202 protein-coding genes, 3 tRNA genes, 1 other RNA gene and 4 pseudogenes (2 of these 210 only partly in view) are annotated in these 230,686 nt (G+C 72.3%); 76 read left to right on the top strand and 134 right to left on the bottom strand.

What is annotated here, in order from left to right; genetic code table 11:
- From GA0074694_RS13135 to GA0074694_RS13125, 3 genes are all read right to left on the bottom strand, one after another.
- On the bottom strand, positions 1–284 hold the 5' portion of the coding sequence (locus GA0074694_RS13135) for a hypothetical protein (protein WP_091457688.1). It extends 184 nt beyond the left edge of the window; only the first 284 of its 468 coding nucleotides appear in the window; it begins with the start codon at positions 282–284; the stop codon falls past the left edge of the window.
- Between the two features lie 96 nt (positions 285–380).
- Positions 381–2,333, bottom strand: coding sequence for a vWA domain-containing protein (locus GA0074694_RS13130; protein WP_091457684.1), 1,953 nt, complete (start codon positions 2,331–2,333; stop codon positions 381–383).
- Between the two features lie 8 nt (positions 2,334–2,341).
- On the bottom strand, positions 2,342–3,919 hold the full coding sequence (locus GA0074694_RS13125) for a magnesium chelatase ATPase subunit I (RefSeq protein ID WP_091457681.1): 1,578 nt from the start codon (positions 3,917–3,919) through the stop codon (positions 2,342–2,344).
- 107 nt (positions 3,920–4,026) lie between these two features.
- On the opposite strand from GA0074694_RS13125, the gene GA0074694_RS13120 reads away from it, so the two are divergent.
- Positions 4,027–4,566: a GNAT family N-acetyltransferase gene (locus tag GA0074694_RS13120; protein WP_091457678.1), complete on the top strand. Its 540-nt coding sequence runs from the start codon at positions 4,027–4,029 to the stop codon at positions 4,564–4,566.
- Positions 4,567–4,620: 54 nt separating this feature from the next.
- Here the strand turns inward: GA0074694_RS13120 and GA0074694_RS13115 are convergent, their stop codons facing one another.
- Complete coding sequence (locus GA0074694_RS13115) at positions 4,621–4,845, bottom strand: winged helix-turn-helix domain-containing protein (RefSeq protein ID WP_091457675.1); 225 nt, start codon at positions 4,843–4,845, stop codon at positions 4,621–4,623.
- Between the two features lie 488 nt (positions 4,846–5,333).
- Between GA0074694_RS13115 and GA0074694_RS13105 the strand changes: the two genes are divergently transcribed.
- Positions 5,334–6,518 (top strand): helix-turn-helix domain-containing protein, encoded by a 1,185-nt coding sequence (locus GA0074694_RS13105; RefSeq protein ID WP_245714668.1) that lies wholly within the window; start codon positions 5,334–5,336, stop codon positions 6,516–6,518.
- A 1-nt stretch (position 6,519) separates the two neighbouring features.
- Positions 6,520–6,717 (top strand): hypothetical protein, encoded by a 198-nt coding sequence (locus GA0074694_RS13100; RefSeq protein WP_091457672.1) that lies wholly within the window; start codon positions 6,520–6,522, stop codon positions 6,715–6,717.
- 85 nt (positions 6,718–6,802) lie between these two features.
- On the opposite strand, the gene GA0074694_RS13095 is transcribed toward GA0074694_RS13100, so the two are convergent.
- The 15 genes from GA0074694_RS13095 to GA0074694_RS13025 form a co-directional block, all read right to left on the bottom strand.
- On the bottom strand, positions 6,803–7,771 hold the full coding sequence (locus GA0074694_RS13095; RefSeq protein WP_091457668.1) for an aldo/keto reductase: 969 nt from the start codon (positions 7,769–7,771) through the stop codon (positions 6,803–6,805).
- Positions 7,772–7,900: 129 nt separating this feature from the next.
- A complete protein-coding gene (locus tag GA0074694_RS13090) occupies positions 7,901–9,559 on the bottom strand; it encodes a CBM96 family carbohydrate-binding protein (RefSeq protein WP_091457664.1) in 1,659 nt (552 codons plus the stop codon).
- A gap of 70 nt (positions 9,560–9,629) precedes the next feature.
- Positions 9,630–12,125, bottom strand: a complete 2,496-nt coding sequence (locus GA0074694_RS33635; protein ID WP_091457661.1) for an endo-1,3-alpha-glucanase family glycosylhydrolase — start codon at positions 12,123–12,125, stop codon at positions 9,630–9,632.
- A complete protein-coding gene (locus GA0074694_RS13080; protein ID WP_091457657.1) occupies positions 12,122–13,573 on the bottom strand; it encodes an alkaline phosphatase family protein in 1,452 nt (483 codons plus the stop codon). The genes GA0074694_RS33635 and GA0074694_RS13080 overlap by 4 nt, the downstream gene beginning before the upstream one ends.
- The gene (locus tag GA0074694_RS13075; RefSeq protein ID WP_141714077.1) at positions 13,570–15,183 is read right to left on the bottom strand and encodes a glycosyltransferase family 39 protein; all 1,614 of its coding nucleotides are present in this window, start codon (positions 15,181–15,183) and stop codon (positions 13,570–13,572) included. Before GA0074694_RS13075 ends, GA0074694_RS13080 begins: the two co-directional genes overlap by 4 nt.
- Positions 15,180–17,642: a glycosyltransferase gene (locus GA0074694_RS13070; RefSeq protein ID WP_141714076.1), complete on the bottom strand. Its 2,463-nt coding sequence runs from the start codon at positions 17,640–17,642 to the stop codon at positions 15,180–15,182. Before GA0074694_RS13070 ends, GA0074694_RS13075 begins: the two co-directional genes overlap by 4 nt.
- 482 nt (positions 17,643–18,124) lie before the next feature.
- Positions 18,125–19,483, bottom strand: coding sequence for a glycoside hydrolase family 71/99 protein (locus GA0074694_RS13065; protein ID WP_141714074.1), 1,359 nt, complete (start codon positions 19,481–19,483; stop codon positions 18,125–18,127).
- Positions 19,484–19,538: 55 nt separating this feature from the next.
- Positions 19,539–20,432: a sulfotransferase domain-containing protein gene (locus GA0074694_RS13060; protein WP_091457642.1), complete on the bottom strand. Its 894-nt coding sequence runs from the start codon at positions 20,430–20,432 to the stop codon at positions 19,539–19,541.
- A complete protein-coding gene (locus GA0074694_RS13055; protein WP_091457639.1) occupies positions 20,429–22,018 on the bottom strand; it encodes a lipopolysaccharide biosynthesis protein in 1,590 nt (529 codons plus the stop codon). Before GA0074694_RS13055 ends, GA0074694_RS13060 begins: the two co-directional genes overlap by 4 nt.
- Entirely contained in the window at positions 22,011–22,949 is a 939-nt protein-coding gene (locus GA0074694_RS13050; RefSeq protein WP_245714667.1) for a glycosyltransferase family 2 protein, read from the bottom strand. Before GA0074694_RS13050 ends, GA0074694_RS13055 begins: the two co-directional genes overlap by 8 nt.
- A complete protein-coding gene (locus GA0074694_RS13045) occupies positions 22,942–24,783 on the bottom strand; it encodes a hypothetical protein (RefSeq protein WP_091457632.1) in 1,842 nt (613 codons plus the stop codon). Before GA0074694_RS13045 ends, GA0074694_RS13050 begins: the two co-directional genes overlap by 8 nt.
- A 228-nt stretch (positions 24,784–25,011) precedes the next feature.
- Positions 25,012–27,123: a delta-60 repeat domain-containing protein gene (locus GA0074694_RS13040; RefSeq protein WP_245714666.1), complete on the bottom strand. Its 2,112-nt coding sequence runs from the start codon at positions 27,121–27,123 to the stop codon at positions 25,012–25,014.
- Positions 27,105–28,049, bottom strand: coding sequence for a glycosyltransferase (locus GA0074694_RS13035; RefSeq protein WP_091457629.1), 945 nt, complete (start codon positions 28,047–28,049; stop codon positions 27,105–27,107). Before GA0074694_RS13035 ends, GA0074694_RS13040 begins: the two co-directional genes overlap by 19 nt.
- A gap of 385 nt (positions 28,050–28,434) precedes the next feature.
- Positions 28,435–29,679: a hypothetical protein gene (locus tag GA0074694_RS13030; protein WP_091457625.1), complete on the bottom strand. Its 1,245-nt coding sequence runs from the start codon at positions 29,677–29,679 to the stop codon at positions 28,435–28,437.
- A gap of 147 nt (positions 29,680–29,826) precedes the next feature.
- Positions 29,827–31,257, bottom strand: a complete 1,431-nt coding sequence (locus GA0074694_RS13025) for a glycoside hydrolase family 16 protein (RefSeq protein ID WP_176737889.1) — start codon at positions 31,255–31,257, stop codon at positions 29,827–29,829.
- Positions 31,258–32,051: 794 nt separating this feature from the next.
- Here GA0074694_RS13025 and GA0074694_RS13015 point away from each other — a divergent pair.
- Positions 32,052–32,831 (top strand): nucleotidyltransferase domain-containing protein, encoded by a 780-nt coding sequence (locus tag GA0074694_RS13015; RefSeq protein ID WP_091457614.1) that lies wholly within the window; start codon positions 32,052–32,054, stop codon positions 32,829–32,831.
- Positions 32,832–32,861: 30 nt separating this feature from the next.
- On the opposite strand, the gene GA0074694_RS32840 is transcribed toward GA0074694_RS13015, so the two are convergent.
- From GA0074694_RS32840 to GA0074694_RS13000, 4 genes are all read right to left on the bottom strand, one after another.
- Positions 32,862–33,353: a CinA family protein gene (locus GA0074694_RS32840; protein ID WP_245714665.1), complete on the bottom strand. Its 492-nt coding sequence runs from the start codon at positions 33,351–33,353 to the stop codon at positions 32,862–32,864.
- A 41-nt stretch (positions 33,354–33,394) separates the two neighbouring features.
- Positions 33,395–34,102 carry a hypothetical protein gene (locus GA0074694_RS32835; RefSeq protein ID WP_245714664.1) on the bottom strand — a complete coding sequence of 236 codons (708 nt, stop codon included), beginning with the start codon at positions 34,100–34,102 and terminating at the stop codon, positions 33,395–33,397.
- 436 nt (positions 34,103–34,538) lie between these two features.
- Positions 34,539–34,611, bottom strand: a tRNA-Ala gene (locus tag GA0074694_RS13005).
- An 86-nt stretch (positions 34,612–34,697) separates the two neighbouring features.
- Complete coding sequence (locus tag GA0074694_RS13000) at positions 34,698–35,288, bottom strand: YqgE/AlgH family protein (RefSeq protein ID WP_091457611.1); 591 nt, start codon at positions 35,286–35,288, stop codon at positions 34,698–34,700.
- A gap of 201 nt (positions 35,289–35,489) precedes the next feature.
- Between GA0074694_RS13000 and GA0074694_RS12995 the strand changes: the two genes are divergently transcribed.
- A complete protein-coding gene (locus GA0074694_RS12995; protein ID WP_091457606.1) occupies positions 35,490–36,293 on the top strand; it encodes an S-methyl-5'-thioadenosine phosphorylase in 804 nt (267 codons plus the stop codon).
- Between the two features lie 122 nt (positions 36,294–36,415).
- On the opposite strand, the gene GA0074694_RS12990 is transcribed toward GA0074694_RS12995, so the two are convergent.
- From GA0074694_RS12990 to pruA, 8 genes are all read right to left on the bottom strand, one after another.
- The gene (locus GA0074694_RS12990) at positions 36,416–37,360 is read right to left on the bottom strand and encodes a hypothetical protein (protein ID WP_091457602.1); all 945 of its coding nucleotides are present in this window, start codon (positions 37,358–37,360) and stop codon (positions 36,416–36,418) included.
- A 141-nt stretch (positions 37,361–37,501) separates the two neighbouring features.
- Positions 37,502–37,877: a transfer-messenger RNA gene (gene ssrA, locus GA0074694_RS12985) on the bottom strand.
- Positions 37,878–37,983: 106 nt separating this feature from the next.
- Positions 37,984–38,463 carry an SsrA-binding protein SmpB gene (gene smpB / locus GA0074694_RS12980; RefSeq protein ID WP_091457597.1) on the bottom strand — a complete coding sequence of 160 codons (480 nt, stop codon included), beginning with the start codon at positions 38,461–38,463 and terminating at the stop codon, positions 37,984–37,986.
- A 132-nt stretch (positions 38,464–38,595) separates the two neighbouring features.
- The gene (gene ftsX / locus GA0074694_RS12975) at positions 38,596–39,471 is read right to left on the bottom strand and encodes a permease-like cell division protein FtsX (protein ID WP_091457594.1); all 876 of its coding nucleotides are present in this window, start codon (positions 39,469–39,471) and stop codon (positions 38,596–38,598) included.
- 109 nt (positions 39,472–39,580) lie between these two features.
- Positions 39,581–40,261 (bottom strand): cell division ATP-binding protein FtsE, encoded by a 681-nt coding sequence (gene ftsE, locus GA0074694_RS12970; protein WP_091457590.1) that lies wholly within the window; start codon positions 40,259–40,261, stop codon positions 39,581–39,583.
- Between the two features lie 119 nt (positions 40,262–40,380).
- Positions 40,381–41,502 (bottom strand): peptide chain release factor 2, encoded by a 1,122-nt coding sequence (gene prfB / locus GA0074694_RS12965; RefSeq protein WP_091457587.1) that lies wholly within the window; start codon positions 41,500–41,502, stop codon positions 40,381–40,383.
- Positions 41,503–41,689: 187 nt separating this feature from the next.
- Complete coding sequence (locus tag GA0074694_RS12960) at positions 41,690–42,208, bottom strand: PadR family transcriptional regulator (RefSeq protein WP_091457583.1); 519 nt, start codon at positions 42,206–42,208, stop codon at positions 41,690–41,692.
- A 319-nt stretch (positions 42,209–42,527) separates the two neighbouring features.
- Positions 42,528–44,156 (bottom strand): L-glutamate gamma-semialdehyde dehydrogenase, encoded by a 1,629-nt coding sequence (gene pruA / locus GA0074694_RS12955; RefSeq protein ID WP_091457573.1) that lies wholly within the window; start codon positions 44,154–44,156, stop codon positions 42,528–42,530.
- A gap of 400 nt (positions 44,157–44,556) precedes the next feature.
- Between pruA and GA0074694_RS12950 the strand changes: the two genes are divergently transcribed.
- Positions 44,557–45,567, top strand: a complete 1,011-nt coding sequence (locus tag GA0074694_RS12950; RefSeq protein ID WP_091457570.1) for a hypothetical protein — start codon at positions 44,557–44,559, stop codon at positions 45,565–45,567.
- A 9-nt stretch (positions 45,568–45,576) separates the two neighbouring features.
- Here GA0074694_RS12950 and GA0074694_RS12945 read toward each other — a convergent pair whose 3' ends face one another.
- Positions 45,577–46,086 (bottom strand): DUF6912 family protein, encoded by a 510-nt coding sequence (locus tag GA0074694_RS12945; protein ID WP_091457566.1) that lies wholly within the window; start codon positions 46,084–46,086, stop codon positions 45,577–45,579.
- 177 nt (positions 46,087–46,263) lie between these two features.
- Between GA0074694_RS12945 and GA0074694_RS12940 the strand changes: the two genes are divergently transcribed.
- The gene (locus tag GA0074694_RS12940) at positions 46,264–46,494 is read left to right on the top strand and encodes a helix-turn-helix domain-containing protein (protein WP_091457563.1); all 231 of its coding nucleotides are present in this window, start codon (positions 46,264–46,266) and stop codon (positions 46,492–46,494) included.
- A gap of 100 nt (positions 46,495–46,594) precedes the next feature.
- The gene (locus tag GA0074694_RS12935) at positions 46,595–47,191 is read left to right on the top strand and encodes an Rv3235 family protein (RefSeq protein WP_091457558.1); all 597 of its coding nucleotides are present in this window, start codon (positions 46,595–46,597) and stop codon (positions 47,189–47,191) included.
- 153 nt (positions 47,192–47,344) lie between these two features.
- On the opposite strand, the gene secA is transcribed toward GA0074694_RS12935, so the two are convergent.
- Positions 47,345–50,260 carry a preprotein translocase subunit SecA gene (gene secA, locus GA0074694_RS12930; RefSeq protein ID WP_091457555.1) on the bottom strand — a complete coding sequence of 972 codons (2,916 nt, stop codon included), beginning with the start codon at positions 50,258–50,260 and terminating at the stop codon, positions 47,345–47,347.
- A 171-nt stretch (positions 50,261–50,431) separates the two neighbouring features.
- Between secA and GA0074694_RS12925 the strand changes: the two genes are divergently transcribed.
- Positions 50,432–51,598 (top strand): GNAT family N-acetyltransferase, encoded by a 1,167-nt coding sequence (locus GA0074694_RS12925; RefSeq protein ID WP_091457552.1) that lies wholly within the window; start codon positions 50,432–50,434, stop codon positions 51,596–51,598.
- Between the two features lie 19 nt (positions 51,599–51,617).
- Positions 51,618–52,745, top strand: coding sequence for a GNAT family N-acetyltransferase (locus GA0074694_RS12920; protein ID WP_091457549.1), 1,128 nt, complete (start codon positions 51,618–51,620; stop codon positions 52,743–52,745).
- Between the two features lie 136 nt (positions 52,746–52,881).
- Here GA0074694_RS12920 and hpf read toward each other — a convergent pair whose 3' ends face one another.
- The 5 genes from hpf to mtrA all read right to left on the bottom strand — a co-directional run bounded on the left by hpf (position 52,882) and on the right by mtrA (position 58,747).
- Positions 52,882–53,508, bottom strand: a complete 627-nt coding sequence (hpf, locus tag GA0074694_RS12915) for a ribosome hibernation-promoting factor, HPF/YfiA family (protein WP_091457546.1) — start codon at positions 53,506–53,508, stop codon at positions 52,882–52,884.
- 242 nt (positions 53,509–53,750) lie between these two features.
- On the bottom strand, positions 53,751–54,455 hold the full coding sequence (locus GA0074694_RS12910) for a ComF family protein (protein ID WP_091457543.1): 705 nt from the start codon (positions 54,453–54,455) through the stop codon (positions 53,751–53,753).
- A gap of 5 nt (positions 54,456–54,460) precedes the next feature.
- The gene (locus tag GA0074694_RS12905; protein ID WP_091457540.1) at positions 54,461–56,293 is read right to left on the bottom strand and encodes an LpqB family beta-propeller domain-containing protein; all 1,833 of its coding nucleotides are present in this window, start codon (positions 56,291–56,293) and stop codon (positions 54,461–54,463) included.
- Positions 56,290–57,966, bottom strand: a complete 1,677-nt coding sequence (gene mtrB, locus GA0074694_RS12900) for an MtrAB system histidine kinase MtrB (RefSeq protein ID WP_091459090.1) — start codon at positions 57,964–57,966, stop codon at positions 56,290–56,292. Before mtrB ends, GA0074694_RS12905 begins: the two co-directional genes overlap by 4 nt.
- Before the next feature lie 91 nt (positions 57,967–58,057).
- Positions 58,058–58,747, bottom strand: a complete 690-nt coding sequence (gene mtrA, locus GA0074694_RS12895; protein ID WP_091457537.1) for an MtrAB system response regulator MtrA — start codon at positions 58,745–58,747, stop codon at positions 58,058–58,060.
- Between the two features lie 159 nt (positions 58,748–58,906).
- On the opposite strand from mtrA, the gene GA0074694_RS31605 reads away from it, so the two are divergent.
- On the top strand, positions 58,907–59,062 hold the full coding sequence (locus GA0074694_RS31605) for a hypothetical protein (protein WP_176737888.1): 156 nt from the start codon (positions 58,907–58,909) through the stop codon (positions 59,060–59,062).
- Positions 59,063–59,144: 82 nt separating this feature from the next.
- Here the strand turns inward: GA0074694_RS31605 and ahcY are convergent, their stop codons facing one another.
- The 8 genes from ahcY to nfi all read right to left on the bottom strand — a co-directional run bounded on the left by ahcY (position 59,145) and on the right by nfi (position 67,991).
- A complete protein-coding gene (gene ahcY, locus GA0074694_RS12890) occupies positions 59,145–60,641 on the bottom strand; it encodes an adenosylhomocysteinase (RefSeq protein ID WP_091457534.1) in 1,497 nt (498 codons plus the stop codon).
- Between the two features lie 299 nt (positions 60,642–60,940).
- Positions 60,941–62,104 carry a mannose-6-phosphate isomerase, class I gene (manA, locus tag GA0074694_RS12885; protein WP_091457531.1) on the bottom strand — a complete coding sequence of 388 codons (1,164 nt, stop codon included), beginning with the start codon at positions 62,102–62,104 and terminating at the stop codon, positions 60,941–60,943.
- A gap of 2 nt (positions 62,105–62,106) precedes the next feature.
- Complete coding sequence (locus GA0074694_RS12880) at positions 62,107–63,096, bottom strand: cation diffusion facilitator family transporter (protein ID WP_091457526.1); 990 nt, start codon at positions 63,094–63,096, stop codon at positions 62,107–62,109.
- Between the two features lie 61 nt (positions 63,097–63,157).
- Positions 63,158–64,351, bottom strand: a complete 1,194-nt coding sequence (locus GA0074694_RS12875) for an SIS domain-containing protein (RefSeq protein ID WP_091457523.1) — start codon at positions 64,349–64,351, stop codon at positions 63,158–63,160.
- Positions 64,348–64,527 (bottom strand): Trm112 family protein, encoded by a 180-nt coding sequence (locus tag GA0074694_RS12870; RefSeq protein ID WP_088980537.1) that lies wholly within the window; start codon positions 64,525–64,527, stop codon positions 64,348–64,350. Before GA0074694_RS12870 ends, GA0074694_RS12875 begins: the two co-directional genes overlap by 4 nt.
- A gap of 62 nt (positions 64,528–64,589) precedes the next feature.
- On the bottom strand, positions 64,590–65,975 hold the full coding sequence (locus GA0074694_RS12865; RefSeq protein ID WP_091457519.1) for a phosphomannomutase/phosphoglucomutase: 1,386 nt from the start codon (positions 65,973–65,975) through the stop codon (positions 64,590–64,592).
- Positions 65,976–66,036: 61 nt separating this feature from the next.
- Positions 66,037–67,206, bottom strand: coding sequence for a hypothetical protein (locus GA0074694_RS12860; RefSeq protein ID WP_141714071.1), 1,170 nt, complete (start codon positions 67,204–67,206; stop codon positions 66,037–66,039).
- A gap of 140 nt (positions 67,207–67,346) precedes the next feature.
- Positions 67,347–67,991 (bottom strand): deoxyribonuclease V, encoded by a 645-nt coding sequence (nfi, locus tag GA0074694_RS12855; RefSeq protein ID WP_245714663.1) that lies wholly within the window; start codon positions 67,989–67,991, stop codon positions 67,347–67,349.
- A gap of 108 nt (positions 67,992–68,099) precedes the next feature.
- On the opposite strand from nfi, the gene GA0074694_RS12850 reads away from it, so the two are divergent.
- Complete coding sequence (locus tag GA0074694_RS12850) at positions 68,100–68,723, top strand: HD domain-containing protein (protein ID WP_091459086.1); 624 nt, start codon at positions 68,100–68,102, stop codon at positions 68,721–68,723.
- 60 nt (positions 68,724–68,783) lie between these two features.
- Here GA0074694_RS12850 and GA0074694_RS12845 read toward each other — a convergent pair whose 3' ends face one another.
- The 4 genes from GA0074694_RS12845 to GA0074694_RS12830 are packed head-to-tail and all read right to left on the bottom strand — an operon-like array spanning position 68,784 to position 74,419.
- Positions 68,784–69,221, bottom strand: coding sequence for a hypothetical protein (locus GA0074694_RS12845; protein ID WP_091457515.1), 438 nt, complete (start codon positions 69,219–69,221; stop codon positions 68,784–68,786).
- Positions 69,218–73,636, bottom strand: coding sequence for a toxin glutamine deamidase domain-containing protein (locus tag GA0074694_RS12840; protein ID WP_091457512.1), 4,419 nt, complete (start codon positions 73,634–73,636; stop codon positions 69,218–69,220). The genes GA0074694_RS12845 and GA0074694_RS12840 overlap by 4 nt, the downstream gene beginning before the upstream one ends.
- 17 nt (positions 73,637–73,653) lie before the next feature.
- Entirely contained in the window at positions 73,654–74,001 is a 348-nt protein-coding gene (locus GA0074694_RS12835; protein ID WP_091457508.1) for a hypothetical protein, read from the bottom strand.
- Complete coding sequence (locus GA0074694_RS12830) at positions 73,994–74,419, bottom strand: YbaB/EbfC family nucleoid-associated protein (protein WP_091457505.1); 426 nt, start codon at positions 74,417–74,419, stop codon at positions 73,994–73,996. Before GA0074694_RS12830 ends, GA0074694_RS12835 begins: the two co-directional genes overlap by 8 nt.
- Before the next feature lie 77 nt (positions 74,420–74,496).
- On the opposite strand from GA0074694_RS12830, the gene GA0074694_RS12825 reads away from it, so the two are divergent.
- Positions 74,497–75,729: an SUKH-3 domain-containing protein gene (locus GA0074694_RS12825; RefSeq protein WP_091457501.1), complete on the top strand. Its 1,233-nt coding sequence runs from the start codon at positions 74,497–74,499 to the stop codon at positions 75,727–75,729.
- A gap of 108 nt (positions 75,730–75,837) precedes the next feature.
- Here GA0074694_RS12825 and GA0074694_RS12820 read toward each other — a convergent pair whose 3' ends face one another.
- Complete coding sequence (locus tag GA0074694_RS12820; RefSeq protein WP_091459083.1) at positions 75,838–77,277, bottom strand: aldehyde dehydrogenase family protein; 1,440 nt, start codon at positions 77,275–77,277, stop codon at positions 75,838–75,840.
- Between the two features lie 259 nt (positions 77,278–77,536).
- Here GA0074694_RS12820 and GA0074694_RS12815 point away from each other — a divergent pair, with 259 nt between their 5' ends.
- From GA0074694_RS12815 to GA0074694_RS12785, 7 genes are all read left to right on the top strand, one after another.
- A complete protein-coding gene (locus GA0074694_RS12815; protein WP_091457497.1) occupies positions 77,537–79,111 on the top strand; it encodes a S8 family peptidase in 1,575 nt (524 codons plus the stop codon).
- Positions 79,112–79,217: 106 nt separating this feature from the next.
- Positions 79,218–80,102 (top strand): IS982 family transposase, encoded by an 885-nt coding sequence (locus GA0074694_RS12810; protein WP_091457494.1) that lies wholly within the window; start codon positions 79,218–79,220, stop codon positions 80,100–80,102.
- Positions 80,103–80,219: 117 nt separating this feature from the next.
- Positions 80,220–80,429, top strand: coding sequence for an IS66 family transposase (locus GA0074694_RS12805; RefSeq protein WP_176737887.1), 210 nt, complete (start codon positions 80,220–80,222; stop codon positions 80,427–80,429).
- 155 nt (positions 80,430–80,584) lie between these two features.
- Positions 80,585–82,093, top strand: a complete 1,509-nt coding sequence (locus GA0074694_RS12800) for a beta-ketoacyl [acyl carrier protein] synthase domain-containing protein (RefSeq protein ID WP_218105678.1) — start codon at positions 80,585–80,587, stop codon at positions 82,091–82,093.
- Between the two features lie 728 nt (positions 82,094–82,821).
- On the top strand, positions 82,822–83,604 hold the full coding sequence (locus GA0074694_RS12795; RefSeq protein ID WP_091459082.1) for a DUF4352 domain-containing protein: 783 nt from the start codon (positions 82,822–82,824) through the stop codon (positions 83,602–83,604).
- An 86-nt stretch (positions 83,605–83,690) separates the two neighbouring features.
- Positions 83,691–83,897, top strand: a complete 207-nt coding sequence (locus GA0074694_RS12790; protein WP_091459080.1) for a type II toxin-antitoxin system VapB family antitoxin — start codon at positions 83,691–83,693, stop codon at positions 83,895–83,897.
- A complete protein-coding gene (locus tag GA0074694_RS12785; RefSeq protein ID WP_091457487.1) occupies positions 83,894–84,313 on the top strand; it encodes a PIN domain nuclease in 420 nt (139 codons plus the stop codon). The genes GA0074694_RS12790 and GA0074694_RS12785 overlap by 4 nt, the downstream gene beginning before the upstream one ends.
- On the opposite strand, the gene GA0074694_RS12780 is transcribed toward GA0074694_RS12785, so the two are convergent.
- Positions 84,264–85,058 carry a hypothetical protein gene (locus GA0074694_RS12780; RefSeq protein WP_091457484.1) on the bottom strand — a complete coding sequence of 265 codons (795 nt, stop codon included), beginning with the start codon at positions 85,056–85,058 and terminating at the stop codon, positions 84,264–84,266. The two genes, GA0074694_RS12785 and GA0074694_RS12780, sit on opposite strands and share 50 nt — an antisense overlap.
- A 183-nt stretch (positions 85,059–85,241) precedes the next feature.
- Here GA0074694_RS12780 and GA0074694_RS12775 point away from each other — a divergent pair, with 183 nt between their 5' ends.
- The 3 genes from GA0074694_RS12775 to GA0074694_RS12765 are packed head-to-tail and all read left to right on the top strand — an operon-like array spanning position 85,242 to position 88,523.
- Positions 85,242–86,543, top strand: a complete 1,302-nt coding sequence (locus GA0074694_RS12775; protein ID WP_091459078.1) for a sigma-54-dependent transcriptional regulator family protein — start codon at positions 85,242–85,244, stop codon at positions 86,541–86,543.
- Between the two features lie 43 nt (positions 86,544–86,586).
- Entirely contained in the window at positions 86,587–88,092 is a 1,506-nt protein-coding gene (gene adh, locus GA0074694_RS12770; RefSeq protein WP_091457481.1) for an aldehyde dehydrogenase, read from the top strand.
- Entirely contained in the window at positions 88,092–88,523 is a 432-nt protein-coding gene (locus tag GA0074694_RS12765; RefSeq protein WP_091457477.1) for a DUF779 domain-containing protein, read from the top strand. The genes adh and GA0074694_RS12765 overlap by 1 nt, the downstream gene beginning before the upstream one ends.
- A 103-nt stretch (positions 88,524–88,626) precedes the next feature.
- Here the strand turns inward: GA0074694_RS12765 and GA0074694_RS12760 are convergent, their stop codons facing one another.
- The 6 genes from GA0074694_RS12760 to GA0074694_RS12735 form a co-directional block, all read right to left on the bottom strand.
- On the bottom strand, positions 88,627–89,304 hold the full coding sequence (locus GA0074694_RS12760) for a G5 domain-containing protein (protein WP_091457474.1): 678 nt from the start codon (positions 89,302–89,304) through the stop codon (positions 88,627–88,629).
- Between the two features lie 148 nt (positions 89,305–89,452).
- Positions 89,453–90,253: an ABC transporter permease gene (locus GA0074694_RS12755; RefSeq protein WP_091457470.1), complete on the bottom strand. Its 801-nt coding sequence runs from the start codon at positions 90,251–90,253 to the stop codon at positions 89,453–89,455.
- A gap of 55 nt (positions 90,254–90,308) precedes the next feature.
- Complete coding sequence (locus GA0074694_RS12750) at positions 90,309–91,223, bottom strand: ABC transporter permease (protein ID WP_176737886.1); 915 nt, start codon at positions 91,221–91,223, stop codon at positions 90,309–90,311.
- A 40-nt stretch (positions 91,224–91,263) separates the two neighbouring features.
- Positions 91,264–92,418 carry an ABC transporter ATP-binding protein gene (locus GA0074694_RS12745; RefSeq protein ID WP_425413594.1) on the bottom strand — a complete coding sequence of 385 codons (1,155 nt, stop codon included), beginning with the start codon at positions 92,416–92,418 and terminating at the stop codon, positions 91,264–91,266.
- Complete coding sequence (locus tag GA0074694_RS12740; protein WP_091457464.1) at positions 92,415–93,599, bottom strand: polyamine ABC transporter substrate-binding protein; 1,185 nt, start codon at positions 93,597–93,599, stop codon at positions 92,415–92,417. The genes GA0074694_RS12745 and GA0074694_RS12740 overlap by 4 nt, the downstream gene beginning before the upstream one ends.
- 247 nt (positions 93,600–93,846) lie before the next feature.
- Positions 93,847–94,218, bottom strand: a complete 372-nt coding sequence (locus GA0074694_RS12735) for a DUF3499 domain-containing protein (protein ID WP_091457460.1) — start codon at positions 94,216–94,218, stop codon at positions 93,847–93,849.
- Positions 94,219–94,415: 197 nt separating this feature from the next.
- On the opposite strand from GA0074694_RS12735, the gene GA0074694_RS12730 reads away from it, so the two are divergent.
- Positions 94,416–94,865 (top strand): metallopeptidase family protein, encoded by a 450-nt coding sequence (locus tag GA0074694_RS12730; protein WP_091457457.1) that lies wholly within the window; start codon positions 94,416–94,418, stop codon positions 94,863–94,865.
- A gap of 65 nt (positions 94,866–94,930) precedes the next feature.
- Here the strand turns inward: GA0074694_RS12730 and GA0074694_RS12725 are convergent, their stop codons facing one another.
- The 3 genes from GA0074694_RS12725 to GA0074694_RS12715 form a co-directional block, all read right to left on the bottom strand.
- Entirely contained in the window at positions 94,931–95,188 is a 258-nt protein-coding gene (locus GA0074694_RS12725) for a WhiB family transcriptional regulator (RefSeq protein ID WP_088980572.1), read from the bottom strand.
- A gap of 715 nt (positions 95,189–95,903) precedes the next feature.
- Positions 95,904–98,462: a bifunctional FO biosynthesis protein CofGH gene (locus GA0074694_RS12720; RefSeq protein ID WP_425413593.1), complete on the bottom strand. Its 2,559-nt coding sequence runs from the start codon at positions 98,460–98,462 to the stop codon at positions 95,904–95,906.
- A gap of 169 nt (positions 98,463–98,631) precedes the next feature.
- Positions 98,632–99,765, bottom strand: coding sequence for a hypothetical protein (locus GA0074694_RS12715; protein WP_245714662.1), 1,134 nt, complete (start codon positions 99,763–99,765; stop codon positions 98,632–98,634).
- 101 nt (positions 99,766–99,866) lie between these two features.
- On the opposite strand from GA0074694_RS12715, the gene cofD reads away from it, so the two are divergent.
- Entirely contained in the window at positions 99,867–100,823 is a 957-nt protein-coding gene (gene cofD / locus GA0074694_RS12710) for a 2-phospho-L-lactate transferase (protein ID WP_091459067.1), read from the top strand.
- Positions 100,820–101,908, top strand: coding sequence for a coenzyme F420-0:L-glutamate ligase (locus tag GA0074694_RS12705; RefSeq protein ID WP_091457454.1), 1,089 nt, complete (start codon positions 100,820–100,822; stop codon positions 101,906–101,908). Before cofD ends, GA0074694_RS12705 begins: the two co-directional genes overlap by 4 nt.
- Before the next feature lie 77 nt (positions 101,909–101,985).
- Here the strand turns inward: GA0074694_RS12705 and GA0074694_RS12700 are convergent, their stop codons facing one another.
- Together GA0074694_RS12700 and GA0074694_RS12695 are read right to left on the bottom strand one after the other, a co-directional pair.
- Positions 101,986–102,975 carry an ArsR/SmtB family transcription factor gene (locus GA0074694_RS12700; protein ID WP_091459070.1) on the bottom strand — a complete coding sequence of 330 codons (990 nt, stop codon included), beginning with the start codon at positions 102,973–102,975 and terminating at the stop codon, positions 101,986–101,988.
- 200 nt (positions 102,976–103,175) lie between these two features.
- Positions 103,176–104,219 (bottom strand): hypothetical protein, encoded by a 1,044-nt coding sequence (locus GA0074694_RS12695; RefSeq protein ID WP_091457451.1) that lies wholly within the window; start codon positions 104,217–104,219, stop codon positions 103,176–103,178.
- Between the two features lie 39 nt (positions 104,220–104,258).
- Here GA0074694_RS12695 and GA0074694_RS12690 point away from each other — a divergent pair, with 39 nt between their 5' ends.
- Positions 104,259–104,885, top strand: a complete 627-nt coding sequence (locus GA0074694_RS12690; RefSeq protein ID WP_091457447.1) for an NUDIX hydrolase — start codon at positions 104,259–104,261, stop codon at positions 104,883–104,885.
- On the opposite strand, the gene GA0074694_RS12685 is transcribed toward GA0074694_RS12690, so the two are convergent.
- Complete coding sequence (locus tag GA0074694_RS12685; protein WP_091459065.1) at positions 104,854–105,945, bottom strand: mannose-1-phosphate guanylyltransferase; 1,092 nt, start codon at positions 105,943–105,945, stop codon at positions 104,854–104,856. The two genes, GA0074694_RS12690 and GA0074694_RS12685, sit on opposite strands and share 32 nt — an antisense overlap.
- 79 nt (positions 105,946–106,024) lie before the next feature.
- Entirely contained in the window at positions 106,025–107,170 is a 1,146-nt protein-coding gene (locus tag GA0074694_RS12680) for a glycosyltransferase family 4 protein (RefSeq protein ID WP_091457443.1), read from the bottom strand.
- A gap of 163 nt (positions 107,171–107,333) precedes the next feature.
- On the opposite strand from GA0074694_RS12680, the gene GA0074694_RS12675 reads away from it, so the two are divergent.
- Positions 107,334–108,014 (top strand): TIGR03089 family protein, encoded by a 681-nt coding sequence (locus GA0074694_RS12675; protein ID WP_091457440.1) that lies wholly within the window; start codon positions 107,334–107,336, stop codon positions 108,012–108,014.
- A 14-nt stretch (positions 108,015–108,028) separates the two neighbouring features.
- On the opposite strand, the gene GA0074694_RS12670 is transcribed toward GA0074694_RS12675, so the two are convergent.
- Both GA0074694_RS12670 and GA0074694_RS12665 read right to left on the bottom strand, forming a co-directional pair.
- Complete coding sequence (locus GA0074694_RS12670) at positions 108,029–108,280, bottom strand: hypothetical protein (protein ID WP_091457437.1); 252 nt, start codon at positions 108,278–108,280, stop codon at positions 108,029–108,031.
- 2 nt (positions 108,281–108,282) lie between these two features.
- Positions 108,283–108,618: a DivIVA domain-containing protein gene (locus GA0074694_RS12665; RefSeq protein ID WP_091459063.1), complete on the bottom strand. Its 336-nt coding sequence runs from the start codon at positions 108,616–108,618 to the stop codon at positions 108,283–108,285.
- 329 nt (positions 108,619–108,947) lie between these two features.
- Between GA0074694_RS12665 and GA0074694_RS12660 the strand changes: the two genes are divergently transcribed.
- Positions 108,948–109,853 carry a helix-turn-helix domain-containing protein gene (locus GA0074694_RS12660; protein WP_091457434.1) on the top strand — a complete coding sequence of 302 codons (906 nt, stop codon included), beginning with the start codon at positions 108,948–108,950 and terminating at the stop codon, positions 109,851–109,853.
- On the top strand, positions 109,846–110,043 hold the full coding sequence (locus GA0074694_RS12655) for a DUF397 domain-containing protein (protein WP_091457430.1): 198 nt from the start codon (positions 109,846–109,848) through the stop codon (positions 110,041–110,043). Before GA0074694_RS12660 ends, GA0074694_RS12655 begins: the two co-directional genes overlap by 8 nt.
- Positions 110,044–110,110: 67 nt before the next feature.
- On the opposite strand, the gene GA0074694_RS12650 is transcribed toward GA0074694_RS12655, so the two are convergent.
- Both GA0074694_RS12650 and GA0074694_RS12645 read right to left on the bottom strand, forming a co-directional pair.
- A complete protein-coding gene (locus GA0074694_RS12650; protein ID WP_091457425.1) occupies positions 110,111–112,099 on the bottom strand; it encodes an acetoacetate--CoA ligase in 1,989 nt (662 codons plus the stop codon).
- Between the two features lie 229 nt (positions 112,100–112,328).
- On the bottom strand, positions 112,329–112,847 hold the full coding sequence (locus GA0074694_RS12645) for an acyl-CoA thioesterase (RefSeq protein WP_091457422.1): 519 nt from the start codon (positions 112,845–112,847) through the stop codon (positions 112,329–112,331).
- A 23-nt stretch (positions 112,848–112,870) separates the two neighbouring features.
- Here GA0074694_RS12645 and GA0074694_RS12640 point away from each other — a divergent pair, with 23 nt between their 5' ends.
- Both GA0074694_RS12640 and GA0074694_RS12635 read left to right on the top strand, forming a co-directional pair.
- Positions 112,871–113,518, top strand: coding sequence for a hypothetical protein (locus GA0074694_RS12640; protein WP_091457418.1), 648 nt, complete (start codon positions 112,871–112,873; stop codon positions 113,516–113,518).
- Positions 113,519–113,697: 179 nt separating this feature from the next.
- Positions 113,698–113,946: a hypothetical protein gene (locus GA0074694_RS12635; RefSeq protein ID WP_141714070.1), complete on the top strand. Its 249-nt coding sequence runs from the start codon at positions 113,698–113,700 to the stop codon at positions 113,944–113,946.
- 95 nt (positions 113,947–114,041) lie between these two features.
- Here the strand turns inward: GA0074694_RS12635 and GA0074694_RS12630 are convergent, their stop codons facing one another.
- Positions 114,042–115,205 (bottom strand): acyl-CoA dehydrogenase family protein, encoded by a 1,164-nt coding sequence (locus GA0074694_RS12630; RefSeq protein ID WP_091457411.1) that lies wholly within the window; start codon positions 115,203–115,205, stop codon positions 114,042–114,044.
- A 243-nt stretch (positions 115,206–115,448) separates the two neighbouring features.
- Here GA0074694_RS12630 and GA0074694_RS12625 point away from each other — a divergent pair, with 243 nt between their 5' ends.
- Positions 115,449–116,876 carry a UDP-glucose dehydrogenase family protein gene (locus GA0074694_RS12625; protein WP_091457408.1) on the top strand — a complete coding sequence of 476 codons (1,428 nt, stop codon included), beginning with the start codon at positions 115,449–115,451 and terminating at the stop codon, positions 116,874–116,876.
- Between the two features lie 195 nt (positions 116,877–117,071).
- The gene (locus GA0074694_RS12620; RefSeq protein ID WP_091459060.1) at positions 117,072–122,006 is read left to right on the top strand and encodes an SCO7613 C-terminal domain-containing membrane protein; all 4,935 of its coding nucleotides are present in this window, start codon (positions 117,072–117,074) and stop codon (positions 122,004–122,006) included.
- A 145-nt stretch (positions 122,007–122,151) separates the two neighbouring features.
- Here GA0074694_RS12620 and purE read toward each other — a convergent pair whose 3' ends face one another.
- The 3 genes from purE to GA0074694_RS12605 all read right to left on the bottom strand — a co-directional run bounded on the left by purE (position 122,152) and on the right by GA0074694_RS12605 (position 126,081).
- On the bottom strand, positions 122,152–122,643 hold the full coding sequence (purE, locus tag GA0074694_RS12615) for a 5-(carboxyamino)imidazole ribonucleotide mutase (RefSeq protein ID WP_091459057.1): 492 nt from the start codon (positions 122,641–122,643) through the stop codon (positions 122,152–122,154).
- A gap of 53 nt (positions 122,644–122,696) precedes the next feature.
- Entirely contained in the window at positions 122,697–123,857 is a 1,161-nt protein-coding gene (locus tag GA0074694_RS12610; RefSeq protein WP_091457405.1) for a 5-(carboxyamino)imidazole ribonucleotide synthase, read from the bottom strand.
- Positions 123,858–124,029: 172 nt separating this feature from the next.
- Entirely contained in the window at positions 124,030–126,081 is a 2,052-nt protein-coding gene (locus tag GA0074694_RS12605; protein ID WP_091457401.1) for a thioredoxin domain-containing protein, read from the bottom strand.
- A gap of 323 nt (positions 126,082–126,404) precedes the next feature.
- Between GA0074694_RS12605 and GA0074694_RS12600 the strand changes: the two genes are divergently transcribed.
- Positions 126,405–127,436: a phosphatidylinositol-specific phospholipase C domain-containing protein gene (locus tag GA0074694_RS12600; RefSeq protein ID WP_091457398.1), complete on the top strand. Its 1,032-nt coding sequence runs from the start codon at positions 126,405–126,407 to the stop codon at positions 127,434–127,436.
- An 84-nt stretch (positions 127,437–127,520) separates the two neighbouring features.
- On the opposite strand, the gene GA0074694_RS12595 is transcribed toward GA0074694_RS12600, so the two are convergent.
- From GA0074694_RS12595 to mca, 3 genes are all read right to left on the bottom strand, one after another.
- Positions 127,521–130,052: a putative bifunctional diguanylate cyclase/phosphodiesterase gene (locus tag GA0074694_RS12595; protein ID WP_091457394.1), complete on the bottom strand. Its 2,532-nt coding sequence runs from the start codon at positions 130,050–130,052 to the stop codon at positions 127,521–127,523.
- A 229-nt stretch (positions 130,053–130,281) separates the two neighbouring features.
- Entirely contained in the window at positions 130,282–130,524 is a 243-nt protein-coding gene (locus tag GA0074694_RS12590; RefSeq protein WP_091457391.1) for a hypothetical protein, read from the bottom strand.
- A gap of 48 nt (positions 130,525–130,572) precedes the next feature.
- Positions 130,573–131,454, bottom strand: a complete 882-nt coding sequence (mca, locus tag GA0074694_RS12585; protein ID WP_091457387.1) for a mycothiol conjugate amidase Mca — start codon at positions 131,452–131,454, stop codon at positions 130,573–130,575.
- 205 nt (positions 131,455–131,659) lie between these two features.
- Here mca and GA0074694_RS12580 point away from each other — a divergent pair, with 205 nt between their 5' ends.
- Both GA0074694_RS12580 and greA read left to right on the top strand, forming a co-directional pair.
- A complete protein-coding gene (locus GA0074694_RS12580) occupies positions 131,660–132,094 on the top strand; it encodes a DUF4307 domain-containing protein (RefSeq protein WP_091457383.1) in 435 nt (144 codons plus the stop codon).
- Between the two features lie 130 nt (positions 132,095–132,224).
- Entirely contained in the window at positions 132,225–132,725 is a 501-nt protein-coding gene (gene greA / locus GA0074694_RS12575; protein WP_091457378.1) for a transcription elongation factor GreA, read from the top strand.
- 111 nt (positions 132,726–132,836) lie between these two features.
- On the opposite strand, the gene ilvA is transcribed toward greA, so the two are convergent.
- The 3 genes from ilvA to GA0074694_RS12560 all read right to left on the bottom strand — a co-directional run bounded on the left by ilvA (position 132,837) and on the right by GA0074694_RS12560 (position 136,710).
- The gene (gene ilvA / locus GA0074694_RS12570) at positions 132,837–134,057 is read right to left on the bottom strand and encodes a threonine ammonia-lyase (RefSeq protein WP_091457374.1); all 1,221 of its coding nucleotides are present in this window, start codon (positions 134,055–134,057) and stop codon (positions 132,837–132,839) included.
- A gap of 84 nt (positions 134,058–134,141) precedes the next feature.
- Positions 134,142–135,551 (bottom strand): amidase, encoded by a 1,410-nt coding sequence (locus GA0074694_RS12565; protein WP_091457371.1) that lies wholly within the window; start codon positions 135,549–135,551, stop codon positions 134,142–134,144.
- A 16-nt stretch (positions 135,552–135,567) separates the two neighbouring features.
- The gene (locus GA0074694_RS12560) at positions 135,568–136,710 is read right to left on the bottom strand and encodes a cystathionine gamma-synthase (RefSeq protein ID WP_091457367.1); all 1,143 of its coding nucleotides are present in this window, start codon (positions 136,708–136,710) and stop codon (positions 135,568–135,570) included.
- 91 nt (positions 136,711–136,801) lie between these two features.
- Here GA0074694_RS12560 and GA0074694_RS12555 point away from each other — a divergent pair, with 91 nt between their 5' ends.
- Positions 136,802–137,233 (top strand): HIT family protein, encoded by a 432-nt coding sequence (locus GA0074694_RS12555; protein WP_091457364.1) that lies wholly within the window; start codon positions 136,802–136,804, stop codon positions 137,231–137,233.
- Here GA0074694_RS12555 and GA0074694_RS12550 read toward each other — a convergent pair.
- Positions 137,182–137,757, bottom strand: coding sequence for a GNAT family N-acetyltransferase (locus GA0074694_RS12550; RefSeq protein ID WP_091457360.1), 576 nt, complete (start codon positions 137,755–137,757; stop codon positions 137,182–137,184). The two genes, GA0074694_RS12555 and GA0074694_RS12550, sit on opposite strands and share 52 nt — an antisense overlap.
- 370 nt (positions 137,758–138,127) lie before the next feature.
- On the opposite strand from GA0074694_RS12550, the gene GA0074694_RS12545 reads away from it, so the two are divergent.
- From GA0074694_RS12545 to GA0074694_RS34170, 4 genes and pseudogenes are all read left to right on the top strand, one after another.
- Positions 138,128–139,585 (top strand): transposase, encoded by a 1,458-nt coding sequence (locus GA0074694_RS12545; protein ID WP_091457356.1) that lies wholly within the window; start codon positions 138,128–138,130, stop codon positions 139,583–139,585.
- A gap of 123 nt (positions 139,586–139,708) precedes the next feature.
- Positions 139,709–140,368, top strand: a complete 660-nt coding sequence (gene msrA / locus GA0074694_RS12540) for a peptide-methionine (S)-S-oxide reductase MsrA (RefSeq protein ID WP_091457353.1) — start codon at positions 139,709–139,711, stop codon at positions 140,366–140,368.
- Positions 140,369–140,466: 98 nt separating this feature from the next.
- The gene (locus GA0074694_RS12535; RefSeq protein WP_091457350.1) at positions 140,467–140,751 is read left to right on the top strand and encodes a type II toxin-antitoxin system Phd/YefM family antitoxin; all 285 of its coding nucleotides are present in this window, start codon (positions 140,467–140,469) and stop codon (positions 140,749–140,751) included.
- Positions 140,748–141,014 (top strand): annotated as a pseudogene (locus GA0074694_RS34170) (type II toxin-antitoxin system RelE family toxin); the annotation flags it as partial. The gene GA0074694_RS12535 and the pseudogene GA0074694_RS34170, both read left to right, overlap by 4 nt.
- On the opposite strand, the gene GA0074694_RS31600 reads toward GA0074694_RS34170, so the two are convergent.
- Positions 140,986–141,111 (bottom strand) — tRNA-OTHER (locus GA0074694_RS31600). The pseudogene GA0074694_RS34170 and the gene GA0074694_RS31600 overlap by 29 nt on opposite strands.
- Here GA0074694_RS31600 and GA0074694_RS34165 point away from each other — a divergent pair.
- The 6 genes and pseudogenes from GA0074694_RS34165 to GA0074694_RS12505 form a co-directional block, all read left to right on the top strand.
- Positions 141,078–141,158 (top strand): annotated as a pseudogene (locus GA0074694_RS34165) (peptide-methionine (S)-S-oxide reductase MsrA); the annotation flags it as partial. The gene GA0074694_RS31600 and the pseudogene GA0074694_RS34165 sit on opposite strands and share 34 nt — an antisense overlap.
- Before the next feature lie 292 nt (positions 141,159–141,450).
- Positions 141,451–143,235, top strand: a complete 1,785-nt coding sequence (locus GA0074694_RS12525) for an N-acetylglutaminylglutamine amidotransferase (protein ID WP_091457344.1) — start codon at positions 141,451–141,453, stop codon at positions 143,233–143,235.
- Between the two features lie 2 nt (positions 143,236–143,237).
- Positions 143,238–145,121 (top strand): N-acetylglutaminylglutamine synthetase, encoded by a 1,884-nt coding sequence (ngg, locus tag GA0074694_RS12520; protein WP_091457341.1) that lies wholly within the window; start codon positions 143,238–143,240, stop codon positions 145,119–145,121.
- Positions 145,118–146,350, top strand: a complete 1,233-nt coding sequence (locus GA0074694_RS12515) for an osmoprotectant NAGGN system M42 family peptidase (protein WP_091457339.1) — start codon at positions 145,118–145,120, stop codon at positions 146,348–146,350. The genes ngg and GA0074694_RS12515 overlap by 4 nt, the downstream gene beginning before the upstream one ends.
- 316 nt (positions 146,351–146,666) lie before the next feature.
- Positions 146,667–147,599, top strand: coding sequence for a ribonuclease Z (locus GA0074694_RS12510; protein ID WP_091459055.1), 933 nt, complete (start codon positions 146,667–146,669; stop codon positions 147,597–147,599).
- Complete coding sequence (locus tag GA0074694_RS12505; protein ID WP_091457335.1) at positions 147,596–148,114, top strand: GNAT family N-acetyltransferase; 519 nt, start codon at positions 147,596–147,598, stop codon at positions 148,112–148,114. Before GA0074694_RS12510 ends, GA0074694_RS12505 begins: the two co-directional genes overlap by 4 nt.
- 303 nt (positions 148,115–148,417) lie before the next feature.
- On the opposite strand, the pseudogene GA0074694_RS34160 reads toward GA0074694_RS12505, so the two are convergent.
- The 5 genes and pseudogenes from GA0074694_RS34160 to GA0074694_RS12475 form a co-directional block, all read right to left on the bottom strand.
- A pseudogene (locus tag GA0074694_RS34160) lies at positions 148,418–148,558 on the bottom strand (hypothetical protein); the annotation flags it as partial.
- A 416-nt stretch (positions 148,559–148,974) separates the two neighbouring features.
- Entirely contained in the window at positions 148,975–149,382 is a 408-nt protein-coding gene (locus GA0074694_RS12490) for a hypothetical protein (RefSeq protein WP_141714068.1), read from the bottom strand.
- A gap of 113 nt (positions 149,383–149,495) precedes the next feature.
- Positions 149,496–150,293: a hypothetical protein gene (locus tag GA0074694_RS12485; RefSeq protein ID WP_141714066.1), complete on the bottom strand. Its 798-nt coding sequence runs from the start codon at positions 150,291–150,293 to the stop codon at positions 149,496–149,498.
- 328 nt (positions 150,294–150,621) lie between these two features.
- Complete coding sequence (locus GA0074694_RS12480; protein ID WP_245714661.1) at positions 150,622–150,924, bottom strand: hypothetical protein; 303 nt, start codon at positions 150,922–150,924, stop codon at positions 150,622–150,624.
- Entirely contained in the window at positions 150,912–151,343 is a 432-nt protein-coding gene (locus GA0074694_RS12475) for a helix-turn-helix domain-containing protein (protein ID WP_091457322.1), read from the bottom strand. The genes GA0074694_RS12480 and GA0074694_RS12475 overlap by 13 nt, the downstream gene beginning before the upstream one ends.
- A 96-nt stretch (positions 151,344–151,439) precedes the next feature.
- Between GA0074694_RS12475 and GA0074694_RS12470 the strand changes: the two genes are divergently transcribed.
- Positions 151,440–152,786: an IS4 family transposase gene (locus GA0074694_RS12470; RefSeq protein WP_281189918.1), complete on the top strand. Its 1,347-nt coding sequence runs from the start codon at positions 151,440–151,442 to the stop codon at positions 152,784–152,786.
- A gap of 145 nt (positions 152,787–152,931) precedes the next feature.
- On the opposite strand, the gene GA0074694_RS30900 is transcribed toward GA0074694_RS12470, so the two are convergent.
- Positions 152,932–153,501: a hypothetical protein gene (locus GA0074694_RS30900; RefSeq protein ID WP_141714064.1), complete on the bottom strand. Its 570-nt coding sequence runs from the start codon at positions 153,499–153,501 to the stop codon at positions 152,932–152,934.
- A gap of 235 nt (positions 153,502–153,736) precedes the next feature.
- Positions 153,737–154,096 (bottom strand): hypothetical protein, encoded by a 360-nt coding sequence (locus GA0074694_RS12460; RefSeq protein WP_245714659.1) that lies wholly within the window; start codon positions 154,094–154,096, stop codon positions 153,737–153,739.
- A 570-nt stretch (positions 154,097–154,666) separates the two neighbouring features.
- Between GA0074694_RS12460 and GA0074694_RS12455 the strand changes: the two genes are divergently transcribed.
- From GA0074694_RS12455 to GA0074694_RS12440, 4 genes are all read left to right on the top strand, one after another.
- Positions 154,667–155,581, top strand: a complete 915-nt coding sequence (locus GA0074694_RS12455) for a hypothetical protein (protein WP_091457312.1) — start codon at positions 154,667–154,669, stop codon at positions 155,579–155,581.
- Between the two features lie 5 nt (positions 155,582–155,586).
- Positions 155,587–155,931: a PPC domain-containing DNA-binding protein gene (locus tag GA0074694_RS12450; RefSeq protein ID WP_091457309.1), complete on the top strand. Its 345-nt coding sequence runs from the start codon at positions 155,587–155,589 to the stop codon at positions 155,929–155,931.
- Positions 155,932–156,212: 281 nt separating this feature from the next.
- Complete coding sequence (locus GA0074694_RS12445; RefSeq protein ID WP_091459049.1) at positions 156,213–156,497, top strand: type II toxin-antitoxin system Phd/YefM family antitoxin; 285 nt, start codon at positions 156,213–156,215, stop codon at positions 156,495–156,497.
- Positions 156,497–156,808 (top strand): type II toxin-antitoxin system RelE family toxin, encoded by a 312-nt coding sequence (locus GA0074694_RS12440; protein WP_091457306.1) that lies wholly within the window; start codon positions 156,497–156,499, stop codon positions 156,806–156,808. The genes GA0074694_RS12445 and GA0074694_RS12440 overlap by 1 nt, the downstream gene beginning before the upstream one ends.
- 38 nt (positions 156,809–156,846) lie before the next feature.
- Here the strand turns inward: GA0074694_RS12440 and GA0074694_RS12435 are convergent, their stop codons facing one another.
- The 3 genes from GA0074694_RS12435 to GA0074694_RS12425 all read right to left on the bottom strand — a co-directional run bounded on the left by GA0074694_RS12435 (position 156,847) and on the right by GA0074694_RS12425 (position 159,104).
- Entirely contained in the window at positions 156,847–157,206 is a 360-nt protein-coding gene (locus GA0074694_RS12435) for a type II toxin-antitoxin system VapC family toxin (RefSeq protein ID WP_091457302.1), read from the bottom strand.
- Between the two features lie 96 nt (positions 157,207–157,302).
- Complete coding sequence (locus tag GA0074694_RS12430; protein ID WP_091457298.1) at positions 157,303–158,673, bottom strand: cystathionine beta-synthase; 1,371 nt, start codon at positions 158,671–158,673, stop codon at positions 157,303–157,305.
- 74 nt (positions 158,674–158,747) lie between these two features.
- Positions 158,748–159,104: a YkvA family protein gene (locus tag GA0074694_RS12425; protein WP_091457295.1), complete on the bottom strand. Its 357-nt coding sequence runs from the start codon at positions 159,102–159,104 to the stop codon at positions 158,748–158,750.
- 192 nt (positions 159,105–159,296) lie between these two features.
- On the opposite strand from GA0074694_RS12425, the gene GA0074694_RS12420 reads away from it, so the two are divergent.
- The 3 genes from GA0074694_RS12420 to GA0074694_RS12410 all read left to right on the top strand — a co-directional run bounded on the left by GA0074694_RS12420 (position 159,297) and on the right by GA0074694_RS12410 (position 162,611).
- Positions 159,297–160,466 carry an SGNH/GDSL hydrolase family protein gene (locus GA0074694_RS12420; RefSeq protein WP_091457292.1) on the top strand — a complete coding sequence of 390 codons (1,170 nt, stop codon included), beginning with the start codon at positions 159,297–159,299 and terminating at the stop codon, positions 160,464–160,466.
- Entirely contained in the window at positions 160,463–161,266 is an 804-nt protein-coding gene (locus GA0074694_RS12415) for an SGNH/GDSL hydrolase family protein (RefSeq protein ID WP_091457289.1), read from the top strand. The genes GA0074694_RS12420 and GA0074694_RS12415 overlap by 4 nt, the downstream gene beginning before the upstream one ends.
- A gap of 82 nt (positions 161,267–161,348) precedes the next feature.
- A complete protein-coding gene (locus GA0074694_RS12410; protein WP_091457285.1) occupies positions 161,349–162,611 on the top strand; it encodes an acetyl-CoA C-acetyltransferase in 1,263 nt (420 codons plus the stop codon).
- 49 nt (positions 162,612–162,660) lie between these two features.
- On the opposite strand, the gene GA0074694_RS12405 is transcribed toward GA0074694_RS12410, so the two are convergent.
- From GA0074694_RS12405 to GA0074694_RS12395, 3 genes are all read right to left on the bottom strand, one after another.
- Positions 162,661–162,996, bottom strand: a complete 336-nt coding sequence (locus GA0074694_RS12405) for a hypothetical protein (protein ID WP_245714657.1) — start codon at positions 162,994–162,996, stop codon at positions 162,661–162,663.
- Positions 162,997–163,258: 262 nt separating this feature from the next.
- Positions 163,259–164,089: a Bax inhibitor-1/YccA family protein gene (locus tag GA0074694_RS12400; RefSeq protein WP_091457282.1), complete on the bottom strand. Its 831-nt coding sequence runs from the start codon at positions 164,087–164,089 to the stop codon at positions 163,259–163,261.
- Between the two features lie 105 nt (positions 164,090–164,194).
- Positions 164,195–164,278, bottom strand: a tRNA-Leu gene (locus GA0074694_RS12395).
- Between the two features lie 104 nt (positions 164,279–164,382).
- Here GA0074694_RS12395 and GA0074694_RS12390 point away from each other — a divergent pair.
- Complete coding sequence (locus GA0074694_RS12390; RefSeq protein ID WP_245714656.1) at positions 164,383–166,179, top strand: hypothetical protein; 1,797 nt, start codon at positions 164,383–164,385, stop codon at positions 166,177–166,179.
- A gap of 85 nt (positions 166,180–166,264) precedes the next feature.
- Here GA0074694_RS12390 and GA0074694_RS12385 read toward each other — a convergent pair whose 3' ends face one another.
- The 14 genes from GA0074694_RS12385 to eccB form a co-directional block, all read right to left on the bottom strand.
- A complete protein-coding gene (locus GA0074694_RS12385; RefSeq protein ID WP_091457278.1) occupies positions 166,265–167,596 on the bottom strand; it encodes an NAD(P)/FAD-dependent oxidoreductase in 1,332 nt (443 codons plus the stop codon).
- A gap of 103 nt (positions 167,597–167,699) precedes the next feature.
- On the bottom strand, positions 167,700–168,260 hold the full coding sequence (locus GA0074694_RS12380) for a hypothetical protein (protein WP_091457275.1): 561 nt from the start codon (positions 168,258–168,260) through the stop codon (positions 167,700–167,702).
- Positions 168,261–168,265: 5 nt separating this feature from the next.
- Positions 168,266–169,645 (bottom strand): DUF58 domain-containing protein, encoded by a 1,380-nt coding sequence (locus tag GA0074694_RS12375; protein ID WP_091457271.1) that lies wholly within the window; start codon positions 169,643–169,645, stop codon positions 168,266–168,268.
- Positions 169,642–170,649, bottom strand: coding sequence for an AAA family ATPase (locus GA0074694_RS12370; protein WP_091457268.1), 1,008 nt, complete (start codon positions 170,647–170,649; stop codon positions 169,642–169,644). The genes GA0074694_RS12375 and GA0074694_RS12370 overlap by 4 nt, the downstream gene beginning before the upstream one ends.
- A 1-nt stretch (position 170,650) precedes the next feature.
- Positions 170,651–171,268: a hypothetical protein gene (locus GA0074694_RS12365; protein ID WP_425413616.1), complete on the bottom strand. Its 618-nt coding sequence runs from the start codon at positions 171,266–171,268 to the stop codon at positions 170,651–170,653.
- Positions 171,269–171,270: 2 nt separating this feature from the next.
- The gene (locus tag GA0074694_RS12360) at positions 171,271–172,008 is read right to left on the bottom strand and encodes a DUF4129 domain-containing protein (protein ID WP_091459041.1); all 738 of its coding nucleotides are present in this window, start codon (positions 172,006–172,008) and stop codon (positions 171,271–171,273) included.
- 20 nt (positions 172,009–172,028) lie between these two features.
- Complete coding sequence (locus GA0074694_RS12355; RefSeq protein WP_342670922.1) at positions 172,029–172,769, bottom strand: uracil-DNA glycosylase; 741 nt, start codon at positions 172,767–172,769, stop codon at positions 172,029–172,031.
- The gene (locus tag GA0074694_RS12350) at positions 172,762–173,448 is read right to left on the bottom strand and encodes a dienelactone hydrolase family protein (RefSeq protein WP_091457264.1); all 687 of its coding nucleotides are present in this window, start codon (positions 173,446–173,448) and stop codon (positions 172,762–172,764) included. Before GA0074694_RS12350 ends, GA0074694_RS12355 begins: the two co-directional genes overlap by 8 nt.
- A gap of 140 nt (positions 173,449–173,588) precedes the next feature.
- On the bottom strand, positions 173,589–173,846 hold the full coding sequence (locus GA0074694_RS31595) for an LppU/SCO3897 family protein (protein ID WP_091457261.1): 258 nt from the start codon (positions 173,844–173,846) through the stop codon (positions 173,589–173,591).
- Positions 173,847–173,947: 101 nt separating this feature from the next.
- Positions 173,948–174,982 carry an HAAS signaling domain-containing protein gene (locus tag GA0074694_RS12340; RefSeq protein ID WP_091457257.1) on the bottom strand — a complete coding sequence of 345 codons (1,035 nt, stop codon included), beginning with the start codon at positions 174,980–174,982 and terminating at the stop codon, positions 173,948–173,950.
- A complete protein-coding gene (locus tag GA0074694_RS12335) occupies positions 174,979–175,311 on the bottom strand; it encodes a PadR family transcriptional regulator (RefSeq protein WP_091457254.1) in 333 nt (110 codons plus the stop codon). Before GA0074694_RS12335 ends, GA0074694_RS12340 begins: the two co-directional genes overlap by 4 nt.
- A 191-nt stretch (positions 175,312–175,502) precedes the next feature.
- Complete coding sequence (locus GA0074694_RS12330) at positions 175,503–176,735, bottom strand: WXG100 family type VII secretion target (protein WP_091457250.1); 1,233 nt, start codon at positions 176,733–176,735, stop codon at positions 175,503–175,505.
- Positions 176,728–177,096, bottom strand: a complete 369-nt coding sequence (locus GA0074694_RS12325; protein ID WP_091457247.1) for a hypothetical protein — start codon at positions 177,094–177,096, stop codon at positions 176,728–176,730. Before GA0074694_RS12325 ends, GA0074694_RS12330 begins: the two co-directional genes overlap by 8 nt.
- A 94-nt stretch (positions 177,097–177,190) precedes the next feature.
- Entirely contained in the window at positions 177,191–178,771 is a 1,581-nt protein-coding gene (gene eccB / locus GA0074694_RS12320; protein WP_091457244.1) for a type VII secretion protein EccB, read from the bottom strand.
- Between the two features lie 159 nt (positions 178,772–178,930).
- On the opposite strand from eccB, the gene GA0074694_RS12315 reads away from it, so the two are divergent.
- A complete protein-coding gene (locus GA0074694_RS12315; protein WP_091457241.1) occupies positions 178,931–180,091 on the top strand; it encodes a type VII secretion protein EccE in 1,161 nt (386 codons plus the stop codon).
- Here the strand turns inward: GA0074694_RS12315 and eccD are convergent.
- Complete coding sequence (gene eccD, locus GA0074694_RS12310) at positions 180,081–181,469, bottom strand: type VII secretion integral membrane protein EccD (RefSeq protein ID WP_245714743.1); 1,389 nt, start codon at positions 181,467–181,469, stop codon at positions 180,081–180,083. The two genes, GA0074694_RS12315 and eccD, sit on opposite strands and share 11 nt — an antisense overlap.
- A gap of 172 nt (positions 181,470–181,641) precedes the next feature.
- Here eccD and eccCa point away from each other — a divergent pair, with 172 nt between their 5' ends.
- Positions 181,642–185,598 (top strand): type VII secretion protein EccCa, encoded by a 3,957-nt coding sequence (gene eccCa / locus GA0074694_RS12305; protein ID WP_091457237.1) that lies wholly within the window; start codon positions 181,642–181,644, stop codon positions 185,596–185,598.
- 217 nt (positions 185,599–185,815) lie between these two features.
- Here eccCa and GA0074694_RS12300 read toward each other — a convergent pair whose 3' ends face one another.
- Genes GA0074694_RS12300 through GA0074694_RS12290 form a run of 3 tightly spaced genes read right to left on the bottom strand, consistent with a single transcriptional unit; the run spans position 185,816 to position 187,303 of the window.
- Complete coding sequence (locus GA0074694_RS12300; RefSeq protein WP_091457233.1) at positions 185,816–186,244, bottom strand: YbaB/EbfC family nucleoid-associated protein; 429 nt, start codon at positions 186,242–186,244, stop codon at positions 185,816–185,818.
- A gap of 32 nt (positions 186,245–186,276) precedes the next feature.
- Positions 186,277–186,948 (bottom strand): WXG100 family type VII secretion target, encoded by a 672-nt coding sequence (locus GA0074694_RS12295; protein ID WP_091457229.1) that lies wholly within the window; start codon positions 186,946–186,948, stop codon positions 186,277–186,279.
- Positions 186,949–186,997: 49 nt separating this feature from the next.
- Positions 186,998–187,303 carry a hypothetical protein gene (locus tag GA0074694_RS12290; protein WP_091457225.1) on the bottom strand — a complete coding sequence of 102 codons (306 nt, stop codon included), beginning with the start codon at positions 187,301–187,303 and terminating at the stop codon, positions 186,998–187,000.
- Between the two features lie 318 nt (positions 187,304–187,621).
- Between GA0074694_RS12290 and GA0074694_RS12285 the strand changes: the two genes are divergently transcribed.
- From GA0074694_RS12285 to GA0074694_RS12265, 5 genes are all read left to right on the top strand, one after another.
- Complete coding sequence (locus GA0074694_RS12285; protein ID WP_091457222.1) at positions 187,622–187,930, top strand: WXG100 family type VII secretion target; 309 nt, start codon at positions 187,622–187,624, stop codon at positions 187,928–187,930.
- 25 nt (positions 187,931–187,955) lie between these two features.
- Positions 187,956–188,234, top strand: coding sequence for a WXG100 family type VII secretion target (locus GA0074694_RS12280; protein WP_091457218.1), 279 nt, complete (start codon positions 187,956–187,958; stop codon positions 188,232–188,234).
- Positions 188,235–188,314: 80 nt separating this feature from the next.
- Entirely contained in the window at positions 188,315–189,739 is a 1,425-nt protein-coding gene (locus tag GA0074694_RS12275) for a S8 family serine peptidase (RefSeq protein WP_218105676.1), read from the top strand.
- Between the two features lie 48 nt (positions 189,740–189,787).
- Positions 189,788–190,348, top strand: coding sequence for a hypothetical protein (locus GA0074694_RS12270; RefSeq protein ID WP_091457214.1), 561 nt, complete (start codon positions 189,788–189,790; stop codon positions 190,346–190,348).
- A gap of 16 nt (positions 190,349–190,364) precedes the next feature.
- Positions 190,365–191,666, top strand: a complete 1,302-nt coding sequence (locus GA0074694_RS12265) for a WXG100 family type VII secretion target (RefSeq protein WP_141714063.1) — start codon at positions 190,365–190,367, stop codon at positions 191,664–191,666.
- Positions 191,667–191,789: 123 nt separating this feature from the next.
- Here GA0074694_RS12265 and mycP (GA0074694_RS12260) read toward each other — a convergent pair whose 3' ends face one another.
- The gene (gene mycP / locus GA0074694_RS12260) at positions 191,790–193,055 is read right to left on the bottom strand and encodes a type VII secretion-associated serine protease mycosin (protein ID WP_176737882.1); all 1,266 of its coding nucleotides are present in this window, start codon (positions 193,053–193,055) and stop codon (positions 191,790–191,792) included.
- A 134-nt stretch (positions 193,056–193,189) separates the two neighbouring features.
- Between mycP (GA0074694_RS12260) and mycP (GA0074694_RS12255) the strand changes: the two genes are divergently transcribed.
- Positions 193,190–194,344 (top strand): type VII secretion-associated serine protease mycosin, encoded by a 1,155-nt coding sequence (mycP, locus tag GA0074694_RS12255; protein WP_091457201.1) that lies wholly within the window; start codon positions 193,190–193,192, stop codon positions 194,342–194,344.
- Between the two features lie 174 nt (positions 194,345–194,518).
- On the opposite strand, the gene GA0074694_RS12250 is transcribed toward mycP (GA0074694_RS12255), so the two are convergent.
- From GA0074694_RS12250 to eno, 6 genes are all read right to left on the bottom strand, one after another.
- A complete protein-coding gene (locus GA0074694_RS12250; protein ID WP_091457199.1) occupies positions 194,519–195,457 on the bottom strand; it encodes a Ppx/GppA phosphatase family protein in 939 nt (312 codons plus the stop codon).
- A gap of 22 nt (positions 195,458–195,479) precedes the next feature.
- A complete protein-coding gene (locus GA0074694_RS12245; protein WP_176737881.1) occupies positions 195,480–196,868 on the bottom strand; it encodes a hypothetical protein in 1,389 nt (462 codons plus the stop codon).
- A gap of 112 nt (positions 196,869–196,980) precedes the next feature.
- Positions 196,981–197,493 carry an amino-acid N-acetyltransferase gene (locus GA0074694_RS12240; protein ID WP_091457192.1) on the bottom strand — a complete coding sequence of 171 codons (513 nt, stop codon included), beginning with the start codon at positions 197,491–197,493 and terminating at the stop codon, positions 196,981–196,983.
- The gene (locus tag GA0074694_RS12235; RefSeq protein WP_091459036.1) at positions 197,490–198,047 is read right to left on the bottom strand and encodes a DUF501 domain-containing protein; all 558 of its coding nucleotides are present in this window, start codon (positions 198,045–198,047) and stop codon (positions 197,490–197,492) included. The genes GA0074694_RS12240 and GA0074694_RS12235 overlap by 4 nt, the downstream gene beginning before the upstream one ends.
- Positions 198,048–198,207: 160 nt before the next feature.
- On the bottom strand, positions 198,208–198,846 hold the full coding sequence (locus GA0074694_RS12230; RefSeq protein WP_091457188.1) for an FtsB family cell division protein: 639 nt from the start codon (positions 198,844–198,846) through the stop codon (positions 198,208–198,210).
- Positions 198,847–198,881: 35 nt separating this feature from the next.
- Positions 198,882–200,165, bottom strand: a complete 1,284-nt coding sequence (eno, locus tag GA0074694_RS12225; RefSeq protein WP_091457185.1) for a phosphopyruvate hydratase — start codon at positions 200,163–200,165, stop codon at positions 198,882–198,884.
- A 218-nt stretch (positions 200,166–200,383) separates the two neighbouring features.
- Here eno and GA0074694_RS12220 point away from each other — a divergent pair, with 218 nt between their 5' ends.
- Positions 200,384–201,076, top strand: a complete 693-nt coding sequence (locus GA0074694_RS12220) for a hypothetical protein (RefSeq protein ID WP_091457181.1) — start codon at positions 200,384–200,386, stop codon at positions 201,074–201,076.
- Between the two features lie 39 nt (positions 201,077–201,115).
- On the opposite strand, the gene GA0074694_RS12215 is transcribed toward GA0074694_RS12220, so the two are convergent.
- The 4 genes from GA0074694_RS12215 to mfd all read right to left on the bottom strand — a co-directional run bounded on the left by GA0074694_RS12215 (position 201,116) and on the right by mfd (position 208,268).
- Entirely contained in the window at positions 201,116–202,729 is a 1,614-nt protein-coding gene (locus tag GA0074694_RS12215; protein ID WP_091457177.1) for a DUF885 domain-containing protein, read from the bottom strand.
- Positions 202,730–202,805: 76 nt separating this feature from the next.
- Positions 202,806–203,783 (bottom strand): nucleoside triphosphate pyrophosphohydrolase, encoded by a 978-nt coding sequence (locus GA0074694_RS12210; protein ID WP_091457173.1) that lies wholly within the window; start codon positions 203,781–203,783, stop codon positions 202,806–202,808.
- Positions 203,784–203,859: 76 nt separating this feature from the next.
- The gene (locus GA0074694_RS12205; RefSeq protein ID WP_091459034.1) at positions 203,860–204,585 is read right to left on the bottom strand and encodes a hypothetical protein; all 726 of its coding nucleotides are present in this window, start codon (positions 204,583–204,585) and stop codon (positions 203,860–203,862) included.
- A gap of 5 nt (positions 204,586–204,590) precedes the next feature.
- Positions 204,591–208,268 carry a transcription-repair coupling factor gene (mfd, locus tag GA0074694_RS12200; RefSeq protein ID WP_091457170.1) on the bottom strand — a complete coding sequence of 1,226 codons (3,678 nt, stop codon included), beginning with the start codon at positions 208,266–208,268 and terminating at the stop codon, positions 204,591–204,593.
- 479 nt (positions 208,269–208,747) lie between these two features.
- On the opposite strand from mfd, the gene GA0074694_RS31590 reads away from it, so the two are divergent.
- Positions 208,748–209,356 carry a hypothetical protein gene (locus GA0074694_RS31590; protein ID WP_176737880.1) on the top strand — a complete coding sequence of 203 codons (609 nt, stop codon included), beginning with the start codon at positions 208,748–208,750 and terminating at the stop codon, positions 209,354–209,356.
- Between the two features lie 127 nt (positions 209,357–209,483).
- Here GA0074694_RS31590 and GA0074694_RS30885 read toward each other — a convergent pair whose 3' ends face one another.
- The gene (locus GA0074694_RS30885) at positions 209,484–209,795 is read right to left on the bottom strand and encodes a hypothetical protein (RefSeq protein WP_141714062.1); all 312 of its coding nucleotides are present in this window, start codon (positions 209,793–209,795) and stop codon (positions 209,484–209,486) included.
- A gap of 208 nt (positions 209,796–210,003) precedes the next feature.
- Here GA0074694_RS30885 and GA0074694_RS12190 point away from each other — a divergent pair, with 208 nt between their 5' ends.
- Entirely contained in the window at positions 210,004–210,231 is a 228-nt protein-coding gene (locus tag GA0074694_RS12190; RefSeq protein WP_091457163.1) for a winged helix-turn-helix domain-containing protein, read from the top strand.
- Between the two features lie 128 nt (positions 210,232–210,359).
- Here GA0074694_RS12190 and GA0074694_RS12185 read toward each other — a convergent pair whose 3' ends face one another.
- A complete protein-coding gene (locus GA0074694_RS12185) occupies positions 210,360–211,400 on the bottom strand; it encodes a S66 family peptidase (protein ID WP_091457159.1) in 1,041 nt (346 codons plus the stop codon).
- Between the two features lie 173 nt (positions 211,401–211,573).
- Here GA0074694_RS12185 and ppc point away from each other — a divergent pair, with 173 nt between their 5' ends.
- Positions 211,574–214,360 (top strand): phosphoenolpyruvate carboxylase, encoded by a 2,787-nt coding sequence (gene ppc, locus GA0074694_RS12180; RefSeq protein WP_091457156.1) that lies wholly within the window; start codon positions 211,574–211,576, stop codon positions 214,358–214,360.
- A 111-nt stretch (positions 214,361–214,471) separates the two neighbouring features.
- Here ppc and GA0074694_RS12175 read toward each other — a convergent pair.
- Positions 214,472–214,678, bottom strand: a pseudogene (locus tag GA0074694_RS12175) (hypothetical protein); the annotation flags it as partial.
- Positions 214,679–214,750: 72 nt separating this feature from the next.
- Between GA0074694_RS12175 and GA0074694_RS12170 the strand changes: the two are divergent.
- Positions 214,751–215,938, top strand: a complete 1,188-nt coding sequence (locus GA0074694_RS12170) for a DNA recombination protein RmuC (protein WP_091457153.1) — start codon at positions 214,751–214,753, stop codon at positions 215,936–215,938.
- A 148-nt stretch (positions 215,939–216,086) separates the two neighbouring features.
- Positions 216,087–219,386 (top strand): S8 family serine peptidase, encoded by a 3,300-nt coding sequence (locus GA0074694_RS12165; RefSeq protein ID WP_091457149.1) that lies wholly within the window; start codon positions 216,087–216,089, stop codon positions 219,384–219,386.
- 87 nt (positions 219,387–219,473) lie between these two features.
- Here GA0074694_RS12165 and GA0074694_RS12160 read toward each other — a convergent pair whose 3' ends face one another.
- Together GA0074694_RS12160 and GA0074694_RS12155 are read right to left on the bottom strand one after the other, a co-directional pair.
- Complete coding sequence (locus GA0074694_RS12160; protein ID WP_091457146.1) at positions 219,474–219,926, bottom strand: hypothetical protein; 453 nt, start codon at positions 219,924–219,926, stop codon at positions 219,474–219,476.
- 55 nt (positions 219,927–219,981) lie between these two features.
- On the bottom strand, positions 219,982–220,974 hold the full coding sequence (locus tag GA0074694_RS12155; protein ID WP_091457142.1) for a 4-hydroxy-3-methylbut-2-enyl diphosphate reductase: 993 nt from the start codon (positions 220,972–220,974) through the stop codon (positions 219,982–219,984).
- 121 nt (positions 220,975–221,095) lie between these two features.
- On the opposite strand from GA0074694_RS12155, the gene xseA reads away from it, so the two are divergent.
- The gene (gene xseA / locus GA0074694_RS12150; RefSeq protein ID WP_091457139.1) at positions 221,096–222,346 is read left to right on the top strand and encodes an exodeoxyribonuclease VII large subunit; all 1,251 of its coding nucleotides are present in this window, start codon (positions 221,096–221,098) and stop codon (positions 222,344–222,346) included.
- A 25-nt stretch (positions 222,347–222,371) separates the two neighbouring features.
- A complete protein-coding gene (locus tag GA0074694_RS12145) occupies positions 222,372–222,584 on the top strand; it encodes an exodeoxyribonuclease VII small subunit (protein WP_091457137.1) in 213 nt (70 codons plus the stop codon).
- Positions 222,585–222,629: 45 nt separating this feature from the next.
- Here the strand turns inward: GA0074694_RS12145 and GA0074694_RS12140 are convergent, their stop codons facing one another.
- Together GA0074694_RS12140 and GA0074694_RS12135 are read right to left on the bottom strand one after the other, a co-directional pair.
- Positions 222,630–223,451 carry a hypothetical protein gene (locus GA0074694_RS12140; protein WP_091457134.1) on the bottom strand — a complete coding sequence of 274 codons (822 nt, stop codon included), beginning with the start codon at positions 223,449–223,451 and terminating at the stop codon, positions 222,630–222,632.
- A 104-nt stretch (positions 223,452–223,555) separates the two neighbouring features.
- A complete protein-coding gene (locus GA0074694_RS12135) occupies positions 223,556–224,197 on the bottom strand; it encodes a DUF4245 domain-containing protein (protein ID WP_091457127.1) in 642 nt (213 codons plus the stop codon).
- Between the two features lie 184 nt (positions 224,198–224,381).
- On the opposite strand from GA0074694_RS12135, the gene glpX reads away from it, so the two are divergent.
- Together glpX and GA0074694_RS12125 are read left to right on the top strand one after the other, a co-directional pair.
- Positions 224,382–225,413 carry a class II fructose-bisphosphatase gene (gene glpX / locus GA0074694_RS12130; protein WP_091457123.1) on the top strand — a complete coding sequence of 344 codons (1,032 nt, stop codon included), beginning with the start codon at positions 224,382–224,384 and terminating at the stop codon, positions 225,411–225,413.
- Positions 225,410–226,378 (top strand): DMT family transporter, encoded by a 969-nt coding sequence (locus tag GA0074694_RS12125; RefSeq protein ID WP_425413592.1) that lies wholly within the window; start codon positions 225,410–225,412, stop codon positions 226,376–226,378. Before glpX ends, GA0074694_RS12125 begins: the two co-directional genes overlap by 4 nt.
- A 41-nt stretch (positions 226,379–226,419) precedes the next feature.
- Here GA0074694_RS12125 and GA0074694_RS12120 read toward each other — a convergent pair whose 3' ends face one another.
- On the bottom strand, positions 226,420–227,364 hold the full coding sequence (locus GA0074694_RS12120; RefSeq protein WP_091457119.1) for an NAD-dependent epimerase/dehydratase family protein: 945 nt from the start codon (positions 227,362–227,364) through the stop codon (positions 226,420–226,422).
- Between the two features lie 141 nt (positions 227,365–227,505).
- On the opposite strand from GA0074694_RS12120, the gene GA0074694_RS12115 reads away from it, so the two are divergent.
- On the top strand, positions 227,506–228,192 hold the full coding sequence (locus tag GA0074694_RS12115; RefSeq protein ID WP_091457116.1) for a TetR/AcrR family transcriptional regulator: 687 nt from the start codon (positions 227,506–227,508) through the stop codon (positions 228,190–228,192).
- A gap of 28 nt (positions 228,193–228,220) precedes the next feature.
- On the opposite strand, the gene GA0074694_RS12110 is transcribed toward GA0074694_RS12115, so the two are convergent.
- From GA0074694_RS12110 to GA0074694_RS12100, 3 genes are all read right to left on the bottom strand, one after another.
- Complete coding sequence (locus GA0074694_RS12110) at positions 228,221–229,189, bottom strand: NAD(P)/FAD-dependent oxidoreductase (RefSeq protein ID WP_091457113.1); 969 nt, start codon at positions 229,187–229,189, stop codon at positions 228,221–228,223.
- Positions 229,190–229,287: 98 nt separating this feature from the next.
- A complete protein-coding gene (locus GA0074694_RS12105; protein ID WP_091457110.1) occupies positions 229,288–229,929 on the bottom strand; it encodes a rhomboid family intramembrane serine protease in 642 nt (213 codons plus the stop codon).
- A gap of 133 nt (positions 229,930–230,062) precedes the next feature.
- On the bottom strand, positions 230,063–230,686 hold the 3' portion of the coding sequence (locus GA0074694_RS12100; RefSeq protein WP_091457106.1) for an aggregation-promoting factor C-terminal-like domain-containing protein. 72 nt of this gene lie beyond the right edge of the window; 624 of the gene's 696 nt are visible here — the last part of the coding sequence; its start codon lies off the right edge, out of view; the stop codon is at positions 230,063–230,065.

Here is a 230,686-nt window from a genome sequence, read left to right as displayed (position 1 = left end):
CGCCGGCTGGTCTCCCGGAACAGGGTGGTCAGCCCGGCCAGGCCGCCGTGCCGGACGACCATCGCGTCGAGCTGCGGGCGGTGGATGTCCTCCAGGTCGTAGTAGGCGTACGTCGAGCCGGCGAGCACCGCCTCGGTCGCCCCGCTCAGCAGCTCGTCGTTGACGGCCAGGTGGGCCACGATCTGCTCGGCGCTCAGTCCGCCGTCCCCGGGCGGCCCGAATCCGCCTGTCTCGACCTCGGCGAGCAGGGCGTCGTACGCCCGGCGCAGCTCCGCGGTCTCCATCCGCCCAGCGTAGGCGTCGACGACGCGGCGGCACGGCGATTCGCCGGTCCGCGGCGGCCGGGGACGGTCAGCGCCGGTGGACCGGCCCCGGACAGGTCAGCGGCGGCCCCGGCGGGCGCGCAGGTAGTCGGAGACCACGTACTCACCGAGGTCGTCGGTGTCCGGGGTGAACAGCCGCCCCTTCGATCGGCGGGCCACCGCGTCCATGAACCGGCGCAGCCCCGGGTCCTCGCCGAGCATGAAGATGTTCAACGTCGCCCCGTACCGGGTCAGCCGGTCCACCTCCCGGATGGTGGCGTCGACGGTCTCGCGCAGCGGCGGCCAGTGGAAGACCGGCTCGCCGTCGTCCGGGTCCAGGTGGGCGGTCGGTTCGCCGTCGGTGACCACCAGCACCACCGGTTCCGCCCCCGGGTGCCGGCGCAGGTGGCGTCCGGCCAGCCGCAGCGCGTGCTGGAGGTTGGTGCCCTGGACCATGTCCGGTTCGACCGCCGCCAGCTCCTGTCGACTCAACGGCAGCGCCGCCCGCCCGAAGCCGACGATCTGGAGGGCGTCCTGGGGAAACCGGGTGGCGACCAGGTGGGACAGGGCCAGCGCGGTCTGCTTCATCGGCCCCCAGCGTCCCTCGGAGACCATCGAGAAGGAGAGGTCGACGCAGAGCGCCACGGCCGCCGAGGCCCGCCGCTCGGTCTCCATCACCTCGAAGTCCTCGACCGCGAGCCGCACCGGCACCGTCGGCCCGGCCCGGTGGACCGCCCGGGTGAGGGTCCGCACCACGTCCAGCGGCTGCTCGTCGCCGTACTGCCAGGGTCGCGACGCCCCGCTGACCTCGCCGGCCGCCCCGGCGGACCGCAGGTCGTGCTGGCCGCGCGGCCCGGCGGTCAGGTCGGCGAAGACCCGGCGCAGCGCGGTGCCGGCGAGCCGGCGCAGCGCCTTCGGGCTGAACGTCAGGCCGTCCGGGGTCCGGCTCACCCAACCCTGCCGGCGCAGTTCCCGCTCCAGCTCCCGCAGCCGGCGTACGTCGTCGGCGGCGTCCCGCCCGAGCGTACGGGCGACCGCCTCCACGTCGACGTCGTCCAGGGTCGCCCCCGGATGCTCCTGGCCGAGCTGGTCGAGCAGGTCGTCCAGCTCGCCGATCTCGCCGAGCGCGGACGCCGCCTCGCCGTAACCTAACGGCTGGTCGCCCCGGACCCGCTCGCCCCGCGACCAGCCCAGGTCCGGCCGCAGCGCCCGCAGGTTGGCGTCGAGCGCGGCCAGCTCACCGGAGAGCCGGTCGCCGAGGGACTGCCGCATCAACCCGGCCAGCTCCTCGCGCTGCCGGTCCGACAGCGACCGCAGCAGCCGTTCCCCCGCCGCCGACCGCCGGGCCAGCACGTCGACCAGCTCGTCGACGTCGCGCGGCTGTTCCGGGAAGAAGTCGCCGTGCTGGCGCATGAACTCGGCGAACGCGTCGGTGGTGTCCTCCGCGCGGGCGTGCCGCGCCAGCAGGTCGTTGAGATCACGCATCATCTCGGCGAGCTGCTGCTGCACCCGCGGGTCGGCGGCGGCCCGCGCGGCGTCCCGCAGCCCGGCGAAGCGCTGCTCCAGCACCTCGCCGCGCAGCCCGTCGAGGATCCGCTGGTACGTCTGCCGCGCCTCGTCGCTGGCCCAGTCGTACGCCGCCAGCTCCTCCACCGCGCGGGCCGTGGAGCGGGGCAGGTTGTCCAGCATCGCCTCGGCGAACCGGGCGTCGTCGCCGTCCCGCCCGCGCAACTCGTCCCGCTCGGCGGCGAGCGCCTGGTCGAGCAGGGCCCGGGCCCGGGTCACCGCTCCGTCCAGGTCACCCCGGCGCAGCGCCTCGCGGCGCAGCCGGCGCGCCCGGGCGGCCAGATCGTCCAGGCCGCGCCGCTCCTGCGGGCCCCGGCGCAGCAGGTTCCGCAGCGCCTCGCGCAGGCTCCCGCCGGCCAGCACCTCCGCGCCGACCTGGTCGACCGCCGCCCGTACGTCGTACGGGGGCGCGAGCGGGTCCGGCCCGCCCCGCCACTGCCCGTACCGGAACCGGTTGCCAGCCATGTCCGGGCTCAGCCCTGGCCGCCGTAGCGGGTCCGACCGTCGTCGGTGACGTCCTTGCCGAGCCGACGGGTCAGGTGCAGCCCCTCCAGCACGAACTCGACCCCGGCGGCGGCCTCGTCCGGGGTTGGCGCGTCGCCCAGGCCGAGCCGGTCCAGCACCTTGGCCAGCCCCGGAATGGTGCCCACCTGGGCCAGCAGTTCCGTCGCCCCCACCAGCTCACCGGTCTCGATGACCGCGTCGTCGGCGACCAGCGCGGTGAAGCCGGACAGGTCGATCCCGGCCAGCCGGGCGCGGAACGTCTCGGCGGTGGCGGTCCGCAGCAGGTGGGCGAGGATCTCCGCCTCCCGGCCGTCCTCGCCGCTCTCGAACTCCACCTTGCCCCGCAGCGTGCTCACCACCGACGCCGCGTCCCCGACACGCGCCACCGGCTGAGTCGGTAGAGCTGCTGGCCGGGGTGGCTGAGGTGGAAGGAGGGGTCCCCTGTTACCGCTTTTTGATGAGGAGGGGGCCCCTGCAGGCACCTCAGACGGGCCGGGGGCGGAGCCAGGGGCGGAGGCGGAGGCGGAGGCGGAGGCGGAGGCGGAGGCGGCGAGCAGGCCGGCGCGGCGCAGGGCGACAGCGGCCACCGTCTCGGCGGCGGCGATGGCGAACCGGGCGGAGACCCCGGATCGCTGGTCGACCGAGGGCGACTCGCGCACCACCCGGGCGAACCGGGCCAGCACCTCCAGCACGTGCTCCGGCACCTCGGCGACGAGCTGCGCCTCCTGCCGGATCAGCGCCAGCTCCAGATCCAGGTCCAGCGGGTAGTGGGTACGGATCTCCGCGCCGAAGCGGTCCTTCAGCGGGGTGATGATCCGGCCGCGGTTGGTGTAGTCCTCCGGGTTGGCGCTGGCCACCAGGAGCAGGTCCAGCGGCAGCCGGAGCTGGTAGCCGCGGACCTGGATGTCCCGCTCCTCCAGCACGTTGAGCAGCGCCACCTGGATCCGTTCGGCCAGGTCGGGCAGCTCGTTGACGGCGAAGATCCCCCGGTTCGTCCGGGGCACCAATCCGAAATGGATGGTCTCCGGGTCACCGAGCGACCGGCCCTCGGCGATCCGGATCGGGTCGACGTCGCCGATCAGGTCGCCGACGCTGGTGTCCGGGGTGGCGAGCTTCTCGCCGTACCGCATCGAGCGGTGCAGCCAGCCGATCGGCAGGTCGTCGCCGGCCTCGGCGACCGCCGTCCGGGACGCCGGGGTGAGCGGGTGCATCGGGTGCTCGTTGAGCACCGAACCGGGGATCACCGGCGTCCACTCGTCGAGCAGCCCGGCGAGGCTCCGGATCAGCCGGGTCTTGCCCTGGCCCCGCTCACCGAGCAGCACCAGGTCGTGTCCGGCGAGCAGCGCCCGCTCGACCTCGGGCAGTACGGTGTCGTCGTAGCCGACGATGCCGGGGAAGCGGTCGCCGCCCGTCCGCATCCGGGCGAGGAGGTTGTCGCGAAGTTCCTGCTTGACCGTACGGTGCTGGTGTCCGGCCGCGCGCAGCTCGCCGAGCGTGCCGGGCAGATCGGCCGGGGGAACCGGAGGTACCTGGGAAGGCGCAGTCACCCGACCAAAGCTAGCTCACGCTGGGGAACGTTCCGTCGCACGAGCCGTACGTCGAAAATCCGTCCCACAACGTTCACCACATCGACCGCCACCCAGGGAGTGCAAGCATGAACGATCCGGTCGTCACTCGGTACGCCATGCTCGCCGACCTGGCGCAGATCGTCGACCTGCACACCCGGGCTCGGCTCGCGTACTACCAGGCAGGCGGGCTGGCTGCCGACGCCGTCCAGACTCCGACGGTACGGGAGGACCAGCGCACCGGTTGGACCGAGGCGATCGAGTCACCCCACAAACGCGTGCTCTGTGCCACGGTCGGGCACGAGATCGTCGGCGTGGCCGCGATGGGACCGCCGCTCGAATCCGCCCCGGACACCAGCCGGGCCGGTCAGCTCTACCAGATCCACGTCGTTCCCGGCAGGTGGGGAAACGGCATCGGCGGCGTCCTGCACGGCACCTTCCTCGACTACCTGGCGGACGCCGGGCTGTCTCTTGGCCTCATCGAGGTCTGGGAACGCAACACCCGCGCGCTGGCCTTCTACCAGCGGTACGGATGGCGACCGGACGGAGGGTCCCGGCCGGGACCGGACCACTCCCGGTACCTCTTCCTCCGCCTCGCCCTGACGGGGGACCACCGAACGGTTCAATGATCTTCGAGGCATCCATCGTCAGCCGGTGCGTTCTCGGCCCACCACCGATTCCGCCTAGTCGGACGATCGATCTACCACGTAGACGCCCTTGCCCTGGCGGCCGTCGATCAGCTTCTCGGCTTTCAGCAGCAGCATGGCCGCCCGGATCACGGTGTTGCTGACGTCGTAGTGCGCGCAGAGCGCGGAGAAGGAGGGCAACTTGTCGCCCGGCTTCAGTCGACCGGAGCTGATCTGGTCGCGGATGTCCCTGGCGACCTGGAGGTAAGCGGCTTCTGACATTCGTGGTGCTCCCAGCTTGGCGGCTGGTCCAAGCAGATCACAGGTAGCGACCGACTTACAACGCCATGCGTCATGAGCTGTTGACTATGCGCACATTGCGTCTTAAGTTGCTCGTGGGGTCGCTCAGCTTGGCGGCCGGAGGCCCCACCGCCGTGGATGCCTGGCCAGGCGTTCCGCTGGACGGGCATCCACGGCGTCCAAGAACGGACCGGCAGGAGAACGCATGGCCTTCCGCACCAAATCAGACCGGTTCAGCAGGCAACGGGAGAGGTGGAAATTACCGGCTGAATGCCGACACGCAACGAGAGGACGCCTGATCGCCTCGGTCGGAGGGCATCGGCCGGTCTGGTCGTGGTGGAGGTGGCGGCGGATCGGCCGGTGCGGGGCCCCGCTGCCCTGCCGTGCCCAGCAGCGGCTGACGGTCAACCGTGGCCATTGGCCGGAGTCGTCGACCCAGTTCACGACCGGTTCCGCGCGGTGGTGGTGTCGTGCGCGGGGGTGAGATGCCGGTCGGGCGTCGGGTGGCGCAGTGGCGGGCTCGACGGCGGATGACGCAACAGGTGCTCGCCGACCGGCTCGGAAAGTCCAAGAGCTGGGTGGACAAGGTGGAGCGGGGCGTGCGCGCCCTGGACCGGGTATCGGTGATCGAGGACGTCGCCGAGGTGCTGCGCGTCGACCCGGCGGTGCTGATCGGCCGTACCGCCGCACCCCCGGCCGTCACCGCCGCCGTCGACGGGATCGACGCGGTGCGGGCCGCACTCGCCCGTCACGACCTTTCTCCCGGCCCGCCCGCCCTCCGGCCGATACCAGCACCCGCCGAGCTGGACCGCCGGGTCGGGCACGCCTGGTTGACCTACCAGCACGCCGACTATCCGTACCTGCTGCGGCTGCTGCCCGACCTGCTCGGCGACGCCCGGCGCACCGGCCACGACGAGGCCGGGGTGCTGGTGCAGGTGTACCGGCTCACCGCGTCCGTGCTGGTGAAGGTCGGCGAACCCGACCTGGCCTGGCTCGCGGCGGACCGGGCGATGACCGCCGCCGGGGGCGACCCGCTGCGGGCCGCCGTCGCCGCGATTCCCCTGGGCCAGGCGTTACGGGCCCTCGGCCGGGGTCGCCTCGCCCACGCCGCGACGGTCACCGCCGCCCGGTGGATCGCACCACCGGCCCCGCAGAAGGCACCGGCGGATCGCCTGTCGGTCCTCGGGACGCTGCTGCTCGAAGCCGCCCTGGCCGCCGCGACCTGCGGTGACGCACATCGCGTCCGGACGCTGACCGACCGGGCGGCCGACCTCGCCGAGCAGGTCGGCGACGGTCACGACCACCACCGGACGACGTTCGGCCCGACCACCGTCGCCCTGGCCCGGGTCGCGGTGGCTGTCGACCTCGGCGACGTCGCGGAGGCGGTCGCCCGGCACGAGGAGGTCACCCGCCGGGGCGGATGGGCACGGCTGCCCGCCGGGCACCGGGCCGCGCACCTGATCGATGCCGCGCGGGCGTACCTCCTGCTCGGTGACCTTGACCGGGCCGGACGCCTGCTGGTCGAGGCGGACGGTATCGCGCCGGCCGAGACCCGCGCCCGGCGTGCCGCCCGTACGGTGATCGCCGGGGTCGTGCGCGGCGGACCCGCCGGTGCCGGCGTCACGCGCCTGGCCTCGGCGCTCGGAATCGGTTGAGATGATCGCGCCGTTCCGGTCTCTCGCCCAGATCCGCAACCGGCTCAGCCTGACCGCCCGCTGGATCCTCCGCGACCACCAGCCCGCTGCCGACGGCCGCTGTCCGGTGTGCCGGGTGCCGGACTGCCCGGCGGTGGCCGCCGCCCGCGACTACCTGCACGCCGTGGCCGGAGCCGACGACGACACCCGCAGTGGCTGACGGATCAGCTGGGTTCCGCCTCTGGTGTGGTTGCAGGGGTCCCTTGCTTATCAAAAAGCGGTAGTAAGGGGCCCTTGCAGGCACCTCAGCGGATGGTACGGGCCCTCAGGAGGCGGGGCAGCGCGGCCAGGCCGGTGATCGGCTGGAAGTTGCGGGCGGCGGTGAGCAGGGCGTCGTACTCGCCGTCGGTGAGGTCGATCTCGGCCGCGGCGGCGTTGCGTTCCATCTGCTCGACGCTGGACGCGCCGGGGATGGCCACCACGTTCGGGTGGTGCAGCAGGTAGGCGAGGGCGATCTGGCTGGGCGTGGCGTCGTGCGCGTCGGCCACCTCGCGCAGCGTGTCGACGAGCGCGGCCCCGCGTTCCAGGTTCTCCGGCAGGAAGTACGGGTTCGCCCTGCGGACCGCCCCGGTCGGCGGGTTCGCCGCGTCGTACCGCCCGGAGAGGAAGCCCTGGGCGAGCGGGCTGTACGCCATCACGATCCGGCCGGTCCGTTCGGCGTACGGCAGCAGGTCGTCCTCCGGGCCCCGGTCGACGAGGCTGTAGCGGACCTGGTTGCTCAGCACCCGCCGGCCGAGGGCGATCTCGGCGAACTGCCACCGGCGGAGGCTGTAGTTGCTCACGCCCACCTCGCCGACCAGGCCGACGTCCTGCAACGCGCGCATGCCGCGCATGGTGGTGTGGTCGCCGACCACCGGGTTCGCCTGGTGCACCTGGTAGAGGTCGATGTGGTGGACGCCGAGCCGGGCGGCCGAGGCGACCGCCCGCTGCTGCACGACCGGAGCGATCGGGAACGCCGGGAACACCTTGGTGGCCACCACGGCCGTCGACCGGTCGTTGCCGAGCGCCGCGCCGAGGATCCGTTCGCTGCGGCCGAATCCGTAGAGCTCGGCGGTGTCGAAGAGGGTGACCCCGAGGTCGAGCGCCCGCCGGACGATCTGCGCGGCCCGCTGCTCGTACTCCGGGCCGTAGCCCCACTCCCGGGAGCCGAACTGCCAGGTACCGAGACCAATCTTGGAAATGGGCTTGGGCGTGTCGACCGGCACGTAGCGCATGATCCCGACGCTACCCGGCGGCCGACGGCCACGGCCGGCTTCGGAGCGGGTCAGGGAGAGGTCGCGGGTGCCGGGGTGGGTCGCCGGAGGGGATCCTCCGCCGGGCGAGGGTCCCCTCCGGCGTACGGGTCACTGGTAGACGGTGCCGGTGCCGAGGTCGCGGATCCCACCGGAGAGGTTGCCGGTGAAGTCGTTGCCCGGCCCGACCACGGTGGCCAGGCAGCGGCTCGTGGTGATGTTCAGGCCGAAGCGCTGGGTCTTGGTCGCCTGGTGGTCGGTGGCCACGTTGCCGGCGACGATGTTCTCGGCGCAGGCGACCTCGGTGGGAGTGGTGATCCGGATGCCGTCCCGGCCGGACGTGACGGCGGAGCTGTTGGTGACGCGGTTGTTCAGGATCTGGTTGGCCTCTCCCCCGTCGACGTTGACGCCGTCCAGGCCGGCCTCGTCGATGACGTTCCCGGTCAGCACGTTCCGGTCGGAGGTCTTGTTCGGCTGGTCGGCGTCCGCCGAGGATCGGTTGATCTGGATGCCGTGCCCGGCGACGTGGTGGATCTGGCAGCCGCTGATCGTGTTGCGGCTGGCCGCGAGCAGTTCGATGCCGTCGCTGGCCGCGCCGGTGATGATGCAGTCCCGCACGGTGTTCCCGGTGGAACTCCAGCCCTGGTTCTTGCCGTCGAAGACGATGCCACGGCCCCGGGCGGCGCTCACCCGGACCCGCTCCACCAGCACGTCGACACCGTCGTCGAAGTCGAGAGCGTCGCTGGTGGACCGGGCCGGGCCGCCCGCCGCGACGGTGAGGTCCCGGACGACCATCCCGACCGCCCCCTTGGTGTTGAACGGTTCGGTGTCGGCGCTGGCGCTGCTGTAGTTGCGGATGAGGGTCAGGTCCATGCCGGCCCCGGCGAAGACGATGTTGTCGATCTGGACGAGCTTGAGGAACTCCGCGCCGAAGTCGAAGGTGCCAGCGCCGAACTGGACGGTCCCGCCGCCCCGGCCGTCGAGTTCGGTGACCGCGCTCTCCACCACCGCCTTCAGCCGGCCGGTGTAGGTGTGCCCGGTGACCTGGGAGACCGCCTGGTAGGTCACCGACCCGATCCGGCTGACCAGGTACGGCGACGGGTGGGGTGGAGCCGGCACGAGCAGTTCCGGCTTGGCCGTCCCCTCCCGGCTGGTGATCCGGACGGCGGTGTCGTTGCCCGTGGTCAACGCGAACGTGACCGGGCCGTCGCCGCTGACCAGCGCCGAGACGTCCACCGACACCCAGGTGCCGGCCTCGACCGGCCCGCTGCTGCCGACCACCGTGCCGACGGGCGGCGCGTCGTGGTACGTCAGGGTCGTCTCCTGCCAGGGTTCGTCGCCGACCGCGCGGACCTCCACGCCGGTGCTGCTGGCGGTCTCGACGTGGAAGCGGAGCAGCGCGGATGGTTCGGGGTCGACGCCGCGCACGTCGAAGCGGAGGTACGCCACCGCGACGGGCAGGCCGTCCACCTTCAGGTAGCCACCGGTGCCGTGGTTGGCCGCCGGGTCCATGCTGTCCACCCAGGCGTCGGCCACCGGGGTGACCGTCGCCTGCCCGACCGGCGCGTCGCCGGTCGCCGGACCGTGGCCCCGGGCCGGGGCGGCCACCCCAGCCGGGGCGTCGGCGGTCGGGGCCGGGGCGGTCACCGGAGGCAGTGCGTGGGGTGTCGCGGCGGCTGCCGGGGTGACGGGCCCGAAGGCCGCCACGATGACCGACCCGAGCACCGCCACCGTCGGCCGGACCAGCCGGCCACGTGTCGTCCGCATCATGTTCTGTTTTCTCCTCACCGGCCCCGGCGGCCCCGTCGCGGGTGTCGGCGTCGACACCCGGGACGGGGCCTCAGAGGTCCACTGGATCCACCTGCGGGGCGGCGCCCCGCTGGGTCGGTGGGGTGACCGCGGGCCGGGTCCGGCGTCGGCGGTACACCAGCCAGAGGGGCGGTACGGCCGCCACGGCGACGGTGGAGAGCAGCGCCGCCCAGGCGGGCAGCCCCCACGGTTTCTCGTCGGAGGTGGCGTGGCTCTCCAACAGCACGTCGTGGTCGACGGTCCGGCCGAGCAGGTCGGCGAGGACGTCCAGGTACGTCTCGCCGTGCCGTTCACTCGGCTCGATGTGGGTGTTCTCGCTGAACTCGTTCCAGCTGATCACCCCGAGGGCGTCCGGCGCGGAGTGGCGGGCGGCGGCGAACGAGGCGCGCAGCGTGTCGCCGTCGCGCCGGTCCACGTCCCGCCGGCCGCCGATCATCCGCGCGTCGAAGCCGGGTGCGACCGGGGCGATCCAGAGTCCACCGGTGTGCTTGACCGCCTCCGACATGGCGGCCAGCTTCCGGTCGGTCTTCTCCTTGACCGGATCGGCGGAGGACCAGTAGTACGCGTGACCGTCCAGCACGCCACGGGTGTCGGCCACCGCGTCGACGTTCTTGGCGTTGCCGAGCACGAGCAGACGGCGACGGGCCTGCCCGACGGTGTCGTCGATCTGCTCGGCGGTGAACTTCTCGCTGCCCGTCCAGACCACCACCGGCCGGTCGAAGATGTCGAACACCGGCTCGGTGGCGTACCGGTCGGCGAAGTGCCCCAGGTCCGCGCGGACCGTCGCCAACGGCAACGGGTCACGGGCGAAGTCGAGCCCCTGGTAGACGATGCCGAGCTTGAAGTCCTCCCGCCGGGCGATGTCGACCAGTGCGGCGAGCCGGGCGTCGAGCTGCGGGGTGCGCTTCCAGGAGACCAGGAACCCGTCGATGCCGGCGGCCTTGGCCATCCGGACGTGCCGGCGCAGGATCTCGGTGTCGTCGCTGGAGTACCGCCCGAGCAGCGGGTAGTCGGTCTTGGCCCGGTTCCACGAGCTCGGGTTAAACCAGATGTAGTAGTAGGCGAGCACGGGCACCGGGGCGGACTCCCCGGCGGAGGCCCGGCCCGCCGCGGCGGCGACCTCCTGCGCCGGGACCGGGGCCCAGGGTGGCGCGCCGACCGGCGCGTCGGCGGGAGCCGTCCACGGAGCCTTCTGCGGCGGGGCGGCGGCCAGCCGGTCGGTGACCGGCGGCGGGGCGGCGGCGGCCGACCGGTCAGCGACCGGCAGCGGGACCAGCAGCGCCACCAGCCCCACGACCGCGACGGCCGCACCGCGACGGCCGCCGCTCCGGCCGGCCGGGCGTTCCGGCATCCCGGCGGCCGCGCCGTTCGCCTCCGAGGAGCGGGTCGCGGGTGCCGTCGGGACGGGGACCGGCTGCTCGGGCACGCCCGCTCCGGAGTCCGCCGGAGCCACCGGGTCCGCCGGGTCCGTCGGAGCCGCGCGGCGCCGGGGAACGGGTAGCTGGAGCCAGGACGGCCGAGACGGCCAGGACGGGCGGGGCAGCCGGACGAGCGCCCGGCACAGGTGCGGGCGGCCGACCAGGACCAGGCCGAGCGCCACGGCCAGCACGCCGAGGACCACCAGGCTCAGGTCGAGCGGGCTGATCACGCTGAGCACCACCTGCTGGTCGCGGCTGATGCTGACCGGACGTCCGAAGGAGACGCCACCACCGGCGACCTTCACCTCGTACGTGCCCCGGGGCAGGTCGGGGACGAGGACGGTGCCGTCGCCGGCGAACCCGAGCCGTTCGACCCGGCCGTCCGCCCGGGTCAGCTCCACGCCGTCCCCGGCCCGCCGGCTGAAGACCATGTCCGCCGCGCTGAAGGTGACCTTGAAGAACAGCAGCTCGATGACCCACGCCTGCTGGGTCCACGGCACGAACCGCTGCGCGGCCCGGTTCACCACCGAGGTGCCGTCCACGATCACGCTGTCCACCGCGTAGTAGAGCTGCTTCGACGCCAGCCCGCGCGGGCCCTGCTGGGTACGGCTCTCGGCGACCCAGCGGGGCCGGGTCAGGTCCGCCCCGCTCAGCTCGTGGATCTCCCCCGTGCTGCTGCGCAGCCGCATCGTGGTGATCCGCTGGGCCGGGACCGGGGTGCCCAGCCGCTCGACGAAACTCCACGAGACCCGCCGGATGGTCCGCAGCCCGACCTCGACGACCCGGTGCACCCCGGCGTCCGGACTGCCCCGGAAGCGGTCGAAGACCACCCGCCGGTCGGAGCTGACGGCCGCCGGGGCGACCGCGATCCGGTCGGCGAGACCGAGGAAGTTCCGCACCCGGACGGAGATCCGCCCGTGGACGTCGGAGCGCACGGTGCTGCCGTCGACGGTGACCTGGACGCCGGCCAGCGGCGGTACGGTCTGCATGCGTAGCACGCCCGGCCGGCGGGAGGCGGGACCGTCGGCCACGGCGGCGACCGGGGTGAGTCCCAGCACACCCGCCGCCACGGCCAGCGGCAGGAGCAGGCGACGGAGCGGCCCGGTCACCGCGACCTCCGTCCCCGCAGCGCCGCCGTGGCGACCAGCGCCCCAACCAGGGCCACCGCGACGGCGTACGAGGTGTAGACCGGTTCCGGCCGGGGTCGTTGGACCGCTGGCGGGTTCCGTTCGGCGTCGAGCAGCACCGCCGGGCGGGGTGGCGACTCGAAGTCGAACGCGCCGAGGAAGTTCGCCGCCTTCCGGTCCCGGTCGGCCAGGGGTCGCAGTCCCCAGTTGGCCTGGATGAACTTGAGCACCGAGGCGAAGTCGAGGGTGGTGGAGTCGACGTACCCGCGCCGGGCGTACGGACTGACCAGCAGGGCGGGCACCCGGAAGCCGTAGCCGTACCTGTCGACCTGCGGCGGGGTGACGTGGTCGTACCAGCCGCCCCAGTCGTCGTAGGACCAGAAGAACGCCGAGGAGTCCCAGGCCGGGGAGCGCATGAGCTGGGTCAGCAGGGAGCGGACCAGGGTCTGCCCGGCCCGGATGTTGCCCGGCGGGTGTTCGCTGTTGCCGGCCGGGGCGACGAACGCCACCGCCGGCAGGTCGCCCTTCGCCGCGTCCTCGTAGTACTCGTCCAGGTCGACGATCTTGCTGGACAGCTTCGGGTCGTCGATGTAGCGGGCGTACGCCAGCAGCGGCACCCAGATCACCTGCGCGCCCCGGTCGATCTCCTCCTCGGCGGTACGGGTCCGGAAGGTGATCGTCGGGTCGTAGTTCTGCACGTAGAACTTCCAGGAGATGCCGGCCGCCTCCAGCCGGTCGAAGATGGTGGGGATGTTCCCCCAGCCGCTCGCCGGGATGGTCTCCGCGTCGCCGTACGCGCCCGGCCCGCCGGTGACCCGGAACATGTGGTTGCGGATGCTGCCCGAGTTCGACGAGCTGAAGAAGCGGTCGAAGATGACGTACTCGTCGGCGACGTTCCAGTAGTAGGGCATCTCCCGGTCGTCGTAGTAGGCCATCGCCATGGTGCCGTCCTTGCCCTGCTTGCTCACCCCCTCGACGAAGCCGTCCATCTTCCCGCCGTTGTACTGGGTGCGGAACGCCTCGGCCGAGTGGTCCAGGTCGATCGCACCCCGGTCACCGATGTGGAACGGCTTGACACAGGGTTCGGGCTGACCGCGCTTCACCGGCATGCAGACGCCCTCCGGGATGCCGTCCACCCCGGGCCGGGTGCCGAAGTAGTTGTCGAAGGTGTGGTTCTCCTGCATCAGGTAGACGAAGTGCCGGATCGGGGTGGTGGTCGCCGGCTGACCGTCCGGGGCGGCGGCGACCGGGGCGGTCACGGCGGGCGCACCGGCCGGGGCGAGGGCCGTCGGGGCGAGGGCGGTTGGCACGGCGGCCACGGCCGGTGCGGCGGCGATCGGCGCGGCGGCGGCGAGCAGGAGGGCGAGCGTCGCGCCGAGCGGACGGCGGAGGGAGCAGCGGCGTACCCGGCTCCGGGCGAAGTCGATCATGGGCGCACCTCGTAGATGATGATCACGGGGACCGGGGTCCGGTCGGGGCCGTCGACGTACTCGGTGTGCACGACCCGGCCGTGGTACCGGCGGACCAGGGTCAGCAGCCGATCCGAGAAGTACGTCGAGCGCCGGGCGGAGAACGAGTCCCAGACGACGTAGTGCAGGTCGTTGGCGCGCAACGAGGCGTCCGGGTTGTGCAGCGGCGTGTAGGACGGGTTGCGGTGCAACGGGTTCGGGCTCACCGACAGCCCGTAGCTCTGCCGGCTGCCGTAGTAGCGCACGATGTTCGCCATCGACGGCCCGACGGTCAGGATCACCGAGCCCTCCGGGGTGTTGGCCGCCAGCCAGCGGCCGGCCTCCCGGCCTCCGGGCACCCCGCCGGAACCGGCGAGGAAGGTGGTCCGGCCGGCGTGGTTGACCGCGTTCCAGCAGGGCCAGAGAAGGCTCGCCGCGACCACCGCCACGGCGGCCAGCCGCACCGCCGGGACCAGCCGGGCCGACCGCACCCGCCGGATCAGCCGGGTCGGCACCGGCAGGGTCAGCAGCGCCCGGGCGGCCAGCAGCACCAGCGGCCCCGCGACCGGCAGCAGGTACTGGAAGCCCTTGACCGGCCAGAGCTGGAAGAACACCACGGGCACCCCGATCCAGCAGAGCAGCAGGGTCTCCCGCCAGGACCGGCGCCGGCGGGCCCACCAGAGGCCGCCGAGCGCCGCCACCAGCACCAGCGCCCCCATCGCCGCCGGGACGTTGTCCAGGTAGAAGTCCATCGGGTGGTTCGGCCGACGGAAGAGCTGCCACACCAGGTAGTTGCGGCCGGTGCTGCTGCGTCCGGCGAGGGCCTGGGAGAGCGGGTGCACCGCGAAGATCGCGGCGAGCACCGGCAGCGCGGCCAGCGTGGCCCGCACCGGCCGGCGCACCATCGGGGTGAGCGCGAGGAAGGCGTACACGCCACCGGCGAGGACGACGCTGGTCTCCTTGGTGAGCATGGTCAGGCCGAGCATCGCGGCGGTGGCCAGGTACCAGGCCAGCCGCTGCGCCTGCACGAACCGGACCAGGCAGTAGAGGGTCAGCGTCGCGAAGAGGACCATCGGTCCGTCCAGGAGGACCTGCCGGGTCACCACCACGTGGTACGGCATGACCGCCAGCAGGAGCGCGGCGACCAGCCCCACCCGCCGGCCGTAGAGGCGTGCGCCGAGTGGGTAGACCGCGAGCACGGTGGCGACGCCGAGGACGACCACCACCGCCCGGCCGACGACGTCCACCTCCCCGGCGCGGAAGAACGGCGACAGCAGCGCCTGGAAGAGCATCGGGTGGGCGCGGAAGACCGGGAAGAGGTCGGCGTACCGGGGGTTGCCGGCCAGGGAGGCGGCCTGCCCGGCGTACACGGCCTCGTCGCTGTTGAAGCCGAGCGCGTCGAGCTGCCAGGCCCGGACGACGGCGGCGAGCGCGGCGATCGCGGTGAGGACGCCGAGCGCGGCCCAGCGCCGCCGGGTGGCGGCCGGTCGCCCCGGTGCCGCCGCCGCGCCGTCGGATTCGGCCGACGGTGCCGGCAGCGTTCCGAGCCGCTGTCCGGGTGGGGTCGTCGGAGAGGTGCCGGTCGTGCTCACCCGGCGCCCCCGGTAGCGACCAGGTGGGCGTCCCACCGGGGCCACACCGGCGACGGTACGCCGCCACGGCGGGACGCCTCGCCCCGCTCCTCGCGGAGCAGGCGGGGGATCTCGTCGGCCCATCCGAAGCAGTCCGAGGAGACGACCCGGCCCCGCACCGTGGAGAGGAAACCGGCGAGGATCTCCCGTTCCCGGTGCCGGAGCTGGGTGTAGCCCTGACCGTCGATGGTGATGGCGGGGGCGAGGTAGCGGAACGGCGGGAAGCCGTACGCGTCGTCGGTGTTGTCGATCATCCGTTCCAGGGTTTCCGTCGGGTCGAGATCGCTGATCCCGGGCGCGCCCCGCTCGATGACGAAGAGTTCCTCCACCCGGGTGCTGGTGCCCATCCGGCACGGCACCAGGCGGTCCACGCTGTACTTGGGCGGCGGGACGAGCAGCTGGGTGAGCGCGTTGATGCCCATGATCGGCAGGTTGAAGCGGGCCAGGGCCAGCGCCAGCGACCGGCCGCCCCGGGAGTGCAGGCGGCTCTGGATCTGGAGCCGCCGCCACTCCCGGGGGGTGAGGTCCTGGGCCTGCACCGCGCGCAGCGTGTGCGCGCTGATGGTCAGCGGCTTGGGGAAGCAGAGCGCGACGCCGTCCGGCCGGACGATGGTCATGTCGTCGGAGAGGAAGAGCCCGCCGTGGTCGCGCAGCAGGCGCAGCACGGTGGCGGTCTTGCCGGTGTCGGTGAGCGCGGAGAGCATGACCCCGACGCCGTCGAGGGTGACGCAGGCGGAGTGCAGCAGCATGTGCCCCCGGGACACCATCACGAAGCGGAGCAACGCCTCGATGATGTTGGTGTAGACCACGTGCGGGGAGCGGGCCAGCAGCGGGCCGACCTGGATGTCGATCGCCTGCCCGAGCTGGATGCGGAAGTTCGCCCCGAGCCGGCCGAGCTGCTCCTCGTAGCGCAGCACCGACTGGCTGGCGTACTGGGTCATCGCCGCGCGCCGCTGCGGACCGCGTCCGCCCACGTCGGCGACCCGGACGGCGATGTCCACGTCGGCCCCGGGCACCCACTGCGCGCGGAAGAACTCCAGCTCGGGGAGGCGGATCTGGGAGCCGATGGTGACCACACCGGCGACGTCGTAGCGGTACTTGAGGTACTGGTAGCGACGACGCGACGGCGTGGGCAGCGTCTCCGTGCCGCCGACGGCGACCAGCATCCGCACCGGGTCGCGACGGCCCCGGTCGTCGGCGGTGTAGATGACCCGGTCGTTGACCAGGAACCGGAGCAGGAAGAGCGCGCCCAGGGTGACCGCGTTGGCGGCCAGCACCCCGACCCCGGCCCAGACCAGTGCCTGGAGCACCGGCAGGCGCAGCAGCAGCAGGGCGTTGTTGAGCAGGAAGAAGCGGGTGGCGCGGGCGGGCAGCCCGGCCCGGCGGTTGCGCCGGTAGATGAGGTTGTCGACCAGGAGGAAGTTCCACGAGGTGGAGACCTGGGTGGCGACCGCCGCGCCGAACAGGTGGTGCAACTGGGCGGGTTCGTAGCAGAACCAGAGCACGGCGGTGTTCACCACCATGCCGGAGAGGCCGACCAGCCCGAAGGCGACCAGGCGGCCGAGTTCGTGCAGGCGTTCCCGCAGGGTGCGGGGGCGGGTGCGGATCTGGCCGACCAGCCGCTGCCCCCGGAGCCGGGACAGGTGGCGCAGGAAGGTCAGCCCCTCCCGCAGTGAGGCCTTGGAGCGCCCGGCGTGCCGGGTCGCCATCTCGTACGCGACCTCGGCGACCCGCGCGCCCGGGTGGCGGACCAGCAACTCCAGCAGGACCTTGAAGCCGGTCGGGTTCATCCGGTCCAGCCGGATCGCGTCACGGCGTACGGCGAACAGGCCGCTCATCGGATCGCTGACCGTGGCCAGTCGACGCGGGAACAAGCTCTTGACCAGCCGGGTCGCCCAGGACGAGGTGGTCTCCCGCACTGGGCCGTCCAGTCCCTCCCGGGAGCCGTTGCCGGCGTACCGGGTGCCGATCACCACGTCCACGTCGTGGCGCATGGCGATGGCGGCGAGCATCGCCGCGGTCTCCGGCGGGTGCTGGAGGTCGGCGTCCATGACCAGGATCCAGTCACCCCTGGCGTGTCCGGCTCCGAGCAGGACCGCCCCGCTGAGGCCACCGGTCCGCGCGTGCGCGGGTCGGTGCAGCAGGCGCACCGGCAGCGGGGCGTCGAGCGCGGCGCGCGCGAGCACGGCGGGGGTGTCGTCGTCGCTGTCGTCGACCACCAGGATCTCCGCACCGAGCGGGGCGACCAGCGGGATGAGCCGGGCGATCAGCAGGGGTACGTTCTCCGCCTCGTTCCGGGTGGGCACCACGACGCTCAGCCGGGGTGGCCGGTCGTCGGCCGGCCCCCCGAGGTCCTGCGGCACCGCCGCGGGACTGTCCGGCGCCTGCCTGGTGGCCGAATCGAGTACGGCTCTGGTCATGCCCACCCCTCACGGTCGAACCGAACGCTGATCGAGCCATTCGTCCGACCGGCGGGCAGCACGTGAGGAATTCTCTTTCGAGGAAATCGTCACCGCCGACGCGACTGCGCCAGATCCGCCGGTTGATGGCTCGGGCAGCGGAAGCGTACGAGCGGTGAATGGGGCTCGTCCATTATGGGAACAGTCGACAACGCGACAGGCGGGCAGGCGTTTTCCGTCGCGACGCGTTCACGTTTTTGTGGTCGTTTCTCCAGCTCAAGCGCCACGAAGATCAGATTGTCGCGACTGGTTGAACAATTAACCACAGCGGCGCAACGACGTCGACGGCAGAAATTCCAAATCCGAATCATATTCGGGCGCATGACGGGCCTCACGGGTGGCCGTGGCGTGCTTGGGTAATCCATCGAGGGCCACCCGGAAACGCCCGGAGTCACCGGTCGCGGCGGCCGGACGACGACTCGGCGGACGCATTCCGCAGCACATCAACGCCCCGGCGCAGCGGAGGGCGGCGCACCGGGGGGCGGCACGTCCCGCAGGTCCGCGACGGGTTCGGAGAGCCCGTCGCCGCTCCAGTCGCACCAGGTCCCCGACGGCACCGGGTTGCGGCAGCCGGAGGACGCCTCGATCGAGGTGCCCTCGCCCCACTCGTTCCACGTGGTGATCAACTGCCAGCGCGCGCCGGAGGCGTTCATCCGGGTCAGGCCGGACCGCCAGCGGTCCCGGTTGCGGGCGAGGAAGGGCGCCTGCCCGTACGCCAGGCCCGCCTTCCAGAAGCCGGGCGAGACGGTGTACGAGCCCTCGCCGGGGGCGGCACTGAAGTCGCTCTCCGCGCGGTCCGGACCGTACTGGTGCCACCCGTCGACGCGCGGGGTGCCGGCACAGGTCCGGAAGCCGGGGAAGACCTTGAGGTTGACGTGGACGGTCTCGCCGTAGCGGCGGGCGAGCAGGTCACGGGCGGCGTTCCAGCGGTCCACCGTGGCGCAGCCCAGCTCGGTGGTCAGGTCGTTGGCGTTGTAGACGAAGACCACCATCCCCTTGCCGGGCAGGACGGCCAGCGGGGAGCGCGCCCCGCCGTAGGTGGCCCGCAGGTAGTGCAGGTCCTCGGTGATCCGTTCGACGTCCGGCTGGGAGGTGCTCTCCGGTTCGTAGTAGGGGGCCCAGGAGAAGCCGGTGTTGCGGGCCCCGGCCATCATCGCCGGCCAGTGCCGGTCGGTGGTGCTGCCCCGGCCGAACCAGGAGGCGACGCCCAGGGTGATCCAACCCTCGCGCATCTCGGCGACCTGGGACCGGACGGTCGCCTCGTCCACCTGGTAGAGGCCACGGGTGGGCCGGTAGTTGGTGAACGGGTCCAGCCCCTGCTGCCGCCACGCCTCGGGGAACCACGGGTAGTAGAAGGCGGCCCGGACGACCGGTGCGGCGCGGACGACCAGCCGCACCTCCACCTGACGGGCCACCGACGCGCCCACGCCCTCGACGGTGAGGACGAAGGTGCCGGGACGCGTGGAGATCGAGGTGTGCAGGGCCAGACGGGCGGACTCACCGGCCGCGACGGTGGCCGGGGTGAACACGGCGCCGACCCCGGCGGGCAGGTCGGTGACCCGGAGGGTGATCGGCTGCGATCCGCCCGAGACGACGGTGGTGCCGATGGTGAAACGGGCCGGGTATCCCGCGGTCACCGTCACCGACGCGGGCGCGGCGGTGAGCGCGAAGTCGTCCACCGCGACCCCCGGGGGCGCGGACCGGCCGACCACGGCCGGTGCCGAGCGCGCCGACGAGGGCGCGACGACGGGAACCACCATGGTCAGCAGGACGGTGACCACCACAACCAAACGACGAGCCATTCGCCCAACTTAGAGGGCTTATGTCCGTTTTATCGGCAGTGACACGCCCGCCTACTCACGGACGCGACCAGTCGAAGCCCATGCCCAGCCGCTCGGCCAGCGCGTCGTTGTACGGGGCGAAGTACGTGCTCAGCTCCGCCCGGACCGCCGGGTCCATCGCGCTGCTGCGCCGGTCGTTGAACACCTCGAACCGGGCGAGCTGGTGCGGCGGCAGGCCGAGGAAGTCCAGCACCCGGGCGTACGTGGCGGCCGGCTCCCGGTAGAGCGTCTCGCTGGGCAGGACGAGCATCTGCTCCCGGTCGAAGCGGTCCAGCCAGGGTTCGAGGTGTTCCAGGTAACGGCCCCGGGCCCGGTAGGTGTACCAGTCGTACGCCTCGCTGACGTACGTCGGCTCCGCGACCAGCCGCACCCGCTCGCCGGCGGTCCGCTCCTCCTCCCGCGCCAGCGCCTCGGCGAACTCCAGTGGCTCCTTCCCCTCGGTACGCCGCTCCTTCCAGTGCGAGTACGCCCGCTCCACCGGATCGCGGAGCAGGAAGATCAGCCGTACCTCGGGGAGCAGGTCGGCGACCCGCTGCGGGGCGAGCGGGTGGAACATGTACAGCGGCGCGGCCTCCCCCACCCGGGTCGGCCCACCGTGCTTGCGTTCCAGCGCGCGGCGCTGCCGCTGGGTCGGGAAGTGCGAGCGGTACCACGCCTCGCCCCGGCCCCAGTTCTCCTCGAAGTAGTGCGAGGTCTTGGTGTTCCACGCGGGGAAGAGCCGGGGCACCAGGGGGTGCTCCAGCAGGTACCGCCAGAGCGAGGTGGTCCCGCCCCGCTTCGTTCCGGCGATCAGGAAGTCCGGCAGCGGACGCTGGTCGCTGGTCCACTCGCCGTAGCGCACCAGTGAGCCGCGTACCCGCGTCCGCACCCCCGTGGGCAGCACGCTCTTGGCCCGGTCCCGGATCGTCATCGCATCCCTCTCGTTCCGCCGGAGCCGGCCACCGCCGCCCGGTCGGGTGAACCCTCGTCCTGCCGGTGCCGGGGCGTCGGCCGCAGGGTCGCCGCCGCGGCCCGGACCACCCGGCGGACCCGGCGGTCGAGCAGCAGCAGGGCGCAGCCGACCACCAGCAGCGCCACGGTCAGGGCCAGTCCCGCGACGCCCCGGCCGGCCACCGTCGCACCGAGGGTGGCGAGCACCAGCGTGCCCGCGCCGGCCAGCGCCCCGGCCTTCAGCAGCGCACCGGTGAGCAGCGGCTGGCCGATCGCGATCCGGGCGGCGCGGGCCGCGAGCAGGTTCTCCACCACGATGCCGACCGTCCAGGCGACCGCCGCCCCCAGCACGCCGTGCCGGGGCACCAGGACCACGGCGAGACCGACGTTGAGCACCAGGCCGGTCGAGGCGGCCATCAGGTGCCTGCCGCTGTTGCCGCTCATCAGGAGCATGGTCTGCACGATCCCGACCCCGGAGTTGACCATCATCGCTCCGGCCAGCACGGTCATCGCGGTCGCGCCCGCACCGAACTCCGGCCCGAACAGGCTCAGGAAGCCCGGGGCGAAGAAGCCGAGGATGAGGTACGCCGGCCAGGAGAGCACCATGATCATCATGGTGGTCCGGCGGTAGACCTCGGCGGCCTCGGCCGTCCGGTCCTGCCCCAGCAGCCGGGACAGCTGCGGCGCGACCGCCACTCGCAGTCCCTGCATGACCAGCAGTCCGGCGAGCACGTACCGGCCGACCCCGCCGAGCACACCGGCGTCCGCCTGCCCGGCCAGCGCCGTGGTGAGCAGCACGCTGAGCCAGAGACTGCTCGCGTCGATGGTCGCCGACGCGGCGCGGGGCAGCGCGAAGCCCCAGAACGTCCGCCAGTCGGCCCGCTCCGGCCGCAGCACGGCACCCGAGGTCAGCCCGAGCGGACCGAGCAGCATCGCCGCGCAGGCCAGCACCGCCAGGGCGGCCGGGAACAGCCATCCGCCGAAGGCCAGCACCACCCCGGCACCGCCGACCACCGCCGCCGCCACGAGCACCGGCCGGGCCAACGGCACCAGCACGTACTGGACGGCCACCACGGCGGTCACCGGACGCACCGCGCGCACCGCCGCGACCAGGACGGTCATCGCCACGGTCAACGGCAGGGTGGCGAACGCCAGCCGCAGCAGCGCCGGCCCGTCGCCACCGGGGCGGTCGAACAGGACCGGGGCGAGCGGTCCGGCCAGGGCCACCCCGGCCACGGCCACCACGGTCGACCCGAGCAGGGTGGGCACCAGCGCCACCGGGAGCAGCCGGGCGGCGTCCCCCCGGGGGCCCAGCCGTCGTCGGGGCAGCGACCAGACCAGGGCGGTGTCCGCGCCCGCGCAGCAGAGCACGCCGACGATCGTGACGACGCCGATCGCGGTGAAGATCGCCCCGGAATTGGTGGGGCCGAACCCCCGCACGATCACCAGGGTCAGCACGAAGCCGAGCAGCCCGTTGACGGCCGCGCCGGCCAGCCCGACCGCCCCGTTACGGGTGCCGCGCCGGACCTCTCCCCCGGCGGCGGCCCGGTCGGGTCGGTCAGACACCCCGCCCCCGCCGCTGCGCCAGGCTCAGCACCCGCTCCCCGGAGACCAGGCCCAGCGCCACCGGCAGGGTCACCAGGACCCGCTTCTCGGTCGGGTTGAGCCGGACCACCCGGACCAGCTCCCGCAGCGCCTCGCCCCGGCGGTGCCCGGAGGCCAGCGCGAAGGCGATCTGGCCGTGGATGCGGGCCAGGCCGGTCCGGCTACGGGCCAGCTCGGGGTGCTTGGCGAGCAGGTAACGGGACGCCTCGACGATGACCGCCCAGCGCCCGAAGAAGAACGACCCGCCGTGCCAGTCGACCACCACCAGCACCTCGGGGGCGATCACCACCGGCCCGTGCGCGGCGACCCGGAGCAGCCACTCGTAGTCCTCGCCGTACCCGCCGGGGATCTCCTCGTCCACCGGGCCGATCGCGTCCCAGGTCGACCGCCGGACCAGCATCGTGCTGGAGTGCACCTCCATCACCCGGTCGGCGAGGAAGTCGTCCAGGACCACCTCGTCCCGGTCGAGACGGCGTTCCTTGGCGATGCCGGGGCCCTGCAACCGGATGCCGCAGCTCGCCGCCGCCGCGTCCGGCCGCCGCCGTAACAGCTCCACCTGCCGGCTCAGCCGGGCGGGGAGCCAGAGGTCGTCGTCGTCGCAGAACGCGATCAGCTCGCCGGTGGCCACGTCCGCGCCGGTGTTCCGCCCGCCGGGCAGCCCCTGCCGGTGGGTGTTGTTCACGTAGCTCAGCGTCCGCCCGTGCTCCGGCAGCCGGACGTCCAGCGGCCGGATGTCGCAGTGGTCGTAGACCACCACGCACTCGATCTCGCCCGGGTAGTCCTGGTCCAGCACCGCCTGGACGGCCCGCTCCAGCAGGCCGGGACGGTCCCGGGTGGCGATCACCGCGGTCACCCGCGGGTACGTCTGGTCGGTCGGTGCCCGGTCAGTCACGTCCATCCCTCGTCAACACGAAGCCGACCGGGTTCACCCCGGCGGCACGGAGCCGCTCGACCACCCGGCCCAGATGGGCCGTGCGGGTCCGGTCCCGGGCGGTCACCAGCACCGCGAGGCCGGCGCGGGCGATCCGCACGCCACGGTCGTCGCGGGTGGCGGCCGGGGCGTCGAGCAGCACCAGCCCCTTGTCGTCGCCGGAGTCGAGATCACGGATGAGCCGGACGACACCGGTGCCGATGCGGACCGTCCGGTCGTCGGTGGCGCCCGGCCCGGTCGGCGTGCCCGGCGTGGCCGGGGTGGCCGCAGCGGTCGCGGCGGTCGCCGCCACCGGGGCCGGCTTCGGTGCCTCGTTCGCCGTGCCGGAGCGGTACACACCGCCGTTCTTGGCGTCCGGTCCCGGGCTGGGCCGGGGCTTGCGCACCGGCGTGATCAGCACCGTGTCGTCGGAGCTGCCCCCCGCCGGGACGCCACCCGCCGGCCGGGACGAACGCACCGGTGTGATCTGCACGGTGTCGTCGGGACCGCTCGTCGCGCCGGAACCGCCGGCCGGGCCGGACGAACGCACCGCCGAGATCTGCACCGTGTCGTCCATCGACCGGGACGGGCTGATGCCCTCGGCGACACGCGGTTTCGGGATGACCTCGACGGCCGCCTTCGCCACCGCCGCGGCCGGAGGCTTGGTGAGCTGGGGACGGGTGGCCGCGACCGCCGGCGGGACGCGCCGCTGGGCGGCGAGCAGGACCGGCCGGATCTGCTCCAGGCTCTCCGGGGAGCTGCCCAGCCGCACCTCGTGCCCGGCCTCGGCCAGGGCGGCGGCCAGCCCCGCGCTCACCTGGGCCCGGCCCTCGTCCTCGTCGCTGGAGAGCACCACCAGCGGGACCGGGGCCGGCCGCTCGACCCACCGGTTCAGCGCCAGGGCGAGGTACCGCATGTCGGACGTGGCGGCGTCGCCCTTGCCCCGGTGCACCGTGCCGAGCAGCGGCGCACCGATTATCTCGGAAGCCTCGTTGGCCGAGCGCACCCGACGGTCGACCGCCTCCCGGACGAAGGCCAGCAGCGTGCCGAGCAGCGCCCCGCCGAGCAGCCCGGCGAGGACGTAGATCGGGGCCGAGTCCCGGTTCGAGGGGACCGGCGCACGGGCGGCGCTGGTGACCGAGCCGGGGCTCAGGTCCGCCGATGCGATCTTGGAACGCTGCTCGGCGAGCTGCGCCAACTGGTCGTTGAGGGCCCGGATCTGGTCGAGCAGCGCGCTGGTCCGGGGGGAGGCGTTGGTGGACCCCTCCGCCGGCAGGGCCCGCTGGGTGGTGGTCCGCTGCGTGGTCACCAGCGCGATCGTGTCGTCGTACGACTTGAGCACGGCGGCGCGCTGGTCCTCGTACATCCCCTTGCGGTGGCTGAGGTACGTCTCGGCCGCCCCGTTCGCCCCCGCGACCGCCTCCCGCTCGCTCTCCCCCGCATAGCTGAACCGCAGGAGCTGACCGCCGACCGGCGTCTCCACCTTCAGCGCGTTGGCCACGCCCTCGACGTCCCGACCGGTGATCTGGGCCACCCGGTCGATGACGTCGTTGCTGGTCGCGATGCCGGTCTCGGCGGTCATGTTGACCGCCCGGTCGGCGCCCCCGGCGGGCAGCGAGAACGGGTCGGTCACCACCGGCCGGACCACGACCACGGTCGTCGCGGTGTAGACGGCCGGAATGAAGACGAGGTAGGCGACGATCAGGAGCAGCAGCAGTCCCATCGCGGCGAGCACGGTGCGCCAGCGGCGCAGGGGGATCCGCGCGAGATCTGCCAGCCCGACAGGGCGTGGTCTGGCGACGTCGGTCGCGTCCATCAAACAGGTCCTCTGGGGTGCGGCGGGGGCGTACGGAGCCGGTGGTCGACCCGCACTCGCGGAGGGTCGTTCCTCCATTGTCGTCGATGGTCCGGCCCGGGTCCGCCCCCCGGTCATCCGGAACTCGGTCGGATCTCCTACCGACGCCCGGACGGCCACCGCCGTGAGGGGTGGCCGGCCGGGTGCGTCGGTCGTCCCGCCGGTGCGCCAGCGGCGCACCGGACATGGTCAGGACGTGGCGTAGAACAGCGTCGGGCTGTCCCAGTCCGTGTCACGCGTGCCCGTGGCGAGCTGGACCGCGGCGGCCCCGTCCACGGCCGTCCCGTCGAAGGGCACCGCCCACAGGTTGCCGGGGCCGAGCAGGGAGTAGGTGCCGTAGACGATCCGGCCCCCCGCCCAGGTCATCCCCCGCACCGAACCCCAGCTGACGCCCTGGCTCGGGACGGTGAACTCGGAGGCGCCGATGGTGTAGCCGTCCGGCTCCAGGTAGCGGTAGTACAGCGTGTTCTGCCCGGCCTTGGTGTAGTACATCCGCCCGTCCAGATAGAACGCCCCGCTCATGGTGGCCGTGTTGTACCAGTCGTTGTAGCCGCTGCCGAGCCAGGACGCGCCCACCGTGCCACCGGTGAACGTCGAGATGTGCAGGGAGCTGGTGGTCTGCAGGCCACCGTCGACCTTCGACCAGTAGAGCTTGTTGTGCACGGCGAACGCCGCGCCCGCACCGGTCAGGTTCGGCTGGCTGACCACGCTCGGCGTGCCGAGGGTCGCCGCCCCGTCGAAGGGCACCCGGGTCAGCTGGCCGTCCCGACCGCCGATGTAGAGGTAGCCGGGGACGGTCTGCGGCGCGTTGACCGCCGGGACGACGCGACCGCCGGCCAGCGGGAAGAGGGCCATCCGGCCGTGGTACTCGCCGCCGGTGCCGTCGTTGTCGAAGCCGGCGTGGATACCGGTGCTGCCCCGCCACAGCTCCCAGACGATCGGACCCCAGTTGGTGGTGCCCGCCGGTGCGCCGGTGCGCTGCGGGTTCCAGGCCAGCGGCATGCCGTTGATCGGGTCGAGCGCGCCGTAGCCGTACCGGTCGATCGCACCCGGGCCGGCCGAGTCGTTGCCGTTGGTGTTGTTCAGCCAGCGGAAGTGCCCGGCGACGTAGACCACGTTGTCCGCCACCTCGACCGAGGTCACCGAGTCGTGGCCGGTGTGGTTCACCCAGGTGCCGTCGATCGCGCTGCCCCGGGTGTCGGTCTCGAACCGGGCGATCGTGTCGCAGTACGCCCCGCTCGCCCGGCCGCCGTCCGCGACGATCACGAAGTAGCTGCCGCCGTCGGCGAAGTCGACGTCCCGGGCGTAGAACGGGAAGCTCGCGCTGGAGCAGGGGTGCACGTAGCGCTGGGTGCTCCAGTCGGCGACCGCCGGGGTGCCGTCCAGCTCGACCATCACCACCTGGTTCCGGGACTGCCCGTTCACCACGGTGAAGTTGCCGACCGCGACCAGCGTGCCGTTGTCCGGCGACACGTCCAGCCCCCAGACCAGCTCGGTGCTGGTGCGGGCCACCGACGCGTCGATCTGGAAGGTCGGGTCGATCGCGCCGGTCGTGGCGTTGAGCCGGGCCAGCAGCGAGTGGGAGGTGCCGTTGACCCAGTGGAAGGCACCGGCGATGTACAGGTGGTTGCCCCGGACGATGGTGCGCCGTACCTGGCCACCGTCACTGCGGCCGACCCAGGAGCCCACCGTGGCGCCGGTGGCCGGGTCCAGGGCGACCAGGTTCTTCCGGGACACCCCGTTGACGGTCTTGAAGTTCCCGCCGGCGATCAGCTTGCCGTCCGGGTTGACCGCGAGCGCGTGCACCGCGCCGTCCAGCACCGGCGCGAACGAGGTCTTCAGCGCACCGGTCGCCCGGTCGTACGCGAAGAGGTAGTTGCGCGCCGTCCAGGTCGCCGCACCGGGGCTCTTGACCGAGGTGAAGCTGCCGCCCGCGTAGATCGTGTCGCCGATCTCGGCGAACGCCTTGACGTCGCCGTTCTGCGCGTGCGGGGTGGTGTCGGACGGGTTCGCCGAGGTGAGCGTGCTGACCACCGGCGTGAGGCCGGTGGCCGCGCCGGGGGTCGCCACCAGGAGCGTGGCGACCAGGGCCGGCGCGGAGAGCGCGGCGAGCCAGCGGACCGCGACCGAACTGCGGCCCGGTCGGGTTGACGTACTGAGTGACACTGGGCGGCCCCCAAGGATGAAGTGATACAGGCGTAGCTTGCTGCGCCGGTGACCGGCGCGCATCACCCGACTGGTCCGTACGTGCCGTAACTCGGCCGTCGCGGACCGTTCGGGCATCAGGTCGGGTTCGTCCATCGAAACGGCTCCACCTCCTTCCGGGCGGAGACCGTCCACCGGGTGGCCAGGAGGAGGTCCGCCTCGCTGACCTGGTCCGCCTCGCGGGCCAGGACGAGCTCCCGGCGGTCCAGTTCCCGGGCCATCTCGACCTGGTGGTCGTCGACGTGTTCGCCGTAGCGTCGGCGGCGGGGCACGTAGATGGCGCGCTGGCCGGCCCGAAGCGCGGTCAGCGCGGAACCGACCCCGGCGTGGGTGACCACCACGTCCGCCTCCCGCATCGCCTGCTGCATCTCGGCGAAGGGCACCTGCGGGCGGGCGTCGGCGGGCATCCGGGGAATCCGCGTCGACCCGACCTGCCACAGCACCTCGGCCGACGCGGGAATGATCCGCGTCAGCCGCTCCAGCAGCCGGGGAAACCCGAACTTCTGGGTGCCGAGGGTGACGACGACCCGGGAGACCTGCCGACTGGCGGCCGACTCCCGGGCGACGTAGGCGTCGAAGATGGAGCCGCCGTAGCGCCAGCAACCGTCGGCCCACGAGGGGTACTGGGTGTACAGACCGGTCCCCGGCATCCGGGCGACCATCCGGCCGGTGAGCGACGGGCCCGTCGTACGGGTTGCGCTCTCGATGTAGTGGCAGGCCACTCTGGACCGGACCGCCGGGAGGAAGAACGAGGCCGCGACGCTGGCACCAGTGCTGACCACCTGGCTGAACCGGCCACCGCGCAGCACCCGCCGGGCCGCCACCAGGTCGCGTACCGCGCCGACCAGGTCCCGGCTGGTGGCCTGGGGAACGTGGATGACCTCCGCACCGTCGAGCAACGACCGGCTCTGCGGGGAGTCGAAGGTCACCCAGACGCAGTCGTCCTGCACGCCGAGCCGGGGTACGAGGTCGTGCAGCTCGGCGAGGTGGCCACCGGTGGAGGCGACGAGGAGCGTGGTCACGGACACCCACCCCGGCCGGTCACCGCCGGCCCGACCGGCAGCACCGGTACGGGCACCGCGCGGACGGTACGGAGGGGGGTCAGCGCCACGGGCGTCCTTCCTGGACGGTACGGACGGTCGGTCGGCCCGGTAGGACGTGGAGCGACGACCCGGCCACCGGACGCACCCACCCGGCGTCCGGCTGGCGGATCCGCGTATCGTGCCCGGCCGGCGGCCGGCATGCCCCGGTCCCGTCCGCGCCCCGGATGTCCCGACGATTCGGGCACCACGTCTCGGCACGGCGGACCACGACCAAGCGGTGACACAGTAGAGGAATACTCGGAATCCCGGTAGGGACGGGCAGCCGATTGCTCCCATTGTGGAGGTTCGGTCGGCCGGTACGGCCCTATCCCAGTCGCACGGCCAGCAACTCCAGAAGGGACGGATGCAGCTTCGGACTCCAGCCCCCACCGCCTGCGGCGAGTTCGGCCGTCCGCAGCCAGAGCTCGATGAGGTAAGCGTCACCCACCAGTCGGCGGCGGTCGGCGTCCAGCCCGAGAGCCGCGCCCTGCCGGTCGAGCAGGGCCCGCATCTGCTCGGCCGCCTCCGCGGCGGGTCGTCCGCCCAGCGACAACGCGGTCTGGAAGCCCTGGTGGGCGAGATCGAAGCCGACCGGCCGGTCGGTGCCGCCGTTCTCCCAGTCCCAGGCGATCAGGCGGCTCCGGTGGGTGCCGAGATTCCACGGCACCCAGTCGCCGTGCCAGTCGCCGAACTCCAGGGCCACCTCGCCGTCCCGGGCCGCCAGCGCGGCCACGGCGTCCCGGACCGGGCCACCCGCGACCTCCGCCCGGGCGGCCAGGTCGGTCAGGAACGGTGAGCCGCGCAGCGGACGAGCCGGGCGGGGCGGACCACCGCGCCGCGCCACCGCCAGCATCGCGGCGATCCGGGGCTCCTCCGGCCGACGCAGGCCACGCACGCCGGCGGGCATCGGTTCGACCACGGTCACCGCGAGGTCGCCCCAGCCCACCTCGCCCAGCAGCCGGGGCGCGTCGGGCAGGTCACCGCCGTCACGGGGCAGGCCGCGCAGGGCCGCCGCCTCGGCCCGGACCATCGCCCGGGTCGCGTCGTTCCAGCCGATCTTCGCGTACCCCCGGGGGCGGCCCCGGTCGTCGAAGATCTGGAGGGTCGGCTTGTGGTGCGGATCGGGCGGCCGGATGCCGATGGCGGCGTGCAACCGGCCACCGAGCACCGAGGCCAGGTGATCGACCAGGAGCGCCTCGGCCGGGTCCACCATGGACGGCACGGAGACCGTCAGCACCGGCATGCCCGCCGCGCCGGTGGCCCCCACCCCGGCGAGCAGACCGACCGCCAGCCGGTTGAGCCGCACCCGGGGCGGCCGGAGGGCGTTGTACGCCCAGGTCGAGGCCGCCCCGACCCGCCGCGAGGCGAGCGGCAGGAGGAACCGGGCCCGCTCCACCGACGGCACCACCGCGTACCGCACGGTCACCGCACCGGCCGCGTCCTTCCGGGTGGCGACGGGCTGCTCCCGCGAGACCGACAACCGCAGCCGGGGATCCGGGAAGACCGCCCGGGTCACCCAGCCGATGCCGTCCTGCCGCTCCCGGGGGTCGCCGTCCCGCCGCTCCGCCATGACCGTGTTGCCCCCTGTCCGCGCCCGCACCCGGACGCCCCGCGCGAACACGATAGGTGACGCCCCGCCCGGCCCGCACCGCGCGCCCCCGCCGGGTCGGGTGGTGGCAGGGGGCTGGGGTCGGGTGGAAGCAGGGGGAGGGTGTGGCTAGCGCTGCCAGACGCGGATGTAGTCGACCCGGAAGTCGGCCGGGAACACCGTGCCCCCGTCCGGGTCGCCGAGCCAGCCACCGACCTGGAAGTTCAGCCGCAGGTTGTACGGCTTGTGGAACACCTCGTCGAACCAGGGCGTGGTGGCGCGGTTGCGCTCGTACACCTTGCGTCCGTCGATGTACCAGCGGATCGCGTCCGGCTCCCACTCGGTGGTGTACGTGTGGAACCCGTCTCCGGGGTACCCGCCGTCCGGGAACGTCCACCGCTGGTCCTGCTTGACCGGGGTGTAGTCGTAGAAGATGGCCTGGGTGGCAGCCCGGTAGTACTGGTTGCCGCCGGGCAGCTCGACGACGTCGATCTCGCCCCGGCCGCCGTCCTCGGGGCGCAGCCAGAACGCCGGCCAGAGCCCCCGCGAGTCGTACGGGCCGTTCGGCGACTCGGCCCGCATCTCGAACCGGCCGTACGTCCACGAGTGACGGCCGATGGTGTCCAGGTAGCTCTGGGTGTACTGCCGGGTCTGCGAGCCGCACTGTGCGGTCTGGCGCAACGCCCGCAGGGTCAGCACGCCGCCGGAGACGAAGGTGTTCTCCGGGCTGTCGACGTTGCAGCCCTTGTCGACGTCCCGTGCCTCACCGGTCCGCAGGTTCCACTTGGCGCGGTTCACCACGTCGCCGTTGAACTCGTCGTTCCAGACCATCCGCCAGCCGGGCACCTGGCCGGGCGGGGCCGGCGTCGGGCTCTTCGGAGGGCGGCTCACACTGACCGACGGGCTGGGCTTCACCGTCGTCGGGGCCGGGGTCGGCTCGGCCGTCGTCCGGCTCGGGGACGGCTTCGGCGCGGTCGTCGTCCGGGACGGGGACGGGGCGGGTCGTCCTCCGTCGCGGTAGGTCAGCACGAGCTGGGGACGCAGCTCGGTACGGGAGTTGTCCTGGGACGCCCAGTAGATCCGGGTGTGGTGGATCTGCTGGGTCAGCGCGAACGTGTAGGAGCCGTTACCGGTGACCGCCTCGCTGACGTCCCACTCGTTGTGCCCCTTGCCGACCTCGCTGACGCCGTCCAGCGCGGGCCCCAGGGACGGCCGCTCGGTCCAGCCACCGGCGAAGTCCGCCGGGCCGGCCGCGAAGTGGGCGAAGACCTGGGCGGTGAAGGGCTGCCAGGCGTGCACCCGCAGGGTGGCACGGATGTCCCGGGCCCCGGCGGGCAACGCGGTCACGTCGAACTCCAGCAGCGCGTCCCGCCGGCCGTTCGGGTTGCGGTCGCAGAGCCGCGGGCAGCTGGCCAGCGTCGTCTTGACGCTGTTGTCCCCGTCCTGGGCCACCTGGGTCGCGGTGGTGTCCGCGACCGGACCCATCGTGACCGAGGTGTCGTCGTCGGCGAAGAGCGGCAGCACGGAAACGGCCAACATCACCGTCGTACCCGCTGCCACCAGCGCGATCGCTGAACCTCGTCGTAGCATCAAGCTCCCCCGGGGCAGGTCGAACTCCGGTCTGGTGAACACAAACGGTAACGACAGCCTGACCGGGCGGTCGGAACTTCACGAGCACCGAACCGCAACTTAAGCGTCCGCTAAGGACGACGCCATCCCTTGACGGTACGGGATCTCCGCCCCGGGCGCGCCGGACCGGTACGTGAGGTCACAACCCGCAGGTCACGCCCCTCCCGCTCCGCACCGGGTCACCCCGGCGCTGGCTGATCTGGCGAACGCCCGGAACGGGAAGTTCCGCCTGCTCGCTGAGTGGAGACCGCGGTCGAGCTGGACCGGTGCGCGGTTCTACCTGTGACGACGCCGTTGCTGGTGGAGGCGACGAAGGCCAGGTCGGCCGGAAGGTCACCGGTCGCGTGGGGCGCGTCGGTCCAGGAAACGCGAGGCGGCACGTCGAGGGCCCGCACCAGTTCCCACCGGCCCACGACCCGGTCGGCACCGAAGGCGTCGGCGAAGCGGTCGTACCGTGCGGAGAACCGCGTGCGCGGTGCCTCCGGCGGTACCCGACGGAACCTCGTCCTGCCGCCGCCCATGCCGGCTCCCTTCGTCGCGGATCCACGCATCGCCGGGACTGGGAAGCATTCCACATATCGATGCAATTGATGGCGATCGCGACCCTGGTGAACGTCAGTGACCGGCACGCCGCTGGCCCGGATACGCTGCCCGGGAGCCGCCCTGTCGCGACTCCTGGTCTCGGCACGGCGACCCTGACCGGTGCGCGCTGCTAGGTTCTCCCGGTGGAGACGGTGGAGACGGTGGTCGCCCGTTACCTGGCCGCGGTGGACACGGCCCTGCCCGGCTTCGTCGAGATGCTGTACCTGACCGGTTCGGTCGCGCTCGGGGCGTACCAGCCCGGCCACAGTGACATCGACACGCTGATCGTCACGTCGCGCCGCCCGACCGACGAGGACCGCAGCGCCCTGGCCGCGGTGCACGCCGGCATGCCGCCGAAACCGCACCTCGACGGCGTGTACCTCGATCGGGAGACCTTCTTCCAGCAGCCCGCCGACCGGCGGGTCGCGCCGTTCGTCGTCGAGGGACGGTTCCGGGCCGACCAGCCCTGCGGGGAACTCCACCCCGTGCTGTGGCTGCTGCTCAACAGGTACGGGAAGGCGGTCCGGGGCCCGGAGGTGTCCACCCTGGGGCTGACCGTCGACCGCGCCGCCGTACGCCGCTTCAACCTGGACAACCTGGAGACCTACTGGTGGCCGCTGGCCGCGAGTCTCCGTGCGGCGGTCGCCGACGCGCCGGAAGATACGCAGGTGGGTGCCGAGGGCGTGGCCTGGTGTGCGCTCGGGCCGGCACGCCTGCACTTCACGCTGGCCCACGGCGACATCGTCTCGAAGGCCGGTGCCGCCGCCTACCTGGCCGAGGTCCTTCCCGCGTACGGACCATTGGCGGACCGCGCGCTCCGCTGGCGGCGGGGTGAGCCGGTCGCGTTCACCGTGGCCGACGCCCGGGAGGCGGCCGACTCCGTCGACGCCGTCGTGGCGGATGCCCTCCGCCGCTGGGGCTGACGACACCGGCCGGAGATGCCGGTCAGTGCGTCAACGGTCGCCCACCGGTCGGGCGTCGCGCACCGCGTCGATGACGGCGTTCAGCGCCATCTCGCTGGCCCACCGGCGGATCTCCTCCCGACTTCCGTCGGGCCCCCGGAACGGCAGGCAGCGGACCTGCCCGTGGCAGCAGATCCCGACGAAGAGCGTCCCGACCGGGTGACCGTCCTGCATGGCGGGCCCCGCCACGCCGGTGGTCGCCACCCCGACGCTCGACCCGAATCTCTCACTGGCCCGGAGTGCCATCTCGCTGGCCGCCCGGCTGCTTACCGGGCCGTCGGTCCGCAGGACGTCGGCGCTCACCCCGAGAACGTCGCGCTTCGCCTCCGTCGCGTATGTGATCACCCCGCCGAGGTAGTACGCCGACGCTCCGGGCACCGACGTGACACGCTCGCCGACCATGCCGCCGGTGAGCGACTCGGCGGTCGCCAGGGTCAGGCCGTGCCGTTTGAACAGGTTCGCAACGATCTCTTCTGGGAGCAATGTCCTGCCTATCGTCAGTCCCGCCCATCGAAGGCGTGGGCTCAGGGGTCGAAGATCCTTCGGCCGTTGTTCTGGATGAGCCTGATCAGATCCGGGGTGCTCTGGTACGGATACTGCCGGGTGGGCGGCAGGTCGGAGCCGGCCGCGTTCGCCGCGCCCTCGAGCATGAACGGCAGCCTGACGTCCGGACGCCGGAAGTAGACGGCGGGTTTCCCGAAGGCCAGCGCCATCCCCGCTTCCACGAAGACGCTCGAGACGAAGGCCTCGGGCAGGATCAGCACGAAGGTGCGGCTGCTCCGCAGCGCCTCCATGTCGTTGCGCAGTCCGACGTCGACCGCCTCCAGGTCCTGGAGGGTCTCCCTGGTCCGGCCCGAGTAGTAACACCTCAGTTGGCACCGACGCTCGATGACCGCAACGATCTTGAGAACCTCCTTCCGGTGTTCCTCGTAGCCACCGTCGGCCCCGAACGCCGTCATCGGGGACGAGACGAAGATGTCGTATCTGAGTCTCGGCGGACTGGCTACCGGCACCGGGTGGACCTTGGCCGGCGCCTGGTACGCGGGATTGATCAGCCCTGGCCGCGCGATCGCCAGGCCGAACAGGATGAAGACGATGAGGATGAGCACCACCAGGACCCAGATCAGTGCCCGGTCGGCGTCGACGACGGAGGTGACCAGGACGAGGGCGATGCCCTCCATGACCAGCAACGCGACGGTCAGGAAACCGAGCACCGTCTTGACACTCTTCACGACCGGCTCTTTGGGTGCGATTTCGGTCCACCTCCCCAGTCCCGCGAAGACCGGGCAACGTCGGTCCCGCCCTCCGCGTCCGCGCGAGGTGTCCGGTCCGCGTTCCCGGCACGGACCGCCCCCTTCGCGCGGACGGCGGCACGGCCAGTATCCAGCCGGTGGCGGGGAAAGTCACCGGTACGAGAACGGTCGAACATCCGACATTCGACAAACCCTGTCGACACAGTTGCGCCAATGGGTGGAATGCGGGAAGACCGATCCCCGGCAAACATCTGGCCCGGTTCGTGCAATTCATGACGCCGAATGCCGATCGGACCCGGGTCGGCACGGGACACCACGGTCGACGGCGCAGGGATCCGGCGGAGCAGCGACTGCCCCGGACGCGACGAACGCCCTGGTTCGGGATCAGGTCCCGCGCCAGGGCGTTTCACAAGGGTGGAGCCGAGGGGACTCGAACCCCTGACCCCCACACTGCCAGTGTGGTGCGCTACCAGCTGCGCCACGGCCCCTTGCCAGTGTCCCCGGTCGCCCGGGCACGGACGAAACTATACACACACCGGCGGCCATGGTCATCTCCCGGGGGTACCCCCGGCGGTCAGTTGAGTGACACGTCCGGCGGGAAGTGGGCGACCGCCGCCATCATCCCGCCCTGCCGGCGCAGCACCATCGGCCACAGGTCGTCGGGACGGTCGACGAAGGCGTCGCCGGGCAGGGCGTCCAGGACGAACCAGGAGCCCTCCTCGATCTCCTGCTCCAACTGCCCGGCGCCCCATCCCGAGTAGCCGGCGAAGACCCGGATGCCGGAGACGCTCTCCCGCATCCGGTCCGGGTCCACGGAAAGGTCGATCGTGCCCACCGCGCCGAGAACCTGGTGGAAGCCCTTGAGCCGGCGTACCGGGTGACGCATCCGGGCCAGGCAGATGGCCGAGTCGGGCTGCACCGGGCCGCCCTCGAAGAGCACCGCCGGGTCCCGGGCCAGCGCGCTCCAGTCGCCGAGGACGTCGGCGACGGGCACCTCGGTGGCCCGGTTGAGCACCACACCCAGCGCCCCGCCGGGCTCGTGCGCGACCAGCAGCACGACCGTACGGTCGAAGTTGGGATCCTTCAGAGCCGGGGTCGCGACCAGCAACTGCCCGGTCATCGACGCCATCGAACGACCGCCGATCGCCTGTCCCTCTCCCTGCATGTCGCCTATCCCCTAACCGCGTGCCGCGACGCGGTCACGCCACGCCGGAACCCCCTGCCGGGACGTCGCCGAACGCACCGGGTCGACCCGGTGCACCGGGAGCGTCCGTGTCCTCAACGCCATGCCTGGCACCATAGCCTGCACCTTGCACGGTGGCTAAGGTCTGACCGGCCGGTAGTGGAACGAGTTTGGGGAGAATCGATGGATCCTAGGGCGGAGATTGCGGTCATCGGCGGCTCGGGCCTCTACGCCCTCCTGGACAACGCCGTGGAACACCGGGTGGAGACACCGTACGGGCCCCCGTCGGACGCGATCACCGTCGCCGAGGTGGCCGGTCGGCGGGTGGCCTTCCTGCCCCGGCACGGCCGCGACCACCGGCACCCGCCGCACCTGATCCCCTACCGGGCCAACCTGTGGGCGTTGCGGTCCCTCGGGGTACGCCGGGTGCTGGCGCCCTGCGCGGTCGGCGGACTGCGGCCGGAACTGGGCCCGGGTTCCTTCGTCGTGCCGGACCAGCTGATCGACCGGACCAGCGGCCGGGCGCAGACCTACTACGACCGGGGTGCGGTGCACGTCTCCTTCGCCGACCCGTACTGCCCCGCCGGTCGGCGTACGCTGCTCGACGCGGCGGCCGGACGGGGGGTGTCGGCGGTGGACGGCGGCACGGTGGTGGTGGTCGAGGGGCCACGCTTCTCCACCCGCGCCGAGTCCCGCTGGTTCACCGCGATCGGTGGCTCGGTGGTCAACATGACCGGGCACCCGGAGGCCGTCCTCGCCCGTGAGCTGGCGCTCTGCTACACCTCCATCGCCCTGGTCACGGACCTGGACGCCGGAGTGGAGGGCGGGCACTCGGTGACGCAGGAGGAGGTGTTCCGGGTCTTCGGCGAGAACACCGACCGGCTGCGGGACATCCTGCTGGACGCGGTCGCCGCCCTTCCGGCCGAGCGGGAGTGCACCTGCGCCTCCGCGCTGGACGGCATCAAGCTCCCCTTCCCGCTGCCCTGAGCTCGGGTCGCCCCGAGGGGGTCGTCGGCGGACGCCCCCTCGGCGGGTCGATCCCGACCGTCGTGCCCGGACGACGCCACCGGCTTCCCGGTCGCCGTCCACGACCTGCCGGGGCAGGCGCGTCACCCGCCGAGCATGGACACCGGCGATCCGGTCACCACGTCCAGCACCGTACGGGCGCCGAGCGGCGCCTTGAGCGTCGCGCTGACCGGCTCCAGCTTCAACTGGTCCGTGCACACGCCGGTGCCCCGGACCACCCCGGCGCCGACCACCACCACGTCGTCGAACTCGGCCACCAGCGGCTGGACCCCGGTGTCACAGGCACCCACCCCGACCCGCCAGGTCAGTTCGGCGCCCTCGATCGAGACGACGTTCTGGGCGGCGGCCACCTCGGGAGCCGGCTGCCAGGACGGGCCGGCATCCGGCACGGCGGAGACCGCGCTGGGCGCCACGGCCACCTGGGCGACCGGCACGGCGAGTTCCTCGACGGTGAACAGCCAGGCGGGCACGGTGGCCTCGCCCCGGCTGGTCCGCAACTCCACGGTGCCGAGCTTGAGGCCGGTGACGGTCAGCGGCGTGCAGGCCGCCGTCACCGGGGTGGTCGCGACCGGTCCGTCCGGGCCCGGCTCCACCGTCGGCCCGGGGACCTTCGGCCGACCCTCGCACGGCGGCGGGTCTCCCAGGTCCAACTGCCGGTACGCCTCGGCGGCACTGACCAGCGGCACGTCGAGCGTGCCGTCCGGGAAGCGCACGACGCCGCCGCCCACACGGGTCGGCGGGATGGCGACCTGCTCCCGGTACCAGCCGGCCTGGAAGGCCAGCTTGGTCTCGTCGGAGAACTTCGGATCCCCGGTGAGGACGGTAGGGGCCTCCAGGGGAACGTAGCCGGTCTTCCAGGCCGGGCCGGGCTGCCACGCCTCGGCGACCTCGGCGGCCCGCCGGTGAAACGACCCCCACCGCTCGCTCGGATCACCCACCGTGGTGGTCCGGTTCCCGTTCTCCGCGCAGGCGGCGGTCAGGGCCAGCAGGATCGGCAGGCCCAGCAGCAGAGTCACTCGTCGACGCATGCCGGTTCGACGTGGGCCGGGGCGTCCCCGGTTCCCGCCGACCGCGACGTGCCCTGGCCCGGATCCCGCCGCCGCGACGTGCCCTGGTTCCCCCGGGAACGACGATGCGCCCCGGTCCGTTGGTGGGACCGGGGCGCATGGTGGTGGAGGTGCCGGGAATCGAACCCGGGTCCTTCGCCGCCTTGTCAGGGCTTCTCCGAGCGCAGCTCGCTGTGCCTCTACTCGGCCCCACCGATCACGCGAGCGAGTCGGTGTGACGGGCCCAGTCGCTGATTGATCTCGCCGCACGGACCCCGCGACCGGGTCCGGTTGGCCAGCCTCCTAGCTGATGCCGGCTAACTGGGTCGAAGGCGCTCCCAGGCCGACAGACTTGCTACTCGCCTCAGGCGGCGAGAGCGAAGTCAGCGCGATTGTTCTTGGCGCTTATTGTTTTCCGACGACCGATTCACGAGACGACGTCGGCTTCCTCGGCTCGCTTCCCCTGACGCCACGCACGAAGTCGAAACCTGTCACCCCCTCGAGTGGCTGCCCCTGTCGGCAGCTCCACCAAGCCTAACGCCTCGCGCAACGGGTTTCATCCCGAGCCCCGCCCGCACGTCGCTAGACGGACATATGGGACGAAATCACTCGGCCATCCCCTTGCCCCGCCGGCCCAGCGCCCGGTTGATCTCGCGATCGGCGTCCCGCTTGGCCAGGTCCTGGCGCTTGTCGTACGCCTTCTTGCCCTTGGCGAGCCCGATCTCGACCTTGGCCCAGCCGTCGGAGAAGTAGACCTGCAACGGCACCATGGTCAACCCGCCCTCCCGGCTCTTGCCGATCAGCCGGTCGATCTCCAGGCGCTTCAGCAGCAGCTTCCGGGTCCGCCGGGGTTCGTGGTTGGTCCACGTGCCCTGGACGTACTCCGGGATGTGCATGCCGTGCAGGAACAGCTCGCCGTCGCGCTCCTGGGCGAACGCGTCCACCAGGGAGGCCCGACCCGCGCGCAGCGACTTCACCTCCGTGCCGGTCAGCGCCATGCCCGCCTCGTACGTGTCGAGGATGCTGTAGTCGTGCCGCGCCCGGCGGTTGGAGGCGACGACCTTCCGCCCCTTCTCCCGTGGCATCGGCCCACACCCCTTCCGTGATCGACTCGGCGGACAGCCCGCCCATGCTACCTGAACGGAAAGAGCCCCCCGGCACCATTTGTTCCCGGTGCCGGGGGGCTCTCCTCACCCGGAGACGACCCGTAGGAGTGACTAGCCCCGCAGGTAGAAGCGGAGCGTGACCCAGGCGGTGATCGCGCTGACGAAGCCACCCACGCCCGCCATCAGCGGGAACATGATCAGGATGTCGCCCCAGCTGATCGGGGAGAGCAGACCCTGGAGGGACTGCAACGACCCGTCGAAGAGGAACTGTTTCGCGCCGATCAGGGCGAGCAGGCCGAGCAGTGAACCGATCAGACCGGCGACCACGGCCTCCAGCACGAACGGTGCCTGGATGAACCAGTTGGAGGCGCCGACCAGCTTCATGACCGCGACCTCACGCCGCTTGCTGTACGCGGCGACCTGGATGGTGTTGGCCACCAGGAGGAGGGCCGCGATGGCCATCACGGCGGCCGCGGCGAGCGCGATGTTCTGGATCGCGGTCAGGATGTTGAAGATCTTGTCGAGCAGCGCGCTCTGGTCGACGATCTCGTCCACCGCCGCGTCGTCCTTGTACTGCTCGTAGATCGACCGGTACTCCTGCGGGTTGGTCAGCTTGAGCCGGAACGACTCGGGCAGCACGTCCGCCTGGACGGCTCCGACCAGGTCCGGAGCGTCCCGGAACATCTGTTGGAAGCGCTGGTACGCCTCGTCCTTGTTGACGTAGACGACCTCCTCGACCAGCGGGTCGCCGTCCAACTTGGCGCGGAGCGCGTCCCGTTGCTCGGCCGGCACGTCGGTCTTGAGGAAGATCGACACCTCGATGTTCTCGTAGTAGAGCTCCTTCATGTCGGAGACCTGGCGGTACATCAGACCGCTGGCACCGAGCATGGTCAGGGACACCGCCATCGTGATGATCATGGCGATCGTCATGGTCACGTTGCGCCACAGTCCGACCAGCACCTCGGACAGGACGTATTTAACGCGCATCGGGTATTCCTCCGGGTCTCCGGCAAGTGTTCGTCGTCAGATCGGGCCGCAGGGCCCCGTTCGGGGAGCGGCGAGCCGCGGGCCCGCCTGGGGGCGGCGGGCCGTCGGCTCAGCCGTAGACGCCGCGGGCCTGGTCCCGCACGATGCGCCCGCTCTCGATCTCGACGACCCGGCGGCGCATCTGGTTGACGATGTTGGAGTCGTGCGTGACCATCACGACCGTTGTGCCGGTGCGGTTGATCCGGTCCAGCAGGCGCATGATCTCGATGGAGGTGTCCGGGTCGAGGTTTCCGGTCGGCTCGTCCGCCAGCAGGATCAACGGCCGGTTCACGAACGCCCGGGCCACCGCGACCCGCTGCTGCTCACCACCGGAGAGCTCGTGCGGGTACCGGTGCTCCTTGCCGCCGAGGCCGACCAGCTCCAGCACCTCGGGCACCACCCGGCGGGCGACCGCCTTGGTCTTGCCGATCACCTCGAGGGCGAACGCGACGTTCTCGTACGCGGTGCGGTTGGGCAGCAGCCGGAAGTCCTGGAACACGCAGCCGATGGAGCGCCGGAACTGCGGACGCTTCCAGGAGCGCATCGACGTGACGTCCTTGCTGTTCACGATGACCCGCCCCTTGTTCGGGGTGACCTCGTGCAGCAGGAGCTTGATGATGGTGGACTTGCCGGAGCCGGAAGGGCCGATGAAGAAGACGAACTCGCCCTTCTCGATCGAGACCGACACGTTGTCGAGCGACGGGCGGGACGCCTTCGGGTACGTCTTCGTCACTTGCTCAAGCTGAATCACGGAGAGGGAGTCTACGCCGTGTGACCGGCGGGGCGTCCCCCACGCCCCGCCGATGCGTGTGAAGTCATCGATTTAGTAGGTTACGCGACAAACGATCAACGCGCTCCGCCCCGGTTCGATCACGCTCGGTCATCGGCGAGCTGTCGCTGCTTCCGCCAGCGGATCCCCGCCTCGATGAAGGCGTCCAGTTCGCCGTCGAAGACCGAGGTCGGGTTGCCCGTCTCGTGCTCGGTACGCAGATCCTTCACCATCTGATAGGGGTGCAGGACGTACGACCGCATCTGGTCGCCCCACGAGCCGGCGGCGTCGGTCTTGAGCCCCTCCAGCCGGGCCTGCTCCTCCTGGCGCTTGCGCTCCAGCAGCCGGGCCTGGAGCACCCGCATCGCGGACGCCTTGTTCTGGAGCTGGGACTTCTCGTTCTGGCAGGTGACCACGATCCCGGTCGGGATGTGGGTGATCCGCACCGCCGAGTCGGTCGTGTTGACGCTCTGCCCACCCGGCCCGGACGACCGGTAGACGTCGATCCGCATCTCGTTCTCGGGGATGTCGATGTGGTCGGTCTGCTCGGTGACCGGCAGCACCTCCACACCGGCGAAGCTGGTCTGCCGCCGGCCCTGGTTGTCGAAGGGGCTGATCCGGACCAACCGGTGTGTGCCGGACTCCACGCTGAGGGTCCCGTACGCGTACGGGACCTTCACCGCGAAGGTGGCCGACTTCAGCCCGGCCTCCTCGGCGTACGAGGTCTCGTAGACTTCGGTCGGGTAGCCGTGCCGCTCCGCCCAGCGCAGGTACATCCGCAGAAGCATCTCGGCGAAGTCGGCCGCGTCCACGCCGCCGGCTCCCGCCCGGATCGCCACCAGCGCCTCCCGGGAGTCGTACTCCCCGGAGAGCAGGGTGCGCACCTCCATCTCCTGGATGGCCTTGCCGAGCCCGGCGATCTCGCTCTCCACCTCGGTGAGCACCCCGGAGTCCGATTCGGCCTCGGCCAGCTCCAGCAGGACACGGGCGTCGTCGAGCCGGGACCGGAGGCTGCCCAGCTTGCTGATCTCGCCGTTGACGTACGACAGCTGCGAGGTCACCTGCTGGGCTCGGGCCTGGTCGTCCCACAGGTCCGGCGCGGAGGCCTCCTGCTCGAGCCGGGCCTTGTCCTCACGCAGCCGGTCGAGGTTGAGCACGGCCTCGATGTTGCGCAGGGTGGCGTCGAGTTCCTTGAGCTGTTCGGCGTAATCGGCAGCGGTCACGACAGCCAAGCGTACCGGCGGGAGCGGCCGGCGGCCGGCGAGCCCCGCGGTCGGAGTGGATTGCACCCGGCGAGGGGGCACGGCGGGCGTCGCCGGCCCCCGGTCCTCCGGTCCTGGTGGTGTCGTACGGGTGGGCGGGCTGGTACGGCTCCACGGTCCGCAGGCGGACCCGGCGGCGGATCGGCGCTCAGCCGGGGACCGGAGCGTTCTTCAGCCAGGTCAGCGCGGCCTTGTGGTAGGCGACCGCGAACTCCAGGGCGCTCGCGTCGAAGGCGGCACCATCCTTCTTGGCGTTGCGCACCTGCTCACGGACGTGCGCCAGGGCTTCGGTGTGGTACTCGTTCGCCGAGGTGTAGAGGTTGCGCAACTGGGTGGCCGAGTGCAGCTCGCCGAAGGCGATCCGCAGCGCGACCGGGTTGCGGATGGTGTCCTTGCCCGGCCCTTCCGCCAGCCAGCGGGAGAACGTCCGCTTACCGGACGGGGTGATCGCGTACGGCTGACTGGACCGTGGACCGGGCTTGCCCATCCGCACGAGTCCGCGCTCGGCCAGTACCGGCAACTCTCGGTAGACCTGACTGCGGGTCATCGACCAGTAGGGCGCCAGCCGGCGCTCGGCGGCGGCCATCAGTTGACCGCCTGTCATGGGACCCTCGTGGAGCAGCCCGAGCAGGGCCGCCGCTGTGGGGTTGATTCCGGAATCCGCCATGCCCATTACGCTGCCACTTTGCTGCCCCGGCGTCTAGGATTTGGCGCAATCAGCACGGCCTGTCACTTCCTATGTGCACTGTCGGAGAGCGACAGTCCATAGAGGATGATCGATGCGTTCGGGCGCCTGGAGGATGCCTACGTATATGATCATCTGGTTACGCAGGGTACAGGAAACGCCCGATCCCCTGTCCGCTTTGGCCCAGATTCCACCCGGGCGGGTCATCAGTGGTGCACGCCGAGGGCCCCACCCCACCGGAGGACGGCGGAATGGGGCCCGTCGGGACGACACCAGCCGGACGCGCTGCGCCCGGACAGCCTCAGCCCATGTGCGGGTAGGTGTGGTCCGTCGGTGGGACGAAGGTCTCCTTGATGGTGCGCGGCGACATCCACCGGACCAGGTTGTGCCAGGAGCCGGCCTTGTCGTTGGTGCCGCTGGCCCGCGCGCCCCCGAACGGCTGCTGCCCGACCACCGCACCGGTCGGCTTGTCGTTGACGTAGAAGTTGCCGGCCGCGTACCGCATCCGCTCCGCGACCGCCTCCACCACCCGGCGGTCGGTCGCGAAGATCGACCCGGTCAGCGCGTACGGGGCCACCGACTCCGCCTGGGCGACCACGTCCTCGAAGCGGGCGTCGTCGAAGACGTGCACACCGAGGATCGGGCCGAAGTACTCAGTGGTGAACGTCTCGTGCGTGCCGTCGGTGCACTCGAACAGGGTCGGCCGGACGAACCAGCCCACCGAGTCGTCGGCGGTGCCGCCGGCCAGCACCCGGCAACTGTCGTCAGAGGAGATCAGCCCCAGCGCGGCGGTGTGCCGGTCGAACGCCTTCGAGTCGATCACCGCGCCACCGAAGTTCGACAAGTCGGTCACGTCGCCGTAGGTCAGCGAGTCGGCGGTGGCGGCCAGTCGGTCCCGCAGGCCGCCCTCCCAGATGGAACGCGGCACGTACGCCCGCGACGCCGCCGAGCACTTCTGTCCCTGGTATTCGTAGGCGCCCCGGATCAGCGCGGTGTGCAGCGCGTCCACGTCGGCGCTGGTGTGCGCCACCACGAAGTCCTTGCCGCCGGTCTCCCCGACCAGCCGGGGGTAGCCCCGGTACCGGGCGATGTTCTCCCCGACGGTCCGCCAGAGGTGCTGGAACACCTTGGTCGACCCGGTGAAGTGGATGCCGGCCAGGTCGGGGTCGGCGAGGACCACCTCGGAGACCTCCTCGCCCCGGCCGGTGACCATGTTGATCACACCGGGCGGCAGGCCGGCCGCCTCGAACAGGCGCATGGTGAAGTGCGCCGCGAACTGCTGGGTCGGCGCGGGCTTCCAGACCACTGTGTTGCCGAGCAGCGCCGGGGCCGAGGGCAGGTTGCCGGCGATCGCGGTGAAGTTGAACGGGGTGATCGCGTAGACGAAGCCCTCCAGCGGACGGTGGTCGAACCGGTTCCACACCCCGGGCGACGACATCGGCTGCTCCTCCAGCAGCTTCCGCGCGAAGTGCACGTTGAACCGGAGGAAGTCGACGAACTCGCAGGCCGAGTCGATCTCCGCCTGGACCACCGTCTTCGACTGGCCGAGCATGGTGGCGGCGTTCAGGGTGTCCCGCCAGGGGCCGGCGAGCAGCTCCGCCGCCCGCAGGAAGATCGCCGCTCGCTCCTCGAACGGCAGCGCCCGCCACATCGGAGCCGCGTCCAGGGCGGCCTTGACCGCCGCCCGCGCGTCGGCCCGGTCGGCGTGCGCGGTGACCCCCAGCACGTCCGCGTGCCGGTGCGGCTGCACCACGTCGATCCGCTCGCCGCCGGCCATCCGCTGCTCACCGGCGACGGTCATGGTCAGGTCCAGCCGGTCGGCGGCCAGCTCGGCGAGGCGCCGCTGGAGCCGCTCCCGGTCGGCACTGCCCGGCTCGTAGGCGCGTACCGGCTCGTTGCGTGGCTCGGGTACGGAGAACACGGCGTCCATCACAGCTCCTGGCGATCTCGACAGCGGTGGCGAAACCGGACCCGCGGCCACCGACCGACGGCCGGTCACCGGGCACGACGCCTCACCGGCTCGCGGCGACGGGTCCGCCGCGATTCTCCCACGCCCGACCCCACCCACCTAGCCAGCCACGTCCCGCCGTACACCCGTCGTACCCGCGCGAGCCGCGCCCCGGGTCGGGTGGATGCAGGGGACCCCTCCTCGACAAAAAGCGGTAACAGGGGGCCCCTGCATCCACCCGGTCACACCCGGGCCGGCCCGTCGGGCGGGCGCGTACCCTGGTGAGCCGGTGACCCGCTCGCCACCTTCCCGTGCCCGTCGGAGGCCCTGCCCGTGCCCGTCGATGGGAGGGAGCTGGCGCGTTCGCGTCGAAGGGAAGACGATGACCCAGCAGTCCGGCAGCTCGACGGCCGCGGACCCGGACCACCCGGTCGACGGCCCGTCGACCGGGGAGACCACCGCCCCGGCGGGCAGGCCGGGGCCCGCCCCGGCGGCCGTCGTCCTCGCGCTGCTCGCGCTCGGCTGGCTGGCCGCGATGCTCTGGTCGACCCGGGCCGCGATCAGCTCCGCACAGGCCGGCGTCACGGCGGTCAGCCTCTCCGCGTACGCGCTGCCCGGGGTGATCTCGGCGGCCCTGGTCGCCGGAGGCGGGGTCGCGCTGGCGGTCACCAACCTGCTCGCCCGCCGGGGCGTCGACCGGGCCACCCTCCGCTTCGTCACCGCCACCGGGGTGGGCCTGCTCGTCGGGCTGCTCACCGCCGTGGCGATCAACCTTGTCTACGCCGACAACGCCACCACGAACGTGATCGCCGGCACCACCGCCGCGGCGGCCGTGGTCGGCGGCGCGCTGGCCGGTGCCCGCACCGCCCGGGTGGTCGGGGCGGTGGTCGCCGCCGCCCTCGCCGTCCTGGTCTTCGTGGTGGCGTTCAGCCAGGTCCGCGACCCGCTCTTCGAGCTGTACGGCGGTGGCGGCACCCAGGAGGCGATGGTCGGCGCGGCCCGGTGGGTCTCCCGCACCGAGTCCCTGCTCGCCGGGCTGGTGGCCGGGGTGGTCGCCTTCGGCTACCTCCGTCTGGCCCGCCGCCGGACGCTGCGGCGGCACCCGGACGCACCGGCCGAACGGTGGCCCGCGTACCTGGTGGCCGGGGCCGGCTCGGGTCTGCTGCTGCTGCTCACCGAGGTGGTCATCCGGGTCGGCGGACGCTCCCTGCTCGACCTGGCGGCCGCGCTCAGCGAGGCGGACGCGGTGGCCCAGACCACCCTGGGCACCTCCCGGCTGGACAACGCCATCTGGGTGCTCTTCGTCGGCGCACTCACCGCGATGATCGCCTTTGGCCGCACGCTCGGCCCGGCCCCCGTCGACGACGAGGACGACGCCGCCCTGGTGGACTGACCGGCGCGCTCAGGAGGCGGTACGGAGCAGCAGGTCCAGCTCGGAGGGGTCGTACCACTCCAGCTCGTGGTCCTCCACTCCGTCGACGGTGAACTGGGCGTCCTCGTCCCCGGCGAGCGCCCGGTCGACGACCTCCGCGGCGGCGGTGACGTCCGTGACCGCCTCCTCCCCGTCGACGTGCAGGGCGGCCACCGCCCGCACTCCGACCGGCCGGGCCAGGTCGACGATGCTGGAGCCGAGCTCGCCGTCCGGCCGGCCCAGCGCGGCGGCCGGCACGTCGGCCGAGACCACCACGCGACGCCGGGGCGCGGACGGGTCGTCGTGCAGCAGCCGGAGCGCGTCCTGGGCGGCCCGGGTGAAGGCGACGTACTCCAGCTCCTCCTCGTCGCCCTCGGCGTACCACTCGCGCAGGCCGGGGGTCACCGCGTGCACCGCGCCGGCCGGGAGGCCCGCGTCGCGCAGCCGGGTCAGCATCGGTACGGTCGCCGGTACGTACACCCGGACAAGGTTCTCGGTCACCCTGGTCTCCCCGCTCGAGGCCGGCCGGTGTCCGGCCGGGACGCCGGCCGTGCCGGACGCCGTGACCGTAGTACACCCGCGGCGGCCGGCGGAAAGGCAGCCCCGCGCCGCGCCGGTGCGCCTCCGGCCCGACCGGTGGCAAACTGAGGCAAACGCCGGCAACGCGAGAGGTCCGACATGGAACCGAGGTTCCTGCTGCTGTCCGACGTGGCGGCCGAACTCAACGTCACCGACTCGCAGGTCTACCACATGGTCCGCAGCGGAGAACTGCCCGCCATCAAGATCGGCGGCCGGGGGCAGTGGCGGGTGGAACGCGTCCGGTTGGAGGAGTACATCCAGCGCAAGTACGCCGAGACCGCGGAGTGGGTGCGGGCCAACCCGCTCAGCGAACGCGAGGCCACCGAGTAACGGACGGGTCACCCGCAGACATTGACCGGGGCTGTTCCATGCCCGAAGATGAAGGCTGTCGGAGGCAAACGTAGGCAAACGAAGGAATCAGGGGGATCTGATGGTCGACTCCCGCCGTCCGGTGCCACCACGTCCCCCGGTCCGGTTGCGGCCCGCGCCACCCCTCGAACCGCCGTTCGCCGACGATCGGCTCGCCGACCTCTGGCCGCGTCCGACCGCTGCCCAGCTCGCCCTCGACCTGGTCGACGCCAGCCGCCCGGGCGGGGGTCGGCCCGCCGGGCGGCCCGCACACCGACCCACCGCGCCGCACCCGCCCCGGCCGGCCGCGCCCGCTGCCGCGCCGCCCGCCACCGCCACCCCGGAGGCCACCCGCGCCGCGCACCGCTTCCTGTCCACCTGCCTGGAGGTCGTCAACGGTTACCGGCCGCCGGGCCAGATCCGCCCCCTCACCGACCCGCTGCGCACGGCCGACGTGCTGGAGCAGCTCGCCCTGGCCACCTCCCGGCTCGGGCCGGTCCGGCGACGGGCCACCCGCCCGATGGTGCGCCTGCGCCGGCTCCGGGTGTGCCAGCCACAGCCGGCCGCGATCGAGGCCGCCGCCGTGCTCGCCGCCCCGAACGGGCGGAGCTGGGCGATGGCGCTCCGCCTGGAACGCCGGGGGCCGGGCTGGATCTGCGCCGTTCTCCAGGTCCTCTGACACCCCGCTCCGCCGGCCGGGCCGCCGGCGGCGAGCCGATACCGGAAGCACAGCCCTGCTCCCCCGGTCCGCTGGCCGCGGGCCGACGCCCGGGAAGACGCCGCGAGGGGCGCCCACCGCGTGCGGTGGACGCCCCTCGGGTCGTGGTCGCGGTCAGTTACCGCCGTTGGGTGCGCCGTGGCAGCGCTTGTACTTCCGGCCGGAGCCGCACGGGCAGGGCGCGTTCCGGGACGGGCCGTTGCCGCCCTCGGCCTGACCGGTGGGTGCCCGCCGGGCGCTCGGGGTCGGGGCAGGGCCGCGCAGACCGGCCGCCGGCCGGGACGGCGCGGGACGCTGCGGCGCGGACCCACCGACACCGAGCGCCGGGGCGGACTGCCGGGGCGGCTCGGCGGGCTGCTCGTCCGGCCGTTCCACGGCCACCGCACCCGCGCCGGCCTCCCCGTCGATGGTCGGTGCGGAGTACTGGAGCCCCTGCTGCTGCGGGGCGCGGTTGAGACCCTTGGCCCGGATCTCGACCGGCTTCTCCAGCAGCTGGACCTGCTCGGGCTCCGGCGTAGGCTCCTCGACCTGGACCTCCAGGTTGTACAGGAAGCCGACCGTTTCCTCCTTGATGCCGTCCATCATGCTGGCGAACATGTCGAAGCCCTCGCGCTGGTACTCCACCACCGGGTCGCGCTGGGCGTAGGCCCGGAGGCTGATGCCCTCCTGGAGGTAGTCCATCTCGTAGAGGTGCTCACGCCACTTGCGGTCGATCACCTGGAGCAGGACCATCCGCTCCAGCTGGCGTACCGCCTCCTCGCCGAGGGTCTCCTCGCGACGGTCGTACGCGGCCTGCGCGTCCTCCTTGAGCCGGCCGAGCAGGAAGTCCTGGTCGACGCTGGCCCGCGAGCCGCCGACCTCCTCCTCCAGCTCCTCGATGGTCACGCCGACCGGGTAGAGCTGCTTGAGGCTGGCCCAGAGCTGTTCGAGGTCCCAGTCCTCGGCGTACCCGTCGCTGGTGGCCCCCACGACGTACGCCCCGATGACGTCGTCGATCATGTTGCGGACCTGGTCGGAGAGGTCTTCCCCGTTGAGCACCCGCAGCCGCTCGGCGTAGATCACCTGCCGCTGCTTGTTCATGACCTCGTCGTACTTGAGGACGTTCTTGCGGATCTCGGCGTTCTGGCCCTCGATCTGGGCCTGGGCGCTCTTGATCTGGCGGGTGACCATCTTCGACTCGATGGGCACGTCCTCCGGGATGTTGAAGCGCTCCATCACCGCCTCGACCGCGCCGGCCCGGAACCGCTTCATCAGCTCGTCCTGGAGAGAGAGGTAGAAGCGCGACTCGCCCGGGTCGCCCTGCCGGCCGGAGCGGCCGCGCAGCTGGTCGTCGATCCGGCGGGACTCGTGGCGCTCGGTGCCCAGCACGTAGAGGCCACCGGCGGCGGCGACCTCCTCGGCCTCCGCCTCACAGGCCTGCTTCCACTTGGGCAGGACCTCCTCCAGCGCCTTGGCGTACTCGTCCGGTTCCTCGGCCGGGTCGAGGCCGCGCTGACGCAGCTCGGAGGCGGCGAGGAACTCGGGGTTGCCGCCGAGCAGGATGTCCGTGCCACGACCGGCCATGTTGGTGGCGACGGTGACCGCACCCTTGCGACCGGCCTGGGCGACGATCTCCGCCTCGCGGGCGTGGAACTTCGCGTTCAGGACCGCGTGCGGGATGCCCCGCCGCCGCAGCAGCGTGGAGAGGATCTCCGAGTTCTCCACCGACACCGTGCCGACCAGCACCGGCTGACCGGCCTCGTGCCGCTCGGCGATGTCCTCCACCACCGCGTTGAACTTGGCCTTCTCCGTCTTGTAGATGACGTCGGCCCGGTCCAGCCGGACCATCGGCCGGTGCGTCGGGATGCTCACGACGCCGACCTTGTAGACCTTGTTGAACTCGCCGGCCTCGGTCTGCGCCGTACCGGTCATGCCGGAGAGCTTGGTGTAGAGGCGGAAGTAGTTCTGGAGGGTGATGGTGGCCAGGGTCTGGTTCTCCTGCTTGATCTCCACCCCCTCCTTGGCCTCGATCGCCTGGTGCATGCCCTCGTTGTAGCGGCGGCCGTGCAGGATACGGCCGGTGAACTCGTCGACGATCAGGACCTCGCCGTCGCTGACGATGTAGTCCTTGTCGCGCTTGTAGAGCTCCTTGGCCTTGATCGCGTTGTTCAGGTAGCCCACCAGCGGGGTGTTCACCGACTCGTAGAGGTTGTCGATGCCGAGCCGGTCCTCGACCTTGGCGACCCCGCGCTCGGTGACCGCGATGGTGCGCTTGGCGTGGTCGACCTCGTAGTCACCCTCGCCGTCCTTGCCGGCCTGGAGACGGGCCACCACCGTGGCGAACTCCTGGTACCACCGGGCCGAGTGTTCGGCCGGGCCGGAGATGATCAGCGGGGTCCGGGCCTCGTCGATCAGGATCGAGTCGACCTCGTCGACCACGGCGAAGTTGTGCCCGCGCTGGACCAGGTCGTCCCGGGACCAGGCCATGTTGTCGCGCAGGTAGTCGAAGCCGAACTCGTTGTTGGTGCCGTAGGTGATGTCGCACTCGTACGCCGCCCGGTGCTCGACGGCCGGCCGGTTCGGCAGGACCACACCGACGGTGAGGCCGAGGAACTCGTGCACCCGCCCCATCCACTCGGCGTCACGCTGGGCGAGGTAGTCGTTGACCGTGACCACGTGCACGCCCTTGCCGGAGAGCGCGTTGAGATAGACCGGCATGACCGAGGTCAGGGTCTTGCCCTCACCGGTCTTCATCTCGGCGATGTTGCCGAAGTGCAGCGCCGCGCCACCCATCACCTGGACGTCGTACGGCCGCTGGCCGAGCACCCGCGCCGCCGCCTCCCGGCACACCGCGAACGCCTCGGGCAGCAGGTCGTCGAGGGACTCCCCGTCGGCGATCCGTTCCTTGAAGTGTTCGGTCATGCCGCGCAGCTCGTCATCGGTGAGGTTGACGTACTCGTCCTCGATCGAGTTGACGGCGGCGGCGATGGCCTTCAACCGGCGCACCATACGGCCCTCGCCAGCGCGAAGGACCTTTTCCAGAATCGACACGGATCAACGCTCCCCTAGACAGTCTCGAACCATCGTAGGCGTTCCGTCGGCCCAATGGTCACTGGTGGCGTACGTGAGGTCCACGGAAACCGACACAAGACACGCGTCCCCGGCCGTGTGCACGGCGATATCCGGTTACGCCCAGCGCGAACGGTCGGGCACGATTGCTCGGTGGAGCCTGTGGAGATCATCGAGGACGGCCTGCTGTTGCGCCCGTGGCGCCCCACCGACGCCGGTGACGTGCACCGGGCCTGCCAGGACCCGGACATCCAGCGCTGGACCACGGTACCCCGGCCGTACCTGCCGGAGCACGCCCTGAACTTCGTGAGCGACCTCGCTCCGAAGGGCTGGGCCGACGGCACCTCGGCGGCCTTCGCCGCCTGCGACGCCGGCAGCGGCGAGCTGCTCGGTTCCTGCGGGCTGGTCAGCATCAACCACGCCCTGCGCTCGGGCGAGATCGGGTACTGGACCGCCCCGTGGGCCCGGGGGCGCAACCTCGCCGCGCGGGCGACCCGGGCGGTGGCCCGGTGGGCGTTCGACCGGCTGGAGCTGCGCCGGATCATCTGGCAGGCCGGGCTGGGCAACCACGCCTCCCGGCTGGCGGCGCTGCGCGCCGGCTTCCACGTCGACGGCCGGCTCCGGCTGGCCGCGCCACCGCCGGAGGGCCCCACGGACGGCTGGATCGGCTCGCTGCTGCCCGGCGAGGTGCCCGAGCCGGGCGCGGTCGGCCCGGCCGGACCGGGCACCCTGGTGGCCCGCCGTGCGGCGGTCTTCGGTCGTCCGCACCCCGAACTGTTCGCCACCGCCGGCCCGGTCGAGCTACGGCTACGCGCGATGGACGAGCGGGACCTGGACGCCGTCGTGGCCACCTGCCGGGATCCGGAGACCGTGCGCTGGACCAGCGTGCCCGACCCGTACCAGCGCTCGGACGCCGAGGCGTACCTCGCCTACCACCGGTCGACCTGGGCGGACGGGCGGGCCGCCTGCTTCGCCGTCGTCGACCCCGACGACGCGTACGTGGCCAACGTCGACCTGCGCATCTCACCGGTGGACCCGGCCCTGGGCGACGTCGGCTTCCTGACCGCACCGCACGCACGCGGTCGGGGCTACCTGCCGGCCGCGCTGGCCGCGGTGTCCACCTGGGGGTTCACCACCCTCGGCCTGGCCCGGATCGAGTGGCGGGCCAACGTCGGCAACACCGCCTCGCGGCGGGCCGCCGAGAAGGCCGGCTTCCGGATGGAGGGCGTCTCCCGGGGGGCCATCGTGTTCCGCGACACGCGCGTCGACGCCTGGGTGGGCGCGCTGCTCGCCGGGGACCAGGCCGGACAGTCGATCTGACACCGGAACGGGGGACGAGATGCAAGCACAGGTGATCGAGGGCGACGGGGTGCGGCTGCGGCCCTACCGGGACACCGACGTCGCCGACATAACCGCCGGCTGCGACGACCCGCTCACCCAGCGCTTCCTGCCTGCGCTGCCCAGCCCGTACACCGAGGCGACCGCCCGCTGGTGGGTCGACGAGGCCGCTCCGGCGGTCTGGGCCGACGGCGGGATGGCGTACGCCGTCGCCGATCCGGACTCCGACCGGCTCCTCGGCGCGGTGGGCATCGACCGGCTGGTGCCCATGCGCCGGCAGGCGGAGATCGGCTACTGGACGGCACCGTGGGCCCGGGGTCGGGGCGTGGCCACCGCCGCCGTCCGGGCGCTGACCGGGCACGCGTTCGCCACCGGCCTCGTCCGGCTGGAACTGTTCACCCACGGGGAGAACGCGGCCAGCCAGCGGGTCGCGCTGGCCGCCGGCTACCGGCACGAGGGGGTACGCCGGGCCGCCAGCCCACAGCGCGGCGGCGGGCGCTGCGACTCGATCGCCTGGGTACGTCTCGCCGACGACCCGCCCGGACCGGCGCCCCGGCTCCTGCCGGACCTCCCGCCCGACGGGCTCACCGACGGCGTGGTCGCCCTACGCCCGACCGGCCCGGACGACGTGGACCTGATGTACCGGTTGCACACCCGCCCCGAGGTGGTCGCCAACCGGGTTCCACCGGAGACCCCCACCCGGCCCGAGGTCGAGCGGCGGTGCCGGATGGCGGCGAGCAACTGGCTGGTCGGCACCGTGGCGGATCTGGTCGTGGTCGACGTGGCCACCGGCGAGGCGGGGGGCGGCCTCGCCCTGCGGTACGACGAACCGCTGATCCGTCAGGCCATGCTCGGCGCGAGCATGCTGCCCGAATGGCGCGGGCGTGGCCTGCTCACCCGAGGCGTGCGCCTGATGGTCGACTGGGCGTTCGACACGGCGGGTGTGGCCCGGCTGTGGGCCGGCTGCCGGCCGGAGAACGTGGCGCCGCAGCGGGTACTGGAGGAGGCCGGTTTCCGCCGGGAGGGGATCCAGCGTGGGCGCCTACCGGGCCCGGACGGCACCCGCGTCGACTCGGTGCTCTACGCCCTTCTTCCCACCGACCGTCCGGACCCGCCCGGCCGCCCCTGATCCGCACCTCCACCCTCCCGCTGCCGCTTCCGGGGGCTGGCCGCGGATCGGAGGCCGTCGCCGCCGACCCCCGGAGTCGGCGCGCGGAGGGGGTGGGGCGGGGGGCCGCGGTACGAGCGACCCCCCGCCGGGGGACTCAGAGGTCGAGGGAGATGAGCCCGTAGTCGTAGGCGTGCCGGCGGTAGACCACGCACGGCCGGCCGGACTCCTTGTTCTGGAACAGATAGAAGTCGTGACCGACGAGTTCCATCTCGAACAGGGCGTCGTCGACGGTCATCGGCTGGGCGGGGTGCACCTTCTCCCGCGCGATGTGCCAGGGCTGGTCGTCGGGCTCCTCGTCCCGCTCGGCGACCGCGGTGGCGGTGGTGGACGCGTTGGTGGAGAGCGTGGGCTCACCGAGGTCCGCGACCGGCAGGCCGGCGGTGGCGGCGGCGACGGAGATCGGCGCGTGCCGTCCCCGGTGGACGCGGCGGCGGTCGGCCGCCCGGCGGAGCCGGGTGTCCAACTTGGCGATGGCGGCGTCCAGCGCGCTGTAGAAGTCGTTGGTGCAGGCCTCCGCCCGCACCACCGGCCCGCGCGACACGCAGGTGATCTCGACGCGCTGGCAGTGGTCCGCCTGACGCGGGTTGCGCTCGTGGAACAACTCGACGTCGACCCGGATGAGCTTGTGGTCGTAACGCTCGATCTTGGCAAGCTTCTCTGCTACGTGTACCCGGTAATGGTCCGGCACTTCGACGTTACGGCCCTTGACCACGATGTCCACGTGACCTCCCTTGATCGGATGGTCTTCGATCCTGATCCGGTCGACCCTGGGAGCATCCCTGCGGCGTCGACCGGTTGCTACGGCTACGCCTCCTTCCACGCCGGGAGCGGTGGATGGAACCCCTCCTACCCCCGACACCGAAACGCTAACTCCTCCTCGCCAACCAGTCACCCCCGGTTGTCATGGCAGACCAGAGAATTTCACAGCTCGGTCACCAAGGGGTGAAACGGAACCACGGAGAGTCACCTTGGCCGTCGTCTCCGGGTCGCGGCGAGCACCGCCGCCACGGCGGGTGGCAGCCCGGCCGCCCCGAGCACCCCACCGACCGCCGCCAGGGTGGCCCCGGTGGTGAGGATGTCGTCGAGCACCACCACGGAGCCGCCCGGCTCGGCCGGACCGGCCGGGGGCCACGCCCGCAGCCGGAACGCCGCGGCTGCGGCCGCCGCCCGGCCAGCGCTGTCCAGCCCCACCGAGTCCGGTCGGGGCAGGGCCCGCACCGGCCGCCGCACCCGTACCGGCCAGCCCGCCGCACGCAGCCGGGCGGCGGCGTGCCGGGCCAGCCGTCCGAGATGGTCGCCGTAGCGCGCCCGCGCCGCCTCGGCCGTGTCCGGCACCGGCACCAGCAGCACCGGCCGGACCTCGCCGACCGCCGCCGCCACCACCTCGGCCAGTAACCCGCCCAGCGGCCGGGCCAGGCCGTGCCGGCCCCGTTCCTTGTACGCCAGCAGCACCTCCCGCAGCACACCGTCGTACGCGCCGAGGGCGACGCAGGGCGGAAGGCCGGCGGGGGCGGGGTCGGGGCGTACCGGAACGGGTCGCAACGCGCCCAGCGTGGCCACGCAGTCGGCGCAGACGCCGTGCCGCAGCGGGACCCGCCGGGCCCGGCAGCCGGCGCACTCCACCGGCAGCACCAGGTCGGCGAGATCCGCCCAGAGGCCGCCCGGCATGCGGATCAGTAGAGGAAGAACGGGGCGGTCGGACTGCCCGGTGTGGCCTCGGCACCCGCCGGCCCGATCCCCTGGACCTGCTCCCGCAGGACCTGGGCGAGCGGCGGCCCGGCCCAGGTGACCCGGTTCGCCTCGTACATCACCGGGCTGCGGGCGAACGGGACGACCGGATTGTCCGGGTAGCTCGCCAGGTGGGTGACCTTCGCACCGAGGTCGGTCCGGAGCGCGACCTCGGCCCCGGCCCCGTCCACGCTCACCTCGTAGACCGCCGGCTGGCCCTGCGCGCCGGCCAGGACCAGCCGGGACTCCCCGGCCCAGTCCACCGCGGTGAGCGCGGTCAGCGAGGTGGGCACCTGACGGGTCGGCCCGACGGTGACCCCACCGCCGTCCACGCTCACCGCCGCCACGTACAGCCGGCCACCGACGACCAGCGCGATCCGGTGCCCGTCCAGTGCGGCGGCGACCGCGGTGACCGGACCGGGAACGATCAGCGGCACCGGGGTGAGATGGGCGGCGCTGTCGAAGCGGTGGAGCCGGCCGTCGGCCACCACCAGCCCGTGTGCGCCCCGGGTGTCCGGGGTCTTCAGCCAGACCGGCCGACCGATCGAGCCGTACGTCGCGGCGCTGCGGGCGGTGACCCGTACCGGGGCCGCCCCGCTGCCCACCGCGAGCCGCTGACGCCGGCCGTCGGCCACCACGAGCGCGGCGAGGATCCGGTCCCCGGCCCGGCTGAGTCCGGCGGAGACGACGTCGCGGTTGTCCGCTTGGGCGACCGGGTCGGTGCCGCTGATCTCGCCGAGGAACGCCAGCGGGCGCACCACCCCCTCGTACACGCAGAACCGTTGCGGGTCCTGCCGGACCGGGTACACGGGGTTGGCGAGCCGGTGCTGGGCGGCGCTTGCGACCTTCCGGCGGGTCTGGTTGCGGACCTTCAGCTCCAGCGGGCCGTCGAGGTCCGGCAGCGACCAGGCGAGCTGGGTGACGAGCCGGTCGAACTTGGCCCCGTCCTCGCCCGACATGGCGATGTCGATCTCCCACCGACCGTCGGTCTCGGTGGCGTTGTTGATCAGTTGGGCGCCGTCGGGCAGCCGGGTGACGGTCGGGGCGAGCCACTCCGACGGGCCGTCGGTGAGCCAGCCGACCACCTCGGTGACCCGGCGCTCCTTCGGCACCGCGAGGGGGAGGTACCGCTGGTCCGGGACGAGCCGGGTCTGGTTGGAGTTCCAGAAGTAGATCGTCGAGGGCCGGTAAAACATCTGGAGCGCCTGGTCGCTGAGGAGCAGCGTGCTCGGCGGGTCCACGACGTAGTAGCCGGCGTCGTCGTCGTCCGACCCGGCCGGCGCGGCGGCCCGCAGGTTGAACTGGTACTCCGTCTCGGTGGCCACCGGGGGCGCGAGGGTGCCGTTGGCCCGCAGCAGCCCCACCTGCTGCACGGTCACCCGGACCGAGAAGGTGGCCTCCTCGCCGGTGGTGCCCTGCGGGTTCACCGTGGTCACCGGGTCGTCGAGCAGGCGGACCACGTTCACCGCAAAGTCGCTGCCCTGCTTCTCCTGGAGCCGGTCCCGGTCCTCCGGGGCGATGAACTGCAACACCCGGTCGTACGCCCGGTTCGCCTCGCCGGCCGGGGCGGCGAGGAAGTTACGGATGAACGCGGCCGAGTCGCTGCCGCTGGCACCGCGCGGCGGCGGCTCGCTGGGGCGGCCGTCGACCGAGCCGGCCTCCCCGACCGGCCCCGGGCCGTCCACCCGCACCTCGGAGAACTGCGGTATCCCGCAGCCCCCCAGCCCGGCGGCCAGCAGCACCCCGGCAAGCAGCGCCGCCACCAGCCGCCGGTTCACGGCCCGACCTCGGCCCGCTCGCCGTCGGTCGCCGGGCCGATCGCCAGGGCCCCGCCGGGCCCGGGACCGATGGCCAGCAGTTCCCCGTCGCGAGGGCCACCGAAGGGCAGCGTGGCGTCGGCGGGCACCAGCCGCAGCGGCGAGGTGGTCAGCCGGTCCCCGGCGCGGGCCGGCAGGGTGAGCCGGAACTGCGCGCCCTGCCCCGGCGCGCCCCACGCCTCCAGCCAGCCGCCGTGCAGCCGGGCGTCCTCCAGGCTGATGGAGAGGCCGAGCCCGGTGCCCCCGGTCTGCCGGGCACGGGACGGGTCGGCGCGCCAGAACCGGTTGAACACCAGCTTCTCCTCCCCCGGTTTCAGCCCCACCCCGTGGTCGCGGACGGTCACCGCCACGGCGGTCTCGTCCGCGCCCAGCGTGATCCGGACCGGCCGCCCCTCGCCGTGCTCGACGGCGTTGCCGACCAGGTTGCGCAGCACCCGCTCCACCCGGCGCGGATCCACCTCCGCGATCACGGGGGAGGCCGGGACGTCCAGTTCCAGCGGCACTCCGACCCGCTCGGCGAGGCTGCCGAGCCGGTCGGCCACCCGCTGCACCACCGGCACCAGGTCGGTCGGCTCGGAGTCGAGCATGGCGAACCCGGCGTCGAAGCGGCTGATCTCCAGCAGGTCGGTGAGGAGTTCCTCGAAACGGTCCAGTTCGGCCTGGAGCAACTCGGCGCTACGGGCCACCGCCGGGTCGAAGTCGTCCCGCTCCGCGAAGATCAGGTCGGCCGCCATCCGTACCGTGGTCAACGGGGTCCGCAGCTCGTGCGAGACGTCGGAGGTGAACCGGCGCTGGATCCGGGACATCTCCTCCAGCCGCAGGATCTGCCGCTGGAGGTTGGTCGCCATCTGGTTGAACGAGGCGGCGAGCAGGGCGAGGTCGTCCTCGCCGTTGACGGTCATCCGCTGGTCGAGCAGGCCGGCGGAGAGGCGCTGGGCGGTCCGGGCCGCCGCCCGGACCGGGCTGACCACCAGCCGGGTCACCAGGGCGGCCAGCAGCCCGAGCAGGAGGACCAACGCCACCCCGGTGGCCACCACGGTGGCCCGCGCGTCGCCGGCCGTCTGGGCCTGCCGGGTCAGCGGTACGAAGTAGTACAGCTCGACCTGGCCGAACCGGGTCGGCACGGGCGAGCCGTACACCAGGTAGGTGGTTCGTTCCCCGGCCACCTGCCCGGTCCGGATCTGGTGGGCGACCTGACCGTCCGCGACCGCGGCCCGCAGCTCCGCGCTGACCAGGGGCCAGACGTCCACGTCGGGCGAGGTGCGCGACTTCAGCACGCCGGAGTACCGGTCAGCGGTGATGGCGACCACCACCCCGCCGGTCTGCGCCGGGTCGCCCCCGCCGGCCAGGTAGTTGACCGTGCCGTCCAGGGTCTCCTGGAGCTTCGCCTCCTGCGGCTGGCTGAACACCCGGAACTGCTTCTCGGAGTACTCCCGCCCGCTGGTGAGCCGCAACAGCACGTCGGTCTGCGCGTTCTCCAGCAGGATGCCGGTGATCTTGTCGGCGATCAGGTAAGCGAATCCGCCGACCAGCAGGCTGGACGTGACGAGCGTGATGGTCACCACACGCACCTGGAGGGAGCGGCGCCAGGTCTGCCGCACTCCGGCGGTGCCCCGGGCGGACCACCCGACCAGGGCGTGCCAGAAGGCCCACACGGCGGAGAACCAGTGTGGACGGGAAGCGGGATCGACGGAGGTCGGGGAGTCACGCACAGTGGTCCCCAGGTTATCCCGTCCCCGCCCTGTAGCCCACGCCCCGCACGGTCAGGATGATCTCCGGCCGCTCCGGGTCCGGCTCGATCTTGGCGCGGAGGCGCTGCACGTGCACGTTCACCAGCCGGGTGTCGGCGGCGTGCCGGTACCCCCAGACCTGCTCCAGCAGGACCTCCCGGGTGAACACCTGGCGCGGCTTGCGGGCCAGCGCGACCAGCAGGTCGAACTCCAGCGGCGTGAGCTTGACCTCCTCGCCGTTGCGGGTGACCGTGTGCGCCGGCACGTCGATGGTGATCTGGTTGGTCGGCGGGCCGATGGTCAGCATCTCCGGTGCGGCGTCCTCACCCCGACGAAGCCGGGCCCGCATCCGGGCCACCAGCTCCTTGGGCTTGAACGGCTTGACCACGTAGTCGTCCGCCCCGGACTCCAGCCCGAGCACGACGTCGACGGTGTCGCTCTTGGCGGTCAGCATGACGATCGGCACGCCCGACTCGCCCCGGATCGCGCGGGCGACGTCGATGCCGCTCATGCCGGGCAGCATCAGGTCGAGCAGGACGATGTCGGGCCGGTTCTCCCGGAAGGCGGCCAAGGCTCGCTCCCCGTCGGCGACGAAGGAAGGTTGGAATCCGTCGTTGCGCAGCACGATGCCGAGCATCTCGGCAAGCGCAGGGTCGTCGTCGACCACCAGTACCCGTGCTCTCATGGGACTAATATTTCATCCCCGTTCGTCATCGTGGGATTGGTGTCACCAGCGCGATAGCCGCGCCGGCAAGCTTGCCACAGAGGACAGGCGACAAGCAGGGCCGGCGACCCCTACCGGGGCGCTGGCGAATCCACCACCGGTGGGACAGGAGGGACCGGCATGCGTGTCCTCGGCCCGTGGCTGGCCGTGCTGGCCCTCGTCCTGCTGCTCAGCGCGCTGCGGTTGCGCGCGCTCGCGGCAGCGGTCTCGGTGGGCTGGCTGGTGTGGTGCGTCTGGACCTGGATCCGGGCGGCGGCGCGGCGCGGCGGCCGCTGAGCCGACGGCCCGACGTCCGGCACCGTCGGCGGATGTGCCGGACCGGGCCGGCTGCGCCCAGCCGGCCCGGTCGCGTCGGTGCTCAGTAGCGGTAGTGCTCCGGCTTGAACGGGCCCTCCGGCGACACGCCGAGGTACGCGGCCTGCTCCTTGGTGAGGGTGCTCAGCTTCGCGCCGAGCGCGTCCAGGTGCAGCCGGGCGACCTTCTCGTCGAGGTGCTTCGGCAGGACGTAGACGCCGATCGGGTACTCGTCGGTCTTGGTGTAGAGCTCGATCTGCGCGATGGTCTGGTTGGCGAACGAGTTCGACATCACGAAGCTCGGGTGCCCGGTGGCGTTGCCCAGGTTGAGCAGTCGACCCTCGGAGAGCACGATGATGGCGTGGCCGTCGTCGAACCGCCAGACGTCGACCTGCGGCTTGATGTTCTCCCGGGTGACGTCCGACCGCTTGGCCAGGCCGGCCATGTCGATCTCGTTGTCGAAGTGGCCGATGTTGCCGACGATGGCCTGGTGCTTCATGCGGGCCATGTGCTCGTTGGTGATCACGTCGAAGCAGCCGGTGGCGGTGATGAAGATGTCGGCCTGCTCCACCACGTCCTCGAGGGTGGCGACCTGGTAGCCGTCCATCGCCGCCTGGAGGGCGCAGATCGGGTCGACCTCGGTCACCACGACCCGGGCACCCTGGCCGCGCAGCGACTCGGCGCAGCCCTTGCCCACGTCGCCGTAGCCGAGCACGACCGCCATCTTGCCGCCGATCAGCACATCGGTGGCCCGGTTGATGCCGTCGATGAGCGAGTGCCGGCAGCCGTACTTGTTGTCGAACTTGCTCTTGGTCACCGAGTCGTTGACGTTGATGGCCGGGAAGAGGAGCTTGCCGTCCCGGTGCATCTCGTAGAGGCGGTGAACGCCGGTGGTGGTCTCCTCGGTCACGCCCTTGATGCCGGCGGCGATCCGGGTCCAGCGCTGGTTGTCGGAGGCGAGCGAGCGGTGCAGCACGCCCAGGATGACCGCGAACTCCTCGGACTCGGCGGACTCCACCGGCGGCACCACACCGGCCTTCTCGAACTCGACACCCTTGTGCACGAGCAGGGTGGCGTCACCGCCGTCGTCGAGGATCATGTTCGGCCCCTGGCCGTCCGGCCAGGCCAGCACCTGCTCGGTACACCACCAGTACTCCTCCAGGGTCTCGCCCTTCCAGGCGTACACCGGGACGCCGGCCGGGCTCTCCGGGGTGCCCTCGGGGCCGACCACGATGGCCGCCGCGGCGTGGTCCTGGGTGGAGAAGATGTTGCACGACGCCCAGCGCACCTCCGCGCCCAGCGCGACCAGGGTCTCGATCAGCACCGCCGTCTGGATGGTCATGTGCAGCGAGCCGGTGATCCGGGCCCCGCGCAGCGGCTGGGCCTCGGCGAACTCGCGACGGATCGCCATCAGGCCGGGCATCTCGTGCTCGGCGAGGCGGATCTCCTTGCGCCCGAACTCGGCGAGCGACAGATCCGCCACCTTGAAGTCGCCCTCGGCAAGGGTGCGCGGCCGGGCCTCGGACGGCGCACTGCTGGACGCCGGGAGGGTGCTGGTCATGAGAGCTCCTGTCGGAACGAGATTCTTGGGCGGCTATCCACCTTACGCGAGACAGCGCGCGGGGCGGTCGAGCACAGACGGAGAATCCGTCCAGCATCGGCCGCCCCGCGCATCCCCCCGGTTTGGTTCCCCGCCCGTTTCTCGGACCTGCGTCGCGATAACGGTGCGTACTCACAGGTTCACACTGCGGGTCCGACACGTCAAGCATTTCTGGAATATCCGGCATGCGTGTTGCGCGGTATTCGACCGTTTTCGCCAGACGTCCTCCCGGACCCGGTTCCGATGCGCGGCAGACGACGTCAGCGCAGGCCCACGGCGGCGACGAAGGCCTCGCCGGGCCCTCCGACGATCAGCGGGCCGGCCTCAGCGGTGCCGATCGCCGCTTCGCCGCACCGCAGCGTCACCCCACCCGCGTCGTCGCCGACGGTGACCGTACCGGCCACGCAGAGGACCACCCGGGGGCCGGGCACCGGCAGCCGTACCTCCGCCGACCCCGCCGTACCGGCGACCCGGTAGAGCACGAAGTCGTCGACCGGTACCGGCCAGGTCACCACACCCGGTACGACCGACCGGGCGGCCACCACCGGATCGTCGAGGACGTCGAACCGGAGGATCCGCAGCAACTCCACCGGATCGACGTGCTTGGGGGTGAGCCCGCAGCGCAGCACGTTGTCACTGGCCGCCATCAGTTCCACGCCCGCGCCCCGCAGGTAGGCGTGAAGGTTGCCGGCCGGCATCCAGATCGCCTCGCCGGGCGCCAGCCGCACGCGGTGCAGCAGCAACGCCACCAGCACGCCCGGATCGTCCGGGTACCGGGCGGCCAGCTCGCGGACCAGCGCCGCGTCCGGACCGGTCACCGGTGCCGCCACCACCGAGCCGACCAGCCCGGCCCGCTGAGCCGCCGGCCAGCCGAGCAGCAGACGGACCGCCTCCCGCAGTCCCGACTCGCCGTCGGCCAGGGCCTTCACCACCGGCGCCAGCGCGGGCACGCCGAAGCTGGCCAGCGCCGCGGCCGAGACGGCGGGATCGCGGAACCCGCAGAGCGCGTCGAACGGTGTGAGCGCCACCAGCAGTTCCGGCTTGTGGTACGGGTCGACGTAGTTGCGCGGCCCGTCGGCGCGGGCGCAGTCGGCGGCGTACCCGGCCCTGGCCTGCTCGGCGTCCGGGTGGACCTGGAGGCTCAGCGGCGCCTCGGCGGCCAGCACCTTGAGCAGGAAGGGCAGCCGGGGGCCGAACCGGTCCAGCACCTGCGCGCCGAGCCAGTGGCCGGGATCGGCGGCGAGCAGGTCGAGCAAACTCACCCGCCCGCCGTCCCGGTCCACCGTCGCCGGTGCGCCCGGATGGGCGCCCAGCCACAGTTCCGCCTCCGGTCCGTCGCTGGGCACCGGACGCCCCTGGAGCTCGGCGATCGCCGACCGGGAACCCCATGCGTAGTCCCGGACCGGCCCGTACAGCTGCTCCACGGTCAGTGCCCGGGCTGGCCGTCGTCCGTCCCCGCCGCAGCGGTTCCGGCGGTCCGCGCCGCAGCCGCCTGCGCCTTGGCAACGGAGTAGATGTCCGGTTCGAGGTAGATCACCCGGGCCACGGGCAGGGCCGCACGGATCCGGGCCTCCACCGCGTTGATCCCCTCGGCCAGCCGGTCCGCCGACTCGTAGGCCGGCACGCCGATCTTCGCGGCCACCAGCAGCTCCTCCGGGCCGAGGTAGAGGGTCTTCATGTGGATGATCCGCTCCACCTCCGGCCCGTCGGCGATCGCCTGCTCGATCCGGGCCACGTCGTCGGCCTCGGCACCCTCACCGAGCAGCAGGCTCTTGGTCTCGATCGCCAGGATGACCGCGATGGCCACCAGCAGGACGCCGATCGCCGCGGTGCCGGCGGCGTCCCACAGCCCGTTGCCGGTGATCAGGGTCATGCTGACCCCGATGAGCGCGAGGACCAGGCCGACCAGCGCGCCGAGGTCCTCCAGGAGCACCACCGGCAGCTCCGGGGCCTTGGCCCGCCGGACGAACTGCACCCAGGTGGCCTTGCCCCGGACGTGGTTGGACTCGACGATCGCGGTGCGGAAGGAGAACGTCTCCATGATGATCGCCGCCACCAGCACGGTCACCGGCACCCAGTGCCAGCTGTCGATCGGGTGCGGGTCGTGCCACTTGTGGTACGCCTCGTAGAGGGCGAAGAGGCCACCGACGCTGAACAGCACGATCGAGACGATGAACGCGTAGACGTAGCGCTCCCGGCCGTACCCGAAGGGGTGCTGCGGGGTGGCCTGCCGCTTGGCCCGGCGACCGCCGAGCAGCAGCAGCCCCTGGTTGCCGGAGTCGGCGACCGAGTGGATCGACTCGGCGAGCATCGACGACGAGCCGGTGAGCAGGAACGCGATGAACTTGGTGACGGCGATGCCGACGTTGGCCAGCAGCGCGGCCACGATCGCCTTGGTGCCGCCGCCGGCGCTCACGCCGCCGCTCCGTCCGGTGTGTGGTGCGGCACGGAAGTGCCGAGCCGGGGGGTCGACTCGTTCACGGGTTTGCGAGCTCCTTCATTTCTGAGACGGCGGGAACCGCCATCGGGTCCAGACCGTGTGCCAGCGCGAGGTAGATGGAGGCGAAGTCCGGTACGGCGACCAGGGAGGCCAGCCGCTCCAACGCGGAGCCACCCTCGGCGGTCACCACGTCGCAGCGCACGCCGCGCCGCTCGGCGAGGGTCTGCACCGCGTCCGCCCGACGCTCCTCGACCGCGAGCGGCTCGTCGGAGTCGTCGTCGGCGTTGAGCCCGCCGTCACGCAGCAGCACCACCCGGAGCCGGGTGCCGTCGGGGGTGTCGTCCGGGTCGGCGAAGATGTCCCGCGCCGACTCGACCAACCCACCGAAGACCCCGTCGAGCAGACCCACCCGGCCCCGGCCCGCCTCGCCGAGCGCCCCGGCCACCACGGGGTAGCGGGCGTTCGCCGAGAGCGTGTCACCGAAGCGGCGGGCCGCGACGGTGGCCAGCGGCGACGAACCCCAGACGATCGGGATCGAGCCGGCCAGCCCGAGCGCCAGCGACTTCGCCGGGTTGACGAAGGACTCGGCGGTCGGGCGGCACCGGTCGGCGTCGGCGTCGAGCCGGGCAGCCGTCTCGGCCAGGTCGGCCTCGTTCACCTTCACCAGGCCGAGCGTACGGGCGGCGAGCAGAACCGGCACGGTGAGCGCCCAGAGGCTGGCCCGGGCCGGGGCCCGGCGCGGCACCGGGATGAACGGGGCCCGGGCGCGCTCGGCCACCGACTGGAGCCGGGAGTCCGGTGCGCCGACCGCGACCAGCCGGGCGCCCCGGCGGTGGGCGGCCTCCGCCGCGCCGAGCGCCTCGGGGCTACGACCCGAGGCGCTGACCGCGATCACCACGTCCGCCGCGCCGACCCAGCCGGGCACCCCGGCGCTGCGGTGCGGGATCACCGGTACCGGGCAGCGCGGCCCGGCCACCGTGGCCAGCACGTCACCGGTACGCCCGGCGGTGCCGATGCCCGCGATCACCACCGCCCGCGGTCGTCCCTCGTCGGCGAGGACCTGGAGGTTCGCCTCGGCGGCCAGCGCGGCCGTCTCGCGGACCTGGGCCCCGGCGGAGGCGATGTGCCGCAGCATGCCGCCCGGGTCCTTCTCGGCGAGCGCGTCTGGATTGTCGAGCAGGGACTCGTCGGCCTCGCGGTGGCCGCTGACTCCGGCCGTGCCCTCGATCACGACTGCCGCCCCGGGCGTGCCTCGTCCAGCAGCAGCACGGGCACGTCGTCCCGCACCTCGAAGATCCGGTGGCACTCGGTGCAGGTCAGCGTCTGCGCCTGCGGGTCGTAGTCGAGTGGGGCGTGGTGCGTGTCCGGACAGGCGAGGATCTCCAACAACTGCGGATCCAGGGCCACGGCGCGGCTCCTTCCACGTATGTGGTCTCACCGGTCGGTCCCGCCGACCGGCGCACGCGATCTTATCGGCGAACCCGTTCGAGCACCTCGTCACGGAGTGCGGCCATCCGGTCCCGGGTGGGTGCCTCGACGTTGAGCCGCAGCAGCGGCTCGGTGTTCGAGGCGCGCAGGTTGAACCAGGCCCCGTCGGGGAAGCGCAGGGTCAACCCGTCCATCGTGTCGACCTCCGCCTCCGGGTACGCGGCCCGCACCTGGGCGACCTTCCCGGCCTGGTCGGCGACGGTCGAGTTGATCTCACCGGAGGCGACGTAGCGCTCGTACCCGGCGGCCAGCTCGGAGAGGGGACGGTCCTGCTCACCGAGGGCGGCCAGCAGGTGCATGGCGGCGAGCATGCCGGTGTCGGCGAACCAGAAGTCCCGGAAGTAGTAGTGGGCGGAGTGCTCGCCGCCGAAGACCGCGTTGGTGCGGGCCATCTCCGCCTTGATGAAGGAGTGGCCGACCCGGGCCACCACCGGGTTGCCGCCGTGCTCCCGGATGATCTCGGGCACCGCGCGGGAGGTGATCAGGCCGTGGATGACCGTCGCGCCGGGGTGCTTGGCCAGCTCGCGCGCGGCCACCAGCGCGGTGATCGCGGACGGGGAGACCGGCTCGCCCCGCTCGTCCACCGCGAAGCAGCGGTCGGCGTCCCCGTCGAAGGCCAGCCCGACGTCGGCTCCGTGCGCGACGACCGCGCGCTGGAGGTCGACCAGGTTCGCCGGGTCCAGCGGGTTCGCCTCGTGGTGGGGGAAGGTGCCGTCCAGCTCGAAGTAGAGCGGGACGATCTCCAGCGGCAGGGCCGGGAGGACGGCGTCGCCGAGCACGCTCGGCACGGTGTGCCCGCCCATCCCGTTGCCGGCGTCGACCACCACCTTGAGCGGCCGGATCCCGGCGAGGTCGACCAGGCCGCGCAGGTGGGCGGCGTACTCCGGACGCAGGTCGCGCTGCCGCGCCGGCGGGGTCGGCTCCCCCGTCGGGGCGGCCTCGCCCTTCTCAAGCAGGGCCTGGGCGCGGTCGCGGATCTCGGCCAGCCCGCTGTCCTGCCCGATCGGCCGCGCACCGGCCCGGCACATCTTGATGCCGTTGTACCGGGCCGGATTGTGACTGGCGGTGAACATCGCGCCGGGCAGGCCGAGCGCGCCGGAGGCGTAGTAGAGCATGTCGGTGGAGGCGAGGCCGATCTCCACCACCGAGCGACCCTCGGCGCGTACGCCGGCGCCGAAGGCAGCGGCCAGACCGGGCGAGGTGGCCCGCATGTCGTGCCCCACGACCACCTGGTCCCCGGGTTCGCCGGTGGTGTTCAACAGGTGGGTGAAGGCGGCACCGAGGGCTTCGGCGGCCCGTTCGTCCCACTGGTCCGGCACCGTCCCTCGGACGTCGTACGCCTTCACGATCTGGGACAGGTCAGACACCGGATTCGCTCCCTCGCCCGTGGGTCCTCAACGCCACTGAGCGTATCGGAGGGTACGGCGGCTACTCGGGTAGGCGAGGCATGATGGCCGTCGAGTCCCCACCGCCGGTGTGCTCCGGAGGCGGGGGCGTACCGGGCTGCCCGGATCTCGGCGACGGATACACCGCGCCGCCCGACCCGTACGCCGGTGGCGGAGGTGACGCCGGATACACCGTGCCCGACGCCGGCTGACCGGCGCCCCGGGGTGACCCCGGGTAGACCGTGCCCCGGCCCGGCTGTCCGCCCGGCGGGAGCTGTCCGCCCGGCGGGAGCTGTCCGCCCGGCGGGAGCTGTCCGCCCGGCGGGACGGGATGACCGGCGTAACCGGCCATACCGCCGGGGGCCGGATGGCCGCCGGAGCGGTAGGTGGTGCCGCCCGGGTTGCCCGGCAGCGGCGGCACCGGCGCGGGCGACGCCGGGTCCTCGTCCCGCCGGTCCGCGCGGGAGCGGCGGAAGAGCAGGACGATCAGACCGAGCCCGACCGCCACGAGAGCCACGCCGAAGACCATCACCAGGGAGAGCCCGCCACCGGACCCGCTCCCGTCGGCAGCCTGCCCACCGCCCCCGCCCGCCGCGGCGAGCGTCGAATCCACCACCGGATCCTCGGTCGGCGGCCCGGTCTCCACCGGACTCGGCGTCGGGCTCGGGGTCGGGGTCGGGGTCGGTCTCTTCGTCGGAGTGGGGCTCGGGGTGGCCTTCCGGCCCGCCCGGACCAGGGACGTGTCGGCGTTCCGGCCGATCGTCTGGCCGGCCGCGGTGGTCGCCTCTCCCGCCACGGTGAGCTTTCCGGCGGGCGCGCCGGGCAGGAAGGTCACCCGGTACCGCACCGTGATGCTCTTGCCCTTGCAGAGGGTCGGGTTGGCCGGGGACGTCCGGGCGGTGCTCAGCACGCCGCCCCCGGAAACCGGGACCGGCCACCACTGGCCACCGGCGGACACCTGCACCTCGACCTGCTCGGCCCGGACCCCCTCCAGCCGCAGGCGCAGCCCGGTACGCAGCAGGACGCAGCCCCCGCTTCGCTTGCGCACCTCGACCGACACGGATTCGGCCGATCCGCCAGCGGTGAAGCTGCTCGGGAGACGCACCCGGACCGAGTCGTCGTCGGCCAGTGCGGGTGGCGCACCGAGGACCACCGCGCCGCCCGCCAGCGCGCAGACCACCGCCAGGCGCGCCGCTCTCCGACGTACCGTCATGATCACCTCGCCGTTCCTCCCCGGTTGGGGTCCGGCCGTCAGGCTACTCCTGGAGGGCTGACCGACCTGCGGCATCGATCGCCCGTGATGCTCCAACCCACCTCCCCGGCCCGGCTCCGTCCACCTCGGCTACGGCATCGTCAGGTGCGACCGGCCAGCGCCGCCCGGCAGAGCCGGTCCGCCGTGCGGGTGGTCTCCGGTAGGCGGTAGCCCGGCGCGAACGCAAGCACCAGGGCGCAGGCGTTCTCCAGGCCCATCCGGTGACCGACGGAGACGAAGACGGGCTTCACCCCGTCCTGGGTACGCAGCACCCGGCCCACCACCTCCGTACCGTCCACCAGCGGCGACCAGGAACCCCGCCGCTCGCCGGGTGGATCCCAGGTGCCCACCAGCGGGGTCTTCCCCACCCCGATCGCCGGCAGGCCGGTGAGCACCCCGAGATGACAGGCGAGCCCGAACCGCCGTGGGTGCGCCAACCCGTGCCCGTCACAGACCAGCAGGTCCGGCGGGCTCGCGAGCCGGTCCAACGCGTCCAGCAGCGCCGGCAACTCCCGGAAGGCGAACAGGCCGGGCACGTAGTCGAACGCCGGGCGGCCGGTCACCACCGCCGAGTCGACGACCCGCAGCGTCCGCGAGTCCAGCACGGTGACGGCCGCCGAGAGCCGGTCACCGTCCTCGGCGTAGGCGACGTCCAGGCCGGCCACCGTCGTGGGCGCGGTGGGACCCGGCCCGACCAGGTCGACCAACGGCCGCAACCGGTCCTGTACGCGCAGCGCCTCCGCCACCGTCGCCGGCCATTCGACAGCCCCGTGTTGTTGGCCGCGGTCCGGTTCGGTGGATCGGCCGACATGCTGGGTACCGGTGGCAGAGCGTCCAGGGATAGCCTCACTCCGATGGAGGCAGGCTTCACCGGATCCCGCGTCTCGATTCCCACTGATAGGCAGATCCGCGCCCTGCATGAGCAGTTCGCGCCGACTCGCGACGCCTTCGATCTCGTCTACTCCCACTGCGAGATTGTGTGCGAGCTGGCCGAGCGCCTGCTTGCCGGACGGGAGCACGATCTCGACATCGAGCTTGTCCGTGCGGGAAGCCTGCTCCACGACATCGGCGTGTATCGCCTGTACAGCCCCTGCGGCGCACTTGACCAGGAGAACTACGTCCGTCACGGACTGTTGGGGTACGAGTTGCTCCGAGGTCTCGGATATCCGGAGGCTCTGTGTCGCTTCTGCTCACGCCACACGGGGATGGGGCTGTGCCGCGACGACGTGCTCCGGCAGGGGCTTCCGTTACCGGCCGGCGACTACATGGCCGAGACCGGCGAGGAACACATAGTCATGTACGCGGACAAGTTCCACAGCAAGACGACGCCGCCGACGTTCGTTTCCGCTGCTTCCTACGTGTCCAGCGTCCGGCGGTTCGGCGAAGACAAGGCGGCCCGCTTCGCGTCTATGATGGGGCAGTTCGGCGAACCGGATCTCGCACCGCTGGCAAGCGTCCACGGACACAAGGTCGTGTAGCGATCGTCTACCACCGGTACACCCACGACGGCCGGGGTGAGTCCGGCGGACGCCGTAGCCCTACTCCTGCCCGATGGACGGGTCGGCGCCTGGATCGCCCTGTTGCTGGAGCTGCTCCTCAAACATGACGAACGTCTGCCGGCGGACGCCGTTAACGATCGCACGTTCTCGTGGCGTCAGGTATCGGCGCTCTCGTCGCTCCACATCTGTGATCGCCTTGACCGTCTCGTAGAGGGCGAATATCGGCCCCTCACCGTCCAGGTAGCGAGCTCGATAGCGCTCGACCTCCTGCACGAAGTCGGCAGCGGAAAGCGTCGACACCTCTCCACCCACGGCGAAGAGAATCTCCTCGATAAGATCGTCGGCGGACTCCCAACCGCCCGTATCGATCGAGACTCGCCAAGCCATCAATCCACCACCCGGCGCCTCTACCAGTTTTACTGGCGATGTGTAGTAGCGGAAGTACGAGGGCAGTCGGAGCCCTGGGACGCCATTCATGTCGCCTCCTCTCGGTAGGTCGACAATAGCGCCCCCCAGAACAGCTCCTGCTCGCGACGGAGCACTCCATCGAAGATCGCCTGCTCCATGAGCCGAAGAGGACGTCCCTCCTGCTTGGCTAGGGCCTTCAGGTCCCGCCGCACCTCGTACAGTGCATGCTCCCAAACGGCCACCTCATCCAGCGCAGCGAGGTGGAGACGAAACTCGGCGATGTGCCCGTTCGACATCTTTAGGAGCAATTGAACATCACGGTATCCGCTCCTTTGGGGACGCTCGAATCGATCATCGATGGATACGATTCGCACGTCTGATTCGTGACGTAGCCGGTCGAGCACTGAATAGAGTCGCCCCAGGGATCGAAACTCGATCTTCGCAGCCGCCAGGTCCCGTAACTGCGACACATCTCCATGGTACTTATCCACCTTGTCTTCAGCGCGACGCCGGTTTTTTGGAGCAGCACGCCAACCCGGCTTTCCGATCTGCTGGTTCCCGTCCCGGGCCAGCCGTTCTGCCAGTCCCGCCAGTTCGGCCTGGGCTTCCGCCGCCGCAACGTAGAGACCGTCGAGGTACTGTCGCCGATAAGCACTGTCTCCACGTCGGCGCTGATCAAAACCGGGCTGGTCGACATCATCGACCTGCGTCTCGACCGACGAACTGATCCGACGTTGTTCGTTGGTCAAGGGTGTCGCCTCTGGTTCCGGTGTCCCAGCCGATACAACTGCATCGGGACCGCGAGAAGATATGTCAGCCATGACCGACACCAGAACGTCGATGGCCTGCTGGTGGCTGGCGAGGTGGTGCATGGTCAGCGGACGGGCGGTGAGCGAAGCCATCAGCTCCGGCGTCGCGAGGACCATGCTGACGAGATCCGGCCGCTGCGCCAGTTGCCGGACCAGCGTCTCTGCCAACAGCGGCTCGCCCTTGGGCGGGGTCCGCCACGCCTCCTGGAGCATCTGCTGCACACGGGGTTCGGCTAACAGGCTCGTCAGGTCGTTGGTGGCCCTCTCGTCCAGGTGCGGGAAGAGTCTCCCCAGCGCGGCCCGGTCCGCAGCGACGGCCACTTCCGCAGGGCTGACGCCAGCCGAGAACACCGCATCGAGATCCCTGGCCGACGCGATGACCGTGGACGCGGGAGTGCCAGCGGCGATGCGGTCGTCACGCGCGCCGTCACGCGCCGCGCGCAGCACGTCGGGCTCCGGTTCTGGTTGCGGTGGGTCGGCGTTCGTGCCCGGCGAGCCCGGCTGCTGCCCGGGAGCTGCCGTGAACTGCGTCCGCGCCAGATGCGGTCCGGATCGTCCTGCCGTCGCCTGGTCGTTCCGAACGGACAGTGGCCGCTGCTCGCTGAAGTCGCCCACCTCGCAACCCGGCAGCGGCAGTGGCCTGCCATCGGGGCCGACCACGAGCGCATCCAGACCCGCGACGTTCCCCGGATGCGCCACACCACGGTGAAAGTACGGCGGACGGTCCGACACGGTGCCGATCTGCGGGTCGAGGTACAGCACCGTGCCGTTCTGGTTCAGGGCCACCCATGCGTGCGCCCCGCCGCCCTCCCAGGTGTTCACGAGGAAGGCGAAGCTGCCGTGGCCGCCGGTGAGCAGTTGCCGGTGCAGGTCGGCGTACCCCTGCATCACCTGCTGGCGAGCGGCGGCCGGTGCCAGGCCCTCGGTCGACGGGGTCACCCGCTGATAGACGCCGCCGGTGACCCGCTCCACCCGTCCGGGTCCACCCCACTCGCCGTCGATCGGCCGGTTGACGTCACCCTCGAAGTAGCCGTCGAAGGTACGCGGCGCGGAGACGCGGGGTCGGCCGTGCACCCACGTCTCGTACGTGGACAGGGTGCAGTCGAGGCAGTTGATCGCCCGGGTCGCGTCGGCGCTCGGTCCGCCGTCGTTGACCAGCGAGAACCATCTGCCCTTGCGGGGGTCGGCCGTCCGGGTCACGCTTCCGTCTGGCTCGCGCGGCATCTGCCGTTCCAGGTCGGTCTGGTGCAGCGCCAGCGGCGGGCGCAGCCCGCCACGTTCCCCGTACGGCCGGGTCTGGTCGCTCGGGGGTGGAACGTCGTCGCCGGTCAGCGCCGACCGGTTGCCGGTCTCGACCCCACCGACCGCCAACTCCGCCACGTCGTCGTTGATCCGCCGGAAGTGCTCCTCGGTCTCGACGAACGTGACGTCCGGCAGGACCGCGCCCTCCCGCACCTCCTCGGCGAGATCCACCTGCTGGTGGCCGAGGCGTTCCTCCTCACGCCCGCGCGTGATGAACCGGTCGGACAGGGCACGTTTCCCAGCCCGGTGCAGCTCAAAGGCCTGCCTGATGAACCAGCGCGCCTTCTCGTAGTGCGCCTCCGCCTCACTGCGAAGTTCCCGGACGAGGGTGTCCCGTCGCTGGTCCTCGAACCAGGCGCGTTGGGCCTCGTAGTAGCCGCGGTAGCGACGCCGTTCGAACGCCTCCCGATCCGCTGCCCAGGTCCTCTCGTACCACTCGCGGCTTCTGAACGGAGGCTCTGCCGGCTGCTCGGGCTCGGGTTCCGGATCGGGAGCCGGCGGGGGCGGCGATGGCGAATGGCGTGTCTTCGGAGCCAGTGCCTCCAACAGGGACAGATCGAGCACCGGCGGATCCTGCTTGGGCTGCTTGCCGGAATCGGCGTTGGCCGGGGTGGTCGCCCTGAAGCCGGTGGTCTCCGTCGGCGTCGCTGTCGACCGCCCCGGGCCCGATACCGGTGTCGTGGCCGTGTTGGTCACGGTGGCGACCGGCGGAGCGGCGCCGGAGGCCGCCACCGGGACGGACGGGACCGCCGGTGTGGGGGCCGGTGCGACGGCCGTTGGCGCGCCGATATGCACGCTGGTCGAGCCCGCGTTCGCCGGAGTCGGTGGTGGTGTGCCGGTGACGGTCGGCGTGGCCGCTGACGCCGTCCCGACCGAGCTTGCCGTGGCCGCCAGGTCCGGCGCGGGCGTAGTGACCGGGGACGCGGCCAGCACCGGATCCGCCGGGACGGACGACAGACTCGGCGACACGGCAACTGGGACGGGTGCCAGGGGCGGGCTGACGGTCGACGGCGGATTGGGGGCGATGGTTGCCGGCTCGGCCCCGACCGGCGGAACGCTCTCCGGTCGACGGACGGCCTGCCCGTCCGCCCCGACGGAACCGCTCGCCTCGGGGAACCCACCTACGTCGGCAGAGCCGCCCACCTCGATCAGGCCACTGGTGTCCCTCGGCGTGGGCGGAACCGGAGCCGGCGCGGCGTCCGTCCCGGGGGTTCTGGGTGCCGGTGCGTCCGTACTGGTGTCGCCGACGTCGGACGGCGTCCGTTGGGTAGGGATCGGCGATGGACCCGAGTCGGCAGCCGGGACGCCCGGTGTGGGTGGCGCGGTGTCGACCACGGGAACGGGTGTACCGCTCATTGCGGCCAACCGGGCGTCGAGTCGTGCCTGGAGCGCCGCGTCACTCTGGCTGACCACAGAGCCGGTGACACCGGACGCCGCAGCGCGGGCCGCGTCCTCCAAGCCGACGAATCCGCCACCGGTGGCCAGGCTGGCCGCCTGGTCGGCGACCATCTCGCCGCCGATTTCACGGCCCAGGTGCTCGGCGAACTGTCCACCCCGGCTACCCGCGTGCTTGCCCAATCCGGCGAGCGGGGCAGCGGCACCGCCGGCCAGGCCGCCGAGGGCGGAGGTGCCGAGGTCGGCCAGGTCCACGCCGTCCCGCCGGCCGGTCGAGTTCTGGTAGCCCTGGACGGCGAGGTTGACGCCACCCTCCTGGGCGGCCTCGAACAGGCCGCTCCGTATCGCGTTCCGCCCCAGCCCGCGCAGGCCATCCTTGGTGACCTGCTTCGCGGCCCGCTCGGTCGCCTCCTGCATACCCTTCTTGAGGGTCTTCCGGGCAAGCTGCGCGAGCAGCTTCTTGAAAATCTGCTGGACCACGAAACGGGTCGCGGTGATCGCGGCGGCTGCGGCCGGCGAGGCGGCACCGGCGGTGAGGACGACCGCTACGGTCATAGCGAGCAGTTCGACCACCAGGATGCCCAGCTCGATCCAGACCTCGAGCTTCGCGCCCTCGATGTCGCAGCCGCACTCCTCGACGAGGCGACCGAGGTCCGTGCTGACCGCGAGCAGCAACGGCAGGGGTGCCTCGTCGCCCTCGGCCACCTTCCGCCAGGCGGCGTCGAAGGCCTTCGCAACCGCTCCCACCGCCCCGTACCCGCTGAGCACCTCCCCCGCAGCGGTGATGGCGTCGTCGCGCGGACCGGCCAACGCGGCGGCCACGGCGTACCACTCGTCGGCGAGATCCCAGACCGCCCGCTCGTTCCCCTCCGGCCACTCGACGCCGACCACCCAGTCAAGTGCCTCGTAGACCCAGTCCGGCAGCTGCCAGGGACAGAAGTCGAGAGGGTGCGGGATCGGACTCGGCAGTACGGTCACACGGCGCTCCTGACCGATCAGGGAACATCGGGCCGAGGCTGGCTACGTACCCGGTTGAGGCGGCCGGCGTTGCCGGCATCGGTCTCGACGTTGGCGTCGACCGAGCGGACCACGTCGGCACCGAGCCCCTCGACGTGCCGGCCGACTCCCTCCCAGGCGCGCAGCAGAGTCGCCTCCAACCCCCGGTAGGTCTTCTCGAACGCGCCGCCGATGTCGTCCCGCCCCCAGGGACGCTGGGCGCTCGCCGCCGCGATCTCCGCGCCGAGGCCGTCGCGTTTCGCCCTGACCGCCCGGCCGGCGAGCGAGAGGTCCATGCCGCCGCGCCGGGCACGTGCCGGGTCGAGCCAGAGCTGCCCGTCAGTCACGCCGGCCGCCGTCGTGGCCCATGAGCGCGTCGGCTCGACGGAGCAGAGAGCCGAAGTCGCCCGAGTGGAGGAAGTCCAGCGATCCGGAGTTGGCAGGCAGATAGCCAGCGACCAGTTCCTGCATAGCGGCCGTCGCGGCGGCGGTGGCCTTCTGGACCGTAGAGGTGATCTTGCGGCTCAGCGCCTGGGCGTCGCGGGCCTGGTAGACCGACGGATGCAGTTCCACGGAGATCAGCTGCCCTCGGGCACCGACGGTGGCGGTCACCTGACCGTCGTCGGAGCGCTCCGTGATGCGCAGATCCGCCAACCGGCCCTGCAGTTCGTCCAATCCGGACCGCAACTGCTGGTACTGGCCGTGCACCTCGTCGAACCGCGCTCGCAACGCACGGTTGGCGTCCCGGTCCGTGCTTCCCGCCAATGCCGCCTCCCGTCACCTTGGGTAGGCCAGACCATACCGGTCCGTCACCGATCCGTGGGGTCGGGTAACTTCACCCCGTGATCGACCGTCAACAGGCCGAACAACTCGCCACCGTCTGGGCGCGTCGGGAGTCGCAACGCCTCGGGCACGAATGCACCCCGTTGGTCGAGGAGTTCGACCTCGGATACGTGATCTGGTATTCGGTGCCTCGTGACCTGCGGGCAATGCCGGGTGACCTACCGACCACCGTGATCGATCGGGAGACCGGAGAGGTCTCGCACTGGCCGCGAGTTCCGGCGGACGTCGTCGCGCAGACCTACCGGCAGCGTCGACCCGCCCAGCCGGTGCCCCGCACCGTCGACCCCACCGCCCAACTGCTGCGCGAACTGCACCGGTTACCCACCCCCGGGACCATGGCGCACCTCACCGTTGGCGGCCGGACCTATACCGCTCAGGGAGCGAAGGGCGACCTCACCCTGAACCACCATCCGCTGGTTCAGGGCTACCTGGACAATCTCCGCACCGGAGAGCTGGTGCGCGGTGGCGACCGGCACGCCGAGCTGGTCGTCATCTCCGACGCCCTGCACGACGTGGACCACCAGCGTGCCCTCCAGGGGGAGCGACCTCTGGACTTCCAGGAGTACCTGGCGCTGTTGAACAGCGCCCGTCTGGAGGTCTTCCGGATTCGCGAACCCGGCGACCCGGAGGGCGGACCGGCGGACGAGGTTTGTGACTCGTGCGCGACCGCTCTGTCCCGGATGCGGCTGCTCCCCTGGTACGACACCGTCTGGATCCAGGAGTGGCGTCCCGATCCCCAGCCCGCTCCCGACCCCTACCGCTTCTCACCTGAGGTCACGCACGCACTCGTCGCCGCAGGTTGGGGAAGGGACGACCTGATCGCGGAAGTCGTCCCCATCGCGATCGAGGAGACCGTCGAGATCGGCACGGCAGCCCACCGCCACCAGGCATTCCCTGCCGCCGAGGCGGCACTGGCCGACTTCCTCTCGCTGTTCTCCAAGCGCAGGGGTCCCGGCGAGCAGGTGTGGATCAGTCGTTTCACCATGAGTCCCCTGCGCGGCGCGCACAGCGCCGCCACGCTGGCGGACTTCGGGGCGGTGCTGGGCATGCGGCTCTTCCCGATCGGGGCGGAACGCCCGACGGAGAGCATCTTCGCCGTGGACGAACTCGGTCGGGTTTTCGCGCTCGACCAGGCCGGCGAGTGGTTCCTCGGCGCGGACATCGACGCCGCCCTGACCACCCTCCTCCTCGGCCGTGCCCCCGCCCGGGTGCGCGACGACGGCACCTGGTGAGCGCCCTGAGGTGGTAGCAGGGGACCCTTCCTACACAAAAAGCGGTAACAAGGGGCCCCTGCTACCACCCAACCCTGCTACCACCCAACCCCCTGCTGTCACCCCGCCTTACAGCTGCACTCCGGTGAGCACCAGCACCCTCGGCTCGGTGTAGTCGTCCATGGCGCTGCGGACGCCCTCGCGTCCCACCCCGCTGCCCTTCACCCCGCCGTACGGCATCTGGTCGGCCCGGTACGCGGGCACGTCGCCGACGATCACCCCACCGACCTCCAGCGTCCGGTGGGCGGCGAAGGCGACGTCGAGGCGATGGGTGAAGACGCCGGCCTGGAGCCCGTACACGGAGTCGTTGACGGCGGCGAACGCGGCCCGGTCGTGTTCGACCCGGGTGACCACCAGCACCGGCCCGAACACCTCCTCGGTGTTCACCCGGGCGTCCGCCGGCACCCCGGTCAGCACGGTGGGCGGGTAGGTGGTGCCGTCCCGCCGGCCGCCGACCTCGATGGTGGCCCCGGCTACGGCCGCCTCGTCCACCCACGCCTCGACCCGGGCCGCCGCGTCGGCCGAGATCAGCGGGCCGACGTCGGTGTGGTCGTCGGTGGGATCCCCCGTCCGTAGTTCCTGGACGGCGGCGACCAGTCGGGGCAGGAACGCGTCGTAGAGCCATTCGTGCACGTAGACCCGCTGCACGGCGATGCAGGACTGTCCGGCCTGGTAGTTGGCGAAGGTGGCGATCCGGTGCGCGGCGAGGGTGAGGTCCTCGTCGGTGTTCCAGTCCTCGCAGATCACCGCCGCGGCGTTGCCGCCGAGTTCCAGCGTGACGTGCTTCTCGGGGGCGGCGCGGCGGATCGCCGTACCGACCGGCCCGGAGCCGGTGAACGACACCACCGGCAGCCGGGGGTCGGCGACCAGGGCGGCGGCGCGCTCGTTGGGGAGCGGCAGCACCGAGAACATCCCCTCGGGCAGGTCGGTCTCGGCGAGGATCTCGCCGAGCAGCAGCGCGGACAGCGGCGTGGCGGGAGCCGGTTTGACGACGATCGGCGCGCCGACGGCGACCGCCGGGGCGACCTTGTGGGCGACCAGGTTGAGCGGGAAGTTGAACGGCGTGATTCCCAGCACGGGACCCCGGGGCACCCGCCGGACCAGCGCGATCCGTCCGGTGGCGGTCGGGTCGGTGTCGAGGCGTTGCATCTCCCCGCTGAGGCGCCGCGCCTCCTCGGCCGCCCAGCGGAAGGTGGAGATTGCCCGGGTGACCTCGGCGCGGGCCCACTTGACCGGCTTGCCGTTCTCGGCGGTGATCAGCCGGGCGATCTCCTCGGCCCGTTCGGCGAGCCGGCGGGAGACATGGTCGAGGGCCGCCGCGCGCACGTGCGCGGGCAGGGCCGCGGCCTCCGCGGCCACCCCGGCGGCTGCCGCGACGGCGGCTTCGACCTGCTCCGGCGTGGCGTACGTGGTACGCCCCACCGGGTGCCCGTCGTACGGGTGGTGCACGGTCAGTTCGCCCTCGCCGTGGACGGGACGACCGGCGACGAGGAAGGCACGGGGCTCCACGCCGCGAGCGTAGAGCACGACGGACGGCCGGGGCGGCGACCGCCACGACACAGCCACTCGGTATCGACATGTTGACCATGCGTCACGGCTGGTCTGATCTACCCCGAATTGCGACAGCAAACCGCCGCCACCTGGTCACAAATAGATCAACAACTTGCTCTGCATCACTGTCGATGCCATACGATCCCGGTCACTCGATCAGTCCTGATCGATCTGCGTGTCATCGGCACGCTGTCGAGCGGAAGGAACACCCCGAGGGATGACAGATTCCCCTGCCACAGGACGCTACTGGCGTCTCGCCGTGGCCGCAGCCGCCGTCACCGCCGCCGTGGCGTCCGGCACCCCGGCGTCCGCAGCTCCCGCCGAGGGGCAGATCCTGCTCGCTGGTGGCGCCACCGCCGTCGAGAACTCGTACATCGTGGTGTTCAAGGACACCACGGTCGGCAGGTCCGAGGTCGACACCCGGGCCCGCGGCCTGGCCAGCAAGCACGGCGGTGCCGTCGGCCGGACGTACTCCCACGCGCTGCGCGGCTTCGAGGCCCGGATGTCGGAGACGGCGGCCAAGCGGCTCGCCGCCGACCCGTCGGTCAGCTACGTCCAGCAGAACCACACGGTACGGATCTCCGCCACGCAGACCCCCACCCCCTCCTGGGGGCTGGACCGGGTCGACCAGCGCGCCCTACCGCTCAACAACTCGTTCACGTACGCGAACAACGGCGCTGGCGTGAAGGCGTACATCATCGACACCGGCATCCGGTTCTCGCACAGCGACTTCGGCGGTCGGGCGATCTCCGGCTTCGACTCGGTCGACGGCGGCACCGCCGACGACTGCAACGGCCACGGCACGCACGTCGCCGGAACCGTCGGCGGCACCGCGTACGGCATGGCCAAGGGCGTCACCCTGGTCGGCGTCCGGGTGCTCGACTGCCAGGGCAGCGGCACCAACGCCGGGGTCATCGCCGGCGTCGACTGGGTGACCGGGAACCACGCCGCCGGGGAGAAGGCGGTCGCCAACATGAGCCTCGGCGGTGGCTTCGACCAGGCCACCAACGACGCGGTCGCCCGGTCGATCGCCGACGGCGTCACCTACGGCCTCGCTGCCGGCAACGACTACGGCGCGAACGCCTGCAACAGCTCGCCGGCCAGCACCCCCGCCGGCATCACCGTGGGCGCGACCCAGTCCAACGACGCCCGGGCCAGCTACTCCAACATCGGCACCTGCCTGGACATCTTCGCCCCGGGCAGCTCGATCACGTCGGCGTGGCACACCAGCAACACGGCCACCAACAGCATCAGCGGCACCTCGATGGCGACCCCGCACGTGGTCGGCGCCGCCGCGCTCGTGCTCGCCGCGAACCCGACCTTCACCCCTCAGCAGGTCCGCGACAAGCTGGTCAACGACGCGACCAGCAACGTGGTGACCAGCCCGGGCACCGGCTCGCCGAACAAGCTGCTCTACGTCGGCAACGGCGGCACCACCACGCCGCCCACCGGCTGCTCGCGGACCAACGGCACCGACGTGACCATCCGCGACAACGCCACCGTGTCCAGCACCGTCACGGTCACGGGTTGCACCGGCAACGCCTCGTCGGCCAGCACGGTCGCGATCAGCATCGTGCACACCTGGATCGGCGACCTGGTCGTCAGCCTGGTCGCGCCGGACGGCAGCGTGTACACCCTGCACAACCGCACCGGCAGCTCCACCGACAACATCAACCAGACCTACACGGTGAACCTCTCCTCGGAGATCCGTAACGGCACCTGGACGCTGCGGGTACAGGACGCGGCCAGCGGGGACGTCGGCTACCTGAACAGCTGGACCCTGAACCTCTAGATGATTGATGCCTTGAAGATCGGCGGGTGTGTCACTGCCGGGTAGACGTGGTGAGGGTGTCCAAGATCGGCGTTGCTTACCCGACGTCGAGCTACTGGAGCTGTTCGTGGACGCTGATCTGGACACCCTCGTGACCGCACTCTACGTGGAGATCGACGATCTCCTCGAACGACCCTCCGGCCGGGGGCGACGCCCGCTACTCACCCCGGCCGCGCTGGTCTGCCTGGCCGTGATGCAGGTGCTGTTGCGGTTTCCGTCCGAGCGGCACTGGCTGCGGTATGCGCGTAAGCACCTGCGCGGCATGTTCCCCTACCTGCCCGGTCAAGACGGCTACAACAAGCGCATGCGCAAGGCCGGGCCGCTGCTCGCGCGGGTGATGCGTCAGCTGGCCACCCGAACGCCGTCCTGGCACGACCACCTACGGCTGATCGACTCCACCCCGCTGCCCTGCGGCACGTCGAGGGAGACCGTCAAGCGCTCCGACCTGGCCGGCGACGCCGGCTACGGCTACTGCGCCTCCCACTCCCGCTTCTTCTGGGGATTCCGGCTCTACCTGGTCTGCACCCCCGAAGGGACGCCCGTCATCTGGGGACTGGCCCACCCCAAACTCGGCGAACGCGAGGTCATGACCGCCCTGCTGGAAGCCGACCACCACCTCGTCACAGCCGGGCAGGTCCTGCTCGGCGACAAGGGCTTCGCCGGCAGGGACTTCGAGGGGTTCATCACCGAGCAACTCGGCGCCCACTTCGTCCGACCCGACCGCAAGGGCGAGCCCACCCGCTTCGGCAAGCTCGCCCGCGTCCGGCAGTGGGTCGAAGCGGTGTTCGACACCCTGAAGGGCCAACTCGACCTGGAAGCCCACGGCGGGCGGAGCCTGGCCGAGGTATTCGTCCGGGTCGCGCAACGCCTCCTGGCCCTGACCGCCGCCATCTGGCACAACTGGACCATCGAAGCGCCCGTGAAGCGGTCCCTCATCGCCTACGACCACTGAATCTTCAAGGCATCAATCATCTAGTCACCACCGCACACCCGTCGGGTGGTAGGAAGGGCGGACACCGGTGACGTCGATGGAGGCGCGGCAGGGGTTCGACCTGCCCACGATCTACGCGTGCCGTTCGACAACTCCCTCGCCGAACGGGACATCCGCATGGTCAAAGTCCGACGAAGAACCAGCGGCGGGCTACGTACCTGGACCGGAGCCCAGACGTTCTGCGCCATCCGCAGCTACCTGTCCACCGCCCGCAAACAGGGAATCAACGCTCTCGAAGCCCTCACTCGACTCCACAACGGACACGCCTGGACCCCCGGAATCCGCTGAACAGTAACTGCCTCGCCGCTGTGCGTATTCGATCCGACCATGCCCAATCCGACCGAGGTCGAGGTGTCACTTTGAGAGAACCTGTTGCCTTCACAACCCCCGCTGCCGGCAGCCTGGTTGGGTCCGGTCCGGCGACGAGGCAGGGTCGCGAGCCGGTGCGATACGAGCCCATCGCAATCATCGGTATTGGCTGCCGTTATCCCGGCGGCATCGATGATCCACGCAGCTTCTGGGAGGTGATCGCCGCGGGCACCGATGCCATCGGGGAGATTCCTCCGGACCGGTGGCGCGCGGACGCTCACTTCGATTCGGATCCCGCGACGCCGGGCCGGATGTTCGTCCGGCAGGGTGGCTTCCTACGATCGCCGGTCGACCGGTTCGACGCCGGCTTCTTCGGAATGGCACCACGTGAGGCTGCGGCGCTCGACCCGCAGCAGCGTTTACTCCTCGAAGTCACCTGGGAGGCGTTCGAGGACGCGGGACTGCCGCCAAGCTCGACGGCGGGTGCCAACGTGGGCGCGTACATCGGTGGATTCACGTTCGATGCCGCGACGCTGCAACTCGCGGACGCGAACCGGCACTTGGTCAGCACTGCTACGCCGACCGGGGTGAGCATGACCATCCTTGCGGCACGGCTGTCGTACACCTTCGACTGGCGCGGGCCCAGCCTGACCGTCGACACCGCCTGTTCCTCGTCGCTGGTAGCGCTCCACCATGCCTGCACCGCATTGGCCAGAGGCGAATGCGACCTCGCGGTGGCCGGCGGGGTGAATGTGATGGTCAACCCCGTGACCACGATCCTGATGTCCAAGGGACAGTTCCTGTCCCCGGACGGCCGCTGCAAGTCGTTCGACCATCGGGCGAACGGATACGGCCGGGCCGAGGGCGCGGGGGTCGTCGTGCTCAAACCCCTCGCCGCCGCCGAACGCGACGGCGATCGCGTCTACGCGGTCGTCCGCGGATCCGCAGTGAACCAGGACGGGCGTACCCCGGGGATCACTGTGCCGAGCGCTGAGGCGCAGCGCTCGGTGATCCGGCAGACCTGCAGGGCGGGCGGGGTCGATCCCCGCTCGATCGGCTACTTCGAGGCGCACGGCACCGGGACCGCGGTGGGGGATCCCATCGAGGCCACCGCGATCGGCGAGGTGCTCGATCTGGAGGGCTGGCGACATCCTCTGGCCGTACAGCTCGTCCAACGCGCACTGCACGATGATCGGCAGGACCTGCGACAGCCCCGTCCCGGCGTCGGCCAGGTTAACCCGCACCGGACTGCCCTCCCGGGTCAGGACGATCGACCAGAGCGGGCCGGACTCGATCTCGTCGATCCGCCAGCCCGGAACGATCAGTTGGAGATGCTCGTTGACCCGGGCGAGCAGCTCGCCGCTGCGGCGTGCCTGGTCGTCGGCAAGGAGTCCGGCGACGCCCTGCCCCTGCTCGCCGATCGCACCGGGGGTACCGAGCGGCAGCCGGTGCTGCCGCTCCGGCCGCTGCCGGTAGGAACTGAGGTAGCGGACCGGCCCGAGGGTGAGTTCGGGCGCCGGAATCGTGGCGAACTCTCGAACATCCCCGGCGGTAGGGAGCCAGCCTTTAGCGGCATCGGCACCAAGCCCTGGAAGGTCATCGGGCGTACGACGGGCTTCTGTCCGGCCACACTGAACCGGTAGTTGAAGCGGTTGAGACCCGAAGTAGCACCGGCCCAGGCGAGCGACAGGTCAAGGTCTTTGTTGCGGAGGGTCAGGTCCCGGACGAAGGCGGTCCGCAGGTCGTCCAGGTTCTGGATCGTCGCTTCGAGGCTGAATCCCTTTCGCCCGTCCACCTCGACACCGATCCCGAACCTGCCGTGCGGGCTCTGCTCGAAGATCAGATCGGCGAACCCGTCCACCGGCTGCGGATCGAGGCTGTCCAGGTCGAGCGGAGCCGTACTCGTCGTGTCGAGGCCGGTGGCGATCACCAGGGGGGCGCGGGTCAGGACGCTCTTGCCGGAGTTGTTCTTGCCGAGCACCACGGTCACCGGGGCCAGCTCGATCTCCTGCCGACCCCAGAAGCAGCGGTAGTTCTCGAGCACGATCGTGCGCAGCGGTATTCGTGAAGTCGTATCACATCAGCAACTCTCTTGTGGATGCTGATGCCCTGGCATTCGGCCTGCCCTGTCGAGATTCCGACACGGGCGGCAGGACAAGGACTCGTCGCGGGACAGGTCACAACCCGTGAAGTGTGGATCTTCGTGGCCTGTCATGCACCAGCTCACCCCTTCGTCCATGGCACGCCACATTCGGTCAGTGGCAGGGTGGATTGTCCGACCGATCAGGCTGATGGCGACGTGCGAGCGCTCTGGCAGGGTCGTTCCGGCGCTCGTTGTGGGATGAGCGCACATACCACTGTGGAGATCAGCATGAGCGTTCCGGGCTACCCCGACCAGCAGCCGCCGCACCAGGGTGGGCTGCCGCCCTCGCCGGGGTACGCGTTGGACCAGCAGCCGCCGGCACCCCCGGCGTACCCTGCTCCCCCCGGACAGCCCGCGATGGCTCAGCCGTTCCCGGGGGCCCCGATGCCCCCGCCCAAGAAGAAGTGGCTGCTCCCGACCCTGATCGGCGGGGCGGTGACGCTGGTGCTCTGCTGCGGCGGCTCGATGGTCATCGCCCTGTCCAGCGACGCCGACACCACCACCGGGGCGACGACCGCCTCCGCCCCGCCGCCCGCCACAGACGCGAAGCCGTCCTCGGCCGCCCCGGCCACGGCCAAGCCGAAGCCGACCGAGGACGGCCCGAAGACGTACAAGGTCGGCCAGCCGGTGCGCGGCGGTGACTTCCAGTTCACGGTCCACGGGGTGAAGTGCGGTATCGGCTCGGTCGGCGACTCGTTCCTGAACACCAAGGCGCAGGGCACGTTCTGCCGGGCCGACATCTCGGTGAAGAACATGACGAAGAAGGCACAGCTGTTCCACGCCGACGGGACGATCACCGCCCAGGACGGCGGCGGACGCGAGTACAGCGCCGACGGCGAGGCCGGCATCTACGGCAACAAGAGTGGCGCGGGCTTCCTCGAAGAGATCAACCCCGGCAATTCGATCCGGGCGTTCGTCTTCTTCGACGTGCCCAAGGGCACGAAGCTGACCAGCATCACTCTCGACTCCGGGCTCTTCACTCTCGCCGAGGACGCCGTTGTCACGCTCTGACCCGCCAGGCCGGAAGCCGCACCGTGATATCAAGATCCCTACCGATTGATATCATAGTGCGGTTCATCGGCTACGGAGGAGGCACCGTGTCGCGCACGATCGTCGACATCGATGATGAACTACTCGCCGAGGCGGCACGAATCCTCGGCACCAACGGCAAGAAGGCGACCGTCAACGCCGCCCTTCAAGACGTGGTGAATCGACGCAAGCGTCGGGAGTTTGCCGACTGGCTGAAGGAAGGTGGACTTCCCGATCTCACCGACCCGGCCCACGCCGAGCCGGACGCGGCGTGACCCGGACTCGTTACCTGCTGGATAAGTCCGCTCTGGCCCGCTGGCCCAAACCCACCGTGGCCCCGGTCCTGGACGAGCTTTCCGACCAGGGGTTGCTCGCGGTCTGCGGGGCGGTCGAGATCGAGGTTATTCACAGCGCCCGTACCCCGTCCGACGCCAAACGTGCCCGCTGGCTGCTGCGCGGCTTCGATTGGCTCACCATGCCCGACGAGGTCTGGGATCGGGCAATCGACATCCAGGTTCAAGCGCTCCGCAGAGGAAACCATCGCGCGCTTTCCCTGGCCGACCTCGTGATCGCCGCGACCGCCGAACGCCACGGGGCCACGGTGCTGCACTACGACGGCGACTACGACCTGATCGCCGCTATCACCAGCCAGCCCACGCGATGGGTCGTGGCCCCCGAAACCGCAGAGTAACCTGCGTCGTCATGCTGTGACCCGGTCCAGCCAGGGGTCGGCCAGCCAGACCGACTGGCTGGCCGGGGCGGTCAACGGCAACTGCACGCCGTCCAGCAGCGCCGGTTCGGCCCGCCGGGCCGCCACCCAGCAGCAGCCGCGCCGCCGGGCGGGGACGGGTCGGATCGGCCAGCTCCTGGAGCAGCCGGAGCTGACCGTAGCGGACCAGCGGCGCGGCCTCGGTGAGCAGCACCGGGCCGTCGGCGGCGGCCACCGCCGCCGACACCGCCGGTACGACGTGGTGCTGCACCAGCTCGGTCAGGCTGCGGAAGTCGGCGTCGGTCGGAGAGCCGTTGTCGGCGGCGACGATCGCCTCCCACGGGATGCCGAGCGCGCGTAGTTCGGCCAGGAGGGTCGCGGTGCCGAGGCGTTCCAGCGCCGAGCGGGCGCGGGCGGTCAGCTCGGCGGCGGCGAGCGGGGACGACCGGTTCAACCCGACCGCCGGTCGGCCTGCGGCAGCCAGGGTCGGCGCGGACTGCGGGACCTGCTGGAAGATGGCCCGCCAGGCGTCGGTCATGTCGTCAACCGTGTCGAACCGTCGGGCGGCGTCCCGGGCCAGCGCGCGGGCGAAGAACTCCACCATGCGGTCCGCCACCGCAGGGTCGAACGCCGCCGGGTCGAGGGTCACCTCGTCGCTGACCGCCGCCGGGTTGGCATTCTCCCCCCACTTCGGCAGGGTGCCGGTGGCCATCTCGTAGAGCGTCACCGCCGCCTCGGGTTGATCTGCCTCCAGCGCGGCGAATCCTCACGCATCCGGTCGCTCCCCTGCTCCCCGCGTCCTCACGCCGGCGGACTACCGGGGCGACCGGACGCTGGGCACGGACCTTGTCCGGGAACGCCCTTGGCGACCGGCGATGAGCTGGGTCACGATGGGCGGGAGGAGGTCGCCGTGGCTGACCCGTGGCTCGCCCTGGAATTCGGTGCCGATCCGGACGAACGGATCGCACAGGTCGGTGCCGCCCACGAGGCGTTCCTGACTGGTGGCACCAGCCAGCAGCAGGTACGCGACGTGGTGCACCGGTCGTGGCGGCGCTCGGCGTACGCGCTGCTCGACCCGGAGAGCACCCCGCCGGTCGAACTGACCGGCTGCGACCTGGAGAGTTACCGGGCGGCTCATCCGCTGGCCCGGGTGCTGCCGCTCTTCCGGGACCTGCTCGGCGGCATCGCCACCGATGGGGCCCACCTGATGGCGGTCTGCGACGCGTACGGACGGCTGCTCTGGGTGGAGGGGCATCCGGGGGTACTGCGGCGGGCCGAGCGGATGAACTTCGTGCCCGGCGCGCGGTGGGACGAGGCGCACGCCGGCACCAACGCGCCGGGCACCGCCCTCGCGGTCGACCACAGCGTGCAGATCTTCGCCACCGAGCACTTCAGCCGTCCGGTGCAGCCCTGGACGTGCGCCGCCGCGCCGATCCACGATCCGGCGACCGGGCGGCTGCTCGGCGCGGTGGACATCACCGGCGGCGACCACCTGGCGAACCCGCAGAGCCTGGCACTGGTCCGGGCCACCGCGCGGGCGGCCGAGGCGTGGCTGGCCGGGCCGCCGGGGCAGGGCGGGTCGGTCGAGCCGGACGCGGTCACGGTGACCGCGCTCGGTCGGGACGAGGCGGAACTGCGGGTCGCCGGGCGGCGGATCCGGCTCGGTCGCCGGCACAGCGAACTGCTGGTGCTGCTGCTCCAGCACCCCGAGGGGCGGACCGGCGAGCAGCTCGGCCTGGATCTCTACGGCGACGACCGGCTGCACCCGGTCACCCTGCGCGCCGAGTTGTCCCGGCTGCGTCGCATCCTCGGCCCCGAGCTGCTCGACTCCCGCCCGTACCGGCTGCGCCCGGTGGTGCGGGCGGACTTCCGTACCGTCGTCGAGCTGCTGGAACGCGGCGAGGTGGCGGGCGCGCTCGACGCGTACCCGGGAAGTCTGCTGCCCGCCTCGGACGCGCCGGGAGTGACGCGACTGCGCCGGCTGCTCGACGGCCAGCTCCGCGCCGCCGCGCTGGCCGGCGGCGACCCGACGCTGCTCGCGGGGTGGACCGCGACGCCCGCCGGGGCCGACGACCTGGCGGCGTGGCAGGCCCTGGCGCGGGCGCTGCCGCCGGGCACGCCGCGCCGGCCGCTCGCGGTCGCCCGGGTCCAGCAGCTCACGAGGGAGTACGGACTCAGCGGCGCAACGTCGTTGCAACGTCCCGGTAACTAGCGTGGCCGCCGTCACACCACCACCACGGACGGCGGAGGTACCCATGACGCGTTACGACGCGCCGACGCACTGGCAGTCCCGGTACGACCACTTCATCGGCGGCGAGTACGTCAGGCCGCACGACGGCCGGTACTTCGAGAACCCGACGCCGGTGACCGGGCAGACGTTCTGCGAGGTGGCACGGGGCACCGCCGCGGACGTCGAGAAGGCGCTCGACGCGGCGCACGGCGCGGCCGACGCGTGGGGGCGGACCCCGGTGGCCGAGCGGGCCCTGCTGCTCAACCGGATCGCCGACCGGATGCAGGAGCACCTGGAGGACCTGGCGGTCGCCGAGACCTGGGAGAACGGCAAGCCGGTCCGCGAGACCCTGGCCGCCGACATCCCGCTGGCGATCGACCACTTCCGCTACTTCGCCGGGGCGATCCGGGCGCAGGAGGGCTCCCTCGGCGAACTGGACGACGACACGGTCGCCTACCACTTCCACGAGCCGCTCGGCGTGGTCGCGCAGATCATCCCGTGGAACTTCCCGCTGCTCATGGCGACCTGGAAGCTGGCTCCGGCGCTCGCCGCCGGCAACGCGGTGGTGCTCAAGCCGGCCGAGCAGACCCCGGCGTCGATCCACTACTGGCTCTCGCTCGTGGCCGACCTGCTCCCGCCCGGCGTGCTGAACGTCGTCAACGGTTTCGGTGTCGAGGCGGGCAAGCCGCTGGCCTCCTCGCCCCGGGTGGCGAAGGTGGCGTTCACCGGGGAGACCACCACCGGCCGGCTGATCATGCAGTACGCCAGCGAGAACATCCGGCCGGTCACCCTGGAGCTGGGCGGCAAGAGCCCGAACATCTTCTTCGACGACGTCAGCGCCGCGCGGGACGACTTCTTCGACAAAGCGCTCGAAGGGTTCACCATGTTCGCCCTGAACCAGGGCGAGGTCTGCACCTGCCCGTCCCGTGCGCTGATCCAGCAGGGGCACTACGCCGACTTCCTGCCCGCCGCCTTGGAGCGGACGAAGGCCGTCCGGCAGGGCCATCCGCTGGACACCGAGACGATGATCGGGGCGCAGGCGTCCAACGACCAGCTGGAGAAGATCCTGTCGTACCTGGACATCGGCCGGAAGGAGGGCGCGAAGGTACTCACCGGCGGCGAGCGCGCCGACCTGGGCGGCGAACTGTCCGGCGGGTACTACGTGCAGCCGACGATCTTCGAGGGCGACAACTCGATGCGGATCTTCCAGGAGGAGATCTTCGGGCCGGTGGTCTCCGTGGCCCCCTTCGCCGACCTGGCCGACGCAGTCAAGATCGCCAACGACACGCTGTACGGGCTGGGCGCGGGCGTCTGGACCCGGGACATGAACACCGCGTACCGGGCGGGTCGGGCGATCCAGGCCGGCCGGGTCTGGACGAACTGCTACCACGCGTACCCGGCGCACGCCGCGTTCGGCGGTTACAAGCAGTCCGGCATCGGCCGGGAGAACCACAAGATGATGCTGGAGCACTACCAGCAGACCAAGAACCTGCTGGTCAGCTACTCCCCCAAGAAGCTCGGCTTCTTCTGATGCCCGGCGGTCCCGACGCGGTGGAGCCCGGTTCGCCGGGCACCACCGCACCGCCGGTCTCCCTCACCCCCGACGCGGGCACCGCCGCACCGCCGGTCTCCCTCACCCCTGCGGCGGCCGAACTGATCCGGTCGCTGCGGGAGCGGCACGGGCCGCTGATGTTCCACCAGTCCGGCGGCTGCTGCGACGGCAGCGCGCCGATGTGCTTTCCGGCCGGCGAGTTCCGGACCGGGGCGTCGGACGTACGGCTCGCGGCGCTGGAGGTCGAGGGGGTTCCGGAGCCGGTCGAGTTCTGGATGTCGGCGAGCCAGTGGGAGCTGTGGCGGCACACCACGTTGGCCGTGGACGTGGTGCCCGGCCGGGGCAGCGGATTCTCGCTGGAGGCCCCGGAGGGCGTCCGTTTCCTCATCCGCTCCGACCTGGCGACCTGACGCCTCCGGCTCGCCATGCCGCCCGCCGGCCGTGTCCGGTGGATCGTGGTGGCGACGCGCCCCGGGGCGGGGCCGGTCGCCACCACGATCGCCCGCGTACGGATCAGGTCTTCTCGTCACAGGCGACGCCGTTGTCGTCGCGGTCCAGACGGTACACGTCGGAACCGGTCACCTTGACCGTGCCGGTGATCCAGGCCGGGCCGTCGCCCCGCCCGGCGCAGTCGACGTCCTCGGCGACCGGCACGCACCCGCCGTAGTTCGGATCGCACGCCGCCGTGGTGGACGTGCCCACCGCCACCACCTGCGTCACCGGGGCCCGGGTGACCGTCGAGCGGAGCAGCCGCTTGTCGGTCGGCTCGCCGTCGACCCGGGTCACCTCGTAGGTCAGTGTCTTCACGCCGGCGACCCCTCGGATCCGGACCACCTGCTGCCCCTCGGGCAGGGCCGGGTCGTCCACGATCTGCACCGGGTAGGGGATCCGGGCCGTCTCGGTGACCTGCTTCGTCTCCACGTTCCCCGACGGGGACGGGCTCCCGGCTGTCGGCGGGACGGGCGACAGGGCGTCCGGGTCGGCCCACTCCGCCTGCGACCCGTCCGCCACCGGTGACCCGCCGGGGCGGAAACCGAACAGCGCGCCGACCACCGTCAACTCCGCGCCGCAGGCGAGCACGAAGGTGAGCATCCCGGCGAGGAGCGCCACCGTGGTCCGGCCACCGGACCCGCCGCTGGCCGGACGCGGCCGGTCGGCGCCCTTGCGACGGGACGACCGAGACGACGTCATGAAGAAAGTTTCGATCGCATCGCACGCGGTGGCAATGGCCAACCGGAACGGACGCGCACCGCTCCTCGGCGTCCGGCGCGAGCGGTTGGGGTGGTTGCAGGGGGCCCTTCCTCGACAGAAAGCGGTAGCAGGGGACCCCTGCTACCGCCTAACGGAAGAGCGCACGAACGGAGCGGGTGCGGACGGTGCTCGCCAGGACGAGCAGCAGGGCGACCGCGAACATGGCGGTCCCGACCACGTTGACCTGTGGCGGGATGCCCCGCTGGGCGGCGCCCCACACGTACATCGGAAAGGTGACCGTGGTCCCGGCGTTGAAGTTGGTGACGATGAAGTCGTCGAAGGAGAGGGAGAAGGCGAGCAGCGCGGCGGCGACGATCCCGGGCAGCGCCAACGGCAGGGTGACCCGGCGGAAGGTCTGCCACTCGCTGGCGTAGAGGTCCATCGCCGCCTCCTCCAGCCGCCGGTCCATCCCGGCGAGCCGCGCCTTGACGGTCACCACCACGAAGGACAGGCAGAACATGACGTGGGCGATGACGACGGTCCAGAAGCCCTGCGGCACGCCGGCCGAGACGAAGAGGGCGAGCAGGGACGTCCCCATCACCAGTTCGGGGGTGGCCATCGGCAGGAAGACCAGCACGTCGACCGTGGACCGGCCACGGAACCGGTGCCGGGCCAGGGCGAACGCCATCAGCGTGCCGAGGACGGTGGCGGCCACCGTGGCGAGGAAGCCGATCTGCACGCTGCGGACCACCGCGTCGCACATCTCGACGCTGGCGCACGGGTTACGCCAGTTGTCGAGGGTGAACTCCTGGAAGTCGTAGGAGAGGCGGCTCGCCGGTCGGTTCAGCGACAGGGCGGCCACCACGACGACCGGCAGGAGCAGGTAGCCGAGGACGAGCAGGGCCACGCCGACCACCCAGCGGTCGGCCAGCCAGCGACTCGCGCTCACCGGAGCCGACCTTCGATCGCGACTGCGGGCTCCGCTGCGCTGCACTCCTCGCGCTTCACCAGGAGTCCCCGGTGCGGCGCAGGTAGGTGAAGACCACCGCGAGGACGGCCGCCATCAGTAGGAACGACAGCGCGGCGCCCTGCGGGTAGTCCAGCCGGACCAGGAACGCCGAGTCGATCACGTTGCCGATCATGTACTCGTTCGGCGTGCCGAGCAGCTCGGCGTTGATGTAGTCGCCGCTGGCCGGGATGAAGAACAGCAGCGTCCCGGCGGTCAGACCGGGCATGGACAGCGGCAGCACCACCCGGCGGAACGCCTGCACCGGGCCGGCGTACAGGTCACTCGCCGCCTCCAGCAGCCGGGGGTCGAGCCGCTCCAGGCTCGCGTACAGCGGCAGCACCAGGAAGGGCAGGAAGTTGTACGTCAGCCCGAGCACCACCGCGAACGGCGTGGCCAGCAGTCGCCCGTCGACGTCGAGGAGGCCGACGTCGCGCAGCAGCCCGACCAGGGGACCGTGGTCCGACAGGATGGTCTTCCAGGCCAGCGTACGGACCAGGAAGTTGGTGAACATCGGGGCGACCACGCACACCAGCAGGACGTTGCGCCAGCGTCCCGCCTTCCGGGCGATCGTGTACGCCAGCGGATAGCCGAGCAGCAGGGCCAGCGCGCACGCGGCCCCGGCGTAGCCGAACGAGCGGCCGAACTGCGGCCAGTAGGCCGCCACCGCGTCCGGATAGTTGCCGAAGGCCCAGGTCATCGCGTACCCGGTGGCGAGCGAGCCGGCGGGGTCGTAGAGGCTCGCGGCGGCGAGCTGGCCCAGCGGCACGACGAAGAAGACGACCAGCCAGGCCACCCCCGGCAGCAGGAGCAGGTACGGCAGCAGCCGGTGCCGCCCGGGGCGGGTCGGGGCGGCCGGGCTGGTGCCGGTGGCCGGTCCGGCACCGCCCGGCAGGTGGACGAACGCGGTCACGGACGGACCCGGTGGGCACCGGTACGACGCGGCGAGCCGGTCACCGGGACACCGCCACCGGCTCGTCACGCACCGTGCTGCTCCGCTCGGCCTCCCCGGGTACGCGGGGCAGCAGGAAGGCGTGCTCCGGCCGCCAGTACGCGACCACGGACGAGCCGACGGCGTGCCGTCCCTCGGTGCCGTTGTTGGCCGCGAAGACCGACAGTTCACCTCCCGCGCCGGTGTGGACCTGGTACTGGGTGCTCACCCCGACGTAGGCGGCGTCGGCCACCACCCCGGCGACGTGCTGGTGCCCGTCGGGCACCTCGTCGGCGGACGCGGCGAGGCGCAGCTTCTCCGGGCGTACCCCGAGGTGGACCGGGCCCCGGTCGGCGCGGGCGCGGGCGACGGGCACCGTGAAGCGCGCGCCGTGCGCGGTCACCGCGACCTCGCCCCGGGTCGGCCCGGCCGCCTCGGCGGCGAGCAGGTTGGACTGGCCGAGGAAGGTCGCCACGAACACGGTGGCCGGGAACTCGTAGAGGTCGGCGGGGGCACCGACCTGTTCGATCCGCCCGGCGTTCATCACCGCGACCGTGTCGGCCATCGTCATGGCCTCCTCCTGGTCGTGGGTGACGTGGACGAAGGTCGTGCCGACCTCGGTCTGGATCCGCTTCAGTTCGCCCTGCATCTGCCGGCGCAGCCTGAGGTCGAGCGCGCCGAGGGGCTCGTCGAGCAGGAGCACCTGCGGCTGGTTGATCAGGGCGCGGGCCAGAGCGACCCGCTGCTGCTGCCCGCCGGAGAGCTCGGCGGGGCGACGCCGTCCGTACCCGTCGAGCTGCACCAGGGCGAGCATCCGCTCGACCTGGGGGCGGAGGTGGCGGACACCCCGTCGGCGCAGGCCGAAGGCGACGTTCTCGGCGACGTCGAGGTGCGGGAAGAGGGCGTAGCTCTGGAAGACGGTGTTGACCGGCCGCCGGTACGGCCGCAGCCGGGTGACGTCCTCCGCACCGAGGAGGACCTGACCGGCGGTCGGTTCCTCCAGCCCGGCGATCATGCGCAGGGTGGTGGTCTTGCCGGAACCGGACGCCCCGAGCAGGGCGAAGAAGGAACCCTGCGCGACGGTGAGGGTGAGGTCGTCGACGGCGGTGACGGCACCGAACCGCTTGGTCAGGTCGACCAGCCGCAGGTCACCGACAAGTGTCCCGGTCCCCATCACGCCCCGATGACCTGCTGGAACTTCGACTCGTACGTCTTCTCCTGCTCCTCGCTGAGCGCCATGAAGACGGCTGACTTCGCGAGCATCGCGTCGTCCGGGAAGATCAGCGGGTTGGCGGCCAGCTCCGGATCGATCTTCTCCATCTCCGCCTGCGCGCCCTGCACGGGGCAGATGTAGTTGACGTGGGCGGCGAGCTTCGCGGCGACCGTCGGCTGGTAGTAGTAGTTGATCAGTGCTTCGGCGTTGGCCCGGTGGGTGGCCTTGTTGGGCACCAGCAGGTCGTCGGAGTAGAGGATGGCGCCGGAGTCCGGCACGACGAACCGGATCTTGTCGTTGTCGAAGCCGAGCTGGATGATGTCGCCGGACCAGCCGATGCAGGCGGCGATGTCACCCCGGGCGAGTTCCGGGGCGTAGTCGTTGCCGGTGAACCGGCGGATCTGCCCGCTGTCCACCGCCCGCTTCAGCGTGGCGAGGGCGTCGTCGAACTGCGCCTCGGTGAAGTTCGTCGGGTCGTGCCCCTTGGCCTGGAGCAGCAGTCCGATCGTGTCGCGCATCTCGCTGAGCGCGGTGACCCGGCCCTTGAGGTCGGGGCGGGTCAGCAGCTCGTCGAGGGTCCGGATCTCCCGGGTGACGCCGCCGTTGTAGGCGAGCCCGGCGAGGCCGGTCTGCCACGGCACGGCGAGCCGGTTCTCCGGGTCGAACGAGCGCCCCTTGAGCGACGGCAGCAGGTTCGCCTGGACGTTGGGCAGCTTCGCCGGGTCGAGCTTCTGGATCCAGCCGAGCCGGATCATCCGGGCGGCCATCCAGTCGGTCAGCACGATGAGGTCCCGGTCGATGCTCTGGCAGCCGGCGAGCTGGTTGCGCACCTTGCCGAAGAACTCGTTGTTGTCGTTGATGTCCTCGGTGTAGGTGACCTGGATCCCGGTCTCGGTCTGGAACGCGTCCAGGGTCGGTCGCTTCGACTCGTCGGCGGCGTCGACGTCCAGGTACTGCGGCCAGTTGGAGAAAATCAACTTCTTCTCACTGGCGGAGCGGTCCTCGCTGACACAGCCCTCATCGGCCTGCCGCGCCGCCTCGGTGCCGCAGCCGGCGAGGGCACCGCCTCCGGCGAGCAGCGCGGCCGAGCCGAGCGCACCGGAGAGCAGGTCACGCCGGGAGACCGTCCGGGGGTGACTACGCATGTGACGGCTCCTTGGGGTCGTCGTCGGCGAGGGGCGAGGGTGACCACCGTCCACCGGGAGGAAGTCCGCGATGACCAACCGCCAACAGGATAGTTCCGGCCCCGCGCGGCGGATCTCCGCCGTCCGCCGGGCCCGTCTGCGGGCTCCGCCGGCTCCACGACGCCGCCCCCTCGGCGTCCGTACGCCGGTGCCGGGGCGCGGGCAGAGGACGGCGCGCGGGAAGGACGGTGCGCGGGGAGAGGGTGGGTCAGTGGGTGGGCGGAATGACGCGGAGGTGGCCCCGGCGCCCGGTCTGGGGCGTCTGGGGCTGGTCCTGGCGCGAGGGCTCCTGCGGCGGGCGGGGCGCGGGGCGCGCGGCCTCGCGGACCGCCTCGGCGAGGGCCACCAGGTCGTCGGTGGTGGGCGGGGGTGGTTCGAACTCACCCTCGTGCCGGACGACGTCCCAGCCCCGGGGGGCGGTGAGGTTCCGGGCGTGCGGCTCGCAGAGGTCGTACGTGTGCGGCTCGGCGAAGGCCGCGAGCGGACCGACGACGGCGGTCGACTCGTTGTAGACATAGGTCAATGTGGCGACCGCTTGCCGGGGGCAGCCGTTTCTGGAGCAGCGCCGTGGTGACCTCACGGCGGCAGGGTATCTCCATTACCGGGTCCGCCGCACTGGTTCACGGTGCGACACGCCCGTCACCGAGATCACAATTCGGCCGCCGGGGACGCCGACGACGGGAGAGATCGCCGCACAACGGGCGCGACACACCCGGGCCGGCGCTCCCGGGAGTGCCGGAGCGGCAGGCCAGCGGGGATGGGGACTACCCTTGCCCCATGACCAGTCCGGAACACCGCCGCCCCGGCTCCGGTCGGCGGGTGCACCGCGACCGGCACGGCCGCGGTCTGCGCGGGCGGCTGGTCCCGGCGACCGTCCCGCTGGCGCGGACGAAGGCGGAGGTCTTCGACGACCTCGTGCTCGATACGGTGGAGACGTTGGAGCGCCGCTTCGCCAAGGAACTGGCCGGGGTCGAGTTCGCCGTCGAGGACGTGCCCCCGGATCTCAACGTCTACGACTCGGACGTGCTGGAGGACGGGGGGGTACCCCTCGCCCGACTGCTGCCGGGGCGTCCCGGCCGGCAGGAGATCCCGCCGCGGATCGTGCTCTACCGACGTCCCCTGGAGTTCCGCGCGATGGACCGGGAGGATCTCGCCGATCTGGTCCACGATGTCATCATCGAGCAGGTCGCGAATCTGCTCGGGGTCGACCCCGACGAACTGGCCTGAGTGGTCGACTCGCCGGTCCACCGGGGGCCGGACCGGGCGGCCCCCACCGCCCGGCACGGAAATCGTCAGGCCACCCGCCGCTTGAGCTTGCGGCGCTCCCGCTCGGAGAGCCCACCCCAGATCCCGAACCGCTCGTCGTGACCGAGCGCGTACTCCAGGCACTCCGTCTTGACCTCGCATCGGGAACAGATCCGCTTCGCCTCGCGGGTCGAGCCGCCCTTCTCGGGGAAGAACGCCTCCGGATCGGTCTGCGAGCACAGCGCCCGCTCCTGCCACTCCGGCGCGTTTCCGAGCAGGTCGGCCACCTCAAGCTGGCCGTCCATCGCATGCCTCCTTGTCGCGCACCGGCGTCATCGCCGCTGCAACCCCCACGCGGAAAGGCGCGTTTGTCCCTCCGGTACCGATTTGCCGCGCTCGGTGTAGACAACCCCATTCAAATTACACGCGTGTAATGCGTGCGCCGTCAAGCCGAACTTGATATTGGAGTCGCCCTCCCGACACGCTCCGGACGGCCATCCGCGCCGCCCGACCCCGCAACCTGCCCTATCGATTCAGACCCCTGAGGAGTAACGCCCTCTCCGGCGAGTTGGCCGAGATTTCTCCCGTGGCGCTCCACCGTCCGGCCCGGACCGCACCGCCGACGAGGACGGTCGGAGAACCCGTACCAAGATCAGCGATCTTGGTGGGGCACAGGTTAACGCGACTTCCGCGACACCGCCCGTCGAGCCCCGGCCGGCACTCACCCGGAGCCCACCATGTGGACGGATACCCCGGGCCAGCGCCGCACCCGACAGCACGAGTTCCCTGCTGATGGCGACCGCTTTCCCGGCCCAACCCGGGCCGGGCCACGCTGGCGTGAGACGTGTTTCGTCCCGCCAAACGGTACGGCCTTCCGGAGAGCGGCCGACAGCGGACCGTCCCGCCGGGAACACCGTCGTTCGGAACTCCCGTCGAGTACGGATGACGAGGCGCACGGCCTCCCCGGCATCCCCTTCCCGGCGGTGCCGTAACCGTCGCCGGCCCGGGAGGGTTCACCAGTCAGGACGGTCGACCGTAGGCCGTGCTCCGCCGCCGGGCCGGGCGACCCGCCGCGGCGGCGATGGCGCGTAACTGTTCCTCGGTACGCGCCGACCCGTTGCCGGAGCCGGCCATCCGGGAAATCGTCTCCTCCATCAACGTGCCGCCCAGGTCGTTGCAGCCACCGCGCAGCATCGTCACCGTGCCCTCGTCGCCGAGTTTCACCCAGGAGCACTGGATGTTGCCGATCCGACCGTGCAGCAGCAGCCGGGCCATCGCGTGCACCACCCGGTTCTCCCGCCAGGTGGGTCCGGGACGGGCGATGCCGGCGAGGTAGATGGGCGCGTTGGTGTGGACGAACGGCAGCGCCACGAACTCGGTGAACCCGCCGGTGCGGTCCTGCACCCCGGCCAGCACCCGGAAGTGGGCCAGCCAGTGCGCCGGGTGGTCGACGTGGCCGTACATCATCGTGGAGCTGGACCGGATGCCCAGCTCGTGGGCGGTGGTCACCACCTCGACCCAGGCGGCGGTGGGCAGTTTGCCCTTGGTGAGCACCCAGCGCACCTCGTCGTCAAGGATCTCCGCGGCGGTGCCCGGGATGGTGTCCAGACCAGCCTCGCGCAACTGCCCCAGCCAGTCCCGGATGGACACGCCCGCCTTCGCCGCGGCGGTGACCACCTCCATCGGGGAGAAGGCGTGCACGTGCATCCCCGGCACCCGTTGCTTGATCGCCCGGACCAGGTCCGGGTAGACGCTCACCGGCAGCTTCGGGTCGATGCCGCCCTGCATGCAGACCTCGGTCGCGCCGGTCGCCCATGCCTCCTCGGCCCGGTCGGCCACCTGCCCGACGGAGAGGCGGTAGGCGTCGGCATCCCGCTCACGCTGGGCGAACGCACAGAACCGGCAGCCCACGTAGCAGACGTTCGAGAAGTTGATGTTGCGGTTGACCACGTAGGTCACGTCGTCGCCGACGGTGTCGCGGCGCACGTCGTCGGCGAGCCGGCAGAGCGCGTCCAGCGCCGCGCCGTCCGCCGCGAACAGCGCCAGCGCCGCGTCGGCGTGCCGGGGGTCCAGCAGCGCCGCCGGATCGTCGGCGGCCAACCGCAGTCCGGTACGCAGGTCCGCGTCGCCGCCTGCGGCGGTGACCGCCGCGGTGACCCGGGTGGCGACCTGCGCCCAGTCGCCGTAGACGCTGTCGAAGTCGCCCCGCCGGTCGCCGGTCCGGCCGGTGGTGTCGATGGTGGCGTGCAGGTCGACCCGCCCGCCGTTGGTCTCCTCCGGCTCCTGCCACGGTCGGCCCACGGGGCGGGCCGCCTCGACGGCGAGCCCGGTCTCCGGGTCGGCGAGGGCGGTCACGTGCGGCAGCAGGCGCGGATCCAGCCACGGGTCACCGGCCCGGACGTACTCCGGGTAGACCGTCAACCGCTCGCGCAACGTGAACCCGGCGGCGGCGGTGTGCTTGGCCAGCTCGTCGAGCTGCGGCCAGGGGCGCTCCGGGTTGACGTGGTCCGGGGTCACCGGGGAGACCCCGCCCCAGTCGTCGATGCCGGCCCGCAGCAGCAGGTCGTACTCGCCGGCGATGAGGTTCGGCGGAGCCTGGATCCGGGTCTTCGGGCCGAGCAGCACCCGGGCCACCGCCACCGTGGCGGCGAGGTCGTGCAGCTCCGCGTCGGGCATGCCGCGCATCGCGGTGTCCGGCTTGGCGCGGAAGTTCTGCACGATCACCTCCTGGAGGTGGCCGTACTCGCGGTGCGCCCTCCGGATCGCGAAGAGCGCGTCCACCCGCTCGGCGAGGGTCTCGCCGATGCCGATCAGGATGCCGGTGGTGAACGGGACCCCGACCCGCCCGGCGTCGTCGAGCACCCGCAGCCGCACCGCCGGCTCCTTGTCCGGCGAGCCGAAGTGCGGGCCCCCGGGCTCCGACCAGAGCCGGGTGGCGGTGGTCTCCAGCATCATGCCCATGCTCGGCGCGACCGGCTTGAGCCGTTGCAGCTCCGACCAGGAGAGCACGCCCGGGTTCAGGTGCGGCAGCAGCCCGGTCTCCTCGAGCACCGCCACCGCGCAGGCCCGCAGGTAGTCCAGGGTGGAGTCGTAGCCACGCTCGTCCAGCCAACGCCGGGCCGCCGGCCAACGCTCCTCGGGCCGGTCGCCGAGGGTGAACAGGGCCTCCTTGCAGCCCTGCGCCGCGCCCTCGCGGGCGATCGCGAGCACCTCGTCCCGGTCGAGGAAGGCCGCCGGGAGCCGGTGCGGGACGGTGGCGAAGGTGCAGTAGTGGCAGCGGTCCCGGCAGAGCCGGGTCAACGGGACGAAGACCTTCTTGGAGAAGGTGACCACACCGGGACGGCCGGCCTCGCGCAGCCCGGCGTCGCGGAGGCCGGCGGCGACGGCGAACAGTTCCGCCAGGGCGTCGCCGCGAGCGGTCAGCAGTGCGACCGCCTCGTCGACGTCCAGCGCCCGGCCGGTCGACGCGCGGCGCAGGGCTCGATGCACGCCCGTCCCGGTCATCGTGGGCGCGGTGGCCGACCCGCCGGCCGTCCTGTCCGCCCCGCCGGTCGCGCCCGCCTCGGTGTCCTCCCGCATTCCACAACCCTATCCCGGTGCGCTCCCCCGGCCGCGCCGTCCTCCCCCGCCGCGTCGCACCGGTCGACCCGGCCCCGAAAGAGGTCCGGGGCCGGTCGACGTCCGGTGGGACGTGGGCCGGCCCCGACCGGGCCGCAACAGCGGGAGGTGCGTCAGGTCAAACCGGGGGTCAGCGGGCCTCGGACCCGGGGTCGCGCGGAACGGCCTGGGTGCGGTCACTGTCCGCGCCCGGCGCGACGACCTGGGTACGGTCGCTGTCCGCGCCCGACCCGACGACCTGGGTACGGTCGCTGTCCGCGCCCGACCCGACGACCTGGGTACGGTCGCTGTCCGCGCCCGACCCGACGACCTGGGTACGGTCGCTGTCGTCCCCCGTCGCCGGGGCCGGGGTGGACTCGGTCGCCTGACGCGGAATCGCCTGCGTCGGGTCGGCCGACGGTGGCTGCCCGAAGGGAGGCGCGGACGGGGTGCCACCGGCCGGGGCCGGAGGGGGGTTGCCCACCGGCGCGGCACCGTACGACGGGGTCGCGCCGCCGAAGGGCGGCGGGGTGCCCGGCTGACCGAACGGCGGAGCCGACTGCGGCGCGGTGCCGAACGGCGGAGCCGACTGCGGCGCGCTGCCGAACGGCGGAGCGGACTGGGGGTTCGGCTGGCCGTACGGCGGGGCCGGGTAGCCGGGCTGGGCACCGTACTGACCGGGCTGCGTGCCGTACTGGCCGGGCTGGGCCGGGTAGGTCGGGTAGCCCTGCTGCTGTTGCTGCTGCGGCCAGCCCGGCTGGGGCTGCCCGTACACGCCCGGCTGCGGCTTCGGCTTGGGGACGTGGTACTGCGCCCGCCACACCTTGTGCACCACGACCGCGGCGACCGCGAGCACCGCCAGGAAGGCGACCGACTCCAGCAGGAGCAGGAAGGCGTTGCCGACCTCGCCCTCGGCGAGCTGGCCGATCACGCCGATCAGGAAGGCCAGTACGCCGAGCAGGGCGCTCACCGCGTACTCGACCAGGGCGATCTGGGTGATCTGCTTGGCCTTCGGCACCGCCGGCTGGACGTGGGTGGCGAGCAGGAACGCCAGCACCGGCAGGACGATCGCCTCGACGCCGAGGAAGGTGTGGACGGCGCCCACCGCGCGGCCGGTCAGGGTGCTGTACTCCGACATCGGCACCAGCAGCCGGATCAACCCGACGAAGAGCAGCACTGCGTTCGCGCCGAGGAGCACGAGGGCGACGAGTTCGCGGAGTGGTTTGGTGTGCTGGGCGGCCTGCGGCGCGTCGGGAGGCGACGCGGGCTCGGCGGGGCTGGTCAAGGGGCTCCCCCTCTTCGGGCGATGTCGGACAGGTGCGACGTGAGCCTAGTCTCTCCGGACCAGGCCCGATCGACGACGTCACGTGCGCGAAGATGGTCGACATGCGCATCGTGGTTCTGGCCGGTGGCATCGGGGGGGCCCGATTCCTGCTCGGCGTCCGGGCGTACGCCCGTGAGGTGGATGCCGAGGTGACCGCCGTGGTCAACGTCGGCGACGACCTCTACCTGCACGGGCTCAAGATCTGCCCGGATCTGGACAGCGTGCTCTACACCCTCGGTGGGGGCGCGGACCCCCAGCGCGGCTGGGGGCGGGCCGACGAGACCTGGACGGTGAAGACGGAACTCGCCGCGTACGGAGCGGAGCCGACCTGGTTCGGCCTCGGAGACCGGGACATCGCCACGCACCTGGTCCGCACCAACATGGTCAACGGCGGGTACCCGCTCTCCGCCGTCACCGCGGCGCTGGCCACCCGCTGGCAGCCGGGCGTACGCCTGCTGCCGGCGACCGACGACCGCCTGGAGACCCACGCGGTGGTCGACCTCGACGGCGGCCAACAGGCGGTCCACTTCCAGGAGTGGTGGGTGCGGTATCGGGCCGAGATCCCCACACACCGGTTCGTCTTCGTCGGCGCGGAGAGCGCGAAGCCGGCGCCCGGGGTCCTCGACGCGCTCGGTGCGGCCGACCTGGTGCTGGTCGCGCCGAGCAACCCGGTGGTGAGCATCGCACCGGTCCTGGCGGTACCGGGGCTGCGGGAGGCGGTGGCCGCCACCCCCGGACGGGTGGTCGGGGTCTCGCCGATCATCGGTGGCGCGCCGGTGCGCGGGATGGCCGACCGCTGTCTGGCCGTGCTCGACGTGGAGTGCAGCGCCGCCGGGGTGGGTCGCCTCTACGGCGGGCGACGCTCCGGCGGGCTGCTGGACGGCTGGCTGGTCGCCCCGGAGGACGGGGGCGCGACGGTTCCGGAGGTTGCGGTGCGGGCGGTGCCGTTGTGGATGACCGACGAGGCGACGACGGCGGAGATGGTCCGCGCCGCCGTGGAGTTGGCGGGGCTGGCATGAGGTTGGAGATCCTGCCGGTGCTCGGGATCGGCGACGTGACCGCCGGCGACGACCTGGCCGCGTTGATCGCGACCGCCGCGCCGTGGTTGCGCGACGGCGACGTCCTCGTGGTGACCAGCAAGATCGTCTCGAAGGCGGAGGGCCGGCTGGTCGACGTCCCGGCGGACGGGCCGGAGCGGCTCGCCGCCCGGGACGAGGTGCTCGCCGCCGAGACCGCCCGGGTGGTGGCGACCCGGGGAGCCACCCGGATCGTGCAGACGCACCATGGGTTCGTGATGGCCTCGGCCGGCATCGACGCGTCCAACGTGGAGAAGACCCGGCTGGTGCTGCTCCCCGAGGACCCGGACGCCTCAGCCCGCGCGCTGCGCGCGGCCCTGCGGGAGCGGTACGACGTGGACGTCGCGGTGATCGTCAGCGACACCATGGGTCGCCCCTGGCGCAACGGCCTGACCGACGTGGCACTCGGTGTCGCCGGTCTGCCCGCCATCCGCGACCACCGGGGCGAGATCGACCCGTACGGCAACGAGCTGCACCTCACCCAGATGGCGGTGGTCGACGAGCTGGCCGGCGCGGGTGAGCTGATCAAGGGCAAGTGCGACCAGGTGCCGGTGGCGGTGGTGCGTGGCTACCTCACCGGCGGGGGCGCGGCGGACGGGCCGGGCGCACGGGCGCTGGTCCGGGACGCCGAGCAGGACCTCTTCGCGCTCGGTACGGCCGAGGCGAGGGTCGCCGGTATGCTCGCCGCCGCCACGCTGGCCGACGGCCCCGGCCCGGAGCCGGCCGACCCGGCCGCGGTGCGCCGGGCGATCGACGCGGTGGCCGACTCGCTCGCGCCCGGCACGGTCTTCACCCTGGTCACCGACGAGGAGGCGCGCGCCGTGCTGACGGCCGCCGTCCCCGGCTGGCCGGCGTCGGCGACCGGACTGGTCCTCGGCGAGGCGGCTCCCCCGGTCAGCCAGCCGGACCTGGTGCGGTTCGGCGCCGACACGCAGCGGCTGCGGGTCGCGCTGGCCGCCCACGGGGTGCCGTCGCTGCTGCTGCCGCCCCCGGCCGACAGCACCGCCAGCGCCGCCCTGGCGATCTGAGGCCCACCACCGCAACCCACCACCGCACCGCGACGCACTCCCAGCGCGCCCCGCCCCGGCGGGCGGGCGGGTGCGGCTCAGCCGTCGAGCACGGCGCGGCCGAGCGGGGTCAGCGTGTGCAGGACCGTGTTGCGGTCCCGGTGGCTGACCAGCAGACCGGCATTGCGCAGCACGGTGGTGTGCTGGCTGACCGCGGCCGGGGAGATGTCCAGGCGTCGGGCCACCTCGCCGGTGGTCAGCCCGGCGTCGCTGGCCTCCAGCACCGCCGCCCGGGTCCGGCCGAGCAGGGCGGCGAGCGCCGTCCGGCCGTCGCCACCGCTCGGTCCGGTCGCCGGGACGAGCGCGCCGAGCCGGTCCACCGGGTAGACCAGCACCGGCGGCCGGGTCGGGTCGAAGAGGGCGACCGGGGTCCGGGCACAGAAGAAGGAAGGCACCAGCAGCAGCCCGCGCCCGTCGAGGTGCAGCTCCCGGCTGGCCGGGTAGTCGGGCACCTCCAGCACCCCGGACTCCCAGCGCATCGCCGGGCGCAGGCTCTCCAGCAGCCCCTCCGCGCCACCGTCGAGCATGGCCCGGGCCCGGCGGGTACGGTCGGCCTCCACCGCCGCCTGGATCCGGCTCCAGTACGGGCGCAGCGCCAACGACCGGTACCGCTGCAACGAGTCGGCGAGGTGGTGCAACGCCTCCGGCTCACCCCGGGCCAGCGCGGCGGCCGGGGCGGGTAGCTCCCGTCCGCCCGCCAGCGTGGTCAGGTCCCGCCGGAGCAGTTCCGGCGAGGTGGCCCGGAGCGCGTCCAGCCCGGCCTCGAACCCGTCGACGCTCTGGTACGGCGTCAGGAAGTCGGGAAAGTAGCCCCTCGGTGGGTTGAGGGCGAGCAGCAGACGCAGCCGGTCGGCGTCCTCTTCCCGGCGCAACCGGGCGGCGACGGTACGCCGCCACCCGTTGACCAGCGGGTCGGCATGGCGCTCCTGCAACAGGTGCAGGCTGAGGACCAGCTCCCACAGCGGGTCCGCCGAGGGCGCCACCCGGGTCCGGAGGACGTCCTCGCGGGAGAAGTGAATTGTCAGCATCACCAGCGCTCCCGTGGACGCCGGACAGCGCTCACCGCCCGGCGAACGTCTGCACAGTACCGGCCGTGATCTCGGCTTTTAAGTGTGAGCTGAAAAGCATCGACGTCCGGTAACCACTTCGGCATGCTGGTGTGCGGCCGGGCGACGGCACGAGGGTCTGCGGCCATCGCGTCCGCAGGGACGTCGCCCGGCCCCAGGGCTCATCCACGCTCCCAGAGCGCTACCCGGTGGTCCTCGTCCGTGACGTAGAAGCACCGGCCGTCCGTCTCGGCGATCCCCTCCACGTGGTGGAACGGGGCCAGGTCGGCGACGAGTTCGCCAGGGATCAGGTGGTGGGGCTCCACCGGCAGCCGGAACCGGACGTGCCGTGAGGTCACCTCGCCGCCGTGCGGGTAGTCGTCGAGCAGCACCGACCCTTTGCCGAGCGCGTCGATGGAGCCGATCACCGCCGTGTAGCCGCCGTCGCCGGTCGGGGCGATCGCCCGGAAGCCGGTGAGCACCCCGGGCGGGGTCACCCCGGTCAGCGCGTACGCCCGCACCGCCCGGGGCCAGGCCCGGGGCTCGGCGAACATCTCCGCCACCCCGGTCACCTCGACCAGGATCGGCTCGCCGTCGGTGGTGACCGGGAAACGGAGCCCGAGCAGGACGGAGCCGGTCGGGGTGAAGGTGGCGCCCTCGACGTTCAGCGGCAGGTCACCCTCGGCCAGCCGGCTCACCCAACGCTTGGCCCGGGAGGCGCCCCGGGCCAGGGTCTCCACGATGAACCGGGTGCGGACCTGCTCCCCCGGCGGCAGGGTGGTCAGGTCGGCGGCGGCGAGCGCGTCGTTGAGCACCCGGTGCAGCCGGAAAGAGTTGCGGACCACCCGCACCGGCAGCGGGGCGTCGGGGGTCGCGTCGTCCTCGCGGAACCGGGCGACGAAGGCCCGGCGGGGACGCAGCGGTCCGCCCTTGGAGCCGAAGTGCGAGCCGAAGACGTAGACCCAGCCGTCGTGGTGGGCCAGGGCCTCACCGTCCTCGGTGCGACGGTTCTCCGCTCCGGCGTCGGCGCGTACGTGCTCGGCGGTCCACTCACCGTCCTCCCGCTCCAGCAGCAGGGCCAGACACTCCTCCACCGGCCCCTCGTCCAGCACGGTCCAGAAGCCCCGGCGTGCCCCGTACCGGCGCAGCAGCGCGGCGGAGCGGACCGGCAGCAGATCGCTCGCCTCGTTACCGGCGACGACGAATTCCAGCAGCTCAAGTGTCACCCGGCCAGGGTAGAGACCGGGTGCTCGTAGAGTGTCCGGATGCCCGACGCCCGTGACGACACCACCGCCCCGCGCACCGACCCGACGCCGTCCGGCGACACCGTCGCCGCGCTGCACGCCGACACCACCGCGGTGCTGACCCGCTGGGAGCCGACCAGCCCGGCCGCCGCCGAGGCCCGCGACCGTACGCTCGCACTGCTCGCCGCCGGGCCGGTGGCGGTGACCCGGGCGCACCGCCCCGGTCACGTCACCGCGAGCGTGCTGATCGTCGACGCCACCGGCGAGCGGCTGCTGTTCTGCCTGCACGGCAAGTTCAAGCAGTGGGTGCAGCTCGGCGGGCACTGCGAGCCGACCGACCGGACGCTGGCCGGCGCCGCCCTGCGTGAGGCGACCGAGGAGTCCGGCATCGCCGGCCTGCGGATCGACCCCGTCCCGATCGACGTGGACATCCACCCGGTGCCCTGCCAGGGCGGCTCGTTCCACCACGACGTCCGGTTCGCGGTCCTCGCCCCGCCGGGCGCGGTGGAACGGGTCAGCGACGAGTCCGACGCGCTGGGCTGGTTCCCCCCGGACCGGTTGCCCACCCCCCGGCTCGGCGGGGTCGACCAGCTCCTCGCCCCGGGACTGGCCGCGCTCAGACGTGGCCTTCTTCGCCCCGCTCCTTGAGGTCGTCGACAAGCTTCTTGACGTCCTGGGCCCGGTCGCGGGGGCAGACCAGCACGGCGTCGTGGGTGTCCACCACGATGAGGTCCCGGACGCCGAGCGCGGCGACGAGCCGGCCGGACTGGGCCACCACCACCAGGTCGTCGCTGTCGTGCAGCAGTACGCCCGGCTTGGTGTCGCCGCCGAGCACCACGTTGCCCCGCTCGTCGGCGGGGAGCACCTCGCCGAGCGTGTGGAAGTCGCCGACGTCGTTCCACCCGAAGTCGCCGGGGACGGTGGCGACCCGCCCGGCGGTGGCCGCGCCCTCCATCACCGCGTAGTCGACGGAGATCTTCGGCAGGGTCGGCCAGACCGTGCCGAGCACGTCGTCCTGCTCGGGGGTGCCCCAGGCAGCGGCGATGGCGGTGATCCCGGCGTGCAGGGCCGGCTGCTGCCGGGCCAGCTCGGCGAGGAAGACGTCCACCCGCCAGACGAACATGCTCGCGTTCCACAGGTGCCGGCCGGAGCGCAGGTACGCCTCGGCCACCGCGACCTCCGGCTTCTCCTTGAACTCGACGACCGGGCGCAGCGGCCCGCCGTCGACCGGGTCGCCGGTCTCCAGGTAGCCGTAGCCGGTCTCCGCCCGGGTGGGGGTGATGCCGACCGTCATGAGCAGGCCGCGCTCCGCGCCGCGTACCGCCTCGCGGACCGTGTCCGCCCAGCGGTCCGGCTGCCCGATCAGGTGGTCGGCCGCGAACGATCCCATCACCGCCTCCGGGTCGCGCGCCGCGATCACGGCAGCGGCGAGCGCGATGGCCGCGCACGAGTCCCGGGGCGAGGGCTCCACCAGGATGTTCTCCTCCGGCAGGCCGGTGAGCTGCCGGGCCACCGCCGCGACATGCGCGGCTCCGGTGACCACGAGGGTCCGCTCGGCTGTGGTGAGCGGCGTGAGCCGGTCCACGGTGGCCTGGAGCAGTGACCGGGTGGAACCGGTGAGCGGGTGGAGGAACTTGGGATGCCCGGCACGGGACAGCGGCCACAACCTCGTGCCGCTGCCTCCCGCCGGAATGACGGCGTAGAGCATCAGCACATCATGCCCGAACCGTCACGGGACGGACGCCTGCCGCACCGACCCGGTCGTCCGCACAGAAAGGGCGGACCGGTCAGGACCGGGCCCGGGTCCACGCCGCGATGTGCACCTCGGCGCTGGACTCCCAGGTGAACTCCTTGGCCCGGTCGAAGCCGGCCTTGGCCAGCGCCAACCGGCGGGACTCGTCGTCGAGCAGGGCGGCCAGGTCGGTGGCGATCTGGTCCGGGTCCTCGCTGGTGTAGGCGACCGCGTCGCCGCCCACCTCCGGCAGGGAGAGCCGGGGCGTGGTCAGCACCGGGGCGGCGCAGGCCATCGCCTCCAGGATCGGCAGGCCGAAGCCCTCACCGTACGAGGGGTAGGCGGCGACCAGCGCCCCGCCGAGGAAGCCGGGCAGGTCGGCGTAGCGCAGGTAGCCGGGGCGGAGCAGGCGCAGGTGCGCCGGGACCTCGGCCACCGCGCGGTCGATGTCGTCGTCGTGCCCCTGGCCGCCGGCCACCACCAGGGCCGGTGGGTCGGTCCGGTCGGCCACCGCCCGGGCCCAGCCCCGGATCAGATTGGGTACGTTCTTGCGCGGCTCCTTCGCGCCGAGGAAGGCGACGTAGCTGCTGGAGCCGAGGCCGAGCCGGGCGCGGACCCGGGCCTTCTCCTCGTCGCTCGGGGCGTGGAAGGCCGCGTGGTCGACACCGTGGTACGCCACGTCGATCCGGGTCGGGTCGGCGTCGAGGAGGCGGATCAGCTCGTCGCGGGTCGCCTTGCTCGGCACGATCACCCGGCTGGCACGCCGCAGCGACGTCTTGATCGCACTGCGGAAGAAGGTGCGCCGGGACTTGTCGTAGTGCTCCGGCTCGGTGAAGAACGTCGCGTCGTGCAGGGTGACCGTGACCGGGCAGCCGGCCCGCAGCGGGCAGGTGTAGAAGGGCGAGTGCAACACCTGCGCGCCGACCTGCTGGGCCAACATCGGCAGGCCGGTCTGCTCCCAGGCGAGCCGGGCCGGCCGGTGGGCCACCGCGGCCGGCGCGGGGATGACCTCGGCACCCGGCAGCATCCGGGCGTAGCGCTCCTGGTCGGTGCGGAGACTCACCACGGCCAGGTCCACCCCCGAACCGGTGACCTTGCCGAGGGCTCCGAGCAGACCATCGACGTATCTACCGACGCCCCCACGGTCGGCGGGGACACTCGTGGCGTCGATGAGCACGCGGGGCGGGCGACCGGCGGTCACGGGGCAACTCCTTTGTGGGGAACAACACTCGGTGCATCTGTGGGAAACAACACTCGGTGCAAGCCTACGCCGCCTGCCGCCCCGCGCGGTGACGGCGACCCGACCCTCGTCCGGTCTCGAGTTGGCGTCGAGTGGGCGCGACGCGCGGCGTATCGTTCGCCCGATGGCCGATGACATTCCCCGGGTCTTCGCCGACGCGATCGCGGCCGACCCGACCCGACCCCTGCTGACCTGGTACGACGACGCCACCGGGGAACGCACCGAACTCTCCGGGGCGACGCTGGCGAACTGGGTGGCGAAGACCGCCAACCTGCTCGTCGACGACGTAGCCGCCGGCCCCGGCAGCGCTGCCGGCGTGTTGCTCCCCCCGCACTGGCAGACCGCCGCCGTGCTGCTCGGCTGCTGGTCGGCAGGATTGACGGTGGCCGGGGAGCCGGGGCCGGTGGACGTGCTCTTCGCCGCCGCCGACCGGGTCGCCGAGGCGGACGCCTGGTCGGCCGGGGAGCGCTACGCGCTGGCGCTCGCCCCGTTCGCCCTGCCGCTGCGCGAGGTGCCGGCCGGCTTCGCCGACTACGTGGTCGAGGTCCGCGTCCACGGCGACCACTTCTCCCCGTACGCCGGGGGTGGTGCCGAGCTGGTCGGCCACGCGGCGCAGCGGGCGGCGGACCTCGGCCTCACCGCCGGTGACCGCGTGCTGGTCGACGCGGCCCGACACCCGGACCCGGTGGACTGGCTGCTCGCCCCGCTGAGCGTGGGGGCGAGCGTGGTGCTCTGCGGCAACCTCGACCCGACCCGCGTCGAGTCCCGGACGGCATCGGAGAAGGTCACCCGCTCGCTGGCCTGACGTCCATCGGCGGGTCAACGCGGCAACCGCCGGGAGCAGTCGCCATCATGGCCGGCCGCGAGCAGGCAGCGCCGGCCAGTCGGCATCCGGCGGTCGCAGAAGACCCGATGCCGTACGCCCTGCTCGTCCTCGTAGGAGACCGTGGTCTCGCCGGGGTCCACCATAGGCAGGTAGCTCAGCGACCGGGCCACCATCCGGGCCATCCGTCGCGCGGCGTCCAGGTCGGTGATGACCACCGGCAGGTGGATCACGAAACGTTCCGACATCGTTACCGCCCCGCGTGGTTCTGGGCGCGGCTGGCCTGGCGGGTCTGCCACTGCCGCAGCGCCTCCTTGATCCGGTGGTTCTCCTCCCGCACCTGCTCCAGGGCGGCGTAGAGGCCGGCGAGGTCACCGGCCACCCGGTGCAGGAAGTCGTCCACCTCGGCTGGGTCCAGCCCACGCCGACCGAAGCGGGTGGTACCGAACGATCGCCCACGCACCTGGCTGGGCCGCAGCGGCGCGCAGGACGCCGACCGGTACAGCCCGCCCCGCGCCGGCCGCTGCCGGGGCGACCGGTGGTGACGACCAACGTTCTCCGATCGCCGCCGGAAGAAGATCCGCATCCGGGAAACACCCTTCACTCGTACGCCATCAGGGTGGTCCCGTCCGGCCTCCTTGCGACGGACGGAACCCCTCCCCAGACCTGCCACCGCAGCCACGACCAGCAAGTACGGCAGCAGGGTCACTCCATCGCCGACGCGTTCGGGTCCACGTCAGCTGGTATGGGCAGCTAAGCAGCGGCGGAACAGAAAAGCAATGTGTCATTTTGTGTGTCGCCGGAGCGATATCTAGATCAAGACTCCACGCTGTTACGTGTCTATTGTTTTTGCTACGCGGCGTTGACTAAAGTGGACGACAGCTCGTTTCTTGGACGAGTCAGGAGGAGGATCCGGTGTCACAGACGGTGACCAGTTCGACGATGCTGCGCCGACAGATCGGCCGGAAGTTCGAGGCGTTGCGCAAGTCAGCCGGACTGACCATGGAGCAGGCCGCCGAACGCCTCGACCGGGCTCGGGCAACGCTGCACCGCATCGAAAGCGGCGCGGAAAGCGTCCGGTTCCGCAAGCCGGACGTCGAGCAGATGCTCAGGCTCTATCACGCCTCCCCGGAGGACGCCGAGGTTCTGCTCGCCATGACCGCCGCCACACGGGAAAACAAGAACTGGTGGCACGACTACATTGGCTCGGGCCTGCCGCGCTGGTTCCAGCTCTACGTCGGCCTGGAAGCTTCCGCAGCCTCGATCCGCCAGTACGAGGCCGAGTTAATCCCCGGCCTGCTCCAGACCCGCGCGTACGCCGAACAGGTCTTCCGCCTACCCGGCGGCTTCGGCAACCATCAGGACAGGGCAGAGCACGAGCGCGCACTGGAGGCGCGGGCCCAGCGGCAGAGGCTCCTCACTCGCTTCGCTCCTCCACAACTCGATTTGATGATCAACGAAGCAGTGTTACGGAGAGTGGCGGGCAGCCCAGCGATCATGAACGAGCAACTTCGTCAGATCATCAAGGCGGCAGAACTACCAAACGTGACCCTGCGGATCGTGCCATTTTCAGCTGGACTACATGCCGGGGCGATGTCCGGAGCGTTCTCGATCTTGGACTTCCCCCGTGACAGCAACGGGGAAGCGCTGGAGCCGACCATCACCTACCTTGAAGCACCTACCGGCGCTGTCTACCTCGACAAGCCCCACGAGACGGAGGTCTACAACGCGATCTGGAGCGAGATGGCTGGCTGCGCCCTCGACGAGCAAGAATCCCGAGACCTCATCGAGCATGTTGAACAGGAGTACCGCTATGCCTGATCTGAAGCACGCAAACTGGCGCAAATCGAACCGCAGCGGCTCGGGCAATTGCGTCGAGGTCGCCGACAACCTGCCGGATATCGTCGGAGTCCGCGACAGCAAAGACCTTGCCGGTCCGGTTCTGACCTTCACGCCGGGCGGCTGGACCACTTTCATCGAAGGACTCAAGAGCCGCAGCATCCGCTCCTGACCGTTACAGGTCGAACGCAGAGGCTCGGCGGACTGATCTCTCCCACACCGCTTGGTCAACCTTGGTCTCAGCCGACGGTGGCGTCTTCGTCGGTGGCGCGGCGCTGGGCGAAGGCGGCGAACGCGGTCAGCGACTCCGGGTTGACCAGGGCCCCCTTGGCGGCGGCGGAGTCCACCGGCGTACCGGTGAGGATCTTCTTCACCGGCACCTCCAGCTTCTTGGCCGACAGCGTGCGCGGCACCGCCCGCACCTGGTGGATCTCGTCGGGCACGTGCCGGGGGGAGAGCGCGGTCCGCAGCTCGCGGGCGATCTTCTTCCGGAGCGTGTCGTCCAGCTCCAGCCCCTCGCCGAGCACCACGAAGAGCAGCAGCTCGCCGGCACCGCCGTCGGCGTCCTCCAGGTGCACCACCACCGAGTCGACGACCTCGTCCAGCCCCTCGACCACCGAGTAGAACTCGGCGGTGCCGAGCCGGACGCCGCCCCGGTTGAGGGTGGCGTCCGAACGGCCGGTGATCACGCAGCCGCCCCGGGAGTTGACGGTGATCCAGTCGCCGTGCCGCCACACGCCCGGATAGAAGTCGAAGTACGCCTCCCGGTAGCGCTTGCCGTCCTGGTCGTTCCAGAACCCGACCGGCATGCTCGGCATCGGCGCGGTGATCACCAGCTCGCCCAACTCACCGATGACCGGGCTGCCGTCGGCCGAACGCGCCTCGACCTTCGTGCCCAGCGCACGGCAGGCGATCTCCCCGGGGTACACCGGCAGCAGCGGCACGCCGCCGACGAAGCCGGTGCAGACATCCGTACCGCCGGAGAGCGACTGGAGCTGGAAGTTGTCCCCGACGGCCTCGTACACCCAGGTGAAGCCCTCGGGCGGCAGCGGCGCGCCGGTGGAGCCGAGCCCACGCAGCGCGGAGAGGTCGGCCACCTCCTTCGGGACCAGGCCAGCTTTGCGGCAGGCCAGCAGGAACGGCGGTGAGGTGCCGAGGTACGTCATGCCGGTCTCCTCGGCCAGCCGCCACAGCGCGCCGAGATCCGGGTGGCCCGGGTTGCCGTCGAAGAGCACGATCGCCGCGCCGACCGCCGGACCGGAGACGAGGAAGTTCCACATCATCCAGCCGGTGGTGGTAAACCAGAAGAACCGATCGCCCGGACCGAGGTCGTGGTGCAGGGCGAGCATCTTCAGGTGCTCCAGCAGGATGCCGCCGTGGCCGTGCACGATCGGCTTGGGCAGGCCGGTGGTGCCGGAGGAGTAGAGCACGTAAAGCGGGTGGTCGAAGGGCACCGGGGTGAAGGTCAGCGACTCGTCGGTCTCGGCGGCCAGCTCGGCCCAGCCGATCGCCCCGTCCTGCGGCGTGCCGGCCGGGTCGAGGTACGGGATCGCGACGGTGTGCCGCAGCGACGGCAGGGCGGCCCGGATGGCGGCCACCTCGCCCCGCCGGTCGACCGGCTTGTCGCCGTACCGGTAGCCGTCCACGGCGATTAGGACCGTCGGCTCGATCTGCTGCCAGCGGTCGGTGACGCTGCGGGTGCCGAACTCGGGGGCGCAGGACGAGAAGACCGCGCCGAGGCTGGTGGTGGCGAGCATCAACACGAACGTCTCGGGGATGTTCGGGGCGTACGCGGCCACCCGGTCGCCGGTGCCGACACCGAGCCGGCGCAGGCCGGCGGCCACCCGGCGGACCTGTTCGCGCAGCTCGGCGGCGGTCAGCGTCTGCGGGGCGCGGGTCTGCCCGTGCGCGATCACCACCGGGTCGTCGTCGGCCAGGCCGGGCATCCGCAGCACGTGCTCGGCGTAGTTGAGGGTGGCGCCGGGGAACCAGCGCGCCCCGGGCATGGTGGCGTCGGCCAACACATCGGTGGCCGGGGTGTGGGAGATGACCTGGAAGTAGTCCCAGACCGAGCCCCAGAACGCTGACAGGTCGGTGACCGACCACTGCCACAGCTCGGCGTAGTCGGTGAACTCCAGCCCCCGGTGCGCCCGCAACCAGCGTAGGTAGTCGCCGATCCGGGACCGTTCGAGCACGTCCGCCGGTGGCTTCCAGAGCACGTCAGGCACGGTTCCATCCCTCCCCGCGACCCGTCACGACGCTGTGCGTGGGCCGTGACGCCATCTTGCCCTACCTCAACCCCACCATTCTCCGCCGCCATCGCCTTGATCGACGTGTGCGCATCCCACATAAAGTGCATGCAGGGGTCCCCTGTTACCGCTTTTTGTCGAACAAGGGGCCCCTGCAGGCACCTCAGCGGGCGGCCGGGCGGCCGGGCGGGCGGGCGGGAAGGTGTGGTCATTTCTCCCGGTGGGCCTGGATGGCGCGGCGACGGGCCAGCCGGTGCGCCCGCCGGATCTCCGCCTCCCGGAACCGGCGTTCGTCCTCCGACGTCTCGGGCAGCACCGGACGGACCGGACGCGGCGCGCCGCCCACGTCGACGGCGACGAAGACCAGGTAGGCGGTGGCGACGGGGACCGGCTCGTCCTCGGCCGAGTCCCACCGTTCGGCGACGACCCGGACGCCCACCTCCATCGAGCTGTGCCCGGTCCAGTTGACCTGGGCGTGGGCGTGCACGAGGTCGCCCACCCGGACCGGCTCGGCGAAGACGATCTCGTCGATCGCGGCGGTGACCGCCGTGCCACCGCTGTGCCGGGCCGCCGCCGCCCCGGCGACGTCGTCGACGAACTTCATCAGAACGCCGCCGTGCACGGTGCCGTAGAGGTTGACGTCCACGGCGGTCATGATCCGGCTCAGGGTGACCCGGGAGTAGGAGCTCGCTTTGCCCAGGGGCGCGGCGGCGGGGTGCTCGGTCATGACGAAGACGGTACGGTGCGCGGATGCGACATCTCTGGAGCTTCCTCGCCGGTCTGGTGGTGGCACCGGTCACCTGGGTACTGGTCGCCCTCGGTCAGGACGGATCAGGCCGGACGATCGACCGCTGGGTGGAGTTGGGTACGTTCAACACGGCCAACCTGATCGAGCCGGCGGTGTACCTCGGGGTCGCCGGCCTCCTGCTCGGGCTGGTCGGCATGCTGCGGGTCTCGCCGCTGGGGCCGCTCGTCGCCGGGCTGCTGCTGGTCGCCCCGTACGTCGGCATGTTGGTCGCGCCGTTCGACGTGCGCGACCAGGTACCGGCCGACTGGAAGGTGTTCGGCGACCCGCTGCCGTTGCTGCTGCCGGTGCGCAACGGCACGCTCTTCCTGATCGGGGTCGCGCTGCTGATGGCCGTGTTCAGCGGGGGGCGCTGGCGACGCTGGCCCCGGCCGGTTCCCGCCCCGGTAGCGGAGACCGGACCGGTGACGGAGGAGCCGCCCTTCGCCCTGACCGACTTCGACAACCCGGCCCGCCCGGACGACCGGGACACTGCCCCGCTCAGCCTCGGCTACCCGGACGAGCCGGCCACCGATCCGCTGCCCCGGCGTACCGCTGGCGCATCGCCCTGGTCCCAGCCACCCGGGGCGGGCCAACGCGACGACACCGCCTGACCCGGCCCCCGGCCGGACAACGCCGACCGGCAGGGGCCACGTAGGACGACGCGACGGACGACACCGTCCGGCCCGGCCGGGGCCACCGTCCCCGGTGGATCGACGGACGCCCGCCCGGTCGGATCTCCGGCCGGGCGGGCGGTATCCCGGCCGGCCGTCGTTTACTACAGTCAGCCGCTATGCGAGTGCCATCCGTCATGGGCCGGCGGGCGGTGGCCGTCACGGTGGCCTCCGCCCTGGTCGTCGCGGTGGTCGCCGGTGCCCGGGCGTACCGGCGGCACCGGGCGGGCACGGTCGACGACGCCGCCGCCGTCTGGTGCCTGGCTGCCGACCGGCGTCCCGCCCTGGTCCAGGCCGCCCGCAGCCTCGGAGTTCCGCCGGACCCGGGCCGCCTGTCGGGAGGTCGCCGAACTGCTGCTCGCCGGTGACCGGCTCACCCCGCACGGTCGACTGCTGGTCGAGCACCTGCACCGCGTGGTCGACACCGACCGGCCGCCCGGACGGCGACCGGTCCGTGCGTCGCTCAGTCGCGCAGGAGCTGGCGGGCCATGACGATGCGCTGCACCTGGTTGGTGCCCTCGTAGATCTGGGTGATCTTGGCGTCTCGCATCATCCGCTCGACCGGGTAGTCCCGGGTGTAGCCGTAACCGCCGAGCAGCTGCACCGCGTCGGTGGTGACCTCCATGGCGACGTCGGAGGCGAAGCACTTCGCCGCCGCGCCGAAGTAGGTCAGGTCGGCGTCGCCGCGCTCGGAGCGGGCGGCGGCGGCGTAGGTGAGCTGCCGGGCCGCCTCCAACTTCATGCCCATGTCGGCGACCATGAACTGGATGCCCTGGAACTCCGCCACCGGCTTGCCGAACTGCTTGCGCTCCTTGACGTACCCCTTGGCGTAGTCGAGCGCGCCCTGCGCGATGCCGAGCGCCTGGGCGGCGATGGTGACCCGGGTGTGGTCCAGGGTCTTCATCGCGGTGGCGAAGCCGCTGCCCTCGGCACCGATGATCCGGTCGGCCGGGATGCGCACCTGGTCGAAGTAGACCTCGCGGGTTGGCGAGCCCTTGACGCCGAGCTTCTTCTCCGGCGCGCCGAAGCTGACCCCCGGGTCCGACTTCTCCACCACGAAGGCGGAGATCCCCCGGGACCGGGCTGTGGGATCGGTCACGGCGAATACCGTGTAGTACTCCGAGACGCCCGCGTTGGTGATCCACCGCTTGACCCCGTTGAGCACCCAGTGATCCCCGTCACGTACGGCCCGGGTGGTCATCGAGGCCGCGTCGCTACCCGCCTCCGGCTCGGAGAGGCAGTACGAGAACATCGCCTCCCCGGCGGCGACCGGGGTCAGGTAGCGCCGCTTGAGCTCCTCGGAGCCGGCCAGCAGCAGCGGCATGGTGCCCAGCTTGTTGACCGCCGGGATCAGCGAGGACGAGGCACATGCGCGGGCCACCTCCTCGATCACGATGGCCGTGGCCAGCGCGTCCGCGCCGGCACCACCGTACTCGGCCGGGATGTGCGGGGCGTGGAAGTCGGCGGCCCGCAGGGCGTCGTACGACGCCTTCGGGAACTCGCCGGTCTCGTCGGCCTCCGCGGCGTGCGGGGCGACCTTCGCCTCACAGACCTCCCGGACCGCCTCCCGGACCGCCTCGTGTTCCTCGGGCAACCGGTAGACGTCGAACGACTGCTCTGCGGCCATGTTGGCGCCTCCCCTTCGCCGCTATCATGCGCAGACCGTGGCTTCGTGGGCCAGGGACCACGCAGACTGAAGGATAGCGACCAGGGTTCAGGTGATCCCTACCGGCGCGTAGGCTCCTGGCTCGACGGCCCCACAGAGCCAGCGGACCATGAAGACGACAAAATTGTCACTCGGTGCCCGGCCAGGCGCCGCAGCCGATTGCGACGCGACGAAGCGCCGCCAGCGCGAGCGGAGAAGACAGGCGTGACGATCCCGTACCCGAACACCCAGCCGATGCCGGCCATCCCGGCGGTGACTCCCCCCTCCGGTGCCCCGCGGCCCCGGGTCACCTTCCTCGGCACCGGCTACCTCGGTGCGACGTACGCCATCTGCTACGCCGAGCTCGGTTACGACGTGCTCGGCTACGACGTCGACGTAGACAAGATCGCCAAGCTGAACGCCGGTGAGGTGCCGATCCACGAGCCCGGCCTGGACGAGTTGCTCAAGCGCAACCTGGCCGCCGGTCGGCTGCGGTTCAGCACCGACATCGCCGAGACCGCCGAGTTCGGCGACGTGCACTTCATCTGCGTGGGCACCCCGCAGCGCGCCGACGGCCTCGGCGCCGACCTCACCTACGTGGAGGCGTCGGTGAGCAGTTTGGCCCAGCACCTCACCCGGAAGGCACTGATCGTCGGCAAGTCCACCGTGCCGGTCGGCACGGCCGAGTGGGTCGAGCAGCTGGTCGGCAAGCACAGCGCGCCCGACCTGGGCGTCGAGGTGGCGTGGAGCCCGGAGTTCCTCCAGGAGGGCTTCGCCGTCGACGACGTGCTGCGTCCCAACCGGATCGTGGTCGGGGTGAAGAGCGAGTGGGCCAACGGGATGCTCTACGCCGCCCACAAGGGCGTCTTCGACCTGGCCGCCACCGAGGACCGTGAGGTGCCGCTGGTGGTCACCGACTTCGCCACCGCCGAGCTGGTCAAGGTCGCCGCGAACGCCTTCCTCGCCACCAAGATCTCCTTCATCAACGCGATGGCCGAGGTCTGTGAGGTCGCCGGCGGCGACGTCACCCAGCTCGCGCGGGCCATCGGGTACGACCCCCGGATCGGCAACCGCTTCCTCCAGGCCGGTCTCGGCTTCGGTGGCGCGTGCCTGCCCAAGGACATCCGCGCCTTCCAGGCCCGCGCCCAGGAACTGGGCGCGGGCGAGGCGCTGCGCTTCCTGCACGAGGTCGACCTGATCAACCTGCGCCGCCGCAGCCGGGTGCTGCAACTCAGCGCCGACCTGCTCGGCCGCCGGTACGGTCCGGCCGGCCCGGACCTCACCGGCACCCGCATCGCGGTGCTCGGGGCCACCTTCAAGCCCAACACCGACGACGTCCGCGACGCCCCGGCGCTCGCCGTCGCCGCGCTGCTCGGCAAGGCCGGCGCGGACGTCCGGGTCTACGACCCGGAGGGCATGGAGAACGCCCGCCGGGCGATGCCCGAACTCAGCTACCAGCCGAGCATGAACGAGGCGGTGACCGGGGCCGACCTGGTCTGCGTCCTCACCGAGTGGGCCGACTTCCGAAACGCCGACCCGGTCGTCCTCGGCGAACTCGTCGCCGAGCGCCGGGTGGTGGACGGCCGCAACTGCCTGGACTCGGCTCTCTGGATCCAGGCCGGCTGGGAGTACCGGGGCATGGGTCGCCCCTGACGCCTGCCCCTGGCCGGAACACCTCCGACCAGGTGACCGGGGCCGGTCGGGGAGCACTCTCCGCGACCGGCCCCGCGCCTGTCCGCGACTTTTCTGGCTGCGATGCGGCGACAACTGTCGAAATCCGTGCCGGGTTTGGGCATGCTGCCACAGTGGGATTCCACAGTGCGGGGCGACCGGGCGGAGGAGTTGTTCGTGGCTAGCTTCCAGTGCGCCTCGTGTGGTCGGGAGATCAAGCCGGCACACCGCTGCCCGGTGTGCGGGGCCGAGCAACCACAGTGGGCGGCGCACATCGCCGAGGTCGAACGGTCCATCGCGGAGATGAAGGCGCGGGACGCCGAGATCGCCCGCGAGCAGCGGCAGATCGCCCAGAAGATGCAGGCGGCGCTCTTCCAGCGGGACATCCTCGCGCACGCCGGCGAGGAGAAGCTGAAGCAGGCCACCAAGACCCGTCGGGTGCTCCGCCGCCGCGTCCCGCGCCGGCCCCCCGGCGCACCGACCGGGGCCGCCACGGACGTCCCGACCGGGGACTCCACCAGCGCTCCGCCCCGGGTGCCCCGCCAGGGCAACCGACCACCGGACGACCCGCCGGCCACCACCACCGCCACCTGGCTCGACGCGGACGACCCGGAGCATCCGCCGGAGGCGTCCTCCCGGGAGGTGCAGAACATCCCGCTCGGCCTGGGCGCGCTGCTGATCGGCGTCGCCGCGGTGGTCTTCGCGGGGGTGGCGACGTCCTCGATGGACGCGCTGGCCCGGCTGCTCATCCTCCTCGCCGCGACCACGCTGATGCTGCTCGCCGCGCCTGCGGTCGCGCGGCGGTCGCTGGTGTCCACGGCCGAGACCATCGCCGCGGTCGGGTTGATCCTGGTGCCGCTGGACGGGTACGCGCTCCACGCCGTGGCCGGGTCCGGCGCGGACGCGGTCCCCGTCACGGTCTTCGCCGGCCTCGTCTTCGCGGTCACCGCCGGAGTCGGCTACGGCTACGCCCGCTGGACCGGCCTGCGGGTGCCCCGATTCGCCGCCGTGCTCGCCGTGCAACCGGTGCTGCCACTGCTCGCCTCCGGGCTGGTGCGGGGGGCCACCGGGTGGGCACTGGTCTTCACCGTGGTCGCCGCCATCGACCTGTGGCTGGCCCGTTCCCCACTGACCACCGAGCGCCCGGTCGTCCCGTCACCGGTCGCCTCCGACCGGGCCCGGACCGTGACCCGTCCGGAGGGTGCCCCCGAGGAGGCCGACGAGGTCTTCAGCGACCCGTCGACGAACACCCGCGCATTCCGGTCCGGTGTCCGGCCGGCGGCCCCGGCCCGACCGGTGCCCTGGCTGGCGGAGCTGGCCTGGGCGCTGCACGCCGTGGCGCTCGCCCTCGCCCTGGCGTACGCGGTCACCGCGCTGCTGCGCGCGGACACCCTGCCGGCCACGCTCGGCGCGGCGGTCGTGCTCCTGCTGGCCGCCGGGGTGACCCTGGTCGGGACGACGGCGGTACGCCGCCCACCCCTGCCCGACCTCGGGGCCGCGATCGCCACCCTCGCCGTGATCGGTGCGCTCGGCCGGGTCGCCGCGGTCGCCCTGCCCGGCCAGGTTATCCTGCTGATCTCCCTGGTGATCGCGCTGACCAGCCTCGCCGTCCGGGCCGTACCGGATCGGATCCGGCGCGGGCCACAGCTCGCCTCGGCGGTGGCCCTGACCGTCACCGGGTTGTTCGTCGGGTCCGGTGCGCTGTACGCCGGTCTCGCCCCGGTCAACGCGGCGCTGCCCGCCTGGGCCGCCGACCTCGACCGGTACCCGGCCGTGCTCGCCGCGGCCGCCGGCCCGGCCGGTTGGCAGCTCGCCACCAGCGCACTGCTGCTCACCGTCGCGGCGGTGCTCGCGCTCCCGGGCGAGATCCGGCGGGAGTTCGCGGTGACCGGGACCGCCGTGACCGCGTTGGCCGTACCCGCCTCGTTCGGGCTGGGCTGGGCGGTCGCACCGTGGCCGCTGGTGCTCACCGCCATCGGTCTCGGTCTGGTCGGGCTCTCCGCCCGCACCGTCCGGGCCGCCCGCGCCCATGTCGGCGCCGCCGCCGTGGTCGGGCTCGCCGGTGCCGGCGCGTCGCTGGTCCGGCCGGCGCTCACCGCCGCCGCGCTGCTCGCCCTCTTCGCGGGCGGGGTACTGGTGACCCTCGCCCCCCGGGTCCGGGTCGCCTCGGCGGCGGCAGCGGACACCATCACCGCCTGGGCGGCCGGCGGCGCGGCGTTCGCCCTGCCCGGGGCGGTGGCCGCCTTCGTCGCCGCGCTGACCCCCGCCGGGCCGGTGCTCACCCCGGCCGCCCTGCGGGAGGTCACCGTCCCGATCCTCGCCTCCAGTTTCCTGGCCGTCTGCGTCACGCTCGGCTACTCGGCGATCGTCCAGGTGTCGCAGCGGGAGATCAGCCCGCCGCTGGCGGTGGGCGCCGGGCTGGGCGCGGTGATCGTCGCGGGGGCGGCCTTCGTCGCCCCCGGCACCACCTCCGCCGACGCCTGGGTCGCGGCGCTGCTGCTCACCGCCGCGCTGCTGCTCTTCCTCGCGCCGGCCATCGACGCCCGGGGCCGGGCCGACCTCGCCCTCGACGGCTCCGACTTCGCTGCGGCGGCGGCCACCGCCGCGCTCGTCGCGACCCTGCTGCGGATCGCGGCGGTGCTCGCCCCCGGTGCGCAACTGGTGGTCGCGGCGGCGCTGGTGCTGCTGGTCGCGGTCGCCGCCCGGACACTGCCGGACGAGTGGCGGCGGGGGCCGGTCCTGGGCATGGCGGTGGCCGGGGCGATCGTCGCCGCGCTGGCCGGTTGGATGGCACTGCGGGGCGGGTTCGGGGTGATCGCGGTACCCGGGCCGATCTGGGCCGGTGACCTGACCGGTTGGCCGGCCGCACCCACCGGCGGCGCCACCACGCAGGCTCCGGTGGCGCTGGTCCTGCTCGGCGTCGCCGCCGCGATCCTTCTGCCCGAACCATGGAAGCACGACGTCTCCGGCGCTGCGGCGGTGCTGGCCACCATCAGCGCGGCCGCCGCGTTCGACCTGCCCTGGTGGTCGCCGGTGCTGGTCGGCGGCACGGTCGCCACCGTCTTCGGGATGGCCGCCGTCGCGGCGGCCGATCCCCGGGCCGCGCTCTCCCGGGCCACCGTGGCCGCGCTGGTGGCGCTGCACGGGGTGGGCGCGGGGCTGGTCCGGCCCTGGACCACCGCACTGGCGCTGAGCATCGTGGTGCTGGTCGGGGCGACGGTCGCCGCGCTGGCCCGGACGTTCGCCGCCCGGCAGGTCGAGCGGATCGAGACCACCGGCATGCCGCCGCACCTGGCCACCATCGGCGGCCTCGGCACGGCGGCGGCCCTGCTCGCCCTCCCCGGTGTGGTCGCCGCCCTGGCCGCCGAGGCCGGACACGGCCCCGAGGTGCTGCTCACCGCAGCGCTGGCCGCGTCCAGCATCGGCCTGGCCGCGGTGGCCGCCCTCCGGCGGCGGGTGCCGCAGTACCTGCCGTACGCGAGCTTCGGCATCGCCGCCGGGGCCACGGTCAGTGCGCTCGCCGCGATCCCCACCGGCCTGCCGGCCGGGGTCTTCGCGGCGGCGGCGGCCCTGCTCGGGGTCCTCGCCGAACTGGCCCGGGCCGCCACGGTGCCACCGGCCACCTCGGCCCAGCCGGTCGGACGCTGGGCGGTGCTGGTCGACGGGGCGCTGCGCCGGATGCCGGACCGCCTCGCCGACCGGCGCTGGCGGGTCAGCCCGGCGGCCGGCGCGCTGGCCGCCGCCGCCCTGCCGGTCGCGCTGGCCGTGGCGTCGATCGCGCCGGCCCTGGTGGTCGCCCTGGTCGAGCCGTACGGGACGCTGTCGCAGGTCTGGGACGGGCCACCACCGCAGCTGTTCACCCCGCCGGCTGCGGCGGCCGACCCGACCCACGTGCTGACCGCCCTGCTGCTCACCATCTGCACGGCGCTCGGCGCGACCGCGTTCAGCGGCGGACAGTACTTCCGGGCGGTCCCGGTGGTGCTGCCCGGCCTGGCGGTCACCGTACTCATCACGCCGGTCGCGTTCGGCCTGGGCTGGCCGCAGACCACCCTGGCCGCGCTGGCGGTGTTCACCCTGGCGATGCTCGGGCTGGCGCTGACCCCGCCGCCGCCCCTGGTCGAGCGGGCCCGGTCGCTGCGCTGGACCCGGGCGCTGACCTTCGGCATCGGGCTCGCCGGTGGCGGGGCGGGGCTGGCCGGCAGCCTCGCCACCCGCGACCTCACCGTCTTCACCCTCGCCGGGGCGGTCGCGGTCGGTACGGTCGCGGCGCTGTTCGGCAGCACCGAGCGGGCCCGCATCCTCGGCTGGCTGTTCGCTTCCCTGATGGCCCAGCTGCTGGTGCTCACCATCGGCCTGGTCGCCGGGCTGGCTCCGGTCTGGTCGGCGTTCGGGGTGCTGGCGGTCGGTGCCGCCCTCCAGGTGTTCGCCGCCCGCCTGCCCCGGCTGCGCCGGCCTGAGGCGCACCGCGAGGCGGCCACCGTGGAGTGGAGCGGCTACGCTGCCGCGCTGATCGCGCTGGCCCTCGCCTTCGACTCGCCACGGCACATCGCCGCCCTGCTCGCCGGCTGGGGCGCGGTGCTCGGGGTGGCCGCCACCCGGCCCGGTCGCCGCCCGACCGAACGACGCATCCTGTTCTGGTCGGTGGTGGGCTGCGAGATCGTCGCCTGGTGGATCCTGATGCGGGTCGCCGACGTGGCGCTGCCCGAGGCGTACACCCTGCCGTTCGCGGCGCTCGCCCTGCTGGTCGGGATGATGGAGCTGCGGGAGCGACCGGATCTGAGCAGCTGGGTGGCGTACGGGCCGGCGCTGGTCGCCGCGTTCGTGCCGACCCTGGCGATGGTGCTGGCCACCGACTCCAGCATGCTCCGGCAGGTGCTCCTGCTGCTCGGCGCGGTGGCCGTGCTGGTCTGGGGTTCGATGACCCAGCAGCAGGCCCCGGTGATCGTCGGCGCGGTGGTCACCGGCATCGCCGCCCTGCACGCGCTGTTCAGCCTCGGGCCGTGGCTGGTGCTGCTCCTGGTCGGCCTGGTGCTGCTCGTGCTCGGCGCGAGCAACGAGCGACGCCGCCGCGCCCAGGACCGTCTCCAGACCGCCCTACGCGGCATGCGCTGACCCGCCCGCGCCGCCTCTGCCTCCCCACCCCCGGCTGGGGTGGCAGCAGGGGTCCCCTGTTACCGCTTATTGCGGAGCAGGGGACCCCTGCAACCACGTGTCGAAGAGCAGACGAGGTCCGGTGGGCACCGTGACCGGGGTGTGCTCAGCCCAGCGAGGCGCGGAGCGCGGCTTCCTTCTCGGCGACCAACTGCTCCAGCCCGGCCTGGTACGCCGTCATCCGCTCCCGCAGGACCGGATCGGCGGCGGCGAGGATACGCACGGCGAGCAGGCCGGCGTTGCGCGCACCGCCGATGGACACGGTGGCCACCGGCACGCCGGCCGGCATCTGCACGATGGAGAGCAGAGAGTCCATCCCGTCCAGGTGCTTCAACGGCACCGGCACGCCGATCACCGGCAGCGGGGTGGCGGAGGCGACCATGCCCGGCAGGTGGGCGGCACCACCGGCCCCGGCGATGATCACCTTCAGCCCTCGGTCGACGGCGGAGCGGGCGTAATCGATCATCTTGACCGGGGTCCGGTGCGCGGAGACCACGCCCACCTCGTGCGCCACGCCGAACTCGTCGAGCGCCTCGGCGGCGGCCCGCATGGTCGGCCAGTCCGAGTCGCTGCCCATGATCAGCCCGACGGTGCTCACGTTGGCCTTCCCTTCGTTCGCGGGAGCGGGGCCGACGAACTCGCCCCGCGCGGTCACTGGTGGCCCTCGCGCAACCAACGGGCGGCCCGCGCGGCCCTCGCCCGTACGTCGTCGAGGTCGTCACCGAGTACCGTTACGTGCCCGATCTTCCGGCCCGGTCGGACCTGCTTGCCGTAGAGGTGCACCTTCGCGCCCGGATCGGCGGCGAGGAGGTGGTGCAGCCGCTCGTCGATCCCCATGCCACCGGGCTCGCCGCCGAGCACGTTCGCCATCACCACGACCGGCGCGGTGAGCGAGGTGTCCCCCATCGGGTAGTCGAGGACCGCCCGCAGGTGCTGCTCGAACTGCGAGGTCCGGGCGCCCTCGATGGTCCAGTGCCCGGAGTTGTGCGGCCGCATCGCCAGCTCGTTGACCACCAGCCCGGTCGGGGTCTCGAAGAGTTCCACGGCGAGAAGACCGACCACGCCGAGCGCGGTGGCCAGGTCGATGGCGAGCTGGCCCGCGGCGATCGCCAGCTCCTCCGGCAGGTCGGGCGCGGGGGCCAGCACCTCGACGCAGATGCCGTCGCGTTGCACCGTCTCCACCACCGGATAGACGGCCACCTGCCCGAACGGCGAGCGGGCCACCTGCACGGCCAGCTCGCGGCGCAGCCGTACGCGCTCCTCGACGATCAGCGGGGTGCCGGCGGCGAGCAGGGTGCCGGCCAGCTCGGCGGCGTGCCCGGCGTCGTCGACCAGCCAGACGCCCCGGCCGTCGTACCCGCCGCGGGCCGCCTTGAGGACCACCGGCCAGCCGGTGCCGGTGCCGAATTCGACCAGGTCGTCCGGGATGGTGACCGGTCGCCAGGCCGGGACCGGGGCGCCCCGCGCGGTGAGCTTCTCCCGCATGACCTGCTTGTCCTGGGCGTGGACCAGCGCGTCGGCCGGCGGGTAGAGCGTCACCCCCTCGTCGGCCAGGGCGCGGATGTGCCCGGTGGGCACGTGCTCGTGGTCGAAGGTGACCACGTCGCAGCCCTTGGCGAAGGTGCGCAGCGCCGCCAGGTCGGTGTGATCGCCGTACTGCACGTCGGCGGCGACCAGGGCCGCGCCGTCGTCGGGGGCGAGGGCGAGCACGCGCAGTGACTGGCCGAGGGCGATCGCGGCCTGGTGGGTCATCCGGGCCAGCTGGCCACCGCCCACCATGCCGACAACGGGGAGACCGGTACGGGAGTCCATAGCGGCACCCAGCCTATCCGGGCGGTCCGAGGTGCCGGCAGTCGCCGCCGGTCGGGGTTTGCAGGGGTCCCCTCCTACACAAAAAGCGGTAACAGGGGGCCCCTCCTACCACCTCGACCGGGTGCGGGGCAGCACGACCTCATGCCGGGTGCGGCACTGGTGCGCGGGCGGGCTACCGGGCCGGTCGGGTGAGTTGGGTCACGAGGTCGTCGACGGTGCTCACCGGGCGTTGGCAGACGAAGCCCCGGCAGACGTAGGCGGTGGCACGGCCGTCGAGCATCGGCCGGTCGGCGAGCAGCGGCACCCCGGGTTGGTCCGGTCGGCCGGCGACGACCACCGCCCCGGGCGGGGCGTGCCGGTACGCGGCGGCGACCAGCGGGTCACCGGCCGGGTCGTCGGTGACCACGGCGATCTCGTACGGCCCGGAGAGCAGCGCCTCGCCGACGCCTGCCGCGTACCCGGTGAACCGGGCGTGCCGGCCGACCAGCGGGGCGACGGTCGCCAGCGCGGCCTCGGCCGCCTCCCGGTAGCGGGTCTCGCCGGTCAGCGCGGCGTAGTCGACCAGCGCGGCGACGATCGCCGACCGGCCGGAGGGGGTGGCGTTGTCGGTCGGGTCGGCGGGCCTGGTGACCAGGCGCTCGGCGTCGTCAGCGGTGTCGTAGAAGCCGCCACCGGGCGCGGCGAACCGGGCCAGCGCGGTGTCCAGCAGCTGCCCCGCCAGCTCCAGCCACCGCCCTTCGCCGGTGAGCTGGTGCATCGCGCAGAACGCCTCGGCCACACAGCCGTAGTCCTCCAGCACACCGGCCGGTTGGCCGACCACACCGTCGCGGGAGACCCGGCGCAGCCGGCCGTCGACGAGGTGTACGCCGGCGAGGTGCTCGGCCGCGTCCCGCATCGCGCCGTCGGCGACGATGGTCACGCCCTCCAGCAGGTTGTCCTCCCCGTCCGCACCGCTGGCGCCCCGGGTCTCGACCAGGCGGACGAACTCCGCGATCGCGGTGATCGCGAGGCCGTTCCAGGCGGCCACCACCTTGTCGTCGCGGGTGGGCTGGGGTCGGGTGTCCCGGGCGGCGAGCAGCCGGCGGGCGACGTCCTGCCAGCGGGCGCGCACCGCCGGGTCGGCGTCGTCGACGTCCCGGGCCAGCCTCAGCACGCTCGTCCCGTGTTCGAAGGTGCCGGACTCGGTGACCCCGAACAGGTCGGCGGCGAAGCGACCGTCGTCCTCGCCGAGCACCTCGACGAGCTGGGCCGGGGTCCAGACGTAGGTGAGTCCCTCGACGCCGTCGGTGTCCGCGTCGAGGGCGGAGGCGAAGCCCTCACCGGGGCGGTGCAGTTCGTCGGCGAGGAACCGGGCGACGTCCCGGGCCACCCGGGCGGCCAGCGGGTCGCCGGTGAGTCGCCAGAGCTGGGTGTACGCCCGCAGCAGCAGGGCGTTGTCGTAGAGCATCTTCTCGAAGTGCGGCACGGTCCAGTGCCCGTCCACCGAGTACCGGGCGAATCCGCCGGCGAGCTGGTCGTGGAGGCCGCCCCGGGCCATCGCCTCACAGGTGTGCCGGACGATCTCCAGCGATTGCCGGGAGCCGGTGCGCTGGTGGTGCCGGAGCAGGAAGAGCAGGTTCATGTGCGGCGGGAACTTCGGCGCGCCGCCGAAGCCGCCGTTCGTGGCGTCGTACTCCTGGGCGAGCTGGTCGGCGGCGGCGTCGAGCAGGTCGGCGGTGAGCGGGGTGGTGGGGCCGCCGACGGCCTGGGCGCCGCCGATCGCCTCGACCACCGCGGCCCCCTGCCGGAGTACGGCGTCGCGCTGCTCCCGCCAGGCGGTGCCGACCGATTCGAGCAGCCGGAGGAAGTTGGGCCGCGGGAAGTAGGTGCCGCAGAAGAACGGGGTGCCGTCCGGGGTGGTGAAGACGGTCATCGGCCAACCGCCCTGCCCGGTCATCGCCTGGGTGGCGGTCATGTACACCGCGTCCACGTCCGGGCGCTCCTCGCGGTCCACCTTGATCGCCACGAAGCTCTCGTTGAGCAGGCGGCCGACGGTCTCGTCCTCGAAGGACTCGTGGGCCATGACGTGGCACCAGTGGCAGGCCGAGTAGCCGACCGAGACGAGCACCGGCACGTCGCGCCGTTTCGCCTCGGCGAACGCCTCGTCGCACCAGGGCCACCAGTCGACCGGGTTGCCGGCGTGCTGCAGGAGGTACGGACTGGTGGCTTCGGCGAGTCGGTTCACCGCACGACCATAACCAGCGACCGGCATCCCGACGTCCCCGTCCTCGGAGGAACGCCCCACCTGGGACGGCGACCCCGGATTTTCGGCACGTGGGCGTAGCTCGACGGCTGACGCCCCGACATCCCGCACCCCGGAGTGGGCCGAGAGAGCGGGTCGGACCGGTTGGAACAGGGCGGCTCGGAGTGGGCGCGGAACGGCCGGGGTGGTGCCGGGGGCGGCTCGCAGCGGGTCGGGGTGGTCCGGGGGCTTCCCCTGGGACGCATTCATCGACTTTCATCAGTGCATGCCCGGCGACTGTCGCCGGTCTCCCCCAGGAGGCACGCATGCGCGGATCCCGCCCCCGGTCGGTGCTCACGCCCGTCGCCCTGGTCGCGACGCTGCTCGTCACCGGCTCCCCCGCCCAGGCGGTCGACCCGACCACCCGGGTCTCGGCCGCCACCACGGTCGACACCCACAACGCGTACGAGCGGGACACGTACCCCTACCTCGCCCAGGCGCTCGACGCCCGGCCTGGCATGATCGAGCTGGACGTCTGGCCGGACATCATCACCCGGCAGTGGCGGGTCAGCCACTCCAACCCGCTCGGCAACGACAACAACTGCGTCGCCGCGACCAGCGCCGACCAGCTCTACACCGGCACCCGGAACAAGAACCTCGAACACTGCCTGGACAACATCCAGCTCTGGCTGGCCGCCCACCCGGACACCGGCCCGCTGCACCTCAAACTGGAACTGAAGACCGGGTTCAGCAGCCGTACCGGGCAGGGGCCGGTGCAGCTCGACGCGGTGCTCGCCGCCCGGCTGGGCAGCCGGGTCTACCGCCCCGCCGAGCTGCGCGGCGGACACGCCTCGCTGGACGCCGCCGCCCGAGCCGACGCCTGGCCGACCCGGCAGCAGCTCGCCGGCCGGGTGATCGTCCACCTGATCCCCGGCACGGTCGAGCAGGGCAACCCGACCGACAGCCTGTGGACCGACGTCGAATACGCCCGCCACCTCAACGCGCTGGCCGCCGCCGGCACCCTGGCCAGTGCCCAGGCGTTCCCGGCCGTGCACAAGGCCCAGGCCGGCGACCCCCGCGTCCGGTACGCCGACGCCACCCTGCGCCCCTGGTTCGTGATCTTCGACGGGGACGCCGCCGCGTACGGCACCGGCGGGATCGACACCTCCTGGTACGACAACAACCACTACCTGCTGGTGATGACCGACGCGCAGAACGTCCCGCCCGCTGTGGGCGACACCGACCCGGTCGCCGCCCGCGCCCGAGTGGCCGAGCTGGCCGCGCGGCACGCCAGCGTCGCCTCCGCCGACTGGGCCGCCATTCCCGAAGTCGTCGACGACGTCCTCGACCGGGGCTGAACCGGAGCGGTTCGTCATCGCGTCAGCGGTGGGGCACGCCGCAGCCGCACCTGCTGGCGCGACGACGAGACGCGGGGAAACCTCTCAGGAGGCCCCGTCGGCGCGGAGCGGGAAGACGTTCGCGGTGGCCTGGTCCAGCAGCGAGCCGAGCACCGTGGAGATCTTGTCGGCGGGCATCGGCTTGAAGAAGTGGTAGCCCTGGGCTGCGGTGCAACCCAGCTCGGCCAGGGCGAGCCGCTGCTCCGCGGTCTCCACCCCCTCGGCGACCACCCGCAGCCCCAGCTCGTGGGCGAGCCCGACGGTGGTCCGGACGATCGCCGCCGCCTCCGGTGAGTCGGCCATCCGGATCACGAAGGAGCGGTCGACCTTCAGCTCGTCGACCGGTACCCGGGTCAGAAAGGTCAGCGACGAGAAACCGGTGCCGAAGTCGTCCACGGCGATCTGCACGCCCATCCCGCGCAGCGCGGCGAGCACCTCGTCGATCACCTCCAGCTCGCTCATCACCACCGTCTCGGTGATCTCCAGGACGAGCCGGCGCGGTGGCACGTCGTGCCGGCGCAGCGCCTCGGCGATCTCGGCGGGCAGGCGGGGATCGAGCAGGCTACGCGCGGAGAGGTTCACCGAGATCGGCACGTCCAACCCGTCCCGGGCCCAGTCGGCGGCGATGGCCAGCGCCTTGTCCAACACGTACCGGGTGAAGGCACCGAGCTGTTCACTGTGCTCGACCGGGCCGATGAAGTCGGCGGGGGTGAGCAGACCCCGGCGCGGGTGCAGCCAGCGGACCAGCGCCTCCACTCCGGTCGGCGCGCCGGTGGCCAGGTCGACCGCCGGTTGCAGGGCGAGGTGGAGCTGGTCGTCGACGGCCAGCGCCTCGCGCAGTTCGGCCAGCAGGGTCAACTGGTCGGTGCTGGCGTCGTCCCGGGAGCTGTCGTACGGGGCGACGCTTCCGCCGCCCTTCTTCGCCTGGTACATGGCGATGTCGGCCCGGCGCAGCAGCTCGGCCAGGTCGGCGGTGCCGGCGCCGGCCACCACCACCCCGACCGACACCTCGGTCGACATCCGCACCCCGGCCACCTCGGCCGGCGCGGCGAGCCGCTCCACGATCTCCCGGGCCCGGCGCAGCGCGTACGTCATCGGGGCGCTGCCGTGGTCCACCACCGGTAGGGCGGTCGTCAGCAGCGCGAACTCGTCGCCGCCGAGCCGACCGAGCAGGTCACCGGGGCGGATCAGGGAACCCAGCCGGTTCGCGGTCAGTTGGAGCAGGTGGTCGCCGGCACCGTGGCCGAGCGTGTCGTTGACCTCCTTGAAGTGGTTGACGTCCAGCAGCAGCAACGCCACCGGGTGGCCGTGCTCGAGCTGCCGCAACGCCTCGTCGCCCCGGGAGAGCAGGGCGGCCCGGTTGACCAGTCCGGTGAGCGGATCGTGCACGGCGTCGTACGACGACCGCGCGGTGATCCGACGCAACTCCCGGTGGGTCGCCGCGTCGTGCAGCGCGGCTGCCAGCGCGTCGCCGAAGGCGGTGAAGGCGTCCTGTTCGGAGTCGGTCGGTCCGGTCGAACCGGCGAGGCGGATCCGCAGCTCACCGACGCGGGTCGCGCCGACGGCGAGGGTACGGGCCAGCTCGTGCCAGGTGGCCGACGTGGGTTCCGGCGCGGCAGCGTCCCGCTCGGTCACCCGGCCGCCGACGTCCCCCCGGTACCGTCGCCACCGGCCGTCGTCCCTGGCCACGTGCACGTCGACCAGTTCGGCCCGGAAGAGGGTGAGTCCGCCGGTGACCGCAGCCGTGGCCACGCCCCGCTCGTCGAGCTGGTTGAGCGTCCCGGTGGTCTCGGCGAGCGTCCGCCACGTGCGGCGTTCGTCCTCGGCGCGCAGCCGGTGTCGGTAGGTCTGCTGAAGCAGCCAGCACGGTGGCGGCAGGAGCAGCAGCCAGCGCGGGTCGAGGCGGATCAGCGCGATGACCAGCAGTCCGATCACGACGTTGCCGACGAACATCAGCAGCTTGCCGCGAAGCGCCGCGAGCAGCGGCGGGGCGACGGTGGTGTCGTGCCGCAGGGCGAGGGCGAGGCCGCCGAGCGCGGCGCTGGCCAGCAGGTACGTGGCGGCACCGGCGAGCAGGGCGAGGGCGAGGCTCGGGGTGGGCGGGGCGAGGAAGGGCTGCCCGAGGGCGGTGGTGACCACCACGGCGGTGGCGGTGGCGGCGCTGACGGTGGCCACTATCCGGACGAGGTCCACGATGGAACGCCGGTCGGTCAGCAGCGACAGCAGACCCCAGGTGACCGTCGTGCCGACCAGCGCGGCCGCCGGGAGCCAGCCGGCCGGGGCCAGGTACAGGGAGACGATCAGGGCGGCCTCGCCCCAGGTGATGCTGACCATCCCGGCGACGGCCCGGAACCGGATCCGGGCCAGCTGGGCGGTGCCGAACACCGCGACGGCGATACCGAGCCGGGCCAGCGGGGGCAGCGAGTCGTCCGGGGAGAGCCGGGCGGGGACGGCGAACCCGGCCACGGCGGCGGTCAGCGCGACCAGCAGGAGCACACCGATGAGCAGGCGGACCCGGGTCGGGGCGTCCCGGAGGCCGAGCCGGTCCGGTGCCCGGCGGTCCGGATCGGGGATCACGGCGCCGCTCCGTCCGGCCGCTCTCCGGCCCGTCGGCGGGCAGCCGGTGCTGTCCTGGTCACTGGCGCCCCCCTCCCGCGCACGGCTCGGGGGCCGATGGTCCCCCGGCGGAAGGCTAAGCCAAACCGGGGGACCGCAACAGAGGGCGACGCCCCCGTTTGACCCGGATCATGCCCGCAAGAACGCCTTGCGGTGCTGCTGGCACCCGCACTGGGCGTTCGTCGGGTTTCTACTGTGACGTGGACCGTTCTGTCGGATCAACGACTGCCTCGCTCTTCGCGACCTCCGTCGACGCTGCCTGGTCCGGGAACCTGTCCGGCAGACGCCGCAGGCGGGCGTTCATGTTGCGGATCAGCAGCACGGTGGCGGCGCCGAGGATCAGGATGAGGAACAGGCCCATCGGGCCGGCGAGACCACCGGTACGGGTGTCCCCGAAGTTGTTCTGGGCGAGCACCTGCGCGGCGGTCAGCATGAATCTCCTCCGGTCTGCGGACTACGACCAGGGTAGCCCCACGAGCGGTCAGCAGGCATGGGCCCTCTCCCGAACCCCGGCGAAGAGGTCCGACTCGGGCAGCGCGCTGTCGACCAGGGAACGGGCCAGGATGAAGTCCTCGGTCGGCCAGGCGCGGCGTTGCAGGTCCATCGGGACGTGGAACCAGAAGCCGTCCGGGTCGACCTGGGTGGCGTGGGCGCGCAGCGCGTCGTCGCGGACCGGGAAGTAGTCCGCGCACTCGACCCGGGTGGTGACCCGGGGGCCCTTGTCCTCCCGGTCCTCCCAGCGCTCCAGCCACTGCGCGTACGGGGACTCCAGACCGGCCTCGACCATCGCCTCGTGCAGGGCGGTGACCTTGCTCTTGGAGAAGCCCATGTCGTAGTAGAGCTTCAGCGGCTGCCAGGGGTCGCCGAGGTCCGGGTAGCGCTCCGGGTCACCGGCCGCCTCGAAGGCCGCGACGCTGATCTTGTGGCACATGATGTGGTCCGGGTGCGGGTACCCGCCGTCCTCGTCGTACGTGGTCACCACGTGCGGCTTGAACTCGCGCATCAGCCGGACCAGCGCGCCGGCCGCCACCTCGACGTCCTGGAGGGCGAAGCACCCCTGGGGCAACGGCGGCAGCGGATCGCCCTCGGGCAGCCCCGAGTCCACGAAGCCCAGCCAGGCCTGCTCGACACCGAGGATGGCCCGCGCCGCGTCCATCTCGGCCCGCCGGACCTCGCCGATGTTGGCCCAGACCTCCGGCCGGTCCAGCTTGGGGTTCAACACGCTTCCGCGTTCCCCTCCGGTACACGTCACGATCAGCACGTCCACCCCCTCGGCGACGTACTTGGCCGTGGTCGCGGCGCCCTTGCTCGACTCGTCGTCGGGATGGGCGTGGACGGCCATGAGACGCAGTTGCTCTGCCAAAGCCGCACTCCTCGTCTGTGCCCGGCACCGGACCCCACGGGCCGGGCGGGTGAGCTGCCGATATCTCCACCAGCCCCGGTGACCGGCTGCCGACCTGTCAGCATGGGCACTGACCTGCCAACATCGCAGCGTGGACGGGCTGAGAGGATGGACCAGGCCCATTCTTCCCGAAGCCTGTGACGACGACGCCAGGAGATGCCCACCGGTGACCGAGACGCACGCCACAACTACACCGGGTGCGCCGGTATTCCCGCCCGGCCGGTACGGTCGGCGCCGGAATCCCGGCCCGCGTCGCCCGTGGCTGACCGCGGTGCTGCTGGCGGTCGCGCTCGCCGTCTCCGGACTGGTCGCGTTCCGCCTCTACCAGCAGTACGGCGACCCGACCTACGACGTCCAGGTGATCACCTACACCGACATCACCGACACGCAGGTGGTGGTGGCGTTCCGGGTCACCGTGCCGCCCGGCGGGTCGGCGGTCTGCCTGCTGCGGGCCCGCGACGTCGACGGCGCGGAGGTGGCCCGCGAACAGGTGACGGTGACCGCCCCGGGCGACGAGCGGAGCATCACCACCCGGCACCGGCTGACCACGTCAGCCCGCCCCTTCATCGGCGAGGTCGTGCGCTGCCGACCATCGTCCTGAGCTGCGGAAACGCTTCCACGCAGCGGCACCGGGCGGTCACCGGCGGTATTCGCCGGCCCGGAGCCGGGTGCGGCACTGGTAACTTGGTAGTTCACCTGTCAGCCAGCCCGCACAACCAAGGAGAACGCCTGTGTCCACCACTGGCAACGAGGCGCCCGCCACCTGGCTGTCCCAGGACGCGTACGACCGCCTGAAGGCCGAACTCGACGAGCTGATCGCCAACCGCCCGGCGATGGCTGCCGAGATCAACGCCCGGCGCGAGGAGGGCGACCTGCGGGAGAACGGTGGCTACCACGCCGCCCGCGAGGAGCAGGGCAAGCAGGAGGGGCGCATCCGCTACCTCCAGGAGTTCCTGCGCACCGCCCAGGTCGGTGAGGCACCCAGCGCCGACGTGGTGACGCCCGGCATGGTCGTGACGATCTACTTCGACGACGACGCCGACGACAGCGAGACCTTCCTGCTCGGCTCGCGGGAGATCGCGTCCACCACGGAGCTGACCGTCTACAGCCCGGAGTCGGCCCTCGGGAGGGCCATCCTGGGCGCGCGCTCCGGGCAGGCCGTCACCTACACCGCGCCCAGCGGCGCGGACATCAAGGTGACCGTCGTGTCGTTCGAGCCGTTCACTGGCTGACCGGCCCACCCTTCCCCACGCCGTCCACCGGGGCGTGCGGCCCACGCGGGCCGCACGCCCCGACGGTTTCCACGCCCGCCCCGAGGCGGCGCACGCCGCGTTCGCCCGGCCTCACGCCTCCGGGGCGGCGAAGACCTGGTAGCCGTTGGCCCGCAGGGCGCTGATCAGCGTGTCGGAGTGGTCGGCGCCCCGGGTCTCCACCGAGAGCGCCACCTCCACCTCGCCGAGTCGCAGGTGCGGGTGGACCCGCTGGTGCACCACGTCCACCACGTTGGCGCGGTGCTCGGCGATCTGGGTCAGCAGGGAGGCGAGCTGTCCGGGTCGGTCCACGCACCGGACGGTGATCCGCAGGAAGCGACCGGCTGCGGCGAGGCCGCGCTCGATCACCCGCAGCATCAGCAGCGGGTCGATGTTCCCACCGGAGAGCACCGCCACCGTCGGCGCGCCCACCTCGACCGCACCGGCGAGCAGTGCCGCCACCCCGACCGCGCCGGCCGGCTCCACCACCTGCTTGTTCCGTTCCAGCAGCATCAGCAGCGCCCGGGAGATGTCCTCGTCGCTTACCGTGACCACCTCGTCGACGAGCTTGTGCACGTGGGTGAAGGTGAGGTCACCGGGACGCCCGACCGCGATGCCGTCGGCGATGGTGCTGAAGGCCGACAGGCGCACCGGCTCCCCGGCCGCCAGCGAGGGCGGGAACGCCGCCGCCCCGGCCGCCTGCACCCCGACCACCCGTACGTCGGGGCGGAGCGCCCGGACCACCACGGCGATCCCGGAGACCAGGCCACCCCCGCCCACGCCGGTCACGATGGTCCGCACCTCCGGGCACTGCTCCAGGATCTCCAGCGCCACGGTGCCCTGCCCGGCGATCACGTCCGGGTGGTCGAAGGGGTGGATGAACACCGCCCCGGTCCGCTCGGCGAAGGTCTGCGCCGCCACCAGGGACTCGTCCACGGTCGCGCCGACGAGCTGCACCTGCGCGCCGTACCCCTTGGTCGCCGCCACCTTGGGCAGCGGCGCGTTCACCGGCATGAAGACGGTGGCGGTGGCGCCGAGCAGGCCGGCGGCGAGCGCCACGCCCTGCGCGTGGTTGCCGGCGCTGGCGGCGACCACGCCCCGGGCCCGCTCCGCCGCGCTGAGCCGGGCGATCCGCACGTACGCGCCCCGCACCTTGTACGACCCGGCGCGTTGCAGGTGCTCGCACTTGAGCCAGATGGGCCCGCCCAGCGCGGCGGTGAGCGGGCGGGAGGGCTCCATCGGGGTGGCCCGGGTGACCCCGGCCAGCAGTTCCCGCGCTGCCTGGACGTCGGCGAGGCCGACCAGCTCCGTCATGCCCTGATGGTGCCACCTGCTCCTGGTGACGGCATCGGGCACGACGGCCCGGGCCAGTTGTCGGGGCCGGCCCGCCCTGGACGGTCACGCGGCGGCCGGCGATCCCGTTCCGACGCGCGGGTACCCGGGGGCGTGCCGCGCCCAGGGCGCCTGCATCTCGAACTGCCCGGCCACACCGAGCAGCAGCAGCTCGGAGCCGGGCGGGCCGACCAGCTGCACCGCCACCGGCAGGCCGTCGGGACGCCGCCCGACCGGCACCACCAGCGCCGGCAGGCCGGCGATGTTCCACGGCGCGGCGTACGGAGCGTACCGGATGCTGGTGCTCATGTTCGACCGCCAGGACCGGCCCGACCAGGTCTGCGCTGCCGGCGGCGCGCTGGCCAGCGCGGGGGTGAGCAGCAGGTCGACCGAGTGGTCGGCGAAGAAGCCGATCGACCGTTCGCGCCAGGCGTCCCGGTCGGCCTGGCGGACGTAGCCGCGGCGCTGCGCCCACTCCCCCAGGGCGACGTGCCGCCGGCTGCGCCGCTGGAGGTGCCGGCGTTCCAGGCCACCGGCCCGGACGTCGACGGCGGCGGCGGCGAGCCAGGTCGCGACGCCCTTGAGCCCGAGCGCGGTCGGGTACACCGGGTCGGCCGGCACGGTGTCGTGGCCGGCGGCGGCGAGCAGCCGGCCGGCGGCGGCCACCGCGTCCCGGTTGGGGTGGTCGGCGGCGATACCGCGCACCGGCGAGCGCAGCGAGACACCCACCCGCAGCCGCTGCGGGGGCACCAGCTTCTCCTGGGGACGGCCGGCGAGCACCTGGAAGCCCACCGCCGCGTCGGCGACCGTGGTGGTCAGCATGCCGTGCTCGGCGAGGCCGAACCAGTCCTCCGCACCGAGCTGCCAGGGCACCACACCCCGGCCGGGCTTGAGCCCGACCAGGCCGCAGCAGGCCGCCGGGATGCGGATCGAGCCGAGACCGTCGTTGGCGTGCGCGATCGGCACCAGTCCGGCGGCCACCGCCGCGGCGGCACCGCCGGACGAGCCACCCGGCGTCCGGCCCGGGTCCCACGGGTTGCGGGTGACGGCCGTCTCGTCGTCGGTCACCGCCCACAACCCGAGTTCCGGCATCCGGGTGACGCCGAGGATGACCGCGCCCGCGCCGCGCAGCCGGCGGACCACCTCGTGGTCGCTCTCCGCGACCGGGGTACGCACGGCGGCCGAGCCCCGCCAGGTGGGCAGGCCGGCGACCGGCGTGTTCTCCTTGACCGCGACCGGCACCCCGGCCAGTGGCAGGTTCGCCAGGTCCTCCTGCTCGTCGACCTTCTCCGCCTCGGTGATCGCCTCCCCGCCGCGTACCGTGCGGAACGCGGCGAGGTCGGCGTCGGCCCGGGCGATGTGGTCGAGGTGGTCGGCGACCACCTGGGTCGCCGAGACGTCACCCCGGCGTACGCCCCGGGCGATCTGCTTCGCGGTCGCCCCGACCCAGGTCGGCATGATGTCCTGCACGGCCACCCTCCCCAGCCAGCGGTCAGCCCAGCGCCTGCTCCAGATCGGCGAGCAGGTCGTCGACCGTCTCGATGCCGACAGACAGTCGCACGAGATCGCCGGGAACTTCAAGCGGCGAGCCGGCGGCACTTGCGTGTGTCATCCGGCCCGGGTGCTCGATCAGGGATTCCACCCCGCCGAGGGACTCGGCGAGGACGAAGAGCCGGGAGCGGTTGCAGATTTCGACCGCGTGCTCCTCGCCACCGGTGGCCCGGAAGGAGATCATGCCGCCGAACCGGCGCATCTGCTTGGCGGCCACCTCGTGGCCGGGGTGCGACGGCAGGCCGGGGTAGATCACCTCGGCCACCTTCGCGTGCCCGTCCAGGTAGGTGGCGATCCGCTCGGCGTTGTCGCAGTGCCGGTCCATCCGAACGCCGAGGGTCTTGACGCCGCGCAGGGTGAGCCAGGCGTCGAACGGGCCGTTGACCGCACCCATCGCGTTCTGGTGGTAGCGCAGCTGCTCGCCCAGCTCCCGGTCGGCCGCGACCAGGGCGCCACCGACCACGTCGGAGTGGCCGCCGACGTACTTGGTGGTGGAGTGCACCACCACGTCCGCGCCGTGTGCGATGGGCTGCTGGAGGTACGGCGAGGCGAAGGTGTTGTCGACCACCAGCAGCGCCCCCGCGTCGTGCGCGACCCCGGCCAGCGCGGCGATGTCGGCGATGCCGAGCAGCGGGTTGGTCGGCGTCTCCACCCAGACGATCTTCGTGCTGCCGGGGCGGATCGCCGCCCGTACGGCGTCCGGGTCGGAGACCTTCGCCGGGGTGTACGCCAGCCCCCAGCGCTCGGCGACCTTCGCGAAGAGCCGGTACGTGCCGCCGTACGCGTCGTCCGGGATGACCACGTGGTCACCCGGCCTGCAGACGGTCCGCAGCACGGTGTCCTCGGCGGCCAGGCCGCTGGCGAAGGCGAGGCCGACCGGGCCGCCCTCGAGCGCGGCGAGGCACTCCTGGAGGGCGTCGCGGGTCGGGTTGCCGGACCGGCTGTACTCGTAACCCAGCCGGGGCGCACCGACGGCGTCCTGGGCGTAGGTGCTGGTCTGATAGATCGGTGGGATCACCGCGCCGGTGCGGGCCTCCGGGTCCTGGCCGGCGTGGATCGCGAGCGTCTCGAAACCGTGGTTCATTCCCGACAGGCTAGTGCCCGGCCGGTGCGCGATCCGTGAAGTGCGCCGCGCGACCCGGCCCGGCGGCCACGTGCGGCATTAGCCTGCCCGGATGAGCGGGTGCGTGTTCTGCGGCATCGTGGCGGGTACGGTACCGGCGTTCCGGGTCACCGACGAGGCGGACGGGGTGGCGTTCCTGGACACCCGGCCGGTGTTCCGGGGGCACGTGCTGGTGGCGCCCCGGACCCACCTGGTGACCCTGGCCGACCTGCCGCCGGAGTCCATCGCCGGCTACTTCGGGCTGGTCCGCCGGCTCGCCGTGGCGGTCGAGGCCGGGCTGGACGCGGGCGGCACCTTCGTGGCGATGAACAACAAGGTCTCCCAGTCGGTGCCGCACCTGCACACCCACGTGGTGCCCCGGACGAAGGGCGACGGGCTGCGCGGCTTCTTCTGGCCCCGGACCCGTTACGCCGACGATGCCGAGGCGCAGTCCTACGCCGACCGCGTCGCGGCGGCTCTCTCCTCCGGCCCTGGGCGGGTGTAGCGGGTGATCCAGAGGCCGGGGACGGGTTCGGCGTCACCGAGCACCACGAAGCCGGACGACTCGTAGAGCGCCCGTGCCGGCCGGTTCGCCCGGCCGGTGGCGACGACCACGGTGCGGCCGCCGGCCCGGGTCAGCACCTCACCGACCAGCATCCGGCCGACGCCGCGCCGGTGGGCGGCCGGGTCGACCACGAGCCGGTCGATGTCGACCGTCGTCGCGTCCTCCGTCCAGGCCACCGCGCCGACCAGGCGACCTCCACCGGACCCACCCGCCCCCGCGTCATCGGCCGCCGTGTGACCGGTTGCCACGTGGTCGGTCGCCTCGTCTTCGGTCGCCGCGTCATCGGCGACGGCGGCGAGCCAGCGCAGGGGCGCGGCGCGCAGCTGGTCGAGGGTCTCCCTCAGGGTGGGGATGCGGTCGTCGCCGATCAGCGCCGCCTCCACCGCGTACGCGGCCCGCTGCACCCGCAGCAGCGCCCGCGCCACCGCCTCGTCCGTGCCCGGCTCCATCTCCCTGATCTGCATCAGCAGAGATGGTGGCAGCGACCGGCTGGTCGGGGCAGTGGTTTTTCCCGCCGGGGTCATGTAAGGAACTCCGGTGCTTGATCAGCCCGGTGGTCCTGGGATTGCATGAGCATCCCGGTTGGTCCGGTGGGTGGCGACGAGTTGGGGTCTGAGGGAGAGCCTCGTACCGCTGATTGCCACCGCTGGTCTGGCCACGGATGCCCCGGATGAGGGAAGTGGGCCGGCCCTGCGAGGCCGGGCCCGGTTGCAGCACATGAGTGGGAGCCGTCGTCGGAGGGCTCTGCCTCCTTGGGACCGTGGCTGTCGTGCGGTGTTGACCTGCGCGGATCGCCGGAGCAGGTAGATGGTCTATGTGCCTGGGAGGCGGTGAGTGCAGCGCAGGTTGGTCGGTATCGATTTGGGGATCGCGTCGGCGCACACGGTACGGGTGCGTGACGAGGCCGGACGGGAGGTGTGCCGGCGGCGGTGCGAGCCGACGGTGGAGAGCCTGACCGCGATCGAGTCCGCGGCGTTGGCCGGCGCTGCGACGGGGACGCGGTTGGAGGTGGTGATCGAGCCGACCGGGCCGGCGTGGCTGCCGATCGCGGTGTTCTTCACCGCTCGGGGGCATCTGGTGTTCCGGGTGTCGAGTGCGAAGGCGGCGGATCTGCGCCGGTTCCTGTCGCGGCATGCGAAGTCCAACGGCATCGACGCGGATACCCTGGCCCGCCTGCCGTTGATCGACCCGGACGGGCTACGGCCCCTCGAACTGCCGGGCGCGGCCGCGGCGGCGTTGGACCGGCGGGTGCGCGCGTGTGACCGGCTGACCATGGCCGCATCCGAGCACAAGGTGCGGATCAAGGATCTGGTCCGGCAGGTCATGCCGTGCACCCCGCTGACCGGTGATCTGGGCAAGGCCGATCTGGCGGTGCTGGAACGCTACGCCGACCCGCGTGCCCTGCTGCGGCTGGGCCGGGCCCGGCTGACCGCGCTGATCGTCAAGGCCTCCCACAACCACCAAGGAGCGGCACGCGCCGAGCAGTGGCTGGCCGCCGCCCAAGCGGCGGTCGACCTCTACGGTGATCACCCGGCGGTCGCGTTCACCGACCTGGCCGCCGAGATCGCCACCGAGGTCCGGCTACTACGCGCCATCGCCACCGAGCTGGCCGCGCACGCGGCCGAGCGGGAGACCTGCTACCGGTGGGTCGACCCGATGCAACTGGCCCGTAGCCTGCCCGGCCTGGCCGAGGTCGGCGGACCGGCGATGACCGCGGTCATCGGTGACGCCGCCCGGTTCCCCACCGCGGCGCACTTCAAGTCCTACTTGGGGCTGGCGCCGCGCGCGTCAGAGACCGGTGACACCGACCGCAAGGGCCAGCCGATGTCCAAGGCCGGCTCCCGGCTGGCCCGGGCCACTCTGATCCGGGCCGCGGACTGGGCCCGCAAGCAGGACCCGCAGCTCGCGCGCGTCTACCACCAGCAGATGGTCGAACGCGGTGCCGAACACCTCAAGGCCAGCTGTGTGGTCGCGGCCCGGCTCGCCGAACGGCTCTGGACCGTGATGCGCCGCCGCATGCCGTATGTCATCTGCGACATCGACGGCACCCCGGTCACCCCACAGCAGGCGAAACAGATCATCGCGCAGCAGTGGACCGTGACCGAGGAGATCCGCCGCAGGCGGCGCAGCAACAAGCGCAGGGCGGGGAAGGCCCCTCACCAAGTCCTCACGGGACATGACCGAAAAGACGCCCGAAGCGTACGAACGAGGCGACCTTCCCCACCCGAATCCTCCGCGACACCGTCACGGACCGTCAAGCAACCCGCCGTCTTGACAACCGATCCTCGATAGGGAATCAGCGGGTGCCGACGGTTCGTCGCCCGGACCGCCCGTGATCGCCTGACCGGCGGCTGAACGGGTAAGGACGTGGGACCCGCCGGCGTTGCAGGATAGACGGATACGAGAGGAGTCATCGTGTTCCTGCGCCGCATGAAGGCCGAAATGATCACGCCCGACCAGGCCCTGCCCGGCCGGCCCCTGGCGATGCCGGTCAGCGACCGGCACGAGGTGCTCGGCACCCCGCTGAAGGGCCCGTTCCCCGAGGGCGCGCAGGTGGCGGTCTTCGGGATGGGCTGCTTCTGGGGCGCGGAGCGCCTGTTCTGGGGCCTTCCCGGCGTGATCACCACCTCCGTCGGGTACGCGGGCGGCTACACCCCCAACCCGACGTACGAGGAGGTCTGCTCCGGTCGTACCGGCCACGCCGAGGTGGTCCAGGTGGTCTACGACCCCACGACGATCGCGTACGAGGACCTGCTCAAGGTCTTCTGGGAGAACCACGACCCGACCCAGGGCATGCGCCAGGGCAACGACGTCGGCACCCAGTACCGGTCGACCATCTACACCACCAGCGACGAACAGGCCGCCACCGCGAAGGCATCCCGGGACGCGTTCGCCCCGATCGTGGCCCGCGCCGGCCGGGGAGAGATCACCACGGAGATCGACCAGCTCGGCGACTACTTCTTCGCCGAGGACTACCACCAGCAGTACCTCGCCCCGACGAAAAACCCGAGTGGTTATTGCAATCATGGCCCTAATGGCATGACTTGTCCGATTGGCGTGGCCAAGATCGCCTAGGCGCTACAGATCACCGGGCTTACGGGCCCGGTGATCTGCGCCGCCAAGCTCAGAAAATCTGTACAGACTTCACGCCAGTAGCTGCCTATACTTAGGGCATGACCGCTGTGCCGTTCACCGACGCCCGCAACCGCCTTTCGGAACTCATCGATGAGGTGGCCTCGACACATGAGCGGATAGAGATCACCAGACACGGTCACGCCGCCGCGGTGCTCATCTCTGCCGACGATCTCGCGGCGTTGGAAGAGACGCTGGAGGTCCTGTCCAGCGCCGAGGCCATGCGGCAACTTGCCGAGTCCAAGGCAGCCGTCGAGGCCGGTGACATCCTCGACGCCGACGAACTCGCGGCGTTGATGACGAAGCGGTCGAAGCAGGCACGGTGACTGGCCCAGCCCCCGACCGCTACCGACTTCAGGTCGCCGGCCCGGCCGCACGCGCCTTGGCCGGACGGGTGCCAGAAAAGATCGCCGCAGCCGTCTACGAGTTCGTCACCACCGCTCTCCTCGACAACCCCCATCGCGTCGGCAAACGGCTGCTTCTGCCACCGTTCGAGGGGACCTGGTCGGCCAGACGGGGCACGTATCGCGTCCTCTACGAGATCGACGAAGACGACCGCGTGGTGACCGTGACGGCAATCGAACACCGCGCCGACGCCTACCGGTCGCGCTGATTCGAAGGCGCGGAATCAGTACATCACTGTTCGCCAGGGTCGAAGAACCCGAACGGCTACTGCAACCACGGCCCAAACGGGATGAGCTGCCCGGTCGGCGTGGCCCGTACGGCCGGCTGAGCGCGGGCGACGCCGACCGGACGTAGGCGACGGCGTCGTTCGGACGTACCGCGCCGCGCCCGGTGGAGCTGCCCGCACCGACGGGGCAGCTCCACCGGGCGGGACGGTCGGATGCTGGGAGGTTCCTCACAGCGAGCCGCTCTCCCAAAAGGGTCACTCCGCGCCTGACGGACACGGAAGCCCCGAAGATCCACTCCCACCCCCCGAAGGTTGCGCGTTTTAGCAACCCACCACCCCGGCAGCCATCAGCTCAACAGGCGAAGTGCGCCATCCTCTGGCAGCATTCCTTGGCATGTGCGGACTGGCTGGGGAGCTTCGTCGGGACGGCTCGCGTGCCGACGTCGCGGCGGTGGAGCGGATGGCGGCGACCATGCACGACCGGGGCCCCGACGGCAGCGGCGTCTGGTCGCAGGGGCCGGTCGCCCTGGGCCACCGTCGCCTCAAGATCATTGACCTGTCGGCGGCGAGCGGGCAGCCGCTGGTCGACTCGACCGCCGGGCTGACCGGCGTCTTCAACGGCTGCGTCTACAACTACCGGGAGCTGCGCGCCGAGCTCCAGGCCAAGGGACACGTCTTCTTCTCCTCGGGCGACACCGAGGTGGTGCTCAAGGCGTACGCCGAGTGGGGCGACGACTTCGTCGACCACCTGGTCGGCATGTTCGCCGTGGCGATCACCGAACGGGCCACCGGTCGCCTGGTGCTGGCCCGGGACCGGCTCGGCATCAAGCCGCTCTACCTGGCCGAGACCCCCGACCGGGTGCGGTTCGCCAGCACCCTGCCCGCCCTGCTGGCCGGTGGCGGGATCGACACCACGGTCGACCCGGTCGCGCTCGCGCACTACCTGAGCTTCCACAGCATCGTGCCACCGCCCCGGACCATCCTGCGCGGCGTGGCCAAGCTGCCCCCGGCCACCGTCCGGGTGTACGAGCCGGACGGCCGGGTCACCGAGCGGGTCTACTGGGATCCGTCGTTCACCCGCCACCCGGACCGGGCCGGCTGGTCCGAGCGGGACTGGCAGGACGCCCTCCACGAGTCGCTCACCACCGCCGTCCGGCGACGCATGGTCGCCGACGTGCCGGTGGGGGTGCTCCTCTCCGGCGGCCTGGACTCCAGCCTGGTGGTGGCGCTCCTCGCCGAGCAGGGCCAGCGCGGCCTGGCCACCTTCTCCATCGGCTTCGAGGCGGTCGGCGGCCGCGAGGGCGACGAGTTCCGCTACTCCGACCTGATCGCGAAGACCTTCGACACCGACCACCACCAGATCCGGGTCGCCACGAACGATCTCGTCCCGCCGCTGGAGGCGGCCGTGGCGGCGATGAGCGAGCCGATGGTCAGCCACGACTGCGTGGCGTTCTATCTGCTCAGCGAGACGGTCGCCCGGCACGTCAAGGTGGTCCAGTCCGGGCAGGGCGCGGACGAGATCCTCGGCGGCTACCACTGGTACCCGCCGCTGGCCGACGTCGACCGGGCGCACGCCGTCGACACGTACGCGAAGGCGTTCTTCGACCGGGACGCGGCCGGACTGGCCCGGGTGGTCAACCCGGACCGGTTGGCCGGCGGCGACCCGGCGCGCGAGTTCGTGGCCGCGCACCTGGGCCGGGCGGGCGCGGACACCGCGGTCGACGCGGGCCTGCGGATCGACACCCAGATCATGCTCACCGACGATCCGGTGAAGCGGGTCGACAACATGACGATGGCGCACGGCCTGGAGGCCCGGGTCCCCTTCCTGGACCACGAGTTCGTCGAGCTCGCCGCGAGCTGCCCGCCCGAGCTGAAGCTCGCCCAGGGCGGCAAGGGCGTGCTCAAGGAGATCGGCCGCCGGGTGCTGCCCTGGGAGGTCATCGACCGCCCGAAGGGCTACTTCCCGGTGCCCGGCCTCACCCACCTGGAGGGCAAGGTCCTCGACCGGGTCCGCGACGCGCTGTCCGCCCCGGAGGCCCGCCGCCGCGACCTGTTCCGCGCCGACTACGTCGACGCCCTCCTCACCGACCCGAACGCCGAACTCACCCCGTTGAACGGAAACAAGCTGTGGCAGCTCGGACTCCTGGAAATGTGGCTCCAGAGCCACGGAATCGCCTGACCGTGACCGAGACCCTGGCAACGGGGGCGGCGGCCCTGACCGAGGGGCAGCGGGCCCGGGTGGCCCGGCGACGGGAGCGGGTCGGGCCGGGCGGTGACCCGGTCGCCCCCGGCGAGCCCGCCGGCCGGTCGACCGACCCGGACGCGGTCCCGCCCGCCGGCCGTACCGACGTGGTGCTCGACTGCGGCTGGGGGCGGCTGGTCTTCGGCCAGACGTTCCGCGACCCGGCCGACGTCGCCGACGTGCTCCGCTCGGAGGCCGCCGGTTCCCGGGACATCTGCATCTACCTGCGCGATCCGCACGTGCTGGTCTCCCGCCTGCACGACGAGCTGTTCATCGATCCGTCGCTGACCTACCGGCTGCCGCTGAGCCCGGACGCGGCCCCCGGTCCCGGCTCGATCGGCGGCGAGCCGGCCACCGACGGTGGCGCGGACCTGCCGGGACTGCGCATCCGCCAGCTCCGCGACACGGCGGACGCCGACGCGGTGAACCGGATCTACGCCAGCAACGGGATGGTCACCGCCCCGGTGGACGTACTGGTCGCCAACGCCGCCACCCCGTCCTTCCTGCACCTGGTCGCCGAGTCGGCCACCGGGGAGATCGTCGGCACGATCACCGGCGTGGACCACGTCGAGGTCTTCGACGACCCGGACAACGGCGCGAGCCTGTGGTGCCTGACCGTGGACTTCAACCACGCCCCGCCCGGCACCGGCCAGGCCCTCCTGACGGAGCTGGCCGCCCGGCTCACCGACCGGGGTCGGGCCTTCGTCGACCTGTCGGTGCTGGCGGAGAACGCCGGGGCGATCCGCCTCTACGAGCGGCTGGGCTTCTACCGCACCGCCACGCTCTGCGTGAAGCGGAAGAACCCGATCAACGAGCGACTCTTCCTGCCGTCCCTGCCCGCCGGCTACGACGAGCTGAACCCGTACGCCCGGATCGTCGCCGACGAGGCGATGCGCCGGGGAATCCGGGTGGAGGTGACCGACCCGGCCTGGGGCGAGCTGCGGCTGACCAGCGGCGGGCGGACCATCCTGACCCGCGAGTCGCTCTCCGAGCTGACCTCGGCGGTGGCGATGAGCCGCTGCGACGACAAGCGGGTGACCCGCCGGATCCTCACCGAGGCCGGGCTGAGCGTGCCGCGCGGCCGGACGGCCACCGGAGACGACGCGGACGAGGCGTTCCTGGCCGAGACCGGCGCGGTGGTGGTCAAGCCGGCCCGGGGCGAGCAGGGCAACGGCATCACCGTCGGGGTGCGGACCCCGGAGGCGCTGCGCACGGCCGTCGAGCTGGCCCGACGGTACTGCCCGGACGTGCTGATCGAGGAGCTGCGCGCCGGCGAGGACCTGCGGGTGGTGGTGATCGACCACGAGGTGGTCGCGGCGGCCGTCCGCCGGCCCGCCTCGGTCACCGGCGACGGGGTGCACCACGTCACCGAGCTGATCGAGCGGCAGAGCCGCCGCCGGGCCGCCGCCACCGGTGGCGAGTCCCGCATCCCGATCGACGACATGACCCGCGAGGTGGTCGCCGAGGCCGGGTACGGCATGCACGACGTGCTCCCCGAGGGGACCGTGCTCGCCGTCCGACGGACCGCCAACCTGCACACCGGTGGCACCATCCACGACGTGACCGGCGACCTGCACCCGGAGATCGCCGAGGCGTGCGTGGCCGCCAGCCGGGCGCTGGACATCCCGGTCACCGGGCTGGACCTGCTGGTCACCGCCCCGGACCAACCGGAACACGTGTTCATCGAGGCGAACGAGCGGCCGGGGCTGGCCAACCACGAGCCCCAACCGACCGCCGAGCGCTTCGTCGACCTGCTGTTTCCGGGCACCCGGGCACCGCACCGGCTCTGGTCCCCGGCGGGTACGGCATCCTCGACGGCATGACCGAACGTCGTCCCGCCCCGCTTCCGCTCGACCTGGACTACCTGCGGCAGGTGCTGCTGGAACTCTTGGAGATCCCCAGCCCGTCGGGGCGTACCGACCACGTGCAGCAGTACGTGGGCGAGCGGCTCTCCGCCCTCGGCGTCTCCTCCACGCTGACCCGGCGGGGCGCGCTGAGCGCCTGCCTGCCCGGCCCCCGGTCCACCGGGGCGGACCGGGCGATCGTGGTGCACACCGACACCATCGGCGGGATGGTGAAGCGGCTGAAGGAGAACGGCCGGCTGGAGCTGAAGTCGATCGGCACGCACAGCGCCCGCTTCGCCGAGGGCGCCCACGTACGGATCTTCACCGACAACCTGGACCGGGTGATCACCGGCCAGGTGCTGCCGCTGAAGGCGAGCGGCCACCGCTACAACGAGGCGGTCGACCTCCAGGGCGTCGGCTGGGAGCAGGTGGAGGTCCGGGTCGACGAGCCGGTCGAGGACATCGCCGGGCTGCGGGCGCTCGGCATCGACGCGGGCGACTTCGTGGCGTTCCTGCCCAACCCGACGATCACCCCGAGCGGCTTCGTCAAGTCCCGCCACCTGGACGACAAGGCCGGCGTGGCGGCGGTGCTGACCGCGCTCAAGGCGATGGTCGACGCGGGCGTCCAGCCCCGGGTCTCCGCACACCTGCTGGTCACCGTCACCGAGGAGATCGGGCACGGGGCGAGCCACGGCCTCGACCCGGACGTCGCGGAGATCGTCTCGGTGGACGCGGCGGTGGTCGCTCCGGGGCAGCAGTCCCGGGAAACCGCGGCGACCCTGGCGATGGGCGACGGGGTCGGCCCGTTCGACTACCACCTGACCCGCAACCTCGCCTCGATCGCCGCCGAGCACGGCGTCGACCTGGTGCGGGACGTCTTCGACTACTACCGCTCGGACGTGGCGGCGGCGGTCGAGGCGGGCGCGCACGCCCGGGTGGCGCTGCTCGGCTTCGGGGTGGACGCCACCCACGGCCACGAGCGCACCCACCTGGACGGCCTGCGCCACCTGACCCAGCTGCTCTGCCTCTACCTCCAGAGCGACCTGGTCTTCCCGGAGTGGGACGCCGAGCCCGAGGGCGACCTGGCCGACTTCCCGTCGCTGGCGGTGCAGCCGGCGTCCGAGGAGGGGCCCCGCGAGGGGCCGATCGGCATCGCTGAGGCCACCGGTCCCGGCACCACCGACCACCCCGGCCCGGACCCGGCCTGACCTGCTCGGACATGAGGTGACGTAAAACCGTTGCCGCCGGAGTCGGGAAGTGGATAGCGTGGCGGTACACGTGAAGGGAGGTGATCCGAAGCTTGTGTAGTTATCGGACTCGTGAGGTGGCTGTCCGCTAGCCGCTGTCCTTGACAGTCGACCGTCCGTCCTCCGGGGCGGGCACAGAAGATCGTCGAGACCGTGTGGCAGCGGTGCGGCGAATCCAAGACAGCCACCCGACCCCCGGGGTGCCGGCCCAGTCCAGCCGGCCCGCGCGTCAGCGCGGAAGCCCCGGGGGTCGACCCCTGTACGGAGGGTGTACGCCGTGTCGATGCGCGAGCTGACGGTGCTCGGCACCGCCAGTCAGACGCCGACCCGGCAGCGCAACCACAACGGGTACGTGCTGCGCTGGGACGACGAGGTGATCCTCTTCGACCCGGGCGAGGGGAGCCAACGGCAGCTCCTGCACACCACGGTCACCGCCACCGACCTGACCCGGATCTGCGTCACCCACTTCCACGGCGACCACAGTCTCGGACTGCCCGGCATCATCCAGCGCCTCTCCCTGGACCGGGTGCCGCACCCGGTGGCGGTGCACTTCCCGGCCGGCGGCGCGGAATACTTCGCCCGGCTGCGGCACGCCACCAGCTTCCACGAGACCGCCGAGCTGGCCTGCGAACCGGTCGACGCGGACGGTCAGCGGATCGCCCTGCGCGGCGGCCACACCCTGACCGCCCGCCGGCTGCGCCACCCGATCGAGACGTACGGCTACCAGCTGGTCGAACCGGACGGCTGCCGGATGCTCCCGGAGCGGCTGGCCGCGTACGGCATCGGTGGCCCGGCCGTCGGGGAGCTGATCCGCGTCGGCCACCTGGACGTCGGCGGACGCCGCGTGCACCGCGACGAGGTCGCCGTGCCCCGGCCCGGCCAGCGCTTCGCCTTCGTGATGGACACCGGCCTCTGCGACGCGGTGTACGCGCTCGCCGAGCACGCCGACCTGCTGGTGATCGAGTCGACCTTCCTCGACTCGGAGGCCACGCTCGCCGCCGAGGTCGGGCACCTCACCGCCGCCCAGGCCGCGCGGGTCGCGACCGAGTCGGGGGTACGCCGGCTCGTGCTCACCCACTTCTCCCAGCGGTACGCCGACCCGGCCCGGTTCGCCGCCGAGGCCCGCGAGCACTTCACCGGGGACCTGGTGATCGCCGAGGACCTGGGCACGGTCGCGGTGCCGCCCCGGCGGGTAGCCTCGCCGGGGTGACGCTCACTCTCCGCCACGCCGTCGCCGACGACCTGATGGCGGTCGGCGACCTGCACCAGCGTTCCCGGGTCGCCGCGTACTCGTCATTCCTGCCGCCGGAGGCGCTGGCCGTCCCGACGCCGGAGATGATGGGTGACTACTGGACGCAGCGCTGGTCGTACGAGCGCGACGACCACCTGCTGACCGTCGCCGAACGGGACGGCCGGCTGGTCGGCTTCACCTACGTCGGCCCGGACGGCGTGGACGGTCGGGTCGACCCGGGCGCCGGCCTGCTCTGCGCGATCCACCTCGACCCGACCGAGCAGGGACGCGGCACCGGCCGGGAGTTGATGGTCGACGCGTTGCACACCATGCGCTCGTGGGGGTACGACCGCGCGGTGCTCTGGGTGCTGCGGGACAACACGCACGCCCGTCGCTTCTACGAGCGCGGCGGCTGGACCCCGGACGGCCGGGAACGCGACGAGCACTTCGGCCCGGTCGTCACCCGGCAGCTCCGCTACGCCCGTCCCCTCTGACCAGCGGGGGAACCGGAGCAGGGGACTCATAATCCCTCGGTCACGGGTTCGAGTCCCGTCCGCCCCACCATCAGTAAGACCGTTTGACCTGCTGGTATTTGCTGGTTTTGCGATCTTTTCCACTGCCGGGCTTCGATGATGGGGGTTGCTGTGAGCCCGAGGTGAGCCCGGCGGGGCGCTTGGAGCGCTGGCGCGGTACCAGGAGGGCGGCTGCTTCGGCCGCTTCCCCGCCAGCTCCGGCAGGACCGAGGTGTAGGTATCGGACGTCAGCGAGATCGAGGAGTGGCCCAACATCTCCTGGACCACCTTCATCTCGGTGCCGGCCGCGAGCGCGATCGTGGCCGCCCCGTGTCGCAGATCATGCAGACGGATCGGCGGCAGACCGGCCCACAGCGGGCCGGAGCACTGAGCACCAGCCGCCAATGGGCGGACCTGAACCCGCACCGCGCTACGCCAACCCTGGCTCGCCCGACTGCGCCACAGGCGGCCGAGGCGAACCCACCACCGTGCACACGGCGAGCGCCATCAGGACCACGCCGCCAGCTACCCGCCCGCCGATGCCGCCAGCATCACTGCGGCCCGGCTCTGAGGTGCTGCCGCGCCGGCAAGCCGGCTTGCCATTGAGTCCTGTGGTAGAGCGCCGTGATGCACGCCGGGACAACACTCCTGCCCCTCCGAAGGCGCGCGACCGGCATCGGTGATCCCCTCCTTCTCAGTCGATGTCTCGCCGCCGGGCGCAAGGGCCTTCGCTTACTGATAAGGGACCGCCAGAGCGCAAAATGTGCCTTGATCAACAAAGATTCTTCTAGATTTTTCCCCGCGAGGACCACAAACCACGACGGCGGCAGGTTCGATCTCCGTCATGAGGCGGTCGGCCCGTCAGGGTCGCCCGGTCGCGGGCGTCGCTTAATCCGATGCTCGGGCTCGTGGAGCACCACGTCATCGTCGTTGGCGGGAAGGGGTATCCACCCCTCATCCGGGTGAGCCAGAAGCAGGGTTACCGCCGGCTGAGACCGGACCCAGGCCAAGACCTCTTCCCGGCTGCCCTCCCGCGTGGCGATACCGGCAACCTCCCCGTTCTCGCCCGGCTGGTCGAAGGGGTCTTCCCAAGTGGCGGCCCAGACCGTGTGACGTTCCCGCTCACCGGCTCCGCTGAGGTGCACGTAGATGGTGCCGTGGCCCGGTCGGGGCGTACCGATGCGCTGCTCCGGTGCTGCCTCTGTCAGCTCAGTGTTCCAGTGGCGCTGCACTTTGCGGGGCTCAGCCATGTCAATCATGGTCGCACGCTCTATCGGCCCAGAGCCGCGAATACGCGTAGGCCGCCGCCACCCAGGAGCGGGCAACGGCGGCCGTGCCGGTCATGGCCGGCGGTGATGGAACCTCACTGGTTCCAGCCGGATCCGTACCAGGAGGAGCCCATCGCGGGCGGGTTGGACACGGTGTACTGCCCGCTGCTCTGTCGCTGGAACTTCGGGCTCTTCCACCACATGTACCAGGTGCCCGGGTAGGCGCTCGACGGGTCGGTCCACTGGAACTGGTGAGCGATCCCCGCCCAGGCCACGGAGCCCTCGTAGGCGGTGTAGCCGGTCGATCCGAAGGCGGTTACGAGCGTTCCCGCCGCGTAGGGTCCGTGCACGCCCCAGGTCTTGAAGGTCCCGCCGCCGCTCACCGGGTACCCCTCGGGGTGCGCACTGCTGAAGTACAGCCGCTCGCCGGATGCGTTGATGGTTCTGATACCTCGGGTGGACTCGAACTGGAAGCGCTTGGACGTGCTGCTGCCGCCGGAGAAGTAGTCCTCGACGTAGAGGTACACGTCACCGAGCTTGGTGCCTCCGTAGCCGTACTGACCCGCGCCATCGAAGTAGGCCATGGTGCTGTCGTAGTAGTAGTAGCAGCCCAGCGCCGAGCACACGCCGGACATGGGCGCCGCCTGCTCCGCCGTCTTGCCAGTCCAGTTCTTCGGCCGGCTCGACGAGGCGGCGTCCGGGCAGACCCAAGCACCCTTGCGAGCCGTGACGTCCACGGAGCACTGATCGGAGCCGGCGGCCCCCACAGTCAGCACCGTGCCCGCCGAACCCACTTCCGACGCTGCCGGCTGGGCCGCAGCGACACTGCCGTTGGCGACGGCGACCACGCAGGCAAGCACCAGCGCAGCCGCTAGTCTTGACGGAGTCCTCATCGACACTCCTTCGTCTAGGGGAGAGGACGAATCGGCTTGCGGTGTTGCCGCACCGCAAGCCGTACCTCGCACACGAAATGTGCGAGAACTCGGTTTCTCAGGCTCGCAGGTTAAGCGGATCACCAAGTAACCGAGCTGCTTCGACAATCGCCCACTGAGGCGGATCTATCAATTGATTGTCGGCTTTCTGACACACTTTCGGAATATCGCCATTGGGCAGCTCTAAATAGCCGCGCGGAATTGATTATTCCAGCGGCAAGCGGCTGTCCTGCACGCTTCCGGACGCAGATTCTCTGCGCATCTACATAGCCAGGCAAAAACCCCTTCGTCAGGTCGGTGACGAGCCCTCGATGCGGGCGGTTCGATAAGCGGAACTGGACGCGCTCGGCCAGGAGAGGAACCGGTCAAACAGTTCACCGCTGATCGGTGTCTCCCCTGAATGCAGCTTGCCCAGGTCGTCCACGGCGTCACCAAATGCGCCGGCCAGGTATACGAACAGGCTCACCCGGTTCTGCCCGTACTCGGCCAGCAGCGCTAATTTGGCCTCCCCGCACGGCCAGGGATGGCCGCACGCACGACATAGCCAGATGGGCCGGATCGGGGTGTGCGGACGGCGCGTCACGGTGACCATCCCGACTCCGCCAACAGGCGGTACAACGCCCGGCAGACGAACCCAGGCGACGGAGCGGTGAGGAGTTGACGAATCTGGGCTTCCTTCTCCTGCTCCCTCAGCCGACGCGCCAGAGCGTCCGTACGGCCCCACGCCGCCAGCAACGCACCCTCGCGCCCCAACGCCACGTCACAGGCCATCCAGAACGCACGTGGGGCGGTCTGACGCCCCACCTCCACATTGGCGATGGAACTGCGCGACCATCCCACCAGGACGGCCAACCGGTCCTGCGTCACGCGCACCGATCGCCGCGACTCCGCCAGGACGCGCCCCAACGATCGGCACGAGTCCGCCACTACCTCAGGCGTAGCCACCTCTAGTCGCAACGCCGCTCGGTTAAGGCGTTGTGGTGGCTGTCGAGGGGTGTGTCGTTCGGGCATGAGGAAGCGGAGTTCCGGTATTGAGGTGAGTCACTCCAAGACACCCTCGAGACCAGGAACTCCGCTTTGGTTGATCAGATTGCCATAACCCGTACGGTGAGGGTAGCCGCGGGTGTGTTCGCACCGGGTCATCTGGGTGAGTTGACCCAGTTCATACCCTTCGAGATGGTCGATGAGATCCTCGCTGCGACCCGCCGTACGCAGCAGCGGATCCGACTGCTGCCGGCCCGGGTGGTGGTCTATCTCGTTCTGGCAGGTTGTCTGTTCGCCGAACTCGGCTACGGGCAGGTGTGGCAGAAACTGACCGCCGGTCTGGCCGGGCTGGGCCTGGCCGAGCCGTCCTCGGGGACGTTACGTGAGGCACGGCAGCGGCTCGGGTCCGCGCCGCTGCGGGCGTTGTTCGATCTGCTCCGTGGCCCGGCCGTCACCACGGCGAACCATGCCGTGCGCTGGCGGGGGCTGCTGGTGACCGCGATCGACGGGACCATGATGTCGGTAGCCGACGCCGAGGCGGTCCGGGACCGTTACCGCAAACAACGGGGTAACCACGGCGGGGCCGGCTACCCGGCAGTGAGGCTGAGTGTCCTGCTGACCTGCGGCACCCGCTCGATCATCGACGCCGTGTTCGGCCCGGTCAGCACCGGTGAACTCGACCAGGCCCGCACCCTGGCCCGTAGCCTGCGGGCCGGGATGCTGTTGCTGGCCGACCGTAACTATGCCGCCGCCGACCTCATCACCACACTCGCCGCGACCAGGGCCGACCTGCTGATCCGCTGCAAGAACGGCCGCCGCCTGCCCGTGATCACCCGCTACCGCGACGGGTCCTGGCTCTCGACCATCGGCACGGTACGGGTGCGGGTCATCGACGCCCAGATCAGCGTCACCACCACCGACGGCATCCGCACCGGTGGCTACCGGCTGATCACCACCCTGCTCGACCCGCACACCCATCCCGCCGGCGAATTGATGAAGCTGTATCACCGCAGATGGGAGATCGAAACCGCCTATCTGGAGCTGAAATCCAGCATCCTCGGCGGCCGGGTCCTGCGTGCCCGCACCCCCGACGGCATCGACCAGGAGATCTACGCCCTGCTCACCGTCTACCAGGTCCTCCGCACCGCTATGACCGATGCCACCGACAGCCAGCCCGCCACCAGCCCCGACCGGGCCAGCTTCACCATCGCCCTGAACACCGCCCGCGACCAGATCACCAACGCCGCCGGCGTCATCGCTGACACCGTCATCGACCTGGTCGGCGCCATCGGCCGCGTGGTCCTGGCGCACCTGCTACCCGACCGCCGGATCCGGGTGAAAACCCGGATGATCAAACGCTCGAACTCCAAGTACCAAGCCCGCGGACCCAACATAGACCGGCGCAGCTACAAAGCCACCATCGCAATCGACATCATCACAAACCATTGCGAAACACCCGCCGGACCTTAACCGAGCGGCGTTGCCTCTAGTCGTCCCGGAGTGGCAATCGCGGCCTGCGGCCCACCACCCGCCTCCGAGAAGCGAACCCGCGGCCAAGCCGGCGCGCACTCCGCAGCGGTGCGCACTTGGTATGACGGCGTAACGGCAGCCATCGCTACTGCGCCCGTCGCTCGGCCAGCGAGTACACCCGCGCCCCATTGCCCGCCGCATCCCCAACGGCCACAGCCGGAACAGCGGCGACCGGACCAACACCGACGCCCGACACGTCGATCAGCACCCGGAGCGGCCCGGCCACCAACGTGATGCAGCCGGGCGACCCCTCGTGCCACACCACCGAGGCCGCGCCCGAGCCGACGCTGACCCGCACCGCCGCCGCACCGGCCGACGCCACCGGTGGCCCGCTGTCAGCTCCCTGATCGGTAGCCACTGCTGGCGAACTCGCCGGACAAACGTCGGCCGCAACGTCAGGCCACTCGGTGGCTGGAGCCTGTCCCACCACGCTCTTGTCGTGATCTTTGGCGTGCCCCTGGATGACGAAGAAGCCAAGCTCAGCGTCGCTGGCCTTTGCCAACACAGCACGCAGGGCTGTGCGGTAATGCGCCGACGGCCATCGAGTGTCGCCGCGTTCAAGACGGCCGATGTAGCGGGAAGCGATATCGGTCTGGCGTCCCGTGTGCTCGTACAACCAGGCATTGACCGCCTCGGCCAACTCCTGACGCGACATCGGCCGACCCGACCCAGAAGGCGACCGCAACGCCAGCCGCGCCGCGCGCAGCAGGTCATTTGGTCCGGGCTGATACACCACGATGAAAGTCCGTCCATGATCGTTCTTGTCCCGCTACACAAGTAACACCGAAAGGGTCACTTCCGGCACCGCCCGCCCGACGAGTAGACGGCTGAGCCGGCGCACACTCCGCAGCGGTGTGCGCCGGCATCAGCCCGGCCTCCGGGGCGGTCACCTACTTCACCGCCAGCAACGCTGGAACGCCGACACGACGTGCGCCGATCAGCTCTGGCCGCGTCGCTCCGGGCACCCGCTTCGGCAGCCGCAGCGAGAGGCAGAACACCTGCATGGCCTGCTCATGCACCGTGCACGGTCCAAGCGTTCCGCAGCCCAAACAGCGACCATCAGCACTCGACACCGCATGCCGTTCAAGCGCAGCCTGCGCGGCATCGACCTGTCCGCCACCGGGGTAGGTCGTCACCTTCTCACCACCTTCCATGCCAGGGCCGAGCACGCCGCGCGGTGCGGAGGGATGCAGGTTCCGCAGCCGCGCGGCGTGCCCGCCGTCACCCGTCAGCACGGAGCCATCAGTCACGTACCAACGGGGAACCTGGAGCGTTGTAACTGCTCGATCGCTTATCGTTAGCGACACGATGCCGGAGCCCCAGCCGTGGGCAACATGACGAAGGACGGATGTCAATATGCGTCCGATGCATAAGCGCAACCGGCGCTCGGATGGGATCTTGGAGCAGCACGACCTAGGATCTAGCTCCGGCTGCCACACAAGGACGCCCCGATGACAGCGACCCACGAGGCGCGATACTGCCGATGCGGCACACGGCTCGCGCGTGACAACGCCACCGGCCGCTGCTCGCCCTGCTCCTCCTACGGTCGGCACCAACCTCATGCCGCCCCAGATGTGCCGGCCGACTTCTGGGATGAGGTCGTTCTAAGGGAAGCGCTGCAAAGCCGCCACATGGGCCGAGTGATCCGAGCGTGGCGAACCCACCCCCACCATGGGCGGCATCCCATATCCCAGGACCGAGCCGCTTCGTGGGTTGGCATGAGCCAGGCTCAGCTAAGTCGGATAGAAACTGGTCCGCCCATCGTTCACCTTGATCGTTTGGTGCAATGGGCGACCGCGCTACGCATACCGGAGGATCGGTTGTGGTTCGCCATGCCGACCGCTGCCGGGGACCTGGACGGAAATGGGAACGAAGTGAACCGGCGTCAGCTACTTGGCACCACTGCCGCTACTGCCGTAAGCGGCTTCCTTGGCGGCCGACCAATACGCGAGCTGTCGCTGGCAGACCATGAGGCCGTTGAGTGGTTCGCATGGCACCTATGGCAGCACCGCAAGGACGAGTTGGACCCGTTGCAGATACCCGGCTCGATCGCATCCCGCCTGAGCAGGCACCCACACGTCATGCAAACGACGGAAGGCGCATACCGCTTCACAGACCCGGCGCTGACCGACGTCCTAGTCGCCCACCGCGTGTTTGGCGACATCGCACAGGGCAGCGGACACCTTCTCGCAACCGCGCAAACCAGCCACGCGACCGATCTGACTATCAGCGCCCTGGCGGCCGACGACGACGGAGCACGGCGAGGGTTGACCGCATGGATGCGCCGAGGCGCAACGGCGGTTCTCAGGGTCAACTCTGCCGGGATACTCGCCAAGGTCGGAGCCCCGGAGCTCGGCGACGCCGCGATATGCACACTGCGCGCCGACCAAGACGCCCGACATCTCTACCTGACCGCTGTAGCCAGCCGCGTTCTCAACCTCCCCTGGGAACAGGCAAGCCATGTAGTCAGTGAAGCAGTAGCGCAAGCAGTCAATCAGACGCCCGGCGCGAGTAGCGGCATAATCGAAGTGGCATCGCGTCAACTATCGAACGAGCTTGCAAACGCACGCGATGCCGCCGCCCGCTGGTGTAGCGCCGTACTGCTTGCTAACTGCCACAATGACTCAGGCGCTCGCTCGGCGCTAATGTCCGCAGTGCAGCAAGAAGCGTGCCGCGAAAATTTGCGAGCATATGCCGCCGTTCTGGCGGGCACTACCCCCCTGGCGATTGGATAAGACGCATGAAGCTGCTAAGCGTCAAGACCGGTGAAGAGCTGATCGAAACGCTCACCCGGCGAGCCGCAGAAGAAGGGATTGTCAACGGGGCTATCGTGTCCCTCATTGGTGCTGTCGATAGCTGCGCAATCAGCAATATGCTCGCTGATGACGCCGGCACTGACGTTATCAGCGAGTACCGGCAGCCATTCGAGCTAAGTGGAACCGGAGAAATCCGAGACGGCAAAGTTCACGTGCATGTGGTTCTCGGCCGGCAGGGTGACGAAGCTCTCGCCGGTCACCTGCACTGGGCGCGAGTGGAAAGCTTCTTCGTCCACGCTTACACCCTGGCCCTACCTGAGGGGCAGTAGACGGCGACCCCGCTAGCCGGGCTCACGTGAGTACAAGGTGAGCCCCGTGTGAGCCCGGACGCCTCCGGACTGATCGTCACGCGGCTAGATTGGGAACCACGGTGAGGGGTGCCCACCAGGACGGATAGGCACCCCTCAACACGTCTTCGGACTGGCGATCACGCGGGAAATCTAACTCATAATCCCTCGGTCGCGGGTTCGAGCCCCGCACACGGCGTGCCTTCGGTCGAGCGGATCGAATAAGGTGGCCATAATTCTGACCAGTCTTTAGAGTGGTCGCTATGGAGACCATTCCCATCACGGAAGCCAAGGCCCGGATCGCCGAGCTTGCCGACCGCGTCGCTCGGGAGCACGACCACTTCACGATCACCAGGAACGGCCGTGCCGACGTGATGCTGATCTCGGTTGCCGAGTACGAGTCGATGCGGGAGACGCTCGACCTGCTCTCCGACAACGAGGCCCTCGCGGATCTGCGCCAGTCGCGGGAGGATTTCGCGGCCGACGACACGTTCTCGATGGACGAGGTTCGCGCCGAGTTGGAGCGGCGTCGCGGTAGGGCGGCCTGATGCCTTCGCAAGGCGGGCGGGGCGACGGCACTAGCGAAGCGCCCAGCCCGTACACCGTGATGTTCTCTCGGCAGGCCCGCCGCAACCTGCACGAGGATCTGCCGTTGGAGGTCGCGGTCGCGGCGACGGAGACCATCGAGCACGCGATAGCGGTCAACCCCTATCGGGCTGGCAAACCACTCGACGAGCCCTTCGACGGCTTTCACTCCGCCCGCCGCGGCACGTACCGGATCATCTACCGGATCAACGAGGCCAAACGGGTCGTGGAGATCCCCTCGATCCGCCACCGACGGGACGCCTACCGTTTCTAGGACACACGTCGGCCCCTGCTTCACGGGGCTGACGTGCCTCACACCTTCAGGACATCCACCTCATACAGCGCCATCGACACGTCGCGGGAGGCCAGGGTCAACCTTTCGGCGGTCGCCTGCGCCACCAGCATGCGGTCGAAGGGATCGCGGTGATGCGCTGGCAGGCGGCCGGCGACGATGGCATGGGCGTGGGTAACCGGAAGTTCCCGAAATCCCATGTCCCTTACCCGCTCGGCCACGTCAGGGGGGCCGGCGAGCTTCCCCGCCCTCTGCTTGACGGTGATCTCCCACAGGCTGACCGGGGAGAGGAAGATGTCCGGATCATGGCGTAGCCGATCGAGGAACTCGTCGCCGAGAGTCGCATCGCCCGTAATGGCCCGAATGGGTACCGCCTCGATGCACGTGAGCTGGGCAGGATCAGTTACGGGTTGGGAGACGCGGCGGCCTGGACTGGGTGGTGACCGGCCCGTCGCGGGACGGGCCGGTCACCATGCTCAGCGGGCGCCGAGGTGGGCCAGCAGGTCCTGTCGGGTGAGCACGCCCTTCGGCTTGCCGTCGATCAGCACCAACGCGGCGTCGGACTTCTCCAGCAGGGCCACCGCCTCGCTGACCGGCTGCCCGCCGCCGACCATCGGCAGCGGCTCACCCATGTGCCGCTCGATGGTGTCGTGCAGGTGGGCCTGGCCGGTGAAGAGCGCGTCCAGCAGGTCCTTCTCGGCGATCGAACCGGCCACCTCACCGGTCACCACCGGCGGCTCGGCCTTGAGCACCGGCAGCTGGGAGACGCCGTACTCGCGCATGTAGTCGATCGCGTCCCGGACCGTCTCGGTGGGGTGCACGTGCACCAGCTCGGGCAGGCCGCCCGGCTTCGCGGCGAGCGCGTCGGCCACGGTCGGCTCGTCACCGCCGGCCGACAGGAAGCCGTACCGGGCCATCCAGGCGTCGTTGAAGATCTTCGACAGGTAGCCCTTGCCGCTGTCCGGCAGGAGCACCACGATCACGTCGTCCGGGCCGGCGGCGCGGGCCACCTCCAGGGCGGCCACCACGGCCATGCCGCAGGAGCCGCCGACGAGCAGCCCCTCCTCCCGGGCCAGCCGCCGGGTCATCTCGAAGGAGGCCTTGTCGGAGACCTCGATGATCTGGTCGGCCACGGACTTGTCGTACGTCTCCGGCCAGAAGTCCTCGCCGACCCCCTCGACCAGGTACGGCCGGCCGGTGCCGCCGGAGTAGACCGAGCCCTCCGGGTCCGCGCCGACGACCTTCACCCGGCCGTCGGACGCCTCCTTGAGGTAGCGCCCGATGCCGGAGATGGTGCCGCCGGTGCCCACCCCGGCCACGAAGTGGGTCAGCCCGCCGCCGGTCTGCTCCCACAGCTCGGGGCCGGTGGTCTCGTAGTGCGAACGCGGGTTCGCCGGGTTGCTGTACTGGTTGGGCTTCCACGCGCCGGGGATCTCCCGGGCCAACCGGTCGGAGACGTTGTAGTAGGAGCGGGGGTCCTCCGGGGCGACCGCCGTCGGACAGACCACCACCTCGGCCCCGTACGCCCGCAGCACGTCCTGCTTGTCCTGGCTGACCTTGTCCGGGCAGACGAAGACGCACTTGTAGCCCTTGAGCTGCGCCACCAGGGCCAGTCCGACGCCGGTGTTGCCGCTGGTCGGCTCGACGATGGTGCCGCCCGGCCTCAGGCTCCCGGCGGCCTCGGCGTCCTCCACCATCCGCAGCGCGATCCGGTCCTTCACCGACCCGCCGGGGTTGAGGTACTCCACCTTCGCCAACACGGTGGCCTGGATGCCGGCGGTGACGTTGCGGAGCTTCACCAGCGGGGTGTTGCCGATCAGCTCGACGACGTTGTCGTAGTACTGCACCTCGTTGTGCCCTTCTCCTCCGGTGCCGGCAGCGGCGCCGGGCGACGGTTGGTCGACGCCCAGCGTACGTGGCGTCAGGACAGGACACTCCCAGGGATCACGGACGCGCGGCGGGCCTCCCACTCCAGGAACCGTTCCGTCTCGGCCAGCACGCTCCCGGCCAGCCAGGTGACCATCACCGCGTCGTCGACCAGGCCGAGCACGGTCAGGAACAGCTCCGGCACCAGGTCGACCGGGGAGACGACGTACGCCGCCGCCGCGGTCATCAGGGCCAGCCGGAGGCCGCCGTCGTACTCGCCGCGCGCGGTGGCCTTGATCATCCGGGGTAGCGCCGCCACCCGGGCGCCCAGGGACGGGCCACCCCGTGCCCCGGCCATCAGTGCCCGGGCCAACGCGGCGAACGCCGCACTCCGCTTCAACGTCCTCGCCATGTCAGTGCCCCTCTCTCCGCGACCAGCGTGCCGGGCCGGCGCAACCGCCGCCGGTGCCGCGAGGCCGGTCCGGGCGGTCGGCCCGGACGGCCGGCGGTCGATGGATGACGTACCCAGAATGTCCCGCTGCCAGGCACCGGAGCGCCATCGCGGGGACAGCGACGTGTCGCTCCCGCGCGGTACTGTCGGCTCATGGAGGAGGTGGCGGGATCCGTCGTACCCACCGGTACGCGCTGGCGACGCGCCCGGCAGGTCGTCCGCTACACGGCGATCGGCGCGGGTGCCACGGTGGCGGCCTTCGTCACCACCACCGGCATCCTCCTCGGCCAGGCCAAGCAGGCCCGCCGGACGATCCCGATGGCCGAGGCACCGCCACCCCGCTGTGACGGCGTCTACGGCCCCAAGCTCCCCGGCCCGCCGCTCACCATGGTGATCCTCGGCGACTCCTCCGCCGCCGGCTACGGCGTGCACCGGCGCCGGGAGACCCTCGGCGCACTGCTCGCCACCGGCCTGTCCCGTCGGCTGCACCGGCCGGTGCGGTTGCACCGGTTCGCCGTCGTCGGCAGTCTCTCGGCGGGGCTGAAACACCAGGTCGAGGCCGCCCTCGAACAGCAGCCGGACCTCGCGGTCATCCTGGTCGGCGGCAACGACGTCACCAACCGCACCCCGCCGGCCGTCGCGGTGCGCTATCTCACCGACGCGGTCCGCGACCTGCGCGCGGCCGGCGCGGAGGTGGTCGTCGGCACCTGCCCCGACCTCGGCACGATCCAGCCGATCCAGCCGCCGCTGCGCTGGTTGGCCCGGCGCTGGGGTCGGCAGCTCGCCACCGCCCAGACGGTCGCGGTGGTCGAGGCCGGTGGCTGGACGGTCTCCCTCGGTGACCTGCTCGGCCCCCGGTTCGCGGCGGAACCGGGCCGGATGTTCGCGTGGGACCGTTTCCATCCGTCCGCCGAGGGGTACGCGGTCGCCGCGTCGGCGCTGCTGCCGACGGTCCTCTCGGCGCTCGGCGCGGGCCAGGACCGCCGGCCGGCACTGACCTGCGGCGAGGGTGTACGGTCGCTGCCCCAGGCGGCGCAGGAGGCCGTCCGGCACCCGGGCACCGAGGTCAGCGGCACCCAGGTCAGCGGGCGCGACCGGGGCCCCGCCGGGCGCTGGGCGCAGCTGCGGCGGCGGGCCTTCGTGGCGGTCGGCGCGCTTCCCGCCCACGCGGGTGAGCCGGTGCCCCACCCCGCCGCCGACGCGGTCCCGCCGTCCGGCGCACCACGGACGGACGGCGTGGTCCGACCGGCGCAGAGCCCCGAGACAGGCGACGCGGTCCGACCGGCCGGGGGCACGGAGACAGCAGTGGAGGGACGATCATGAACGAGCGGAACACCCGCGCCGAACGGGCGGCCCACGTGGGCCGGGTCGCGGCCCTCTCCCTGCTGGCCGGCACGGTGGGCGGCGCGGCCGTCCTGGCCGGGGAGGCCTTCGTCGCCCGCACCCGCCGGTACGCCGAGCCGGAACTCGGTCTCGCCCTGCGGGCGACGGTCGGGTCGGCGGACGCACCCCCGCTGCGGCTGGTCCTGCTCGGTGACTCGGCCGCCCTCGGCGTCGGCGTGCAGGAGTTCGACGAGACGGTCGGCGGCCAGTTGGCCCACCTGCTCGCCGAGGGGCCGGCTGGCCGACGGGTGCACCTGTCCAGCGTCGGGGTCTCCGGATCCCGCTCCACCGACCTGGCCACCCAGGTGGCCCGGGCCCTGCTCGGGGCCCGCCCGGACGTGGCGGTGATCCTGATCGGGGCGAACGACGCGACGACCCTGCGCCGGCCGTCCGACGCGGCGGCGTACCTGGGCGGCGCGGTTCGCCGGCTGTGCGACGCGGGGGTGGAGGTCGTCGTCGGCACCTGCCCCGACCTCGGCGCGGTCCGGGCCGTCGCCCCGCCGCTGCGCCAGGTGATCGGCTGGTCCGGGCGGCGCACCGCGCGGGCGCAGACCGTGGCGGTGCTGGAGGCCGGCGGCACGGTGGTGGATCTCGCCGCCGAGACCGGGGCAGTCTTCCGGGCCGACGCCGGCACGCTCTGCCACGACGGGTACCACCCCTCCGCCGACGGCTACCGGGTCTGGGCGCACGCGCTGCTCCCGGCGGTGGCCGCCGCCGCGGCCGTCGCCTCGTCCCGCTGAGGCCGCCGTACGGTCTCGCCCAGTCCGTGGTGGGACGTGCGCCACATTCCACCGCAAGTTACCGACGGGTTAACGTTGGCTCATGCCGACTGAGTCGTCCCGCGACGCCGTCATCGTCGCCACCGCCCGCTCCCCCATCGGCCGGGCGCACAAGGGTTCCCTCCGCGACGTCCGCTCGGACGACCTCGCGGCGACCATCGTCCGGGCCGCGCTGGACAAGGTCCCGCAGCTCGACGCACGCGAGATCGACGACCTCTACCTGGGTTGCGGCCTGCCCGGCGGCGAGCAGGGCTTCAACATGGCCCGGGTGGTCGCCACCCTGCTCGGGCTGGACACCCTGCCCGGCGCGACCCTCACCCGGTACTGCGCCTCCTCCCTCCAGACCACCCGGATGGCGATGCACGCGATCCGGGCCGGCGAGGGGGACGTGTTCGTCTCCGCCGGGGTCGAGTGCGTCTCCCGGTACGCCCGGGGCAACTCCGACGCCCTGCCGCCGGAGGCGCAGGCGCTGGTCGGCGGGGGCTGGGAGAACCCACGGTTCGCGGCGGCCCAGGAGCGTTCGGTCCGGCGGGCGGCCGGCGGCGCGGAGGTCTGGACCGACCCGCGCGAGGCCGGTGAGCTGCCCGACATCTACCTCGCCATGGGGCAGACCGCGGAGAACCTGGCCCAGGCGTACGACGTGACCCGCGCCGACATGGACTCCTTCGGCGTTCGCAGCCAGAACCTCGCCGAGAAGGCGATCGCCGACGGCTTCTGGGCCCGGGAGATCACCCCGGTCACCACCCCGGACGGCACGGTGGTCAGCACCGACGACGGGCCCCGTCCGGGGGTGACCCTGGAGGGCGTGTCCGGGTTGAAGCCGGTGTTCCGCCCGGACGGCCGGATCACCGCCGGCAACTGCTGCCCGCTCAACGACGGTGCCGCCGCAGTGGTGATCATGAGCGCCCAGCGGGCCCGGGACCTCGGCATCACCCCGCTGGCCCGGATCGTCTCCACCGGCGTCACCGCGCTCTCCCCGGAGATCATGGGGCTCGGCCCGGTCGAGGCGAGCCGGCAGGCGCTGAAGCGGGCCGGCATGACCATCGACGACGTCGACCTGGTGGAGATCAACGAGGCGTTCGCCGCCCAGGTGATCCCCTCGTACCGGCAGCTCGACATCCCCCTGGAGAAGCTGAACGTGATGGGCGGCGCGATCGCCGTCGGGCACCCGTTCGGCATGACCGGAGCCCGGATCACCGGCACCCTGCTCAACGCCCTCGACTGGCACGACAAGTCGATCGGCCTGGAGACCATGTGCGTCGGCGGCGGTCAGGGCATGGCGATGGTCCTCGAACGCCTCTCCTGACCGCATCCGGGCGGCTGCGCCACCTCACCGCCCGCGCCCGGCGGTCGCCTCAGAGTGCGGTCCGGGTCGCCGTCACCTCGGCGGCGGCCCGGGCCAGCGCCTCGGGCGCGGGGGCCGCGGCGACCAGGTCGGCGGCGACCACCCGGAGCTGGTCGGGCAGGGCGAGGTCGTTGTCCAGCCGGGGCACGGTGCGTCGCGGCTGGCCCTCGGCGTCGGCGGCCAGGTTGGCGACCTCCTGCACGAGCTTGTGCACCAGGTCGGCACGGGAGACGTTGCCGTCGGCGGCCAGCGCCGACCACCGGGGCGGCTGCCAGTGCCCGACCTGCCGGACCAGCAGCTCCACCGCCTGCTCCAGCTCGGTGTTCGGGCCCGGGTCGCCGGACACCGGGTTCACCGGGCACCGGCCTGGTCCACCGGGTACGCCCCGGCCTGCGCACTGCTCACCGGAGGGAGTCTACGGCCGCGCCGACGGCCACGGACGCGGTCGGTCCGGGTCCTGCGGCCGGTCGGTCCGGGTCCTGCGGCGGATCGGGGCGACCGGCGGGCCGGATGCGACCGGATCCGCTCGTCCCGCCCCCGCGACGACGGTGCGCCCGCCCCCGGAGTCGGGGACGGGCGCACCGGTCGATCGACCGTTGACTGACTGCTCAGTCGTCGCCCTGGAAGTAGCTCAGCAGGCGCAGGATCTCGATGTAGAGCCAGACCAGGCTGACCAGGATGCCGAAGGCGGCCACCCAGGAGTAACGCTGGGGCAGCCCCATCCGGATGCCCTCCTCGACCTCGTGGAAGCTCAACACGAAGCTGAGCGAGGCCACCACGATGCAGACCAGGCTGAAGCCGATGGCCAGCGGGCTGCCGTCCCGCAGCCCGGTCTCGATGCCGAACAGCGCCAGCACCAGGTTGACCAGCATCACCGCGAAGAGGCCGACCATCACCGCGATCATGCCGCGCACGAACTTCGGGGTGGCCCGGATGACGCGCGCCTTGTAGAGCATGGCCATCAGGAAGAACACGCCGAAGGTGGCGGTGGTGGCCTGGAGCACGATGCCGTCGTAGAGCGACTCGAAGGCCTTGCTCACCATGCCGACGAACACGCCCTCGACGACCGCGTACGTGACGACGAGAGCCGGGTTGGCCATCCGGGAGAAGGAGATGATCATGCCGAGCACGAGGCCGACGACGGCGGCCCCGATCCAGGCGACACCGACCAGCGCGTCGGGCACGAGCACCCAGGCGGCCGCGGCGGAGGCACCGAGGATGCCGAGGAGCAGGACGGTCTTGACCACGACGTCGTCGAGCGACATCGGCGTCACGGTGGGCGGTGCGGCCGGGTAACCGGGGGCCGCCGGGTAGCCCGCACCCGGGTACTGCTGGGGGTAACCGGGCTGACCGTACGGCCCGGCCGGGGCGTACCCGGCCGCCCGCTCCCGCTCAGCCGCCTGGCCGAGCCGGGCGAGCACCGGGTTCGAGGTCTTCACTTTCAGCCTCCCTCAGGGGGTCGATGCACGGTAAACGTGCCTGTCCAGGGTAAACCGCCGGGCCGACCTCTTGGTGATCACCAGGCTGAAGGGAAGCTGAGAGTCTGGTGCCCGGGGCGGGGGTCGAACCCGCACGCCTTGCGGCAGCCGCTTTTAAGGCGGCCGTGTCTGCCTTTCCACCACCCGGGCGGGTGACCCACCGGCGCGTCGACACGCGGCAGTGCAGTGTCACGGTAGCCGGTCTCACCCAACCCGGCGTACCCCGATACCTTCCCGGCACTATGGTCGAGGCCGTGAGCAGCGCAGCCTGTGCCGACCAGGACGCCGGGCACGGCCGGGACGCCACCCCGGCCGTCGACACGGTGTCCGTCCCCCGGCGGGCCCGGCTCGTCGCCGCGGCCCACCGGAACCGGGTGGACCTGCTGGTCGGTCTGGGCTTCCTGGTCCTCGCCGGAGTGCTCACCCACGGGCTCTGGCCGGACCCGTCCGGCCGGACGCTGGCGCTCAACCCGGAGGACCAGACCCTCTACGAGTTCTTCCTGGCCGTCGACTCCCGTGCACTCCTCGGTGACCTCGGTCTGCTCACCCACCGGCTCAACGCCCCCGACGGGGTCAACCTGATGGCCAACACCTCGGTCATCGCGCTCGGGGTGCTCTTCGCCCCGGTCACCCTGGCCTTCGGCGCGCCGACCACGTTCGCGCTGCTCGCCGGCCTGAACCTGGCCGGCACCGCGATCGCCTGGTACGCGCTCTACGTCCGGGTGCTGCGGGCCGGCCGGCTGGCCGCCGCGATCGGCGCCGGCCTCTGCGGCTTCGGGCCGGGCATCGTGTCGCAGACCAACAGCCACCTGCACATGACCGCGCAGTGGCTGGTCCCGGTGATCGTCTGGCTGGTCGTCCGGATGCTGCGGGACCAGCGGCTGGTCGTCTCTGCCCTGGGGCTGGCCGTCGTGGTGGTCACGCAGGTCTTCGTCGGCGAGGAGGTGCTGTTCCTCGCCGCGCTGACCCTCGCGGTGACGACCGTCGCCTACGCCACCGCCGACCGGCGACTCGCCCGGCGTACGTTCCCGGGTTTCCTCGCGGGGATGCTGCTCGCCACCGGAGTCGCCCTGGTCGCGCTCGCCTACCCGCTGTGGTTCCAGTTCGCCGGGCCGCAGGGGGTGGCCGACGGCATGTTCAGCCCGTACTACTTCTCGGCCGACCTGACGAGCTGGTGGACGTTCTCGCCGCTCTCGGTCGCCGGCGAGGACTCGGCGGCCCGGCTCACCACCGGTCCCGCCGAGTACAACACCTTCCTCGGCTGGCCGCTGCTGCTGGTCGGCGCGGCCTGCGCGGTCTGGCTGCGTCGGCAGCCGCTGGCGGTCGCCTGCGTGGTCGCCACGCTGGTCATGGGCGCTCTGTCGCTCGGGCCGGACGTGGTGGTCGACGGGGAGCGGACCGGTGTTCCGGGACCGTACCGGTTCCTGCTCGACGTGCCGGTGGTGGACGGCGCGCTGCCGATGCGCTTCGCGCTGGCCGTGCTCCCGCTGCTGGCCACCGTGTTGGTGCTCGCCGTCGACCGGGCGTGGCACGCCGGGGGTCGCTGGCGCGCGGTCGTCCCGGCCGCCGTGGTGGCGGCGCTGCTACCGGCGGCACCGACCCCGCTGGCCACCGAGGACCGGCCGCCGGTGCCGGAGTTCATCACCGCCGGGCACTGGCGTGACTGCGTACGCCCCGGCGGGGTGCTGGTGCCGGTGCCCGCGCCCACCCCGAAGGAGCCCTGGCCGATGCGGTGGGCGGCAGCGGCGGACGCGGAGTTCGCCCTGCCCGAGGGCTTCTTCATCGGCTCGTACGGACGGGACGGCACGGCGGCGATGGGCACGTACAAGCGACCCACGTCGGCGCTGCTGGCGGAGGTGGCCCGGCACGGCGAGCAGCCGGTGGTCAGCGAGGGACAACGCCGGCAGGCGGCACGGGACATCGCCTTCTGGAACGCGTCCTGCGTGGTGCTCGCCGCTGACGAGCGGCACGCCGGGAGCCTACGCGGCACGCTGGAGCAGCTCTACGGCCCGGCGACCCGGGTCGCCGACGCCTGGACCTGGCGCTTCTGATCGACGTCGCGCCGTCGTCGGGTGGTAGCAGGGGTCCCTTGCAGGACAGAAAGCGGTAACAGGGGACCCCTCCTACCATGCCACCTCAGGCGCGCGGGCTGGCCACCGGCTGGGACGCCTCGACGAACTCCTCGCGCGGTTCGTGCAGCTGGCCGAGCGCGACGACCTCCCGACGGAGGAAGAACGCCAGCGTCCAGTCGACCACCACGCGCACCTTGCGGTTCAGCGAGGGGATGCGGCTCATGTGGTACGTCCGGTGCATGAACCACGCCGGCCAGCCGGTCATCTTGATGCCGTACACCTGGGCGACGCCCTTGTACAGGCCGAGACTGGCCACGCTGCCCGCGTGCTTGTGCCGGTAGTTGACCGGTTCCAGGCCCCGGATCACCGCAGCGATGTTGTCGGCCATCCGGGTGGCCTGCCGTACCGCGTGCTGCGCGCTCGGCGAGCAGTACGACCCGGGCGGGCCGGTCAGGTCGGGCACCGCCGCACAGTCACCGGCCGACCAGGCGCCCTCGACGACCCGGTCGGAGTCGACCACCTGGAGGGTGGGCAGGCAGGTGACCCGCCGCCGCTCGTCGCGGGGGAGGTCGGTGGCGTCCAGCACCGGCGACGGCTTCACGCCGGCGGTCCAGACGATGGTGTCGGAGGGGAAGCTGTCGCCGTCGGAGAGCGTGACCATCCCGTCGACGCAGGACTCCAGGCGGGTGTCCAGCCGGATGTCCATGTTCCGCTTGAGCAGCTGCTGGACCGTGTACGCGCCCATGTCCCGGTCGACCTCGGGCAGCACCCGCTGGGTCGCCTCGACCAGCACCCAGCGCATGTCCGCCGGGGTCAGCTCCGGGTAGTACTTCAGCGCGTCCCGGGCCATGTCCTCCATCTCGGCCAGCGCCTCGATGCCGGCGTACCCGCCGCCGACGAAGACGAAGGTCAGTGCGCGACGGCGCACGTCCGGATCGGTGGTGGCCGCGGCCACGTCCAACCGGTCGAGGACGTGGTTGCGCAGGTAGATGGCCTCCCCGATGGTCTTGAAGCCGATCCCGTGCTCGTGCAGGCCGGGAATCGGCAGGGTCCGGGAGACCGACCCGGGGGCGACGATCACGTGGTCGTACCGGATCTCGCGTACCGGGCCGGTGATCGGCTGCACCGTGGCGGTCCTGCGGGAGTGCTCGATCCGGGTCACCGCGCCCGCGACGATGGTGCACTTGCGCAACTCCCGTCGCAACGGCACCACACTGTGCCGAGGAGAGATGTTGCCGGCCGCCGCTTCCGGAAGGAAGGGCTGGTAGGTCATGTGCGGCTGCGGGTCGACGACGATGACCTCGGCCTCACGTGAGTTCAGCTTCTTGGCCAGGCGCAGGGCCGCGTACAGCCCGACGTGCCCGGCGCCTACCACAAGGATCCGCTTCGGGTTCACGTCTGCCATCTTTCCCCGACCGGTCGGAGTAATCGCGTTCGCGGCCCTTCTCTGTGACGGAGCACCCCATGTGACCTGCGTGACCATCGCGCTCCGGTCGGTTTCACCGGCGGCGCAGCAGCCATCCCAGCAACGCCGTCACCACGACCGCTACGCCGAGCCCGCCGACCGTCACCGGCAGCATCCCCCGGTCCCCGCCGACCCCGGCGACGGTCAGCAGCAGCACTCCGGCGACTCCGGCGACGAGGACCACCCCGGCGGTACGGGTCAGCCAGCGAGCCACCAGCGCCGGGTCCACCACGGCGTCGTACGGCAGCAGTGCGGCCAGCGCGCAGAGGTTGTGCCCCAGGTAGAGCAGGGCGGTCAGCAGCAGCAGTCGCCACAGCGCGATCGGTTCCCCCTGGTCGAACGTGCCGTGGAGCCAGCCGGCGACGGTGACCAGGGCGGCGAACGTCGGCCAGAACCGCCGTGGCCCGAGCGCGGGCAGCAGCGCGGTCACCAGCAGCGCCGGCAGGGCGTCGCCGAACCAGACGTCGACCGGGAACGCCACCGTGAAGCCGACCAGCACGGTGAGGAACACCCCGACCCGGACCAGGAACGGCAGCAGGGTGGCCCGGCGGGCCGCCTGCCGTGCCGCCCGCACCCGGGCGACGACCTGTTCCACCGCGCTCACCGGTTGCCTGCCCGGGGGGCGGTGGCGAGGCGGGCCACGTCCCGGAGCACCTGGTCCAGGCTGCCGGCCCCGGCCCAGCGCACCACCGGTACGCCGTGCTCGCGCAACTGCTCGACCATCACGTCCCGGTCCAGTCGCCAGAGCCGGAACGCCACCTCGGCCCAGTCCCGCCGCCCGCCCGGCGACGGCAGGTCGGCGGGGAGGGTGTCGACCGCGACCACGAACCGACCGGAGCGGGCGAGCTGGGCGAGCATCTGCGCGGACCGCTCCTGCAACAGCGGGGTGAGCACCACCACGAGCGCGTCCGAGGAGAGCAACTGCGGGCCGAAGACCTGGTCGTCCGCCTCGTCCGGCCGGGATTCGGCAGTGACGTCGAGCAGCCACTCCAGCACGGTGAGGTACTGCCGGCGGCCGGTGGCGGGACGCAGCCGTCGCGCGGTCGGGCCGAACTCCAGCATCGCCACCCGGTCGCCCCGGTGCAGGTAGTGCTCGCCGATCGCGGCGGCGGCCCGGACCGTGGTGTCCAGCACCGAGGCGGTGCCGTTGATGCCACCGGAGCGCCCCGCCTCGGCGAGCACGTCGATCAGGAGCACCACCTCGGCGTCCCGGTCGGAGAGGGTCGCCGCGACGTGCAGCTGCTTCGCCCGTAACGAGACCCGCCAGTCGATCCGGCGGAGCCGGTCGCCCGGGGCGAAGACGCGCACCCCGGCCAGCTCGCCGCCCTCGCCGGGGCGACGGGAATGGTGTGCGCCGACCAGTCCGGCGGCCCGGGGCATCGCCTCGACCGCCTCGAACGGCTCGGTCTTCGGGTACACCGTCAGCCGGGCCGGTTCGGCCACGACCACCCGGGAGACCAGCAGCCCGTCGGCGGTGGCGGCCCCGGCGCCGGCCGGGCCGACCGGGTGCCGCCCCCAGCGCAACGCGGTGCCGGCCAGCGTCAGGTCGACCGCCTCACCGGCCGGGACGAAGGTGGCGAAGGGTCGGTCGGCGGGCCCCTGGTGCGGGGCCTCCGCGTCGAACCCGGACCGCTCGACCCGCAGCCACGGCGACACCCGGGTCCGGACCACCGCCAGGTCGTAGCCGACCCGGTCAGGGTTACCCACCGTCACCGTCGCGGTGAGGTCACCGCCCTCGACGAGGTACCCCTCGGCGGCCTGCGGCCAGACCTGCGGCGGGGCGGCCGGCCGGCGGCGCAGCGCGTACGCGGTGCCGAGCGCGAACGGGGCGGCCAGCACCACCAGGTCGACCCGGCCGAGCACCACTCCGGCGACCAGCAGCAGGCCGGTGAGCAGCACCGCCCGGCCGAGCGCCGGTGTCGGCACCCAGGCGGACGGGGGCTGCGGATCCGGGGGCGACCCGGCGGGCGTACCGGTCAACGTCCGCCCCGACCGGCGGCGTAGCTGGGCAGCGCGCCGCTGGCCGGCGCCGGGGTGGCGTCGAGGACCTCGCCCACGACGAACGACGGGTCGACGCGGCGCAGCCACATCTCCGGGCGGAGCGTGATCCGGTGTGCGAGGGCCGGCACCGCGACGTCCTTGACGTCCTCCGGCACGACGTAGTCACGGCCGCCGAACGCGGCCCGGGCCCGGGCCAGCAGCAGCAGCGCCAGCGATCCGCGCGGCGACGCACCGACCAGCACGGACGGGTGGTCGCGGGTGGCGGCGGTCAGCTCGACGATGTACCGGCCGACGGAGTCCTCGACCGCCACGTCCTCCAGGGCGGCCTGCATGGCACGCAGCGTCGTCGCGTCGACGACCGGCTTGATCTCCGCCTCCTCCCGGCGGCGGGCCATGCGCCGGCGCAGCACCTCCCACTCCTCCTCGCGCTCCGGGTAGCCGAAGGAGACCCGGAGCAGGAACCGGTCGAGCTGCGCCTCAGGCAGGGGGTACGTGCCCTCGTACTCGATCGGGTTGGCGGTGGCGAGCACGTGGAACGGCTCGTCCAACCGGTAGGTGACGCCCTCCACCGAGACCTGCTTCTCCTGCATCGCCTCCAGCAGCGCGGACTGGGTCTTCGGCGGGGTCCGGTTGATCTCGTCGGCGAGAAGCAGGTTGGTGAAGATCGGACCGGCCCGGAAGGTGAAGTCGCCGCTGCGCTGGTCGTAGAGGAAGGACCCGGTGACGTCGGCGGGCAGCAGGTCGGGGGTGAACTGCAACCGACGGAAGTCCAGGCCGAGGGCCTGGGCGAAGCAGCGCGCGGTGAGCGTCTTGCCCAGCCCCGGCAGGTCCTCCAGCAGCACGTGCCCACCGGCCAGGATTCCGGCGAGGACCAGCTCCAACGCGTCGCGCTTGCCGACCACGACCGAGCCCACCGCGTCGAGCACCGCGCGGGCCAGCCGGCCGGCCTCGGCGGGCGTGACGATCCGGTCCACGTCGTTCATCTCAGATCTTCTCCAGTTCGGCGACGATCGCCGCGAGGTCGCGCGGCGACGGGGGGCGGCGGCCGGGTACGGCGAGGAAGGTCCAGAGCCGCTCGCCCAGCAGGGCACGGGCACGGGCCGGGTCGCTGTCGCGGGTCACGCCGTGCCGGTGACGCAGTCGTTCGTCGGCCAGCTCGGCGATCCGGGGCAGGACGACCTCGGTGAACCGTTCCGGCTTGCTGGTGGCCCACTCCAGGGGCAGGGCCCAGCCGTCGACGGCGACCCGTAGCGCGTCCCCGGCGGGCGGTGCCTCGTCCGCGCCGGTCACCCGCGTGCTTCGGCGGGACGACGGCGGCGGCGCGAGCCGGCCGGTGACCGTCCGGACGCCGAGCAGGGCGAGCACCCCGGCCACCAGCACCGGCAACGAGACGGTGAAGCCGATCGCCCTGAGCACGGCGACCAGCACCGCCGTGGCCGCACCGGTGACCACCACGGTCCGCAGCAGCCAACGCAGCCAGCCGCCCCGGCGTCGCTCCGGCCGGCCGACCGGTTCCTCCTCGAACCGGAGCAGGTCGTCGATGCTCGCGGCGCCGCGCGGGGCTGAGTCGCTGGTCAAGCCGCCACGCGGGGCTGAGTCGATGCTCACGTCGGCACCTCGTCGGCGAAGACGGTCAGCTCGGCCCGGATCCGGCGCAGCGCCGCCCGGGCCTGGTCGCGCATCCGGTCGTCCACGGTGCGGGTGTCGTACCGGGCGGACCGGTAGACGTGCGCGAACTCGGCCAGCACGTCGGCGCTGACGATCGCCGGGACACCGCTGTCGGTGTCCCCGCGCAACAGGCGGCTGACCAGGTCGGTCGGGGTGTCACCGGCCCGCCGGGACACGCCGGCGGTCGCGGCGGCCTCCTCCAGCCGCACCCAGCAGGCGATCACGACGGTGCGCGGGTCGGTGGACCGGTCGTCCAGCTCGATCAGGCCGGCGTCGAGCGCGGCGACCACCTCCCGGGCCGTCCCCTCGGTTGACCGGCGGGGTCGCGCGGCGGGCAGTCCGCGCCGGTTGGTCCGGCGCAGGGCACCGCGCACCACCGTCCAGAGCGCGTAGCCGAGGGCGAGCAGGGCGGTAACCCCCAGCAGCACGACCGCGGCGGTGGTGACCCAGCCGGGGATGCGCGCGGCGGTCTCGCGGGCCGCCTCCCGGGGCTCGACCGGGAACGACGGGGAGGGCTGCGCCTCCGGGTACTCCGGAATGAACGGGACGTTCTCCGCGGCGGGTGGGATTCTGGTCGCACCGAGCGCGGAGTGCGCGGCGGCAACCGCGACGACGGCGAGCAGCACAGCCACGGCCAGGACCGGCCACCATCGGCGCAGCACGCTGAAATCCATCGTCACCGCCCCGCACAGTGTCAGTCCACCCCGGCCACCTGCTTCGCCCGGGTGAACACCTCGTCCAGCATCTGTGGTGTGAGCCGTCCGGTGAAGGTGTTCTGCTGACTGACGTGGTAGCAGCCCAGCACCTCCGGTACGGCCGTGCCGGACCAGTGTGCCCCATGGCCGAACGCCGGTCGCGGGCTGGGCGGCCGGACGCCGTACACCGCGTGCAACGCCGGCCACCAGGCGGCCCAGGCGAACGCACCCAGCGCGACCACGACGCGCAGCGTGGGCCGGACCAGGTCGAGTTCGCGGTGCAGCCAGGGCGCGCAGGTGTCCCGCTCGCCGGGGGTGGGTTTGTTGTCCGGCGGGGCACAGCGCACCGCGGAGAAGATCCGGGTCGCCCGTAGGGTCAGTCCGTCGTCCCGGGCGACGCTGGTCGGTTGGTTGGCCAGTCCGGCCCGGTGCAGCGCGGCGAAGAGGACGTCCCCGGAACGGTCCCCGGTGAAGATCCGCCCGGTGCGGTTGCCGCCGTGCGCGGCGGGGGCGAGGCCGAGGATCGCGATGCGGGCGTCGGAAACCCCGAGTCCGGGCACCGGTCGACCCCAGTACTCCTGGTCCCGGAAGGCCGCCCGCTTCGTCCGGGCCACCTCCTCCCGCCAGGCGACCAGGCGCGGGCAGGCAAAGCACCCACCGATCGCGCCGTCGAGGTCGGGCAGGTCGGCCGCCCGCCGCGCGCGGGCGGCCACCTCCTCGGCGGTACGGGCCTCAGCCAAGCCGGCTCCGGAAGAGTTCGAGGGTGCGGGCCCAGGCGCTGGCGGCGGCCCACTGGTCGAAGACCTCCGGCCGGTCGTCGTTGAAGAACGAGTGCGCGGTACCCGGGTAGTCGTGGAGGACGCAGGTGCCACCGGCGGACTCGATCGCCTGCCGGGCGGTCTGGACCCCCTCGGCGGCGGAGGTGCCGTCCGCCTCGGCGCAGTGGATGACCGCCGCCTTGCCGGCGTAGTCGACCCACTCGGGGCGCATCTTCTCCCAGGGCAGGACGGGGTAGAAGCCGGCGGTGGCGACGATCCGGTCGGAGATGGTCGCGGACCAGAGCGCCAGGCTGCCCCCGGCGCAGAAGCCCGCACAGCCGATCCCGCCGGTGACCTCGGGACGGTCGGCGAGGTAAGCGGCCGCGGCGGCGATGTCGGCCGCCGCGTCGTCCATCCGCAGTGCCGTCATCAGCCGCTTCGCCTCCTCCGCGTCGTCGGTCGAGGCACCGTGGTAGAGGTCCGGCGCGAACGCCACGAACCCGGCCTCGGCGAACCGGTCGGCAACCGCGGTGATGTGCGGGACGAGACCCCACCGTTCCTGGATGACGATGACCGCCGGGCTGGTCGCACCGCCGGAGGGTATCGCGAGGTAGCCCTCACCCGTCGCACCGTCGTGGCGGTAGGTCACCATCTCACCCATCGGGCATCCTCCTAGCGGTCAGTCACCGTTGGCTGGTCGCGCGGGTACCTGCCGGTAGCGTGCCACGCGCCGGCCGCCCGGGAAAGACACCGACGGAGTGGGATTCACCTCCTGTTCAACTGCTCCGGGGAGCCATCGGCTCAGCGGTGGGGCACCAGACAGAGCAGGTACCCCGTGCCGCCGGGCGGGATGCTGCTGTAGGTGTAGTAGGTGCCGCCCTCGGCGACGAACGGCTCGCACCGACGGCCGTCGCGCACCTGTTCCTCGGTCTGCCCGTCGAGCCGCCCGACCACGTCGTACGCGGCGTCCGGAGAGGCGCATGCGGCCACCCGCGCCTCCGCGGCCCGGCGCTGCCCGCCCTCGGCCACGTCGGGCAGCGCGGCCAGGCAGTCCCCCACCCGGGCGTCGGCGGTCCGGTCCGGGGTCAGCAGGCGGTCCGCGACGTCGTAGCCTCCTGGCTGCGCCCTGGACCCGTCCGCCGCGCCACGGAACTGTCGGCTCAGCCGGCGGGACGGGACTCCGTCGAGGTCGGGGTCGGCGCATCGCTCCGGGTCGCCGGGCCGCTCGGGCTCGCCGGGTCGCCCGGCGACGCCGTACCGCTCGGTGTGGCGTCCGGTCGCACCGCACCGCCCGGGGCGGCACCCGGCGTCGCGGTCGGGCCGGTGGGCGTCGCATCCGGCGTAGGGAACTGGAACGGGGCCCGCTCCGGGCAGTACGGGTACGGCTGCCGCATCGGGTCGTCGATCGGCTCGGGATCCGACTGACGGCAGTCCGGCCAGCCGAGCCGGATCGGGGCACCGTTCTGGTCGAAGAGGCGGGCATCCCGCACCAGCCGGCCCTCGCTGTCGTACACGAAGACGTCCTGGATGTGCGAGTACTGGTCGTCCACGGACACCGAGTCGTAGCCGTCGTACCCGCCCCAACGGGCCCGGCCGTCGACGGTGGTGACCCCGACCAGGCCGAAGAGGACCATCCCCAGCGAGCCGGCGAGCACCAGTCGGCGCGGCCACCGGGAGAGCCGGTCGGCGTTGCGGCCGAGCCAGAGCGAGCCGACCACGCACCCGGCCAGGAGCACCAGGCCGCCCAGGTTGCTTCCACCGAGCCGGGGCAGCACCCCCGGGCTGCCACCGGTGGCCACGGCCACCAGCATGGCGGCGAGGTAGGCCCGGACCAGCCACCAGGCGGGACGGAGCAGCCTCAGGTAGTCCGAGGCTGCGGCGTACCCCAGCGGCGGCCCGAGCCGGACGTCGAGGACGCGCAGCCGGGCACGGAGCCCGACCACGAGCCCGGCGACCCGCTGGTCCAGGTTGCGTCCGGGGTGCACCGGGGCACCGGCAGCGGCCCGCAGCTCCGCCGCGTACGCCTCGGGCTCGCCGAGCCGGTCGACCAGCGAGCCCCCACTCTCGGCGGCGACCTCGGCGAGGTGCTCCGGAAGGTCCTCGGTCAACTCGTCCCGCCGCGCCGGGGGCAGGTCGGCCAACGCGGCCCGGACCCGCTCGACGTACGCCGTGATCTCCTGCTCCATGACGGTCATGCCGCCGTCCCCCGATCGTCGAGCAGTGCGTCCATGGTGGTGGCGAACGAGCGCCAGAGCTTGCCCGACCGGCGCAGCTGGTCCCGCCCGGCCGCGTTCAGCGAGTAGTACTTCCGGTGCGGACCGGACTCGCTCGGCACGACGTAGGCGGTCAGCAGGCCGGCCGCGAAGAGTCGCCGCAGCGTGCCGTAGACCGAGGCGTCCCCGACCTCCTCCAGCCCGGCCGCGCGCAGCCTGCGCAGGATGTCGTAGCCGTAGCCGTCCTCCTCCCGGAGCACGGCGAGGACCGCGAGATCCAGTACGCCCTTGAGGAGCTGGGTGGTGTCCACGCGCCGCACACTACTGTGCGATACACAGTAGGGTCAACCGAGGCTTCCGGGCAACGCTTCGGAGCAGGTCGTTCCCGCCGCACCGGCGGTCGGCAGGACCCGCCGTCGAGGAGGCGCGACCCGCCGGACGTGCGACGACGGAGGCGCGATCCGCCGGATCCACCGGTGGTCGCGCCTCCGCCGTCGTTGCCTCAGTTGTCGTCCGTCCCGAGGATCGCAGGGGTGGCTTCCGCGCCACCCCGCCAGTCCATGTCGTCCTCGGTCAGCCAGGTGCTGCGGGTGCCGGGCTCGTCGTCGTCCCCGCCGGACATGGGCGCACCACCGAGCACACCGGGGCGCAGCGCCCCGGCCGCACCCGGCCGCCCGGCGCCGGCCCGGCCTCCGCCGACCGCCGCCCTGCTCTCCAGCCCGGTGCCACCGCCCGCGGGACGGGCCACCGGGGAGGAACCAGCACCACCGGCACCGGCGGCCAGCGCACCGGCACCGAGCACCCCACCTGCCGGTACCGCGGTCGAGGAGCCCCACGACGGACCACCGCCCGCGCCGGAGGTCCGGGTGCCGCCCGCCGTGCTCGCCACCATGCCGCCCGCCCCGGCCGCCCACCCGGCGAGCAGTGCCCCACTCCCGAGGGAGGGACCGGCCCCGGCCAGCGAGGTGCCCGCACCCGGACCGGTCGACGCGTGGAGGCCGGTGTCCGGGTCGCGTGACAGACCGCCCCCGTCGATGTCGGCGTGCCCGACCGTGCGCACACCGTCGGCCCGACTGGTGCCGGTGTGCGCCGGGGAACCGCTGTCCGGCACGCTGCTCGGCGTGGTCGCGCCCGGTCCGCTGCGCGGGTTGTACGTGGTCTCGCCCACCCCGCCCGGGGTGTCCACCGGCGGCGGGGGTGGCGGGCTCCACCGGTCGAAGGTGGAGAGGTCGTAACTGGCGGCCAACTCGGCCACCACCTTCACCATCCGCTGGTGCGCCTTCTCCTTCTCCTCCTGGTCCTGGAGGTGCCCGGCGATCGCCCCGATGACCGCTCCGCCCGGACCGAAGAGCGAGCCCTTCGCGGCGCCGCCGATCGTCTTGTCGTGGTCGTCGGTCTCCTCCGGGCTCTCGGCCTGCCGCTGTGCCGTCCGCAACGGCCCCGACATCAGCGACAGCCCCTCGTGGACCGAGCCCATTCCACTGGCCAGGTTGGTCGAGTACTGGACGACGAGCCCGACCCGGCGCTGGAACTCGTCGCCGGCGTCGCCGCTCCACGTCCGGTCGAGGGCGTCGAGGTCCTCCCGCAGGGCGCGACCGAGCCCGTCGACCGTGTCCTTCATCGAACTCCACGCCGTGGCGAGGGTGTCGATCTGCTCGGCGTCGCCAGCCTGCACGCCCTGGTAGAGCTGCTCGTGGCTGACCGGCTGGTAGCGCTGTACGTACTCGTCAGACACGCGGAGTCCCCTCCAGGCCGAGCGGATCGTCGACGCTACCGAGAACCCTGGCGATGTCGGCGGCGTTGGCCTTGTTCCGCGCCTCGGTCGTGCGGTAGTTGTCGAGAATCTTCTGGGTTGCCTCCTGCACCGCCACCAGGGAGCGCCGGAGCCGTTTCACGCGGTCGACGTACCGGGTGTGCAGGTCGGTGTACTGCCGCGTGCTGCTGACCGCGTCGGCGAACGCGCCGAGCGCGGGCGGCCGGCACTGCAATTCCGTGTTCAGTTTCTTGAGCAGTTGGTCGGCCTCGGTGATCCGACCGGCCAGCCGCCGGTGGAAATCCTCCAAGGACAGTACGTCGACCCTGGTCTTCGTACCCATGCAGCATCCCCGTGGTCGTCGTGGGTCTCGTCGCGGGCCTCAGCGTAGTTGACCGAGGCACGTCAGGCGACCCGGCCGTCCGGCCGGGCCTGCGCTAACCGTCACCCGGCTCGTCGCCGGGCGACGGGGAGGAGCCGGAGGTGGGTTTGGCCGATCCACTGGGTTCGCTCTCCCCCGGACCGTCGTCCCCGGTGGACTCGCCGGTCCGCCGCGGGCTGGGGGATCCGGACGGTGTGGGCTGCCCGGAGCGGGTGGCGGAGGGCGTGCCGGGGTCGAAGTAGTCGCGGGCCGCGTCGCGTTCCAGGACCGGCCCGATGGGGATCAGGGCCAGCAGCGAGGCCGGGACGGCGAGCGGGGTCACCCCGCCGTAGCCGAGGGCGGCCATCGCGTCGCCGGAGCGGGTGCCGAGGGGGTAACGGATCCCCTGGGAGGTGACCAGGTAGACGGTGGAGGCCGCCGCCCCCTGCCCGCCCTCGCCGACTCCGGGCATCGCCTGCACCAGGGCTCCCTTGCCGCCCGGCACGACCACCCGCTCCGCCGTCCGGACCTCGTCCCGGTCACCTTGGCGCACCTCGATCGAGCCGGGCGCGGACGGCGACAGCTCGGGTGGCGTACGGTCGAACACCTCGATCGTCGTGGTGCGCTCGCCCGCCGGACCCGCCCGGTACGTCGCGCAGACCGACGCCCGGAGCAGCCCCGCCTGTCGCAACTCGGGCAGCTTCTGCGGCATGCCCTCCTCCTCGAGGCGCTGGTCGCTGAGCGCCCGGCCCGCCTGCTCCGGGGTGATGTCCGTGACCTCGCCCCCGTCCTTGCGCAACAGCAACGCGGTGATCTCGCCGATCGGCACCAGGCCGTTCTTGGTCAGCACGTAGTGCTGGTCGGCGGCACGGAAGATCTGCCCGACCCGGGACGAGCCGGTACCGACCTCCACCCGGCTGCGCTCGTTGTCCCCGGAGAGGATCGGCGCCCTCAACCGCGGCCCGGCCGGCACCGCGTTGATCAGTTGCTGACCGACCTCGATCGGCCGGACGGAGGTCATCCTCAGTGCGGCGATCGCCGCATCGCCGCCGATGATCTGCATCCGGGTGTTGCGGGACAGCAGGTAGCGCCGGCTACCGGCCGCGACCAGAATCGCCTGGTCGCCGAGGGGCGAGCCACCGGAGATCTGTTGGTTGACGACCAGCCGGGTGGTCGACCGGCGCGTGTTGACGGTGTCCGGCGTGTTGCAGACCGACCAGGGCAGGCCGACCAGCGCCGACCGGTCCGGCAGGTCGTCGGGAGCGCCGACGATGCCGACCATCCGGCCACGGGGGCGTTCCCGGATGGACGCCTGGGACATCGACCGGACCGGCGCGGAGGCGTCGCCGAGGATCAGGCGGGCAGACGCGTAGTTCAACGTCGGGTACAGCCGCCCGTCGACGAAGACGTAGGTCGCCCCGGTCTCCTTCTCGATCACCAGGGTGTTCGGCTCGAGCGGGGCACCACCCTTGGTGACCAGGCCGTACACGCCCGCGCCGGCGAGCACGATCGCCGCGACCATGGCGCTGCCGAAGACCGCCAGGCCCAACCGTCGCATCGGCAGGTCGGTCGTCTCCGGATCGCCCGACAGCAGGGCCGAGACGATGCGGCGGGTGACGAACCGGTACGCCTGAACCTGGTCACGGCGGGTCCGCATGCACTACCTCCGGCAGGGGTGGGGGCTCCCGGACGAACAGGTCCGACGGCCGTTCCGGGCTTCCCTACGATAAGGGCCCCCCACGGACGACGGGATTCGCCGTCCGTACACCGGCGGCGGACGTCGGGGCGACCGGCGATCCAGAGGAGGAACACAGCGATGACCCAGGTAGAAGCGGCGCGCGGTCGCACGGTGGTCGCGCGGGCCGACCGGCCCCGCCGTGGCCGGCTCGGTCCGGTGACCGTGGGCCAGCTCGTCGTCCTGGAGGTCGGCGCGCTGACCGTGGGCGCGGTGTCGCAGGGGCAGGTCTGGGTGACCGGTGCGGTGGCCGCGCTGGTGCTCCTGGTGGTGCTGGCGACCTTCGCCCGGCGGGGCGGCCGCTGGTGGTACGAGGACCGTGCGCTGCGTCGCCGGCTGCGGCGGCGGGAGCGGGCCGCCCGACGGGCCGCGCTGTCCCCGGCGACGGCCGATCCGCGCCTGTCCGCGCTGGCCCCGGACCTGACCGTCACCGGATTCGAGGACCGGGGCAACCGGCTGGGTCTGGGGCAGGACGACCAGGGTTGGTTCGTGGCCTGCGTGGTCACCGTGCCGGGCGGAACGGCCGGGCCGCTGCCCGGAGCGGCGATCGACCAGGTGGTACGCGTGCTGGCCGGGTCGACCGGGCCGGCCTCGTCCACCCAGGTGGTCGCGCGCAGCCTGGTCTGGTACCCGAACCCGGGTCGACCGGCCGCCTACCGCCGGGACGTCTGGGTGGCCGCCCGCCTCCGGGTCGCGGACGCCCGCACCGAGGCGGTCAACCGGGGTGGCGGCATCGACGGCGTACGCCGGACCCTGGCGGCGGCCGCGGGCCGGATCGGCAAGGCGCTCACCGGCGCGGGGCTGGCCTACCGGATGCTCGACCCGGACGAGCTGACGGCGGCCCTGCTCACCGCGGCCGGGCTCGACGTGGCACCCGATTCGCAGGTGGAGAGCTGGACGGGCCTGGCGGGCCGGGGCTGGACGCAGCGCTGCCTGGAACTGCGCGGCCGACCGGATGCTCCGGTCGGCGCGCTGGCCGACGCGGTGACCGCCATCCCGGTGATGTCGCACACCCTGTCCGTGACGATCAACTCGGGCGGCCGGGCCGGCGTCCCGCTGCTCCGGGTCGCCTCCCCGGACAGCCGCGCCGACGACCTGTTGAAGACGGTCCAGGACGTGGCGCGGCGGCACTCGTTCGTGTCCCGCCAGCTCGACGGGTGGCACGGGCCGGCGGCCTACGCGTGCGCGCCGGTCGCCGTGGCGGACACGGCGACCGGCAGCGTCGCACTCGTCACGGGTTGATGTTGACGATCCAGCCGTACAGGCCGCAGACCCACGCGGCCAGCGGCACCACCGCGACGATCACGAGGATCTCCAGGATGTCCAGCACCCGCCCCCACACCGGGGAGATGTGCTTGCCGGCCACGGCCAGCCCGTAGACCAGGCTGACGACCGCCACCACCACCAGAGCGCCGAGCAGCGCCCCGAGGCGCAGCGGCGCCGCCAGCTGGGGGAAGACCGCCGCCGTCGTCAGCGCCAGGCCGAGGGAACCGGCGACCAGCACCGGGATCCGCTGGAGCCGGCTGACGAGCGGCCGGGCGCGCAGCAGCGAGAGCAGGGCCAGCACCGCGCAGAGCAGCACGGCCGGCAGCCGGCCGTCGACGGCGAGGACCACCTCGCCGCCGAGCACGACGATCGAGACCGTCCACAGCAGCCCGGTGAGGAACTGGTCCGCCCGGTCGCTGAGGGCGAGCAGCTGCCGGCTGTCGAACGACTCGTCGTCGGACTTGAGATCGTCCGGGCCGGTGGGAATGGACGGGACGGGCAGCCGGGCCAGCCGGTAGGCCGTCATCGGCAACGCGGGCAGCACCGCGAACGCGACCGTGGCCAGCAGCGCGGCTGCCGCGGCGGCGTCCACCCCGAAGGCGAGGCAGACCGTCGCGGCGAGCCCGAGGGCGGCACCGACCGCCGTGGCACCGAGGAACAGCGGCGCGCGGTCCCCCACCGCCACCGCGGCCACCGCACCGAAGACGAGCAGGGCGGTGGCGGCGAGCAGCACGTGCGGAGCGCCGACCTCGGTGGGCCGCCGGTCGCCGGCGAGCAGGAGCAGGCCGCCGACACCGGCGTACGCCAGGCTCACCAGGGCCAGCGCCGCGCCGGTCCGGCTGTCCCCCACCGCACGGGAGAGCACCGTCGCGGTGCCCAGGACCACGATCGCCACCACCAGGGCGACCAGCGCGCCGGGAAGTTGCGGCGGTCCCGCGAGGAGCGTCACGGCCGCGCCGCCGAGCAACGCCACCGAGGCGAACAGGACGGAGAACCGCCGGGTCGTGGCGAGCTGCCAGCCGCCCGGCCGCCGGTTGGTGGCGGTCGCCACCGCGTCGACCACGTCGTCGAAGACGACCTCCGGGCTCGTCGCGTCCCGGGGGTTGAAGTACAACACCTCACCGTCGCGCACCCCGAGCTGGCTCGCCGTCCGGCCGCCGTCGAGCGGTTGCCCGCCCAGCCGGGCCAGGGTCCAGCCGCCGTGCGCCACGCCCTGGTCGGCGAGATCCTCTCCGGCGTACCGGAGCAGGGTGGGCAGCAGATCAGCCAGGGGTACGTCGGACGGTAGGGCGAGATCCATCCGGGTTCTCGGCGCCACGATGGTGACCCGGCTCAGTTCGCCGGTCCCCGTCATCGTCACCAGGGCCTCCTCGCACTCGCTCGTAACCGGCGGTGACCGAGGGACGTCACCGCCTCCCCGCACCATGCCCAGGGGAGATTACCTACGGGGACCGGCACGTACGATGCCACCTGACGTGTCCCGTCCCGGGTAGCCGGACGTCATGCGCGATCGGGGGAGTTACGACGTGAGCACGGTGGTCTTCCGACGCCCTCCGCGAAAGGCCGGCCCGACCCTGCCGCGCGGTGAAGTGCTCCTGGAGTCCCCACCGGAGCTGCCGGAGCAGACGCCCCGCGGCCTGGGCCAGTTGCTGATGATCCTGCCGATGCTCTGCGGCGTCGGTGCGATGGCGTTCCTCTACGCCGGGCGGTCCGGCGGAACGATGACCTGGATCGCGGGTGGTCTGTTCGGCGTGTCGATGCTCGGCATGTTCCTCGGCTCGATGGGCAACGGCGGCAACGACAAGGCCGAGCTGAACGCCGAGCGGCGCGACTACATGCGGTATCTCACCCAGGTGCGCCGCAAGACCCGGCGCGCGGCGGAGCAGCAGCGGGCCGCCATGCGGTGGCGGCATCCGGAGCCGGACGCCCTCTGGTCGATCGCGGCGTCGCGCCGGTTGTGGGAGCGCCGGACCACCGAGGACGACTTCGGCGAGGCGCGGATCGCCACCGGGCCGCAGCGGCTGGCGGTACAGATCGTGCCCCCGGAGACCAAGCCGGTGGAGGACCTGGAGCCGATGAGCGCGATCGCGCTGCGCCGGTTCGTCCGTACCCACTCCACCGTGCCGGATCTGCCCACCGCGCTGTCGGTACGGTCGTTCAGCCGGGTGGCGTTGCGCGGTGAGCGTGAGGCGGTGCTCGGGCTGACCCGGGCGGTGCTGGGCCAGCTCGCCACCTTCCACGCCCCCGACGACCTGATCCTGGCGGTGGTCGCGGCACCTGACCGGCACCCGACCTGGGACTGGGTGAAGTGGCTGCCGCACGCGCAGCATCACGCTCGGGCCGACGCGGCCGGCCCGCGGCGGCTGGTCTTCACCAGCCTCGCCGAGGCGGAGCAGGCCCTGTCCAACGAGCTGGCCAGCCGCCCGAGGTTCAGCCGGGAGGCGAAGCCGTTCACCAACGGGCCGCACGTCGTGGTGGTCCTGGACGGCGGCGAGGTCCCGGCGACCTGCCAGCTCATCGGAATGGGGCTGCTCGGCACCACCGTCGTCGACCTCTCCGGCGCGGTGCCCCGCGACGTCGGCCGCTGGCTGATCTGCCTGGACGTCACCGACGGCTCCGGGTTGGACCTGGTCCAGGGGAAGTCCACCTCCCGGCTGGGCCGACCGGACCAGCTCGGCGAGGTCGCCGCGGAGGGGCTGGCCCGGCAGATCGCGCCCTACCGGCTGTCCCGGCAGACGGTCAGCGAGGAGCCACTGGCCCGCAGCATGGAGCTGCCGGACCTGTTGGGCATCGGGGACGCCGCCGGCGTGGACGTCCGGCAGACGTGGCGTCCCCGGTCGCACCGCGAGCGGCTGCGCATCCCGCTCGGGGTGGGCCCCGAGGGCAACGTGGTCGAGATCGACTTCAAGGAGTCGGCGCACGAGGGCATGGGCCCGCACGGCCTGGTCATCGGCGCCACCGGCTCCGGCAAGAGCGAGCTGCTGCGGACGGTGGTCGCCGGCCTGGCGGTCACCCACTCGTCGGAGGAGCTGAACTTCGTCCTGGTCGACTTCAAGGGTGGCGCCACGTTCGCCTCCCTGGACGTCCTGCCGCACACCAGCGCCGTGATCACCAACCTCGCCGACGAGTTGACGCTGGTCGACCGGATGCGCGACGCGCTCGCCGGCGAGATGAACCGGCGGCAGGAGGTGCTGCGCGCGGCGGGCAACTACATCTCCCGGTACGAGTACGAGAAGGCGCGGGCCGCCGGCGAACCGCTGGAGCCGATGCCCAGCCTGATGATCATCTGCGACGAGTTCAGCGAACTACTCGCCGCCAAGCCTGACTTCATCGACCTGTTCGTGATGATCGGCCGGCTCGGCCGCTCGCTCGGCGTCCACCTGCTCCTGGCCAGCCAGCGGCTGGAGGAGGGGAAGCTGCGCGGCCTGGACACGCACCTGTCGTACCGGATCGGCCTGCGGACCTTCTCGGCGGTGGAGAGCCGGATCGTGCTCGGTGTGCCCGACGCCTACGAGCTGCCCAGCGCGCCCGGCCACGGCTACCTGAAGTCGGACACCGCCACCATGCTGCGGTTCCGGGCCGCCTACGTGTCCGGCCCGTACCGTGCCCCCGGCCGCCGGAGCGGCACCTCGCAGGCCGCCCTCCAGCGCAGCGTCGTGCCGTACGGGGTGGACTTCGTCCCGGTCCAGCGGATCGAGACCCCGGTGGAGGCCACCGGGCCGGAGGAGCCGGCCGAGTCGGGCAAGGTGACCACCATGCTCGACGTGATCACCGAGCGGCTCCGGGGGCAGGGCACCCCGGCGCACCAGGTGTGGCTGCCGCCGCTGGGGGCACCGCCCAGCCTGGGCGAGCTGTACGGCACGCTGACCGTGGACCCGAGGTTGGGGTTGACGGTGCCCGGGTGGACCGGACGCGGGCAGCTCACCGTGCCGGTCGGTGTGGTGGACCGGCCGTACGAGCAGCGCCGGGACGCGATGATGGTGGAGCTGGCCGGCTCGGGCGGCAACGTGGTGATCGTGGGTGCGCCGCTGAGCGGCAAGAGCACCATGCTGCGGTCCATGCTGGCGTCGCTGGCGCTCAGCCACACCCCACGCGAGGTGCAGTTCTTCTGCCTCGACTTCGGTGGTGGAGCGCTGCGCAGCCTGGAACGGCTGCCGCACATGGCGGGCGTGGCGCGACGCCGGGACGTCGAGGCGGTCCGCCGTACGGTCGCCGAGGTGGTCACCATCATCGACGAACGGGAGGCCCGGTTCGCCCAGCACGGCATCGACTCGGTGGCCAGCTACCGGCGCCGCCGGGCGGCCGGTGAGTTCGCCGACGACCCGTTCGGCGACGTCTTCCTGGTCGTCGACGGATGGCACACGCTGCGCCAGGAGTACGAGGAGCTGGAGCAGACCATCACCAACCTCGCCGGCCGGGGGCTCGGGTTCGGCATCCACGTGGTGCTCACCGCGGCCCGCTGGGCGGAGATCCGCATCAACATGCGGGACCTGCTCGGCACCAAGCTGGAGCTGCGGCTCGGTGACCCGACCGAGTCCGAGATCGACCGGCGGGCGGCGGTCAACGTGCCGCCGAAGTCCCCCGGACGGGGCCTGACCCCCACCAAGTTGCAGTTCCTCGCCGCGGTGTCCCGGATCGACGGCCGGAACGCGATCGACGACCTGACCGAGGCGTCGGTCGCCCTGGCCGAGCAGGTGGCGGCGGCCTGGCCAGGAGCGCCCGCGCCGAAGGTCCGGCTGCTCCCCCGCAAGCTGCCGGTGACCGAGCTGGCCCGGGTCGTGGACCGTTCCGCGCCCGGCGTGCCGATCGGGGTCAACGAGTCGGCGCTGGCCCCGGTCTACCTGGACCTGGCGAGCGAGCCGCACCTGACCGTCTTCGGTGACGTCGAGTGCGGCAAGACGAACCTGCTGCGGCTGATCGCCCGGGGCATCGTCGAGCGGTACACCCCGGCCGAGGCCCGACTGGTCATCGCCGACTACCGCCGGGGTCTGCTGGGTGCCGTCGAGGGCGACCACCTGCTCGAGTTCGCCCCGTCCAACCAGGTGTTCGCCCAAGGGCTCGGGTCGATCCGGAGCGCACTGCAGAACCGGCTGCCCGGCGCGGACGTCACCACCGCCCAACTGCGCGACCGGAGCTGGTGGAAGGGACCGGACCTGTACATCCTGGTCGACGACTACGACCTGGTCGCCTCCGGCGGCAACAACCCGCTCAGCGCGCTGCACGAGCTGCTGCCGCAGGCCCGCGACATCGGCCTGCACCTGATCGTCACCCGACGGGCCGGCGGGGTCGCGCGGGCCCTCTACGAGCCGGTCCTGCAACGCCTGCGCGAGCTGGACTCGCCGGGCCTGCTGATGTCCGGCAACCGGGAGGAGGGGGCCGTCTTCGGAACGCTGCGCCCGAGCCCGCAGCCGCCCGGCCGGGGCACGCTGGTGCGTCGGCGCGACGGTCAGCAGCTGATCCAGACCGCCTGGTGCGAACCGTGACATACGCCGAGAGGGCCCGCCGGTCGGCGGGCCCTCTCGGTCTGACGAACCACGGGCGCGGTTCCGGCGGGTGACCGTCGGTCCCGCCGGCCGGGGCTGCTACCGGCGCTTCCGGTCCCTCTGGACCCACCACACGCCGAGCAGCACCAGCCCCATGAACAGCAGGATCCACATCGCCAGGAACAGCAGGTCGCCCACGGGTGCCCCTTCCGGCCGCTCAGCGGCGGCTGTTGAACCGGCTGGCCTGCACGATCGCGTCGTTGACCGAACGCGACACGGCCTCCAGCATGCCGTCCATGTTCTTGCGGATGTCCCGCGCCTCGCCGAGCACGTCACCCAGGTCGGAGGTGCCCAGCGTGTCGGACATGGCCTTGGCGACCGCCTCCTGCACACCCCGCTGGGCACCGTTGAACGCCTCGGTGATCAGCTCGGCGAGGGTGTAGGAGTCCAGTCGCATCGCCCGCGAGTTGATTTCCAGCTGACGGAGCGTGCCGTCCGCCCCCAGCTCGACCGACACCATTCCGTCCTCGGTGTCGTATCTGCTGGTGACCTCGGCCAGCAACGTCTCCACCTCGGACAGCTGTTGCATCCGCTGCTCGCTGTCGCGCAGGATGCGCTCCAGGTCGTCCACGTTCGGGGTGTTCATCACAGGCTCTTTCGATGTCGTGGCGGGTACGGTCAGCCGCCCTGGACCTCGAAGCGCCGGGGCGCCTCGTAGTCGATGCGGATCTGCTCGAAGTCCGGCGCGGTGGGGATGCTGCCGCTCTTGGAGTCCAGGTTGATCTTGCCGTAGGCGACGGCGGCCAGCATGGCCGCGACGGCCGTGATCAGACCACCGAGCAGGACGGCGACCTTGGCGGAGAGCGCGGCCAGGGTCAACCCGACCATCTCGATCATCACCCGGGCGGCGGCCGAGGTGTACGGGATGAACAGCAGCACCACCAGTCCGATCAGGATGACCAGGCAGGCACCGGCGAAGGCCAGCAGGGCCACGAACGAGACCATGTACGCGTTGGAGACGGTGTCCAACGTGCTGGCGATGTCGCTGGCGGCGGTGCGGAACTGCTCGATCTCGCCCTTGAAGTTGGTCAGCGAGTCGGCGAACGCGTCCTTGTCGTCGGCCGTCCAGTCGTCACCCTTGCCGAGCGCGTTGTCCAGGTGGGTGGCGAACGTGCCGAGGTCGTTCGCGATCTCCTTCCAGCTGGCTGCCGCGTCGGACATGTCGTTCGGATTCGCCGCCATGGTGCCCACGGCGATCACGGCGATGACCGCGGTCTTCGCGATCTTCGCGTTCGCCTCGACCGCTGTCTTCACGGCCGCGAACATCACGGCATTGACGACGCTGACCATGCTCGGCTCCCCGTCTCACTCTGCTGCTTCGTCAGGACCGGTCGCCCCGTCACGTGGTCACGACCGTGTTCGCGTTCTCGGCCCTGATCCAGGTGTCCCGGGCCGTCGCCAGTTCGTCGAGGTAGTCGTCGACGGTCTCGCGGATCTCGTTCAGCGCCGTCGAGGCCTTCTCCCGGGCGTCGCCGTACGCCATGGCGAGCGGAATGCCGATGACGCCGAAGTGCGGGAAACCGATCTCGGTGTCCGCGAGCTTCGCCTTGATCGCGTCGACACCGTTTGGACCGGAGAGGGCGTTCCTGCGCATGTGCTCCCGGATCGCCTCGATCGCTTCGGACGAGATGTGCTTGCTGGTCATCCGGGGTCGCTCCTTCGTCGACGGCCTGCGGGCGGCACGGGGCGAACTGTAGCAAAGACACTCCTCGACGCATTCCCCGTGACCTGCGGACGATGGTCGCCCCTGACCTCCGCCCCGAATGGACACGTACGGTCCGGACCCGGTCACCGAGCGACCAACCCGGCTCCCGACCGTAGTGAACAGGGGCGTTCCGGGCTACACCGCGTGGACTCCGTGGGTTACCGTCTGGGCGGAAGTGTCCGTCGGTGGGGTGTGACCGCTCTACCGCGGGGGGAGACGCGGCGCGTCAAGCCGCCACAGAAGACGGAAGGGTGTGACATGGCGTTCGAGGTCGAAGCTGCGACCCTGCATACCGCCGCGAGTGACGTGCGCTCCACGCGCAGCGAGGTCGACGGTGAGCTGAAGAAGCTGTGGAACGTCGTCGACGACCTGGCCATGGCCTGGAAGGGCGGGGCGTCGACGGGTTTCCAGCAGCTGATGCAGCGGTGGAACGAGGACACCAGCAAGCTGCTGACGGCGATGGACAACATCGCCGACCTGCTCGACAAGTCGGGCACCACGCACCAGGTGAACGACGAAGAGCAGCAGCAGATGCTGGACAAGTTCCACGCTGCCCTCAACCCGTGACCAGGCGACCGCAGAGGGGTACATCGTGACGATCAAGGTTGACTACGCGGTCCTCGAGGCCAGCAACGCGCAGATGCAGACCATCTCGCGAACCATCGACGAGAAGCTGGACACGCTCCGGCAGATGCTCAGCAAGCTCCAGTGGGACGGTGAGGACCGGGTCTCCTACGAGCAGCACCAGACCCAGTGGGACACCGCCGTCCGGGATATCAACAAGATCCTGAACGACATCGGCGGGGCGGTGGGCATCGCCCGCGAGAACTACGTGTCCACCGAGATGAGCAACTCGAAGATGTGGCACTGAGATAATCGCCAGCGCGGCTCCGGTCCGGTCCGACCGGCCGGAGCCGCACTGTGTCGGGTGGTCGGCGTCCGGGGAGAACGATGCGTAGGAGAGACGGCGTCCGCGCGGGCCGGCGGGCCGCAGCGGGGCTGCTGGCCGTACTGGTCGCCACCGGCACCGGCGTGCTGGCCACTCCCCCGGCGGCCCACGCCGAGACCGTCCGCGGGCATCAGTGGTACCTGGACACCCTGCGGATTGCCCAGGCGCACAAACTGAGCAAGGGCAGCGGCGTCACCGTCGCGGTTGTCGACGGTGGGGTGGACGCCTCCCACCCGGACCTGCGCGGCCAGGTCCTGCCGGGCCACGGGATCGGCGGTGACGCCGCCGCCGACGGCCGCCGGGACGCCAACCGGATCGGGCACGGTACCGGCATGGCGGGTCTGATCGCCGGCCGTGGCGGGGGCACCGACCGCCTCCTGGGCATCGCCCCGGCGGCGAAGATCCTGCCGGTGTCGGTCGGGGCGCGGTTCGATCCGGGCGAGCTGCCCACGGCGATCCGCTGGGCGGTGGACAACGGCGCGGACGTCGTCAACCTGTCCCTCGGTACCCCCGGCCGACCCGACCGCGCCGAACTCGACGCGATCCGCTACGCCCTGGACAAGGACGTCGTCGTGGTCGCCTCGGCCGGCAACCGGGAGCAGGGTGACACCGCCGTCACGTCACCGGCCAACATCCCCGGCGTGGTCGCGGTCTCCGGTCTCGCCCGCAGCGGTGTGCTCTTCGACGGATCGGTCCGGGGTGCCGAGGTGGTGCTGGCCGCCCCGCAGGAGCGGATCATCAGCCCCCGCCCGTACGCGGTCTCGAAGAACGGCTACGGACTGACCAGTGGCACCAGCGACTCCGCCGCCATCGTCTCCGGGGTGGCCGCGCTGGTGCGGTCCCGCTACCCGGATCTCGACGCGGCCAATGTGGTCAACCGGTTGATCCGGACCGCCGAGGACGAGGGCCGGCCGGGCCGGGACGACCTCTACGGCTTCGGTGCCGTGGACCCGGTGGCCGCGCTCAGTGGCACGGTGCCGGCGGTACGCGGCAACCCGCTGGTGGCACCGGCGACGGCCGACCCGGCGGAAGCATCCACCGGCGAGGCGGACGAGCGGGGCATCTACGGCTTCAGCGTGACGAACAAGGCCGGCGCGGCGCTCCAGGTCGGCCTCTGCCTGGCGGTGGTCGTCGGTGTGATCGTCCTCATCGTGCTGGCCCGCCGGTCCGCGCGGCGACGGACCGCTGCCGGTCCGCCCGGTCCGCCGCCGCCCGCTGGCTGGCCACCGGCCGGTCCGCCGCCGCACGCTGACTGGCCACCGGCCGGTCCGTCGTGGCACCCGCCGTCCGGCCAGCACCCGAGGTACCCGCCGGCACCCCCCACCGCCCACCCGCACGCCGCGCCGGTGCCCGGTTCGGCTCAGCCGCCCGCCGGGCCGGTGCCCCCGGCCCAGGCCGCACCACCGCGCACCGACGTGGACCGCTAGCGTCCACGGCCGAGCGGGACGACACGACAGCCAACGGGGAGGACACGGATGACTGACAGAACTTCACAGCCGGATCAGGTCGAGGTGGACACCCCGCGCATCCCGCTGTCGCCGACCCTTCCGGTCAGCATCAACGGCTTCGGTATGGACAACGTCAACCGCGCCGAGACGCCGTCGGACCTGGTCGCCGGCCCGAACGAGGCCGGCGTCAAGACCGAGTGGGACGCGTCCAGCCTGGACGGCGCGATCCGGTGGCTGGAGTCGCACGCCTCCTACCTGCGCCGGCTCTACCACGGCATGGCCGACATCCAGGACCTGATGGGTGGCGCCGGTGCGGCCGCCGCCACGGGCATGCCGTCCGGCGTGAGCGGAGTCCAGAAGAGCCCACTGGGGGGTTTCACCTGGGCGGGCCGGTTGACCCAGAAGCACGCCAACCTCTACACCGGCACCGAGTCGGGAGTGCTCGACCTGGCCAACCGGCTGGAGGACGCGGTCGAGGTGCTGCGGAAGGTCAAGGAGAACTACCAGACGGCGGAGCGGGCCAACGAGATGACCGCCGAGCAGATCAGACAGATCTTCGCGGACGCCGCCTCCGGCGGCGAGAGCTAGGGCGGGAGCGGGCCTGATGGGTGTCAGTTGGGAAGAGATGTGCCAGCAGGTCGTCATCGACGGCCGGCCCGGTGACGTGGCCAGCGCCGCCCTCGGGTGGACGGAACTGCTGAAGAACCTGCGCAGCGTCAAGGAGAGCCTGGAGAAGAACACCGCGGACCTGGGGGCGGTCTGGAAGGGGCCGGCGTTCGACGCGTTCAAGACGCACATCGACGGGGTCGCCAAGACCACCGGGCAACTGATCGACGATGCCGAGGAGGGCGACGGCATCGTCCACTCCCTGAACGCCGCCGCGGACCGGCTGACCGAGGCGCAGCGGGAGTTCCCGATCCCGGCTTCGTGCGTCAACGACGTGCTGGAGGCCCGCAACGGGCACCTCACCATCGGTGTCGGCTTCTTCGAGGCGAAGGTGGCCCCGGACTTCCTCGGCCTGCTGGATCCGATCGCCGGGCTGGCCGACTGGCTCAACGACCGCACCGACGAGGCCGCCCAGGTCTACGAGCGGGTCAACAACCAGTACCAGGGCCAGGCCGGCACCATGCCGGGCGAGACGAGCGCGCTCCCGACACAGCGGAACCCCAACCTGGAAACCCCGAACCTGAACACCGGCGGCGGTGGAGGGGGCGCGGGTTCGGTACCCTCGCTGCCCGGCGGTCCCGGCACGGGCCGGCCGCCCGGCACGCCGGACGTCGGGACGCCCACGAACCCCGACCTGTCCACGCCCAACCCGCACCTCGACCGGGATCCCGACCACAACCTGCCCGACACGACCACGCCCGACCTCGACCAGTCCCCGCCCGGCACGGTCGACGTCGACGAGGAGCAGTACGGTTCCGGGCTGGCCAGCGCCGGTCCGACGACCGGTGTCGGTGGTGGAGGTCTGCCGAGCACGGCCGGCCTGGGCGGCGGGGGCGGTCTCGGCGGTGGAGCCGGCTCGGGATCGATTCCCGGTGGCGGCGCGCTCGGCCGTCCCGTCGCGACGATGATGCCGCCGATGATGGGTGGCAGTGCCGCTGGCGCGGGCAAGGGCGGCGGCCGGGGCGCCGGTGGAAAGCTCGGGGCGGGCGGTCGCCTGGGCGGGGGCATGGCGCCCGGCATGCTCGGCGGGGCCGGTGGCGCGGGTGGCCGGGGCGCCGGTGGAGGCCGGGGTACCGGTGCGACGGCCACCGGGGCGCGGGGCGCTGGGGGCCGGGGTGGCCTGGTCGGCGGTGCCGGTGCCGGCTACGGGGAGGACGATGCCACCCGGAGCACCTGGCTCGACGAGGACGAGGACGTCTGGGGCGCGGACGGCGACAGCCTGCCGGGCATCCTGCGCTGAGGTGGTAGCAGGGGTCCCTTGTTACCGCATTCTGCGGAGCAGGGGGCCCCTGCAAACACCCGGCGGTAGAGCGGAAGGCGCCCGGAGGCGGCGGGTGGGCAGGCTGCGCGTGAGGCGCCGGGCTCAGGGCCTCGTCGGTTCGGGGGCCGCGTCGTCCGGCGCTTCCAGTGGCCTCCGGCCGGGCCGCCAGCCCCGCCGCCGGCCCGACCGGACGACCGGCCGGGAGACCAGCAGGACGACGGCGAGGAGCGCGCCGATCGCGGCAGCCCAGATCGCCACGACCCGTTCCCGCGCCCACGGGTCGGTCACCGGCGTCGGTTCGGCCATCGCCCCCAGCGGCGGATCGCTGCGCGTGCCGAGCAGGTTGCTGACCGCCCGGTACGGGTTGACCACTCCGTGCCCGACCTGGTCGTTGCGCCCCTCCGGCGGGGCGTCCGCGGTACGGGCCAGCCGGCTGGCGACCTGCGCCGGGCTGAGTTCGGGGTGCGCCGCGCGGACCAGTGCGGCCACCCCGGAGACGTACGCTGCCGCGAAACTGGTGCCCCCCTCGGGCTCGGTGAGCCACCCGCTACCGCCGGGTGCCGGGGCGACGATGTTGTGCCCGGGCGCGGCGATGTCGACGTAGTCGCCGCTGATCGAGGTGCCGACGTGGCCCCCCTGCTCGTCGACGCCGGCGACGGCGATCACTCCGGGGTAGCCGGCCGGATAGGCGGGCTCGTCCCGTTGCTGCTGCTGGTTGCCGGCGGCGGCCACCACCACGACCCGGTTGTCCAGGGCGTACTCGACAGCGGCGGCCAGTTGCGGGGTGGGCAGGGTCTCCAGCGAGAGGTTGATGACCTCGGCATCGTTGTCGACCGCGTACCGGATGGCCTGGGCGATCTGGCCGGGCAGGCTCTCGTCGTTGGTGCGCCGGGTGTCCGGCAGCACGCGCAGCGGCAGAATCCGGGCGGACGGCGCGATGCCGGTGAAGGGCGTCCCGGCCTCCGCCCGGCCGGCGATGATGCCCGCCACCATGGTCCCGTGGCCGGCCAGGTCGCACTGCCCGGCGTGCTGCGGCAGGCCGCTGAAGTCGCGGCCGTCGCGGACCCGCCCCCGCAGGGCCGGATGGGTGGCCGAGACACCGGAGTCGATGACGGCGACCAGGACGCCGCTGCCACGGGTCATCCGCCAGGCTGCCCCCGGTTCCAACCGCCGTAGCGGCCAGGGCGTCGTCGTGGGCGCGCGTTCGCCGGACGGGCCGCACTTGGGCGCGGCGCGACCGGGAGTCGGGGGTACGACGAGGGTCGCCAGCAGCGCGACCACGGCACCGCAGAGCACCGCCCGCCACCGGGCCGGTCCTCGGGTGGCACCCGCCCGGAGCGGGCGGCGGTTCCCGGAGCGTCCGTGCACGGGAGCCAGGTTACCGAGGTGGCCCCCGGGCCGGGCGGTCGGGCGGCCGGGGCACGCGTCGGGGGCGGAGCGATCCGGTCACCGTCCGATAGGGTCACCGGCGACCAGGCGTGCCGATCGATGAGGAGACACGAATGAGTGCGCGGCTGTCGGCCCTGTGCCGGAGAGTCCTGGCCGTCGCGGCCGGGCTCGCGCTGACCGCCCTCGGGACGCCGGTGTCCGCCGGGGCCGCGGTGCCCCCGCTGGAGCGGCAGTGGCACCTGGACGCGCTGCGGGTCGGCGAGGCACACCGGATCTCCACCGGTGAGGGCGTCACCGTCGCGGTCATCGACACCGGGGTGTACGCGGAGCACCCCGACCTGGCCGGCCGGGTCCTCGACGGCACGCGGCTGATCGGCCGGGACGACAAGGGCAAGGTCGACGAACGCAACCACGGGACCGGGGTGGCGGGGCTGATCGCCGCGCGGGGCGGCGGCCGCGGTCGTGCCCTGGGCATCGCCCCGGGGGCGAGGATCCTGCCGGTGACCGTCGCGACGAACACCTTCGCCGGCAGCAACCTGCCGGAGGGCATCCGGTACGCGGTCGACCACGGCGCAAAGGTCGTCAACATCTCCAACGGCGGCCCCACGACCAGCTCCGCCCTCACCGAGGCGGTGCGGTACGCGCAGTCGAAGGACGTCGTGGTGGTCGCCGCCGCAGGCAACGCCGAGCAGGGAGACACCGGGGTGCTCTATCCGGCTCGACTTCCCGGTGTGATCGCGGTCGGTGCCACCGGCCGGGACGGCGAGCCGTGGTCGGGCGCGACCCGGGGCGAGCAGATCGCCATCACCGCCCCCGGGGTGGACGTCTCCACCACCGCCGGCCGGTGGTCGGACCTGACCGAGGGCGGCTACGTCACCGTGGACGGTACGAGCGCGGCGGCGCCGCTGGTGGCCGGGGCGGCGGCGCTGATCCGGGCGCGCTATCCCGAGGCGAGCGCGGCGGACGTGGTCAACCGGTTGGTGTCCACCGCCCGGGACGCCGGGCCGCCCGGTCGGGACGACCGATACGGCTTCGGCAGGCTCGACCTGGTCCGGGCGCTGACCGCCGACGTGCCCCCGGTCGACGCGAACCCGCTGGGGGCGGTGCCGACGGCAGCGTCGGAGGAGACCGCGGCGCAGGAGAGCGGCGGCCTCGACCTCAGGCCGCTCGTCCCGGTCGTGATCGGGCTGCTGGTGGTGGCGGCCCTGGCGGTGCTGGTCGTCGTGCTGCTGGTGGTCCGCCGGAGCAACCGTCCCACCAGCCACTAGGCGAACGGCCCGATCGGACACGACCGCGCAGGGTCGGGTCCACTTCGCTGGACCCCGGTGCACCGGTTGACGAACGCCGCCGGGAGCTGCCGACGCCGACGGGCCGTTTCCCTTCCGCAAATCCACACGGACACCGTCCGGCCTGCCAGGATTCGCCTGACAGGCCGGAAGCCTCTAGCAACCGGGCAGCATGCTCCAGGCGATGCCGTCGAGGATGTCGTGCTCGCTGGCGACCAGCGCGGACATACCGGCGCGTTCCATGATCACGCGGAGCACCAGGGCGCCGGCCCCGATCACGTCCGCCCGGCCCGGGTGCATCACCGGGATCTCCAGCCGCTGGGCGCGCGTCCTGCCGAGCAGGTCGGCGGTCACCCCGGCCACCGTCTCGTACGACACCCGGGCGTGGTGGATCCGCTCCGGATCGTACTCGTGCAGGCCCTGAGCGATGGCGACCACGGTGGTGACCGAACCGGCGAGCCCGACCAGGGTGGCGGCCCGCCGCCCCGGCACGACGGTGAGCGCGCGGTCCACCGCCGCCGCGACGTCCGCCTCGGCGGCGGCCACCTCCGCCGGGGTCGGCGGGTCGCCGTGCAGGTGCCGCTCGGTCATCCGGACGCAGCCGATGTCCACCGAGATCGCCGCCTCGACGCCGTCCTCACGGGTGCCGAGGACGAACTCGGTGGATCCGCCACCGATGTCGACCACCAGATACGGCGCTTCGGCGTCGGTCGGCAGCCCACGCACCGCGCCGGTGAAGGAGAGCCGGGCCTCCTCGTCGCCGGTGACCACCTCCGGTGCGACGCCGAGGGTCCGTTCCACCATGGCCCGGAAGTCGGCGGCGTTCGAGGCGTCCCGGGAGGCGGAGGTGGCGCACATCCGCACCCGGTCCACGCCCTGCTTCTCGATCTCCGCCGCGTACCCGGCCAGCGCGACGCGAGTCCGCTCGATCGCCTCGGGGGCGAGCCGGCCGGTCTGGTCCACGCCCTGACCGAGCCGGACGATCTCGAGCCGCCGGCTGATGTCGGTCAGGGGTGCCGTCGGGCCTGCCGAAGCGTCCGGCAGGTCGGCGATCAGGAGTCGGATCGAGTTGGTGCCGCAGTCGATGGCCGCCACGCGCGTCGTCACGGCAGCAACCCTACGGCAGCGGCCGGACCGGTGCCGACGGCCCGGCCGGGGTGGGCGGCGGGTTCGGCGGCGGGCCGGCCCCGGCGGCCGGCGGGCCGGTCCGGGTCGGCGGCGGGCCGGTCCGGGTCGGCGGCGGGCCCGCCGAGGCGGCCGGCGTACCGGTCCGTCGGCGTCGCCACCGGAGCAGCAGGACCGGCAGCCACGGCACGACGCCCACCGCGACCAGCAGGGACAGCAGCGGCAGCGGCCACCAGAACGGGACACCGGCCGACAGTGTCGGCTGGGACGTGGTGTCCGGCATCCACGGGTAGGCGGTCTTGCCCCAGGCCAGGAAGGCGTCCCCGATCGGCATCGCCCCGAGGGCGTACCGCTTCGTCCACGGGGTCTGCACCGGCACCCCGGCCAGCTCGCCGTAGTTCGCCAGCGCCCCGGCGAGCCGGTGGTCGCCGTGCCGCTGCGCCGCCCCCAGGGTGACCACGGTGGCCGAGAGGCTCACCCCGAGCAGCAGCGGACCCGAGTCGACGTCCCCCGGACCGTCCAGTCCCTCCGGGTACTCCCGCACCGCCGGGCCCAGCCCGAGCGGCGTGGCCAGGTAGCGGTCCCGGAACACCCGGTACTGCTGGCGGGCGAAGACCGGGTCGATCTCGGGCAGGAACCGGTGGATGACGCTCTGCGAGGTTCCCCGGGCCACCTCGGCCGGCACGCCGGTGACCGGGTCGACCCGGTGCGGCATCAGTCCGGTACGCGGGTCCAGCCGCTGCCGGACCCCGTCGAGCCACCGGTCGATGGTGCCCTGGAAGCGGGGCGGCAGCAGCGTGTCGTGCAGCCGTAGCGAGGCCACCGCCACGGTGGAGTCCACCGGCCACGCCTGCTGCGGATAGGCGGTCAGGTACGGCGTGGTCGACGCGTCGAAGGCCGCGCCGAGCGCGGCGGACGTCTCGGCGAAGCGGCGCACCTCGGCCGGGTCGCGACCCTCCGCCGGGCGCAGGGCGAGCACCCCGCCGCGCAGCCAGTTCGTCCAGCCCTGGTGGAACACCCCGTACGGCGGGGTGAGCGCCGGGTCGAACGGAGCCACCCCGGCGGGCGACTCCAGCCGGGCCAGCGCCCAGCGGGCCTCCCGCGAAGACTCCTCCCGGCGCGCGGGCTCGCGCATGCCCAGCTCCACCCAGGCGAGTCCGTAGAGGACGTGCGCGAAGAAGTACCCCTCGGGGAAGAGCGTCTGGGCGTCCTCGCCCGCGCCGTCGTCGAGGGCGGCCCGCAGGAAGGCCAGTTGCCGGGCCACTCCGGGCGGCTCGCCACCCCCTGCCGTGGCCGGCGCGACCAGGCGGACCACCCCGACCAGGGCGACCAAACTCACCAGTGCCCCGACCAGCCCGGCCAGCCGACGAAGGACGATCATGCGGACCAGGGTGCCTGTGCTGGTCAAGCGTCGGGGTGTTTGCAGGGGACCCCTGCTCGACAAAATGCGGTAACAGGGGACCCCTGCTACCACCCAAGGCGGTCAGGGGCGGTCAGAGGCGCAGCAGCATCCGGGTGTTGCCGAGGGTGTTCGGCTTGACCCGTTCCAGGTCGAGGAACTCCGCCACACCCTCGTCGTACGAGCGCAGCAGCTGCTCGTAGACCGGCTGCGGGACCGGCGCGCCGTCGATCGCCTCGAACCCGAACGAGCCGAAGAACCGGGTCTCGAAGGTCAGCACGAAGATCCGTCCCACGCCCAGCTCGCGGGCTCCGTCGATCAGGTCGGCGACGATCCGGTGGCCGAGCCGCTGGCCCCGGCACGCCGGGTCCACCGCGACCGTCCGGATCTCGGCCAGGTCCTCCCACATCACGTGCAGCGCGCCGCAGCCCACCACGGTGCCGTCGGTGACCCGTTCGGCGACCCGGAACTCCTGCACGTCCTCGTAGAGGGTGACGGTGGCCTTGCTGAGCAGCCGCCGATCGTCGGTGTACGTGTCCACCAGGCGGCGGATGCCCCGTACGTCCGACGTACGCGCCCGCCGGACGGCGAACTCCGCGCTGCTCATTCGTCCGCCGGCACGTCCACGCACGGCCCGGCGGCCCACCACCGTTCCACCAGCGCCAACGTCTCGTCGCCGAACGGGTTCACCCCCGGCCCCGCGCCGAGCGCGTGCCCGAGGTGCACGTGCAGGCACTTCACCCGTCCCGGCATGCCCCCGGCGGAGATGCCGGCGATCTCCGGCACCTGGCCGATCGCCTCCCGCCGGGCGAGGTAGTCCTCGTGGGCGGCCCGGTAGCGGGCGGCCAGCTCCGGGTCGGTGGCGAGCCGCTCGGCCATCTCCTTCATCAGCCCGGCCGACTCCAGCCGGCTGCACGCGGCCGTGGCCCGGGGACAGGTCAGGTAGAACAGGGTCGGGAACGGGGTGCCGTCGGCGAGCCGGGGGGTGGTCTCCACCACGTCGGGCAGGCCGCACGGGCAGCGGTGGGCCACCGCGCGGGTGCCCCGGGGCGGGCGTCCGAGCTGGGCGGCCACCGCTGCCAGGTCGGCCCCGGTCGCCGGCTCCCGCTTCGGCGGGGGTACGGAGTCCGCCGCCGGCTCCGGCGGGGGTGCGAGTGTCACGGTCGTCATCTCTCGTCGGTGCTGTTCGGTCGTCCGGACGACCAGGTCGAGGCCGTACCCGGTGTCGTGGGTCGTCCAACCGGCGTCCCGAATTCACCCGTCCGGGCGTTCGGCGGTGTCCGGGTGCTCGCCCCGTCCGGTGGTCGGGTCCACCCCGGGCTCACTTGTCGGGGCGCTCGGCGTTGGCCGCCTCGATGCTCGACCAGAGGGTGTCGTACCACGGGTCGTCGCTGCGCGGACGCTCGGAGCGGGGTGGCAGCGGACCGGTCCCCTGGTCGGCCGGGGCCTGGCCCTTGAGCACCACCACCAGCGTCTCGCCGGGGCGGCCCATGAAGAACCGCTCCCGGGCCTGGGTCTCGATGTAGGCCGGGTCCTGCCACTTGGCCGCCTTGACGGAGAGCTCCTCGATCAGCTCCCGCTGGGCGGCCTGGGCGGCCTCCATCCGCTCGATGTCGGCCTGCTGGTCGAGGTAGACCCGGACCGGGTAGGTGTAGCCGAGGGCGAGCGCGATGAGCACCGCGAAGAGCACGGTGGCCCGCCCGGTGAAGCGTCGGGGACGGGGTGCGGTGAGCCGCTTGACGGTGCCACCGGCGGCCGTCCGGCGGGCCGCCGCGGGGCGGCTCGCGGAGCGTACGCCCTCGGCACCCCGGGCGGCGCCCGGAGCGCGACCGGCGGTGCCACGCGACTCGGCGCGGACGCCGTCCCGGCTGGTGGTCCGCACGCGGGCCCCACCGGGCCGGCCGGGATGACCCGGCCGGCGGACGGGGCGCTGCCCGCCCGGTGTGCGGCGCGGCTGCATCGTCGTCACACCCCTCCCCGACGCACCAGCGCCCGTCAGGCGGAACGGTAGCGCGGGAAGGCACCCGCACCGGCGTACCGCGCCGCGTCCGCCAGCTCCTCCTCGATCCGGAGGAGCTGGTTGTACTTCGCCACCCGGTCCGAGCGGGCCGGGGCACCGGTCTTGATCTGGCCGCAGCCGGTGGCCACCGCCAGGTCGGCGATGGTGGTGTCCTCGGTCTCGCCGGAGCGGTGGCTCATCATGCACCGGAAACCGGCCCGGTGGGCCAGGTCCACCGCGTCGAGGGTCTCGGTGAGCGAGCCGATCTGGTTGACCTTCACGAGCACCGCGTTCGCCGCCTTCTCGGCGATGCCCCGGGCGATGCGCTGCGGGTTGGTGACGAACAGGTCGTCGCCGACGATCTGGACCCGGTCGCCGAGCGCGGCGGTCAGGGTGGCCCAGCCGGTCCAGTCGTCCTCGGCCAGCGGGTCCTCGATCGACACGATCGGGTAGTCACCGGCGAGCTTGGTGTAGTAGTTGCTCATCTCCTCGGCGCTCTTCGGCGAGCCCTCGAAGGTGTAGGTGCCGTTGTCGAAGAACTCCGTCGCGGCCACGTCCAGGGCGAAGACGATGTCGGTGCCGAGCCGGTAGCCGGCCTTCTCGACCGCCTCGGCGATCAGGTCCAGCGCGGCGGCGTTGGTGGGCAGGTTCGGCGCGAAGCCGCCCTCGTCGCCGAGGCCGGTGGAGAGGCCCTGCTTCTTGAGCACGGACTTGAGCGCGTGGTAGACCTCCGCGCCCGAGCGCACCGCCTCACGGAAGCTGGGCGCCCCGATCGGGGCGATCATGAACTCCTGGACGTCGACGTTCGAGTCGGCGTGCGCGCCACCGTTGAGGATGTTCATCATCGGCACCGGCAGCAGGTGCGCGTTCGGGCCGCCCAGGTAGCGGAAGAGGCTCAGCTCGGCGCTGCCGGCCGCCGCCTTGGCCACCGCGAGCGAGACGCCGAGGATGGCGTTCGCGCCCAGCTCGGACTTGTTGTCCGTGCCGTCGATGTCCAGCATCTTCTGGTCGATCAGCCGCTGCTCGCTGGCCTCGTAGCCGACGAGCTGGTCGACGATCTTGTCCTCGATGTTCGCGACCGCCTTCTCGACACCCTTGCCCAGGTAGCGGTCGGAGTCACCGTCGCGCAGCTCGATCGCCTCGAAGGCGCCGGTGGAGGCGCCGGAGGGCACCGCGGCGCGGGCCACCGTGCCGTCGTCCAGGCCGACCTCGACCTCGACGGTCGGGTTGCCCCGCGAGTCGAGAATCTCCCGGGCGACGATTCCCTCGATGGTTGCCACTGAGTCGCTCCTCGTTGTTCGTGTGAGAGTGTCCGGTCCGGTAAGGCCGCGACGGTGCGGCTGAGGCAGACGTTGAACGCAGCGTATCGGGCGACGCTCGTGGGCACCGCGTCGCCCGTGTACCACCGGTGGCGGTTCCGACGGACATTCCCGGATTCTCACGACTCAACCGGCAACCGGTTTGCGATCGGTGGACCCGATCGGCAAGGCTGAGCATCATGCCCGCCGCCTCGACTGTTCTTCGCGTGCTCGCCGTACCGGTCATCGCGTCGTTCACCGTCACGGGTTGCCAGGCCCTCGACGACACCGGACGCGTGATCGGCCGGGGCGACCTCGTCAACGAACTGGCCGCCCGGCTGGACAGCGCGCACGAGTTGACCTACTCCGCCGAGTACCAGCTTCCCGGCGGTCGCACCGTGTCGATCGCCCAGTCCCAGGACCCGGTCCGCACCGCCTACACGTACCCCGGTGGCAAGATCAGCGTCAACGCCGAGTCCCTCGCCACCTGCCAGACCACCGGCAAGCCGGTGTGCACCCTCACCCTGCCGCCGACCCCGGCCAGCCGTCCCTCGGTCGCCGTCTACACCGAGGCCGAGCGGCAGGGCATGGTCACCCCGCCGGCGGTCATGGGGCTGCTGACCACCGCCGCCCTCGACCCGGACGCGGTGATCGAGCAGAGCGACACCACGCTGGCCGGGCACCCGGCCACCTGCGTCGACGTCCGCTCCGCCGAGGTGTCCCCGTTCACCGCGTGCGTGACCAGCGACGGTGTGCTCGGCAGTTTCACCGGCGCGGTCGACGGCAAGCCGACCGAGCTGGCCTTGAGCAGCATCCGCGACTCCGTCGACGGCGCCGCCTTCGACCTGCCGCCCGGCGCGGGCGTGGTCGACCGCCGCCCCGGCAAGGCCTGACGCTTCGTACGGTCCGGTGCCGGCGGTACGGCGTGCGCCTCACACCCCGAGCAGGGTGCGCAGGTGGCGCGGGGGCGGGCAGTCGTGGGCGAGCATCGCGTCGTGCCACCACCGTACCGGCACCTGCGCCGGACGGGCCGCGCCGATCTCCGCGATCTCGGCGTAGCCGACGAAGTACGTCGAGAGCTGCGTCGAGGTGAGCAGCGCCCGCCGCCACTTGCCGGCCGCCTCCCCCTCCTCCTGGAAGCCCCGGCCGGTCATCAGCGCCATCGCCTCGGCCTCGGGCAGCTCCTCGCAGTGTGTCAACTGGTCGAGCAGCGCGTTGATGGTCATCCGCAGCTGCATCTTGAGCTGCTGCAAGCGCACCGGCAGGCCACCGAAGCCGGCGGTGGCCATCAGCTCCTCGGCGTAGACCGCCCAGCCCTCGACGAACGGCCCGGAGCGGGCCAATGCCCGTACCCGGGTGGTGCCGGCGTACCGCCGCGCGTGGGCGAGCTGGAGGAAGTGTCCGGGCATCGCCTCGTGCACGGTCAGGTTGCGGATCATGTGGTCGTTGTACTCGCGGTAGAACGACGCCACCCGGTGCGCCGGCCAGTCCGCCGGGGTCGGCGCGATGCAGTAGAACGTAGGCAGGTCCGCCGTCTCCAGCCCGCCGGGCGAGTCGCAGTACGCCACCGCCACGCCCCGGGCGAACTCCGGCATCTCCTGGATCACGCACGGGTCGTCGACCAGGGAGACCAGGTCGTGCGCCCGGACGAAGTCGGTGGCCTCGTCGAGCGTGACCGAGGCCAGGTCGACGATGGTGTGGTCGTCCGGGTGCTCGGCGGCGAGCAGGTCCAGCGCCCGGCGTACCGTCTCGTCGTCGGCCGGACCACCGACCAGCTCGACGGCGGCCACGCGGATCTCCTCGGTCACCCGCTCCAGGTTGGCCCAGGCGCGGCGCAGCACCTCGGCGGCGGGCAGCTCGGTGTCCAGGGTGTGCCAGAGCCGGGCCTCCCAGCGACGGCGGCCGAGCCGGGGGTCCGGGCCGGGCCCGTCGTCGGCGGCCAGCCCGGCCCGCAGCCAGTCGGCGAACTCCGCCAGCGCGGCGACCGCCGCCCGCGCCGTCGGTTCCACCCGGTCGCCGAGCGCCGGGGCCTGCGCCAGCAGCGCGGGCACCTCGTGGCGCACCAGCGCCGCCGTACCGGTGAACTGCCCGACCGCCGTCTCGGCGTGGATGCGCGGCAGGTCGCGCAGCGTCGCGCGCGCGGTCGCCAGGGCGTCGGGTACGGCCGCCAGCCGCCCGGCCAGGTGGGTCAGCCGCACCTCGACCGGGGCGTACGGGCGGGACAGCAGGGCGTGCAGCAGTAGGCCGGGGTTGTGCCGCAGCGGGTCCCACTCGTGCGTCCGGATCTCGGTCGACTCGAAGAGTTCCCGGTCGACCAGGGCGGTGAGCAGGGCGTGGTCGACCGACTCCTCGACCGGGAGGGAGTCCGCGTCCACCTCGGCGAGCGCGTGCGCCGCCTCCCGCAGCATCACCCGGTCGGCGGCGACGGCGTCGGCGGACCAGTCGGGCAACCGGTCGTCGTAGCGGTGGTCCCCCGCTGCGGAGGCCAGCTCCGGACGGCTCTCCAGCAACGCGTCGACGATCCGCTCGGCCCGCTCGGTGAACATCCCCCGACCCTAGCCGCCCCACCACCCGGCCGCTGCCGCACGTGGTGTCGCCCGGGGGCCTCGGGGATGACGCCGGTCAGGAAGCGGGGGGTTCGGCGGCGCGGATGGTGGCGGCGTGGGCGAGGGTGGCGCGGCGGAGGGCGGCCTCCGGGTCCAGGCCGGCGGCGCGGGCCTCGGCGACGATCCGCAGCAGCTCCGCGCCGAGGCGGGTCTCCGGGTCGGCGTTCTCGGCCGGCTCGCCGGGCGGCACGGCCAGGCCGATCCGCCCGGCGCGCTCCAGGATCTTGGCGGCCAGGGCGAGGGCCGGCTGGCTCATGGCGATGCCGTCCAGCACCGAGTCCCGGGCCTTCTCGGCCCGCTTGATCCGCTCCCAGCTGGCGGTGATCTCCTCCAGGGTGCCCGCCTCGGCCCCGGCGAAGACGTGCGGGTTGCGGCGGATCATCTTGTCGACCAGGCCACCGGCTACGTCGTCGATGCTCCACCGCTCGCCGTCGGGCAGTTCCTCCGCGAGCCGGGCGTGCAGCACCACCTGGAGCAGCACGTCACCCAGTTCCTCGCGGAGCGCGTCGGTGTCCCCCGCGACGATCGCGTCGTACGCCTCGTAGCACTCCTCCAGCAGGAAGCCGGAGAGGCTGCGGTGGGTCTGCGCCCGCTTCCACGGATCCCCGCCCGGCGAGGCGAGCCGGTCCATCACCTCGACGGCGTCCAGCAGCCGCGCGCCCGGCGGGTCCCACGAGCCGTACATCAGCTCCAACTCGGCCAGGCCCGGCTCCCGGGCCAGGCGCAGGCCCAACTCGCGGGCGAGCGTCTCGTCGCCGGCCGGGCCGGCCAGCCAGACCACCGTGCCGTGCCGGGCCGCCGCGTCGAGCAGCGCCGGGGTGGCCGCCGCGTCGACCACGGTGACCTCGGCGCCCGCCGTCCGCAGCGCCGTGGTCGCCTCGCTCTCCGCCCCGGTCAGGACCGGATGCGCGCGTACGACGTCCCAGGCCGCGGCGGTCAACAGCCCGGCCGGCAGCCGGGGCGAGGTGACCAGCAGCACGATCCGCCCGGTCATCGGCTGCTCCGGGCGGTCGTGCGGGTTGCGGCGGTCGTGCGGGTTGCGGCGGTCGTGCGCGTTGCGGCGGTCATGCTCAGGCGTCGTCGGCCACCGCGTCGGAGCCGGTCTCGCCCAGCGGCACGCTGACCGCCGCGACGTTGCCGGCGAAGCTGAGCACCGGGAAGGAGAGCGGACGGTAACGCGGGTTGACCGTGACGTCGTACCCCTCGACCGCCTCGGCGAGCGCGTTGCGGGTGGCCAACGCGCTGCGCAGCTGCTGCCCGTCGAGCTGGGTCGCCGCCTGCTCGACGGTCACCTCCTCGGGGATGGCACCGGCCTTCTTGCCCGCCTTGACCAGGTCGACCATCTCCTGCTCGGTCGGCGCGACCGGCTGCCCGGACGGCATCCCGGAGAGGCAGGTGTAGAGCTCCGCCACCCGCTGCGGGTACGTCGTGTCCGTCGGGTAGCCGAGCTGCTGGCTGACCTGCTCGACCGGTACCTGGTTCTGCGGGCGGTAGCCCTTGTCGGCGGAGAGCCGCTGGCAGACCTGGCCGAGGACCAGGGTGCTGACCACCTCGCTCCGGCCGGGCAGGCGCTGCTCGGGGGCGCCCGGCTGACCGGCGGGCTGGTCCGTGGCCGGCCGCTGCGGGGTCGACGCGGCGGCGTCGTCCCGCAGCTCGTCCAGGATGCGGGTCACCGCGTCCTCGGTGATCCGCTGGTCGCCGACATAGGCGGCGACCCCGGGCTCGGAACGACAACCGGAGAGGGCGACGAGGCCGACCGCCACGCTGGCGACGGCGACAAGACGGCGAGCACGCATGACGGTCACTCTCTCACGCCCCGCCCCCCGGCCGCGCCCGCCCCCGCCGGGCCGGCGGACGCGCCGGCCGGGGGGCCGAGGACATCGGCGAGGAGCTGGGCGCACCACTCCAGGAGGGCCTGGTCGCGCAGCGGCTCGCCACCGACCCGGCGGGTGCTGGGCCTCGGGACGCTGACCTGGTCGAGGGCGGACTTGTAGACCGAGTCCGGGTGGTACCGCTTGAGCCGCAGCTGCTTGGAGTCGGGCAGCGGCAGCGGGCCGAACCGGATGTGCTTGCCCTGCATGCTGACGTCGGTCAGGCCGTAGCGGCGGGCCAGCAGCCGGAACCTCGCCACCGCGATCAGGTTCTGCACCGGGGCCGGCGGCTCGCCGTACCGGTCGGTCATCTCGGCGGCCACCTCACGCAGCCGCTCGGAGTCGCGCGCCTCGGCGAGCTTGCGGTACATCTCCAGGCGCAGCCGCTCCACGCCGACGTAGTCGTGCGGCAGGTGCGCGTCGACCGGCAGGTCGATCTTGACGTCGGTCTCCTCCTCCGGGCGCTCGCCCTTGAACGCCTGCACCGCCTCGCCGACCATCCGGACGTACAGGTCGAAGCCGACCCCCTCGATGTGGCCGGACTGCTCGCCGCCGAGCAGGTTGCCCGCGCCCCGGATCTCCAGGTCCTTCATCGCCACGTACATGCCCGCACCCAGTTCGGTGTGCTGGGCGATGGTGGCCAGCCGCTCGTGGGCGTGTTCGGTCAGCGGCTTCTCCGGCGGGTAGAGGAAGTACGCGTACGCCCGCTCCCGGCCCCGGCCGACCCGGCCCCGGATCTGGTGCAGCTGGGCCAGGCCGAGCAGGTCGGCCCGCTCCACGATCAGCGTGTTCGCGTTCGGGATGTCGATGCCGGACTCCACGATCGTCGTGCAGACCAGGACGTCGAACTCCTTCTCCCAGAAGCCGACCATGACCTTCTCCAGGGCGTCCTCGCCCATCTGGCCGTGCGCCACCGCGACCCGGGCCTCGGGCACCATCTCCCGGATCCGCCGGGCCGCCTTGTCGATCGACTCGACCCGGTTGTGCAGGTAGAACACCTGACCGTCGCGGAGCAGCTCACGGTGGATCGAGGCGGCCACCTGCCGCTCGTCGAACGCCCCGACGAAGGTGAGCACCGGGTGCCGCTCCTCCGGGGGCGTGGCGATGGTGGACATCTCCCGGATGCCGGTGATCGCCATCTCCAGGGTCCGCGGGATCGGGGTGGCCGACATGCTGAGCACGTCCACCGAGGCGCGCAGCGACTTCAGGTGCTCCTTGTGCTCGACGCCGAACCGCTGCTCCTCGTCGACGATCACCAGGCCGAGGGACTTGAACCGGGTCGCCGCGGAGAGCAGCCGGTGGGTGCCGATCACGATGTCGGCGCTCCCCTCGGTGACCATCTCCATGGTCCGTTCGGCCTCCTTCGGCGTCTGGAAGCGGGAGAGCTGCCGGATCTCGACCGGGAACTGGCTCATCCGCTCGGCGAAGGTGTTGTAGTGCTGCTGGGCCAGGAGCGTGGTCGGCACCAGTACGGCCACCTGCTTGCCGTCCTGCACCGCCTTGAACGCCGCCCGTACCGCGATCTCGGTCTTGCCGTAGCCGACGTCGCCGCAGATCAGCCGGTCCATCGGGACGGTCTGCTCCATGTCCCGCTTGACCTCCTCGATGGCGGCGAGCTGGTCGGGGGTCTCCTGCCAGGGGAAGGCGTCCTCCAGCTCCCGCTGCCACGGGGTGTCCGGCCCGAACGCGTGCCCCCGGGACGCCTTGCGGGCGGCGTAGAGCTGGATGAGCTGTGCGGCGATCTCCTTGACCGCCTTACGGGCGCGGGCCTTGGACTTCTGCCAGTCCGCGCCGCCCATCTTGTGCAGGGCCGGCTGCTCGCCGCCGACGTACCGGGAGAGCTGGTCGAGCTGGTCGGTCGGGACGAAGAGCCGGTCGCCGGGCTGTCCGCGCTTGCTCGGGGCGTACTCGATGACCAGGTATTCCCGGGACGCGCCGTTGACCGTCCGCTGCACCAGCTCGACGTAGCGGCCGATGCCGTGCTGCTCGTGCACGACGTGGTCGCCGGCCTTCAGCTCCAGCGGGTCGATGGTGTTGCGCCGCCTACTGGGCAGCTTGCGCATGTCCCGGGTGGAGGTGCCCCGGCCACCGGTGACGTCGTCGCCGGTGAGCAGGACGAAGCGGGACGCCTCGTCGACGAAGCCCTGGCTGAGCGAGCCGCAGGTGACCAGCAGCTCACCCGGGGCGGGGGCGGTCGGCACCTCCTCGGTGAGCCGGGCACCCAGGCCGGCGTCCCGGAGCACCTCGACGGCCCGCTGGGCGGGGCCGTGCCCCTCGAAGACCAGCGCGATCGACCAGCCCTCGCCGGCCCAGCGCTTGAGGTCGTCGACCAGCCGGGGCGTCTCGCCGTGGTAGAGCGGGGCCGGCTGCGCGGCCAGGGTCACCGCGATGGCGTCGTCCGGGGTGACGTCGACCTCGGCCGGCTCGTCCTCCCAGGGCTGGCGCGCCGGCGCGCCGTCGGACTCGACCAGGCCGAACGGCGACAGCGTCCACCAGGGCTGGCCCAGGGCGGCAGCGGCCGAGCGTACCTCGGCCAGGGTCTTGAAGGCGGCGGCGCCGAGGTCGACCGGGGCCCGGCCCCCGACGGCGGCCGCGGCCCAGCTGGCCTGGAGGAACTCGTCGGAGGTACGCACCAGGTCGTGCGCGCGGGTGCGGATCCGCTCCGGGTCGCAGAGCAGGACGTGCGTGCCGGCCGGCATGCAGTGCAGCAGCAGTTCCATCGAGTCGGGTCCGACCAGCTCCGGCGCGAGCGACTCCATACCCTCGACCGGCATGCCCTCGGCCAGCTTGTCGAGGATCTCGGCCAGCTCGGGATGCTCGACCGCCAGGGCGGCGGCCCGCTTCCGCACCGCCGGCGTGAGCAGCAGCTCCCGGCAGGGCGGGGCCCACAGTCGCGGGGACGCCTCGATGGTGCGCTGGTCGGCGACGGCGAAGGTACGGATCTCCTCCACCTCGTCGCCCCAGAACTCGACCCGGGACGGGTGCTCGTCGGTGGGCGGGAAGACGTCGAGGATGCCACCGCGTACGGCGAACTCGCCCCGCTTGGTGACCAGGTCGACCCGCGCGTACGCCAGGTCGGCGAGCCGCCGGGCGACGCCCTCCAGATCCGCCTCCCCGCCGGGCGCGAGCTGCACCGGTTCCAGGTCGCCGAGGCCCTTGAGCTGTGGTTGCAGCAGCGACCGGACGGGCGCGACGACCACCCGCAACGGCCCGCTGCCACCGTGCGCGTCGACGGCGTCCGGGTGGGCGAGCCGGCGCAGCACCGCCAGCCGGCGGCCGACCGTGTCGGAGCGGGGCGAAAGCCGCTCGTGCGGCAGCGTCTCCCAGGAGGGGAAGACGGCCACCTGGGTGGACGGGAGGAGGCTGCCCAGCGCGGCGGCCAGGTCGTCGGCCTCCCGGGTGGTGGCGGTGACGGCGAGCACCGGGCGCCCGGCCCCGCCCTGCGGCCCGGCCGCGTCGGCGGCCACGGCGGCCACCGCGAACGGGCGCAGGGCCGGCGGGGCGGTGAGGTCGAGTCCGTCGGCCTGCGCGGCCCCGGAGCGCGCCAGGTCACGTGCCCGGGCCAGCCCCGGGTCGGTCAGGGCGGCGGAGAAGAGGCCGGTGAGCATGTGAACCACTTCCAGTGAGTGTCGCCGGAGGAGCACGCCCGGTGGGCTGCTGGCACACGAACAGGTACCCCGAGTCCGGCCGGACGGGGGGTGTACGAATGCCAGCCTATCTCGCGGTACGAACGATTTGACCGGTGCCGGCGCCACCGTCCCCGGGGAGGATCGGCGCCGCAGACGTGCCACGACGCCCCGCGTCGACGGGCGTCCCGAGCCGCCCGCGCGGGCCGGACCGGGCCACACGAGGGGGTACGGGGCAGCCGCGGTCGGTCGCGCCGACCCCGGCCGGGCCGACCCGTCGTACGCTGGGCGCCCGTGTCCCGCCCGACAGCTGGAGCAACCCGGTGACCACCCCTCCTCCGCCCGGCCACCCGCCGCAGCCTCCCTACGGCCAGCCCCCGTACGGCCACGTGCCACAGCCACCGTACGGCCAGCCGTCGCCGGGATACCCGCAGCCCGGACCCCCGCAGCCCGGATACCCGGTGGGGCATCCGGGTTATCCGCCCCCGCCGGCCCCGACGGCCAAGCGCATTCCGGAGGACCAACCCTTCGTGGTCCGCCCCAGCGTCGCCAAGCGGGGTCTGGTCATGGGCGCGGTCGCGCTGGTCCTGCTCAGCCCGATCATCTGCCTCGCCGGCCTCGGCCTGGCGGGCTCCACCGACCCGGACATGCGCGCCAACGCCGCCCTCGGCATCGTCGGCATCTTCGTCTGCCTGCTCGCCGCGATCGGCCTGCCGCTCGGGATCCAACTGTGGCTGATCGCCTCGGGTGGCCCGGTGCTGGCCCTGAGCCCGGCCGGGCTGTGGATCCGGACGCGGCCGACCCGTGGCCAGGCGGTCTGGGTGCCCTGGGAGGCGGTCGGGCAGATCCGTCGCCGCCGGTGGAGCCTGGAGAAGATGCTGGTCGTCCAGCTCCGGGATCCGCGTATGTTGCAGAACCTCGGGGCGTACACCGCGCTGGACAGCAGCATGTTGAACGCCTTCTACGGCTCCGGTCTGGTGTCGACGCTGAACTTCGCGGACCGTTCGGAGCAGGAGATCGTGGCGGCAGTGACCCACTACAGCGCCGGCCGCTGCCCCATCACCCTCTGACCGCCCCGGGTCGGAGAAGCCGCCACGGATTGCGGCAAGTCGGGGCCACCTCGACACCGGACACCCCAACTTGCCGCAATCAGGAAGTGGATCAAAGGGCGGCCGGATCAGGGTCGGTCGGCGGGTTTCATGCGGCGACGATCGCCGGCCAAGGCCCCAGTTTGCGGACCAGCCGGCCGGCGAGGTGGGCCAGCGCCCGGGACTGAACCAGGTCGAGCGGCCACCGTTCCACATGCTCACCGGCGGAGAGTTCGAGCAGCAGGCCGGTGGGCGGGGTCGGACCGACATCCATTCGCCACAGACCGAGCCGCGCCTGGATCACCTCGTCGCCGCTAACCGCCGTCCCGACCAAACGGGACAGGTGCAGGTCACTCGACGCAGCACAGTCAGGGCCGGGCAGGCACCAGGGCGGATGGTCGGAACTGGATAGGTTGGTCATGGGCCGGGGCTCCTTCCCGGTCAAGGCCCGGGGATCGGAGCTCCACCTCCGCCCCGGGCCGTTTCTGTCTGTACGAGCAACCTGCCACGGCCACCCACCAAAACCTATGACGACCTGTCATGCCAGGTCAAGCCTTGATCTCGCATTTCATTGACGCTTTGCCGGCACACGTGATCACATGGGCAGTACCTGCCACGGAAGTTCACCCATGACTGCCTATACGAAGAAGCAAAAGCTCATCGATGCGCTGACCGAGCGGATCGAGTCAGGCGAGTACCCCCCGGGCAGCAAGCTGCCCTCGGGCACCGAGCTCTGCGCCGAGTTCACGGTGTCCCGCCAGGTCGTACGCTCCGCCGTCGACTGGCTCAAGGCGCGGGGACTCGTCGACGGCGCGCCCGGTGCCGGCGTGTTCGTCCGGGAGCGGGCCAGCCCGTAGCCGACCGCACGACCCCGACCCGTTCGCCGATGTCGGGGTGTCCGGTCAAGTGGACACCCCGACATCGGCGAACCGGAATGGATCAAGCCCGGCGTGGCGGGCGGGGAGCCGGCCCAGGGCGGGCGGAGTCAGTAGCGGACGGTGATGCGGCGCGTCACGGCGTCGACGCGCACCTGCCCGCCGTACGGGACGATCAGCTGCGGGTCGGTGTGGCCGAGGTCGACGTCGAAGACGACCACGGCGTCCGGGGCGTACTCGCGCAACGCGCGGGTGACGGCCGCCCGCTGCGCCTCGGCGTACCCGTGGCGCTGCTCGACGGTGTGCGGGCGGGCGAAGTCCCACGCCTTGGCCCGGCCGACCAGGACGGCGGGGAAGCTGGCGAGCAGGCCCCGCTCCCCCAGGTTGCGCAGCATCCGGTACACCTCGACGGCCGACGGCAGCTCCTCCGAGGTCTCCACCAGGAACACCGAGCCGGCCAGTTCGGCGGCCGGGGCGATCCGGTCGGCGGCGGCCAACCAGTGCAGGATCTCCAGGTTGCCGCCCCAGGCCGGCCCCTCGACGGCGCGCTGCGGCCCCTCCCACGTCCAGCCGGTGCCCGGGAGCATCGGCGGCTCGGTGTCCAGCGTCGACGGGTCGTTCCAGTCGAGGGGCTGGTCACCCCACTGCCGGGGCGGACGTAGCTCGTACCAGCCGGTGGTGAACAGCGCGGCGCGCAGCGACTCCATGGTCAGCGGATGCGCCGCGCCGGGGCGGCCGAGGTGCACCAGCACCGACCCGCCGTGGTACGCGACGATGCCGATCCGGTGCAGGTGGTTGAGCAGGTTGGTGTTGTCCGAGTAGCCGAAGTAGGGCTTCGGGTTGGCCCGCAGCACCGCGTCGTCCAGGTGCGGCGTGACGGTGAGCTGGTCGTCGCCGCCCACCGTGGCGAGCACCGCCGTGACCGACGGGTCGGCGAAGGCGGCGGTGAGGTCCCGGGCCCGATCCCGGGGGTCGGTGTCCATGACCCGGGTGGTCGGGTACTCGACCGGTTCCAGCCCCAACTCCTTCCGCAGCCGGCGCAGACCGAGTTCGTACACGTGCGGGAAGATCGCCGGCAGGCCGGCGGACGGGGAGACCACCGCGACCCGGTCCCCGGGGCGTGGTTTGGGCGGGTACGTGCGGTCGACCATGGTCCGACGCTATCGGCCGCCCCAACCGGTTTTCCTCCTCGCCGCAGCACAGCTGGGGATTCCCACGCAATGAGCCACATCTCAGGGCCGCTCCCCCCGCCGGGAGGTGGCGCGGATACGATCCAGGGAGTCGGACAGCGCAGTCCTTCGTCCTCACGTAAGGAGCGCAACCCGTGACCGACCAGCACGACCACGACGGGCCCGACGCCGCGCTGCGCGCCGACATCCGCCGCCTGGGGACCCTGCTCGGGCAGACCCTGGCCCGGCAGGAGGGGCGCCCGCTGCTCGACCTGGTCGAGGAGATCCGCGCCCTGGTCCGCACCGACGCGGAGGTCGCCGCGCACCGCCTCGGCGGCCTCGACGTGACCACCGGCACCAAGCTGGCGCGGGCCTTCTCCACCTACTTCCACCTGGCCAACATCACCGAGCAGGTGCACCGGGCGCGGGACCTGCGCCGCCGCCGCGCCGTGCAGGGCGGCTGGCTGGACCAGGCCGCCACGATGATCTCCGAGCGGGGCGTGCCGGCGGAGGAGATCGCCGGGGCAGCCCGCCGCCTCGCGGTCCGGCCGGTCTTCACCGCCCACCCGACCGAGGCGGCCCGCCGCTCGATCCTGTCCAAGCTCCGGGCCATCGCCGACGAACTGGACGCCGAGACGGCCAACGCGATCCTCTACGGCGCGAGCGACGAGGGGCCGGCGAACCGCCGCCTCGCCGAACTGCTCGACCTGATGTGGCAGACCGACGAGCTGCGGCTGGACCGGCCGGATCCCACCGACGAGGCGCGTAACGCCATCTACTACCTGCGCGACCTCTACGCCGAGGCCGCACCGCAGGTCCTCGACGACCTGGCCGACACCCTGCGCACCCTGGGGGTGGAGACCTCGCCGACCGCCCGGCCGCTGACCTTCGGCACCTGGATCGGCGGCGACCGGGACGGCAATCCGTTCGTCACCCCGGCGGTGACCCGCGAGGTGCTGGTCATCCAGCACGAGCACGGCATCGCCGCCACCGAGCGGGCGATGGACCACCTGATCAACGAGGTGTCGGTCTCCCGCCGGCTGCGCGGCGTCTCGCTCGACCTGTCCGCGAGCCTCGCCACCGACCTCGACGCGCTGCCCGAGGTGGCCGCCCGGTTCCGCCGGGTCAACGCCGAGGAGCCGTACCGGCTCAAGGCCCGGTGCGTGAAGGCGAAGCTGGCCAACACCCGGCAGCGGCTGCGCCAGGGCACCCCGCACGTGCCGGGGCGGGACTACCAGGGCTCCGCCGAGCTGGTCGCCGACCTGGAACTGCTGCGCGCCTCGCTGGCCCGCAACTCCGGGCAGCTCACCGCCGTGGGGCGGCTCGCCTCGACGATCCGGACCGTCTCGGCGTTCGGCCTGCACCTGGCGACGATGGACATCCGCGAGCACGCCGAGGCGCACCACGCGGTGCTCGCCCAGCTCTACAAGGCCGTCGGCGAGGTGGACGACTACCCGTCGCTGACCCGGCTGGAGCGGACGAAGCTCCTCGCCGACGAGCTGACCGGCCGCCGGCCGCTCTCCACGGCGGACACCCCGCTGACCGAGGCGGCCCGGAAGACCTTCGACGTCTTCGGCGCGGTCCGGGAGGCACAGGACCGGTTCGGACACGAGGTCATCGAGTCGTACATCGTCTCGATGACCCTCGGCGTGGACGACGTGCTCGCCGCCGTGGTGCTGGCCCGCGAGGCGGGTCTGGTCGACGCGCACAGCGGGCGGGCACGGATCGGCTTCGTACCGCTGCTGGAGACCCCGGCCGAGCTGAACGCCGGTGGCGAACTCCTCGACGAGCTGCTGTCACTGCCCGCGTACCGGCAGCTGGTGGCGGCCCGCGACGACGTGCAGGAGGTGATGCTCGGCTACTCCGACTCCAACAAGGAGGCCGGCATCACCACCAGCCAGTGGTCGATCCACCGGGCGCAGCGGGCGCTGCGGGACGTGGCCGCCCGGCACGGCGTGCACCTGCGGCTGTTCCACGGCCGGGGCGGCACGGTCGGCCGGGGCGGCGGCCCCACCCACGAGGCGATCCTGGCCCAGCCGTACGGCACGCTGGACGGCGCGATCAAGGTCACCGAGCAGGGCGAGGTCATCTCCGACAAGTACACCCTGCCCTCGCTGGCCCGGGAGAACCTGGAGCTGACCCTGGCCGCCGTGCTCCAGGCGACGCTGCTGCACACAGCGCCCCGGCAGCCGGCCGAGATGCTGGAACGCTGGGACGCGGCGATGGACGTGGTCTCCGGGTCGGCGTACCGCAGCTACCGGTCCCTCGTGGAGGACCCGGACCTGCCGGCGTACTTCTGGGCATCGACCCCGACCGAGCTGCTCGGTGCGTTGAACATCGGTTCCCGGCCGGCGAAGCGGCCGAACACCGGCGCGGGCCTGGCCGGACTGCGGGCGATTCCCTGGGTGTTCGGCTGGACGCAGACCCGGCAGATCGTTCCCGGCTGGTTCGGGGTCGGTTCCGGGCTGGCTGCCGCCCGCGAGGCGGGGCTGGCCGACGTGCTCGCCGAGATGCACCGCAACTGGCACTTCTTCCGCACGTTCCTGTCGAACGTCGAGATGATGCTGACCAAGACCGACCTGACCATCGCCCGCCGGTACGTCGAGACCCTGGTCCCCGAGCAACTGCACCCGATCTTCCACAAGATCGAGCAGGAGTACGAGCTGACCCGGCAGGAGGTGCTGGGGGTGACCGGCTCGCCCGCCCTGCTGGAGAACTCCCCGGTGCTCCAGCGCACCCTGGCCGTGCGGGACACCTACCTCGAACCGCTGCACCACCTCCAGGTGGCGCTGCTGCGGCAGTACCGCGACTCCGGGGCGGCCGGGCGGGCGGTGGCCACCGCGCCGGGCGGGCGGCGGGCTCCCAGCGACGGTACGGCGCTGGAGCGCGCCCTGCTCACCACGGTGAACGGCATCGCCGCCGGGATGCGCAACACCGGCTGACGGGTTGGTCGTACCAGCACTGCTGGGTTGGTGGCAGGGGGCCCTTCCTACCGCTTCTTGAGGAGGAGGGGTCCCCTGCTACCACTGCCGCGCGCCGTCGGCGGCCTGCCCTGGTCCGGGGTCGAGGCCGAGCGCCGTACGCGCGGCCCGGACGTGGGCGGGCCCTTCCAGGGCGGTCTCCCGGGCGAGCTGGTACTGCCGGACCGTACGGGCCTGCTCCAACTGGCCGCCGGCCGCGTTGTACCGCTCGGCGGCGTCCACCAGCGCCTGACGGACCGCCGGGGCGTCGCCGTGCAGGTTCACCACCTGGGCGCCGAGGAAGACCAGGGTGTCCATGGCCCGAACGTACCCCTGCTCGTCACGCCGTACCCGTTTTGGCAAGCTCGGGGGATGGACTTCTCGACGCTGGCCGTGGTGGTGGTCTGCCTCGGTGCCGGCGGCGCGGTCGGCTGGTTCGCCGCGCGGGCCCGCGCGGCGGCGGAGATCGCCCGACTGGACGCCACCCTGACCGCCGCCCGGGAGGGCGAGGGCCGGCTGGAGCAGTCGATGCGGGCGTTGAACTACGAGGCGACCGCCCAGTCGCAGGAGGCGGTGGCGCGGGCGGTCGCGCCGCTGCACGAGACCCTGCGCCGCTACGAGTCCCGGGTGACCGAACTGGAACGGGACCGGGTCGACGCCTACGCCGAACTGCGCGAGCAGGTGCGCGCCATGGGGGTGGTCTCCGGTGAGCTGCGTACCGAGACCAAGCAGCTGGTGGCGGCGCTGCGCGCGCCCCAGGTGCGCGGGCGGTGGGGCGAGCACCAGCTCCGCCGGATCGTCGAGGCCGCCGGCATGCTGGAGCACTGCGACTTCTCCGAACAGGTCACCGCCACCAGCGACGACCGGCAGGTCCGCCCCGACCTGGTGGTCCGGTTGCACGGTGGGCGGTCGGTGGTGGTGGACGCCAAGGCCCCCTTCGACGCGTACCTGACCGCGATGGAGGCGCGGGACGACCGGGAGCGCAACGCGCGTCTGCGGGCGCACGCGAAGCACCTTCGGGCGCACGTGGACGCGTTGGCGGCCAAGTCCTACTGGACGGCGTTCGACGACACCCCGGAGTTCGTGGTGCTGTTCGTGCCGGCCGATCCGTTCCTGGACGTGGCGTTGCAGCACGACCCGACGCTGCTGGAGCACGCGTTCGGGCGCAACGTGGTGCTGGCGACCCCGGCCACCCTGGTGGCGCTGCTGCGGACGGTGGCGTACTCGTGGCGGCAGGAGGCGTTGGCCCGCAACGCGGTGGCGGTGCACGCCCTGGCCCGGGAGCTGTACGGCCGGCTGTCCACGCTGGGCGACCACGTCGGCCGGCTCGGCAACTCGCTGGGCGCGGCGGTGACCGCGTACAACCGGGCGGTCGGCTCGCTGGAGGCGCGGGTGCTGGTCAGTGCCCGCAAGCTGGCCGAGCTGGGGGTCTCCGACCGGGAGATTCCGCCGCCCGCCCAGGTGGAGCTGGCACCCCGCCAGCCGCAGGCCCCGGAGCTGGTCGAGTCCGCCGGTCCGGCGTCCACTTCGTCCGTTCGGCCCACTACCATCGACGACTAGCACTTTCGCCGTGACGGGGTGGACCGAATCACGTCACGAGGTGGTCACAACCTACTTCGGAGTAGTGACATCGACTCCCACCACCACGAAAGATCACGCTCACGAGTGCTCTGCATCGCAGAGCCCTGTTCTCTGGAGGAAAGAGAACGTGAGTAGACCCCGCAACCTGAGCCGGCGTACCTCCGCCGCGCTCGTCGCGTCCGTCGTGGCGGCCGGCGCCATGACCGGGGCGGGTGGTGCAGCCACCGCGAGTGCCACTCCCTCCGCGCCCGACGCCGCTCCGGCTACCGCCACCGAGACGCTGGGCTCGCACGACGCCAAGCTCCTGGCCGAGGCCGAGGCCAAGAAGGCCCCCACCGTCACCATGATCGTCGCCACCGACAAGGGTGAGGCGAAGAAGGTCGCCGACGGCGTGGAGAAGCTGGGCGGCGCGGTCAGCCAGCGCTTCGACAGCATCGGCTACGTCCTGGCCAAGGTCCCCACCGACAAGGCGCTCAAGGCGGCCCGGCTGCCCGGTGTCGCCGCGGTGGACCTCGACGAGACCATCCCGCTGCCCGACCCGACCCCCGAGGCGGCCCCGGCCGGCAGCCGGTCTGCCGTCCAGGGGACGACCCTCAGCGGCCCCGGCGCGGGCACCGGCGCGGTAAACCCGTACATGCCGACCAACGAGACCGGCGCCGAGAAGTTCAAGGCCAGCAACCCGCAGTGGGACGGCCGTGGCGTCACCATCGGCATCATGGACTCCGGTGTGGACCTCGACCACCCGGCGCTCCAGCAGACCACCACCGGCGAGCGCAAGATCGTCGACTGGGTGACCGCGACCGACCCGCTGGAGGACGCCAGCTGGCGGGCCATGCTCACCGAGGTGACCGGCCCGACGTTCACCGTCGGCACCGCCACCTTCAAGGCCCCGGCCGGCACCTACCGGTTCAACCGGTTCAGCGAGTCGATCACCCGGACCAGCGACCCGGCGGGTGACATCAACCGCGACGGCGACACCACCGACACCTTCGGCATCCTGTACGACCCGGTGACCCACGACATCTGGGTGGACGCCGACCAGGACAACGACTTCACCGACGAGGCCCTGATGCGGCCGTACAAGGAGAAGTTCGACGTCGGCCGCTTCGGCACCGACAACCCGGCGACCCCGGTCCGCGAGCAGATCCCGTTCGTGGTCGAGTACCGCGAGGACGTCGACACCACTCCGGTGGGCGGCCCCGGCCTGGTCGACTACGTCAGCATCGGCATCGTCGAGAGCACCCACGGCACGCACGTCGCCGGCATCACCGCCGCCAACGACATGCTCGGCAACACCGCCTTCGACGGTGCGGCCCCCGGCGCGAAGCTGGTCTCCGCCCGCGCCTGCTCGTGGGGTGGCGGCTGCACCTTCGCCGCCCTGACCACCGGCATGGCCGACCTGGTGATCAACCGCAAGGTCGACGTGGTCAACATGTCGATCGGTGGTCTGCCGGCCCTGAACGACGGCTCGAACGCCCGCGCGGTGCTCTACAACCAGCTGATCGAGGTCTACGGCGTCCAGCTCGTCATCTCGGCCGGCAACTCCGGACCGGGCGTGAACACGGTCGGCGACCCGTCGGTGGCCACCAACGTGATCAGCACCGCGGCCAGCATCAGCAAGGACACCTGGCTGGCCAACTACGGCTCGGTGGTGCGGAAGAAGAACGCCCTGTTCAACTTCTCGTCCCGTGGCCCGCGCGAGGACGGCGGTCTCAAGCCGCAGGTCGCCGCGCCGGGCTCGGCCATCTCCACCGCCCCGACCTGGCAGGCCGGCAGCCCGGTCGCCGAGGCCGGCTACCCGCTGCCCCCGGGCTACGCGATGCTGAACGGCACCTCGATGGCGGCCCCGCAGGCCGCCGGTGCCACCGCGCTGCTGCTGTCCGCCGCCAAGGCGACCGGCACCGGTGTCACTCCGGCCGCGCTGCGCCGCGCGCTGTACACCTCGGCCAAGCCGATCGCGGACGTCCCGACGTACGCGCAGGGCTACGGCATGGTCAACGTGCCGGGTGCGTGGAGCCTGCTCCGCAAGGGCGTGGAGACCCGTTCCTACACCTCCGAGGCGGCGGTCTGCACCGAGCTGTCGGACTTCCTGACGAAGTACGACGCCGCGCTGGGCCAGTTCGTGCCGAACCCGGACCAGGGCGTCGGTGTCTTCAACCGGTGCGCCTCGAACCAGGGCGGCCAGAAGGTCGGGCAGAGCCGGACCTACCCGGTCAAGATCACCCGTACCAGCGGCCCGGCCGGTTCGATCCGGCACACCGTCGAGCTGCGCGGCAACGACGGCACCTTCAAGGCGCCGGCGTCCGTCTCGCTGCCGCTGAACAAGACCGTCACGGTCAACGTCACCGCCAAGGCGACCACCGCCGGGACGCACGGCGCGATCATGACGATCGACGACCCGGCAACCAGTGTCGTCGACTTCGAGGTCTCCACCGTGGTGGTCGCCTCGAACGACGTGACGGCCCCGGACTTCGCCTACTCGGCCGAGGGCTCCGTGGACCGGAACGGCTTCACCTCGTACTTCGTGACCGTTCCCCCGGGCACGGGTGCGCTCCAGGTGAACCTCTCCGGTATCGCCACCGGTTCGCAGACCCGGTTCATCGCCTTCAACCCGTACGGCGTGCCGGTCGACAGCACCTCCAGCCTCGGCTGCTACACCAACTTCTCCGACGCCGCCGCCTGCAAGCCGCAGGAGCGGGACTACCAGAACCCGATCGCCGGGGTCTGGGAGATCGAGGTGGAGTCGCGGCGGACCTCGCCGACCCTGAACAACCCGTTCAAGCTCGACGTGCGCGTCCAGGGCGTCAAGGTGGAGCCGGCCGTCGTCGAACTGCCGTCGGTCACCGCCGGCCAGCCGACCCAGGTGACCTGGTCGCTGACCAACACCTTCGGCCCGGTCTCGGTCTCCGGCCGCGGTGGCCCGCTCTCCAGCGTCAACGCCGCGCGTCCGACGATCGCTGAGGGTGCCGCGCAGGAGTACACCGTCGAGGTGCCGGCCGGTGCGACCACCTTCACCGCCCGGATCGGCAACACGGCCGAGGTCGGCGCCGACCTCGACCTGTACGTCTTCCGTGGGGCCACCGAGGTCGGCCGGGCGGCCGACGGTGACTCCGAGGAGGCGGTGACCATCGCCAACCCGCCGGCGGGCACCTACCGGGTGGTCGTCGAGGGCTACGCGGTAAACGGCCCCGGCTCCAGCACCGCGTACGACTACCGGGACTCGTTCTCGGCGGCGGCGCTGGGCACCCTGTCCGCCCCGACCACGGCGACCCCGATGCCGCACGGTGCCACCGCCAGCCTCACCGGCACGGTGACCGCGGCGTCGACCCCGCAGGCGGGCCGGTCGCTCTTCGGTGAGCTGGCCGTGGTGACCAGTGAGGGCGCGGTCGTCGGCCGTGGCTCGGTCTCCATCGGCGCGGTGAACTGATCCGTCCCTGAGTACCACCGGAGCCCGTCCCCGCCTCGCGGGGACGGGCTCCACCCTTTGTGGCGCTCGATCCGGACCGGCGCGGGATCAGGCCCGCTTGACGCTGTCCACCAGGAACGGCGTGCCCTGCTGACAGGTGGTCATCAGGTCGGGCTGGACCCGGCCGGTGACGGTGAGCTTGGCGCCCGACTTGATCATGTCGCGCGGGCCACCGACGAGGAGATACTCGCCGAGCAGCAGGCACCCCGGCTCGACCCCGGAGGTGACGGTTCCGGTGATGGTCGCGCCGCCCGGAGCGGAGGACGCGCCGGGGCCGCCCGGCGGCCACTCGGTCGGCTGGCGCTCGGTCGGCGGTTTGCCCGCGGGCGGAGGCGCGACCGGATCGGCAGTCCCGTCGGGTGGAGTGGTCACCGGCGCTCCCGTCTGGCTCGGGCTGGCGGCGGTGCCGCCATCCTGGTTACCGCTGCCGTCCTGGCCGGCGCAGGCGCCCAGCGCCAGGCAGGCGACCAGGACCGGCAGCGCGATCCGATACGTCTTCATACGCCTCAGACGCAGCGGGCCCCGGATCCGTTCCGACCCGGTCCGCCCCGGCCCGTCAGCCGCGGGCACCCGCCGCGGCGGCGCGCATGTCCCGCTTCAGCTCCTGGGGGAGGGAGAAGGTCAGTCGCTCGTTGGCGGTGACGACCTCCTCCACCTCGGCGAAACCCCGGACGGCGAGGTGGGCCAGCACGTCCCGCACCAGCTCGTCCGGGACGCTCGCGCCGGAGGTGAGGCCGACCGTACGGGCCTCGGCCAGCCAGGCGTCGTCGATCTCGGAGGCGAAGTCGACGAGGTACCCGGCGCGGGCCCCCGCGTCCACCGCGACCTCGACCAGACGGACCGAGTTCGAGGAGTTGCGCGAGCCGACCACGATCACCACGTCGCACTGCGGCGCGATCTCCTTGACCACCTGCTGGCGGTTGGAGGTGGCGTAGCAGATGTCGTCGCTCGGCGGGGACTGGAGCATCGGCAGCCGCTTGCGCAGGCGGGCCACCGTCTCCATCGTCTCGTCCACCGACAGCGTGGTCTGGGAGAGCCAGACGACCTTGTTCGGGTCGCGCACGGTCACCCGGTCGGCGTCCTCGGGGCCGTCCACGAGTTGGATGTGGGCGGGTGCCTCTCCGGTGGTGCCGACGACCTCCTCGTGCCCCTCGTGTCCGATCAGGAGGATGTCGTAGTCCTCGGCGGCGAACCGCTTCGCCTCGTGGTGGACCTTGGTGACCAGGGGGCAGGTCGCGTCGATGGCCTTGAGCGACCGGGCGCGGGCCTGCTCGTGCACCTCGGGGGCGACGCCGTGCGCGGAGAAGATGACGGTGGCCCCCTCGGGGACCTCCTCGTTCTCCTCCACGAAGATCGCGCCCTTGGCCTCCAACGTCCGGACCACGTGCTTGTTGTGCACGATCTGCTTGCGTACGTAGATCGGCGCACCGTAGAGCTTGAGCGCCTCCTCGACGGTCTGCACCGCGCGGTCGACGCCGGCGCAGTAGCCACGGGGCTTCGCCAGGAGCACGCGCTTGCCGGTCTGGGGAGTCGCCTGAACCTCGGTCACCCGCCCATCGTACGTGCCCCCGGCAGGGGCGCACCCCGTGCGGCGGCCACCGCCACCGCGACGGCACACCCGCCGGGCACAGGCGCACAGCGGTGGGTGGGGTGGGGCTTAGGGTGGGTGCGTGAGTGGTGGGAGTGCCGGGAACGGGAGCGGCGAGGGTGGCGGGCCGCCCCGGAGCACCGCCGAGGAGCCGTGGCCGGTCCGGGTGGTCAGCCAGAAGGTCGGGGCCTGGATCGCGCGGCTCGGCTGGGTCTGGGTCGACGGGCAGGTGGCGCAGATCAGCCGGCGGCCGGGTGCCTCCACCGTCTTCCTCACCCTGCGTGACCCGTCGGCCGACCTGAGCCTCACCGTCACCACCAACCGGGACGTGCTCGACGCGGGGGCGCCGGAGCTGCGCGAGGGCGCCCGGGTGGTGCTGCACGCCAAGCCGGAGTTCTACGCCGCCCGGGGGACGCTCAGCCTCCGCGCCGACGAGATCCGCCAGGTCGGCCTGGGCGAGCTGCTGGCCCGATTGGAGAAGCTCAAGAAGCTGCTCGCCGCCGAGGGGCTCTTCGACCGGGCGCGCAAGCGCCGGCTGCCGTTCCTGCCCGGCCGGATCGGGCTGATCACCGGCCGGGCGTCGGCCGCCGAACGCGACGTGCTGACCAACGCCCGCCGCCGGTGGCCGGCGGTGGACTTCCGTACGGTGAACGTCGCGGTGCAGGGGCCGGGCGCGGTGCCGCAGATCGTGGACGCGCTGAAGGTGCTCGACACCGACCCGTCGGTCGACGTGATCGTCATCGCCCGGGGCGGCGGCAGCATCGAGGACCTGCTGCCCTTCTCCGACGAGGCGCTCTGCCGGGCGGTCTTCGGCTGCCGTACGCCGGTGGTCAGCGCGATCGGCCACGAGACCGACGCCCCGCTGCTGGACTACGTCGCCGACGTGCGGGCCTCCACCCCGACCGACGCCGCCAAGCGGGTGGTTCCCGACCTGGCCGAAGAGGTACGCCTCATCCGGCAGGCCCGGCACCGGCTGGAACGTGCGGTGCGCAACCTCGTCGACCGCGAGTCGCACCGGATCGACCTGCTCCGCTCCCGCCCGGTGCTGGCCCGCCCGCAGGTCATGGTCGACCTGCGGGCCGCCGACCTGGCCGCCCTGCGCGCCCGGACCGGCCGCTGCCTGGACCACCGGCTCGGCACCGCCGAGAACGACCTGCGGCACACCCTGGCCCGGCTGCGGGCCCTCTCCCCCGCCGCCACCCTGGACCGTGGCTACGCGATCGTGCAGCGTGCGGACGGGCACGTCGTCCGGGCGGCGGCCGAGGTGGCCCCCGGCGACCCGCTGCGGGTACGGCTCGCCGCCGGTGAACTCGCCGCGACGGTGGACGGCTGAGCCGCGTGTGGTGGGATGGCAGGCGATGACTGCGGAGAAGAACCCCGAGAAGCTCAGCTACGAGCAGGCCCGCGCCGAACTGGCCTCGGTGGTGGAACGGCTGGAGGCCGGCGGCACGTCGCTGGAGGAGTCGCTGGCGCTCTGGGAACGGGGCGAGCGGCTCGCCGAGATCTGCCAGCACTGGCTGGACGGCGCCCGCGCGCGCATCGACGCCGCCCGGCAGGACGCCGACGCCTGAAACGGGTGCGGGGCGGACCACGTCCGCCCCGCACCCGAGTGTGGACTACTTGAACATCTTGTACACGTCCTCGGACGCCTCGACGACCTGGTCCGCCGGCGGCTTCTGCACCGCGGTGGTCGTGCCGTAGTCGGCGTAGGTGACGACCAGGTTCTGCGCCGGGGCGCTCCCGGCAGCCGGGACCTCCAGGCCCAGCTCGACCAGGCGGCCCTGGGCGTCGAGCTTGGCGGTGAACGGCAGCGCCGATGCCTTGCCGGCGAGGGCCTTCAGCACGTCGGCGTCGAGGATTTCCGAGTCGGTGGCCTTGGTGGCGTCGATGGTGCCCGCGTAGAGTCCGTCGCCGGTCTTGCGGACCTCGGTGATCGCCTTGGTCAGCGCCTCGCTGCCCGCCGGGTCGACGTCGTTGAAGTCGAACTCCAACTGGTCGATGCCCTTGATCCGGGAGCGGTCGAGGTGCTGGTACTTGCCGGAGGTGGCCTGCTTCGGCATGGCGGTGGCCATCGACCCACCGAACTGGATCATGACCCAGGCGTCGGTGTCGATGAAGACCAGGTGCATCTCCATGGTGAGGTCGGCCGAGGCGGCGTCGCCACCGGTCATCGACATCTCGGCGCTCTTGGTCGGCGCGTGCACCTTGCCGGTGCCGTTCAGCTCGCCACCGTTGATGGTGAAGCTGAAGTTGCCCTTGCTGATCTCCTTGGTCGAGGCGAGCAGCGCCTCCTTCGCGTCCGAGGGGATCGCCGAGGTGGCCGCGGAACTGCTGGCGGTCGGCGCGGCCGACTCGGTGCCGTCGGACTTGCAGGCGGTGAGGCCGGGTACGAGCAGGGAGGCGGCGAGGACGCCGGCGCTCCACCGTCGAATCTTCACGTGGACGTCTCCAGTTGTCGTCCGGCGCGACCCGGCGCCGGAATGGGGGGATGCCGGGAAACGGGATGCCCGTCTGGGAGTGTGTACCCAGTCCGGCGCGCACCCTACCGTACGGCGTCGGCCAGCTCGCGTAGTTCGTTCTCGGTCGCGTCCCCCACCACGATCACCGTCCGGGCCGGTTCCAGGAGCACCAGGGCACGTTCGTTGCCCCGGGCGGTGTAGCGCTGCCAGCTCCGGCCGTCCAGGTCGAGCGCGCCCTGCGGCTGGCTACGGTCGGTGAGTTCCTGGGGCAGGAGCCGTTCCACCGGCACGTTGCTCTGCACGAGCTGGACCCCGCGCCCCTCCGGCGTCAGGTAGCCCAGGCGCAGGCTCGCTCCCTGGTCGGTCTGCTGGAACCGGGCCGTGGTGGTCCGCCAGCCGGAGCCGAGACCGGCCGGCTCGACCACCGGGAAGGCGTTCGCCGACCGGGCCTGCTCGACGGCGGGGGCCGGGTCGACGACGGTCGGCGCCTCGCCGCCGAGGAAACCCCGGTAGAAGGCGAGCAGCAGGGCGATCGGCACGAGCAGCACCAGCAGCGAGATCGCCATGTCCTTCGGGGAACGCTCCGAACGCGCCGCCCGCCCGCTCGCGGGCACCGGGGGCACCGGGGGCTGTCCCTGCGGTGGCGTCGTCGTCCCGGGTGGGGTCAGCGGCGGCTGGCCGTCCGGCGGGGTCGAATCGGCGGGTACGCGCTCTGCGGGCTCCACCCCCCTATCTTCGCAGCCGCCGGGTTGGCCGGATCCAGGCCACCTCCGACCGGCTACGGCGTTAGGTTGACCACCGGTGAGGACGTTTCGCTGGCCACCGTGTGAGGATCAGTGACAAAGCCGGCGGCGGCGACGGCCGCATCCCGCCGGTCCACCCCGCACCGTCGCGAGGAGGAGAGCCGTCATGACGAACACCAGGACGCGGATCCCCCAGGATCTCGACCGCAACCTCGCCCTCGATCTGGTCCGCGTCACCGAGGCGGCGGCGATGGCCGCCGGGCGGTGGGTCGGACGGGGCGACAAGGAGGGCGGGGACGGGGCAGCCGTCGACGCCATGCGCAAACTGATCAACTCGATCCCGATGCGGGGCGTCGTGGTGATCGGCGAGGGCGAGAAGGACAACGCCCCGATGCTCTTCAACGGTGAGGAGGTCGGTGACGGCAGCGGCCCCGAGGTGGACGTGGCGGTCGACCCGATCGACGGCACCACGCTGATGAGCAAGGGCATGCCGAACGCCCTGGCGGTGCTGGCGGTGGCCGAGCGGGGCGCGATGTTCGACCCGAGCGCCGTCTTCTACATGGAGAAGCTCGCCGTCGGACCGGCGTACGCGGACGTCGTCGACATCGACGCCGGGGTCGCCGAGAACCTGCGCCGGATCGCCCGGGTGAAGGGCACCGACGTCTCCGGGGTGACGGTCTGCGTACTGGACCGCCCCCGCCACGACGACCTGGTCGGGCAGGTCCGCCGGACCGGGGCGGGCATCCGGTTCATCTCCGACGGTGACATCGCCGGTGCCATCGCGGCCGCCCGGGGCGAGTCCGACGTCGACGTGCTGATGGGCATCGGCGGCACCCCGGAGGGGATCACCGCCGCCTGCGCGCTGAAGTGCATGGGCGGCATGATGCAGGCCAAGCTCTGGCCCCGGGACGACGCCGAGCGGGCCAAGGCCCTCGACGCCGGCCACGACCTGGACCGGGTCCTCTCCACCGACGACCTGGTCACCGGGGACAACTGCTTCTTCGTGGCCACCGGCGTCACCTCGGGTGACCTGCTGCGCGGGGTCAGCTACCGGGCCGGTGGGGCGTACACCCAGTCGATCGTGATGCGCTCCAAGAGCGGCACGATCCGGGTGATCGACTCCTACCACCGCCTAGAGAAGCTGGCGCTCTACTCGGCCATCGACTTCGACGGCCGCCCGCTGGCCGAGCAGGAGTGACCGGCACCCGGGAGGCCGACACGGTCCCGTCGACGGCCGTGCGGCTCACCCGGGTCGGGCTCGCCGTGTTCTCCGGCACCACCGTGGCCCTACAGGCTCGGATCAACGGCGAACTGGGCGTACGCCTCGGCGACGGGATCGTCGCCGCGGTCGTCTCCTTCGGGACGGGGCTCCTGATCCTGCTGGTGCTGGTCCCTGCCACCCCGACCGGGCGGCGGGGGCTGCACCGCCTCCGGGCCACCCTCCGGGACGGGTCGCTGCGGCCGTGGCACTGCCTCGGCGGGGCCTGCGGCGCGTTCTTCGTGGCCGCGCAGGGGCTCACCATCGGCACGCTGGGGGTCGCGGTCTTCACCGTGGCGGTGGTGGCCGGGCAGACCAGCAGCAGCCTCGTCGTGGACGGGGCCGGCGTCGGCCCGACCGGGCGGCAGCCGGTGACCCCCAACCGGCTGGCCGGCGCGTCGCTGGCCGTGCTGGCGGTCCTCGTCGCCGTCGGCGACCGGCTGGGCGAGCCCGGCCTGCTGGCGCTGGCCCTGCTGCCGCTGCTCGCCGGGGTCAGCATCGCCTGGCAGCAGGCGGTCAACGGCCAGGTGCGGGCGGCCTCGGGCAGCGCGCTCACCGCCACGCTGGTCAGCTTCGCCGTCGGCACGCTGACGCTGCTCGCCACGTTCGCCGTCGACCTGCTGGTACGGGGCCTACCGGCCGGCGGCTTCCCCACCGAGCCGTGGCTCTACCTGGGCGGCCCGATCGGCATCCTGTTCATCGCGATCGCGGCGGCGATCGTCCGGTTCACCGGGGTGCTCCTGCTCGGTCTGGCGTCCATCGCCGGTCAGATCGTCGGGGCCGTGCTGCTGGACGTGGGGCTGCCCACCGCGGCTCTGCGTCCCGGACCGGCGGCCCTCTTCGGGGCCGCCCTCACCCTGGTCGCCGTGGTGATTGCCGCGATCGGCCCGCAGGTGCGCCGGTGAGCTGGTGGTCGCGCACGCCGCTGAGGTGGTAGCAGGGCGCCTCAGCGGACGGGGGTGGGCGGGCCGGCGGCGGTCGGCGCGGCCAGGCTCTCGGCCAGCACGTCGTCCAGCGGGGTGCAGGTGAGCCCGAACGTTTCGGTGACGGCGGTCGAGTCGAGCACGAACGGCCGGTAGAACTGGTAGGCGATCTCCCGGATCTCACGTGCCTCGCGGCTGGCCAGCCCGCCGAGGGTGAGCACCGGCGCGGGCAGCCGGGTGATCCGGGGCGGTCGGGCACCGGCCAGGGTTGCCACCCGTACGGCGAGTCCGCGTACCGAGAGCGGCGGCGGGCTCGGCGCGTGCCAGGCCCGGCCCCAGGCACGCTCGTCGGTGGCGACCGTGACGAGGGTACGGGCCATGTCGCCGACGTACGTCCAGCTGTGCGGGGCGTCCGGGTCGGCCGGTACGACGATCCGCCGGCCGGTCGCGGCCCGGGGCAGCACGAGCGTGGTGGCTGCGGAGTGCGCACCCGCCCCGAGGTAGTCCGAGCCGCGCACCTCGGTGACCCGGACCCGTCCGGCCTGGTCCGCGGCCAGCGCCTCGGTCCACATCCGCACGCGTACCGCGCCCTTGACGCTGTTCGGCCGCAGCGGCGTCCGCTCGGTCATCGGCGCGGTGACCGGGCCGTAGCCGTAGAGGTTGCCGGCGGTGACCAGCACCGCGCCGGTGCGCTCGGCGGCGGCCAGCAGCGCCGCCGCGATCGGGGGCCAGTCGGTCGGCCAGCGGTGGTACGCCGGGTTGGCGCAGTTGTAGAGGGCGACCGCTCCCTGTGCCAGGGCGGTCAGCCGGTCGGCGTCGGTGGCGTCGGCGGCGATCCGCTCGACGGCCGGGTGCTCCGGCCCCCGGCCGCGCCGGCTGACCAGTCGCACCCGGCAGCCCTGGTCGGCGAGGAGCCGGGCGGTGGCGACACCGACCGGACCGGCACCGACGATCACGTGAGTGGACACAACAGCCGCCTTTCGTTACGGCGATTCAAACAGAGAGCACTGTTCTCTTTCGCTGTCTCCATCCTGCATCCGGCCAGCACATTCCGTCAAGAGCAGTGCTCTCTATTTTGGTTGCCGCTCTTGTCATGGCAGAGTGAGTCCATGCCCGCACCCTCGATCCGCGCCCGGGTACGCGCCGAGATGATCGCCGAGATCAAGGCCGTCGCCCGTCGACATCTCGCCACCGACGGCGCCAACCTGTCGCTGCGCGCGGTGGCCCGGGAGATGGGCATGGTCTCCTCGGCGGTCTACCGCTACTTCCCCAGCCGGGACGAACTGCTCACCGTGCTGATAGTCGAGGCGTACGACGCGCTGGGCACGGTCGTGGAGGCGGCCGACGCCGACCGGGACCCGACCGACCTACGCGGACGCTGGACGGCCTGCTGCCGGGCGGCCCGGCGCTGGGCGCTGGAGCACCCGGCCGAGTACGCACTGCTCTACGGCAGCCCGGTGCCCGGGTACTCCGCCCCCACCGACACGGTCGGACCGGCCCAGCGCCCTCCGGCCACCCTGGTCGGCATCCTGCACGACGGGCTCGCCAGCGGGCGGCTGACCGCGCCCCCGGACGAGTTGCCCGAGCCGTTGCGGACCGACCTCGCCGAGGTCGGCGCGGCCCTGCGTGCCGATGTGCCGGAGGCGCTGCTGGCCCGGGGCATGGCCGGCTGGACCCAGCTCTTCGGGCTGATCAGCTTCGAGGTCTTCGGCCGGATCAACAACGCCCTGCCCCACCGGGACGCCTACTTCGACCACCAGGTCACCCTGATGGCCGACCTGATCGGCCTCCCCTGACCGACCCCGGACGGCCGGGGCGTGCTGGTCAGGTGCCGTCGGAGGAGTGCCCGGGGAAGAGGTGCGCCGCCGGGTCGATCGCCACCGCCGCGTTGTTCACCGCCGTGGCCGCCTCGCCGAAGCCGGTGGCGATCAGCCGGACCTTGCCCGGGTACTCGGTGATGTCCCCGGCGGCGTAGACCCGGGGGAGGTTGGTCGCCATCGCGCTGTCGACGACGATGTGCCGCCGGTCCAGGTGCAGACCCCAGTCGGCCAGCGGCCCCAGGTCGGCGGTGAAGCCGAGTGCGGCGATCACCGCGTCCACCGGCAGGGTCTCCGCCGTTCCGCCGCGTACGGCGACGTCCGCGCCGGTCACCACGGTGTCCCCGTGCAGCTTGGTCACCTCGGCGTTGACGACGATCCGCACCGGCAGCTCGTGGACCCGGGCCACGCTGGCCGCGTGCGCGCGGAACCGCTCCCGCCGGTGCACCAGGGTGACCGACCGGGCCAGGGGGGCCAGGGCCGCCGCCCAGTCGAACGCGGAGTCGCCGCCGCCGACGATGAGCACGTCCCGACCGGCCAGCGCGGCCGGTTGCGGGACGAAGTAGACCAGCCCGGTGCCGGCGAAGCCCACGGCGGCCGGCAGCGGACGCGGGGTGAAGCTACCGAGCCCACCCGTGACGATCACCGCGCCGCAGTGCAGGCGCTCGCCGCCGCCGAGGCCGAGCACCGGCCGGCCGTCCTGGTACTCCAGCCGCTCGGCGCGGACGCCGAGCAGGTACTCGGGCGACGCGGTCGCGGCCTGGGCGACCAGGTTCGCGACCAGGTCCCGCCCCTTGATCACGGGGAAGCCGGCGATGTCGTAGATCATCTTCTCCGGGTACATCGCGGCGATCTGCCCGCCCGGCTCGGGCAGGGCGTCGACGACGGCCACCGAGAGCCCCCGGAACCCGGCGTAGTAGGCGGCGTAGAGGCCCGACGGGCCGGCCCCGATTATGGCGACATCGACCTCACGCATCCGCGTACCGTCACTCTCCGCTGAAGTATCAACCCAGGTTGATTTCGACGGTAGGGGTGTCGATCGTCCGGGGCAAGCACGTCCCATCAGGGAAACGCTCAGGGCGTGGTGAGCGGGTACCCCGCCTCCACCCCCGGACGGCGGCGGAACAGCACCGCGGCGAGCACCCCGCCGACCAGCCCGAACAGGTGCCCCTGCCAGGAGATGCGCTCGTCGGTGGGGAGGATGCCGACCAGCTGCCAGCCGTAGAGGAGGCCGACCAGGAGCACGACCGCGAAGTTCCACCAGGTGCGCTCCACCACACCTCGGGTGAGCAGCAGGCCGAGGTACCCGAAGATGACCCCGCTGGCGCCGACCACGATCGAGTTGGACGACCCGGTGAACCAGACGCCGAAGCCGCTGACCAGGATGATCACCAGTGTGGACCAGAGGTAGCGCCGGACCCCGGCGGCGAGCACGAAGGTGCCGAGCAGGATCAGCGGGATGCTGTTGCTGTAGAGGTGGTCGAAGCCGTGGTGCAGGAAGGGCGAGAAGAAGACCCCGTCCAGCCCGTCGATCCGCTTGGGGATGATCCCGGCGGCCGGGTCGAAGCCGGCGTCCAGCCAGACGTCCAGTGCCTCGACGAGGAAGAGCACCGGGACCACCGCACACATCGCGACGAAGGCCCGACCCAGCGAGGCGTAGAACGCCTCGGTGCCGAACCGGTTGGCATCGCCCGACGGGCCGCCGTCGAAAGTCACCCACAAGTAGCTATCAGCTCTGGCGACCAACCGCCACCCGACCGCCCCGCCGGGCTGCGGTTTCACCCCGGGCGGAGACGGCGGCGGGGGTGGGCGGCATCGCCACCCACCCCCGCCGGTCAGGTCCGCCGGATCAGTACCAGCCGGTGTCCTGGGAGTGCGCCCAGGCCCTGCACGGGGTGCCGTACCGGCCCTTGATGTAGCCGAGCCCCCACTCGATCTGGGTGGCCGGGTTGGTCTGCCAGTCGTCGCCGGCCGAGCCCATCTTGCTGCCCGGCAGCGCCTGCGGGATCCCGTACGCGCCGGAGGAGGGGTTCCTGGCCTGGTGGTTCCAGCCGCTCTCCTTGTTCCAGAGCCGGTCCAGGCAGGGCATCTGGTCCATGCCGAAGCCGGCGTCGACCAGCATGGCGCAGCCGATCTTCCGGTTGCCGCTGTACTCGCTGCACGAGGCGGGGATCGGGCCGTCGTACGGCTTGGAGGTCTTCTCCGCCGCCTTCCGGGCGGCCTCCTCGGCCGCCGCCTTGGCCTTCGCCTCGGCCTCGCGCTTCTTGCGGGCCGCGCGCTCGGCGGCCGCCTTGCGGGCGGCCAGCTCGGCGGCGGCCTCGGCCCGTTGCGCGGACCGCAGCTCGGTCTGGTATCTCGCGGACTCGACGACGTGCTCGGTCTGCGCGTACCGCGACTGCTCGATCTCGACCCGGCCGACCTGCGCGGTCGCGTCCGATGGCCGGGTCTGGCGGTCTTCGCCCAGGTAGAAGCC

The sequence above is a fragment of the Micromonospora inyonensis genome (assembly GCF_900091415.1).
GTDB lineage: Bacteria > Actinomycetota > Actinomycetes > Mycobacteriales > Micromonosporaceae > Micromonospora > Micromonospora inyonensis.
This window is presented reverse-complemented; position numbering and strand designations above follow the sequence as displayed.

Excerpts from the sequence above, each read along its gene's own strand:
- GA0074694_RS13130 (WP_091457684.1), bottom strand. The coding sequence starts at position 2,333 with ATGGCTGGCAACCGGTTCCGGTACGGGCAGTGGCGGGGCGGGCCGGAC.
- GA0074694_RS13120 (WP_091457678.1), top strand. The coding sequence starts at position 4,027 with ATGAACGATCCGGTCGTCACTCGGTACGCCATGCTCGCCGACCTGGCG.
- GA0074694_RS13115 (WP_091457675.1), bottom strand. The coding sequence starts at position 4,845 with ATGTCAGAAGCCGCTTACCTCCAGGTCGCCAGGGACATCCGCGACCAG.
- GA0074694_RS13100 (WP_091457672.1), top strand. The coding sequence starts at position 6,520 with ATGATCGCGCCGTTCCGGTCTCTCGCCCAGATCCGCAACCGGCTCAGC.
- GA0074694_RS13095 (WP_091457668.1), bottom strand. The coding sequence starts at position 7,771 with ATGCGCTACGTGCCGGTCGACACGCCCAAGCCCATTTCCAAGATTGGT.
- GA0074694_RS13090 (WP_091457664.1), bottom strand. The coding sequence starts at position 9,559 with ATGATGCGGACGACACGTGGCCGGCTGGTCCGGCCGACGGTGGCGGTG.
- GA0074694_RS13080 (WP_091457657.1), bottom strand. The coding sequence starts at position 13,573 with ATGATCGACTTCGCCCGGAGCCGGGTACGCCGCTGCTCCCTCCGCCGT.
- GA0074694_RS13070 (WP_141714076.1), bottom strand. The coding sequence starts at position 17,642 with ATGACCAGAGCCGTACTCGATTCGGCCACCAGGCAGGCGCCGGACAGT.
- GA0074694_RS13065 (WP_141714074.1), bottom strand. The coding sequence starts at position 19,483 with ATGGCTCGTCGTTTGGTTGTGGTGGTCACCGTCCTGCTGACCATGGTG.
- GA0074694_RS13060 (WP_091457642.1), bottom strand. The coding sequence starts at position 20,432 with ATGACGATCCGGGACCGGGCCAAGAGCGTGCTGCCCACGGGGGTGCGG.
- GA0074694_RS13045 (WP_091457632.1), bottom strand. The coding sequence starts at position 24,783 with ATGGACGCGACCGACGTCGCCAGACCACGCCCTGTCGGGCTGGCAGAT.
- GA0074694_RS13040 (WP_245714666.1), bottom strand. The coding sequence starts at position 27,123 with ATGGACGAACCCGACCTGATGCCCGAACGGTCCGCGACGGCCGAGTTA.
- GA0074694_RS13030 (WP_091457625.1), bottom strand. The coding sequence starts at position 29,679 with ATGGCGGAGCGGCGGGACGGCGACCCCCGGGAGCGGCAGGACGGCATC.
- GA0074694_RS13000 (WP_091457611.1), bottom strand. The coding sequence starts at position 35,288 with ATGCAGGGAGAGGGACAGGCGATCGGCGGTCGTTCGATGGCGTCGATG.
- GA0074694_RS12995 (WP_091457606.1), top strand. The coding sequence starts at position 35,490 with ATGGATCCTAGGGCGGAGATTGCGGTCATCGGCGGCTCGGGCCTCTAC.
- GA0074694_RS12990 (WP_091457602.1), bottom strand. The coding sequence starts at position 37,360 with ATGCGTCGACGAGTGACTCTGCTGCTGGGCCTGCCGATCCTGCTGGCC.
- smpB (WP_091457597.1), bottom strand. The coding sequence starts at position 38,463 with ATGCCACGGGAGAAGGGGCGGAAGGTCGTCGCCTCCAACCGCCGGGCG.
- ftsX (WP_091457594.1), bottom strand. The coding sequence starts at position 39,471 with ATGCGCGTTAAATACGTCCTGTCCGAGGTGCTGGTCGGACTGTGGCGC.
- GA0074694_RS12960 (WP_091457583.1), bottom strand. The coding sequence starts at position 42,208 with ATGGCGGATTCCGGAATCAACCCCACAGCGGCGGCCCTGCTCGGGCTG.
- pruA (WP_091457573.1), bottom strand. The coding sequence starts at position 44,156 with ATGGACGCCGTGTTCTCCGTACCCGAGCCACGCAACGAGCCGGTACGC.
- GA0074694_RS12950 (WP_091457570.1), top strand. The coding sequence starts at position 44,557 with ATGACCCAGCAGTCCGGCAGCTCGACGGCCGCGGACCCGGACCACCCG.
- GA0074694_RS12940 (WP_091457563.1), top strand. The coding sequence starts at position 46,264 with ATGGAACCGAGGTTCCTGCTGCTGTCCGACGTGGCGGCCGAACTCAAC.
- GA0074694_RS12935 (WP_091457558.1), top strand. The coding sequence starts at position 46,595 with ATGGTCGACTCCCGCCGTCCGGTGCCACCACGTCCCCCGGTCCGGTTG.
- GA0074694_RS12920 (WP_091457549.1), top strand. The coding sequence starts at position 51,618 with ATGCAAGCACAGGTGATCGAGGGCGACGGGGTGCGGCTGCGGCCCTAC.
- GA0074694_RS12910 (WP_091457543.1), bottom strand. The coding sequence starts at position 54,455 with ATGCCGGGCGGCCTCTGGGCGGATCTCGCCGACCTGGTGCTGCCGGTG.
- mtrA (WP_091457537.1), bottom strand. The coding sequence starts at position 58,747 with ATGAGAGCACGGGTACTGGTGGTCGACGACGACCCTGCGCTTGCCGAG.
- GA0074694_RS31605 (WP_176737888.1), top strand. The coding sequence starts at position 58,907 with ATGCGTGTCCTCGGCCCGTGGCTGGCCGTGCTGGCCCTCGTCCTGCTG.
- ahcY (WP_091457534.1), bottom strand. The coding sequence starts at position 60,641 with ATGACCAGCACCCTCCCGGCGTCCAGCAGTGCGCCGTCCGAGGCCCGG.
- GA0074694_RS12860 (WP_141714071.1), bottom strand. The coding sequence starts at position 67,206 with ATGACGGTACGTCGGAGAGCGGCGCGCCTGGCGGTGGTCTGCGCGCTG.
- GA0074694_RS12850 (WP_091459086.1), top strand. The coding sequence starts at position 68,100 with ATGGAGGCAGGCTTCACCGGATCCCGCGTCTCGATTCCCACTGATAGG.
- GA0074694_RS12845 (WP_091457515.1), bottom strand. The coding sequence starts at position 69,221 with ATGAATGGCGTCCCAGGGCTCCGACTGCCCTCGTACTTCCGCTACTAC.
- GA0074694_RS12815 (WP_091457497.1), top strand. The coding sequence starts at position 77,537 with ATGACAGATTCCCCTGCCACAGGACGCTACTGGCGTCTCGCCGTGGCC.
- GA0074694_RS12795 (WP_091459082.1), top strand. The coding sequence starts at position 82,822 with ATGAGCGTTCCGGGCTACCCCGACCAGCAGCCGCCGCACCAGGGTGGG.
- adh (WP_091457481.1), top strand. The coding sequence starts at position 86,587 with ATGACGCGTTACGACGCGCCGACGCACTGGCAGTCCCGGTACGACCAC.
- GA0074694_RS12765 (WP_091457477.1), top strand. The coding sequence starts at position 88,092 with ATGCCCGGCGGTCCCGACGCGGTGGAGCCCGGTTCGCCGGGCACCACC.
- GA0074694_RS12760 (WP_091457474.1), bottom strand. The coding sequence starts at position 89,304 with ATGACGTCGTCTCGGTCGTCCCGTCGCAAGGGCGCCGACCGGCCGCGT.
- GA0074694_RS12740 (WP_091457464.1), bottom strand. The coding sequence starts at position 93,599 with ATGCGTAGTCACCCCCGGACGGTCTCCCGGCGTGACCTGCTCTCCGGT.
- GA0074694_RS12730 (WP_091457457.1), top strand. The coding sequence starts at position 94,416 with ATGACCAGTCCGGAACACCGCCGCCCCGGCTCCGGTCGGCGGGTGCAC.
- GA0074694_RS12725 (WP_088980572.1), bottom strand. The coding sequence starts at position 95,188 with ATGGACGGCCAGCTTGAGGTGGCCGACCTGCTCGGAAACGCGCCGGAG.
- GA0074694_RS12720 (WP_425413593.1), bottom strand. The coding sequence starts at position 98,462 with ATGCGGGAGGACACCGAGGCGGGCGCGACCGGCGGGGCGGACAGGACG.
- cofD (WP_091459067.1), top strand. The coding sequence starts at position 99,867 with ATGCGCATCGTGGTTCTGGCCGGTGGCATCGGGGGGGCCCGATTCCTG.
- GA0074694_RS12705 (WP_091457454.1), top strand. The coding sequence starts at position 100,820 with ATGAGGTTGGAGATCCTGCCGGTGCTCGGGATCGGCGACGTGACCGCC.
- GA0074694_RS12700 (WP_091459070.1), bottom strand. The coding sequence starts at position 102,975 with ATGCTGACAATTCACTTCTCCCGCGAGGACGTCCTCCGGACCCGGGTG.
- GA0074694_RS12690 (WP_091457447.1), top strand. The coding sequence starts at position 104,259 with ATGCCCGACGCCCGTGACGACACCACCGCCCCGCGCACCGACCCGACG.
- GA0074694_RS12685 (WP_091459065.1), bottom strand. The coding sequence starts at position 105,945 with ATGCTCTACGCCGTCATTCCGGCGGGAGGCAGCGGCACGAGGTTGTGG.
- GA0074694_RS12675 (WP_091457440.1), top strand. The coding sequence starts at position 107,334 with ATGGCCGATGACATTCCCCGGGTCTTCGCCGACGCGATCGCGGCCGAC.
- GA0074694_RS12670 (WP_091457437.1), bottom strand. The coding sequence starts at position 108,280 with ATGTCGGAACGTTTCGTGATCCACCTGCCGGTGGTCATCACCGACCTG.
- GA0074694_RS12665 (WP_091459063.1), bottom strand. The coding sequence starts at position 108,618 with ATGCGGATCTTCTTCCGGCGGCGATCGGAGAACGTTGGTCGTCACCAC.
- GA0074694_RS12655 (WP_091457430.1), top strand. The coding sequence starts at position 109,846 with ATGCCTGATCTGAAGCACGCAAACTGGCGCAAATCGAACCGCAGCGGC.
- GA0074694_RS12645 (WP_091457422.1), bottom strand. The coding sequence starts at position 112,847 with ATGACCGAGCACCCCGCCGCCGCGCCCCTGGGCAAAGCGAGCTCCTAC.
- GA0074694_RS12640 (WP_091457418.1), top strand. The coding sequence starts at position 112,871 with ATGCGACATCTCTGGAGCTTCCTCGCCGGTCTGGTGGTGGCACCGGTC.
- GA0074694_RS12635 (WP_141714070.1), top strand. The coding sequence starts at position 113,698 with ATGCGAGTGCCATCCGTCATGGGCCGGCGGGCGGTGGCCGTCACGGTG.
- GA0074694_RS12630 (WP_091457411.1), bottom strand. The coding sequence starts at position 115,205 with ATGGCCGCAGAGCAGTCGTTCGACGTCTACCGGTTGCCCGAGGAACAC.
- GA0074694_RS12610 (WP_091457405.1), bottom strand. The coding sequence starts at position 123,857 with ATGGACTCCCGTACCGGTCTCCCCGTTGTCGGCATGGTGGGCGGTGGC.
- GA0074694_RS12600 (WP_091457398.1), top strand. The coding sequence starts at position 126,405 with ATGCGCGGATCCCGCCCCCGGTCGGTGCTCACGCCCGTCGCCCTGGTC.
- GA0074694_RS12590 (WP_091457391.1), bottom strand. The coding sequence starts at position 130,524 with ATGCTGACCGCCGCGCAGGTGCTCGCCCAGAACAACTTCGGGGACACC.
- ilvA (WP_091457374.1), bottom strand. The coding sequence starts at position 134,057 with ATGACGGAGCTGGTCGGCCTCGCCGACGTCCAGGCAGCGCGGGAACTG.
- GA0074694_RS12560 (WP_091457367.1), bottom strand. The coding sequence starts at position 136,710 with ATGAACCACGGTTTCGAGACGCTCGCGATCCACGCCGGCCAGGACCCG.
- GA0074694_RS12555 (WP_091457364.1), top strand. The coding sequence starts at position 136,802 with ATGAGCGGGTGCGTGTTCTGCGGCATCGTGGCGGGTACGGTACCGGCG.
- GA0074694_RS12550 (WP_091457360.1), bottom strand. The coding sequence starts at position 137,757 with ATGCAGATCAGGGAGATGGAGCCGGGCACGGACGAGGCGGTGGCGCGG.
- GA0074694_RS12535 (WP_091457350.1), top strand. The coding sequence starts at position 140,467 with ATGACCGCTGTGCCGTTCACCGACGCCCGCAACCGCCTTTCGGAACTC.
- GA0074694_RS12525 (WP_091457344.1), top strand. The coding sequence starts at position 141,451 with ATGTGCGGACTGGCTGGGGAGCTTCGTCGGGACGGCTCGCGTGCCGAC.
- GA0074694_RS12515 (WP_091457339.1), top strand. The coding sequence starts at position 145,118 with ATGACCGAACGTCGTCCCGCCCCGCTTCCGCTCGACCTGGACTACCTG.
- GA0074694_RS12490 (WP_141714068.1), bottom strand. The coding sequence starts at position 149,382 with ATGGCTGAGCCCCGCAAAGTGCAGCGCCACTGGAACACTGAGCTGACA.
- GA0074694_RS12485 (WP_141714066.1), bottom strand. The coding sequence starts at position 150,293 with ATGAGGACTCCGTCAAGACTAGCGGCTGCGCTGGTGCTTGCCTGCGTG.
- GA0074694_RS12480 (WP_245714661.1), bottom strand. The coding sequence starts at position 150,924 with ATGGTCACCGTGACGCGCCGTCCGCACACCCCGATCCGGCCCATCTGG.
- GA0074694_RS12475 (WP_091457322.1), bottom strand. The coding sequence starts at position 151,343 with ATGCCCGAACGACACACCCCTCGACAGCCACCACAACGCCTTAACCGA.
- GA0074694_RS30900 (WP_141714064.1), bottom strand. The coding sequence starts at position 153,501 with ATGTCGCGTCAGGAGTTGGCCGAGGCGGTCAATGCCTGGTTGTACGAG.
- GA0074694_RS12450 (WP_091457309.1), top strand. The coding sequence starts at position 155,587 with ATGAAGCTGCTAAGCGTCAAGACCGGTGAAGAGCTGATCGAAACGCTC.
- GA0074694_RS12445 (WP_091459049.1), top strand. The coding sequence starts at position 156,213 with ATGGAGACCATTCCCATCACGGAAGCCAAGGCCCGGATCGCCGAGCTT.
- GA0074694_RS12440 (WP_091457306.1), top strand. The coding sequence starts at position 156,497 with ATGCCTTCGCAAGGCGGGCGGGGCGACGGCACTAGCGAAGCGCCCAGC.
- GA0074694_RS12425 (WP_091457295.1), bottom strand. The coding sequence starts at position 159,104 with ATGGCGAGGACGTTGAAGCGGAGTGCGGCGTTCGCCGCGTTGGCCCGG.
- GA0074694_RS12420 (WP_091457292.1), top strand. The coding sequence starts at position 159,297 with ATGGAGGAGGTGGCGGGATCCGTCGTACCCACCGGTACGCGCTGGCGA.
- GA0074694_RS12415 (WP_091457289.1), top strand. The coding sequence starts at position 160,463 with ATGAACGAGCGGAACACCCGCGCCGAACGGGCGGCCCACGTGGGCCGG.
- GA0074694_RS12410 (WP_091457285.1), top strand. The coding sequence starts at position 161,349 with ATGCCGACTGAGTCGTCCCGCGACGCCGTCATCGTCGCCACCGCCCGC.
- GA0074694_RS12370 (WP_091457268.1), bottom strand. The coding sequence starts at position 170,649 with ATGAACGACGTGGACCGGATCGTCACGCCCGCCGAGGCCGGCCGGCTG.
- GA0074694_RS12360 (WP_091459041.1), bottom strand. The coding sequence starts at position 172,008 with ATGGATTTCAGCGTGCTGCGCCGATGGTGGCCGGTCCTGGCCGTGGCT.
- GA0074694_RS12350 (WP_091457264.1), bottom strand. The coding sequence starts at position 173,448 with ATGGGTGAGATGGTGACCTACCGCCACGACGGTGCGACGGGTGAGGGC.
- GA0074694_RS12340 (WP_091457257.1), bottom strand. The coding sequence starts at position 174,982 with ATGACCGTCATGGAGCAGGAGATCACGGCGTACGTCGAGCGGGTCCGG.
- GA0074694_RS12325 (WP_091457247.1), bottom strand. The coding sequence starts at position 177,096 with ATGGGTACGAAGACCAGGGTCGACGTACTGTCCTTGGAGGATTTCCAC.
- eccB (WP_091457244.1), bottom strand. The coding sequence starts at position 178,771 with ATGCGGACCCGCCGTGACCAGGTTCAGGCGTACCGGTTCGTCACCCGC.
- GA0074694_RS12315 (WP_091457241.1), top strand. The coding sequence starts at position 178,931 with ATGACCCAGGTAGAAGCGGCGCGCGGTCGCACGGTGGTCGCGCGGGCC.
- eccD (WP_245714743.1), bottom strand. The coding sequence starts at position 181,469 with ATGACGGGGACCGGCGAACTGAGCCGGGTCACCATCGTGGCGCCGAGA.
- GA0074694_RS12300 (WP_091457233.1), bottom strand. The coding sequence starts at position 186,244 with ATGAACACCCCGAACGTGGACGACCTGGAGCGCATCCTGCGCGACAGC.
- GA0074694_RS12295 (WP_091457229.1), bottom strand. The coding sequence starts at position 186,948 with ATGGTCAGCGTCGTCAATGCCGTGATGTTCGCGGCCGTGAAGACAGCG.
- GA0074694_RS12290 (WP_091457225.1), bottom strand. The coding sequence starts at position 187,303 with ATGACCAGCAAGCACATCTCGTCCGAAGCGATCGAGGCGATCCGGGAG.
- GA0074694_RS12285 (WP_091457222.1), top strand. The coding sequence starts at position 187,622 with ATGGCGTTCGAGGTCGAAGCTGCGACCCTGCATACCGCCGCGAGTGAC.
- GA0074694_RS12275 (WP_218105676.1), top strand. The coding sequence starts at position 188,315 with ATGCGTAGGAGAGACGGCGTCCGCGCGGGCCGGCGGGCCGCAGCGGGG.
- GA0074694_RS12270 (WP_091457214.1), top strand. The coding sequence starts at position 189,788 with ATGACTGACAGAACTTCACAGCCGGATCAGGTCGAGGTGGACACCCCG.
- GA0074694_RS12265 (WP_141714063.1), top strand. The coding sequence starts at position 190,365 with ATGGGTGTCAGTTGGGAAGAGATGTGCCAGCAGGTCGTCATCGACGGC.
- mycP (WP_091457201.1), top strand. The coding sequence starts at position 193,190 with ATGAGTGCGCGGCTGTCGGCCCTGTGCCGGAGAGTCCTGGCCGTCGCG.
- GA0074694_RS12245 (WP_176737881.1), bottom strand. The coding sequence starts at position 196,868 with ATGATCGTCCTTCGTCGGCTGGCCGGGCTGGTCGGGGCACTGGTGAGT.
- GA0074694_RS12240 (WP_091457192.1), bottom strand. The coding sequence starts at position 197,493 with ATGAGCAGCGCGGAGTTCGCCGTCCGGCGGGCGCGTACGTCGGACGTA.
- GA0074694_RS12230 (WP_091457188.1), bottom strand. The coding sequence starts at position 198,846 with ATGCAGCCGCGCCGCACACCGGGCGGGCAGCGCCCCGTCCGCCGGCCG.
- GA0074694_RS12220 (WP_091457181.1), top strand. The coding sequence starts at position 200,384 with ATGCCCGCCGCCTCGACTGTTCTTCGCGTGCTCGCCGTACCGGTCATC.
- GA0074694_RS12215 (WP_091457177.1), bottom strand. The coding sequence starts at position 202,729 with ATGTTCACCGAGCGGGCCGAGCGGATCGTCGACGCGTTGCTGGAGAGC.
- GA0074694_RS12210 (WP_091457173.1), bottom strand. The coding sequence starts at position 203,783 with ATGACCGGGCGGATCGTGCTGCTGGTCACCTCGCCCCGGCTGCCGGCC.
- GA0074694_RS12205 (WP_091459034.1), bottom strand. The coding sequence starts at position 204,585 with ATGCGTGCTCGCCGTCTTGTCGCCGTCGCCAGCGTGGCGGTCGGCCTC.
- mfd (WP_091457170.1), bottom strand. The coding sequence starts at position 208,268 with ATGCTCACCGGCCTCTTCTCCGCCGCCCTGACCGACCCGGGGCTGGCC.
- GA0074694_RS30885 (WP_141714062.1), bottom strand. The coding sequence starts at position 209,795 with ATGACCAACCTATCCAGTTCCGACCATCCGCCCTGGTGCCTGCCCGGC.
- GA0074694_RS12190 (WP_091457163.1), top strand. The coding sequence starts at position 210,004 with ATGACTGCCTATACGAAGAAGCAAAAGCTCATCGATGCGCTGACCGAG.
- GA0074694_RS12185 (WP_091457159.1), bottom strand. The coding sequence starts at position 211,400 with ATGGTCGACCGCACGTACCCGCCCAAACCACGCCCCGGGGACCGGGTC.
- GA0074694_RS12170 (WP_091457153.1), top strand. The coding sequence starts at position 214,751 with ATGGACTTCTCGACGCTGGCCGTGGTGGTGGTCTGCCTCGGTGCCGGC.
- GA0074694_RS12160 (WP_091457146.1), bottom strand. The coding sequence starts at position 219,926 with ATGAAGACGTATCGGATCGCGCTGCCGGTCCTGGTCGCCTGCCTGGCG.
- GA0074694_RS12145 (WP_091457137.1), top strand. The coding sequence starts at position 222,372 with ATGACTGCGGAGAAGAACCCCGAGAAGCTCAGCTACGAGCAGGCCCGC.
- glpX (WP_091457123.1), top strand. The coding sequence starts at position 224,382 with ATGACGAACACCAGGACGCGGATCCCCCAGGATCTCGACCGCAACCTC.
- GA0074694_RS12115 (WP_091457116.1), top strand. The coding sequence starts at position 227,506 with ATGCCCGCACCCTCGATCCGCGCCCGGGTACGCGCCGAGATGATCGCC.
- GA0074694_RS12110 (WP_091457113.1), bottom strand. The coding sequence starts at position 229,189 with ATGCGTGAGGTCGATGTCGCCATAATCGGGGCCGGCCCGTCGGGCCTC.